Origin of the sequence: Lysinibacillus sp. NPDC097195, assembly GCF_044762075.1 — a bacterium.
Lineage (GTDB): Bacteria > Bacillota > Bacilli > Bacillales_A > Planococcaceae > Lysinibacillus.
This window is the reverse complement of sequence record NZ_JBIWDP010000001.1, coordinates 1,152,312-1,382,997: the sequence shown is the minus strand read 5'-3', so window position 1 is coordinate 1,382,997 and position 230,686 is coordinate 1,152,312. Positions and strand designations below refer to the sequence as shown.

Annotated in this window: 239 protein-coding genes, 3 pseudogenes, 2 riboswitches and 2 other annotated features (2 of these 246 only partly in view); of the genes and pseudogenes, 169 read left to right on the top strand and 73 right to left on the bottom strand. The window is 35.6% G+C overall.

Annotation, left to right across the window (positions count from 1 at the left end; genetic code table 11):
- A protein-coding gene (locus ACIQXI_RS07145; RefSeq protein ID WP_402922968.1) for a DUF4304 domain-containing protein crosses the window boundary here: on the top strand, positions 1-278 show its 3' portion. Its footprint begins 166 nt before the window's first position; the window shows 278 of its 444 coding nt (coding positions 167-444); its start codon lies off the left edge, out of view; it ends in the stop codon at positions 276-278.
- 299 nt (positions 279-577) lie between these two features.
- Here the strand turns inward: ACIQXI_RS07145 and ACIQXI_RS07140 are convergent, their stop codons facing one another.
- The 4 genes from ACIQXI_RS07140 to ACIQXI_RS07125 are packed head-to-tail and all read right to left on the bottom strand — an operon-like array spanning position 578 to position 1,985.
- Positions 578-1,120 carry a DUF7010 family protein gene (locus ACIQXI_RS07140; RefSeq protein ID WP_402922966.1) on the bottom strand — a complete coding sequence of 181 codons (543 nt, stop codon included), beginning with the start codon at positions 1,118-1,120 and terminating at the stop codon, positions 578-580.
- A gap of 12 nt (positions 1,121-1,132) precedes the next feature.
- Complete coding sequence (locus tag ACIQXI_RS07135) at positions 1,133-1,549, bottom strand: hypothetical protein (RefSeq protein ID WP_402922964.1); 417 nt, start codon at positions 1,547-1,549, stop codon at positions 1,133-1,135.
- Positions 1,546-1,716, bottom strand: coding sequence for a LytTR family transcriptional regulator DNA-binding domain-containing protein (locus ACIQXI_RS07130; protein WP_402922962.1), 171 nt, complete (start codon positions 1,714-1,716; stop codon positions 1,546-1,548). Before ACIQXI_RS07130 ends, ACIQXI_RS07135 begins: the two co-directional genes overlap by 4 nt.
- Before the next feature lie 14 nt (positions 1,717-1,730).
- On the bottom strand, positions 1,731-1,985 hold the full coding sequence (locus ACIQXI_RS07125; protein WP_402922960.1) for a hypothetical protein: 255 nt from the start codon (positions 1,983-1,985) through the stop codon (positions 1,731-1,733).
- A 463-nt stretch (positions 1,986-2,448) separates the two neighbouring features.
- Here ACIQXI_RS07125 and ACIQXI_RS07120 point away from each other — a divergent pair, with 463 nt between their 5' ends.
- The 3 genes from ACIQXI_RS07120 to ACIQXI_RS07110 all read left to right on the top strand — a co-directional run bounded on the left by ACIQXI_RS07120 (position 2,449) and on the right by ACIQXI_RS07110 (position 5,380).
- Complete coding sequence (locus ACIQXI_RS07120; protein ID WP_402922958.1) at positions 2,449-2,631, top strand: hypothetical protein; 183 nt, start codon at positions 2,449-2,451, stop codon at positions 2,629-2,631.
- A gap of 149 nt (positions 2,632-2,780) precedes the next feature.
- On the top strand, positions 2,781-4,130 hold the full coding sequence (locus ACIQXI_RS07115; protein WP_402922956.1) for a PepSY-associated TM helix domain-containing protein: 1,350 nt from the start codon (positions 2,781-2,783) through the stop codon (positions 4,128-4,130).
- 164 nt (positions 4,131-4,294) lie between these two features.
- Complete coding sequence (locus tag ACIQXI_RS07110) at positions 4,295-5,380, top strand: hypothetical protein (RefSeq protein ID WP_402922954.1); 1,086 nt, start codon at positions 4,295-4,297, stop codon at positions 5,378-5,380.
- 53 nt (positions 5,381-5,433) lie between these two features.
- Here ACIQXI_RS07110 and ACIQXI_RS07105 read toward each other — a convergent pair whose 3' ends face one another.
- Complete coding sequence (locus ACIQXI_RS07105) at positions 5,434-5,901, bottom strand: GNAT family N-acetyltransferase (RefSeq protein WP_402922952.1); 468 nt, start codon at positions 5,899-5,901, stop codon at positions 5,434-5,436.
- A 148-nt stretch (positions 5,902-6,049) separates the two neighbouring features.
- On the opposite strand from ACIQXI_RS07105, the gene ACIQXI_RS07100 reads away from it, so the two are divergent.
- Positions 6,050-7,015 (top strand): quinone oxidoreductase family protein, encoded by a 966-nt coding sequence (locus tag ACIQXI_RS07100; RefSeq protein ID WP_402922950.1) that lies wholly within the window; start codon positions 6,050-6,052, stop codon positions 7,013-7,015.
- A 136-nt stretch (positions 7,016-7,151) separates the two neighbouring features.
- Positions 7,152-7,769, top strand: a complete 618-nt coding sequence (locus ACIQXI_RS07095) for an NUDIX hydrolase (protein ID WP_402922948.1) — start codon at positions 7,152-7,154, stop codon at positions 7,767-7,769.
- A gap of 100 nt (positions 7,770-7,869) precedes the next feature.
- On the opposite strand, the gene ACIQXI_RS07090 is transcribed toward ACIQXI_RS07095, so the two are convergent.
- Positions 7,870-8,580, bottom strand: a complete 711-nt coding sequence (locus ACIQXI_RS07090) for a class I SAM-dependent methyltransferase (RefSeq protein WP_402922946.1) — start codon at positions 8,578-8,580, stop codon at positions 7,870-7,872.
- Between the two features lie 232 nt (positions 8,581-8,812).
- On the opposite strand from ACIQXI_RS07090, the gene ACIQXI_RS07085 reads away from it, so the two are divergent.
- Entirely contained in the window at positions 8,813-9,058 is a 246-nt protein-coding gene (locus ACIQXI_RS07085) for a hypothetical protein (RefSeq protein ID WP_402922944.1), read from the top strand.
- 294 nt (positions 9,059-9,352) lie between these two features.
- Entirely contained in the window at positions 9,353-9,946 is a 594-nt protein-coding gene (locus ACIQXI_RS07080) for a YdeI/OmpD-associated family protein (protein ID WP_402922942.1), read from the top strand.
- Positions 9,947-10,212: 266 nt separating this feature from the next.
- On the opposite strand, the gene ACIQXI_RS07075 is transcribed toward ACIQXI_RS07080, so the two are convergent.
- Positions 10,213-11,256 carry an NAD(P)/FAD-dependent oxidoreductase gene (locus ACIQXI_RS07075; RefSeq protein ID WP_402922940.1) on the bottom strand — a complete coding sequence of 348 codons (1,044 nt, stop codon included), beginning with the start codon at positions 11,254-11,256 and terminating at the stop codon, positions 10,213-10,215.
- 149 nt (positions 11,257-11,405) lie between these two features.
- Between ACIQXI_RS07075 and ACIQXI_RS07070 the strand changes: the two genes are divergently transcribed.
- The 9 genes from ACIQXI_RS07070 (at position 11,406) to ACIQXI_RS07030 (ending at position 20,920) form a co-directional block, all read left to right on the top strand.
- Positions 11,406-12,194, top strand: coding sequence for an ABC transporter ATP-binding protein (locus ACIQXI_RS07070; RefSeq protein ID WP_402922938.1), 789 nt, complete (start codon positions 11,406-11,408; stop codon positions 12,192-12,194).
- A 13-nt stretch (positions 12,195-12,207) separates the two neighbouring features.
- A complete protein-coding gene (locus ACIQXI_RS07065; protein WP_402922936.1) occupies positions 12,208-13,134 on the top strand; it encodes an iron-hydroxamate ABC transporter substrate-binding protein in 927 nt (308 codons plus the stop codon).
- 25 nt (positions 13,135-13,159) lie between these two features.
- Entirely contained in the window at positions 13,160-14,161 is a 1,002-nt protein-coding gene (locus ACIQXI_RS07060) for a FecCD family ABC transporter permease (RefSeq protein WP_402922934.1), read from the top strand.
- Positions 14,154-15,161 (top strand): FecCD family ABC transporter permease, encoded by a 1,008-nt coding sequence (locus ACIQXI_RS07055; protein WP_402922932.1) that lies wholly within the window; start codon positions 14,154-14,156, stop codon positions 15,159-15,161. Before ACIQXI_RS07060 ends, ACIQXI_RS07055 begins: the two co-directional genes overlap by 8 nt.
- Before the next feature lie 137 nt (positions 15,162-15,298).
- A complete protein-coding gene (locus ACIQXI_RS07050) occupies positions 15,299-15,718 on the top strand; it encodes a MarR family winged helix-turn-helix transcriptional regulator (protein WP_402922931.1) in 420 nt (139 codons plus the stop codon).
- A 12-nt stretch (positions 15,719-15,730) separates the two neighbouring features.
- Positions 15,731-16,927: an MFS transporter gene (locus ACIQXI_RS07045; RefSeq protein ID WP_402922929.1), complete on the top strand. Its 1,197-nt coding sequence runs from the start codon at positions 15,731-15,733 to the stop codon at positions 16,925-16,927.
- A 167-nt stretch (positions 16,928-17,094) separates the two neighbouring features.
- Positions 17,095-17,961, top strand: a complete 867-nt coding sequence (efeO, locus tag ACIQXI_RS07040) for an iron uptake system protein EfeO (RefSeq protein WP_402922927.1) — start codon at positions 17,095-17,097, stop codon at positions 17,959-17,961.
- Between the two features lie 6 nt (positions 17,962-17,967).
- Complete coding sequence (gene efeB, locus ACIQXI_RS07035) at positions 17,968-19,227, top strand: iron uptake transporter deferrochelatase/peroxidase subunit (RefSeq protein WP_402922925.1); 1,260 nt, start codon at positions 17,968-17,970, stop codon at positions 19,225-19,227.
- Positions 19,202-20,920, top strand: a complete 1,719-nt coding sequence (locus tag ACIQXI_RS07030) for an FTR1 family iron permease (protein ID WP_402922923.1) — start codon at positions 19,202-19,204, stop codon at positions 20,918-20,920. The genes efeB and ACIQXI_RS07030 overlap by 26 nt, the downstream gene beginning before the upstream one ends.
- Before the next feature lie 32 nt (positions 20,921-20,952).
- Here the strand turns inward: ACIQXI_RS07030 and ACIQXI_RS07025 are convergent, their stop codons facing one another.
- A complete protein-coding gene (locus tag ACIQXI_RS07025; protein ID WP_402922921.1) occupies positions 20,953-21,804 on the bottom strand; it encodes a pentapeptide repeat-containing protein in 852 nt (283 codons plus the stop codon).
- 266 nt (positions 21,805-22,070) lie between these two features.
- Between ACIQXI_RS07025 and ACIQXI_RS07020 the strand changes: the two genes are divergently transcribed.
- The 8 genes from ACIQXI_RS07020 (at position 22,071) to ACIQXI_RS06985 (ending at position 30,902) form a co-directional block, all read left to right on the top strand.
- Complete coding sequence (locus tag ACIQXI_RS07020) at positions 22,071-23,660, top strand: PucR family transcriptional regulator (RefSeq protein ID WP_402922920.1); 1,590 nt, start codon at positions 22,071-22,073, stop codon at positions 23,658-23,660.
- Positions 23,661-23,791: 131 nt separating this feature from the next.
- The gene (locus ACIQXI_RS07015; RefSeq protein ID WP_402922918.1) at positions 23,792-25,057 is read left to right on the top strand and encodes a cytosine permease; all 1,266 of its coding nucleotides are present in this window, start codon (positions 23,792-23,794) and stop codon (positions 25,055-25,057) included.
- Positions 25,057-26,160: an S-methyl thiohydantoin desulfurase family protein gene (locus tag ACIQXI_RS07010; protein ID WP_402922916.1), complete on the top strand. Its 1,104-nt coding sequence runs from the start codon at positions 25,057-25,059 to the stop codon at positions 26,158-26,160. The genes ACIQXI_RS07015 and ACIQXI_RS07010 overlap by 1 nt, the downstream gene beginning before the upstream one ends.
- Positions 26,153-27,703, top strand: a complete 1,551-nt coding sequence (locus ACIQXI_RS07005; RefSeq protein WP_402922914.1) for a hydantoinase/oxoprolinase N-terminal domain-containing protein — start codon at positions 26,153-26,155, stop codon at positions 27,701-27,703. Before ACIQXI_RS07010 ends, ACIQXI_RS07005 begins: the two co-directional genes overlap by 8 nt.
- A 264-nt stretch (positions 27,704-27,967) precedes the next feature.
- Entirely contained in the window at positions 27,968-28,828 is an 861-nt protein-coding gene (locus ACIQXI_RS07000) for a patatin-like phospholipase family protein (RefSeq protein WP_402922912.1), read from the top strand.
- Positions 28,829-28,909: 81 nt separating this feature from the next.
- The gene (locus ACIQXI_RS06995) at positions 28,910-29,770 is read left to right on the top strand and encodes a LysR family transcriptional regulator (RefSeq protein WP_402922910.1); all 861 of its coding nucleotides are present in this window, start codon (positions 28,910-28,912) and stop codon (positions 29,768-29,770) included.
- A gap of 15 nt (positions 29,771-29,785) precedes the next feature.
- Positions 29,786-30,520, top strand: a complete 735-nt coding sequence (locus ACIQXI_RS06990) for an urease accessory protein UreH domain-containing protein (RefSeq protein WP_402922908.1) — start codon at positions 29,786-29,788, stop codon at positions 30,518-30,520.
- 58 nt (positions 30,521-30,578) lie between these two features.
- Entirely contained in the window at positions 30,579-30,902 is a 324-nt protein-coding gene (locus tag ACIQXI_RS06985) for a YnfA family protein (protein WP_402922907.1), read from the top strand.
- A 202-nt stretch (positions 30,903-31,104) separates the two neighbouring features.
- Here ACIQXI_RS06985 and ACIQXI_RS06980 read toward each other — a convergent pair whose 3' ends face one another.
- The 3 genes from ACIQXI_RS06980 to ACIQXI_RS06970 form a co-directional block, all read right to left on the bottom strand.
- Positions 31,105-31,860, bottom strand: a complete 756-nt coding sequence (locus ACIQXI_RS06980; RefSeq protein ID WP_402922905.1) for a class I SAM-dependent methyltransferase — start codon at positions 31,858-31,860, stop codon at positions 31,105-31,107.
- Between the two features lie 160 nt (positions 31,861-32,020).
- Positions 32,021-33,403, bottom strand: a complete 1,383-nt coding sequence (gene nhaC, locus ACIQXI_RS06975) for a Na+/H+ antiporter NhaC (protein ID WP_402922903.1) — start codon at positions 33,401-33,403, stop codon at positions 32,021-32,023.
- A 137-nt stretch (positions 33,404-33,540) separates the two neighbouring features.
- Entirely contained in the window at positions 33,541-34,308 is a 768-nt protein-coding gene (locus tag ACIQXI_RS06970) for a sulfite exporter TauE/SafE family protein (RefSeq protein ID WP_402922902.1), read from the bottom strand.
- Positions 34,309-34,692: 384 nt separating this feature from the next.
- Here ACIQXI_RS06970 and ACIQXI_RS06965 point away from each other — a divergent pair, with 384 nt between their 5' ends.
- The 6 genes from ACIQXI_RS06965 to ACIQXI_RS06940 all read left to right on the top strand — a co-directional run bounded on the left by ACIQXI_RS06965 (position 34,693) and on the right by ACIQXI_RS06940 (position 40,159).
- On the top strand, positions 34,693-35,316 hold the full coding sequence (locus ACIQXI_RS06965) for a DUF47 domain-containing protein (RefSeq protein ID WP_402922900.1): 624 nt from the start codon (positions 34,693-34,695) through the stop codon (positions 35,314-35,316).
- A gap of 15 nt (positions 35,317-35,331) precedes the next feature.
- The gene (locus ACIQXI_RS06960; RefSeq protein ID WP_402922899.1) at positions 35,332-36,348 is read left to right on the top strand and encodes an inorganic phosphate transporter; all 1,017 of its coding nucleotides are present in this window, start codon (positions 35,332-35,334) and stop codon (positions 36,346-36,348) included.
- Positions 36,349-36,716: 368 nt separating this feature from the next.
- Complete coding sequence (locus tag ACIQXI_RS06955) at positions 36,717-37,415, top strand: response regulator transcription factor (protein ID WP_402922897.1); 699 nt, start codon at positions 36,717-36,719, stop codon at positions 37,413-37,415.
- Positions 37,412-38,860 (top strand): HAMP domain-containing sensor histidine kinase, encoded by a 1,449-nt coding sequence (locus ACIQXI_RS06950; protein ID WP_402922895.1) that lies wholly within the window; start codon positions 37,412-37,414, stop codon positions 38,858-38,860. The genes ACIQXI_RS06955 and ACIQXI_RS06950 overlap by 4 nt, the downstream gene beginning before the upstream one ends.
- On the top strand, positions 38,857-39,927 hold the full coding sequence (locus ACIQXI_RS06945; protein ID WP_402922894.1) for a LolA family protein: 1,071 nt from the start codon (positions 38,857-38,859) through the stop codon (positions 39,925-39,927). The genes ACIQXI_RS06950 and ACIQXI_RS06945 overlap by 4 nt, the downstream gene beginning before the upstream one ends.
- Positions 39,928-39,937: 10 nt before the next feature.
- Entirely contained in the window at positions 39,938-40,159 is a 222-nt protein-coding gene (locus ACIQXI_RS06940) for a hypothetical protein (RefSeq protein ID WP_402922892.1), read from the top strand.
- 326 nt (positions 40,160-40,485) lie between these two features.
- Here ACIQXI_RS06940 and ACIQXI_RS06935 read toward each other — a convergent pair whose 3' ends face one another.
- Genes ACIQXI_RS06935 through ACIQXI_RS06925 form a run of 3 tightly spaced genes read right to left on the bottom strand, consistent with a single transcriptional unit; the run spans position 40,486 to position 41,233 of the window.
- Positions 40,486-40,641 (bottom strand): hypothetical protein, encoded by a 156-nt coding sequence (locus ACIQXI_RS06935; RefSeq protein WP_402922891.1) that lies wholly within the window; start codon positions 40,639-40,641, stop codon positions 40,486-40,488.
- Between the two features lie 14 nt (positions 40,642-40,655).
- Entirely contained in the window at positions 40,656-40,865 is a 210-nt protein-coding gene (locus tag ACIQXI_RS06930) for a helix-turn-helix transcriptional regulator (RefSeq protein WP_402922889.1), read from the bottom strand.
- Between the two features lie 2 nt (positions 40,866-40,867).
- Positions 40,868-41,233, bottom strand: a complete 366-nt coding sequence (locus ACIQXI_RS06925; protein WP_402922888.1) for a DUF3796 domain-containing protein — start codon at positions 41,231-41,233, stop codon at positions 40,868-40,870.
- A 315-nt stretch (positions 41,234-41,548) separates the two neighbouring features.
- On the opposite strand from ACIQXI_RS06925, the gene ACIQXI_RS06920 reads away from it, so the two are divergent.
- The 7 genes from ACIQXI_RS06920 (at position 41,549) to ACIQXI_RS06890 (ending at position 48,612) form a co-directional block, all read left to right on the top strand.
- Positions 41,549-42,088, top strand: a complete 540-nt coding sequence (locus ACIQXI_RS06920; protein WP_402922886.1) for a sigma-70 family RNA polymerase sigma factor — start codon at positions 41,549-41,551, stop codon at positions 42,086-42,088.
- Entirely contained in the window at positions 42,081-43,277 is a 1,197-nt protein-coding gene (locus ACIQXI_RS06915) for a hypothetical protein (protein WP_402922884.1), read from the top strand. Before ACIQXI_RS06920 ends, ACIQXI_RS06915 begins: the two co-directional genes overlap by 8 nt.
- 250 nt (positions 43,278-43,527) lie before the next feature.
- Positions 43,528-44,973, top strand: a complete 1,446-nt coding sequence (locus tag ACIQXI_RS06910; protein ID WP_402922882.1) for a diguanylate cyclase — start codon at positions 43,528-43,530, stop codon at positions 44,971-44,973.
- Positions 44,974-45,168: 195 nt separating this feature from the next.
- The gene (locus ACIQXI_RS06905; RefSeq protein WP_402922880.1) at positions 45,169-45,684 is read left to right on the top strand and encodes a sigma-70 family RNA polymerase sigma factor; all 516 of its coding nucleotides are present in this window, start codon (positions 45,169-45,171) and stop codon (positions 45,682-45,684) included.
- A complete protein-coding gene (locus ACIQXI_RS06900) occupies positions 45,671-46,339 on the top strand; it encodes a TIGR04104 family putative zinc finger protein (RefSeq protein ID WP_402922878.1) in 669 nt (222 codons plus the stop codon). The genes ACIQXI_RS06905 and ACIQXI_RS06900 overlap by 14 nt, the downstream gene beginning before the upstream one ends.
- A gap of 126 nt (positions 46,340-46,465) precedes the next feature.
- Positions 46,466-47,017 (top strand): biotin transporter BioY, encoded by a 552-nt coding sequence (locus ACIQXI_RS06895; RefSeq protein ID WP_402922877.1) that lies wholly within the window; start codon positions 46,466-46,468, stop codon positions 47,015-47,017.
- An 11-nt stretch (positions 47,018-47,028) separates the two neighbouring features.
- Complete coding sequence (locus ACIQXI_RS06890; protein WP_402922876.1) at positions 47,029-48,612, top strand: amidohydrolase; 1,584 nt, start codon at positions 47,029-47,031, stop codon at positions 48,610-48,612.
- 33 nt (positions 48,613-48,645) lie between these two features.
- Here the strand turns inward: ACIQXI_RS06890 and ACIQXI_RS06885 are convergent, their stop codons facing one another.
- On the bottom strand, positions 48,646-48,855 hold the full coding sequence (locus tag ACIQXI_RS06885; protein WP_402922875.1) for a hypothetical protein: 210 nt from the start codon (positions 48,853-48,855) through the stop codon (positions 48,646-48,648).
- A 314-nt stretch (positions 48,856-49,169) separates the two neighbouring features.
- On the opposite strand from ACIQXI_RS06885, the gene ACIQXI_RS06880 reads away from it, so the two are divergent.
- The 6 genes from ACIQXI_RS06880 to ACIQXI_RS06855 all read left to right on the top strand — a co-directional run bounded on the left by ACIQXI_RS06880 (position 49,170) and on the right by ACIQXI_RS06855 (position 55,399).
- Positions 49,170-50,939 carry a glycerophosphoryl diester phosphodiesterase membrane domain-containing protein gene (locus tag ACIQXI_RS06880; RefSeq protein ID WP_402922874.1) on the top strand — a complete coding sequence of 590 codons (1,770 nt, stop codon included), beginning with the start codon at positions 49,170-49,172 and terminating at the stop codon, positions 50,937-50,939.
- 123 nt (positions 50,940-51,062) lie between these two features.
- Positions 51,063-52,004 (top strand): stalk domain-containing protein, encoded by a 942-nt coding sequence (locus ACIQXI_RS06875; RefSeq protein ID WP_402922873.1) that lies wholly within the window; start codon positions 51,063-51,065, stop codon positions 52,002-52,004.
- Between the two features lie 186 nt (positions 52,005-52,190).
- The gene (locus ACIQXI_RS06870; protein ID WP_402922872.1) at positions 52,191-52,796 is read left to right on the top strand and encodes a class I SAM-dependent methyltransferase; all 606 of its coding nucleotides are present in this window, start codon (positions 52,191-52,193) and stop codon (positions 52,794-52,796) included.
- Positions 52,774-53,457 (top strand): response regulator transcription factor, encoded by a 684-nt coding sequence (locus ACIQXI_RS06865; protein WP_402922871.1) that lies wholly within the window; start codon positions 52,774-52,776, stop codon positions 53,455-53,457. Before ACIQXI_RS06870 ends, ACIQXI_RS06865 begins: the two co-directional genes overlap by 23 nt.
- A complete protein-coding gene (locus ACIQXI_RS06860; protein ID WP_402922870.1) occupies positions 53,454-54,542 on the top strand; it encodes a sensor histidine kinase in 1,089 nt (362 codons plus the stop codon). Before ACIQXI_RS06865 ends, ACIQXI_RS06860 begins: the two co-directional genes overlap by 4 nt.
- Before the next feature lie 203 nt (positions 54,543-54,745).
- On the top strand, positions 54,746-55,399 hold the full coding sequence (locus ACIQXI_RS06855) for a TVP38/TMEM64 family protein (protein WP_402922868.1): 654 nt from the start codon (positions 54,746-54,748) through the stop codon (positions 55,397-55,399).
- Between the two features lie 128 nt (positions 55,400-55,527).
- On the opposite strand, the gene ACIQXI_RS06850 is transcribed toward ACIQXI_RS06855, so the two are convergent.
- Complete coding sequence (locus ACIQXI_RS06850) at positions 55,528-56,064, bottom strand: GNAT family N-acetyltransferase (protein ID WP_402922866.1); 537 nt, start codon at positions 56,062-56,064, stop codon at positions 55,528-55,530.
- Between the two features lie 277 nt (positions 56,065-56,341).
- Here ACIQXI_RS06850 and ACIQXI_RS06845 point away from each other — a divergent pair, with 277 nt between their 5' ends.
- From ACIQXI_RS06845 to ACIQXI_RS06835, 3 genes are all read left to right on the top strand, one after another.
- A complete protein-coding gene (locus tag ACIQXI_RS06845; RefSeq protein ID WP_402922864.1) occupies positions 56,342-56,920 on the top strand; it encodes a GNAT family N-acetyltransferase in 579 nt (192 codons plus the stop codon).
- A 61-nt stretch (positions 56,921-56,981) separates the two neighbouring features.
- Positions 56,982-57,548 carry a histidine phosphatase family protein gene (locus ACIQXI_RS06840; protein ID WP_402922862.1) on the top strand — a complete coding sequence of 189 codons (567 nt, stop codon included), beginning with the start codon at positions 56,982-56,984 and terminating at the stop codon, positions 57,546-57,548.
- Positions 57,549-57,576: 28 nt separating this feature from the next.
- Positions 57,577-57,945 carry a hypothetical protein gene (locus tag ACIQXI_RS06835; protein ID WP_402922860.1) on the top strand — a complete coding sequence of 123 codons (369 nt, stop codon included), beginning with the start codon at positions 57,577-57,579 and terminating at the stop codon, positions 57,943-57,945.
- Positions 57,946-58,080: 135 nt separating this feature from the next.
- Here the strand turns inward: ACIQXI_RS06835 and fumC are convergent, their stop codons facing one another.
- The 4 genes from fumC to ACIQXI_RS06815 form a co-directional block, all read right to left on the bottom strand.
- Entirely contained in the window at positions 58,081-59,469 is a 1,389-nt protein-coding gene (gene fumC, locus ACIQXI_RS06830; RefSeq protein WP_402922858.1) for a class II fumarate hydratase, read from the bottom strand.
- Between the two features lie 292 nt (positions 59,470-59,761).
- Complete coding sequence (locus ACIQXI_RS06825; RefSeq protein ID WP_402922856.1) at positions 59,762-59,980, bottom strand: hypothetical protein; 219 nt, start codon at positions 59,978-59,980, stop codon at positions 59,762-59,764.
- 109 nt (positions 59,981-60,089) lie between these two features.
- On the bottom strand, positions 60,090-61,709 hold the full coding sequence (locus ACIQXI_RS06820; protein WP_402922854.1) for an ABC1 kinase family protein: 1,620 nt from the start codon (positions 61,707-61,709) through the stop codon (positions 60,090-60,092).
- A 630-nt stretch (positions 61,710-62,339) separates the two neighbouring features.
- On the bottom strand, positions 62,340-63,776 hold the full coding sequence (locus ACIQXI_RS06815; RefSeq protein ID WP_402925692.1) for a SulP family inorganic anion transporter: 1,437 nt from the start codon (positions 63,774-63,776) through the stop codon (positions 62,340-62,342).
- Between the two features lie 90 nt (positions 63,777-63,866).
- On the opposite strand from ACIQXI_RS06815, the gene ACIQXI_RS06810 reads away from it, so the two are divergent.
- The 11 genes from ACIQXI_RS06810 to ACIQXI_RS06760 all read left to right on the top strand — a co-directional run bounded on the left by ACIQXI_RS06810 (position 63,867) and on the right by ACIQXI_RS06760 (position 74,042).
- The gene (locus ACIQXI_RS06810; RefSeq protein WP_402922853.1) at positions 63,867-64,418 is read left to right on the top strand and encodes a recombinase family protein; all 552 of its coding nucleotides are present in this window, start codon (positions 63,867-63,869) and stop codon (positions 64,416-64,418) included.
- Positions 64,419-64,520: 102 nt separating this feature from the next.
- The gene (locus ACIQXI_RS06805; RefSeq protein ID WP_402922851.1) at positions 64,521-65,207 is read left to right on the top strand and encodes a DUF421 domain-containing protein; all 687 of its coding nucleotides are present in this window, start codon (positions 64,521-64,523) and stop codon (positions 65,205-65,207) included.
- A 397-nt stretch (positions 65,208-65,604) separates the two neighbouring features.
- Positions 65,605-66,510: an arginase gene (gene rocF / locus ACIQXI_RS06800; protein ID WP_402922850.1), complete on the top strand. Its 906-nt coding sequence runs from the start codon at positions 65,605-65,607 to the stop codon at positions 66,508-66,510.
- 182 nt (positions 66,511-66,692) lie between these two features.
- Positions 66,693-68,120, top strand: a complete 1,428-nt coding sequence (locus ACIQXI_RS06795) for an amino acid permease (protein WP_402922848.1) — start codon at positions 66,693-66,695, stop codon at positions 68,118-68,120.
- A gap of 235 nt (positions 68,121-68,355) precedes the next feature.
- A complete protein-coding gene (locus ACIQXI_RS06790) occupies positions 68,356-69,144 on the top strand; it encodes a DUF817 domain-containing protein (protein ID WP_402925689.1) in 789 nt (262 codons plus the stop codon).
- A gap of 143 nt (positions 69,145-69,287) precedes the next feature.
- On the top strand, positions 69,288-69,842 hold the full coding sequence (locus tag ACIQXI_RS06785; protein WP_402925686.1) for a pyridoxamine 5'-phosphate oxidase family protein: 555 nt from the start codon (positions 69,288-69,290) through the stop codon (positions 69,840-69,842).
- Positions 69,843-69,944: 102 nt separating this feature from the next.
- Positions 69,945-70,340: a VOC family protein gene (locus ACIQXI_RS06780; RefSeq protein ID WP_402922846.1), complete on the top strand. Its 396-nt coding sequence runs from the start codon at positions 69,945-69,947 to the stop codon at positions 70,338-70,340.
- Positions 70,341-70,467: 127 nt separating this feature from the next.
- Positions 70,468-70,666, top strand: a binding site (T-box leader).
- A gap of 55 nt (positions 70,667-70,721) precedes the next feature.
- On the top strand, positions 70,722-71,633 hold the full coding sequence (locus ACIQXI_RS06775; protein ID WP_402922844.1) for a DMT family transporter: 912 nt from the start codon (positions 70,722-70,724) through the stop codon (positions 71,631-71,633).
- A 39-nt stretch (positions 71,634-71,672) separates the two neighbouring features.
- On the top strand, positions 71,673-72,401 hold the full coding sequence (locus ACIQXI_RS06770) for an AAA family ATPase (RefSeq protein WP_402922842.1): 729 nt from the start codon (positions 71,673-71,675) through the stop codon (positions 72,399-72,401).
- Positions 72,401-73,624, top strand: coding sequence for a GNAT family N-acetyltransferase (locus tag ACIQXI_RS06765; protein ID WP_402922840.1), 1,224 nt, complete (start codon positions 72,401-72,403; stop codon positions 73,622-73,624). Before ACIQXI_RS06770 ends, ACIQXI_RS06765 begins: the two co-directional genes overlap by 1 nt.
- A gap of 103 nt (positions 73,625-73,727) precedes the next feature.
- Positions 73,728-74,042: a TIGR04104 family putative zinc finger protein gene (locus ACIQXI_RS06760; protein WP_402922838.1), complete on the top strand. Its 315-nt coding sequence runs from the start codon at positions 73,728-73,730 to the stop codon at positions 74,040-74,042.
- Between the two features lie 41 nt (positions 74,043-74,083).
- On the opposite strand, the gene pdxR is transcribed toward ACIQXI_RS06760, so the two are convergent.
- On the bottom strand, positions 74,084-75,484 hold the full coding sequence (pdxR, locus tag ACIQXI_RS06755) for a MocR-like pyridoxine biosynthesis transcription factor PdxR (RefSeq protein WP_402922836.1): 1,401 nt from the start codon (positions 75,482-75,484) through the stop codon (positions 74,084-74,086).
- Positions 75,485-75,717: 233 nt separating this feature from the next.
- On the opposite strand from pdxR, the gene ACIQXI_RS06750 reads away from it, so the two are divergent.
- The 7 genes from ACIQXI_RS06750 to ACIQXI_RS06720 all read left to right on the top strand — a co-directional run bounded on the left by ACIQXI_RS06750 (position 75,718) and on the right by ACIQXI_RS06720 (position 80,694).
- Entirely contained in the window at positions 75,718-75,936 is a 219-nt protein-coding gene (locus ACIQXI_RS06750; RefSeq protein WP_402922834.1) for a hypothetical protein, read from the top strand.
- Positions 75,937-76,178: 242 nt separating this feature from the next.
- Positions 76,179-76,544: a hypothetical protein gene (locus tag ACIQXI_RS06745; protein WP_402922832.1), complete on the top strand. Its 366-nt coding sequence runs from the start codon at positions 76,179-76,181 to the stop codon at positions 76,542-76,544.
- Positions 76,545-76,559: 15 nt separating this feature from the next.
- The gene (locus ACIQXI_RS06740; RefSeq protein WP_402922830.1) at positions 76,560-77,552 is read left to right on the top strand and encodes a hypothetical protein; all 993 of its coding nucleotides are present in this window, start codon (positions 76,560-76,562) and stop codon (positions 77,550-77,552) included.
- A gap of 279 nt (positions 77,553-77,831) precedes the next feature.
- Positions 77,832-78,326: a hypothetical protein gene (locus tag ACIQXI_RS06735; RefSeq protein ID WP_402922828.1), complete on the top strand. Its 495-nt coding sequence runs from the start codon at positions 77,832-77,834 to the stop codon at positions 78,324-78,326.
- Positions 78,327-78,691: 365 nt separating this feature from the next.
- Entirely contained in the window at positions 78,692-79,300 is a 609-nt protein-coding gene (locus ACIQXI_RS06730; RefSeq protein ID WP_402922827.1) for a CPBP family intramembrane glutamic endopeptidase, read from the top strand.
- Positions 79,301-79,406: 106 nt separating this feature from the next.
- Positions 79,407-80,093 carry an MBL fold metallo-hydrolase gene (locus tag ACIQXI_RS06725; RefSeq protein ID WP_402922825.1) on the top strand — a complete coding sequence of 229 codons (687 nt, stop codon included), beginning with the start codon at positions 79,407-79,409 and terminating at the stop codon, positions 80,091-80,093.
- Positions 80,094-80,163: 70 nt separating this feature from the next.
- Positions 80,164-80,694, top strand: coding sequence for a GNAT family N-acetyltransferase (locus tag ACIQXI_RS06720; protein WP_402922823.1), 531 nt, complete (start codon positions 80,164-80,166; stop codon positions 80,692-80,694).
- 140 nt (positions 80,695-80,834) lie between these two features.
- On the opposite strand, the gene ACIQXI_RS06715 is transcribed toward ACIQXI_RS06720, so the two are convergent.
- From ACIQXI_RS06715 to ACIQXI_RS06705, 3 genes are all read right to left on the bottom strand, one after another.
- Positions 80,835-81,329 carry a hypothetical protein gene (locus ACIQXI_RS06715; RefSeq protein WP_402922821.1) on the bottom strand — a complete coding sequence of 165 codons (495 nt, stop codon included), beginning with the start codon at positions 81,327-81,329 and terminating at the stop codon, positions 80,835-80,837.
- Between the two features lie 165 nt (positions 81,330-81,494).
- The gene (locus tag ACIQXI_RS06710; RefSeq protein ID WP_402922819.1) at positions 81,495-81,947 is read right to left on the bottom strand and encodes a hypothetical protein; all 453 of its coding nucleotides are present in this window, start codon (positions 81,945-81,947) and stop codon (positions 81,495-81,497) included.
- A gap of 153 nt (positions 81,948-82,100) precedes the next feature.
- The gene (locus ACIQXI_RS06705; protein WP_402922817.1) at positions 82,101-82,553 is read right to left on the bottom strand and encodes a hypothetical protein; all 453 of its coding nucleotides are present in this window, start codon (positions 82,551-82,553) and stop codon (positions 82,101-82,103) included.
- Positions 82,554-83,675: 1,122 nt separating this feature from the next.
- Between ACIQXI_RS06705 and ACIQXI_RS06700 the strand changes: the two genes are divergently transcribed.
- The 4 genes from ACIQXI_RS06700 (at position 83,676) to ACIQXI_RS06685 (ending at position 85,808) form a co-directional block, all read left to right on the top strand.
- Positions 83,676-84,524: a helix-turn-helix domain-containing protein gene (locus tag ACIQXI_RS06700; RefSeq protein ID WP_402922815.1), complete on the top strand. Its 849-nt coding sequence runs from the start codon at positions 83,676-83,678 to the stop codon at positions 84,522-84,524.
- Between the two features lie 39 nt (positions 84,525-84,563).
- Complete coding sequence (locus ACIQXI_RS06695; protein WP_402922813.1) at positions 84,564-84,737, top strand: helix-hairpin-helix domain-containing protein; 174 nt, start codon at positions 84,564-84,566, stop codon at positions 84,735-84,737.
- 4 nt (positions 84,738-84,741) lie between these two features.
- A complete protein-coding gene (locus ACIQXI_RS06690) occupies positions 84,742-84,909 on the top strand; it encodes a hypothetical protein (RefSeq protein WP_402922811.1) in 168 nt (55 codons plus the stop codon).
- A gap of 263 nt (positions 84,910-85,172) precedes the next feature.
- Complete coding sequence (locus tag ACIQXI_RS06685) at positions 85,173-85,808, top strand: response regulator transcription factor (protein ID WP_402922809.1); 636 nt, start codon at positions 85,173-85,175, stop codon at positions 85,806-85,808.
- 44 nt (positions 85,809-85,852) lie between these two features.
- On the opposite strand, the gene ACIQXI_RS06680 is transcribed toward ACIQXI_RS06685, so the two are convergent.
- Positions 85,853-86,362 carry a DUF3841 domain-containing protein gene (locus ACIQXI_RS06680; RefSeq protein WP_402922807.1) on the bottom strand — a complete coding sequence of 170 codons (510 nt, stop codon included), beginning with the start codon at positions 86,360-86,362 and terminating at the stop codon, positions 85,853-85,855.
- A 540-nt stretch (positions 86,363-86,902) separates the two neighbouring features.
- Between ACIQXI_RS06680 and ACIQXI_RS06675 the strand changes: the two genes are divergently transcribed.
- The gene (locus tag ACIQXI_RS06675) at positions 86,903-87,760 is read left to right on the top strand and encodes a hypothetical protein (RefSeq protein ID WP_402922805.1); all 858 of its coding nucleotides are present in this window, start codon (positions 86,903-86,905) and stop codon (positions 87,758-87,760) included.
- A gap of 414 nt (positions 87,761-88,174) precedes the next feature.
- On the opposite strand, the gene ACIQXI_RS06670 is transcribed toward ACIQXI_RS06675, so the two are convergent.
- Positions 88,175-88,624: a hypothetical protein gene (locus ACIQXI_RS06670; RefSeq protein ID WP_402922803.1), complete on the bottom strand. Its 450-nt coding sequence runs from the start codon at positions 88,622-88,624 to the stop codon at positions 88,175-88,177.
- A 260-nt stretch (positions 88,625-88,884) separates the two neighbouring features.
- On the opposite strand from ACIQXI_RS06670, the gene ACIQXI_RS06665 reads away from it, so the two are divergent.
- The 6 genes from ACIQXI_RS06665 to ACIQXI_RS06640 all read left to right on the top strand — a co-directional run bounded on the left by ACIQXI_RS06665 (position 88,885) and on the right by ACIQXI_RS06640 (position 93,594).
- Positions 88,885-89,454, top strand: a complete 570-nt coding sequence (locus ACIQXI_RS06665; protein WP_402922801.1) for a hypothetical protein — start codon at positions 88,885-88,887, stop codon at positions 89,452-89,454.
- Between the two features lie 54 nt (positions 89,455-89,508).
- On the top strand, positions 89,509-89,910 hold the full coding sequence (locus ACIQXI_RS06660; RefSeq protein ID WP_402922799.1) for a hypothetical protein: 402 nt from the start codon (positions 89,509-89,511) through the stop codon (positions 89,908-89,910).
- Between the two features lie 129 nt (positions 89,911-90,039).
- The gene (locus ACIQXI_RS06655; RefSeq protein ID WP_402922797.1) at positions 90,040-90,813 is read left to right on the top strand and encodes a hypothetical protein; all 774 of its coding nucleotides are present in this window, start codon (positions 90,040-90,042) and stop codon (positions 90,811-90,813) included.
- Positions 90,803-91,585 carry a hypothetical protein gene (locus tag ACIQXI_RS06650; protein ID WP_402922795.1) on the top strand — a complete coding sequence of 261 codons (783 nt, stop codon included), beginning with the start codon at positions 90,803-90,805 and terminating at the stop codon, positions 91,583-91,585. Before ACIQXI_RS06655 ends, ACIQXI_RS06650 begins: the two co-directional genes overlap by 11 nt.
- Before the next feature lie 791 nt (positions 91,586-92,376).
- A complete protein-coding gene (locus tag ACIQXI_RS06645; RefSeq protein WP_402922793.1) occupies positions 92,377-93,042 on the top strand; it encodes an ABC transporter ATP-binding protein in 666 nt (221 codons plus the stop codon).
- Positions 93,043-93,402: 360 nt separating this feature from the next.
- A complete protein-coding gene (locus tag ACIQXI_RS06640) occupies positions 93,403-93,594 on the top strand; it encodes a hypothetical protein (RefSeq protein ID WP_402922791.1) in 192 nt (63 codons plus the stop codon).
- 72 nt (positions 93,595-93,666) lie between these two features.
- Here ACIQXI_RS06640 and ACIQXI_RS06635 read toward each other — a convergent pair whose 3' ends face one another.
- Complete coding sequence (locus tag ACIQXI_RS06635) at positions 93,667-93,861, bottom strand: hypothetical protein (protein ID WP_402922789.1); 195 nt, start codon at positions 93,859-93,861, stop codon at positions 93,667-93,669.
- Between the two features lie 261 nt (positions 93,862-94,122).
- Between ACIQXI_RS06635 and ACIQXI_RS06630 the strand changes: the two genes are divergently transcribed.
- The gene (locus tag ACIQXI_RS06630; RefSeq protein WP_402922787.1) at positions 94,123-94,371 is read left to right on the top strand and encodes a hypothetical protein; all 249 of its coding nucleotides are present in this window, start codon (positions 94,123-94,125) and stop codon (positions 94,369-94,371) included.
- A gap of 465 nt (positions 94,372-94,836) precedes the next feature.
- Here the strand turns inward: ACIQXI_RS06630 and ACIQXI_RS06625 are convergent, their stop codons facing one another.
- Together ACIQXI_RS06625 and ACIQXI_RS06620 are read right to left on the bottom strand one after the other, a co-directional pair.
- Positions 94,837-95,463 (bottom strand): hypothetical protein, encoded by a 627-nt coding sequence (locus ACIQXI_RS06625; RefSeq protein WP_402922785.1) that lies wholly within the window; start codon positions 95,461-95,463, stop codon positions 94,837-94,839.
- Positions 95,464-96,344: 881 nt separating this feature from the next.
- The gene (locus tag ACIQXI_RS06620) at positions 96,345-96,848 is read right to left on the bottom strand and encodes a DUF1648 domain-containing protein (RefSeq protein WP_402922783.1); all 504 of its coding nucleotides are present in this window, start codon (positions 96,846-96,848) and stop codon (positions 96,345-96,347) included.
- 92 nt (positions 96,849-96,940) lie between these two features.
- On the opposite strand from ACIQXI_RS06620, the pseudogene ACIQXI_RS06615 reads away from it, so the two are divergent.
- The 3 genes and pseudogenes from ACIQXI_RS06615 (at position 96,941) to ACIQXI_RS06605 (ending at position 100,003) form a co-directional block, all read left to right on the top strand.
- Positions 96,941-97,681: pseudogene (locus tag ACIQXI_RS06615) on the top strand (sulfite exporter TauE/SafE family protein).
- 11 nt (positions 97,682-97,692) lie between these two features.
- Complete coding sequence (locus ACIQXI_RS06610; RefSeq protein ID WP_402922781.1) at positions 97,693-98,634, top strand: PD-(D/E)XK nuclease family protein; 942 nt, start codon at positions 97,693-97,695, stop codon at positions 98,632-98,634.
- Between the two features lie 607 nt (positions 98,635-99,241).
- Entirely contained in the window at positions 99,242-100,003 is a 762-nt protein-coding gene (locus ACIQXI_RS06605) for a hypothetical protein (RefSeq protein ID WP_402922779.1), read from the top strand.
- Positions 100,004-100,461: 458 nt separating this feature from the next.
- Here the strand turns inward: ACIQXI_RS06605 and ACIQXI_RS06600 are convergent, their stop codons facing one another.
- Entirely contained in the window at positions 100,462-100,692 is a 231-nt protein-coding gene (locus tag ACIQXI_RS06600) for a hypothetical protein (RefSeq protein ID WP_402922777.1), read from the bottom strand.
- Between the two features lie 91 nt (positions 100,693-100,783).
- Between ACIQXI_RS06600 and ACIQXI_RS06595 the strand changes: the two genes are divergently transcribed.
- Positions 100,784-101,218, top strand: a complete 435-nt coding sequence (locus ACIQXI_RS06595) for a hypothetical protein (RefSeq protein WP_402922775.1) — start codon at positions 100,784-100,786, stop codon at positions 101,216-101,218.
- 888 nt (positions 101,219-102,106) lie between these two features.
- On the opposite strand, the gene ACIQXI_RS06590 is transcribed toward ACIQXI_RS06595, so the two are convergent.
- Entirely contained in the window at positions 102,107-102,535 is a 429-nt protein-coding gene (locus ACIQXI_RS06590) for a hypothetical protein (protein ID WP_402922773.1), read from the bottom strand.
- A gap of 93 nt (positions 102,536-102,628) precedes the next feature.
- On the opposite strand from ACIQXI_RS06590, the gene ACIQXI_RS06585 reads away from it, so the two are divergent.
- From ACIQXI_RS06585 to ACIQXI_RS06555, 7 genes are all read left to right on the top strand, one after another.
- Positions 102,629-104,317 carry an AAA family ATPase gene (locus tag ACIQXI_RS06585; RefSeq protein WP_402922771.1) on the top strand — a complete coding sequence of 563 codons (1,689 nt, stop codon included), beginning with the start codon at positions 102,629-102,631 and terminating at the stop codon, positions 104,315-104,317.
- A 326-nt stretch (positions 104,318-104,643) separates the two neighbouring features.
- Complete coding sequence (locus ACIQXI_RS06580; RefSeq protein ID WP_402922769.1) at positions 104,644-105,159, top strand: TetR/AcrR family transcriptional regulator; 516 nt, start codon at positions 104,644-104,646, stop codon at positions 105,157-105,159.
- Positions 105,160-105,242: 83 nt separating this feature from the next.
- A complete protein-coding gene (locus tag ACIQXI_RS06575) occupies positions 105,243-105,662 on the top strand; it encodes a DUF3995 domain-containing protein (RefSeq protein WP_402922768.1) in 420 nt (139 codons plus the stop codon).
- A 43-nt stretch (positions 105,663-105,705) separates the two neighbouring features.
- Positions 105,706-106,323 carry a histidine phosphatase family protein gene (locus ACIQXI_RS06570; RefSeq protein WP_402922766.1) on the top strand — a complete coding sequence of 206 codons (618 nt, stop codon included), beginning with the start codon at positions 105,706-105,708 and terminating at the stop codon, positions 106,321-106,323.
- A gap of 112 nt (positions 106,324-106,435) precedes the next feature.
- Positions 106,436-107,272, top strand: a complete 837-nt coding sequence (locus tag ACIQXI_RS06565; RefSeq protein WP_402922764.1) for a D-alanyl-D-alanine carboxypeptidase family protein — start codon at positions 106,436-106,438, stop codon at positions 107,270-107,272.
- Positions 107,273-107,280: 8 nt separating this feature from the next.
- Positions 107,281-107,832, top strand: coding sequence for a hypothetical protein (locus ACIQXI_RS06560; protein ID WP_402922762.1), 552 nt, complete (start codon positions 107,281-107,283; stop codon positions 107,830-107,832).
- A gap of 116 nt (positions 107,833-107,948) precedes the next feature.
- The gene (locus ACIQXI_RS06555) at positions 107,949-109,214 is read left to right on the top strand and encodes a polysaccharide deacetylase family protein (protein WP_402922760.1); all 1,266 of its coding nucleotides are present in this window, start codon (positions 107,949-107,951) and stop codon (positions 109,212-109,214) included.
- 64 nt (positions 109,215-109,278) lie between these two features.
- Here the strand turns inward: ACIQXI_RS06555 and gltS are convergent, their stop codons facing one another.
- Together gltS and hutG are read right to left on the bottom strand one after the other, a co-directional pair.
- Complete coding sequence (gene gltS / locus ACIQXI_RS06550) at positions 109,279-110,463, bottom strand: sodium/glutamate symporter (protein ID WP_402922758.1); 1,185 nt, start codon at positions 110,461-110,463, stop codon at positions 109,279-109,281.
- The gene (gene hutG, locus ACIQXI_RS06545; protein ID WP_402922756.1) at positions 110,460-111,425 is read right to left on the bottom strand and encodes a formimidoylglutamase; all 966 of its coding nucleotides are present in this window, start codon (positions 111,423-111,425) and stop codon (positions 110,460-110,462) included. Before hutG ends, gltS begins: the two co-directional genes overlap by 4 nt.
- Positions 111,426-111,553: 128 nt before the next feature.
- Here hutG and ACIQXI_RS06540 point away from each other — a divergent pair, with 128 nt between their 5' ends.
- The 4 genes from ACIQXI_RS06540 (at position 111,554) to ACIQXI_RS06525 (ending at position 115,730) form a co-directional block, all read left to right on the top strand.
- The gene (locus ACIQXI_RS06540) at positions 111,554-112,444 is read left to right on the top strand and encodes a LysR family transcriptional regulator (RefSeq protein ID WP_402922754.1); all 891 of its coding nucleotides are present in this window, start codon (positions 111,554-111,556) and stop codon (positions 112,442-112,444) included.
- A gap of 213 nt (positions 112,445-112,657) precedes the next feature.
- Positions 112,658-113,893, top strand: a complete 1,236-nt coding sequence (locus tag ACIQXI_RS06535) for an acyl-CoA dehydrogenase family protein (RefSeq protein WP_402922752.1) — start codon at positions 112,658-112,660, stop codon at positions 113,891-113,893.
- The gene (locus tag ACIQXI_RS06530) at positions 113,890-114,666 is read left to right on the top strand and encodes an SDR family oxidoreductase (protein WP_402922750.1); all 777 of its coding nucleotides are present in this window, start codon (positions 113,890-113,892) and stop codon (positions 114,664-114,666) included. The genes ACIQXI_RS06535 and ACIQXI_RS06530 overlap by 4 nt, the downstream gene beginning before the upstream one ends.
- An 11-nt stretch (positions 114,667-114,677) precedes the next feature.
- Positions 114,678-115,730 carry a phosphotransferase family protein gene (locus tag ACIQXI_RS06525; RefSeq protein ID WP_402922748.1) on the top strand — a complete coding sequence of 351 codons (1,053 nt, stop codon included), beginning with the start codon at positions 114,678-114,680 and terminating at the stop codon, positions 115,728-115,730.
- A gap of 323 nt (positions 115,731-116,053) precedes the next feature.
- Here ACIQXI_RS06525 and ACIQXI_RS06520 read toward each other — a convergent pair whose 3' ends face one another.
- Positions 116,054-116,989: a hypothetical protein gene (locus ACIQXI_RS06520; protein ID WP_402922746.1), complete on the bottom strand. Its 936-nt coding sequence runs from the start codon at positions 116,987-116,989 to the stop codon at positions 116,054-116,056.
- A gap of 90 nt (positions 116,990-117,079) precedes the next feature.
- Between ACIQXI_RS06520 and ACIQXI_RS06515 the strand changes: the two genes are divergently transcribed.
- The 4 genes from ACIQXI_RS06515 (at position 117,080) to ACIQXI_RS06500 (ending at position 119,181) form a co-directional block, all read left to right on the top strand.
- On the top strand, positions 117,080-117,322 hold the full coding sequence (locus ACIQXI_RS06515; RefSeq protein ID WP_402922744.1) for a hypothetical protein: 243 nt from the start codon (positions 117,080-117,082) through the stop codon (positions 117,320-117,322).
- 76 nt (positions 117,323-117,398) lie between these two features.
- Positions 117,399-117,773, top strand: coding sequence for a hypothetical protein (locus ACIQXI_RS06510; protein WP_402922742.1), 375 nt, complete (start codon positions 117,399-117,401; stop codon positions 117,771-117,773).
- A gap of 74 nt (positions 117,774-117,847) precedes the next feature.
- On the top strand, positions 117,848-118,246 hold the full coding sequence (locus ACIQXI_RS06505) for a hypothetical protein (RefSeq protein ID WP_402922740.1): 399 nt from the start codon (positions 117,848-117,850) through the stop codon (positions 118,244-118,246).
- Positions 118,247-118,740: 494 nt separating this feature from the next.
- Positions 118,741-119,181 carry a hypothetical protein gene (locus ACIQXI_RS06500; RefSeq protein ID WP_402922738.1) on the top strand — a complete coding sequence of 147 codons (441 nt, stop codon included), beginning with the start codon at positions 118,741-118,743 and terminating at the stop codon, positions 119,179-119,181.
- Between the two features lie 311 nt (positions 119,182-119,492).
- Here ACIQXI_RS06500 and ACIQXI_RS06495 read toward each other — a convergent pair whose 3' ends face one another.
- Positions 119,493-120,062 (bottom strand): GNAT family N-acetyltransferase, encoded by a 570-nt coding sequence (locus ACIQXI_RS06495; protein WP_402922737.1) that lies wholly within the window; start codon positions 120,060-120,062, stop codon positions 119,493-119,495.
- Between the two features lie 339 nt (positions 120,063-120,401).
- Between ACIQXI_RS06495 and ACIQXI_RS06490 the strand changes: the two genes are divergently transcribed.
- The 7 genes from ACIQXI_RS06490 to ACIQXI_RS06460 all read left to right on the top strand — a co-directional run bounded on the left by ACIQXI_RS06490 (position 120,402) and on the right by ACIQXI_RS06460 (position 127,405).
- Positions 120,402-120,956, top strand: coding sequence for a PadR family transcriptional regulator (locus tag ACIQXI_RS06490; RefSeq protein ID WP_402922735.1), 555 nt, complete (start codon positions 120,402-120,404; stop codon positions 120,954-120,956).
- A gap of 67 nt (positions 120,957-121,023) precedes the next feature.
- The gene (locus ACIQXI_RS06485) at positions 121,024-121,719 is read left to right on the top strand and encodes an ABC transporter ATP-binding protein (protein WP_402922734.1); all 696 of its coding nucleotides are present in this window, start codon (positions 121,024-121,026) and stop codon (positions 121,717-121,719) included.
- 14 nt (positions 121,720-121,733) lie between these two features.
- Positions 121,734-122,441 (top strand): ABC transporter permease, encoded by a 708-nt coding sequence (locus ACIQXI_RS06480; protein ID WP_402922732.1) that lies wholly within the window; start codon positions 121,734-121,736, stop codon positions 122,439-122,441.
- 368 nt (positions 122,442-122,809) lie between these two features.
- Positions 122,810-125,413: a cation-translocating P-type ATPase gene (locus ACIQXI_RS06475; RefSeq protein ID WP_402922731.1), complete on the top strand. Its 2,604-nt coding sequence runs from the start codon at positions 122,810-122,812 to the stop codon at positions 125,411-125,413.
- A 158-nt stretch (positions 125,414-125,571) separates the two neighbouring features.
- Positions 125,572-125,796 carry a transcriptional regulator gene (locus ACIQXI_RS06470; protein WP_402922729.1) on the top strand — a complete coding sequence of 75 codons (225 nt, stop codon included), beginning with the start codon at positions 125,572-125,574 and terminating at the stop codon, positions 125,794-125,796.
- On the top strand, positions 125,793-127,049 hold the full coding sequence (locus tag ACIQXI_RS06465) for a Y-family DNA polymerase (RefSeq protein WP_402922728.1): 1,257 nt from the start codon (positions 125,793-125,795) through the stop codon (positions 127,047-127,049). Before ACIQXI_RS06470 ends, ACIQXI_RS06465 begins: the two co-directional genes overlap by 4 nt.
- Positions 127,050-127,063: 14 nt before the next feature.
- The gene (locus tag ACIQXI_RS06460; RefSeq protein WP_402922726.1) at positions 127,064-127,405 is read left to right on the top strand and encodes a YolD-like family protein; all 342 of its coding nucleotides are present in this window, start codon (positions 127,064-127,066) and stop codon (positions 127,403-127,405) included.
- Positions 127,406-127,617: 212 nt separating this feature from the next.
- On the opposite strand, the gene ACIQXI_RS06455 is transcribed toward ACIQXI_RS06460, so the two are convergent.
- Positions 127,618-128,166 carry a hypothetical protein gene (locus ACIQXI_RS06455; protein WP_402922724.1) on the bottom strand — a complete coding sequence of 183 codons (549 nt, stop codon included), beginning with the start codon at positions 128,164-128,166 and terminating at the stop codon, positions 127,618-127,620.
- 267 nt (positions 128,167-128,433) lie between these two features.
- On the opposite strand from ACIQXI_RS06455, the gene ACIQXI_RS06450 reads away from it, so the two are divergent.
- The 11 genes from ACIQXI_RS06450 (at position 128,434) to ACIQXI_RS06400 (ending at position 136,776) form a co-directional block, all read left to right on the top strand.
- Positions 128,434-129,261 (top strand): polysaccharide deacetylase family protein, encoded by an 828-nt coding sequence (locus ACIQXI_RS06450; RefSeq protein WP_402922722.1) that lies wholly within the window; start codon positions 128,434-128,436, stop codon positions 129,259-129,261.
- 109 nt (positions 129,262-129,370) lie between these two features.
- Positions 129,371-129,925 (top strand): RNA polymerase sigma factor, encoded by a 555-nt coding sequence (locus tag ACIQXI_RS06445; protein ID WP_402922720.1) that lies wholly within the window; start codon positions 129,371-129,373, stop codon positions 129,923-129,925.
- 5 nt (positions 129,926-129,930) lie between these two features.
- Entirely contained in the window at positions 129,931-130,824 is an 894-nt protein-coding gene (locus tag ACIQXI_RS06440) for a DUF3298 and DUF4163 domain-containing protein (RefSeq protein ID WP_402922718.1), read from the top strand.
- A 231-nt stretch (positions 130,825-131,055) separates the two neighbouring features.
- Positions 131,056-131,241 carry a hypothetical protein gene (locus ACIQXI_RS06435; RefSeq protein ID WP_402922716.1) on the top strand — a complete coding sequence of 62 codons (186 nt, stop codon included), beginning with the start codon at positions 131,056-131,058 and terminating at the stop codon, positions 131,239-131,241.
- A 182-nt stretch (positions 131,242-131,423) separates the two neighbouring features.
- Positions 131,424-132,440: an HNH endonuclease signature motif containing protein gene (locus ACIQXI_RS06430; protein ID WP_402922714.1), complete on the top strand. Its 1,017-nt coding sequence runs from the start codon at positions 131,424-131,426 to the stop codon at positions 132,438-132,440.
- Between the two features lie 18 nt (positions 132,441-132,458).
- Positions 132,459-132,980 carry an SMI1/KNR4 family protein gene (locus ACIQXI_RS06425; protein ID WP_402922712.1) on the top strand — a complete coding sequence of 174 codons (522 nt, stop codon included), beginning with the start codon at positions 132,459-132,461 and terminating at the stop codon, positions 132,978-132,980.
- 295 nt (positions 132,981-133,275) lie between these two features.
- Positions 133,276-133,668: a hypothetical protein gene (locus tag ACIQXI_RS06420; RefSeq protein WP_402922710.1), complete on the top strand. Its 393-nt coding sequence runs from the start codon at positions 133,276-133,278 to the stop codon at positions 133,666-133,668.
- Positions 133,669-133,751: 83 nt separating this feature from the next.
- Positions 133,752-134,540, top strand: a complete 789-nt coding sequence (locus ACIQXI_RS06415; RefSeq protein ID WP_402922708.1) for a hypothetical protein — start codon at positions 133,752-133,754, stop codon at positions 134,538-134,540.
- Positions 134,518-135,315: a hypothetical protein gene (locus ACIQXI_RS06410; RefSeq protein WP_402922706.1), complete on the top strand. Its 798-nt coding sequence runs from the start codon at positions 134,518-134,520 to the stop codon at positions 135,313-135,315. Before ACIQXI_RS06415 ends, ACIQXI_RS06410 begins: the two co-directional genes overlap by 23 nt.
- On the top strand, positions 135,315-136,100 hold the full coding sequence (locus ACIQXI_RS06405) for a hypothetical protein (protein WP_402922704.1): 786 nt from the start codon (positions 135,315-135,317) through the stop codon (positions 136,098-136,100). Before ACIQXI_RS06410 ends, ACIQXI_RS06405 begins: the two co-directional genes overlap by 1 nt.
- 19 nt (positions 136,101-136,119) lie before the next feature.
- Complete coding sequence (locus tag ACIQXI_RS06400) at positions 136,120-136,776, top strand: ATP-binding cassette domain-containing protein (RefSeq protein WP_402922702.1); 657 nt, start codon at positions 136,120-136,122, stop codon at positions 136,774-136,776.
- 38 nt (positions 136,777-136,814) lie between these two features.
- On the opposite strand, the gene ACIQXI_RS06395 is transcribed toward ACIQXI_RS06400, so the two are convergent.
- Together ACIQXI_RS06395 and ACIQXI_RS06390 are read right to left on the bottom strand one after the other, a co-directional pair.
- Positions 136,815-137,348 carry a hypothetical protein gene (locus tag ACIQXI_RS06395; protein WP_402922700.1) on the bottom strand — a complete coding sequence of 178 codons (534 nt, stop codon included), beginning with the start codon at positions 137,346-137,348 and terminating at the stop codon, positions 136,815-136,817.
- Positions 137,349-137,582: 234 nt separating this feature from the next.
- Complete coding sequence (locus ACIQXI_RS06390; protein ID WP_402922698.1) at positions 137,583-138,536, bottom strand: TDT family transporter; 954 nt, start codon at positions 138,534-138,536, stop codon at positions 137,583-137,585.
- Positions 138,537-138,664: 128 nt separating this feature from the next.
- Here ACIQXI_RS06390 and ACIQXI_RS06385 point away from each other — a divergent pair, with 128 nt between their 5' ends.
- Both ACIQXI_RS06385 and ACIQXI_RS06380 read left to right on the top strand, forming a co-directional pair.
- The gene (locus tag ACIQXI_RS06385) at positions 138,665-139,471 is read left to right on the top strand and encodes a LysR family transcriptional regulator (protein ID WP_402922696.1); all 807 of its coding nucleotides are present in this window, start codon (positions 138,665-138,667) and stop codon (positions 139,469-139,471) included.
- Positions 139,472-139,586: 115 nt separating this feature from the next.
- Positions 139,587-140,327 (top strand): lysozyme, encoded by a 741-nt coding sequence (locus ACIQXI_RS06380; RefSeq protein WP_402922694.1) that lies wholly within the window; start codon positions 139,587-139,589, stop codon positions 140,325-140,327.
- A 48-nt stretch (positions 140,328-140,375) separates the two neighbouring features.
- On the opposite strand, the gene ACIQXI_RS06375 is transcribed toward ACIQXI_RS06380, so the two are convergent.
- Positions 140,376-140,657 carry a translation initiation factor 2 gene (locus tag ACIQXI_RS06375; protein ID WP_402922692.1) on the bottom strand — a complete coding sequence of 94 codons (282 nt, stop codon included), beginning with the start codon at positions 140,655-140,657 and terminating at the stop codon, positions 140,376-140,378.
- 195 nt (positions 140,658-140,852) lie between these two features.
- Between ACIQXI_RS06375 and ACIQXI_RS06370 the strand changes: the two genes are divergently transcribed.
- From ACIQXI_RS06370 to ACIQXI_RS06350, 5 genes are all read left to right on the top strand, one after another.
- Positions 140,853-141,332: a GNAT family N-acetyltransferase gene (locus ACIQXI_RS06370; RefSeq protein WP_402922690.1), complete on the top strand. Its 480-nt coding sequence runs from the start codon at positions 140,853-140,855 to the stop codon at positions 141,330-141,332.
- A 500-nt stretch (positions 141,333-141,832) separates the two neighbouring features.
- A complete protein-coding gene (locus tag ACIQXI_RS06365; RefSeq protein ID WP_402922688.1) occupies positions 141,833-142,279 on the top strand; it encodes a hypothetical protein in 447 nt (148 codons plus the stop codon).
- Positions 142,280-142,620: 341 nt separating this feature from the next.
- On the top strand, positions 142,621-143,061 hold the full coding sequence (locus tag ACIQXI_RS06360) for a GNAT family N-acetyltransferase (protein ID WP_402922686.1): 441 nt from the start codon (positions 142,621-142,623) through the stop codon (positions 143,059-143,061).
- 314 nt (positions 143,062-143,375) lie between these two features.
- Positions 143,376-143,801, top strand: a complete 426-nt coding sequence (locus tag ACIQXI_RS06355) for an acyl-CoA thioesterase (protein WP_402922684.1) — start codon at positions 143,376-143,378, stop codon at positions 143,799-143,801.
- A 191-nt stretch (positions 143,802-143,992) separates the two neighbouring features.
- On the top strand, positions 143,993-144,460 hold the full coding sequence (locus ACIQXI_RS06350; RefSeq protein ID WP_402922682.1) for a GNAT family N-acetyltransferase: 468 nt from the start codon (positions 143,993-143,995) through the stop codon (positions 144,458-144,460).
- Positions 144,461-144,531: 71 nt separating this feature from the next.
- Here the strand turns inward: ACIQXI_RS06350 and ACIQXI_RS06345 are convergent, their stop codons facing one another.
- Positions 144,532-146,148 (bottom strand): hypothetical protein, encoded by a 1,617-nt coding sequence (locus tag ACIQXI_RS06345; protein ID WP_402922680.1) that lies wholly within the window; start codon positions 146,146-146,148, stop codon positions 144,532-144,534.
- A 2-nt stretch (positions 146,149-146,150) separates the two neighbouring features.
- Complete coding sequence (locus ACIQXI_RS06340; protein WP_402922678.1) at positions 146,151-146,933, bottom strand: ABC transporter ATP-binding protein; 783 nt, start codon at positions 146,931-146,933, stop codon at positions 146,151-146,153.
- Between the two features lie 147 nt (positions 146,934-147,080).
- Between ACIQXI_RS06340 and ACIQXI_RS06335 the strand changes: the two genes are divergently transcribed.
- The 13 genes and pseudogenes from ACIQXI_RS06335 (at position 147,081) to ACIQXI_RS06275 (ending at position 157,091) form a co-directional block, all read left to right on the top strand.
- Positions 147,081-147,797, top strand: coding sequence for a nucleotidyltransferase domain-containing protein (locus tag ACIQXI_RS06335; RefSeq protein ID WP_402922676.1), 717 nt, complete (start codon positions 147,081-147,083; stop codon positions 147,795-147,797).
- Between the two features lie 81 nt (positions 147,798-147,878).
- A pseudogene (locus tag ACIQXI_RS06330) lies at positions 147,879-147,947 on the top strand (polymorphic toxin type 50 domain-containing protein); the annotation flags it as partial.
- Positions 147,948-147,967: 20 nt separating this feature from the next.
- Positions 147,968-148,207: a hypothetical protein gene (locus tag ACIQXI_RS06325; protein WP_402922674.1), complete on the top strand. Its 240-nt coding sequence runs from the start codon at positions 147,968-147,970 to the stop codon at positions 148,205-148,207.
- A gap of 240 nt (positions 148,208-148,447) precedes the next feature.
- Positions 148,448-149,767, top strand: a complete 1,320-nt coding sequence (locus tag ACIQXI_RS06320; protein ID WP_402922672.1) for an SPFH domain-containing protein — start codon at positions 148,448-148,450, stop codon at positions 149,765-149,767.
- A gap of 14 nt (positions 149,768-149,781) precedes the next feature.
- Positions 149,782-150,885 carry a TFIIB-type zinc ribbon-containing protein gene (locus ACIQXI_RS06315; protein WP_402925683.1) on the top strand — a complete coding sequence of 368 codons (1,104 nt, stop codon included), beginning with the start codon at positions 149,782-149,784 and terminating at the stop codon, positions 150,883-150,885.
- Positions 150,886-151,094: 209 nt separating this feature from the next.
- Positions 151,095-151,991 (top strand): DegV family protein, encoded by an 897-nt coding sequence (locus ACIQXI_RS06310; protein WP_402922670.1) that lies wholly within the window; start codon positions 151,095-151,097, stop codon positions 151,989-151,991.
- Positions 151,992-152,148: 157 nt separating this feature from the next.
- Entirely contained in the window at positions 152,149-153,354 is a 1,206-nt protein-coding gene (locus ACIQXI_RS06305) for an EAL-associated domain-containing protein (protein ID WP_402922668.1), read from the top strand.
- 285 nt (positions 153,355-153,639) lie between these two features.
- Positions 153,640-154,392 (top strand): SDR family NAD(P)-dependent oxidoreductase, encoded by a 753-nt coding sequence (locus ACIQXI_RS06300; protein WP_402922666.1) that lies wholly within the window; start codon positions 153,640-153,642, stop codon positions 154,390-154,392.
- A gap of 158 nt (positions 154,393-154,550) precedes the next feature.
- On the top strand, positions 154,551-154,745 hold the full coding sequence (locus tag ACIQXI_RS06295; protein WP_402922664.1) for a hypothetical protein: 195 nt from the start codon (positions 154,551-154,553) through the stop codon (positions 154,743-154,745).
- Between the two features lie 129 nt (positions 154,746-154,874).
- Positions 154,875-155,320, top strand: a pseudogene (locus ACIQXI_RS06290) (hypothetical protein).
- Positions 155,321-155,337: 17 nt separating this feature from the next.
- A complete protein-coding gene (locus ACIQXI_RS06285) occupies positions 155,338-155,778 on the top strand; it encodes an NUDIX hydrolase (protein ID WP_402922662.1) in 441 nt (146 codons plus the stop codon).
- A 14-nt stretch (positions 155,779-155,792) separates the two neighbouring features.
- Positions 155,793-156,218, top strand: a complete 426-nt coding sequence (locus ACIQXI_RS06280) for an NUDIX hydrolase (RefSeq protein ID WP_402922660.1) — start codon at positions 155,793-155,795, stop codon at positions 156,216-156,218.
- Between the two features lie 21 nt (positions 156,219-156,239).
- Positions 156,240-157,091, top strand: a complete 852-nt coding sequence (locus tag ACIQXI_RS06275) for a leucine-rich repeat domain-containing protein (protein ID WP_402922658.1) — start codon at positions 156,240-156,242, stop codon at positions 157,089-157,091.
- Positions 157,092-157,173: 82 nt separating this feature from the next.
- Here ACIQXI_RS06275 and ACIQXI_RS06270 read toward each other — a convergent pair whose 3' ends face one another.
- Positions 157,174-158,127, bottom strand: a complete 954-nt coding sequence (locus ACIQXI_RS06270) for a TRM11 family SAM-dependent methyltransferase (RefSeq protein WP_402922656.1) — start codon at positions 158,125-158,127, stop codon at positions 157,174-157,176.
- A 400-nt stretch (positions 158,128-158,527) separates the two neighbouring features.
- A complete protein-coding gene (csaA, locus tag ACIQXI_RS06265) occupies positions 158,528-158,860 on the bottom strand; it encodes a chaperone CsaA (RefSeq protein WP_402922654.1) in 333 nt (110 codons plus the stop codon).
- A gap of 227 nt (positions 158,861-159,087) precedes the next feature.
- Between csaA and ACIQXI_RS06260 the strand changes: the two genes are divergently transcribed.
- Positions 159,088-159,510 carry a MarR family winged helix-turn-helix transcriptional regulator gene (locus ACIQXI_RS06260; RefSeq protein WP_402922653.1) on the top strand — a complete coding sequence of 141 codons (423 nt, stop codon included), beginning with the start codon at positions 159,088-159,090 and terminating at the stop codon, positions 159,508-159,510.
- Between the two features lie 71 nt (positions 159,511-159,581).
- Complete coding sequence (locus ACIQXI_RS06255; protein WP_402922651.1) at positions 159,582-160,931, top strand: MATE family efflux transporter; 1,350 nt, start codon at positions 159,582-159,584, stop codon at positions 160,929-160,931.
- A gap of 363 nt (positions 160,932-161,294) precedes the next feature.
- Here the strand turns inward: ACIQXI_RS06255 and ku are convergent, their stop codons facing one another.
- Complete coding sequence (ku, locus tag ACIQXI_RS06250) at positions 161,295-162,113, bottom strand: non-homologous end joining protein Ku (RefSeq protein WP_402922649.1); 819 nt, start codon at positions 162,111-162,113, stop codon at positions 161,295-161,297.
- A 103-nt stretch (positions 162,114-162,216) separates the two neighbouring features.
- Between ku and ACIQXI_RS06245 the strand changes: the two genes are divergently transcribed.
- Positions 162,217-164,046 (top strand): DNA ligase D, encoded by a 1,830-nt coding sequence (locus ACIQXI_RS06245; RefSeq protein WP_402925680.1) that lies wholly within the window; start codon positions 162,217-162,219, stop codon positions 164,044-164,046.
- Positions 164,047-164,103: 57 nt separating this feature from the next.
- On the opposite strand, the gene ACIQXI_RS06240 is transcribed toward ACIQXI_RS06245, so the two are convergent.
- Positions 164,104-165,057 carry an MBL fold metallo-hydrolase gene (locus ACIQXI_RS06240; protein WP_402922647.1) on the bottom strand — a complete coding sequence of 318 codons (954 nt, stop codon included), beginning with the start codon at positions 165,055-165,057 and terminating at the stop codon, positions 164,104-164,106.
- Between the two features lie 493 nt (positions 165,058-165,550).
- Between ACIQXI_RS06240 and acnA the strand changes: the two genes are divergently transcribed.
- Positions 165,551-168,256: an aconitate hydratase AcnA gene (gene acnA, locus ACIQXI_RS06235; RefSeq protein ID WP_402922645.1), complete on the top strand. Its 2,706-nt coding sequence runs from the start codon at positions 165,551-165,553 to the stop codon at positions 168,254-168,256.
- A 112-nt stretch (positions 168,257-168,368) separates the two neighbouring features.
- Here the strand turns inward: acnA and ACIQXI_RS06230 are convergent, their stop codons facing one another.
- Positions 168,369-168,953, bottom strand: coding sequence for a DJ-1/PfpI family protein (locus ACIQXI_RS06230; RefSeq protein ID WP_402922643.1), 585 nt, complete (start codon positions 168,951-168,953; stop codon positions 168,369-168,371).
- 141 nt (positions 168,954-169,094) lie between these two features.
- Between ACIQXI_RS06230 and ACIQXI_RS06225 the strand changes: the two genes are divergently transcribed.
- From ACIQXI_RS06225 to ileS, 7 genes are all read left to right on the top strand, one after another.
- A complete protein-coding gene (locus tag ACIQXI_RS06225) occupies positions 169,095-169,532 on the top strand; it encodes an Lrp/AsnC family transcriptional regulator (RefSeq protein ID WP_402922641.1) in 438 nt (145 codons plus the stop codon).
- A gap of 71 nt (positions 169,533-169,603) precedes the next feature.
- Positions 169,604-170,119 carry a sigma-70 family RNA polymerase sigma factor gene (locus ACIQXI_RS06220; RefSeq protein ID WP_402922639.1) on the top strand — a complete coding sequence of 172 codons (516 nt, stop codon included), beginning with the start codon at positions 169,604-169,606 and terminating at the stop codon, positions 170,117-170,119.
- Positions 170,112-171,059, top strand: coding sequence for a DUF3221 domain-containing protein (locus tag ACIQXI_RS06215; protein WP_402922637.1), 948 nt, complete (start codon positions 170,112-170,114; stop codon positions 171,057-171,059). Before ACIQXI_RS06220 ends, ACIQXI_RS06215 begins: the two co-directional genes overlap by 8 nt.
- 225 nt (positions 171,060-171,284) lie before the next feature.
- Positions 171,285-171,566: a hypothetical protein gene (locus tag ACIQXI_RS06210; protein ID WP_402922635.1), complete on the top strand. Its 282-nt coding sequence runs from the start codon at positions 171,285-171,287 to the stop codon at positions 171,564-171,566.
- Positions 171,567-171,628: 62 nt separating this feature from the next.
- Positions 171,629-172,129 (top strand): GNAT family N-acetyltransferase, encoded by a 501-nt coding sequence (locus ACIQXI_RS06205; protein ID WP_402922633.1) that lies wholly within the window; start codon positions 171,629-171,631, stop codon positions 172,127-172,129.
- Positions 172,130-172,181: 52 nt separating this feature from the next.
- Positions 172,182-173,030 (top strand): DUF2785 domain-containing protein, encoded by an 849-nt coding sequence (locus ACIQXI_RS06200; protein ID WP_402922631.1) that lies wholly within the window; start codon positions 172,182-172,184, stop codon positions 173,028-173,030.
- 36 nt (positions 173,031-173,066) lie between these two features.
- Positions 173,067-173,304, top strand: a binding site (T-box leader).
- 55 nt (positions 173,305-173,359) lie between these two features.
- Positions 173,360-176,452, top strand: a complete 3,093-nt coding sequence (ileS, locus tag ACIQXI_RS06195) for an isoleucine--tRNA ligase (protein ID WP_402922629.1) — start codon at positions 173,360-173,362, stop codon at positions 176,450-176,452.
- A 75-nt stretch (positions 176,453-176,527) separates the two neighbouring features.
- Here ileS and ACIQXI_RS06190 read toward each other — a convergent pair whose 3' ends face one another.
- Positions 176,528-176,683 carry a hypothetical protein gene (locus tag ACIQXI_RS06190; RefSeq protein ID WP_402922627.1) on the bottom strand — a complete coding sequence of 52 codons (156 nt, stop codon included), beginning with the start codon at positions 176,681-176,683 and terminating at the stop codon, positions 176,528-176,530.
- 535 nt (positions 176,684-177,218) lie between these two features.
- On the opposite strand from ACIQXI_RS06190, the gene ACIQXI_RS06185 reads away from it, so the two are divergent.
- The 3 genes from ACIQXI_RS06185 (at position 177,219) to ACIQXI_RS06175 (ending at position 180,404) form a co-directional block, all read left to right on the top strand.
- Complete coding sequence (locus ACIQXI_RS06185; RefSeq protein ID WP_402922625.1) at positions 177,219-177,965, top strand: hypothetical protein; 747 nt, start codon at positions 177,219-177,221, stop codon at positions 177,963-177,965.
- Between the two features lie 631 nt (positions 177,966-178,596).
- On the top strand, positions 178,597-179,520 hold the full coding sequence (locus tag ACIQXI_RS06180; protein WP_402922623.1) for an L-threonylcarbamoyladenylate synthase: 924 nt from the start codon (positions 178,597-178,599) through the stop codon (positions 179,518-179,520).
- A 17-nt stretch (positions 179,521-179,537) separates the two neighbouring features.
- Positions 179,538-180,404 carry a helix-turn-helix domain-containing protein gene (locus ACIQXI_RS06175; protein ID WP_402922621.1) on the top strand — a complete coding sequence of 289 codons (867 nt, stop codon included), beginning with the start codon at positions 179,538-179,540 and terminating at the stop codon, positions 180,402-180,404.
- A 45-nt stretch (positions 180,405-180,449) separates the two neighbouring features.
- On the opposite strand, the gene ACIQXI_RS06170 is transcribed toward ACIQXI_RS06175, so the two are convergent.
- From ACIQXI_RS06170 to ACIQXI_RS06155, 4 genes are all read right to left on the bottom strand, one after another.
- Positions 180,450-181,667, bottom strand: coding sequence for an MFS transporter (locus ACIQXI_RS06170; protein WP_402922619.1), 1,218 nt, complete (start codon positions 181,665-181,667; stop codon positions 180,450-180,452).
- A gap of 349 nt (positions 181,668-182,016) precedes the next feature.
- Entirely contained in the window at positions 182,017-182,961 is a 945-nt protein-coding gene (locus tag ACIQXI_RS06165) for a hypothetical protein (protein ID WP_402922618.1), read from the bottom strand.
- Positions 182,962-182,963: 2 nt separating this feature from the next.
- Complete coding sequence (locus tag ACIQXI_RS06160) at positions 182,964-184,028, bottom strand: arginase family protein (RefSeq protein WP_402922616.1); 1,065 nt, start codon at positions 184,026-184,028, stop codon at positions 182,964-182,966.
- Between the two features lie 1,226 nt (positions 184,029-185,254).
- Positions 185,255-185,857: a LysE/ArgO family amino acid transporter gene (locus tag ACIQXI_RS06155; protein ID WP_402922614.1), complete on the bottom strand. Its 603-nt coding sequence runs from the start codon at positions 185,855-185,857 to the stop codon at positions 185,255-185,257.
- A 100-nt stretch (positions 185,858-185,957) separates the two neighbouring features.
- Here ACIQXI_RS06155 and ACIQXI_RS06150 point away from each other — a divergent pair, with 100 nt between their 5' ends.
- Positions 185,958-187,397, top strand: a complete 1,440-nt coding sequence (locus ACIQXI_RS06150) for an aminotransferase-like domain-containing protein (protein ID WP_402922612.1) — start codon at positions 185,958-185,960, stop codon at positions 187,395-187,397.
- A gap of 377 nt (positions 187,398-187,774) precedes the next feature.
- Here the strand turns inward: ACIQXI_RS06150 and ACIQXI_RS06145 are convergent, their stop codons facing one another.
- Positions 187,775-188,353: a hypothetical protein gene (locus ACIQXI_RS06145; protein ID WP_402922610.1), complete on the bottom strand. Its 579-nt coding sequence runs from the start codon at positions 188,351-188,353 to the stop codon at positions 187,775-187,777.
- Positions 188,354-188,631: 278 nt separating this feature from the next.
- Here ACIQXI_RS06145 and ACIQXI_RS06140 point away from each other — a divergent pair, with 278 nt between their 5' ends.
- The gene (locus tag ACIQXI_RS06140) at positions 188,632-188,898 is read left to right on the top strand and encodes a hypothetical protein (RefSeq protein WP_402922608.1); all 267 of its coding nucleotides are present in this window, start codon (positions 188,632-188,634) and stop codon (positions 188,896-188,898) included.
- Between the two features lie 25 nt (positions 188,899-188,923).
- On the opposite strand, the gene ACIQXI_RS06135 is transcribed toward ACIQXI_RS06140, so the two are convergent.
- Positions 188,924-190,075: an MFS transporter gene (locus ACIQXI_RS06135; RefSeq protein ID WP_402922607.1), complete on the bottom strand. Its 1,152-nt coding sequence runs from the start codon at positions 190,073-190,075 to the stop codon at positions 188,924-188,926.
- Positions 190,076-190,172: 97 nt separating this feature from the next.
- Here ACIQXI_RS06135 and yeiL point away from each other — a divergent pair, with 97 nt between their 5' ends.
- Complete coding sequence (gene yeiL / locus ACIQXI_RS06130) at positions 190,173-190,838, top strand: transcriptional regulator YeiL (protein WP_402922605.1); 666 nt, start codon at positions 190,173-190,175, stop codon at positions 190,836-190,838.
- Here yeiL and ACIQXI_RS06125 read toward each other — a convergent pair.
- Positions 190,814-191,107 carry a hypothetical protein gene (locus tag ACIQXI_RS06125; protein WP_402922603.1) on the bottom strand — a complete coding sequence of 98 codons (294 nt, stop codon included), beginning with the start codon at positions 191,105-191,107 and terminating at the stop codon, positions 190,814-190,816. The two genes, yeiL and ACIQXI_RS06125, sit on opposite strands and share 25 nt — an antisense overlap.
- A 282-nt stretch (positions 191,108-191,389) precedes the next feature.
- On the opposite strand from ACIQXI_RS06125, the gene ACIQXI_RS06120 reads away from it, so the two are divergent.
- The 3 genes from ACIQXI_RS06120 (at position 191,390) to panF (ending at position 194,315) form a co-directional block, all read left to right on the top strand.
- Positions 191,390-192,370: a diaminopimelate dehydrogenase gene (locus ACIQXI_RS06120; RefSeq protein ID WP_402922601.1), complete on the top strand. Its 981-nt coding sequence runs from the start codon at positions 191,390-191,392 to the stop codon at positions 192,368-192,370.
- Positions 192,371-192,606: 236 nt separating this feature from the next.
- A complete protein-coding gene (locus tag ACIQXI_RS06115; protein WP_402922599.1) occupies positions 192,607-192,870 on the top strand; it encodes a YhdT family protein in 264 nt (87 codons plus the stop codon).
- Positions 192,870-194,315 carry a sodium/pantothenate symporter gene (gene panF, locus ACIQXI_RS06110; protein ID WP_402922597.1) on the top strand — a complete coding sequence of 482 codons (1,446 nt, stop codon included), beginning with the start codon at positions 192,870-192,872 and terminating at the stop codon, positions 194,313-194,315. Before ACIQXI_RS06115 ends, panF begins: the two co-directional genes overlap by 1 nt.
- Before the next feature lie 90 nt (positions 194,316-194,405).
- Here panF and ACIQXI_RS06105 read toward each other — a convergent pair whose 3' ends face one another.
- Positions 194,406-194,777 (bottom strand): nucleotide excision repair endonuclease, encoded by a 372-nt coding sequence (locus ACIQXI_RS06105; protein ID WP_402922595.1) that lies wholly within the window; start codon positions 194,775-194,777, stop codon positions 194,406-194,408.
- Between the two features lie 250 nt (positions 194,778-195,027).
- A riboswitch (SAM riboswitch) is annotated at positions 195,028-195,136 on the top strand.
- A gap of 99 nt (positions 195,137-195,235) precedes the next feature.
- On the opposite strand from ACIQXI_RS06105, the gene metA reads away from it, so the two are divergent.
- On the top strand, positions 195,236-196,171 hold the full coding sequence (metA, locus tag ACIQXI_RS06100; RefSeq protein WP_402922593.1) for a homoserine O-acetyltransferase MetA: 936 nt from the start codon (positions 195,236-195,238) through the stop codon (positions 196,169-196,171).
- Positions 196,172-196,251: 80 nt separating this feature from the next.
- On the opposite strand, the gene ACIQXI_RS06095 is transcribed toward metA, so the two are convergent.
- From ACIQXI_RS06095 to plsY, 6 genes are all read right to left on the bottom strand, one after another.
- Entirely contained in the window at positions 196,252-197,844 is a 1,593-nt protein-coding gene (locus ACIQXI_RS06095) for a GerAB/ArcD/ProY family transporter (RefSeq protein WP_402922592.1), read from the bottom strand.
- Positions 197,845-197,867: 23 nt separating this feature from the next.
- Positions 197,868-198,101, bottom strand: a complete 234-nt coding sequence (locus ACIQXI_RS06090) for a hypothetical protein (protein WP_402922590.1) — start codon at positions 198,099-198,101, stop codon at positions 197,868-197,870.
- 6 nt (positions 198,102-198,107) lie between these two features.
- Positions 198,108-199,304, bottom strand: coding sequence for a Ger(x)C family spore germination protein (locus ACIQXI_RS06085; RefSeq protein ID WP_402922588.1), 1,197 nt, complete (start codon positions 199,302-199,304; stop codon positions 198,108-198,110).
- Between the two features lie 21 nt (positions 199,305-199,325).
- Complete coding sequence (locus ACIQXI_RS06080) at positions 199,326-200,876, bottom strand: spore germination protein (protein WP_402922587.1); 1,551 nt, start codon at positions 200,874-200,876, stop codon at positions 199,326-199,328.
- Positions 200,877-201,003: 127 nt separating this feature from the next.
- Positions 201,004-201,294, bottom strand: coding sequence for a HesB/YadR/YfhF family protein (locus ACIQXI_RS06075; protein WP_402922585.1), 291 nt, complete (start codon positions 201,292-201,294; stop codon positions 201,004-201,006).
- 18 nt (positions 201,295-201,312) lie between these two features.
- The gene (plsY, locus tag ACIQXI_RS06070) at positions 201,313-201,915 is read right to left on the bottom strand and encodes a glycerol-3-phosphate 1-O-acyltransferase PlsY (protein WP_402922583.1); all 603 of its coding nucleotides are present in this window, start codon (positions 201,913-201,915) and stop codon (positions 201,313-201,315) included.
- A gap of 608 nt (positions 201,916-202,523) precedes the next feature.
- Here plsY and parE point away from each other — a divergent pair.
- The 10 genes from parE (at position 202,524) to ACIQXI_RS06020 (ending at position 214,232) form a co-directional block, all read left to right on the top strand.
- Positions 202,524-204,500 carry a DNA topoisomerase IV subunit B gene (gene parE, locus ACIQXI_RS06065; RefSeq protein ID WP_402922581.1) on the top strand — a complete coding sequence of 659 codons (1,977 nt, stop codon included), beginning with the start codon at positions 202,524-202,526 and terminating at the stop codon, positions 204,498-204,500.
- Positions 204,497-206,926 (top strand): DNA topoisomerase IV subunit A, encoded by a 2,430-nt coding sequence (gene parC / locus ACIQXI_RS06060; protein WP_402922580.1) that lies wholly within the window; start codon positions 204,497-204,499, stop codon positions 206,924-206,926. Before parE ends, parC begins: the two co-directional genes overlap by 4 nt.
- A gap of 179 nt (positions 206,927-207,105) precedes the next feature.
- Positions 207,106-208,143, top strand: coding sequence for a serine hydrolase domain-containing protein (locus tag ACIQXI_RS06055; protein ID WP_402922578.1), 1,038 nt, complete (start codon positions 207,106-207,108; stop codon positions 208,141-208,143).
- Positions 208,144-208,744: 601 nt separating this feature from the next.
- A complete protein-coding gene (locus tag ACIQXI_RS06050; RefSeq protein WP_402922576.1) occupies positions 208,745-209,671 on the top strand; it encodes an alpha/beta hydrolase fold domain-containing protein in 927 nt (308 codons plus the stop codon).
- Between the two features lie 66 nt (positions 209,672-209,737).
- A complete protein-coding gene (locus tag ACIQXI_RS06045) occupies positions 209,738-210,298 on the top strand; it encodes a hypothetical protein (RefSeq protein ID WP_402922574.1) in 561 nt (186 codons plus the stop codon).
- Positions 210,299-210,401: 103 nt separating this feature from the next.
- Positions 210,402-210,513: riboswitch (TPP riboswitch) on the top strand.
- Positions 210,514-210,709: 196 nt separating this feature from the next.
- Positions 210,710-211,705, top strand: coding sequence for an ABC transporter substrate-binding protein (locus tag ACIQXI_RS06040; protein WP_402922573.1), 996 nt, complete (start codon positions 210,710-210,712; stop codon positions 211,703-211,705).
- On the top strand, positions 211,706-211,999 hold the full coding sequence (locus tag ACIQXI_RS06035; RefSeq protein ID WP_402922571.1) for a thiamine-binding protein: 294 nt from the start codon (positions 211,706-211,708) through the stop codon (positions 211,997-211,999).
- Positions 211,996-212,769: an ABC transporter permease gene (locus ACIQXI_RS06030; protein ID WP_402922569.1), complete on the top strand. Its 774-nt coding sequence runs from the start codon at positions 211,996-211,998 to the stop codon at positions 212,767-212,769. The genes ACIQXI_RS06035 and ACIQXI_RS06030 overlap by 4 nt, the downstream gene beginning before the upstream one ends.
- Complete coding sequence (locus tag ACIQXI_RS06025) at positions 212,744-213,493, top strand: ABC transporter ATP-binding protein (RefSeq protein WP_402922567.1); 750 nt, start codon at positions 212,744-212,746, stop codon at positions 213,491-213,493. The genes ACIQXI_RS06030 and ACIQXI_RS06025 overlap by 26 nt, the downstream gene beginning before the upstream one ends.
- Positions 213,483-214,232: a TatD family hydrolase gene (locus ACIQXI_RS06020; RefSeq protein WP_402922565.1), complete on the top strand. Its 750-nt coding sequence runs from the start codon at positions 213,483-213,485 to the stop codon at positions 214,230-214,232. Before ACIQXI_RS06025 ends, ACIQXI_RS06020 begins: the two co-directional genes overlap by 11 nt.
- 24 nt (positions 214,233-214,256) lie before the next feature.
- Here the strand turns inward: ACIQXI_RS06020 and ACIQXI_RS06015 are convergent, their stop codons facing one another.
- The 5 genes from ACIQXI_RS06015 to ACIQXI_RS05995 form a co-directional block, all read right to left on the bottom strand.
- On the bottom strand, positions 214,257-214,445 hold the full coding sequence (locus tag ACIQXI_RS06015; protein WP_402922563.1) for a hypothetical protein: 189 nt from the start codon (positions 214,443-214,445) through the stop codon (positions 214,257-214,259).
- Between the two features lie 98 nt (positions 214,446-214,543).
- Positions 214,544-216,088 carry a solute symporter family protein gene (locus tag ACIQXI_RS06010; protein ID WP_402922561.1) on the bottom strand — a complete coding sequence of 515 codons (1,545 nt, stop codon included), beginning with the start codon at positions 216,086-216,088 and terminating at the stop codon, positions 214,544-214,546.
- Positions 216,085-216,423 carry a DUF485 domain-containing protein gene (locus tag ACIQXI_RS06005; protein WP_402922559.1) on the bottom strand — a complete coding sequence of 113 codons (339 nt, stop codon included), beginning with the start codon at positions 216,421-216,423 and terminating at the stop codon, positions 216,085-216,087. The genes ACIQXI_RS06010 and ACIQXI_RS06005 overlap by 4 nt, the downstream gene beginning before the upstream one ends.
- Before the next feature lie 460 nt (positions 216,424-216,883).
- Positions 216,884-218,437 (bottom strand): solute symporter family protein, encoded by a 1,554-nt coding sequence (locus tag ACIQXI_RS06000; RefSeq protein WP_402922558.1) that lies wholly within the window; start codon positions 218,435-218,437, stop codon positions 216,884-216,886.
- Positions 218,438-218,773 (bottom strand): DUF485 domain-containing protein, encoded by a 336-nt coding sequence (locus ACIQXI_RS05995; protein WP_402922556.1) that lies wholly within the window; start codon positions 218,771-218,773, stop codon positions 218,438-218,440.
- 595 nt (positions 218,774-219,368) lie between these two features.
- Here ACIQXI_RS05995 and ACIQXI_RS05990 point away from each other — a divergent pair.
- Positions 219,369-219,941 carry an SCO family protein gene (locus ACIQXI_RS05990; protein ID WP_402925678.1) on the top strand — a complete coding sequence of 191 codons (573 nt, stop codon included), beginning with the start codon at positions 219,369-219,371 and terminating at the stop codon, positions 219,939-219,941.
- 453 nt (positions 219,942-220,394) lie between these two features.
- On the opposite strand, the gene ACIQXI_RS05985 is transcribed toward ACIQXI_RS05990, so the two are convergent.
- The 5 genes from ACIQXI_RS05985 to ACIQXI_RS05965 form a co-directional block, all read right to left on the bottom strand.
- Entirely contained in the window at positions 220,395-221,957 is a 1,563-nt protein-coding gene (locus tag ACIQXI_RS05985) for a glycoside hydrolase family 10-like protein (protein ID WP_402922553.1), read from the bottom strand.
- 355 nt (positions 221,958-222,312) lie between these two features.
- Positions 222,313-223,089 carry a GNAT family N-acetyltransferase gene (locus tag ACIQXI_RS05980; RefSeq protein WP_402922551.1) on the bottom strand — a complete coding sequence of 259 codons (777 nt, stop codon included), beginning with the start codon at positions 223,087-223,089 and terminating at the stop codon, positions 222,313-222,315.
- 98 nt (positions 223,090-223,187) lie between these two features.
- Positions 223,188-223,430, bottom strand: a complete 243-nt coding sequence (locus ACIQXI_RS05975; RefSeq protein WP_402922550.1) for a DUF4085 family protein — start codon at positions 223,428-223,430, stop codon at positions 223,188-223,190.
- Positions 223,431-223,804: 374 nt separating this feature from the next.
- On the bottom strand, positions 223,805-225,661 hold the full coding sequence (locus ACIQXI_RS05970; RefSeq protein WP_402922548.1) for an alpha/beta fold hydrolase: 1,857 nt from the start codon (positions 225,659-225,661) through the stop codon (positions 223,805-223,807).
- A 57-nt stretch (positions 225,662-225,718) separates the two neighbouring features.
- Positions 225,719-226,285 (bottom strand): TetR/AcrR family transcriptional regulator, encoded by a 567-nt coding sequence (locus ACIQXI_RS05965; protein WP_402922546.1) that lies wholly within the window; start codon positions 226,283-226,285, stop codon positions 225,719-225,721.
- A gap of 693 nt (positions 226,286-226,978) precedes the next feature.
- Between ACIQXI_RS05965 and ACIQXI_RS05960 the strand changes: the two genes are divergently transcribed.
- Entirely contained in the window at positions 226,979-227,185 is a 207-nt protein-coding gene (locus ACIQXI_RS05960) for a hypothetical protein (RefSeq protein ID WP_402922544.1), read from the top strand.
- Positions 227,186-227,292: 107 nt separating this feature from the next.
- Here ACIQXI_RS05960 and ACIQXI_RS05955 read toward each other — a convergent pair whose 3' ends face one another.
- Complete coding sequence (locus tag ACIQXI_RS05955; RefSeq protein ID WP_402922542.1) at positions 227,293-227,640, bottom strand: hypothetical protein; 348 nt, start codon at positions 227,638-227,640, stop codon at positions 227,293-227,295.
- Between the two features lie 343 nt (positions 227,641-227,983).
- Between ACIQXI_RS05955 and ACIQXI_RS05950 the strand changes: the two genes are divergently transcribed.
- Positions 227,984-228,259, top strand: coding sequence for a YqhV family protein (locus ACIQXI_RS05950; protein WP_402925675.1), 276 nt, complete (start codon positions 227,984-227,986; stop codon positions 228,257-228,259).
- 196 nt (positions 228,260-228,455) lie between these two features.
- Here ACIQXI_RS05950 and ACIQXI_RS05945 read toward each other — a convergent pair whose 3' ends face one another.
- Positions 228,456-230,255, bottom strand: a complete 1,800-nt coding sequence (locus ACIQXI_RS05945) for a S9 family peptidase (protein ID WP_402922540.1) — start codon at positions 230,253-230,255, stop codon at positions 228,456-228,458.
- Positions 230,256-230,423: 168 nt separating this feature from the next.
- On the opposite strand from ACIQXI_RS05945, the gene ACIQXI_RS05940 reads away from it, so the two are divergent.
- A protein-coding gene (locus ACIQXI_RS05940) for a class I SAM-dependent methyltransferase (RefSeq protein WP_402922538.1) crosses the window boundary here: on the top strand, positions 230,424-230,686 show its 5' portion. It continues 358 nt past the right edge of the window; only the first 263 of its 621 coding nucleotides appear in the window; it begins with the start codon at positions 230,424-230,426; its stop codon lies beyond the right edge, outside the window.

Below are 230,686 nucleotides of genomic sequence, written 5' to 3'. Positions count from 1 at the left end.
TGGTAGAATTATCTAATTGTGGAAAATATGGTGTAACAATGAGTTGGGGAGAAGAGGTTCCTCCAAACAAAGTAACGGCACATGATACAAATCTTAATGACCGTTTTAGATTAAAAGAAGAGATCGATCCTAGAGAGTGTTGGTTTTATTATGAGGAAGCAAAGACAGATGGAGATTTTGAAGAAGTTGCAAATGAAGTATTGAAGCGCATTCAACAAGTTTCGGATCGCAATTGGGTAAATCAACAATTAATTAATAAGGATTTAGAAAAATCCTAAAGAAAATTCATCTAAAAGGAAAACTTCAAATACTTCAAATTATCCTTTACTTTATTTGGTGCTTTCAAAAATGAGTTCGGTGGAGCACCGAACTCATTTTTTATTTGACTCTATGTCACGGTGTTGAATTCAAACGAAGTACCAAAAATTGCATTACAAGTACTGAAGTGCATAAAGGATGTAGCTGATCGCAATTGGATAAAAAAACTAGTTGCCATGAATGAATGAATGACGGTGGCTTTCATAATATTTCTGAAGAAAGGGATATAAAATAACAAGCTAGTCTAATGATTGCTAGACTAGCTTGTTATTTCCTTTTTCAGCATAAAAAATAAGAAGAGTACACCGATTTCTACGATGAGCGGGATAAAAACGATATTTACATGCAAGAACAGTAAGCCGATGAAAATAGCGAGACAAATAAAAATGGAACTATAGCGATAATTTTTTGATTGATAAAAGAAAGAATATGGTAATAAATGAGCACCATAAATAATTGCGTAAGCAGGTAAAACCCACATAGGAGCTTTTATTAATAATAGAATACAAATAATTAAATATAAGATTTGATTGTTTGTGGCAATTAATAGTCCATTTATCAAAGGATTTTCTTTATAAAATAAATCGACTTTTAAGATTTTGGCACAACCTATTGAAACAGGAAATAGCAATGCACCACAAGATAAAACGCCGATATTTTTAATCATTAAATCTAAAGGTAGCATTGTGATGGTTGTAATCACGCCCCATATAAAAATGGATGCCATAATAAAAGGAAGCCCCTTTTTTTGTTTGTGCGCAATATCATTTAATAGTACTTGTAAACTAGTGTCAAGGTTCATTTTTCCGTCTCCTTACTGTTCTAGCGAGCTATTTAAACTAGCCGCTATTTTTTTATTTTCATATTTTGAGAAAAAATAAAATCCGATAATATGACCGATTAACGTGATGACTAAAATGACCAACAAATAAGGTTTGATAAATTCAAATACTTTCAGTGATAAAAGATAGATACTGCTTACGCTGCAGCAAAAGTTCAATAAAGTACTAATCGTTATTTTAGAAGTTACTTTTAATGTAGAGTAGTTCCACAAGTATGGATAAGCGATACCAAACACAATCCCCATTAGTACGCTAATACCAATTAAATTCCAAATGTATAAGAAGTTGACCATTTCATGGTGGAGATTAAAAATAGTCATTAAAAAGACAATCAAAATTAACCCCCAAAATGTAGTCGATAAAAAGCTATTTTTTAAGTCTTTTATCATTTTAATTTCTCCTTAATGGATTTTGCATAATGTCTACTGACAATATACTTATGTTGTTGTTTCGTGATTACTTCCAACCTTGCATGACTTCCCGAAGCAAATGACTGGATTTGCTTCAAATTCAAAATGATCGAATTGTTGATTCTAACTAAATGAAATGATTCCAAGTACGCTAATTCCTTTAAGATTTATTCAGCAAAAGCTCTGTCCCGTCTAGTAAATAGACTTTCGTAAAATGACCTGATGCTTCTATCGCTTCGATCTGATTAAGCGCAATCATCACTTGGCGATTTGTTTTGAAATCAGTTGCGTTAAATGTAATAGGTTGTGCAACTTGCTGTTCCAATGTTGAAAGCCATTCTTTATTTAATGGGTTACTAATAATATCAATTTCTGAAGTTGAGTGATTATTTTTCCAAATATAGTTGAATTTCATTTGTTCTCCTTCCTGATTTTATCGTAGCAACATTTGTCAGAACGTACGATAATTTTTCGTTTTGTTGCAAAAAAAATAGCCTTTGTTGCAACCTGCTTCAATAAAAGTTAGATATTTCTTTAAAATGTATTTATTGTAAAAATATGTTACATTAAATAGTAGTAATCTATAGTTGTAGTGTCAATGTACATAAACGACAAATGGAATAATCATAAAAATGAAATAATAAAATAGAGGTATCAATCGGCATTTCGATTTGGATCGGTGCAAAGTCGACGCGGTCCCGCACCCGAAAAGGGAGCTCGTTTCACGATAATGGGATGGTAAACATCAGCAGGAGACCTTCCTTTACTAAAAACGGGTGGCTACTATGATCAATAGTAAGCTTTCGTCATTTGTCATAGTAGGCATCTTTCTAAAGAGAAAGATGTTTTTTTTATGCTAAACATAAAGGAGTGACCATTTGAATCCTCAAGTCATCGCGTACTATGAACATCTTTTTAAATATGAAATTATGCAAATGCCATTTGATGGGGCTAGAAAAACATTAAAGGAACTTGTCGAGCATTTTTTCGAGCAAGATAAAGCGCATCATGCAGACATATATACGGCTTATTGCAATGTCAGAAAAGAATTAATTGGTTAATATAATAAAAAGCTACTTCAACCATCTGATTTATGGATGTAGACGTAGCTTTTTTATTTTTATTAAAATTTTGCTAGGACTTCATTCTTATTTCACTTTTGTTTTATATAATAAATTAGCTTTTATATTAACAGATTGGGGAACAAGAAATGAAAAATGCTACCTATTCAAGTTTTTGGCGAATGCATTTTTATGCTGCATTATTTATTACGCCACTGCTCATTACACTGACATTAAGTGGTATAGGGTATTTGTTTTATACAAATGTTGAAAATCATTTATATGAAGATTATTTCTTTGGCGATAGTGGTAAAACCGAAAAATTAACAATTGATGAAGGTGTTCAACAAGCAGAAGCGGCGTTTGCAGGCTATTCGACGACGAAAATTATTGAATTAGAAGAACCTTACAATACACGATTAACGATGACGAATGCTGAAGGTGTTCAACGATATTTGTTTTTAGATGACAATAATCAAATCGTTGGTCATCAAGATCCAATCTACACATTTGCTAACGCGCTAAGAAGTTTGCATAGCTCCTTATTCCTAGGGGGGACGGTTGTGAACTATTTAGTAGAATTAGCAGCATGTTGGGCAATCTTTTTATTGCTATCCGGTCTTTATATGACATTTAAAGGAAAAGTATTGAAAAAAGCAAAGCAAGCGAATAAGCGACAAAAAAATAGAAGATGGCATGCCCTGATTGGTACAATCATTACCATTCCGATGATTGTCATTATTTTTACTGGCTTACCTTGGTCTGCATTTATGGGAAATATCATATTAAATGCATCTCAAGAACATCCATCATTTGGTACGCCGCTTTTACAACAACAACCGCCAACATCTGATGTAAGCGAAATTCCGTGGGCGACGCGTAAAGAAGAAGCGCCTTCTTCATCTAAACATGCGCATCACGGTATGGGCGTATCAACGATAAGTCGGAACCCAAATCAAGTCAATGTGGCAAGCCTTGAACAACAAATTGAGGCAAATGGTATTACAAAACCATATTCTATTATTTATCCGTCAAGTGATGATGGTGTATTTACGGTGGCAAAATCAAGTAACACAGGTGTAACAGGGTTAGATGTTAGTCCTTATGACGAAGCGACGATGTACTTTGATCAATATAGCGGTGAATTTATTTCTAAAGTAAGCTATGACGACTATGGTATTTTAGCGAAATGGTTTACATGGGGAATTCCACTGCATGAAGGTCATTTATTTGGCTGGCCTAACAAATTATTAAACTTACTAGTTTGTGTCGCATTTCTAGGCGTCATTTTTTGGGGATTCCGAACGTGGTTGTTGCGCAAGAAAAAAGGATTACTGTCCGCGCCACCTCAACTATCACCAAAAATTTCGATTCCTTTTATTGTCATTATGATACTACTAGGTGTTATCATGCCGTTATTTGGTCTGTCATTGATTGTAGTTGTATTAATTGAAATCGTGCTAAAAATAATGAAAAGAAATAAACATGAATTGAACTAAATAGCTTTTGAAGATAGTATGCTTGGAATTATTCTTGCATACTATTTTTTATTTCTAGATAAAGGCCATACTAGGGGACAAAGATAGGCAAGTATAACAATGATACGGCATGGGCAAGAATGGTTATGGAGGAACGACTAATACTTGAAGGGGGAGTTATCCAAATGATAAACAAATGGCGTATTATCACACCTATTTTGTTAATAGCTTTGTTAACACTATCGGGATGTAATTTTTTTAATAAACAGACGGAAACACAGCAAGGGCAAACGCAGCAAAATATGAAAAATGATAGTGAACAAGCAGTTCAAATTACCGAAATAAAACCTTTAAACATTATGACATTACAAGTAACGTTTAGTGAACCATTATCAGAAGAAGGCGTGAAAGTAGAAAATTTAGATACAATCAAAAGAAATTTTTCGTTTAATCATGATTTAGCGATCGTCAATGTACCGCGCTTAAAAATAGGGGCTAAAAGTACGTATATCGTACCGGTTACAATGCAGAAGGCTGGTACTACTTATACACTAAGATACAAAGATGGAGAAACGAAGGCTTTTGATGGCAGTGATGAAAAAATAAATATTAGTCAAGCAAAGCAGGTTGCCAATGATACATTTGAACTGGAGTCATTGAAGGAGCAAGGAGTAACTGATTATGCAAATATTATTGAAGCATATAAAGAGGCAAGGGGAGACTTGTCGTTCCAAGTTAATGATAACAATGAGGACGACAAAGGCAAGCATTATCAAGTTATCTCTTCGTTACGAGACCGTGTTGTGACATTGACGGCTGAGAATGGTGACAAGCTACAGGCAGATTACGTGCTTTTTACACAAGCGGCAGATGGCAGACAGGCACCAAAATTCCGTTTACCAGAAGGAAAAGCAATGAAGGCAGGAACGAAATATACGGTGACGGCTGACTGGGCAACAATTAAAAATCCAACATTTACGGCTACGGATATGGCGCCTTTAACGATTAAGTCGGTAGAACCGATTGATGCAACATCATTCCAAGTAACGCTCGATAAAGATCCAGGAATGGAGCTATTTGCAGGCCGTTCTGTGGCATTACAAGCTGAAGATGGTTCAACATTACAAGCGCAATATCGCTATTCTTCACGTAATGGTGCGGTCGGTATTTTTGATGTAATTGATGAGACATTGAAGTCCGGTGGCACATATAAAGTCCAACCAATCAACAATTGGGCAACTGCCAATAATGTCTCCTTGACAGCAAAGTAGAACATAAAGATGTCAGTAGTGATGGATTCGCTACTGACTTTTTGTTTTCGCATTTATTTTTCCACTTTTTTCACATAGTCAAATAAAAGTAATGTTTCAGAAATTCGATGTTCTCCCACCTTTTGATAGCCGAGCTTTTCATAAAAATGATGGTTTCGTGTATTTAGATGAGGCGTATCCAAATGCCATTCCAGTGCACAAGAAAACTGATTTTCAACCCAGTGCATAATGTGACTGCCGAATCCTTTATTTTGCTGGGCTTTTGCCAAGTAGATTCTATTTAAACGGTATACATGATTGTTTAACTCTCGAATATCAATACCACCTATGATTTCATCCTGAAGCCAAATTGTAAAATGGGTATAGTTTTGAATTTTCGTCCTAAGCCTTGAAATCGTTTCGTTTGCTGGATTTGTTTCGTGGTCGTGATAGCGTGTTAAATCTTCAAGAAATGCTTCTTTCTGAATCGCTAATAGAACGGTTGCTTCGTCTTCTGTTGTTCTCTGTATGGTTATTTCCATTTTTATTCCCCCCATTAATGCTATATTCGATGATTAACTTAGAAACCCTTTTTATTCCATATCAAATGCTATGCTAAGACAAATTAGTTGTCTTGCCCTTTTTCGTTAGCGTAAGATAGTGCTACATCACTTAGCAAGGGGTTAAATTATGAAAGCATTAGTCTTTGAAACATTCGGTGGTCCTGAAGTTTTACAATACAAAGAAATAGCAGATCCGATTATGACGGACGATGAGATATTAGTACGCATGAAAGCAGTAGGGTTAAATTTTGCGGATATTTATCGACGCAAGGGGAATTACCATTTAGTAGGTCAGCCTCCTTTTATTTTGGGCTATGAGGGCGCTGGGGTAGTTGAAAAAGTAGGTGCAAACATCCACAATATACAAGTAGGTGACCGCATTGCCTTTGCAGATGTTCCATTTGCCAATGCAGAATTGGTCGTAGTGCCACGCGATAAAGTGATTGTATTACCAGCTGAAATCTCTTTTGAGACGGCCGCTACCATTTTATTACAAGGCTTAACGGCTCAATATTTAGTAACAGATAGCTATGCCATTCAACCTGGGGATACAGTGTTGATTCATGCAGCAGCAGGTGGAGTTGGTCAAAACTTAATCCAAATGGCGAAGTTAAAGGGCGCTAACGTTATAGGGATTACTTCTACAAAAGAAAAAGCACAGGCAGCTTCTCATATCGGCGCAGATCAAGTTTTTTTATATGAAGAGCAATGGGTGCAAAAAGTGAAGGAAATCACAGATGGTCTAGGTGTGGACGTTGTGTATGAATCGGTGGGCGCTACACTACAAGATAGTTTTGAGGCAACAAAGATTGGCGGTACAGTGGTATTTTTCGGTATGTCGGGCGGAGATCCAGAGCCGATTAATCCGCGCATGTTAATGGATACTTCCAAAACATTAACTGGAGGAGACCTTTGGAATGTGTTAACGTCATTTGAGGAAAGAAAAATCCGTTCACAACAATTATTTGATTGGCTGACAGAAGGTATGATTACAATACAACAACCGACCATCTTTGCTTTAGAAGATGGAGCAAAAGCACATGCATTACTGGAAAGTCGTAAAAGTATCGGGAAAATTGTTTTACAACCATAAGCTATGCAGATGGGGGAATAAAGCCTCCTCTGCATTTTTTTATTGAAACTCAATAATTCAAAGTAGAATCTTTATCCAATGATCTTTTAATGTTACGATAAAAAAGAATATAAACTATTGAGGTGAACAAAATCTCATGTTTCTAGATAAATTGAAGCATCAGTTACAACAAAGCCAATCTTTATTTATAGGGGAGCAAACAGCTTTTCGTTCTGCGGTGTTAATACCACTTGTCGAAGTAGATGGAAAGTGGCACATACTTTTTGAAGTAAGATCAATGACGATGAGAAAACAACCGGGTGATATTAGTTTTCCAGGTGGGCGAATCGACGCCAGTGATGCCTCGCCATTAGCTGCGGCATTACGAGAAACGCATGAAGAATTAGGCATCGACCCGAATACAGTCCAAGTTGTTGGACAATTAAGTCCATATGTAGCGTCGTCTGCATTTGTTACGTACCCATTTGTGGCTGTCATTGATTATAAGCAAATTATTGCTGGCTACAACAAACAAGAAGTGGAAGAAGTATTTACAGTACCACTAGACTGGTTATTACAGTATGAGCCTTATATGCATTTAGTTTCGATTGAACCAGTGCCTTCTTTAGATTTTCCTTTTGATAAAATTGTTAACGGTGCACAGTATCAATGGAGAACTCGTTCAATGGAAGAATGGTTTTATGATTATGAGCAATATACTATTTGGGGTTTGACTGCTAGAATATTAAAACATTTTATAGAAAAAATAAGATAATCGCTCCTATTTATTCCTCAAAAACGCTTAGCCACTTAAACAGAAGCGTATGATTTCTGCTATGAATGTTTGACGCAGTGAACAATCATACGCTACTAAACTATTTTGTACAATCGTAAATTCGATAGTCCAATATCCCATCATATTTGTTATTCATGGCAATATGTTGATCCATGACTTGATATAGCGCTGGTTCGATATGTTGTGAGACGTTAAATTCAGGTGCTGAAGAAATGGACTTATTTTTGCGTATTCGAATCGTTTGGAATCCTGCATTTTTAAATAGAGCAACCCAATCTTTTTTCATGAATAAAGAATCAAAACCGTAAAATTGTTTAATGTCCTCCGTACTCTTTGTATCCAGCAGTTGTTTAATTGTAAACTCAATGGCAATAAGTTTACCCCCGTCTTGTAAAACCCGATAAATTTCATCAAGTGCTTGAGGTTTATTCTTGACAAAGGACAGCACAGATTCAGAAATAATCAAATCGAATTGCTTATTTGCTAATGGCATATGTTCAAGGGAGGCTTGTATGATTTGCATGGGGAGGCGATGTTTGGCCATTCTGTTTTTAGCTTTCGCAACCATGATGGCATTATTATCAATAGCCGTCACATGGGCTTGATATTTGGAAGCTAAATAGGCTGCTGTTTGGCCTGTACCACAGCCCACATCTAAAATTTTTAGTTTATTATCAATGTGCTCATGCTTTAATAGTTCTTTTGTTAAAGCTAAACCACCCGGATGTGCTCCACTAACACCGAATTCGGCCAAAAAATCGAGATATTTGGAATTTGGAATAACGAACACCTTCTTTTTATTGTTGTTAGTATAGTATGGAAATATTAAAGTATGGTTCCTGAATTTGGAATGAGTTGGATTATACGAAAAAACTGATGACAAAGAATTCATTATTAATTTTCAATATATTTTTAGGTATCGTTTATATTATTTATTTTGCTGTAATGTCTTCAAATGTCTAAACAATAAAAAAAACAAGACGTATACTATAGTAAACGATTTATGTATAGGAGGTGAATTGATGCCATATTATTCGCCGAATCCTAGAAGAAGGCCAGTACCAAGAAGGTATAGACAAAGTTTTGATCCGATGATGCAAAATATGCGTCCACAACCTAGCTCGTACAATAATCAACAGCCCCGAATTTCTCGCTTTGGAAATTTAGCAGATAATCTAAGTGCCATGAAGGGGCACGCTGACACTATCACAAGTGGAGTGAATATGTTGAGACAAATGGGATCTTTATTTAGTCTATTTAGAACCTAGTTGAAGATTAATAGTACTTATACAATAAGGCTACTTTTGGGCGATGGTTTCAATTAACGATAGAGAGTACTTAAAAAGTAAATAGTTGATAATGGCTTATTAATAGAGGATAAAATATATTTACCCTCTATTTTTTTGAGCGAAAATAGTATAAGGATTTTTTACATAGGGAAATTAAATTGGAATAAGAATGAGCAATGATAGTGATGATGAACTGTAGCTAGACAACAGCCCAATGAATGTCTTATTATTAATCAATTGGAATAGGAAATGATTAATAAGGGGTGTTTGGTTTTGACAATAAAGAAAACAAATCCTAAGGTAGATGACTTTATTCGTAAAGCAAAAACGTGGCAAGAAGAATATGTTGCGTTAAGAAATATCGTTTTGGACTGTGGACTGACAGAAGATTATAAGTGGATGCACCCTTGCTATACAGTGGACAATAAGAATGTCGTATTAATTCATGGATTTAAAAAATACTGTGCCCTGTTGTTCCATAAGGGTGCGTTGTTAAAGGATTCAAAAGGAATTCTTATTCAACAAACGGAAAATGTGCAAGCGGCACGCCAAATTCGCTTTACAAATGTCCAAGAAATTATGGCAATGGAAAGCGACTTAAAAGCCTATATTCAACAAGCAATTGAAATTGAAAAAGCAGGGCTGGTCGTGGCGTTAAAAACGCATGAAGATTACGAAATGCCCGAAGAACTGCAAGCGAAATTCGATGAACTTCCTGCCTTGAAAATAGCATTTGAAGCCTTAACACCTGGTCGCCAAAGAGCCTATATTTTTTATTTTTCTCAGGCGAAGCAAGCTAAAACGCGCGTCTCTAGAATTGAAAAATATACGCAACATATTCTCGATGGTAAAGGTTTAAATGATTAATATCGTGTAACTTTTCCACATTTAGATAAAGGCATGGATATAACTGTTAGCAAGAGTGGCCAATCGCCGATAGAAGTCCATGAATCGCCGATAAACCATAGGAAATCGCTGATAGAAGCTCGTGAATCGCCGATAAACCTAAAGAATTCGCCGATAGAAGTCCATAAATCGCCGATAGGTTAGAACAAATCCCTGTCAAAGCGGGACACCATCGTTCGCATAAAAAAGTGTTAGATTGCTGGAGTCAATCTAACACTTTTTCTATTTTATCTTAACAAGCTGTTTTCAATAATGGAGCGGTTTTTTTCTTTAAAGACTTCGTTATGGGAAGAAACAACGGCGTTCCGATGAGCGCTTGGTTCTAAATACGTTTTGATTGAGTTCACGGCATTGGCAGCATCTTGGAACGTGCCAAGTAAAAGATGGATTTTACCTTCAAACGATAATATATCGCCTGCTGCGAAAATGCCTGGTTGTGCAGTTTCACCAGTTGCTTTACCCTCAAAATAATAGTCATCCTTTTTACGAATGGATATGGCCTCATCAAATGTCAATGATGCTTCCCGATTGTAGCCATGACTAACAATTACTTCATCAATTTGCCGTGTATAGCTTTGTTGTGATTGCGAATTTTGACAAGTCACAAATTCAATAGCTGTTTTATCAATATTTGCTGAAAGTTTTGTAATTGTTGTGTTGCATTCGATTTGAACACCAGCATCGATGGCCTCTTTCACCGTTGCTTCATGAGCTGAAAGGTTATCTTTCCGGTATACAACCGTAACATTTTTAGCAATTGGGCTAAGCTCTACTGCCCAATCAATTGCAGCATTGCCACCACCTGATATAATGATTTCCTTATCAACAAACCGCTTATAGGACTGAACTGTATAGTGCAAATTTGACATTTCGTATTTTTCAGCACCTTCTAGCGTCAGTTTTTGAGGGTTAATAATGCCGCCACCGATAGCTAAAAGAATTGTTTTTGAATAATGTTTCTCACCATGTGCAGTATGTAAAACAAATAGTTCACCTAGTCGTTCGATAAAGTCGACCTTTGTGCCAGTTAACATGGTTGGATCGAATGTTTTCGCTTGGGCAATCAGTTGTTTAACAAATTGCTCACCTAAAATAGGGGGATGACCACCAATATCCCAAATTAGTTTTTCAGGATAAAGTAAGACCTTCCCACCTAATTGCTCCTGACTTTCTAATAATTTTGTTTTTAATCCTCGTAATCCACTATAAAACGCACTATATAAGCCCGCGGGCCCACCACCTATAATCGTCACATCGTATATATCTTGCACTTGTATCGCCACATCCTTAAAAAAATATTAAAAAAGTATTTGACAAATACTTATAGGAAAACTAGACTATCTGTAGTGATAATGATTATCAATATCGCTTTATTGCTATCATATCATGTGTATTCTTAAAAAGAAAGTGAGGGTATGTTTTGCGTTTACAAATTGAATCGATTCGTGTTGGCTATGACAATAAAACCATTGTGCATGATTTATCATTACAAATTCCAGATGGAAAAATTACAACCATTATTGGTTCCAATGGCTGTGGCAAGTCTACGCTATTAAAGGCTATTACAAGAATTTTGAAGCATGACAGTGGACAGGTTATTTTAGACGGTCAAAATATTGCCAAAATGCATACGAAAGAATTGGCGAAGGAGCTCGCTATTTTGCCGCAAAGTCCAGAAAGTGCACATGGTTTAACAGTAGAAGAACTTGTGTCTTACGGTCGATTCCCATATCAAAAGGGGTTCGGTAATTTATCGCAAAAAGATAAAGAAGTAATTGATTGGTCCCTCATGGTTACGAAAACAGATGCGTTTCGTCAGCATACCGTGGATGCCTTGTCTGGTGGACAGCGGCAACGTGTCTGGATTGCCATGGCATTAGCACAAGAAACCGATATTATTTTTTTAGATGAGCCTACGACGTATTTAGATATGGCCCATCAATTAGAGGTTTTAGAATTATTAAGTAAGCTCAATGAAGAGGAAGGTCGCACGATAGTTATGGTGCTTCATGATTTAAATCAAGCAGCCCGTTTTTCCGATTATATTGTGGCGCTGTCACAAGGTGAGCTTGTGAAATTCGGTACAGCTGAAGAAGTCATTGTACCTGAAGTATTACAAAAAGTGTTTCATATTGATGCAGTCATTGGAAAAGATCCACGAACGAACAAACCGATGTGCATTACATACAACTTATTACAAACAACTTAAAGGGGATATCCAAATGAAAAAGTGGCTTTTACCAATGTTTATGCTTGTCGTACTTGTTCTTGCAGCATGCGGCAATAAAGAAGATAGTGCAAAGAAAGAAGATGAGGGCACCAATGCATCTTCATCAGCAGAAACGATTACCTATCAATCTGAAACAGGTCCAATTGAAGTACCTGCTAATCCTCAACGCGTAGTCGTGTTATCGTCATTTGTTGGGGATTTAATGCAACTTGGTGTCAATGTTGTTGGTGTAGATTCATGGGCAGCAGATAATCCAAACTTTAAAGAGGCTATTAAAGATGCAGTGGTAGTTGAAAATACGGATATTGAAAAAATCATTGAGCTTGATCCAGATTTAATTATTGGTTTAAATGGTATTGAAAATGCCGATAAATTAGCGGAAATTGCACCGACAGTGTTATTTACTTATGGTAAAGTCGATTATTTACAACAATTTATTGAGATTGGTAAAGTTGTAAACAAAGAAGATGAAGCAACGAAATGGGTAGCCGATTTTAAACAACGCGCTGCTGAAGCAGGAAAAGAAATTAAAGCAAAAATTGGTGACGATGCAACAGTAACGGTTGCTGAAATGTTTAACAAACAGATGTATGTTTATGGCGATAATTGGGGTCGTGGAACTGAAATTTTATATCAAGAAATGGGTTTAAACATGCCTGAAAAAGTGAAAGAGGATGCATTGAAACCAGGTTATTTCGCTATTTCTAGTGAAGTTTTAAATGAATACGCAGGCGACTATGTAATCTTTAGTACTTTTAATGGCCAAGAGTCTTCTATTACAGATGCAGGCTGGTATAAAGATTTAGAGGCTGTGAAAAAAGGTCATTTATTCGAAATCAATGGTAATGCGTTTTACTTTAATGACCCTATCACATTAGAATATCAATTAAAATTCTTTAAAGAGAAGTTTTTACAATAATTTCGGTAGAGAGTAGCGAAGGCAAATGACAAAGTTTCGGCATTTCCCGTTTTGGCTTCAAGTGTTACTATCACTGCTCGTTTTAGCAGTCATAGTAGCACTCTCGCTTTGTATTGGCGCTGCGAATACAAGTTTACAAGATGTCTATCAAGCAATAATAGGCCAAGAAGGCGGTAAGCATTATGCAATTTTGCGCGAAATACGATTTCCTCGTATTATTGCAGCAATTTTTGTTGGCAGTGCACTGGCAGTAGCAGGGGCCATTATGCAAGGGGTTACAAGGAACCCTTTAGCAGACCCTGGGCTTCTTGGTTTAACAGCAGGTGCCAATGCCGCTCTAGCAATAATGTCGGCATTCCTCCCGAAATCTTCGTTTTATATGTTGATTTTTGCATGTTTTATCGGAGCGGGTATAGGGATGATTATTGTTTATAGTATCGGTGCATCCACAAAAGGTGGTTTTTCGCCATTAAAGCTTGTGTTAGCTGGTGCAGCTGTATCGGCTCTTTTACAAGCAGTGGCTGATGGTACGGGCATATTATTTAAAATTGCAAAAGATGTATCGATGTGGACAAGCGGTGGTTTAGTAGGTACAACATGGCAAGCATTAATGATTGTGCCTGTGATTGTTTTCGGTTTAGTCATTGCGTTTATATTCAGTCGTCAGCTGACAATTTTAAGTTTAAATGAAGAGGTAGCTGTCGGTTTAGGTCAGAACACAACGGTGATTAAAGTGATAATGATGTTCGTTGTTGTTATACTTGCGGGCTCTGCGGTTGCGCTCGTAGGTAATTTAGCATTTGTTGGCCTAATGGTACCGCATATTGTCCGTGCCTTAGTTGGGACAGATTATCGTTTTGTTTTACCGATGAGTGCACTGATCGGTGGCTTATTAATGGTCGCTGCCGATTTACTTGCTCGCATCGTCAATGCACCTTATGAAACGCCTGTAGTGGCCATTATTTCAATTATCGGCCTGCCGTTCTTCCTCTTACTTGTACGGAAGGGAGGTCGCCAATTTGCTTAAAGTTGCACAAAAAAAACAACGAACTTGGCTTACCGTATGGATCGTGCTTACATTGCTTATTTTTATTATGGGCATTTCGCTAGGCGCAGCTTCTGTGTCCATTGATCGTATACTACCTATCTTGTTTGGGGATGGTAGCTTTAAAGAGTCCTTTGTTTTGTTTTCTGTCCGTTTGCCAAGACTATTTGTGCTCGCAGCGGCGGGTATGGCTTTAGCATTAGCAGGGGCAGTCTTACAAGGGGTTACACGAAATGATTTAGCGGATCCTGGCATTATCGGCATCAATGCAGGTGCTGGTGTGGGGATTACGGTCTTTTATTTATGTGTAAACGGTGATTTACCACACTTTACCTATATATTACCAGTTGTAGGGTTTTTGAGTGCGGTATTAACGGCACTTTGTATTTACTTTTTTTCTTATAAGCGCAATCAAGGCGTGCAACCTGTGCAACTTATTTTAATTGGGGTAGGTGTAGCAGCGGCATTATCGGGCGTCATGATGTTGCTTATTTCCTCAGCGGAACGCTCAGATGTGCAGTTTATTGCACAATGGCTTGCTGGGAGTGTATGGGGAACAGATTGGCCTTTCCTATGGGCATTAGTGCCGTGGCTAGTAATTTGCATACCCTTTATTTTGTATAAAGCTAATGTCTTAAATGTACTAGCTATGACTGAGCAAACAGCCATTGGATTAGGTATGAATATCGCAAAAGAACGTTTGCAATTATTACTGGTGGCGGTTGCCCTTGCTGCTGCCGCTGTGTCTGTAACGGGTGGTATTGCCTTTATTGGCTTAATGGCACCGCATATTGCAAAGCAGCTTGTAGGTCCACGTTACCAATTCTTTTTACCAATCACATTATGTATCGGTGCAAGTTTATTAATGTTGGCGGATACCATTGGACGTGTGGTCATTTCTAGTGCCACTGTGCCCGCAGGTATTGTTGTAGCATGTATCGGTGCACCCTATTTTTTATATTTATTACGGAAAAACGACTGAATGGCTTGCGCTGTTCAGTTGTTTTTTTTGTTGAAACAAAATAGGCAAACCAAACTGTAACTAGCAAGCAGCTATCTAGACAAATGGTGTTATTTGATATATAGTTAGCTAGGGTAACTAATTTAGGGGTGATTAATTTGACGATTGAACAGCAATTTTTTAATGAATTTCGTTTAATGTACCGACCGTTTACGAATCAACTTAACAAGCAATTGGAACCATATCAACTATATAGTTCTCAGTGGGCTGTGTTACGTTTTTTAACTGATAAAGGGCCGCATTCACTCGTTGAAATTGCAAACTTTATGTCAATTGAAAAGCCTAGTGTCACCAGGCTTGTGCAAAAGCTAGTAGATCTTGGTTATGTCGAGACGGTAACTGGGAAAGATAAACGAGCAAAAGTTGTCCGATTAACGCCAAATGGCGAAAAAATTGTGGAAGAAATTCAAGAGCATATAAAACCATTATTAGAAAAAGCGTTAGCTGGTGTTTCAAAGCAAGATATTGAAATTGCTTCTCGGGTTTTAGCAAACATAAGTAAAAACATTCAGCAGTAGGAGAGGAAACAAGTGGAAGTATCTAGACAGAAATTATGGACCAAAGACTTTTTAATCGTATCACTAATCAATTTTACAATTACGTTAATTTTTTATTTATTAATGGTAACAATAGCTGGATATGCAGTAGAAAATTTTAACGCTTCAACAAGTACAGCAGGGCTCGTATCAAGTATTTTTATTATCGGTACGTTATTTGGCCGTCTTGGTACAGGGCGTATTATCGGTGATTGGGGCAGTAAAAAAACATTATTTTGTGGTTTATTACTATTTATGTTAGCGACGATGTCGTATTTTATTGCCTTAAATTTACCACTTTTAATACTTAATCGTTTAATCCAAGGTATTGGGCTTGGTATAGCAAGTACGGCAACGGGTACTATTATTGCTCAAATTTTACCACCAGCGCGTCGCGGTGAAGGGATTGGCTATTACAGCTTAAGTGCTATTTTAGCAACGGCAGTTGGGCCCTTTATCGGCATATTATTAACACAATTATTTGAAGACTATCGCATGATTTTTGCGGTCGATTCAGTATTAGCTATTATTTGCTTTATGATGTATTTTATTGTGAAAGTTCCAGATGCACCGAAAAATGCGAATAAAGGTGCTGACAAGGCTGGCTTAAAGCTAAGCAACTTTATCGAAATGCGTGCTTTACCGATTGCTTTTGTAGCACTGGTTATTGGCTTTGCATATTCAGGTGTCATGTCATTTATGACGTTCTATGCAAAAGAGCTTAATTTAGTAACGGCAGGTAGTTATTTCTTTATCGTCTATGCACTTGTTATTTTAGCTAGTCGTCCATTTACGGGGAAATTGCTTGATGCAAGAGGTGCTAATATTATTATTTATCCTTGTCTTGTATTATTTGCCATTGGCATGTATGCATTTAGTGCTGCCACAAGTACTGTTGTATTTTTAATAGCTGGGGCTTTAATTGGTATAGGTTACGGCAATTTCAACTCAGTCGCACAAGCAATAGCTATTAAAGTTACACCAAACGAACGATTAGGGCTAGCAACGTCAACGTATTTCATTTTATATGATTTAGGGCTAGGCATAGGACCTTATTTGTTAGGCTTTTTTGTACCGACGATGGGATATAGTGCTATCTTTTTAGCGATGGTTGCCGTTATTTTCCTATCAATCATACTTTATTATTTCTTATATGGAAAAAATGAAAAGATGAAACAAATCAATATTTAGTAGATTAGAATCATTATATTGTAGAAAAAACGTTTTTTTTGCTTGTTGTTTAGAAAATTCAACTGCAAAATGACGTTTTTTTCTTATTTTAAAAATACTTCTTGCAATCGAATGTGATAATGATTATCATTCACGTTAGAAACTAATTCGGGAAGTAGGTATTTAGCATGAAAAACAAATCATTATTGTCAGTATTAGTAGCAGGTGGCATTCTTATGGCAGGCTGCGGCAATGCAGATGAAGTGAAAAAAGAGGACAAACCAGCAACAGAGCAAACAGCTCAAACGCCAGCTGTAGATTTAACTAGTGAACTAGCAGCCTATCAACAATTTGCATTAGAACAAATGGATCAATTCTTGCTAAGTACAGAAAAATTTGTGAACCTGTTTAAAGCAGGTGATATAGAAGGTGCAAAGGCAGCCTATGCACCAGCACGTATGTATTTTGAGCGTTCTGAACCAATTGCCGAAAGCTTCGGTGACCTTGATCCACGAATTGACGGTCGTTTAGCCGATATCGAAGAAGAAGGGAAAGGCAAAGAGGAGTGGACTGGCTACCATAAGCTTGAACATGCACTCTGGGTAGAAAATACAACTGCTGGCTATGAGGCGGTGGCAGACCAGCTACTAGCAGACGCAAAAGAATTACATGCACTCGTGCAAACAGTTGAAGTAACGCCTGATTTAATGATTACAGGAGCGGTGGACTTATTAAATGAAGTTTCCACATCAAAAATAACGGGTGAAGAAGAAATCTACTCCCATACAGATCTTTACGATTTCAAAGCGAATATTGAAGGGGCAGAAAAAATCTTTGAAATACTTCGTACAAAATTAGAAGCGAAAGATCAAGAATTAGTTGCTACATTGGATGAAAAATTCAAAGCAGTAGATGATTTATTAGCACAGCATGCAACAGCTGATGGGGGCTATATATCTTACGAAGAATTAACAGAAGACAATACGAAGGCACTTGCAACTGCGGTGAACCAGTTAGGTGAACCATTAAGTCAAATGGGCATTATTTTGGAGTGATAATGAATGACAGCGTCAAATGAAGATAAATGGATTGATAAAAAAATATCGCGTCGTGAGATGCTAAAGCTAACAGGCATGGGTGTAGCTGGTATTGCTATTGGTGCTTCTGGCTTTGGAGGCGTTATGAAAGCGATGGGCTATGATGTGTTCGAGCCTGTCGCAGATAGCACAACTGCAAAGAACAAAGTGAATTTTTATGGCAAACATCAGTCTGGTATTTGTACACCTGTTCAAAAAAATATTTATTTTGCTTCTTTAACGGTTTTAGTGACATCGAAAGCAGAGCTACAAGCGCTATTTCAAGAATGGACTCCTCTTATGGTCCGCTTAATGAATGGTGAATTAATGGTAGATTTAACTACTAATACAAGAGTACCGACTGGCGATACAGGAGAAGCAGAAGGATTAAATGCTTCCAATTTATCGATTACTGTAGGTGTCGGTCCTTCTTTATTTGATAAGCTTGGTATGGCCCATTTAAAACCTGCTGAATTAGCCGAACTACCACATTTTCCAAAAGATCAGTTGCAAAAGGAATATACAGGTGGTGATCTTTGTATTCAAGCATGTGCTGATGATCCGCAAGTGGCGTTCCATGCTGTTCGTAATTTAGTGCGTGCGGCTTCTGGAAAAGTAGAAATTAAATGGTCACAAGCTGGCTTTAATTCATTCCCAGCACAAGGGGGAACACCGCGCAATTTATTTGCATTTAAAGATGGTACAGTCAATCCTACCATTACGGATGAACAAGATTTAAATAAAGTTGTATGGATAGATAAAGGCTGGCTAAAAGGTGGTTCCTACTTAGTTGCTCGCAAAGTGCAAATGCATCTTGAAACTTGGGATCGTACGTCTTTAAAAGACCAAGAAGCGACGTTTGGTCGTTATCGTGATAGTGGTGCCCCACTTGGTAAAACGAAGGAATTTGATGATTTTGATGTAGAAGCGAAAGATAGCAAAGGTGAGTATGTGATGCCTGATACATCACATGTCCATTTAGCACGTAAATCAGGTGCGCGGATTTTACGACGTTCCTACTCTTACGCATCTGGAGTGATGTCCAATACAGGGGCTCACGATGCAGGGCTTATTTTTATCTCTTTCCAAAAAGATCCAGCACAATTTATTACTGTTCAAAACAGTTTAGGTCGAATGGATAAGTTGAATGAATATATTACCCATCGAGGCAGTGCAGTGTTTGCTTGCTTCCCTGGCGTACAAAAGGGGAGTTATTTAGGTGAAGCACTTTTTAACGCGCTGTAGCATCATTGTCTGCTTGTTCGTGACCCTTGCTTTACCCGTGCAAGCAGCCGAATCATATAGTCACTTATATATTTCCATTAGTGATGCGCTGATGAATACAAAGCAAGACAAGGAAGCAGATGCAGAACGTGCCTTACAACAATTTGCTACTGACTGGTCCACTGTTTCATCAGAGCAAACCGAAGCCAAAAAAGAGGTCGATCAAATACTCGACCAAGCTGTAAATGCTTCGTCAAAAGAAGAGCGACTTACGGCATTGTCCGCCTTATCGAATGCTTTACGTGCATTGGAAAAGCTTGAAAACCCAGTAGATCAAAAGCAGCAACGTGCTGACTTTGGTTCAAAAATGAAGCCAATTATGGCAACGTTTGAACAAGCATTAGCGAGTGGAGATATTTCGACAATAGACGCTGCGTACAAAGATTTTAATATAAAATGGAATAAAAATGAAAGACCCGTTCGTGAACAAAGTATTGCAATGTATGGACAAATTGAAACACAAATGGCCTTTTTACGTATAACCATTTCTTCAGAAGAGCCCGATGTAGCTTTGATGCAATCCCAATATGCAGAATTAAAGAAAACAATTGATAATTTTGTTGCAGGTAAAGATACAGCACAAGTTGTAGAGGGAGAATATTCTTTAGCTTCTTTAATTGCTTATATTGATGAGGCCAATGAGTTAATTGAAAAAGGTGATTACAAAGCGGCATCCGATAAAGTCCGCGAATTCATTACGATTTGGCCGAGCGTAGAAATCGAAATTTCAACACGCAATGGTAGTCTATATACGAAAATTGAAAGTGATATGCCGATTTTAGTTAGTGACTTATTAAAATCTCAGGTCGATAGCAAAGCCATTAAAAGTAAGCTTGAGCACTTCCGAACTGAAATTGCATTAATTCAAGGCAATTCAGATTATACGATTTGGGACTCAGCATTAATTTTATTACGTGAAGGCTTAGAGGCATTACTTATTATTTTGGCATTAGTGTCCTTTTTAAATAAATCAGGCCAAAAATCGTTACGCAAATGGATTTATGTAGGGGCATTTGCAGGGATAGCTTTATCAGCGGTAGCTGCTGTTTTTATGTCTACAATTTTTAATTCAGCAACAGTGGATGCAAACCGTGAAATGATGGAAGGATATGTAGGGCTTGTTGCTGCGGCGATGATGATTGGCGTCGGCATTTGGCTTCATAGCAAATCGAGTGTCGCAAGTTGGAACCGTTATATTTCAAAACAAATGAGTAACGCCATTTCCAGTGGTTCGGTTTTTGCGATGGCGTCTGTCAGCTTCTTATCAGTGTTCCGTGAAGGGGCAGAAACACTTGTGTTCTATGCAGGAATTGCACCAAAAATGGCGACATCCCAATTTATCCTCGGTATTCTCCTAGCGCTTGTTATTTTAGCAGTAATAGCCATTGTATTGTTTAAAGCGAGTGGCAAAATTGCTATTCATAAGCTTTTTGCTGTGGCAACGGTGTTAATTTATGTATTGGCATTTAAAATTATTGGTGTCAGCTTGCATACATTACAGCTTCGAGATAGCGTGCCAACGACAATTGTTGATGGTTTGCCAGTTATTAGCTTTATCGGCTTCTATCCAACTATTGAAACCATTATTGGGCAAGCCATTTTACTTGTGCTAGTGATAGCGACGATTTTTTATAAAAAGAAACAAGCGAAATAACGAAAAGGGACAGAATGAAGAGTAGAATTCTTCTAATCTGTCTCTTTTTTATTGTGCCAATGTGGTGGCATGCTTAAATAAAATGGTAGTTTTGTTTGATCGTCGCCAATGGCTGAATTGATTTGCATTTGTGTTAAAAACATCGCAGTCGAAAGATTTGCCCCACATACATTGGCATCTCGTAAATCTGCCCCTATAAAATCTGCTGCTCTTAAATCCGCATTTTGTAGATTAGTTGCGATTAAATAAGCACCTCTTAAATCTGTTGCAGTTAAATCTTTGCCCTTTAAATTCTTGCCAGTCCAGTCTGCTCCTCGACAATTAGTGTTGCGTGTATTCTTATTACCCATATTAAACTGCTTACGAATTTGTTCACTTGTCTTTAATAGTAAGTCATTTATCGGTTGGCGAATGGAAGGAATATGTAAAGCTAACAATCCCTCCACATCTAGCTTAATGAAGTTTTGCATTTTCTCTAATTGTTCAAGTAATTGTTCGGAAAAAGGCTGTGATAGGTCATAGCTAATAGCTTCATTTATGAAGGCAATCATTTCAAATAATTGCTCCATTATTGGAAATACTTGAAACATATTAGCAGCTATTTCAGGTTTACTTCGCCAATCTTGTCCACTAAAGGTTATTTGCGATACCCATTGACCTGCCCCTAAGCAATCATAAACGGTACATCCCTTAAATCCTTTGTTTCTTAGAGTATGATGTATTTGACAGCCAAAGTTAGATTGTAAGTTTGCACACGGCACACCGGCAGGTTTATTCATTGCAAAATCACTTGATGCGACAATATTTAATGCGGTACAGCATAAGCCAAAACAGTTTTGGCAATCTGCTTGCATGTTTCTACGGCTATTTTTTACTTCTACCATTGTCATTCTCCCTATGTGCTTACTAAATTTTATTATAATATTACCATAAAATAACTGTTAATGAATGTTCTTTAAAAGTTGCCAATGTAGTTTTTAGGAACGCATATAATTGTGTCAAAATAGAGTATTATGTGAACATCATGAAAAATGTCTATTTTTGAAACATTATGTCGAATGTGATACCCTTTTCCTTAAGGTACCTTCAGTAAAGATGCCAATATAGTTTAATAGTGTACAAATTTTTAACGAAGTAGTGGTGAAGAAATATGGGGGTAACAGTAAATGATTTGCTGCAATTACCATCATTTAGAGGAGCGGAAGTATTAACAGGTTACAATAATCTTAATCGAACGGTTTCCTCTTTATCTGTTTTAGAAGTTTCAGATGGAGATTTTTGTTCGAAAATCGTCCAAACAGTGCAAGAAGAGTGGTATGCTGAAGAACTCGTCATTAGTTCTTTTTATTCGATTCGAAATGGTGTTGTAAAACAATGTGAAACCATTCAATATTTACATGACCTAGGTGAATTAGGTTTAATCTTATATTATGTTGGTATTGTTTTACCGGAAATTCCTAGAGAGGTTCTGCAACTAGCTGAAGAGTTAGATTTTCTTATTATTTGCATGCCTAAAAATGATTATTCTCTAAGATATAATGAGGTCATTTATGAAGTGATGGAAACCATCATACGTAACCAAACGGTTAATGACCACTTCGTAAAGGAAACATTAGAAAAAGTGTCGTTGCTGCCAGAGCATTTAAGAAGTGTAGAAATTACGCTGAAAATGTTAGCTGATCGGTTGAAAGCAAATATAGTCTTAACCAATACGAACTTTGAAATTGTGAACCAAGTGATGTGGCCTAGAAACTCTTCCTTAGATGTAGCGAAAATTATCATGGCATTCTCACGAAATTTGGTCCGACATAAAGGTGATTTAAAGCTCTTCCATAATGAAATCGCTGGTGTGATTGAATATAAAAGTGTGCAACAAAAAAATGGTGAGCTACTGTATTTATTTCTTATTAAAGAGAATACAAAATTGCCAGCAAGAACGATTGAAAAAATTAGCGAAGTAGTACAAATGGCCATCAATCTTTGGGGTGACAAACATGATGATGTTAGCGAGTATGCGTTAGTCAAAGCAATCATTAATGATGAAAGTGATAAAATGCGACGTTTGGCAAAGGTGCTTCATATCGATGTCTCAGCTGTACAAATGATGTGGTTAGTGACCATTAATGATTTAACAAAAGAAAAAAGTATTCGCGATGAATTGGATGAACAGCTTTCAAAATATTACAAAACAAGGGTAATTCAATGCATTGATCATAGCATCATTGTGCTGGTAGGTAATTGTTTATATAAATATAATGAATTTGAAATTGCAAGTGAATTTATACAAACGACAAATTACAACGGCTATATAGAGGAAATCATTTATTCGCCGAAAATGAAAAATACGAAAGCTGTAAGACAAATGTATCAGCTAGTCAATGTTGTTGGACAAAAGGTGCATGCTATATTTCCATTGCGCAAATTGTATACAGCAGCGGAAATAAGATCGATGAAAAGAGCGATAGATTTAAGTAAACAAGGGGAAGAAATGATTGAAGAATACTTATCAGTCATTGAACCTATATTAGACGATAAAGAATCATTAAGAACTTTAATGACATTTCTCTTAGATGCTAATGGAAATTTTGAAGACTGTAGCAAGATTTTGTTTATTCATAAAAATACAGTTAAATATCGCATTAAAAAAATAAGTGAATTGATTGGTAATGATGTCACAATTTACTCGGAGTTTTACGATGTCTATATGGCTTGTATGCTTTACCGCTTAATAAATGATTAAAAGAGTCTGAAATTTTGTTCAAATTGACAAAATTTCAGATTCTTTTTTTTATTTATGAAAAAGACGTACCTTCACCGTTTCTCTTATAATTAGATTCATTCAAGAAACAAGGTAATAGAAGGAGGCATTTTATGAGAAACGATAGCAACGAGCAGTCCTGGTATAGTTTAGGTATTATTTGGGCTGGCGCGATGATTTGTATACCGAGCTTACTAGTAGGGAACACACTCATTTCAAGTATGACTTTACCGATGGCACTTGCCGTAGCATTAGTTGGTTATACAATTGTAGTCATCATTATGGTTTTGCAAGGTATGCAAAGCAGTGATTTAGGAAAGCCAACCGTCCATATTGCGGGACAAGTATTTGGTAAAAAAGGGTCACGTACAATATTATCCATTATTTTAGCGATTGCCTGCTTAGGTTGGTTTGGTATTCAAGCCAATGTTTGTGGGGTAGCGGTAGTGAATTTATTAGCACATTTTCATATCAATATCCCTACACCATTCGCTTCTTTTCTAAGTGGATTGGTAATGGTCATTTCAGCAATTTATGGCATGAAAGTGCTACGTGTATTAAGTTATATTGCAGTGCCATTATTAGTTATCATTTGTGCAATTGGCTTAGTCCAAACATTAACGGGAGACCATCTGCAAATTATCTTAGACTACAAACCACAACAAACGATGAGTTTTATGGATGGCTTAGCCGTTACAATTGGTTCATTTGCTTTAGGAGCCGTAATAGCGGGTGACTATTCGCAATTTTCGAAAAAACGTGAGGATGTAGTGAAAGCGGCAACTTTTGGTATTATCCCAGCTGGTATTTTAATGATTGGCGTTGGCGCTGTATTAACAATTGCTTATCAAACAAGTGATATTACAGCGGTCTTTTTAAATATAGCCACACCATTTATTGGCGGCGTGGCGTTAATTTTAGCGACATGGAAAACCAATTTGGTCAATGCCATTTCCGGAGGGATTGCCTTAATTAATGTCTTTAACGTTTCAAAGGAAAAAGAAAAACTAGCAATTGGTATTGCTGGCACAGTTGGCACAATATTAGCTGTTGTAGGTATTCTTAATTACTTTACACCGATTATGTCGGTATTATCAGCGATGATTCCACCTGTAGCAGGTGTGATGATTGCATCCTATTGGGTGTTGAATAAAGGTAATAAAAATAGTTGGCATGAGGTAGAGGGCGTAAATCGCTTAGGTGTTTTTGCATGGCTGGCGGGTGCAGTTATTGCTTGTGCTCCAGTTGTTTGTTCCATTTTCCCAGCATTACCTCAAATACCGAATCAGCCATTAATAGGAATCGTTATTTCATTCGTTATTTATTATGTAGGACATCGTATCACAGTACAAAAATCAATACTATTGGAGGAAAACTGATGAGATATTTAGATAAAGAAGCCATTGAAAATATTGCAATTGGCGCAGCATTTTTAGGTACTGGTGGCGGAGGAGATCCATACATTGGTAAGCTTATGGCGTTATCTGCTATTGAAAAAAATGGGCCAGTACAATTGTATTCTGTAGAGGAAATTGCAGACGAGGACTTTTTTATACCTGCTGCAATGATGGGGGCGCCTTCTGTTTTAGTCGAGAAGTTTCCACGTGGCGATGAATTTGTGAAGGTTTTCCAAAAGCTTGCACAGTACTTAGGAAAAGACAAAATTGCCGGGACGTACCCAATGGAAGCCGGTGGGGTCAACTCTATGATTCCGATTGTCGTAGCTGCACAATTGGGATTACCACTAATTGATTGTGATGGTATGGGGCGTGCCTTTCCAGAATTACAAATGGTGACTTTCCATTTGGATGGAATTTCAGCAACGCCGATGGCCATTACCGATGAAAAAGGCAATATTGGTATTTTTGAAACAATCGATAATAAATGGACAGAACGTTTAGCGCGTACAGCGACAGTCGAAATGGGTGCAAGTGCTTTAGTGAGCTTATATCCTACAACTGGTGCACAAATGAAGAAAAGTGGTGTGCATCACATCATTACCCTTTCTGAAAAAATCGGTGAAATTATTGCGTCCAAAAATAAAGAAGTAAATGATAAGCTGCAAGAATTATTAAATCTTGTATCAGGCTTTGAATTATTCCAAGGGAAAATTGTCGATGTTATACGAGAAACTAAAGGTGGCTTTAACCTAGGCAAAATGAACCTTGAAGGCATTGATATGAATAAAGAACAACAAATGAAGGTGCATTTCCAAAACGAAAATCTCATTGCTGAAAAAAATGACCAAGTCATTGCCATGACGCCGGATTTAATTTGTTTAGTAGACTATGAAACATTACTACCAGTTACAACAGAAAGTTTGAAATACGGTAAACGTGTGCGCGTAATCGGCTTGCCTGCTAATGACAAATGGCGTACGGCAAAAGGGATTGAAACAGCAGGTCCAAAATATTTTGGCTATGATTATGACTATGAGCCAATTGAAGAGATCGTCAAAAAGGGGGTAACAAAACATGTATAAAATTGGAATTGATGTAGGGGGCACAAATACAGACGCCATTCTATTAGATAACAATAATCAGTTGATTCATAGTGTGAAATCACCAACAAGCTTAGATATTAAAACAGGGATTGAAACATCTTTACGCAATTTATTGCAAGATTTAGCAATTGATAAATCACAAATTAGTCATGCGATGTTAGGCACAACACAATGTACGAACGCTATTGTAGAGCGTAAAAAACTAGCGAAAGTCGGCGTTATTCGTCTTGGTTATCCTGCAACGGCATCGGTATTGCCTTATACGGCTTGGCCGCAAGATATGGTTGACAACCTATCAGGCAATTATGCGCTAGTGCATGGCGGTTATGAATATGATGGACAAGTTTTAAGTCAGCTTGACGAAGATGAAATTCGCTTGCTATTAGAGGGCTGGCGTCAACAAGTAGAATCGATCGCGGTAGTAGGTGTCTTTTCTTCTATTAAAAATGATCAAGAATTGAAAGTCCGTGATATCATCCAGCAAGTGTATGGAGAAGAGTTTCCTATTTCTTGTTCTTCATTGATTGGGTCAGTTGGCTTAATTGAACGTGAAAATGCAACCATTTTAAATGCGGCGCTTTGTAAGGTAATTGAAACAACGACACAAGGTTTTGTGCATGCATTGCAAGCAGAGGGAATTAGTAATGTAGAAGTGTATTTATGTCAAAACGATGGTACGTTGATGTCCATTGATTATGCAAAACAATTCCCAATTTTAACAATTGCGTGCGGACCGACAAACAGTATTCGTGGTGCTTCTTATTTATCACAAATTAAAAATACGATGGTATTGGATGTTGGCGGCACAACTTCTGATATTGGCGTCCTGCAAGATGGATTTCCAAGAGAATCGTCTGTCGCTGTAGAAGTCGGTGATATTCGTACAAACTTTAGAATGCCTGATATTATTTCAGTTGGTTTAGGTGGAGGTAGTATTGTTCGTGTCAACGATGGCAAGATTACCGTAGGACCAGATAGTGTTGGCTATAAAATTAGTCAAGAGGCACTTGTTTTTGGCGGTGACACACTAACAGCAACAGATATTGCAGTTCGTTTAGGCCTTGCAGATGTAGGAGACCGCCGTTTAGTAGCCCATCTTGATGAAGCATTTGCTAAAGAAGTGCAAAATGTCATGGCATCGTTACTGGAGCATGCCATTGATAAAATGAAAACTTCATCAGAAGATGTACAACTCGTGTTAGTCGGCGGGGGCGGTGTCATTGTGCCTGAAACATTGCGAGGAGTTGCTAACATTATTAAAAATGAACATGGTAGTGTTGCCAATGCGATTGGTGCCTCCATTGCTCAAATTAGTGGACAATATGAACAGATTTATATTTATGCAAAAGAACCGCGTGAAGAATCGTTAAAAGATGCGCAACATAAAGCAGTCAAGCAAGCGGTTTTAGCAGGCGCGCTTGAAGAGACAATTGAATTAGTGGAAGTGGAAGAAACACCACTTGCTTATCATCCAGAAAACGCCACAAGATTAAAAGTAAAAGTTGTTGGCAAAATGGCTTAACAAAGGAGTTACCTTTCAATAGGTCCTTCATAGACTATAGACAAACTCGATTAGTAGCGAGATTGTCTATAGTCTTTTTATGTAGTCGTTAAATGCAGTAAGCGCGGGGAAGGTAGCTTATATAGCAAGTGAAATCCCCGAAAAACTTAGCAGAACCTTTAGAATAATAATTGCAAGGGCGCGAAATAATCTTCGAAAATAAATAAGAAAGTCTACGCTAATTGCGGTAAACTAAAAGGAACGATAGAGGGAAAGAGTGATCGCATGTTACAAGTAAATGTGGAGGATTCAAGTTTAATATTAGAAGGCGGGACGTTTCGTACACTATTTACATCCGGTGTACTGGATGCTTTTTTAGAGCATGATATTATGATGCCTTATGTTGTCGCTATTTCAGCAGGTGCCATTAATGCCTGTTCCTATGTGTCACAGCAAAAGGAGCGTTCCTTACGAGTACTAATGGATTATCGCCATGATAAACGTTATATGGGATGGAAAAACTTTTTAAAGGAAAAGAGCTTATTTGGCTTAGATTTTGCCTATAATGTGATTCCCAATGAGCTAGATATTTTTGACTGGGATACATACAAGCAATATGAAGGGACATTACTTTTTGGCGTAACGAATGCAGCGACTGGGCAAGTAGAATATATGGATGCTCGGGAAATGGATCGCCACTGCATGATGTTGCGTGCAACATGTGCCATCCCTATCCTATTCCCTGAAATAAAACTGAATAATACGCCCTATTACGATGGTGGTTTAGCGGAGCCCATTCCAATACTTCATGGTGTCGAACAAGGCTTTCACAAGCATGTCCTTGTGCTGACAAGACCTAAAGGTTATCGTAAACAACTAGATCGGCAAAGTAAGTGGGCGATGAAACTGTTAGCAAAACGCTATCCAAATCTAGTAAAAAGTATGCAAAAGCGTGCAGAACATTATAATGCCTCACTAGAGTATTGCGAAAAGCTAGAGGCTCAAGGACAAGCATTTATTTTTCGCCCAACACAAGCACTGAATAGCTTTGAGAAAAATCCAGAGCAAATGCGTAAAAATTACGATATGGGCTATGAACAAGCAAAACACCAAATAGAAGCATTAAAGTATTTTCTAAACACATAGAGCATAATGGAGTAGGCGAGAGATCTATTATGATCCAATACATTTCGATAGCATAAATAAAAAATAAAAGAGGCGTAGTCTATGGAAACAGAATGGTTACGTACGTTTATCATTGCAGCAAAAACAGAGAATTTTCGTGAGACGGCAGAAAGGCGCTTTATTACACAATCGACGGTTTCTAAACACATCCAACATCTTGAGAAAGAATTACAAACTTCTCTTTTTGAACGGCATGCCAAACATGTAAAATTAAATCATCTAGGCGCGCACTTTTTACGGCAAGCTGAAATCGTAGTGGCGACCGTTGATAAAGCATTACAAAGTACACAATCTTTGAAAAGAGGCTTTACATCACAATTAACGATTGGGGTAGCGCCTCAAATTGCCAATTCAACACTACCGGCTATTATTGAAAATTTTCAACATCAAAAACCCGCCATTCAACTTTCAATTGAACTGCTAAAATCCAATGAAATCGGAGAAGCGGTTTATGCAGGAGCTGTTGATATTGGATTATCGAAACTTAAGTCAACACGTGATGTGCATACGAAAATACTAGCTAAAGAGCCACTTCAACTCATCGTACCAATGGGCAAAAAATGTATAGATCCAATGAAGCTTTTACAGCAAGAAACAATTTTAACCCATGAATATGCGCCATATTGGCAAGAAGTACAGCGTGTGCTGCAGCACTTACCAAGCTATAAGAGCATGCAGTTAAATCAAACAGAAGCGATAAAGAATTTTGTCAGGCATGGTTTGGGCATTGCCTTTTTACCGAAAAGTGTGATTGAATCTGCCTATCATGAGCAATCGCTTCATAGCTATTCGGTAAACGAGTTTTCACATATTGTGTCAAACACTTATTTTTTAAGTAAATATGTAACGGCAGATATCGAAGCATTTTTGGCGAATTGCGATGCCATATATAAAAACAGGTGATAAGCAGGTGAGCGTGTGTATCGATTCATATCAGATATTAGTCAAATCGTCAGTGGACCAATCACTTTATTTTTAAATTCCTACGAACATTCTCCACTTATTATCGCATTGCTACTAGGATTAGTTGGAGCGCTCGCCCCATGTCAATTAACTGGTAATTTGAGTGCCATTACGTTCTATGGTAATCGAACGATTCAAATGAAAGATAATATCGGCGAAGTATTATTTTTTATCATGGGTAAAGTCGTTGTCTTTAGTTGTATTGGTTTAGGTGCTTGGCTATTTGGACAATCATTTGAAACGACCATGACGAGTTACTTTCCTATTTTTCGAAAAGCAATTGGGCCCATGATGTTGTTGACGGGTCTTGTCCTATTGAACATTTTAAAATTAACATGGTTGCATCAACTTTCCACACATATTCCACCTGTATTAAAAGAAGGAAAACTTGGTTCATTTATAATGGGGTCTTGTTTTGCCATTGCCTTTTGCCCAACTATGTTTGTGTTATTTTTCGTTTGGCTTATGCCTACAGTCGTTACAACGCCATATGGGTTTATTTTGCCAGCAATTTTTGGCGTTGCAATGTCCTTGCCCTTAATGGTGATGCTGACACTTTTTTATTTGTTTGATGCAAAACGTATCATTATGAAATCAAGCATGAAAATGGCAAGAGTTATACAAATCATTGCGGGTGTAGTATTAATAATGATTGGCCTAACAGATACAATTACATATTGGGCATCATAACAGGGTGGCCTGTTTTTATTAAAAAAGTACTAAAAAAATATAGGGAGAATATGAAGTAATGGTTTACGCAACTATTTTATTTATCATAGCAGGTATTGGTGAAATTGGCGGAGGCTATCTAATCTGGCTTTGGCTAAGGGAAGGGAAACCCTTTTATTGGGGTATTTTAGGCGGTGTGGCATTAGCATTATATGGTGTCGTAGCAACGTTTCAATCATTCCCGACATTCGGTAGAGTCTATGCAGCGTACGGAGGGGTCTTTATTGTGCTGTCCGTATTATGGGGCTGGGGAGTAGATAAACAAAAGCCAGATATGTTAGATGTAATGGGTGCAGGCATTTGTATCATAGGGGTTATCGTCATGTTATGGCCCCGTACATAAGATTGAAACGCAAAAGTGTTAGATTGATTACGATCAATCTAACACTTTTTTGCTATGAACGTTTTGGTGGGCTACGGTGGAACTTGCTAAACGTTTTGTGGCGATTGCAGAACATTTTGTGGCGATTACACCTAATTTAATGGCGATACATGGACATTTCCTGGCGATTAATGACGGGAGTGTTATGTCCTAACTCGTTTAGCTATTTCGTCGCCACAAAACGTAAACGCCAATAATCAGCAATCCATTGTTTATTTTGATAATTGGTTGGTTTTAACAGTTCTTCACATTTCGCATATACTAGCTCCTTGTCATGGTCACTTAAATGCTGGAGGATGTTGTTGGAAAACATCACTAACCAATTACGTAAACCATCTTCACCTTGAAGAGGGGTCGGACGTTCATATAGCGTCAACATTTGCACGGTGAAGCCCGCTTTTTCGAGCATTGCTTGATATTCTTCAGCTGCAGGGAAAAACCAAGGGAAATCTTGCTCCTTATAGGGTAACTGAAGCTCTTCCATACTATTTCGAAGTGCTTCAACGATGGAAGCGATATTTCCTTGTCCACCCATTTCTGCGACAAAACGTCCATGTTGTTTGAGTGCACGATAAATATTGGCAATCACTTGCTCTTGTTGTTTCATCCAATGAAGAGCGGCATTGGAAAAGACCGCGTCAAATTGATTGGTGTAATCCATAGTAGCGGCATCTTGTGTATTGAACGCAAGCTGTGGATATTTTTGTTGTGCACTAAGAATCATTTCATGTGATGCATCAATTCCCGTTACTCTAGCGCCAGTACTAGCTATTTCATTTGCTAGATCGCCTGTGCCACAGCCTACATCTAAAATCTGCTCCTGTTGTAGCGGTGCAAGTAAGTCCACTAAGTTTGCTCCGAATTTTGATACAAAGTCGTGCTTTTGATCGTAAAGACTGGCATTCCATTGAGTTGTCATGAGTAATCCTCTCCTTTGTTTTTAGCATAACAAAGGACTTGATAGAACGAAAATGCAATAAAATGGTTGTTTTGATTCCAATTTGGAATGATAAAAATAAAAAAGAATCTACTAGCATCACAATATACGTAGTATGCTAGTAGATTCAATAAAGTACAGTTTATTTTTCAAGTTTTGTTAACGTCTTACCACTCCAACCAAAAGCAATCGTTAAGATGGGGCCAAGTAAACAGAAGAAGGTAAATGGTAAATAAGTAGTCGTAGGGATATCTAGGACACTAGCAATAAAAATACCACACACGCTCCAAGGAACGAGAGGATTAACAACAGTACCAGCATCCTCCATTACACGGGATAAATTTTTGGGTGCCAGTCCAACTTTTGCAAACTGTGCTTTAAATGCTTCTCCCGTAAGTAAAATAGATAAATATTGTTCGCCGATTAATGTGTTGACGCCAATACCTGTAAGCGCGGCACCTGTAATTACGGAACCTGCACTCGTAAATAAGCTTTCAATTTTTGCTAAAATACTTTGGATAATTCCGAGCGTAAATAGTAGTCCGCCCATTGTTAAAGCAAGTAATACAAGCGCTATCGTAAAGAGCATACTATTCAAGCCGCCGCGCGTAAGCAGTGCATCTACATCCTTATTACCTGTATTGGACACATAGCCATTAAAAAGCATGTCAAATACATGGGAAAGGGCAAGTGGTTCTTGGACGTAAGCAAGCCCAACCCCGACAATGGAAACAACTGCAAGAGTAATAAGTGCGGGTGCTTTATAAAGTGTCATAATAACAAGTACGACGATTGGTAGCAATGTATACCAATGAATAAGACCTGTAGAAAGTAATCCTGTTTTAAATTGTTCAACTGTTTCAAAAGATGTATTGGTGTCAGTTGGTGATAATACGGCGTACAAGACAAATGAGATTATAAAGGCAGGGATTGTTGTCCACCCCATATTCTTAATATGCTCAAAAAGATCTACACCTACTGTTCCAGATGCTAGATTCGTTGTATCGGATAGGGGTGACATTTTATCGCCAAAAAAGGCACCAGACACAATTGCACCTGCAGTGATGGCTAATGAAATATCCATTGCACCGGCGATTCCCGTAAAGGCAACGCCAACTGTAGCAACAGTTGTTAATGAACTACCAACAGAGATACCAACAATGCTACAAATAAGAAAAACGATGGCAAAGAAAAAGCTAGGTGAAACAGTTAAAAAGCCATAATAAATGAGTGTAGGAATCGTACCACCCATAATCCAACTAGAAATTAATATACCAATAAAGAAGAAAATAAAGACTGCGCCTAAACCGGCACTAGCTCCAGCAATCATCCCAGATTCTAGTTCGCGGAAGGGGACTTTTTTTAGTAAACCATATGCAATTAAAATTGAAATAACAAGGATAATTGGAATATGGGGTGTTGCCTGTAAATAGCCAATACTAACTGCCATTGTGGCAATAATTAAAAGTGTAATGAAACAAGCCTCAATAAATCGAGGGTTACTTTTTGCTTCAATGCGAAACATATGAATCCTCCTAACAAATACTTTTGCGCTTCGATGCGTTGAAGCATAAAAGTATTATAGCACGCTAACAACTAATGTCAATTGATTGAAAATTCTAACAAATAAAAAGACAACGAAAACAATCGCTGTCTTTTTATTTAATGTGAACCGAAATAATCCCATGCATTTTTCACTATCAATACACAAGTCATCACAATAAATATCATACGCATTAAATTTGTACCACGTGTTAAGGCAAATTTAGAACCTAAAATTGCCCCAAAAATCATTACGAAGCCCATCGGTAAACCGTACAGAAAATTAACTTGTCCTAATACTAAAAACATACTAAGAGCAGCTAAATTCGATGTGAAATTAAAGGCTTTGGCATTGCCTGCGGCTTGTAAAAAGTCATTGCCCATCATCAATAATATGAAAATGAAAAAAGAGCCTGTTCCTGGGCCAAAAAATCCATCGTAAAAGCCAATTGCAGCAAAAGCACAAAGGAAGCCAAGCTTTTTGCCAGCACTTAAAATGCGCTCTGTAGCATTTTGTCCCCAATCTTTTTTTAATAGGGTATAAGTTGCTACTAGTACGAGCATAACAAGCATAAGTGGTTTTAAAATAGATGGCGACACAAGATGTACGGTGTAAGCACCAATTAATGAGCCAATAAAAATAAAGGGTAAAATTTTCCCGATTTGTTTAAAGTCTACTTTACCTGCTCTTAAAAATGTGAGCATACTCGTTCCGTTACTAATCGTATTGGCAAGCTTGTTTGTGGCAATGGCTGTACTTGGTGGTAGGCCAACCGCCATTAAAGCAGGTAATGAAATCAACCCTCCGCCACCGACAATGGCATTCAAAAAGGATGCGATAAAGCCAAGTACTAATAATGTTGCTAGTGAAAGTAAATTTAAATCCATAAGGTGAACCACATCCTATTATATTATTGCTTTGATGTAAGCGTACTGTGAATGGCTAAAAATAACAATGGTGTTTCCTTATTTTTTTGTGAAAATGCCGTTTACAATTCCTTTACATTGTAAAAATAAAAGAAAAATATTTTTTCAAGTATTTTTATAAAAATAAAAGAAAAAATGTTACATTTCACAGCAAAAAACGTGTTTTTAATAGAAGATTTCCAACGTTTGTAACTTGTTAAAGGGTGTTAGGAAGAATTGTGACGAAATTTATATTACATTATTGTAAATTCAATTTATTTATCTTTAAAGTTATGTAGAATTATGTAAAGGTTTTGTTATGATAGTTGCAGCAATCGACAATATTTAATCAACAGGAGGAACACCATGTTCAACTCAAGTAAGCAAGATCCATTTTTTCAAGCATTATTAAAAATCTCTCAAAATGTGAAAGAAGGCATTTACTACGCACATAACGCGCGTATTCAAGATAATATTGATGCTTTGAAAGAAATTACCGATACAATGAAACAGTATGAAACTAGCGGTGATAAATTAATTCATGAGTTAATCGTTATGCTTAATAAGTCATTTATGACACCGATTGAACGTGAAGATATTTTAGCACTTGCTAATAAATTAGATGATGTTATCGATGGTATGGAAGGCTGTATTGCTCACTTTAATATGTATAACTTAACGGAAGTGACCGAGCCAATGCGCCAATTCCTTACTTACATTGCAAAAAGTACGGATGAAATGGTACAAGCGATGGAGCTATTAAATAGTAAAAAGCTTGTTGAAATGCGTAAACATGCCATTCAAATCAAAGACTATGAGCGTGAATGTGATGAAATTTTCCGTTCTTCCATGAAACAGTTATTTATTCAAGAAAAAGATCCAATGCGCATTATTGTCTTCAAAGATATTTACGAACAATTTGAAGATATTGCAGATTGCTGCCAAACCGTAGCTAATACAATTGAAACAATAATTATGCGAAATGCGTAAGATGGAGTGTACTAAATGGATACGATATTACTGATTACAATATTAGTCGTTATATTCGCACTAGTATTCGACTTTATTAACGGCTTCCATGATACAGCCAACGCTATTGCGACATCTGTATCAACGCGTGCATTAAAGCCTCGTACAGCCGTCTATATGGCTGCGGTTATGAACTTTATTGGTGCGATTACGTTTGTTGGCGTTGCGAAAGCATTAACGAAAGATATTGTTGACCCGTTTACGTTAAATACTTATGACGGAGATATTACAGGCTCAGTCGTTATTTTGGCTGCTTTACTGTCAGCTATTACTTGGAACTTATTAACGTGGTATTTTGGTATACCTTCTAGTTCCTCACATACATTAATTGGTTCAGTTGCTGGGGCAGCGATTGCAGCAGCAGGCTTTGGTATTCTCAATTACACAGGCTTCATTAAAATCATTCAAGCACTTATCTTCTCACCATTACTTGCATTTGCTGCTGGTTTTTTAATGATGTCACTCTTTAAAGTCATTTTTAAAGATATGAATTTATATCGTACAAATAAAGGGTTCCGAACGATGCAAATTGGTACAGCGGCCCTTCAATCATTTACACATGGTACGAATGACGCGCAAAAGGCAATGGGGATTATTACACTTGCCTTAATCGCCGGAGGATTGCACCAAGGCGATGATATACCATTTTGGGTACGTTTTGCAGCTGCCTGTGCGATGGGTCTAGGAACATCGGTAGGTGGTTACAAAATTATTAAAACTGTTGGCGGGAAAATAATGAAAATTCGCCCTGTTAATGGTGTGGCAGCAGACTTAGCATCTGCTTCAATTATTTTCGGTGCAACATTAATCCATTTACCTGTATCCACTACACACGTTATTTCATCTTCTATTATGGGTGTTGGGACAGCACATCGTGTAAAAGGTGTAAAATGGGGCATGGCACGTAAAATTGTGACGACTTGGGTTATTACAATGCCGATTTCAGCAGTAATGGCTGCTACAATTTACTATATCTTAAGCTTATTTTTCTAACATAGATTGAAGGAATGCACAACATGCGTGCATTACACATAGACAGAAGGTATCAAGTAGTTTTTGTACTTGATGCCTTTTGTCATTTTTTTACCCCAAATCCTTGAAGCTACGGACAGTACGGAATGGTTGTTGCTTTCTTATGTATCTATGAAAAAGCGTCTGCCATTGTGGAAATTAACGCCAACAGTATAATGGAGTTTGCCCTACAGACAAGAATGTACAACATATGTACATTCTTTTTTTTGTTTAGTTTTTAATTTGCCCTTGTTAATACAAGAAAGTCCATCTATGGTAATTATAAAGAAAGTATAAAGTTCAGAAGAAATCCATGAATTCATTGTAAGGTTAGTACAGGAGGAAAATAGATGAGTGAAAAGCTATTACTAATTGAAGATGATCCTGCAATAGGACGCATTGTTAAAGATACGCTAGTACAAGAAGGATATGAAGTCACTTGGGCTACAACCGGTTTAGAGGGACTAGCAGATTTTCAAGCACAACCATTTGATTTAGTATTAGTCGATTGGATGCTACCTGAAATGGATGGACTTAAGGTTTGCCAAAATATTCGTTGGGAAAGTGATGTACCCATTCTCATGATGAGCGCTCGTAAAGAAGAAGCTGATAAGGTTGAGGGTTTACAAGGTGCTGATGATTATTTAGCGAAGCCTTTTAGCTTAGCAGAATTAAAGGCACGAGTTGCTTCGCATCTACGTAGATGGCAACGCTATAAAAGAATAGAAATGACAGAACACGTTGCAACATTTGCATTTGGCTTAACAATTGATTGGCAAAAAGAAATAACGACCCTTCAAAATTATGAACTTACCTTAACACAAAAGGAATTTGCCCTTTTAAAACTACTGGCGAAAAACCCAGGTCAAACATTTACTAAGGAAGAGCTATATCAGCATATTTGGCAACAGGCAAGTGTAGATGAAACGCATACAGTCACCGTACATATTAAAGCACTGCGGGAAAAACTACAGGATCCTGTTAAAACACCACATTATATTCAAACCGTTTGGGGTAAGGGCTACCGCTTTATTGGAGAACCATTATGAAAATTAAAACTTGGTTACTCATTATGTTTTTCATCGTCATGATTGTACCAATAGGCGGTGCCTTTGGCTTATATATGTGGATTAATGCCTATTATCATGACAAAAGCTTTGCAGAATATATGGAAAAATGGATTGAACTAAATCACGTTAAAAGCATTCTTAACAATCCAGAATTATATGCAAATAATACTGATTTTCAGGAGGTAAAGGTACTTACCAGTGATCAACTTGCCATAACGTTGTACTCTAAATCAGGTTTTGTTTATTATTCGTCGAATCCTTTGAACGCGGGGTTTGTTTCAAGAGAAATCATTTGGAAAAACTTATATGAGTTACAGCAAAAATACAATGCCTTTACATACAAAGAACCCGTCTATCAAAAAGGTGAATTAGTTGGTATATATGAAATTCAATTAGTGAGGAAGGATTGGGTTAAAGGTGTAGAGAAGCGTTCTTGGCTTGTCATTGCAAGTATCATTACATTATTTCTAGCAATATATACGACAGTGATTCTGTTACTTAATCGTAAATTGAATCGACCTTTACATGAGTTCATGCAACAAATGCAAGCATTTGGCAAAGGACAACATGTTGAAACTGCTATTGCTACAAGAAAAGATGAAATTGGGGAACTTGCAAACACTTTCCTGAGTATGCAGAGTGAGATTGAAAAAGCGCGTTTACATTTAAAAGAAGAACAGCAACAAAAGGAACTTATGATTGCTAGTATTTCACATGATTTAAAAACACCATTAACGTCCATTCAAGCATATGCAGAAAGCTTACAAAATCCTTTACTCTCCACTCAGATACAGGAGGAGTATCGTAATGTGATTTTAACGAAGGCTGTGGACATGAAGGAAATGCTAGAAGATTTACTAATGTATACATTACTTCAATCTACAAACTATGAAGTATCTCTTGTTCAAGTAGAAGGCCAGGAATTTTTTGATATGGCCATTTCTGAATATGAGCCAATTTGTCAAAGTAAAGGATTTTCACTGCGTACGTTATGTGATGTAGAGGGGGCATATGCTGTACATCCTTCACAAATGCAACGGGTCATTGATAACTTAATGAGCAATGCCACACACTTTGGAACATTGGGTTCTACGATTGGGTTAGCAGCTATTAGTAATCGAAAACTCGACTGGGGCTTTGATTTTGTCAATGCCGCTCTTTGCGAAAAGGACGGAATGTATTTAATCGTTCAAAACAGTGGAGCGGGCGTCTGTGAACAAGAAATTAATCAATTGTTTGAACCACTGTATCAATCAGATTATGCAAGAACTAAGACAGGACAAAGAGGTACGGGGCTTGGTCTTAGCATAGCGAAACAAATTATAGAGAAACATGGTGGAACGATAAACATGGTATCACAACAAGGTGTTGGGACAGCCGTTCTTTGCTGGCTACCACCTTACAAAGGAGCAGATAAACAATGAACTGGCAACCTTCAGTACGTCTAGGAGGAATAATTGCACTACTGACTATTAGTTTAGTTGGTTGCAATCCAGAGGCATCCTATTCCCCACAGGAGATTATTGACCAAGCATTACAGGAAACAAAAGAGCTAGAGAGCTATTATGGTGAATATAAATGGGATATGGGCAAAACTGGGATCGCTACAGTAAAAGAGTGGATGAAGGACGGTAAGCGGCGAATCGAAATGTCTTTTAATGATGATGATATCATTGCAGTCAATGATGGAAAGCAAATTACTACCTATAGCAAAAAGGAAAATACGGGTTCCATTATGGCATTTGAAAATGGAGAATTAGAAGAGTTTATGGGTGCTTCAGCAAAAGATAGTGCCCAAGTTTTATTGAATTTTGTGAAAGACTCTCATGATATTGCAATCGCAGGTGAAGAAAAAATTGCAGGCAGAGATGCTTATCACATTACAGCGAAAGCGCAAAAAAAGAATACATTACTAGGCGACATTGAAGTGTGGATTGATAAAAAAACGTGGTTGACGTTAAAAACAATTACGACGAACGGAGGCAATGTGGCGCAACAAGAATATACGAAGCTTGAAATAAATAAGAAAATCGATGATGCGTTGTTTGCTTATGACATACCAAAAGGTGCAACTATTGAAGAAATGGATACAGTAGATCAGACTGAACCTACTACAATAGATGAGGTGAAAAAACAGCTTGGTGATTTTTTAATGGTTCCTGAAGATAATGGGTTGACGCTATCAACGATACTAGATATGAAAGTAGAAGAACGTCCAGAATTTTCTTTTGAATATGAAAAAGTGGAGCAACCTGCATTTTCAGTCTCAGTTTATAAAGTAGTGAGTAATTTTACTACATTCGGTGGTGATTTGGTGAATGAAGAAGGTATAGATGTACGAGGGAAAAAAGGGACATTTATGGATTTCGGAGATCGTTTTGTTATTAGTTGGTATGAAAATGGTTACCAATACAGCATTCTAACTGAAAATCCTGAATTTACGAAAGAAGAAATACTTGCATATGCAGAGGAAATGACGATTGTTCAGTGAGGTGAAATGTATGCAAAAGGCTAACTTTATAAAATGCTTTGCTTTGTTTTTATTTACTACTGGCTTTTTATATGGGATCGGTGAAACATATAACATTTCGTGGCTGGCGTTTCGTTTTTTAGGCCGGTACGATGCTGAGGGTTTTTATTTTAGCTTTAATTCACTTGTTCCTGTCTTTGGAGGCTTGCTCATAGTAGGTCTATACGAAACAATCGCTAAACGATTTATATAATTAGTAGAAAATCCACTATTGAAATAAGGTGGGTTTTCTTTTTTATTCATGGCTGTTTTCTAAAAGATTGTTGCTGTTAAAACATAAAAACAGAGTTAATCTACAAAATATGTTGAATCAACTCTGTTTTTATGTTTGATATTTCGAAAATCGAATATTTAACTACAGCACCTTGTTAGTTTAAGAAGAACGGCGATTTTAATCGCGCCCATTAATGGAATAACTAAAATTATTCCATATTCAAATTCCTTATGATGGGTTTACCGGTTTCATACCAAACCGCTAAATCTTTAATTGAGAACAGTTCATCTGGCATAGTTTTCCCCTTATTTCGTATTTGTTTTTCTTTTAGATGCGACGACAAATACTACACCAACTAACAAGCATAAAGCAGCCGTTAAAAAATTAGATTTAACTAAACATACGATTGCACCGATGATCCAAATCAAACCAATCAATAATCTGAATGTTGTCCTGTTCAATCTTTTCATCTCCATTATTTTCCAAAGTCAAAATGGAACAAGTCGTCAATTGAAGCGTCCAATTCTATTGCGATTCGAACGGCTAATTCCAAAGAGGGATTATATTTTGCGTTCTCCAAACGCATAATCGTTTCTCTACGAACACCCACACGCTGTGCAAGTTCTTCTTGGGTAAAATCTTTTAAAAGACGATATTTTTTTATCTGAGTTGTAAAAGCTGTCATAATTATTCACCCGTATCATATTTGTAAGTCAAATACGCCCACAAATTCGTTCCCAAAGCGAAGGTCAGAGCTAAAATGATCAATTCAGCTCGATATAAAAACGCATAATCGATAGAAAGAAAACTTAATACCAAGCTGCTTAGAAACCCAAAACAGAAAGCAATGCTAAAAGCCATTGTCCCCGCAATATTGCGATTTTCGATTAAACGTTCATCTTCCCCTGCGCCTAATTTATGCCACCAGTAATATTGAAACCCTCCAAAAAAGGCAAAAAATAAATACATAGCAGGGGACCCGTTAGTCCCTGAAAACCCAAAAAATCCTAACAGCCCGATGAGCCAACTCTTGTTAGTCAATGTTTGTTTCATTAGTTATACCCCTCCTAAGTGATATATTTATCTCTCTATGTGATAAATATATCACATTTACAAATAATTGTAAATGAAAAGACAGCCCCAGCGGACTGTCTTAAATAAAGGCTGTTTTCTAAAAGATTGTTGCTGTTAAAACATAGAGACAGAGTTAATCTACAAAATGTGTAGAATCAACTCTGTTTTTATGTTTTATATTTCGTAAATCGAATATTTAACTAAAGCATCCCGTTAGTTGAAGAACAACAATCTTTACGAAAACAGCCTTATTCATTTATATAAAAATTTTACAAAAAGTGAAACGGTCGACCGTTGGTAATCGTTAATATGGTAACAGAGGAGGTGGACGGCATTCTGGAAAAAATTATTGACGATTATGCAGAGCATTTGCTGCGCCTCGCTTATTTTTATGTGAAAAATCAGCATGTAGCAGAGGATATTGTGCAAGAAGTATTTATCAAATTTTCGGAGCAAGCGCAAGCCTATGAGGAACGTGGGCAGTTACGCGCTTACTTATCGACGCTGACGATTAATAAAAGCAAAGACTATTTAAAAAGCTGGCATTATAAAAAATGCATTTTACAAGAAAAACTATTTTTAACACAAGCTAAAAAACAACGAGATGCCTTAATCGAAGCGGAGGAAAGATCACAAATCGGAGCGGCAATATTAAAACTTCCACTCACATATAGAGAGCCGATATTACTTTATTACTATGAAGAATTGAAGATTGCTGATATAGCGCAAGTGCTTGAATTACCTGAAAATACCGTCAAAACAAGATTGAAAAGAGCCCGCGAAGCATTAAAGCCTCATTTACGTGAGGAATGGGAGGTGTTACTACATGAATGAGGTCAAAAAAGAGTTGATTAAAATGACAGGAGATATGTCAAAAAATAAAGAACGCGTCAATCAACGTGTTTTGCAGCGTCATAAAGTGAAACCTAAAAAATCCATAAGCTTAAAGATCTTAACGGCCATTGTTACGCTTTTTTTAGTAGGGTTTGTTATACAGTTTTTAGATAGTGATAAAAAACACCAATCGGCACAATTATTTAATCAGACAGGGCTTACTTATTATCTGGATATAGCGGAACGTTTCTCTCTTGATCAGGGAAGAGAATTAGAAGAGGCTTATCGACGTTATGAGAAGCGAGTGGCCTCCTATTATTTTGCGCTGTCTCTCGGTATTGAAAGTACACAAGAGGAACGTAAGGCTGAAGGGCTGCAGCGTCTCGAAGAGTTAAAAATGCTACAAGAATCTTTTCCAGAATATGCGGAAATTTTAAAAAAACAAGGTTTAAATAAATATTTTACAAAGAATATTGAGCCATTATTACCATTGATGGTCGCTGAGAAAAAATTAGAAGCTTTATACGTAAAAAAATACCCAACATTTCCGGCTGAAATTGTAAGTGATATAGCTACACTAGATGCAATCCGCTACTTTAATACTCATTTTGCAGATCAAGCGAAAGCTTTTCAAGAGGAAATAGGACTCGAAAATTATACAAATATACGTCAAGGTAATGTCCATATTGGAACCGTTGTAGCAATCCAAGATAATGCTTTCTTACTTGTTGAAGGGGCAGTACCAGAAGAGGTAGTTAATATGTCGCAAGCACAAATTATTGATAAATATCAAAATGCAACATGGTATCCGCTACTTGATGATATTTCTCTGCAAATAGGAAATTATGTAGCTGTTCAGTCAATAGGTGGTGTTACTACCGATGAGGAGGTGCCAGTTAACCGTTTCGGTTTCATAGAGACATTAGAAATTATAGAACCGACTGTCACAACAAACCTCACGCTTGACAATGTTGATGAAGTGCGAGCATTTCTAAATCCAATAAATTGGAGAATGAAAGAAAAAACCTTTGACACACCCCCAAATTATGCGTTCAAATTAGATGGAGTGCGGGTGGACATTTGGGAAGGATATGGTCATTCACTTTGGTTACAAGCACAGGAATATGGTGAAATTCAACTGAGCCAGGAAAGAGCAGCGCAATTGAAAGTACTCTTAAAAGTGGAATAATCTTAACAAGTCTCTTGGTAAAGAGGCTTGTTTTTTTCATTAAATTACGCAACACCCTCACATCCTTATCCATGCAAACTTTAGGACAGATTTTGAAAAATAACAGCCAAAATAACGTCAAGTAGTAAATGTTAATTGTGTTTTAGGTTAAATTACTCATTAATTGGAAAATAAATAAGGAGAAAGAATTGTAATATTTTATAAGCAAATGTAGTATTAAGGGAGTAGGGGATGAAAAGGAGGGTGCGGTGTGGATTTACAAGAATTTGAAGAACTATGGATTACACTAAATGAATTATATAGTGCAAATCGCTATTTAGAATATATCGAGTTAAGTAGTGTTGCTATTGAAAGTGCTACTGAACTTGCAATGCATGATAAGGCAATGCATTTATTGCGATACAGCTGTATTAGCTATTTTCAAGTAGGGGATCTACAAATTTCCATTAATTTACTAGAAAAATACCGCGAACTGACTTTTTTATATGGGAATGATATTGATGTTATTCAGTATTATTCACTTGCCTCCATTTATTGGGGAACTTTCGGGCATTTGAAAAAATCGGTAGAGCTTTTAATGAAAGGACTTGAAATTGCCGAACGTATACAACACATTGAAAGTTTAGGAAAAATCTATAATAATTTAAGTGGGATTGAGATTGAGCTTGGCCAGTTCGCAAAGGCAAAAAGCTTGGCATTGAAGAGCTTATATTATGCCAATGAATTTGAAACAAAACATGAGCACCCTTATCAAAGTATTATCCACCCGAAAACCAATTTAGCGATTGCGCATATTTGGTTGGGAGATTTTGAGCAATCGGATGTCATTATACAGGAGTTACTCCTGAAAATTAAAGAGCCACCTTATAATAAGGCGCAATTAGAAGTGTTCAATGCCCAAGCACTGTTATTTGAAAAACAAGGGCATCTTGGTCAAGCCATAGATATGTATCAAAAATCAAAACATTATGCGTTACAAAACAATGACCTTTCATTATTACAGACGATTTACAATTCATTAGTAAACCTTATCGAAGTGCAAGGGAATAAAATTATTTTGTGTGCCGTGCAAAAGGAATATATAAATATTTTATTAGAAATGCAACGAGAAAATTATACGCAAGAGTTATTCGAGATGGAGTATAACGATCAGAAAAAGCAGTTTGAGCGAACTTCCTATATCGATCCACTTACGAATATTTACAATCGCCGCTATTTTGATGAGAATGCAAAAGAAATGGTGAAGTGTGCAGCTCATCATCAGAAATTAGCTTTACTAATGATTGATTTAGATCATTTTAAATCAATCAATGATTCGAATGGTCATTTATTTGGGGATGATGCTTTAACGATAACAGCCACCACGTTAGAACAATTTTTTCAACCATACGAATCCATTGTTGCTCGTTTTGGTGGAGATGAATTTATTGTGCTTATCCAGTTAAAACAAGAAGAATCGATTACGATCATTGCTCAAAATTTATACGATACGTTGACAGCACTTTCGTTAACGGTAAATGATGCTATTGTGCAGTTAGAATTTAGTATAGGTGTCAGTACAAATGAGGATGGTCACATTACGAGAGTGGAGCAATTAATTCATCATGCTGATGAAGCACTTTATACATCCAAACGCAATGGACGTAACCAAATAACGTTCTATAACCAATATAGTAATGTGGGAAATAGTAAATAAAGGAATTAATATTCGCTTCAAACAATGATCCGTAACCTTTGTTTTTCCGGACAAAGGGAGCGGATTTTTTGTGAAAAAAAATAGCGATTTTAAAAGGAACATTTCACTAGGAAAACGGGTAACAAAAAAATTTTACGAAAGTGAATCGGAACTAGATTTTGGAACGTCTGTAGTTTAGAAAGAAGGTGAGGCACAATGGAGATTGAACAAATTATTGCAGAGCACGGGGATTATTTACTGAAAGTTGCTTTTTTATATGTGAAAAATGAAGCAACAGCTGAAGATATTGTCCAAGATGTGTTTATTGCCTTTTATCAAAAGCAGCAACAATTTCGCCAAGAATCTTCTTTACGTACATATTTGGTCAAAATGACGGTCAATCGCAGTCACGATTATTTACGTAGTTGGAAAAGTAAACGGCTGTCATTATTTGAGAAAATAACAGGACGCGTTTCGACCAAAACACCAGAAAAAGCAATGCTTGCTAAATCGACTAAACAGCTGCTAGTAGAAGCATTATTCACACTAACTGTGCCTTATAGAGAGGTCTTAATTCTCTATTATTTTGAGGACATGTCCACAGTCGACATTGCTAAGCTTATTGGCTGTCCTGAGGCAACTGTAAGAACGAGGTTACAGCGGGCGAGAAAACAACTAGCAACAATAATCGCTGACGATGATTGGGAGGTGCTACGCTTTGAATCAATTTAAAGAAAACGTTCTACATGAGTTACAACATGTAAATCTAACGGATGAAAAAAAGCAGCGCATTGCGCAAAAAATGAGAAATAGTAAACATAGAAGTACTAGCCAACGAACTTACCGAATCGTCCTTGCGACTTTTACGCTACTTGCAATTGGTTTTAGTGCTCTTATCGCACGCAATTCGCAACAGCGCACAGCGACGATGCAAGGAGCCGCATTACAGCAAGACACAGTACAATGGAGCTTTTGGTCGTACTTAGCGAATGATTGGGTGAAAGGGATGCTACTTCTCAGCTGTTTTGTCATGATTGCCATGATAATCAAGCGTATATTGCGTAAAAAAGGCTATGGCTTGCCTGTATGTATTGCTTGTGGAGAAATTTGGTCTGCTAAGCAAGCACGTAAACTGTATTGGAAAAATGGACAGCAAATTGCCTGCCCACATTGTAGTAAAAAGCTCTATCGCACGCAAAAGTCAGCACAATTAGCTGGCATGCTCAATATGCCTATACCATTTATGGTGATTGTGCTGCAAGCTTTTGATCAGTTTTTTATTGGCCTTATATTTTATATGTTAAGCAGCGTAATTTTTATCTATTTATTAATACCTAATATAGTAAAATTACAAGAAAATGATCCTAGCAAGGAACCTCTTTGGTAGCTTAGTTGGCGACGATAAAGACCACTTTTTATTCTAATTTGTCGAAATCGATTGACAACGGTTTTTATTTGCATTATCTTTTGGTTAACTTATTTTGAAAATAGGTTAACTAAAGGGGGATTTACATTGAAAAAAAGTAGTACGTACAATTACGTGTTAGCGGCGTTCGGAGCGGCCATTATCGCAGTTCTTGCACAGGTCACAATTCCGCTACCACTCATTCCAATTACTGGTCAAACTTTAGCTGTAGGCTTAGTTGTCACAATTTTAGGTACAAAACTTGGTACACTTTCTGTACTTGTCTATATTTTACTTGGAACAGCAGGTCTTCCCGTATTTAGTGGAATGTCAGGTGGCTATGGCATTATCATAGGACCAACAGGGGGCTATATTGTAGGTTTCCTTGCAGCGGCTGTATTAATGGGTTTATACTTAGATAAATTTGGTATTACCGTTGTACAAGCAGTTATCGCCAACTTAATTGGTATGGTCATAACATTGGCATTTGGTACAACTTGGTTAAAAATTGTTGGCGATTTAACATGGACTGCCGCATTTATGGGCGGTGCAGCGCCATTTATCATTGTTGGAATTTTAAAAGCAGTCCTTGCGGCATGGCTCGGTGTCATTGTACGTAGACGCTTAGAAAGTGCACATTTAATTGAAGCAGTAGCATAGGGGGAAAATGGATGGCAACACTTTGGACAGGTGGAACAATTTATACGATGGAACGAGAGGGTGAAACCGTTGAAGCTGTACTTGAAAAAGATGGACAAATAGTAGCTGTAGGCTCTGCCGATAGTTTAATAGCCCAAGCTACAACGGTTCGAGATTTACAAGGAAATGTGATGTACCCAGGATTTGTCGATAGTCATTTGCATATTATTGGCTATGGAGAAAAACTAATGCACATTGATGTGTCCAACGTTACTAGTAAGGAAGAGTTGTTACATATTATTCGTGAACGGATGGAAGGTGTCCCTTCAGGGCAATGGGTTGTAGCGATTGGCATGAATGAAACAGGCTATACAGAGCCAATTTTCCCAACTTTATCGGAGCTCGATGCACTTGGGGATGCCCATCTGATTATTAAACGAAGTTGCCATCATTTAATTTTAGCTAATTCAAAGGCACTTGCATTTGCAAATATTACTAATGATACACCTTCTCCAGAAGGGGGCATTATTGAAAAGAAGAATGGTCAAGTAACTGGTGTATTAAAAGATACAGCATTATATTTAATCGTTAACCATATGCCATATTATACCCCTGACTATATTGAAGAAGCTTTGCAAAAGTCTGTAGCATCGCTTCAATCTTATGGTTTAGTAGGAGGTCATTCAGAAGATTTAAGTTATTTTGGTCCACCAAGTCAACCAATTAATGCCTATCGAAAAATAGTGGATGCACAACACTCATTTAAAGTGCATTTATTGCAACACCACACAGTTTTTGAGGAAGTTGCATTGTTAAATGAACAATCAACACGCTATGTCCAATTTGGGGCAATGAAAATTTTTGTTGATGGTGCTTTCGGTGGTCGTACGGCGGCATTACGTGAGCCATATTGTGATGACCCAGAAAATAGTGGTATTCTCGTTCATTCAACAGCGCAATTAGAGCACTATGTGCAATTAGCAAGGCGCTATGGGCAAACAGTTGCAGTCCATGCAATAGGAGATTTAGCCATTGAAATAATCTTGGATATTTTTGCTGCAAATCCACCACAAGAAGGACAATTGGATCGTTTAATTCATTGTAGTCTGGTTGATGAAGCGATTTTAGAGAAGCTGGCAGCATTACCAATCGCTGTTGATATGCAACCACAGTTTGTACAAGGTGAGTATTTAGCTGAACGTGTTAAGTTAGGAGAGCAACGTTCACAGGGCTTACATCCGCTAAAATCATTATTAGATCATGGATTGATTGTAGCAGGTGGAAGTGATGCGCCTATAGAAGTACCGAATCCTTTATTCGGCATTTATGCCGCAGTGACGAGACGAAATTTTGGAGAAAGTCATAATGGTTTTGGCCCGCAGGAGAAAATTTCGCGTTTTGAGGCAGTACGCCTGTATACAGTTGGATCTGCTGAAATAATTGGCCAAGAGGACACTCGAGGCAAAATAAAAAAAGGATTTAGTGCTGATTTCACTGTATTCGAAGAGGATATTTTCGCTGTAGATATCGAAAAAATACCTCAAGTACAAGTTGCTTATACAGTTGTGGATGGTCGTATTGTTTATGAAAAATCAAAAAAACGTTGTGAGGCATAGCCTTACAACGTTTTTTTTTTGAATATCATTGCGCTATGGACGTTTAGATAGTTCATGCACTTGTTTCTCTAAATCATTCACTCGTATTACCAGTTGTGCTACTTGATGTTGTAGCGTGGATGATGGAGGTGGAAGTGGAGTAGTCTTTACTTTTTTAATCATCTTTATCAGTAAGTAAAACATTGCGATAAAAATAACAAGTATAAACAAAGTACTTATAAGATCACCGATATTGAATTGCAACGAAGTTCCCTCCTTATGTTGTTTACAGTACTATATTTACTGCTAGCGTACCTAAAAAGTTTCAAATTTATTTAGTGCAAAGCCCTCGGTCATTTATCTTCTTGCAATTGAAAGCATAAACTAATGGGATATTTCTTTCATTTGCTTGCTTTAGTAACGTTAAACGCAAGCATTCTCGAAAAAATTGAACGATAACTATGCCTAAGCAAACTTGATAATTTATTCAATTTTGATGATAAATTGGAATGCAAAAATTATCATAGATTATTAGAAGTAATAGTGTGAATCGGCTAGTACACGACAGGGGTGAGGGTATGAGAAAAGTACGTCAAATATTGCGACAAGCAATCCATAACATTGATACATATCGCAACGATTATGTACGTGTTTTCATAATGATTCGTCTACTTCAGTTTATATTCGTCATCCTAGTGTCAACACAACTTTGGAGCCTCATGCTCAATGTAACAGGTTACAACCGCCTTACAACACAAAATTTCCAAAGCTTTTTAATGCACCCCTTTGTCCTAGTGATGATGGTTCTGCTACTATTGGTCATATTGCTATTTATTTATTATGAGATGGGTTTCCTATTTATCATCGCATTTAATCAGCAAAGAGCTATTCGCTATCGATTTTTAACAATATGGCAACAACTTAATCGCAAACTTATTTACTCCTTTAGCCTGCAAGTTATGTATTTATTGCTATACATTACACTGTTGTTGCCATTAGCATCATTTGTGCTTCCTCTAACATTCACTCAAGGAATACCATTACTTCACATTTTTTCAAATGAAATAATGAGCACCGGATTTGGAAGGATACTATATGGTGCTGTAGCTAGTATTATAGTAGTTATAAGCTTCAGAAGTTTTTTAACATTACCTATTTTTACAATACAGTCGAATATTTCAATACGCCAATCTTTCCTACGGAGTTGGCGCTTTTCAAAACGAGGGTTAATTAGACTAACACTTTTACTGGCAATGGTTTTTACAGGTCATCTAGTGATTTTATTAACGATGACAGTGATCGGTATGCTACCTCTCTTTTTTTTAGAGCGATGGATGCCCAAGACTGCACTGGTAACGGCGGGGCTCACTTTAGCATTTTTAGAAATAGTTTTTGTAATGTTATTTAGTTTGTTGCAAGTGATGTTTGCGCAAGTTATGGTTGCCAGTATGTTTCATAGCCGCAATTATGGGGTATCAAAAAATACGCCGAAGAGCAAACGCATTAATGCTTTGCCAATGATACTTTGTGTGATTTTTGTCATATTAAGCATGATAAATATTTACGCGTTAGATAAAAGTGTTTATGCTCCGGAAACAAAAATTATTGCACATCGAGGCTATACAGCAGGCAATATAGAAAATACAATAAGTGGACTTGTTAGTGCAGCCAATGCAGGTGCCGACATCATTGAAATAGATATTCAGCAAACAGTAGATGGAGAATTTGTCGTTTATCATGATCGTACATTAAGGCGCTTAGCAGGAAAAAATGGGGTTATTGCCAATATGACGCTTAGTGATTTAAAAACCATTACGATCTATGATAATGGTATGAGTGATAAAATCGCTTCTTTAGATGACTTTATTGAAGTCGCGAAGGCACTTGATGTGACGCTACTTATTGAAGTAAAAGCTCACGGTAACGCAAGGGAGGACTTATTGCCTCGATTAGTAGAAAAATTACGATACTATAAAGTGTTAGATACGTATTATGTGCAGTCTGCCAATGCACAATTAATGACACAGTTAAAGAGCATAACACCTAATTTACGCGTCGGTATTGTCTATGCACTTGATATTGAATCCATTGATGCGTTAAATGTCGATTTTATTGCACTAGAAGAATCGTGGGTCAATGAGCGTTTAATTATGGAGCTGAAGAACCAACATATGGATTTATTTGTTTGGACTTTAAATAAAGATCGTTCATTGCAGGAGTTTATTGAAAAAAATGTGTCGGGCGTGATTACTGATCATCCAGATATTGCATTAGAAATAAGGGCAAAGCAAAGTGAACAACAATATTTTTTACAACGGGTAGTAACTCGACTATCAACGATTTTTTAGCTCGAAAACGCATAAAAATTCTATTTAACGAAAAAATAAAAAATAATATGGTAATTATGTAACCTTTTTCTTTTAAAATCGACTACTTCTATGAATTCGTGAAATGAAGGAGATGTATTTTTTATGAAAATGACGAAGGTCGTGCCATTTGCAATGACAGCATTATTACTAGGAAGTGTTGCTATTGCACCAACAGCATCAGCAAATGAAGGAGAAGCAGTTGTGACAAATGATACGAAACAAGAACAACAAAATTCGCAAGTGCAGCCGATTTTTGTAAAAGTAGCTGGTACAGTTGAAAATGTCGAAGAGCGTGACAATGCCACATATTATACAACGAAAGATGGAGAAAATACGAATGTTTTTGTTGTAAATAAGGACACGCTTATTTTTGATAATACAGGGAAAGAAGTAAAGCTACAAAAAGGTGATAAAGTAACTGCTTATACGTACGCGAATAAGCCAATGCTTATGATTTATCCACCACAATATAACGCGGATGTCATTATTGTTGAAACAGAGGAAATGGGCAGTGCTACAGTGGACTTTTTCGATAAAGATTTAGTCAATACGGATAACTCGTTAAAACTAAATGTTGGGAAAGAAACAATCATTGAAAGCCAATCAGGTAAAGCTGTGACAACAGAAAATTTAGCAGAGCAACATTTACTTGTGTTCTATACTATTACAACAAGAAGTATTCCGGCTCAAACACCACCTACAAAAGTAGTTGTGTTAGACGCTACAGCTGAAGAACATGTGGAAGAAGCACAAGCAGCTTCTTTTGATGCAGCTATTGAAGAAATTATTAAAAATGATTCTTATGATATCAATGGTACAACAATGGTACCACTACGACTTATCGCTGAAGAACTTGGCTTTAAAGTAGAATCAACAGGAACGGGTGCTATACTTTCAAAAGGTGTTGTTTCTTATACAATTACCCGTGGAGAAAAAGCGTATGGCTACAATAAAGCGCTACGTTACTTTGAAGTAGCACCTGCTTTATTAGAACCATCTAAAACATATGTACCTGTTGAATTTTTTGAAGAATTAATGCAATAACAAACATGAAACCCCTTCCAAGTACAAAGGAGGGGTTTTTTATTTTTTTTACTGAATATTTTGAATTGTTTCGGTGCCTGGCACTTGATTTATTTTCTTCAGGATTCTTAAGAATTTTCGGCATGTCCTCTTAAGGTTTGATTTATAAAGTAAGATGGTGAATTCAAACCAATGAGGTGAATAATAGTGAAAAAGTTTTCTTTCTTATGGCAATTTATTGTGAATCCTAAAACAATAGGGGCTATTCTTCCAAGCTCAAGTTCTTTGGGCGATAAAATGATGGAAAAAATTGATTTTACTGAAGCAAAATATATAGTTGAATATGGTCCAGGTACAGGAGTTTTTACAGATAAATTACTTGCCAAAAGAAATGCAGAGACAATTATTTTATTAGTAGAAAATAATATAAAATTTTGTACTTTGCTTAAACAGCGCTATAAAGGACATGATAATGTATACATTATATATGGTTCTGCTGAAAATATTGAAACTTATTTACAAGAATATCATATTCCTTATGCTGATTATGTTGTTTCAGGGCTGCCATTTTCGAGTTTACCCGAAAAGTTATCAAGGGCGATTTTAGCCAACACTACAAAAATTTTAAAAAACAATGGATTGTTCATTACATTTCAATATACAAAATTTAAAAAGACATTCATTAAGCAGTATTTTACACAATTAGAAATCGCCAGAGAATTTAGAAATTGGCCACCTGCATACATCTTTAGCTGTTCAGTAGCAAAAAAACATACGGAGGAAATTGTACATGTCAAAAATACTCATAGTTGATGATGATAAAGAGATAAGAAATCTTATTGCGGTATATTTAGAAAATGAAGGGATGGAAATAGCACAGGCAGAAGATGCATTAGAAGCATTAATTATGCTCGAAAAAAAAGAATTTGATCTTATAATTCTAGATATTATGATGCCAAAAATGGATGGAATCGACGCATGCTTGAAAATTCGACAAGAGCGCAGCATGCCGATTATTATGCTTTCAGCAAAATCAGAGGATATGGATAAAATTAAAGGTCTTGCTGCGGGTGCTGATGATTATTTATCTAAACCATTTAACCCATTGGAGTTAATCGCTAGGGTAAAATCACAATTAAGAAGGTATAAAAAGTATAATACAGACACAACATTCGAAAAAAATGTAATTGAAATAGGAGATTTAACCATTCATACAGATACCCGTCAAGTATGGATACACAAAAAAGAAATTAGGTTGACACCAAAAGAGTTCGATATTTTAGAACTTCTTGCTCGCAACAAAGGGATTGTCTTAAGCGTTGCCAAAATTTACGAGGCAGTTTGGAAAAATGACTTTTATAAATCAGATAATACGGTGATGGTACACATTACAAAAATTAGAGACAAGATTGAAGACGATCCAAAACATCCAATTTATATTAAGACGATTTGGGGTGTAGGATATAAAATATGACAACGATTAAGTTTCGTAATAAACTTTCTTTTCAGCTTCTCGTAATGATTGTGATCAGTTTATTCGGTACTATTTTAGTAATGAGCGTTTTATCTAGACCTATATTTGAATTAATAAGATTGACTATGAATAATGAGAATCTCCTTGTAGTCCAAGCAAGTGTGGCTTTTTTTGGGTGGTTTTTCATTGCAATCGTAACGTTTGTGCTAATTTTCATCATGCTAGTGAGGAAAAAAATTTTATATTTGAAGTTAATTTCCGATACCGTTCAACATATTGCCAGTGGACAATTAGGACAAACAATTGATATTAAAGGGAAAGATGAATTATCTCAGCTAGCGATGAACATCAATTATATGTCCCAAGAGTTAGAACATAAATTTATACAAGAAAGACAAATAGAAAAAGAAAAAAACGAGCTTATTACAAATATATCGCATGACTTACGGACTCCCTTGACGTCTATTATTGGCTATTTAAAATTAATAAAAGACGGTCAATATAGACATCAAGAACAACTCCATGAATATTTTGAAACAATTTATTCAAAATCTTCTAGACTAAAACATTTGATTGATGAACTGTTTGAATTTAGCCGTTTATCAAGCCCAGATGTAAAATTAAATTTAAGTCGTATTGACATGACTGGCTTACTGCAGCAAATCATAGGAGAGTATATACCAATATTCGAAGAGCAACAATTGACTGTTGAAAAATCGCTAACGGATGAAGATATTTATGTTGTAATCGATATTGAGAAAATGGTTCGTGTCTATGAAAACCTTTTTATAAATGCGATAAAATACAGTCAAAAGCCTTCTGAAATACTTATTTCCTTTGAGGCAGAAGAGCATACCACCATTTTAAAAGTATCAAATAGAATAGAAAATCCTCCAAAGGAAAGTATTAATAAAATGTTTGAGCGGTTTTTTAAGGGGGATAATGCGAGAAAAGATGCTCAGGGGACTGGGCTTGGACTTTCCATTGCTAAAAGAATTATGGAGCTGCATCATGGCGATATTTATGCAGAATACAAAAATGGTTGGATTACTTTTACGCTGTTATTACCGATTAAACCAAAATAAAGAATAATTTAGAGATGTCTATTAAACAAACGACATCTCTTTTTATGTTCAATTTAAATGATAAGCACTGTGGCACTTCTTTTATCATACATTGACATAGGCAGATATTAATCATCTTAAGAATCCTTAATGATTTCAAGGTATATTTCTTAATGTTTGTTTTTTATTATATGTAGACCGATAGTGTTAAGGAGCGTGAAGACATGCGAAAGAAATTAACCCTCATCATTATTTGGGTTTTCATCATTTGTTTAGTCAAGCATTTTGATATCCTTTCATTTAATGTGGGTACACTACAAGATATTGTTGCTAGCCATAAGGATTATGCCTATCTTTTGTTTATTGGGCTATGGTTAATTAGACTCGTTGTCCTTATTCCAGGTACGACGTTAATGATTTTAGGAGGGGTTTGCTTTTCTCCTTTGGCAGCCTTTTGTTTATCAAGCGTGGGCCTGCTAGTAAGTGAAACATTAGTTTATTTCGTTTCTAAAGGGTTTGTTGGAAGAAGAGTTCATCAATATTTAGAGAATAAATACCCTGATTTAAAAGATTTACTACTAGCTTATCATTATAAATTTCTGGCCATAGGCGTTATTTGTCCAATAGCACCAGCAGATGTCATTTGTTTCTTATCAGCATCTGTAGGAATAAAATATTCAACATACCTTTTAACCATTATGATTGCAAGTACACCATTAAGGATAGTATATAGTTTTATCGGAAATGGCCTACATGATTATACAATTGGGCTAGTGTTAGTAATGGTTTCTTTGTTTGTGCTAATTGTAGCAACGAACAAAATTTGGCATAATCTGAAGGAAAAACGAAAAATAGCATTCCAACAATCTTCTAGATAAAACTTAAAGGTGCCAATGATTTCAAAAAATTGTTAAAGTGATCTTGAAATCGATACAATAAGAAAAAGAGCTGACTAAGCAGCTCAAAAATTGTTACGCAAAGCATTTGTTACTAGCAAAGAAACGCCTCAGAATTGTAAATACCAAAACACAGCTTTTTCATTCGCATATTTGGAGTTAGCATACAGCATGTTGTCTACTGCACCAATAGAGAATCCATTTTTAGCATAAAAACGACAAGCCAGCAAGTTAACATCTTGTGTTTCAAGCGTCAAACCATTCATTTCTTTTTCTATAGCCCACTCTTTAGCTTTATTTAATAATGCAGTACCTATACCTTTTCCTCTATGACTTTTTGAGATAATAAGTCTATCAATTGAAGCATACTTAGTCACACTTTTTGATAAAGTGATTTGCCCTAAACATACATGATCCAAATAGTATAAAAAAGCGATACTATCTTCATTGCCAATATATTCATCAAGTCCATCTTCTTGTTGATAGGTTGTTTCATAAGTTTTTTCATATAGTTCTTCTTGAAAGGACCAGCAATCATGCTGATAGGTTGGTAGTAACTTTCCTATAACTTCAAATGTCTGATTGCTATCATTATAATCACTTATATTTTCATAGGTCATTTCAATAATTTTTGCATTGTCTCGCATACGTTCTCCTAATCCATAAGCAAACGTAGTTTATAGAGGTATAGTACGCTTGCTTAAATTTTGTTAACCTCGATTATAATTTTCTTCTGTTTAAGCATCGCACATTGTTCCTTTCAATTGTCAAATTAAAGCATCTTAATACTAACTAAAAATGTTTGGATTAACAACTTTTACGTTTTACAAGTTTGTAAATTGCAATGTAATTATTTTTTTAGCTTCAATTCGAATTACCTTTTTGTTACAATTTTAGGGTGGAATAACGAAAGGAAGAATTAGGATGCTTATAGACAAAAAAGAACTTAATATAAATGGGCTTCAATATACCATCAGATCTGCCATCAAAACAGATGCTAAAAACTTAGTTGCCCTAAGATACCAAATTGATGGAGAGACAGAAAATCTAGATAGAGTGCAAGGTGAGGCCTTTATCGATACTGCTGGATTTGAAAAAATAATTGAAGCTGATACTGAGAATCAGTCCAGCATATTTTTAGTCGCTGTTGCTCAAAATCAACTTGTAGGATTTGCACGATGTGAAGGATTTCAACTAAAAAGATTTTCTCATAAAACTGAATTTGGCGTTGCAATATTAAAAGCGTTTTGGGGATATGGCATAGGGAAACATTTCTTAATAGAGTCTATTTCTTGGGCAGAAGAAAATAACATTCAAAAAATAGTGTTAAACGTTTTGGAAACCAATAAGAAAGCAATTAAACTCTATCAAAAACATGGCTTTGAAATAGAAGGACTTTTAAAAAAAGACAAAATGCTTTCTGATGGTAAATATTACAATACTATTGTGATGGGTAGATTTACTAACAATCAAAATCAAGTGAACAACGGCAATGCATTATGATAGTAATTGATGGATACTGTCAGGAAATTAAAAATTAGTTATTTGAAGGGGAGAATTAGATTTGCATACGACGATGATTATGATTAGACATGCCGAATCACCATTTATCATTGGGGAAGAAAGGACAAGACCTCTATCATTAAAAGGTGAAAGGGATGTACATAGTGTTACAGCTTTAATCGGTCAGACTATAAATGTAATTGCTTCAAGCCCTTACAAAAGAGCCATTCAAACGGTAGAAGGGATTGCAAAAAAAAATAATTTAGAGGTACAGCTGATTGAAAATTTAAAGGAAAGAACATTAAAGGGGGAGTATCGGTTATCAGAAGAAGAAATTGACAATGCCATTAAAAAATCTTTTGAAGATGCTGACTTTTCTTTACAAGAAGGTGAATCCATAATAGATGTCCAAAATCGAGCCATCCCCGCTATTAAAAATCTTCTAAAGCAGTATGAAGGAAAGACAATAATTATTGGAACGCATGGAAATATTATGACAATCATTATGAACTATTTTAATGAAAAGTACGGCTATGACTTTTGGAAAAGTACTACAAAACCGGATATTTATAAACTAATTTTTTCACAAACGAAGCTAGTAGATGTTCAGAGAATATGGCAAGAATAAAGGGGAGAATAGTGAAAAAACTTTTTAAGTGTTACTTGCAGCATCTGTATTCTTTGTAGGAAATCCACCAACATCCAAAGCAAAAGTGATATATGACGGCGTAGAAATTGTCAAAGGGCAAACAGGAAAGTTAACGTTTTCTAAAGATGTAAAAGTGTATAAGAAAAATGCCAGTGGCCAGTTTGAATCGATGTTAGTTAAAAAGGGAAACTACTTCCGCGTTTATAATATCGAGAAATATAGTGGGCAGACATATTATTGGATGAGCTCAGGATATCGTGTACAAGCAAGTAATTTAACAGTATTTAAGGCAATTCCATTTGAACAACGTGTACAATTTTATAAAAATCCTGCTTATATGTGGATTAATAGAGATAAACCGTTTTACTCATTTTAAATCATTGAAAGATATTGTAAATCGCTGAATTAAATAACATGCCCGCAATAGGGTAGGTATAGCTTGTAACTGTTTTCAGCAATAACATCATCAAAAAGCACCAAGAGTTTAAAAGCTTCTTGGTGCCTTTTGTATTTATGCATTCGGATAAATCATCGTAGCCGGGTCAACATATTCATTAAATTGCTCTTCAGTTAATAAGCCTGAAGCAATGGCAGCTTCTTTTAACGTTGTACCTTCTTTGTGTGCTTTTTTCGCAATTTTTGCCGCATTTTCATAGCCTATATAAGGATTTAATGCGGTAACTAGCATTAAAGAGTTTTGCAAGTTATGATCTAGCACCTCTTTATTGGGCTCAATGCCAATCGCACAATGATCATTGAACGATTTCATCGTATCGGCCAGTAGGCGAGTAGATTGTAAGAAATTATAAATGATGACAGGTTTAAAGACGTTCAGTTCAAAATTCCCTTGCGAAGCGGCGAAGGCAATTGTTGCGTCATTACCCACAACTTGTGTCACGACCATTGTCATCGCTTCACTTTGCGTAGGGTTCACTTTACCAGGCATAATGGATGAGCCTGGTTCATTTTCTGGAATGGTAATTTCACCAATACCTGAACGAGGGCCACTTGCTAACCAGCGGACATCATTAGCAATTTTCATTAAATCGGTAGCGAGTGCTTTTAATGCGCCATGTGCGACAACTGCTTCATCATGACTTGTTAGTGCATGAAACTTATTAGCAGCAGATGTAAATTGTTTGCCTGTTAGTGCACTAATTTCAGCTGCTACTCGGTCACCAAATTCAGGATGTGCGTTAATACCAGTACCGACCGCAGTACCACCAATAGCTAGCTCTTTCATATAATCCACATTATGTTTAATCATTTGCTCAGATTTACCCAACATGGCAGACCAGCCACTTATTTCTTGGCCTAAAGTGAGCGGTGTTGCATCTTGTAAATGGGTACGACCAATTTTAATGATATCTTTAAAGTTTTCAGCTTTTTCATCGAATGTTGCTTTTAATAAGCGAAGGCGTGGAAGTAAATAATCTTCTACTTTTAGGACAGCTGCAATATGCAAAGCGGTAGGAAATGTATCGTTAGAGCTTTGTGATTTATTTACGTCATCATTTGGATGAATGCGGTCAGCGTCGCCAGCTTCTTGTAAAATTTGGTTTGCACGATGCGCGATTACTTCGTTTACATTCATATTTGATTGGGTACCACTACCTGTTTGCCACACAACGAGTGGGAATTGATCATCCCATTGACCGTTCAAAATTTCATCTGCTGCTTGCACAATCGCATTTGTCTTTATATCCGATAGCTTTCCTAATTTGTTATTCGCAATAGCAGCACTTTTCTTTAAAATCGCCATTGCCTGAATTAGCTCGATCGGCATGTGTTCCGTGCCAATTTGGAAATTCTCTTTACTACGTTGTGTTTGTGCGCCCCATATTTTATGGGCTGGTACTTTGATTTCACCCATTGTGTCTTTTTCGATACGATAATCCATTTAGAACAGCTCCTTCAATGTATGTAATGAAAAAACGGATACTCTTATTCTGATGTAAGAATATCCGTTTAATGCATGTTTATTTCAAAAAATAAGGGGGGATTCTGAAATAAACGAATAAGAAAGAATCTATATGATAATGATAATTGTTATCAATAGAAAAGTCAATCAATCTGCTCGATATAGATATTTTAAATGAGAATGATTCGCAAGTGTATTCGAGGAAGATTGATACACTAGTTTTATTTACCCTTATTGTTCGTATTTAAACCTCTTTAGAATAGGGAAGAAACTATCTTTTTTTCTTCCCCAGATCTTTCGTTAAAGCTTGTTTTTTTACAATTTTTTCGAATAGTACATTGATATGATAATGACGTTCATCCAATTGGATAATGTCGACCACTTTTGCCTTTCGTCCTTTTAGCTGGATGTTTTCATCAACACTAGGAATACGTATTAATAACTGATTTAAAATGGCGGTCTTATTTTCGAAAAAATGAACAACATGCATAGTCTCAAATCTCCTTATTCTGTATTTGAGTCAATTTATGAGGCATAGTAAGAATATAGAACAGTTCTGCACAGCTACAAAAAATAAGCCCCTAATTACATTAGGAGGCTTAAAGTATTTTCCGATCAAGCTTTTTCAACCATTTTTTTTGTTTCCAACTACTCACATAATAGAAAACTATGGCTAATGATAATAACCCAACTGAAACTTTTACTAATAGTAAATAGTGCAAATACTGACCAATGAAAATGCCACCAAATGCTAGCACACTTAATAAAAAAGTATGTTTTTTTTGATTTTCATAGATGGTAAAAATGAACTTCCTTTGTTGCAATGTTTCCTTCTGAATAACTAAGCGTTGGGGTGTCTCTAGAAATTCTTGGACAGTATGAAATATTTTAAAGATAGGCAATGCATGGAACCATTGTAAAACTGACTTCCAATTCGTTGCATTTCCTTCCTTGACCCAATCAGAGAAGACTGGTTTAATAATGTCTAATATTTCTTTATCGGGATTTATGGTTAGCAACATACCCTCAATGGTCACAAAAGAACGTCCTAAAAAAATAAAGCGTGTAGGTACTTGTATTGGTAATATTTTAATCATGTCATTCATTTCTTTTTTGAGCGCAAATAAATCCATTTCTTTAAGCTTATTTACATCTATCTGTAGTACTTCTTTAAGAAGATTTTCAATGATTTTTAAATCTGCTCCTGGTAGTAAAAAACCTAATTTTTTTAATATGTTTGCAGCCTGAGCATAATTATTTAGAAAAATAGCCTGCATTAAATTTTGAAAATTGGCCGCATCTTGTCTTGATATTTCGCCGACCATGCCAAAATCAAGAAGGACGATTGTGCCATCCGCCTTTACTAAAACGTTGCCAGCATGGGGGTCTGCATGAAATACACCAGCCTCTAACCATTGTGGCAAGAAAATGCGCAATAATCGTTGTGCTAAAGCTTCATTATCGATTTTGTGTGTTGAAATAAAATGGCTATCTGTTATGCGAGCACCATCTATCCATTCCATAACTAATACATGATTAGTGCTAATTTCGGGATATGCTGTCGGAATCATTAGTTGATGGACTGAAGCAAAACGTTCTTTGAAAAGTTGCATTGTCTCTATCTCTTTTTTGAAATCCAATTCCCGTCCTATCACATGTTTGAGTTCATTAAAAAGCATTTTAAAATTGATAAATCCTTTTGGAATGGGGGCGACATATTGCGCAAACCAAATAATAATTGCTAACGAACGAAAATCCGTTCGCATGATAGCTGGGATAGAGGGGCGTTGAACTTTAATGGCTACATCTGTGCCATCCTTTAATTTTCCGCGATACACCTCGCCGATAGATGCTGAAGCTACAGCTGTTGTTTCAATAGAAAGAAGGACTTGCTTAATAGGTTTTCCCCATTCTTTTTCCAATACATTTTGAATGTCTTCCCAAGGAGAGGGCGGAACTTGATCTACTAAATCTTGTATTTGGCTGATAAAACTTTTTGGTAGTAAATCTTCTCGAATACTTAAAAGTTGCCCGACTTTTATTAAGATACCTTCAAGTTCGAATAATGTTTGACGAAATTGACGACCAAGCTTTTCCCATAGCAGTGCCCATTGCGCATCCGATTTTTTACGTAAGCGAAACCAATAAACTTGAAGGAACATGGAAAATGCAAAGGAAAGTATTTTCCACATTCGAAACCAACTTTTCCTATTGTTCATAAAATATCCTCCAGTTTTATCAGAATAGTAGATAAAAAACAATAATTAAATCATACACCAGATTCTGTTAAAAATGGGGCGAATTTATTTAAATATCTTTGAAATGGAGGTGTAATCCCGCGAAAGCAAGTAGAATCCCGCGGAGAAGAGGAATAATTCCGCGAAAGCAAGGTGTAATCCCGCGAAAGAGAGGAATAATCCCGCGAAAGCAAGGTAAAATCCCGCGAAAAGAAGGAATAATTCCGCGAAAGCAAGGTGTAATCCCGTGAAAAGAAAGCATAATCCCGCGAAAGCAAGGTGTAATCCCACGCAAAGAAGGAGTAATTCCGCGAAAGCAAGATGTAATCCCGCGAAAGCAAGGTAAAATCCCGCGAAAGAGAGGTAAAATCCCGCGAAAGAGAGGAATAATTCCGCGAAAGCAAGGTGTAATCCCGCGAAAAGAAAGCATAATTCCGCGGAAGCAAGGTAAAATCCCGCGAAAGAGAGGAATAATTCCGCGAAAGCAAGGTAAAATCCCGCGAAAAGAAGGAATAATTCCGCGAAAGCAAAGTAAAATCCCGCGAAAGAGAGGAATAATTCCGCGAAATATCAAAGGAATCCCGCCAAAGTAAGCCGGAATTCCTTAGATTATTAGTGAGAAGAAGTTATACTTTCCAATCGCTCTATTAATTTTTCACTTGATGCGTCAAGACCTATAATATTAACAGTTAGCCCTTTTGCCTGTAGTAACTCTTTCACTTTATGCAATGCACCGACAGCAGAATCGTCCCAAATACGACTATGACTAAGATCTATCGTAACTTTAGCCTCTGTTAAATTAGTATGTTTAAAGTAATGAACAAAATGATGTGTAGAAGCAAAGAACAATGGACCTTCTACTTTATAGATATCACCATCCTTCATTACTTTTAATGTAGAAACTTTGATGACAAAGAACATCGCACTTAATATAACCCCAGCAATTACACCTTTTGATAAATCATGTGTGTACACGACAATGATTACCGTTATAAGCATGACAATAGCATCGCTAGGTGGGGCCTTCACCAAATACTTGAATGAGCTCCAATCAAATGTGCCGATACAGACCATAATCATAATGCCAACTAATACAGGCATTGGAATCTTTACTACTAAGTCTCCTAACACAAGAATTAAAAACATTAAAAATAACCCAGCTACAAGTGTCGATAATCTCCCACGTCCGCCTGATTTGACATTGATAACAGATTGTCCAATCATTGCACAACCAGCCATTCCGCCAAAAAATCCATTAATGACATTAGCAATACCTTGCCCGCGGGCCTCTTTATTTTTGTCACTTTCAGTTGCGGTCATATCGTCCAAAATTTGTGCGGTTAATAAAGATTCGATTAGTCCGACAATTGCGAGTGCTAACGAATAGGGTAAAATAATTCGTAATGTGTCAAACGTCAACGGTATATTTGGCATGGCGAATGTCGGTAAAGTTTTAGTAATGACACCTAAATCACCAATAGTTCTTAAGTCAACGTCACTATAAATCGCAATAGAAGTTAATACTACAATGGCGATAAGTGGGGCTGGAACTACTTGAATAAATCGTGGTAAAGTATACAAAAGTACGAGTGTCAATGCGACAAACAAATAGGTCGTCATAGACATGCCGATAATTTGAGGAACTTGTGCTAAAAAAATTAAAATTGCTAATGAGTTAACGAAACCAATCATGACAGCATTGGGTATAAATCTCATTAACTTCGCAATTTTTAACATGCCAAAAATTATTTGAAAAATACCTGTTAAAATGGTAGCAGCTAGTAAGTAATTAAGGCCATAGTCTTTGACTAAAGGTGCTATTACAAGTGCCATCGCACCTGTTGCTGCTGAAATCATGCCCGGTCTACCACCGACAAATGCAATCGTGACGGCGATGCAAAACGATGCATATAATCCGACCATTGGGTCAACACCGGCAATAATTGAAAAAGCAATGGCTTCAGGGATGAGCGCTAATGCTACGACAATGCCTGCTAAGAGATCGCCTCGGATATTTCCAAACCATTGTTGTTTTAAACTTTGCATGATGAACTCCTTTAATATGAAAATTCTTTGAGTATCATACCATTGATATTCCCAAAAAGGAACCCTTTTGAGACGAAATAAGGAGGTAAATATATGATTTATGGTTACATACGACCTTTATATGATGATGAAACGTGTGATCAACAGTTAAAAGTACTATCGGAAACGTGCCAAACTATTTATCGTGAATCACATGGGTCACCTAAAAAACGCACTCAATTAGAAGAGATGCTTATGACGATACAACAAGGAGATACAATACTTGTGGAACGAATGCTTGCATTAGCTGATACAACTCGACACCTGCAAGACATCCTGAAAATTTGTGAAAAGGACGGCGTGACGATTATTTTTAGAAATGAAAAGATGGATAGTAATCAAACTTTGTCATTATCATTACAACAAATGCTGAATCACTATATACAATTTCAAACCGATGTGGCAAAACAGTCAGCTTTTATCGGCATTTCAAATGCAAAAGAACAAGGGAAAACGCTTGGAAGACCAAGAAAACCAGATATCAATATTCAAAAAGCGTTAGCAATGTACCATTCAGGTAATTTCACATTACATGATATTAAAAATGAAACCGGTATTAGCAAATCTACACTATATCGGTACTTAGAGACGCAAGACACACTTTAATACGGAATTTATAACTAGACACTTTGAATTAGGAGAGTGTCTAGTTTTTATGTATGTATAACATGACATGACACATTCTATTGTTTAGATAGGAGTGGTCACATGAAAGATGTAAGCTACTTACAAATAGCAATGGAAACAGCCATCACTTTTTTTGTTTTGCTTGCAATGACACGCTTTTTAGGAAAAAAACAATTAAGTCAACTTACTTTTTTTAATTATGTAACGGGCATAACCATCGGCTCAATTGCAGCAAATATGATTGTTCTTAGTACCAAAGATTACATGAAAGATTTATTAAGCTTAGTCATTTGGTGTGTGTTGACAACACTCATTAGTTATATAAGTTTGAAATCTGGAACAATTCGAATGATTCTCGATGGCCAACCAACTATAGTCATTAAGCATGGGAGAATTGATAGAAAAGCTTTAAAACGAACAGGTGTTAATATTGATGATTTAACAATGATGATTCGACAATACCAAGTTTTTTCGATTGATGAAATCGATTTTGCAATACTAGAACCAAATGGTACGCTAAGTATACTGAAAAAACCGCAATTTCAAGGTACCCAAAAAATAGATATGAACATTACCCCTAAAGCTCCACCTTTTTTACCGACTGAAATTATTTCAGACGGCAAATTATTAAAAAGAAATTTATTAGAAGTGGGTAAAAATAGAGAATGGTTAAAAAAAGAGTTGAGCAAAGCAGCGGTGGAAAATATAGAAGAAGTGTTTTATGCAGAAATTCAAGCGGATGGTCAATTATTTGTCCAGAAATATTAAAGTTTCTTTTCTTACATTCTAAAAAATATAGTATTGATTGAAGTCCTTACGATCATCGTGTAAGGCTTTTTTTCTATGTGTTTAAAAGTTGGATGAATTATAATGTTTTAGTAATATATTTATTAATAACCTTAAATTACTATATCAATATTGAAAAATCGTAAAAAAAGAAAAAATTTTAATCTTTAGTTTTTGATATTTCTGACAAAAGAATGCGTTAAAGTGTAAAATAATGTATTGGTATGCATAAGAATTGAATTTATACATGTATCTAGGTTTGAGAAAGTCTATGTTTCTAATAATTAGAACTGTATAAAAATTAAGAATAATGTTGAGTTGAGTCAACGTTTCGTTTTCATTATACTGTGAAAGTAATAAAGGGAGAGGAGAAACTATCATGCGTAAAGAAGTGACAATTATTGGGGTACCGATGGATTTAGGTCAAACGAGAAGAGGGGTTGACATGGGGCCGAGTGCCATCCGATATGCGGGACTAACAGACCGACTTGAGGGTCTTGGTTATTCGATTGATGACTTAGGGGATTTAAAAATCGATTTCGTAAATAAAAATGAAAACATAGATACAGCAACTAATTTAAAAAATTTACAAACAGTTGCAGATGCGAATGACTTGCTTGGTCAACAAGTAGATCAGGTTATTTCCTGTAAACGCTTTCCTTTAGTTTTAGGAGGAGATCATAGCATTGCTATTGGCACATTAGCAGGTGTTTCCAAACATTATCAGAATTTAGGTGTTATTTGGTATGACGCCCACGGTGATTTAAACACAGCTGACACTTCTCCTTCTGGGAATATCCATGGCATGTCTTTAGCTGTTAGCTTAGGGCTTGGACATCCAGTACTAACGAATATTGGCGGTTATGCGCCAAAAGTAAAGCCACAAAATGTTGTCATTATTGGAGCTCGTGATTTAGATCCAGGAGAGAAAAAGCTTATTAAAGAATTGGGTATTAAAGTTTATACTATGCATGAAATTGATCGCTTAGGTATGACGACCGTGATGTCAGAAACGATTAACTACTTAAAGGAACGTACCGATGGGGTGCATTTATCGCTAGATTTAGATGGTTTAGATCCAAACGATGCACCAGGTGTAGGAACGCCAGTTGCAGGTGGTATTAGCTATCGTGAAAGTCATTTAGCGATGGAAATGCTTTCCGAAGCAAAAATCATTACTTCAGCAGAATTTGTAGAGACTAATCCAGTTTTAGATCAATCTAATAAAACGGCTATTGCTGCCGTAGCGTTAATTAGCTCTCTATTCGGTGATACATTAATTTAAACAGAGGGATTGGGGAAATCAATTACTGATTATATAAGCTTCCTAAATTAATTGAGAACATATTTATCAGATAATTGACTGTTCATGCAATAGATAAAATTAAATAAACATCTATTAATTTCGAATCGTCTTCTTATGCACTTAAAAAAGTAAGTGCTTACAAGAAAGTAAGGGGTTTTATTATGGTAACAGAACAACATGAATTAAAAAGAAGTATGAAAGCTAGACACTTGTTTATGATTTCACTAGGGGGATGTATTGGGACAGGTTTTTTTCTTGGATCAGGATTAACAATCAATCAAGCTGGGCCTATGGGTGCCATTCTTTCTTATCTAGTAGGCGGGCTAGTGATGTACCTAACGATGCTTTGTTTAGGTGAATTATCAGTAGCTATGCCAGTATCTGGCTCATTTCAAACCTATACAACGAAGTTTATTGGGCCGGCTACGGGCTTTGCTGTTGGTTGGCTCTATTGGCTTGGTTGGGCAGTAACAGTTGCACTTGAGTTTTTAGGTGCTGGACAACTTATGCAAAGATGGTTTCCTTCATCACCTGTATGGATGTGGTGTTTAATTTTTGGGGCATTGCTCTTTTTATTAAATGCTCTATCAGCCAAAGCATTTGGTGAAGCAGAATTTGTTTTTTCTAGCATTAAAGTAATTGCGATTATTATGTTCCTTGCTGTCGGAGGAGCGGCTATGTTTGGCTTAATTAAGATGCATGACGGAACTAGTGCACCATTCTTTAGTCATTTTTATGAACATGGGTTGTTTCCAAATGGTGTAACAGCACTACTAATCACGATGATTACCGTTAACTTTTCATTCCAAGGAACAGAGTTAATTGGTATTGCTGCTGGGGAAAGTGAAAATCCTGAAAAGACGATCCCTAAATCGATTAAACAGACAGTTTGGCGTACACTATTCTTCTTTGTACTATCTGTTATCATTCTTGCAGCGATGATTCCAATGGATAAAGCAGGTGTTGTTGAAAGTCCATTTGTTGTTGTATTAGATAGTATAGGTATCCCTTATGCCGCTGATATTATGAATTTTGTAATTTTAACGGCATTACTATCGGTAGCAAACTCTGGTCTATATGCAGCTACACGTATGTTATTCTCGCTATCTATTGAAAAAATGGCTAGTCCTGTATTAGGGAAAGTGAATAAAAGAGGGATTCCGATGAATGCCTTATTCATTACACTTGCTGTCGCTGGTTTATCACTATTATCAAGTGTATTTGCAGCAAAAACAGTATTTGTTTGGCTATTATCTTTAGCAGGTTTAGGTGCACAAATCGGTTGGATTGCGATTACAGCATCCCAAATTGCTTTTAGACGTTCGTATGTGCGTCAAGGCGGGAAAGTAGAAGATTTAAAATTCAAAGCACCACTGTATCCAATCATCCCAGTTATTGGTTTAGTAGCAAATTGTATTGTAATGGCAAGCTTAGCATTCGATCCGTCACAACGATTAGCTTTATATTTCGGAGGAGCTTTCTTTATCGGCTGTTATATCGTGTACTACGTAAAAGTTAAGAAAACGAAGGCCATAAAAGTAAGTAAACAAGAAGTGCAGTTAAAATTAGATCAGAAAATGTATCTTTAAATAACAAAAGAGTAGCTACATTATGTGGCTACTCTTTTTACATTTAGGTTAATGAAAAAATACTAAAGACGTAATCTATAAAGAATTGTTCCTCAAAAAAACAAAATAAATTTATCGAATTACAATAAAAAAATATTGAAAAGTGATAAAGAATCGTATATTCTTCATACAAATAGAGTATTGTACGAGACATGCTCATTTTCTCGTATTATGTATTACTACTTGAGGTGAAAGAATATTGAAAAATTTTTTTGGAAATGTAGGTCACTTTACGTACCACCAATCGTTATCCTGTATATTTCCTGTTGTCATATTTATTACGCTTGCGCTGTCAAAGACCATTCATTTACCAGGGATTTCAAGATATGATTTTATTCTAATTATTTGTCTTGTGACACAGTACTTGATGTATAAATTTGGTCTAGAATCCAAAGACGAAATCAAAGTAATCTGTCTGTTCCATATCATTGGACTTTTACTAGAATTATATAAAGTGAATGTCCATTCTTGGTCTTATCCTGAAGAGGCTTGGTCAAAAATAGGGGGGGTTCCCTTATATAGTGGCTTTATGTATGCTAGTGTGGCTAGTTACATTTGCCAAGCTTGGCGTAGGTTTCATTTAAAGATTATAAATTGGCCAAAAAGCTACATTGTCATTCCGTTAGGAGCCATCATTTACTTAAATTTCTTCACGCATCATTTTTTTTATGATTTGAGATGGCTACTAATGGCCCTCTTGGTTATTGTGTTTTATCGGACAGTTGTCCAATTTACAGTGCGGTCAAGCATCTACAAAATGCCTATCGTTGTGTCATTTCTATTAATTGGCTTTTTCATTTGGATTGCAGAAAATATTGCAACCTTTTTTGGTGCATGGTCCTATCCGAACCAAGAAGTAAATTGGACGATCGTGCATTTTGGAAAAATTAGTTCATGGTTTTTACTTGTGGTGATAAGTATCATGATTGTCGCTCAGCTTAAATTATTTTATCGAAATGATGAAGATGAAGCTCATACTAAATAGGAGGATAGCAAAATACAGTGCTAAAAAGGCATAGTTTCTCTGTTGTACCCATTCATTTTCATCAAACTGTCCCTTTTTAATAAGATCGTTCTATTATAGACTCCTTTTAATACCGCTAAAAGCAAAAGGGAGAAGTGAGCATGATGACAACTAACATTCGTGTGGAGAAAAGAACTTGTACAGATAAAGAGCAAATTAATAAATTTTTAAGTGAGGCACAAACAGCTTTTCTTGGCTTAGTAGATGACAATATCCCGTATGTCATTCCTTTAAATTATGTTTTTAAAGATGGATACTTTTATATACATGGAGCAAATACAGGCAGAAAAATAAACATAATTAATCATAATGCGAATGCGTGTTTTACTATATGTGAAAATTACGGAACCATTGCTGATCCGATTCCTGCTAATATTGATACTGCCTATATGAGTGTTATCGCAAACGGGCCTATCGAAATTGTCACAGATTTAGATGAAGCGACAGCAGCTATGCAAGAAATGCTGAATAAATATGTGCCAGATTATTATATTGCCCCTTTATCAAAAGCGCATGTAGATAAATATCAATCTTCTTTAGGAAGTAAAACGGCTGTACTAAAATTAACACCCATGACAATGACTGCAAAAGTACATCAAGGTGATGAGCAAATGAAATACTATTACGGGAGAAAGGTAACACAAGATTTAACCCGATAATATATGCGGTCTTAGAAATGACAGAAAATTTAATCACATTAGTTCCTATCAATATAAAAATGTTCTATAGTAAGTATATTCTATGACATTTTGGAGGTTACAATGGGAAGATTAGTGCATTTTGAAATTCATGTAAGTGATATGGAGCGGGCCAAAGATTTCTATGGAAACATCTTTGGTTGGTCCTTTCAAGACTGGAGTGACTATGCGGGAATGCCGTATTTTGGTGCAGTGACAGGTGATGAAGAGACACTCGGCATCAATGGTGCTTTAATGCAACGTCAAGGTCCTACTCCTGAACCAAACCAAGCTTTAAATGGCTTTGCTTGTACTATGGGTGTGGAAAATTACGATGCAACAGAAGCAAAAATTTTTAATAATGGCGGGCAAGTGGCTATAGCGAAATATGCCCTTCCGGGGATGGCATGGCAAGGGTATTATAAAGATACTGAAGGCAATGTATTCGGTATTCACCAGCCAGATAAAAATGCACATTAGCCATTTGCCACATATAGTATGAAGACAGTCTCCTATGCGATAGTTAGGGGACTTTTTTATCTAGTCGTACTTGGGGATTGATAGAGACCTTGACGAAAATTAAGAACTGACTTATGATAAATCTTAATAATTAACAATGATTGGAAGTATTAGCGGATACTATTTGCTAACAGAGAGATGATGGCTGGTGAAAATCATCGCAAATGATCGTGAACTCATCCAGGAGTTTTTATACTGAAATAGTAGGTATAAACGGCAGCTACCGTTATAGTAAAGTGAGCATTTATGCTAAACAGAGTGGTACCGCGGATAACTTCGTCTCTAATTCAATTAGAGATGGAGTTTTTTGTTTGGGCAATAACGTAAAAAGGAGGATAATATATGGACAGAACGACTAAACGTGTGACGACTATTGGATTACTAGCATTACTTTGTTCTGCACTGTTCACGGCCATGAATCAAGTGTTTTATGCCAAACAAGTACAAGATGTACCACCATTTCTCTTTACAGGCGTGAGCTTTTTTCTAACAGCAGTCTATTTCTCCATTTTTGCACGTAGACATAAACAACATAATAAATGGCAAGGAACAATTGGGTATGTAATCAAATTAAATGGCGCCTCTGTAATAGCCTTTATGTGTTTTTATTTTGCTTTAAAATATGTGGAGTCTGCCATTGTCAGTGCACTTGAGATGGGGATTGGACCACTGTTTGTCTTAATTCTTGCAGTTAAAGCAAAGGAATATATTCCAAAGACGCAATGGCTTATTGCGATTGCTACATTCATCGCATGTATCGTACTTATTGTAGCTGTAATTAGTGGAAAGTCAGCAGTGCAAATCACAATTACTTTCCCAGTCATTTTGGCGTTATTAGCTAGTATTAGCTGTGGGGTGGGCGCTGTATTATGTACAGTCTATTCAAAGAAATTAAGTGCAGAAGGGTGGACTACTTCCATGATTTTGGCGCATCGTTATTATGGCATAATTTTATTATCTTTTTTAGCCACTTACGATACCTTTTTTGACTATTTCTCAGGAAATATTGGATGGATACTAATAGTAACAGCAACAGGTGTCATGCTTCCGATGTATTTATTGCAAATAGGCATTCGGTATTGTTCGCCGCTCATGGTTATGATGAGTTTATGCTTTGTCCCAATATTCTCATTTTTCTTCCAAATGTTCGATTCTAGGTTAATGTGGTCACCAATGTCTCTGCTAGGTATTTCCCTATTATTGTTAGCAGGTTTAATTAGTTTATTTGTGGAAAAGAGGACCGTTTTAGAGTAGCTTGCTCGAGTTATACTAGTCATAAGGAGTGACATAAAGATGTATTTAAAAGCATGTAAGGTTTTACAAGACAATATAGAAGATCAACAACAATATCCATTTAATATACCCAGTTTGCAGCATTTACGAGAGTTAGCGTTTCCAACGAATGTCACATTTTTTGTGGGAGAGAATGGCTCGGGGAAATCGACGCTATTGGAAGCTATTGCGGATCGCTGTGATTTTAATACTGCAGGTGGTGGACGTCAAAACAGCTATGAAGTACATAAAGCACAATCTGCCCTAGGGGACTATATACGATTGTCGTGGTGGCCAAAAGTTTCGAACGGTTTTTTTCTACGATCAGAAACGTTTTACCAATTTGCCAGTCATATTGATTTACTTGAAAATCATCCGAACAAGTATGCAGCATTCGGTGGTAAATCGTTACATCACCAGTCACATGGGGAGTCCTTTTTAGCGCTATTTATGAATCGTTTTAGAGGCAAAGCCATTTATTTACTGGATGAGCCTGAAGCAGCTTTATCTCCTACAAGACAGCTTAGCCTCCTTAAGATAATAAAAGATTTAGAACATGAAGCGCAGTTTATTATCGCTACACATTCACCGATTTTACTCGGTTATCCAAATGCGACGATTTACAGTTTTGATGAAGGAGGAATTGAATCCATTCGATACGAAGACACTATACATTATATTGTCACAAAGCGATTTTTAAATGCTCCGGAAACCATTTTTGCAGAGCTATTTGATGAGGAGAGAGATTGATGAATCAACGCAAAGGTTTAGTAATGCGCGAAATACGGCTTGACGAGATGGCACAGTCAATTGATTTGTTAAATTATGTATTCCAAATGTCGATGTCCATTCATAAAGATCGTCGTTTCGTTAATGCGAAAAGTAAGCAGTTCGATGAAGGGCATGCATTTGGGTGGTTTGATGGCTCCCAACTTGTTTCCCAAATATTAAATTTACCCTTTCAAGTAAATGTCCATGGCAAGTTTTATGAAATGGGTGGTATTACTGCTGTAGGTACGTATCCAGAATATTCTAGACATGGCTTAATGGAAAGTCTCATTATGAAGTGCCTAGAACAAATGCGAGAAGAAGGACGATATATTTCGTATCTATTCCCTTACTCCATTCCGTATTATCGCAAAAAGGGCTGGGAAATAATGAGCGATATTGTAGAGTTTCAAGTAAAGGATACACAACTTCCCCATTATGGTGGGTTGAATGGTAAAATTCGCCGCGTCGATCCGAAAGATGAGGATGTTGTTGTCATTTATGCACGCTATGCGAAAAAAACCCATGGTGTTATGGTGCGTAATAGCATTGCATGGAATGAGAAATTTCAGGAAGATTTCTGGGAAGAAAAATTTATTGATAGTGACGTTAAATTGCAAGCTGCAGTTTATTATGATGAGGAAGATGAGCCACAGGGCTATATGTTTTATCGAATAATGGAAGAAAATTTTTATATAGATGAAATTGTGTACTTGCAGGAAGAAGCACGCAAAGGGTTATGGAATTTTGTCTCTGCACATAGCTCGATGGTCTACAATGTTTACGGCAAAACAACGGGAAATGAAGCGGTAGCGTTTTTATTGGAGGACAGTGAAATTATTCAAAAAGTCTCTCCTTATTTTATGGCGCGTATTGTGGATGTAAAGGAATTTTTAGTACGTTATCCGTTTGTAGGAAGTGACTTTCAACTGCGCTTCGCAGTAAGTGACCGTATTGTCGCTTGGAATAATGGTACATTTGTTGTAACCGTGAAAAATGGAAAAGTAGCCGTTGAAAAGGTTAGTGAACAACTATCCGAAAATGCTGTACAATTGACCGTACAAACATTAGCGACGATGCTACTAGGCTATAAACGGCCAAGCTATCTAGAGAAAATTGAACGTTTACATGGTGAAGCGATTGAAATGGCATTATTAGAAGCAGTACTGCCAGTAGGTATCCCGACGTTTATTGATTACTTTTAAGAGAATTTGTACAGGGGTGCCTGTGCAAATTCTTTTTATATTAAAAGTCGTGCTTGTTAGCTAAGTGATATGGCATAATTAGTGAAAGGAGGGGATATATTGAATGCCTAAATGTATTGCTTGTAAGGAGAAATGGACTTGGAAACAGTCAATGCGTTCACTTGTAATATTGTCACGATTTATTAGTTGTCCTTATTGTGCGAAAAAACAAATGTTCACATCAATGACTCGCATATCGATTTTATTATTAATGTTTGTACCCTATATCACAATGCCTTATGTCATCAATGATGAAGTAAAGAGCTCAGCTGTGGCGATAGGGATTGCCATTTATTTATTGGCATTACTATTGATGATGCCTTTTTTAATGGACCTTCGGGAAATCCCAAAGCATTTACAAAAATATGCACAAAAATAAGTACATAAAAAGAACAGCGGGACTATGATGTTCCGCTGTTTTTATGCGTTTTTTGAAGGGAAGCACCATGCTTTGGCTAAAAGTTGAACCCCTTGCTTAATGTCTTCTAGTTGTAGTCTGCTAAAGCCTAATTGCAACATAGGTTCAGTGACTGAGTTCTGAAGGAAAAATTGGCTTGTCGGATACACTTTTACACCGCAATCCGCTGCTCGTTTAATAAGCTGAGTATCGGTCTGATGCACATGCAACTTGATTAAGACATAAAGGCCTGAATGTTGTCCTATTATGGTGATTGCCTCACCGAAATGTTGTTTTAACTGCTCCACAAGATAATGCATTTTATGTTTATAAATAATACGCATTCTTTTAATATGTCGTGTCCATTCACCCTTTTCCATAAATGCAGCCATTGTTAACTGATGAAGAGAGGATGCATTTTGTTCAAACTCAGAAAATTGTTCCTTGTAACGATAGAGAAGCGACTTAGGAAGCACCATATAGCTTAAACGAACACCAGGTAAAAACGATTTGGAAAAAGTCCCAAGATAAATAACGCGTGATTGATCGATGGATGCAAGCGCAGGAAACGGTTGCTGTGCATAACGAAATTCACTGTCATAATCGTCCTCGATAATGTATCCATCCACTTTTTTAGCCCATTGGATAACCGTTTGGCGTTGCTGAATGGTCATTGTTACACCGTAAGGGAAATGGTGGGAAGGTGTAATATAAAGGAGTCGTGATTGCATGTCCGGTAATAAATGCAACTGCGCACCTTGCTCCAAAACAGGCAGTGCTTCCAACTCAAAACCATTTACTTTAAACGCTTGCCGTGCACCGATATAGCCAGGGTCCTCAACGAGTACACTTGTAAAATCGTGTTTTAACAGACAACCAAGATACAATAACATTTGCTGAGTACTACTACCAATAATAATATCATCTGCTCTGCACTTCACCCCACGTGCTTGTAATAAGTATTGAGCAAGCTGCTCTTTTAATAAAGGTTCCCCAAAAGGTTCACAATAAATAAAACTGTCTTCTAACTGGAGGACTCGATTGGCAAACTGTCGCCACGTTTTAAGTGGAAAATGTGCTTGATCAACAGCCCCAGCCCGAAAATCAATTATCAATGCCGGCTGCTCTTGCTTTGGGGATAGTGTAGGAACGGTTGCCTCTTCTTGCTGTAAAAAGACTTGTTCCAATTCATTGACGAAATAGCCCTTGCGTCCTTCGCCTCGTATGTATCCTTCTGCAACAAGTTGCTCATAAGCAGTCAAAGTAGTATTACGACTGACTTGTAATGTCTCTGCCAATCTACGGATAGAAGGAAGAGAGTCATTGGCCTTCAAGTTGCCTTGCTCAATTAACATTTTTAATTGCTGATAAATCTGTTTATATTTCGCCTCGTCATGGCTAATAGGGAAAATAAAATCATTCATAAGGAATCCTTTCGTGACATGTAGAAAAATACAAAAACATTCCTTTTTCTATGTCAGTACAATATATAATATCGTACAAGATTCTACGAAGAAAAGATATGACAAGAATTTGATAGGTTCCTTTAGAATTTTTACATTCTTGTAATATTCTTTTAGGAATATTTTGATAAATGAAACGAAAAATATTGTATATTAATTTCAATAAAACGAATAGAAGGATGGGATGATTAGAAATGAAGAAACTATATTCTCTGTTGTTTATTTTCGCTTTGTTTGTATGCATGCCATTGGTCGTTAAAGCAAATAATCTTTCTGAAGAAGCCGTTGAACTTCAGCGAAATGATAGAACCGACTTTTCTATTCCTGAAAAAAGCGATTTAATATCAGTCAATGGACCGGAGGAGAGCAAAGTTTACAAAATTGCTCTTGGCATGAACAACAGGAGAAATTAACACTAGTCACTAGAAAAACATTTGATGTAGAGATTTTTGATCCACATGGGGATAGAATCGTTCAAAAAACGGGATTTGGGGATGAGGGTAATAGACAAGTAGAATTTGAAACAAGGATTGTTGGTGATTATTATATTCAGATTAAACCCGCAAAAGATGGGAGAAATAATTATCCTTATAGTATACGAACAATTGTAGGGGAGCCGGTCTATCTTTATGCGAATCCTGTTTATCGAGTTGATTTGCGTACTTCTTCTATCACTTCAAGAAATACAACAAGTGCTATTCAATCTTTTGATTTAACGAATGTTAGCAGTATTCCAGATGATGCTATTTTGACAGGTTTTACAATAGGTGGTACGGAGACAAATCGCAATTTAGTTAGCCTATATTCTATTAAGAGAAGTTTACGTCCAAATTCAGCTTTTTCTTGGATTGATGCAACGTTTCCTTTATATAGTCCAAATCATTTAGATGCTGTGCCAAAACATGCTCAAATAAAAGTGAAACAACCATACTCTTTTAGATTTTCTGCCTCTTTCAACCGTCCAGGAACTTATACTTTAAAACCATTTGTTTTAATAAGCTATAAACGAGAATTGAAATAAAAGGAGGAATTAAAAATGTGGCATTCACTACATTCAATTACTCAACGACAAACTTTCGACTCTCCAGCTTATCAAAAAAAAGCGTTTTCTCGTAAAAATCAACAGGCTCCGACAAAACCAAATTTATTGCGGTCGCAGCGTGAAGTACAGCACGATAATCGTTTGACCTTCAAGAAAAATCAAGTAAGTAATCCTATTAATTATAAACGAGTATATTTAGAGCAAAAACGCCATTTATTAGGAAGTATACAAACTTATATTCTTCACTCACGGAATCCAGCTAATCTTTCCAATGTAATCAATAAGCATCAGTTATTAACGGGATTACAGAGTTTAGGTAGTGTGGCTTCTGCTTTGAAAAAAATGAAGTACTATAGTCTAAAAAAACACTCGTCAGTAAATTCAACTATTTTAGAATCACTATCAAGAGAGAGTAGATTTGACAATCAACAACACCAAGCGAAAATTCTTCAAGTCGATCAAAACTTTAATTTGACGATTGAAAATAATCAAATTTATGGTATTCCCACTGATTATGGGATTATTAATTATCATTTTATTGATGATGGGGTATCTAGATATGTAAAGTTATTACATTTTGATAATCAAATTTCCGATCATAAACGTGTTCATTTAGAGCGAAAGCGGCAATTGTTACAGGACATACAAACTTTTATTCATACAGGTAGTTCTTCTTGGTTACACACAGCAAGGGATAATAGTGAGATTTTACAGGGTTTTGAAAGCTTTGGTATTACGACTGAGGAACCTTTTACCATAAATAATGGGTCTAAACGGTATAGAATTAGTCCCTACGGTATTTTGCATGATGTTGATTTAGAAAGTAAAGCGACGCGTGAACAAGATTGGCGTAAATTTGGTCACGACGAACATACAGTATTTTTAATCCAAGGGAAAGAGTATAAAATGGATGAAAACGGGAGACTTCCTTTACCAGAAGATTATGTTCATAAATTCGAGCAAGTGAAAATTTTCAAAAGAAATTAAAATAGTGGTAATAAAATATTTTTGGAAATATATTACGCAAAACTTAATAATAACACTCCGAATACAGCCTTTATACGAATAAAAGGCTGTATTTTATATTGTCTTAAAATTTTATTACAGGTAGAATGTATTGTTACCATCAAATTTTACCAAGAAATTGGCTGGAAAAGTTGAGGAGCGAGTAAAAGTAACAGTTTGCTAACGTCAAATAACCCGATATTAAACAGTGCTTTAGGAAGGTACGGTTTAATTCAAAAGAATGGAAAGAGTGAATTGATAATGAAATATAGTAGAACATTAAATTTTTTTACAATTATTTTGGCCTTATTTTTTCTAGTTGGTTGCAGTGATAATAAGGAAAGTAAGCTAATTGATTATGGACTAATCGCAAGTGAAAAAACTTTACCGGAGTCAGTAGGGGATTTTAACTATATTATTAGAAAAAGTAATAATAAGAGTGAATTTGAAGAAACTTGGAATTTTTATAGATTTGACAAGGACCTACCAAATATTGACCTTGCATTAAAGGATATTATCTTTATTGGTCTTGAAGAGTCCAGTAATTGTCCATATGAGATAAATAATAAAAATATAGAGCTAGGCTTAAATAATAAAGTAATCAAATTGACTTTTCCGAAACAATATGGTGCTTGTTTTACAGATGCAACTCCTAGAACAATTGTTATTGAGATTGATAAAGTCGCATCTAAGAGTATTAAACATGTAGTGATTGTTAATGAAAATGGAGAAGAAACAAGCGTACCATATAAATAATTGTTATTTTACAATCTGGACCTTAATGAATAAAGATCAAATACATATACATAAATAAACTAAAACCGTTCCAAAGCCACGAATGTTGTACCATCAACGTTTTCGTGGCTTTTCCTTGTGATTATTATGGGTACATGTTTGTATACATTTTTTAAATAACTATCATGGCAATGCATTATTTGGAACACCGTTGTACTTGCCGTTAACCCTTCAATTTCGGATACCTAATCATCAGAAATAGAATTAATAAATAACGTATAAAATTTAATGATTTAATTTATATATTTAATGATAATCATTAAATTATTATTGAAATTATTTCCTGTATTCTATATGCTTATTGTAAATTGAATTGGAGGGATTCTATGATTATTGAAAGTTTTATTAATGCAGTGATACAAATCATATTATTTTCAATCATCCCATTTTGTTGGTGGTGGGTGTTCGCAAGAAAGAAATATTCATTTTTGGCATGGCTTGGTCTACAAAAACCAATCATTGAAAATAAAGCGTATTACAGTCTGTATTTTCTTATCGTGATAGCATTATTAGTAATCCCGATTCATATAATTGTTCACTATTTTGTAGATCAATCTTTATTGGCATCCGAACGTTTTGCAGGACTTGGATTTGCAGCAGTACTACCTGCGCTCTTCTATGCGGTTTTCCAAACAGGTTTATCAGAAGAGCTTTTCTTTAGAGGATTTTTAGCAAAGAGATTTATTGCTAGGTGGGAGTTTAAAAAGGGCAATCTACTGCAAAGTATACTTTTTGGTACCATCCATGGCTTGATGTTTTTATCCTCTGTTCAGCTAATAGGGGTGGTTTTCATCTTTATTGCAACAGCATTAGCTGGCTATTTAATGGGCTGGATGAATGAAAAAGTATCGAAAGGCTCCATTATTACGAGTTGGGCAATCCATAGTATTGCGAATTTCCTTGCTGCAGTTTTGATAATGTTTAATTTTGTATAGAATGACCAGTTATTTGAAAATTTAGTTATTGTAGAAAATTCCAAGTTACCTTGTATAATTAATTTCAAGAATTTTCACTTTTTAAAAAACGTTTGGAGGATGTAACATGAAAATTATAGAACTACCTATAGTATTTGAATTTAATGGACAAACAAATACTATTTTTCCTAGTTTAATTATAGCGAATGATGAACTCACGTTAGTAGATACAGGCTATCCTAATTTTTTACCATTGATTGAACATGAAATTATCAAAAAAGGCTATGAAATGAAATATTTAAAGAATATCATCATTACGCATTATGATGATGATCACATCGGTTCTTTATATGATTTCAAAGAAAAATATCCTTGGATTAATATCGTCGCCAGTGAAATTGATTCGAAATATATTAGTGGAGAATTAAAGTCGGAGAGATTGGTTCAGGCGGAGGCATTACTTGAACATATGCCACTTGAACAATTGGAATTTGGCAAATGGTTTATCAAGCAACTAAAGGATTTAAAGCATGTTGCAATCGATCAAAAGGTTCAAGATGGTGACACGATTTTACACAGCGAATGTCGAGTAGTTGCCACACCTGGACATACATCAGGGCATATTTCTTTATATTTTCCAAAGTTAAATAGTGTGATTACAGGTGATGCAGCTGCTAATGAAAATCAAGGATTAGTAATAGCGAATCCACACTTTTGTTTAAACATGGACAATGCAAAACACTCTTTGCGTAAGATTCAAAACCTGCAAGCTGACACGTACTATTGTTATCATGGTGGGAAAATTACTATTTAAAAAGGCATGATGGTGTGTGGGTGTTTCGCAATTCTTTAAAAATATACTTTTAAGAATTGGGGCAATAGGAATGAACACTAATAAAAACCTTTCTCAGCATATAAAGATAAGACCTTTAACGACAAGTGACTATCCAACTGTTTTAAAATGGAGCCAAGATGCAGCTTTTTGTTCAGCCAATGGATGGCAGTTAAATAGAAGCCCTGAAGAACTATATCGTTGGTGGCTTAAATGTGTTAGCAATGTAACGAAAAACTTTATACGAATGGGTATAGAATTTAACAAAAAATTAGTTGGCTACGCAGATTTAGCCTGTATTAATGATAAAAGTGCGGAGTTAGGTATTGCTATCGGAGATAGTCAATTGTGGAGGAAAGGAATTGGATTTTACTCTGCCATCTGTATGATAGAGTTTGCCTCACAACAATTAGGCGTTACAACGTTTAACGCAGAAACACACGAAGCGAATGTACGCTCAAGAAAAATGCTTGAAAAATTAGGCTTTGAAGAAATTAGTAGGTTAGGTAGTGAAGAATACTTAGGGAAGAACAGCCAACTAATACAATATAACCTTTCTACCGAAGAGCTGTGGAAGTGTTGAATTACTTAATATTCAGCTCACTTCATTATTTTAAGTTTTTTACAATATTGCAGCACTCTATTAAACATTATAATGACATGCTTTAATAGAGTGCTTGATTATCGTTTTCCATTTTTATAAATTAATTTAAAATAGATGCATTAAAACTTTTTCTTAAGCTTACGTTGTAGCACTTTAAGAGAAGTTTTATTTTTCTTTGTTAATTTTTTCAATGTTTCTTTAGCGTATTTATTAGTAGGGTCTAATGCTAAAATTTTATGGCAAGTTTCAAGGGCTTTTTCATTACTCACTAACTTATCGGGCACTTCATTTAGGAATAATAAGTGTTCTAATGTGTCGGGATCTTGTTCATTTGTCAAAGCTACTAGCCTTTCGGCGTGAAAGAGTGCGCAGTGATAGGCACCTTCTATATGCGTTAATGAACATGTAAATAAGGATAATGCAAGATTGTGTAATTCAATGGATTCTTCCTGCATTAATAAATAGTGTAAAAAAGTATAACTCATTATATTACCGTTATCGTAAGTAATCGATATTAGTTCGCTTTGAAATTGGTCGAATTCGCTTTTGAGGTATAACTCTTCAGCATCTTTAAAGTTGCCTGATAGAATAAGTTGTTCTAGATTTTTTAACATGGAATTATCACCTACGTATACTGATTTTTAGCTATTTAAACATTTTAAATGGCATTAATAGAGAATAAGGGGCACTTAACCATATTTAATACCACTAGGTTAAAACGAATCCTTATAATGTTTTAACCTAGGGCTTGTACGTTTTTTCCATAAGGATATAAAATTTTATTTTATCTTAGGTAGTAACTCTTCAAGGGAACTTTTTGCGGTTTTATTCGAAGGGTCTAGCGCCAATATTTTATGACAAATTTCAATCGCTTTTTCATCACTTACTAATTGATCGGGCACAGTATTAAGGAATAATAAATGTTCCAAGCTAAGTGTATCTTGTTCATTTGTTAACTCGACAGCCTTTTGTGCGTGATAGAGGGCACAATGATGGGGGTTGCCGATAGGTGTTAAAGGGATGACAAATAATGAAAAGGCAAGATTGTGTAACTTGGCTGACTCTTCTTTCATAAATAAATAAAGCAAAAAGGTGTAATTAATCATATTGCGGTTATCGTAAGCGATAGATAGTAGCTGATCATGAAATTGTTGGAAGTCCATCTTGTGATACAATGCTTCAGCATCTTTAAAGTTGGCTGATAAAATGAGCTGTTCTAAATTTTTTAACATGTTTCATTCTCCTTTTGTTATATTTTCGTAACGAAGAAAATTTTATTGTTTCTAGGAGCTTTTTAGTTTTTTAAAATTTACGCCTATTCATTAATAGGGTAGAGAGCTAGATAAGAAAGGCGCTTTACTTTTTTCACAAATGCATAAGACCGTTTACTTCATTCTACGTTGCAACTTTTTAAGTAAACTTTTGGCAATTTCATTCGAAGGCTCTAACGCTAAAATTTTATGGCATGTTTCAAGTGCCTTTTCATCACTAACTACTTGATCGGGCACCTCATATAGGAATAATATAAGCTCTAAATCCCCTACATCTTCTTCATTTGTCAATTCGATAGCTCTTTGTGCGTGATAGAGAGCACAATGATAGGCACCTTCGACAGGTGTTAAAGCATGTACACATAATGAAAAGGCAAGATTGTGTAACTCTGCGGTTTCTTTCTTCATTATAAGATAATGCAAAAAGGTATAGTAAATCATATTACGGTTGTCATAAGCACTGACGATTATTTCATCATCAAATTGCTGGAAATCCATTTCGTGATATAACGCTTCAGCTTCTTTAAAGTTGCCAGATAGAATAAGTTGCTCTAGATTTTTTAGCATAGATTCATCACCTACATATACTGATTTTTAGCTATTTAAATAGCATCAATAGATAAGAAGTGCACTTGAAACTAAATACCACTAGGTTAAAACGAAGAATTATAACGTTTTAACCTAGTGCTTGTAAATCCATCTATTCACATATGTAATCGTTATTTTATTTAGTTTTACGTTGTAATTCATTAAGGGAACTTTTGGCGGTTTTATTCGAAGGGTCCAGGTCTCAGCATGAAGGGGAAATGCCACTATCCAAAATGGCCACTTTAACCTTTTTGTTAGTTAGTTTTTAGCTATTTACAGAAGTCGGTTGAACCGCACAATACCCCCAAATTGCACTGTCTTTATCTCTACTTTTGAATGGCGTAGAACAACATAACAACAACTACAATGCGTTTTTTAATATCCTCATCACCCTTTTTCTAAAAAATGCTGAAGGACTCAAAGTATATACACTTGGAAAACAATAAGGGAATTAATAATCCAATTTTGATGCTTCTATAATAAACGAAAATTTAATGATTTTTTCAAAATATTCCTAAAAGAATATTAAAAAATCAGTTTTACGATTGCTATATTCTTTTGGGAATATTTCGTTAAAATAAGCTGGAATATTAGGATATTTGTAAATATAAGAAATAAAAAACGACAGTGTTCGTGCAGGGGTTAGGTAGGACTAGGGGTATGTTATTAGATTCTATAAACCTAAACTTTGTTATGGGGATATTGGGCTTGCTAACTGTTGTTACGGCTTTCGTTTCATTAAAGATGTTAAGTGGAATGTTTAAAGAAGAAAATACTAGTTACACGAATTGATTGGTTATTTGAAGCCAAGTACTTCTATAAATCGAAAAGCTTTGCAAACCTTCTTCTATAAAGTCGGTTTACAAAGCTTTTATTAATGGACAACAAAAAAACGTAAATTGTACAATAAAGGTAGAACTGGTCATCACTGATAACATTAGTAGTTGCTGAAGCTTTGCTCTAGTGTATAAAGTATATTGCGTTTTATTTACTACAGCAATCAATTTAATCACCCCCTAGCGCATTACATCATTGCCAACATTTCTATTGTTTTAGCTAAATATTCGTAAAAGAATATTTTGTAAAGGAGTGAATGGTAACGTGAAAGGTTATGGTGAGACGATAAAACAAATTCGGATTAGTAAAGGGTATACCCAAAAGGATGTAGCCGCTCACTTATTAACACAAGGTGCGTATTCTAAGTTTGAAAATAACAATACCGAGATAAACTTAGGAACGATGCACGGTATTTTACAGCGGTTAGGCATTCCATTTGATGAATTTTATTATATTCAAAATGGTTACCAATATAGTCAACGTGATGAAATTATCATTCAGTTTTATCGTGTCAATACGCATGATGAAGTACTACTTGAAGGGCTATGGAAAAAGTGCCAATACTATTTAAAAGAAAATAAAGATGATCTACAAATTAACCATATTGCAACTATTTTAGATGGATTAATCATTTTAGCTAAAACAAATGATTTAGAGCAGGCGAAAACGATTGTAGAACCAGTTTGGTATGACTTATCTAAACACAATCAACTTTTTGTCACTGAATTATATATGTTGACTACCATTCTCTTTTTATTTCCTTTGCCGACTGTTCTGCAAATGAAGCCATTTATTTTACGCCATATTACGATGTATGAGAACTTTCGAAATATTTCGCGCTTACACATTCATCTGTTGATGAATATTACGTTTTTATTAATGCGAAATAAAAACTATGCAAAAGCAAGGACAGAAATATTAAATACAATTATCTTATGCAAGAAAGAAAATGATTTCGTCCTTCTTGGGATATGTTATATACGAAAGGGTATTTGTTTAAATCATCTCGGTCTAGTAGGAGAAAAATGGATACATAAGGGGAGGAACTTGTTAAATGTCCTTGAGCAATCCACTTTACTAGAAACAATTGAACAAGATATGAAAAGATTCTAGCTTAGTAACGTAAACATTAACAAGAGAGGATGTGCAGATATGACAGAATGGCCGAAAGGTGTTGCCAAGCCAGCTATACGAGCATTAAATGCTGCTGGCTATACACAACTACAACAATTAAAAGACGTCGATTTAGCGACATTAAAAAAATTACATGGAATGGGGCCTAAGGCGCTTGCTGCAATTGAAGCGGCATTAAAAGAAAGTAGGTAACGATTTGAATAAACTAAGATTATTTTTATTAGCAATGCTCATCTATTATATCCTTGTTATTTTTATTGTCAGTAAGCTCTTTATTTTTCCAATTATCAAGGTTATGATGCTCGTTTTCTTTATAGGTGCAGGCTTTATTTTTTCAAGAAGGATGCGCAACAAGTTACAGTAGGTTAGAGGCTTTAGGTAAGTACATAGGTGTGCTCGATATTCACAATTTCAATTCAATCAATGGACTGGAAACGGAATATATCATGGCTAAAATTTTTAAACAAGGAAACAGTCGATTGACGAGGCAAAAGCCCTTTAATCGGCTGTTTTTTGAATGTTAAGTGTCTGCTTTAGATGGACGATGATTGGAGGTAAATGTCCTCGTAAAAGTGGTTAATACATAGTCGCAATTAAAATGAAACGAATTCGAAGGAAGTGATACGATTGATTTCAATTTTAGTTGTAGATGACTATCCCATTGTTCTAAAAGGTCTAAAAACGTTGTCTTTTGAGTTAGATGGTTTGCATGTAGAAACAGAGAAGAATCCTCAAAACGTTTTAAATAGAATGGAAAAAAAAGAATTCCATGTATATTTAATTGATGCTTGTATTGCCACAAAAAACAATCTAGAGCTTGTGACCCAAATTAAAGCAATGCAGGAGCAAGCGATCGTTATTTTATACGTTAAGGAGATGAATTGTTGCTATTATGCACTACTATTCGAAAAAAAGGTAGATGGTATTCTTATAAAAACTGCCCCCATTGAGCAAATCGTTTCGACAATTCGATTGAGTGTTCATGGAATAATGGTGATTCCAACTGATTTTTTAGATTATATACATGACAAAATAAATGATCGATTTACGCATTTAACATTAACGCAAAAAGAAAAACAGTTACTTGAGATGTTAATGAAGGGTTATTCCAATAAGAGAATCGCAGCAACATGCCATGTTTCAGTGCGAACAGTAGAACGTCGTTTATCTCAGCTTTTTTCACTGTTAGGTGTGTCTACACGACTAGAAGCAGTTGAAATCGCGAAAGAAAAACAATTACTTGATGAAACAAAAGAGAATTGAAAAAAAAGTGTCGAGTGAAATCGGCACTTTTTTATTTAGTATTTTTACCGAGCTGTAAATTCTTTCACTAAGGTAATTTCATGTAGCATTACCTTACCAGTCACACCTTGAACTGTACTCTCTCCCCAATCAGGGTGTTCTGCTAAATATTTTAAATTAAATATTGTTTTCCAACTTTCTTGTATGGATTGTTGTGATAAATTTAGTTCGAAATCTTCTTTTGCCTCAATATTGCAATAGTCACCAACTAGAACAAAATACCATGCTTGAAAATCTGAGAGGAGAACTCTTTCATCTTCAATGTCTACTTTTAATAGAACTCCGCGAGCGCCTTTTTCTAAATGACCTATTCTTCGAAGATCTGGCCTATCTTTCCATACCCATACTGGATACTCACCTTGATAATTTGGAAGTTCCTCAACCATTTGTTGCATCATCCAATGATATGGTTCGATAAACTCTGGCCATATATGCTCACGGACACCGATAAGATAGCCGATTTTTTTTACTTCCTGCCATTTTTCAATTGTTTGAATAGTCCAATATATACCCATAGCTCCTCCTTAGTCGTTAAATCAATCTAATATTAATTATAACTATATTTTTAGAGGCTTGGAACGAAAAGTGGCCATCTAACTTACTTCAAACGCTGGAGGTACTATACTTATAGTAATGTATGAAATATAGTAGCTGCATTCGAGGTTTTGATGTATATTGCTATGCTTTTGCCAAATCCGTTTTGTGATTATATTTTGATTAAAAAATTTGTTGCACAAATGGTTGCAACCGACAAAAATTTTGTCGGTTGAAATGTCGGTTATTGTAATGGTAAGTTAAAGTTAACTCGAGTGAAAGTTAGAAAGTTGCAACTTTTAGAGGGAATTTTTTAATTATTTTAGCATCAGGATGAAGTTTTTATAGAGGAAATACTTTGGTTGTAAGTAATGATAACAAATACCTGTAGGTGGAAACTTTAATTATATAAACAAAGTTGTTTGTAATGTGTTAAGTGGTATATAAATCACGAAACTGGGAATTAATTAATACTAGATTCATATATTGAGATTTTAACATAATTTTCAGGAGGGAATTTTATGAATAATAAACTTAGTATATATTTTATGGTTATACTTTTGTTAATCATTAACATTTTATATAGTGGAACTGCTAGAGCTGAAACTAAAATAATCCATAATACCTTAAATGATTCAATTGTGCAAGTAGGAAATTTGATTAGCCATTCAAAAATTGTAGAAGAAAATCTTATAAGTGTGGATGATAAATCTAAACAAAGACTAATTTTGGAACTGGACAAAGAATTGAAGAAAAAAAATAGGAAGTATAATGTTGAAATTTCAGAAAGGTATAATGTATCAGATTACACTATTTTAGGTAGAACCCTGCCAGATGGTGAAATTCAATATTCTTTAAGTGTAAACTCTATTTCCTTTAATGATAAAGGAATAGTTAATAACGTAGAATTATTGAATTTTATATTTACAGAAGAATATAAGCTAATAAATGTTTATGAATTGAAAGGCATTTTAGATGAAGATAATAATGTTCACTCTAAATTATGGGTTGACACTAAATTAATTGGTACTTTAAATACTAATATTGAGACTATTATAAAAAATGAAAATGCTGATGCAATTGGTGATGAAATAGCTGAAAAGCAAAAAATTGAAAAAAATAAGTCTCTTATTAAAAAAAATTTTAGTGTTTCAGGATTAGCTAATCGGTGGGAATGTACTCAATCCTGTGTTGCTTCAAAAGGAGTTAACTTATTGGTGTTTGGAGCTATGCTCGCTGTTTGTGGATTAGTATGTAATCCGGCAGCACTTGCAGCTTCTGCAGGATTAGCTGGTGGTGCTTGTTATGCTTGTGCAAATTCTGCAGGGATATTAGGGGTTAATACAGTAATAAATTGTTGGAATACATGCCCTTACTAGAATGAGGTATTAAGGTATTTGATTTTATAGGTAATTAATTATCAAATACCTTAATATGAATATCTTGAAATTAACAATATATCTATCTATTTTTAGATAATATTTCATAGATTGAGGTGGATAAATGAAATTTTTAATAGGTTTATATTTAATTATGGTACTTATCGTATTTGTTAATTTCATCAGTGAATTTATTTTAGATGGTCGATATTCTGCAATTGCTAGTTGGATCATTGGTATGATGTTCTTTTTTGGAACAATCTTTTTTGCAAATGCTCGATATTATTTAAGTAGGTATGAAAAGTAGAAATCTATCTGTTTGTTAAGAATTAGATGAACCATTTGCTTTTTTAAATAAAAAAATAAAAAATCCTCTTATTCATTAATGTCATAAATCAAGATATCAAATAACTTTTAGTTCGTATAGACCAGTATTGCCCATTGGCCTTTCTCTGGTATTTGAACGCTCGATGGGGCGTGGGCATCTGCTCCATTATTTGCTCCTCCAAGTCTAAATGTCCAACCAGTCGTTAATATGGGATGCATTGTCCTTGTTTCTTTTTCATAACCTACAACCGTTAACTCTGTAGGATTGTCAATCCCCCAAAGATGCCACATCCACTTTTGGCCATTTAGGCTTGGGGCATCTGCACCAATTACTCCTGACTTGTTTTCATTTCCGATAATATTGTTATGGAGTGGCACCGCTTTTTGCTCCCAATCAATCTTTTCAAAATCACTTGCTTTAACGAAATTAGGAATGTCTTTCGGTAGTGTTATCTTGTTAATTGTTTCGTCTGAAGTACAAGCGGTTAACGATAATAAACTAAAAATTATTAGCATAATCAGTAATTTCTTATTCATATTATTTTCCCCCTTAAAGAACTAGACGATAGATGTCATTAGTATTTTCTTATTTTTATGACAATTTTAAAATGAATAGCTATTACTAGATATATTGACGGTACCGACAAAAATATTGTCGGTTGAGATGTCGGTCATAGGCAAGATAAAATTAAGTTAACAGATTATCGAAAGGAGGATTCATATGCCCTAAAAATAAACGTATTATATTTGTTATTTGCCCACTTTTGTTAATAGTAGGAATTGGAAGTCAAATAGTATTGGGTAAAGAAAGCAATGCTGTAAGCAGTGGTGAGAGTAACCTTGAATTTGCTGTAGCGAAGGTGTTACGTGAAATGCCTGATATCGCACATAAACTGCAAGCAACAACGAAACAACGTGATGTAAACTTAGCTTCAGTAGAAAAATCGTTGGATAACAAAAAAGCAGAGTTTCGACTAAAAGTTCATAATGAAATGAGTCATTTGAAACATGACAATGCTTATTTGGAAAAAGTCGCTGTAGAGGAAACAGAAAGGTATATAGATGCGTTACGAATAGCGAAAGAGATTTATGGTGTAAGTATTTCCCAAGAGGAAGTGAATCAATATATTGCTACAAATGTTGCGGATATCGTGTTGCCCGAAAAAGAACGCTATGCTAAGGCACTGGGAATATCGCTTTATGAATTAGATTATAGCTTTGATCGAGATTTTTATGTAATGGACACGCTATGGGATAAATTAATGCCGGTTTTATTGGATCGGTACCCTCAAGAAGTGGGGGAAGATAATAATTTATATTTAGATAGAATAAAGAATCAATTTTATAGCCATTCGCTAACTAAATGACAACTATAATAGTACCAAAAAATATATTCGCTAAGCTAATAAGGAGGAGATTTCATGAATAAGATGAAAGCTTTAACAGTATTAGGACTATCCGTAATGATGTTTTTTGGCGCAACGGGAGTAAGTGCTTATAATGCTAAATTTAGTTTTGATATGAATACAGGTCTTTGGCATGCAAAGGTATATTCTGCCCCAGCATATAAATATACAAAAGATGAAGATCCATATCTAAAAGTGGACTATATCGAATCAAAGGTAAGGACGAAATTTTTGGTGGTAAATTCCAATGGCGATGCTAGAAGTTCAACTTTGACAACTCGCACTGCTACTTCTAGTTTATTGACGAATCAAGGTATGGCTCAAAATCATCAATATCGAATGAGCGCTCAAACCGATGATGGGAATTGGTATAACAGGTACAATGTTACAGGGGCTTGGAATCCTGATTCTTATTAAAATTTATACTGAAAAGGTTTCCCTCCATATTTTTATGGAGGAAAACTTTCTCAATTGAAAATTTTTTAAGAATAGACGGTGATAATCATGCTTAGGAGAGAATTAATACGTGCCATCTTCAATAAAAGAATGGCACTAGTAATTTTGGTATTGTTTATTTTGTGTTATTTTTCTGCCTATAGTTCTCTGTTAAGTACGCATTTTTTTATTGATAGAGAAGCAGATGACTTAACAGCTGAAAACTTAAAGTATCTTCTTGAAGTGGGTGGTAATACATATCATATTTGGCTGAATGGTTTCCATTTTACACAAATTATATTTGTTTTGGCCGCCATCTATCCTTATGCTGCATCGTTTGTAGCTGAGAAAAGAGGTCATTTTCATTATTTTTCTATCATCCGTATGGGGCATTTAAAATATCGTATTTTTAAATTATTTGCTAATGGTATTGCTGGTGGTTTGGCTCTATGTATACCGAATGCGCTGTTTTTCTTAGCGATGAGTGTCTTTTTTGAAAATAAAATGCTCTATCCATTTGAATTTCAGCCAGACGGATTATTAGGGGATTTATTTGCTACGACTCCTTTGCTATATATTTTGTTTGTTCTAGCTAGTCATTTTACTTTAGGTTTTTCTATAGCTATTTTTGCTATGGGCATAACAAGTTTCTTTTCAAAAATTGTCTATGTTTATACTATTTCTTTTGCTCTTTACTTAACGTTTGATATTTTTATTTCTAATTTAGATGGGCTGCGAAAATTTGCATTAACTAAAATTTATTATGTTATGTCGAGTATCGATTTACATGGAAGTGATGTTGTTCTTGTAAATTTACTATTAGTTGTACTTGGCTTAGTTGTAAGTTATCTGAATTATAAATGGGAGTTGAAAAATGGAAGCTAATTTTTTGAGAATTACTTGTCAAAGAATTTTAAAGAGTAAAAAGTTTCTATGGATTTGCGTTTATATACTAATATTTCCGTTCATTGTATTACTTATGAATGACTGGTCCGTTGATAGTAACATTTGGAATGGTGTATTTTTTATCTTTGGTAATCGGTATCTCTATTTCTTATTAATTGTGCCAGTGTTTCTAATTTTTCTGTTTGATTTAGCTAATGAAGGTAACCTACGTTATTGTGCTGGAAGGTTATTGACAAAAGTTTCGGTGGTAAAAGTTCACATTAAGGCGATGATTTTACATTGCTTATTTTTAACAATTTATGTTTTTGCTGTAGTTATTATAGAAGCGGTTTACATACTTGGGGGAACATTCAATTGGAGCGAAGAAACCAAATGGAGACATGATCCATATACGTTATTTTCTCTTGATTTATCTCCAATTATTGTTATTAGCCTTTTTGCGATAAAGTTTTTTATGACCCTAATTTTTTTAGGAAGTTTTTATTTGTATTGGCAAAGTAAAACAAAAAGACAGTACAGTAGTTTAGGTATGAGCATCATCTTCTTTCTATTACTTTTTAATGCTATTGTAAATTTCTACAATATTCCTTTTCTGAATATATTGGATTTTAGTTTTATAAGTATCTATTATTTGGATCCTTATGTAAATTCGATTGTACTCTATATAATCATGTCACATATTCCATTAACTATTTTAAGTGTAGGACTGTTAATTTTTTCTTTGCGTTTGTCTAAAGGGGTGAATTTTTAACGAATGCCTTTGCAAATCCTATCGATCATTCGTTACAATATTCGTTTTGTATCTAAAAGAATGTTCCTTTTTCTCGCCTGGCTAATAGCGACGGTGATATTTCATGCGATATATAATAAGGGCTATGCACATTATACAGCGATTGATGTTTATTTAATATGCATCGGGATGGTGACAATTGAGAAACTACATGTTATTCAAATCTTGATCATTTTACTTCCCTATTTTGGAATGGCAATGATGGTAGATGTCTATATTGCGCACATGATGGGGAAGCACGCTATTTTTAGTATGCTACGAATAGCAAAGCGACTACTTTTTATTACTTCGCATGTTTTATCCCTCTGTTTAATTATATTTGCTATGTTATTCATCTATCAAATGATGTTAATGATTAGTTCGTTTACGCTATATGATCGTACTTTTCCGTTTACTGAATCACTTTTCACAGGGATGGCAATACCTCTGGAGAATATTTTTCTAAGGCTAGTACTTCCTGCGTTTGTTGGCCAATTTATTGGTGCTTTTTGTGTTGCATGTGTTCAACTTGCGGTTTCCATTCAATTTAACCGACTAAGTAGTGGGTTTATTTTTGTTGTCATTCTTTATTTTTTACAATTAGTTTTCCCAATAATAATAGGGCATCACGTATTTGTTGCTAGCATTCTAATAGATCACGTAAAATATATATTCTTTTTGATAACGCAGTTGCTAGTAATAGGGGGCTGTGTGATATATCTCTATGTTTTGAGTAGAAAAAATATATTAATTTTTTCGGAAAGGGGTTAATGATGCAACCGTTTATTGTAGAAGCAAAAAATATTTCAAAAACGTTTAAAAAGCAGTTAGTTTTTCACTCCGTATCTTTTTCATTGGAAAAGGGGAAGGCTTATGGCTTTATCGGTCACAATGGATGTGGCAAATCGATTTTATTTAAAATTGTTAGCGGTCTTCTTTCGCCTGATAGTGGTGAAATAAAAGTATTTGGACAAACGCTCGGACAAGAAGTTGATTTTCCACCAAATACCGGGATTGTCATTGAAACCCCTTATTTTCTTGATGACTACACTGGTTTTCAAAATTTGCGCTACTTAGCAGCCATTCAAAATAAAATAGACGATACCATAATTAAGTCGACCCTTGAGAGAGTAGGTCTAGATCCTAATAATAGACAACCTGTAAAAAAGTATTCCTTAGGTATGAAACAAAAGTTAGGTATTGCACAAGCCATTATGGAGGACCCAGCTTTACTTATTCTTGACGAGCCATTTAATGGACTAGATAAAAAAAGCGTGCAAGTTATTCAAACTTTATTACTCGAACTGAAAAACAATGGTGTAACTATTCTTCTAACAAGTCATATGCAAAAAGATATTGAATTGCTTTGTGATGAGGTATTTGAATTTAATGATTATAAGTTAGATAAAATAAGTGTTACTGCTGAAATGCGGTGTTAATAAGATAAAAATATGCTCTCATTCGTTTTGTTACTTTGTGGACTTGTTATAGGCATTCATATACCGTTGTTATTTCCATACGCAGGTATATTAGGTAGTAAGACATTGATTACTACTTATTTTGAAAAGTAACAATAAATTAGTCCAGTAAAAAGGCACAATAGAGGTGGATTTAAGATTTGAGCAAACAAACCTGTTTGGTATGGTAGATGATAGTTAAAAGATTGTACTGGAGGATATCTATAAAGCATTGGAGGAAATAGCGATGACAGATGAATATATACGTAAAGCATTTAAGCATGGTAAGAAATCAGTCAAGATCCTGACAATATCATCGTTTACCAGTCACGAGTCAAGTATATGCTAGATGAAGCAGCTCAAATCGAAGATGCGAAATATTACGCACAACAAGAGGGAATAGAAAAAGGCATTAAACAAGGGATAGAAGGCATTGCAAAAAAGAAGATGTTAAAAGGAAATAGTGATAAAGAGATTATGGAATTAACTAACTTATCATTAGCAGAAGTTCAAGCGTTACGCCAAGACGTTTAATCAAGTGAAAAAGCATTCAAGGAATATGGACCATTCTTGAATGCTTTTTCTATTTGTTCTCTATTATGGACTCTATACACCCATTTTTCTTCGTGTATTGCTTGTTTTTTTCGTCTGCTGACTTGTCATTTTCTTTGTTGACGTATCGCCATTCAATTTACCTTTAGTTGTAGCATTTTTATTCTTTTTGTTTTCAAGTTGTTGCTTGACGGCTTCTTGCAAACTCATTTTCTTTTTTGGTGCTTCAGTCTGATTATTTTCTGTCATAGGAGATTCCCCTTTTGGAATAAGATTGTTAATAGTTAGTTTCAGTATAATCTATTTTCTATAATTTGTGAAACGTGGTACAGAAAATGGAATGATTATTCATAGATGTGGTTAAGATGTTATTCCGAGGGTATAAATAAATACTGATAAGGCTCGCTTAATTGTGAGTATTTACAAATAAATGTTTAAAAAATGCATATTTTCATTTTAATTTTCTCATTCTAATATATACAAGCACTTTGAAAGGAAGTGGGAAGTATTTTGTATAGCAGAAAACAATTAATCTGGGCATATTGTATCTCTAGTTTGACTTCGATTATTGGCACTTTAGCGATTTTTTTAATATTAGATTATTATCACTATACAGCAGATATCGGATTATTTTATAAACTGTTACTTTCATTTATTAGTGGTGGCCTTATTGCTTTCGCTTTAGGACTATTCTTAGTGAATCTATACTTTGAAAGTATATTCTCTCACAATAAAAAGAAAATGAATGATGTCATGTAAACGATAAAAGTCGATTGGTCCAAAATTATGGGATTCAATCGACTTTTGATGAGTGATGTTGAAATGGGTCAATTTCAAGATATAAAGCTAGTGGTTCGATTATGTTACTGTTTACATATATTATGTCAAAAAAATATCTAGTTCGACCTCTTCCTAAACAATGTAAGTTAATTCAATCTTTGCAGCTCTCAATAAAGTGCATGAGATTTGAATTTTTATAAGTAGAAAATATGAATTTTACTTACTTTTAGTCGGATAGTTTAGAATAAAAATTACGCTCCCTGCAAATACTGCAAAGATGATTGATCTTACTAGGCCTGATATACTGAATTCAGTATCCTTAACTATCATGATAAAAATACTTATAGAAAAAAATAAAGATGCGATTACTAATCTGTTTTTTAATATATTTTTAATTTTTTTCATAGTAAACACCTTCTCTAATTAGCCAAGTACACTGTCTAATTATTCACAGTTACTTTTTCCGGGGAATTTCTTATCCATTTCTTCTGCACATTTAGATTGAATAAATGCTATTGTTACAACAGCCCCTGCAATATTCGATCTAATCCCAAGCTTTAATATATGTGAAGCAGCTAATTTGAACTTTTTATCAAATATTAAATTCGCTAAGGTGCTAAGTGAAGAAACTAAGCCAAAATGTTCTTTTAATCCTTTGGAAAGACAGCTGTTATGTGCCGCTCTATATTCAGCGGTTGGTCTCATTAAATGCCACCCACAAGCAACAGCTCTAGTTTCAATCTTAGAATGGATAGAAACATCTACTTGTTTAATATCTACAAATAAATTTTCATCTTCGAATGCTTGAATAAGCTCTTCATAACCGTCATATTTTTTTAAATTTTTTACAAATATTTCTTTATCATATCCGAGAAAGTATCCGTCGTTGTCAGTAATAATTCCTTTTTCATAAATTAATTCTAGAGATTCTTCAATCAAAGCGAGAATCTCTTCGTCATCGGGGTAATCGTTCGCAACCGTATTTTCTGTAAATACACCAAGTATAGAAAACATTACAATAACAACGACCATAGTTCCTTTAAATAAAGTATATAGACTATTTTTTATCATAATATCACTCCTGTTGAATGTATTTAATAAAAACTATTTGCTGTTAAATGGGTACTTTAAAATAAAAAATATACCAGTAGCTATTGCAGCGAAAAGCGTATAAGCAAGTAAATCCTGTAGGTTGAAATTTCCTAAATCCTTCAATAACCATAACCTAACGAAAAAAGCGATAAAGAAAAAGCCAGATGCTATTATTACTTTGTCTTTTTTTGACGTATTTTTAATAGAAAAAACCTCCTAGTTGTTAGCGGAAGAGGCGGGGCACGTATTTAGTAAAATACTAATCAAATCCAAAAGGAAATCTTATATCTAAAAGTGTAACAATGCATGTTAAGAAAAGAGCCCATACCATAGATGTTAGTAATCTTCTTGTATAGGATGATTTTGGGGTCTCTTTGTAAGGAGAACCGGTTACGAACGAAGGAATAAAAATAATTAAAGTAAAATACAAAAAATATGCGAGTGATTGATAATACCACATGAATCGTCACCAACTTTCTTTGACGTACGAAATGGTAGATAGCTAAAATTGTACAACTTGTACGCGAACGTTATTGAATAAATTCTTATATGCCAAATACCTATTTTCATAGTAGAGGGGTCAATTCGTAATTGAGGATTTACCTGCACTTTAGTTGCGCATTTTTCGAAAAGTAGAAGTTGTCCCTTTACTGTTCCTAACTCAACTTAAGTCATCCTCCTTTGCTATTTTATAGATTAATTACAAAAATTTTATCATTGAGAATAATTATCAGTCAAAGGATTTATGGGGGATTTTATCGTTTTTTTGTTATGAGTTGATGATGGAAAAGGACGCTACAATCAGCAATTTGGCACTGTGTTATCATAAAAAAAGCTAGTTGCACGTAGGTGTTGTGCAACTAGCTTTTTAATTTATGTTGGAGATATAGTCCACGAATAATACCCCAACTAAAGATGATAAATAACAGAGCAAGAAAGGCATAAGCATGCCATTGTTGTAAAATACGACTATGTCCCATTGCCACTGTTAAATCATTGAAAAGTGAATATGTAAAATACAGCAATATACTGTTTTTCATTAGACAGAAGGTGATGATGCCATTTTGTCGCTCGCTATGAGATAAGGAAGGTTTGTTTTTGCGTATTACAGGGTAAGCCGCTTTTATTTCCAAGTAATGCAAAAGTAAAAATAGCAGTAATGCTACAAAGGGTAAATAAAAGATGGCGATTTTAGGGCCGAACTGTGCATGTTCTGTCGTAAAGCTTTGTAAAACTGGAATGGACGAGGGAAGCTTACGATATTGAATCAAAGTGGCGGTAATGCTAGCTGTAAAAATGGTCGCCACTAGAATAGTCAGTTGTTTGCACAGTTTTGGCGTCGGTGTTTTTTGTTGTGCATGCATAAGATCACCTCATTATGTACTCCTTTCAAAATAGGATTCTGTTATACTGTAACATAAGATTGTCATCAAGTGGTTGCAGAAAGAAGGATTAGATGGAATACATTTTATTTTTAGTGATCGGTATTGCAGGTAACCTGATCGGCACATTAGTTGGTGGTGGCGGATTAATTACATTACCAACGATGATGCTGATGGGCGTACCGGTTCACTCAGCAATTGGAGCGAATAAAGTTTCCAATATGGTCAGTGCTTTTTCTAGCTTTTATACATTTTTTTGAAGAAAAGAATTGTCATGGGTGGAAATGCGTTCTGTGTTGCTTGTCTCATTAATTGGTGGCACATTGGGTGGGCTCTTTGCTTCCTTTATGAGTGGTCAGACGTTAACGCTGATCGCAATAATATTACTAGGCTTTGCACTTATAATGTCTTTTATCGGTGGAGCAGACTTTGGTGAAGAGGAAAGCTTTAAAATGAATCGCAAAAATGGCCCCATTTTGCTTGGGGTAGGATTTTATGATGGATTATTTGGTCCAGGTAGTAGCACGTTGGCACTCTATACTTATGCCCATGAAAAACTATCTTATATAAAAGCTGTAGGTTTGTCTCGTGTCGGTGTATTTGCCATGTGCTCTGGGGCTGCCATTACTTATATTGCAACGGGTAAAATAGAATGGCCGTTAACAATTGTCTTAATGCTAGGTTCGATTATCGGTGCGCAAATTGGCATTATCCTTGCACGAAAGGTTAAGGCAAAGCAAGTAAAGATATTGTTGCGTGTTGTCACAATTGTCCTAATTCTACAACTTGTTTATGATTTCTTCCAACAGTTATAAGGAGGGTTCACATGTTTGAAATATCACCTTTTCCAAGCTTTTCGTGGTCACTTTCACGCCATAAAACATTAACAAGCTGTGCCAGAAAATATGGCTATGAATATTATTTTTCTCATAATGGATGGTTGAGCCATCAAGTGGAGCCCTTTCATCAACATGTCTATCGCTTAAAAAAGCTACAATCCATGCCTATTCTGTTTGGACAAATTGTCCACCGATTAATCGAGCAAACGATTATCGATTATTTGCAGACCAAGGCTGTACCGTCTGTCGCGGAGCTTGTAAACCAGGCTCGTGGTCAACTTAATGCTGCCTTTATTGATTCGACTCGGCATGTGGATTTGTGGAGGCATAAGCCGAATAAGTTTTACATGATGCAGGAAATTTATTATGATGGACAACTAAATACGGAGCTTATTGCAGATTATAAAAGTCGCTTGGAAGCAGTGTTTACGAACTTTCTACAAAGCGAGACATTTTTGCAAATCACCGCCCATTCAGGTTCCTTACGAATTGGTGAGCCCGAACAATTCCGCTCGATGAAAATTGAGGATACACAAGTGTTTGTTGTAATGGACTTTCATTATTATAATGATCTAGAAGATAAATGGATTATTATTGACTGGAAGACAGGGGGGCCATCTGATGATGACCGCCAGCAATTAGCGCTCTATGCTTATTACATTCAACAAAAATATCGTGTCGAGCTAGACAAAATCGAAGTTTACAATGAGTATTTACTGACGGGGCAACGACAACAATATACATTTACATCTTTCGACATGGACAATATTTTACATACATTTCGACACAGTGTTTTAGAAATGAAAAAGTATCAAGCCGATATCCTGTCAAACGAGCCTATGGACCTTGAGGATTTTGAGCAAACATCTGACGAATGGCGCTGTCTGAGATGTAATTTTAAAGAACTATGTCCCACCAAAATCAGTTGAAAAATTGAACAAGTTAAATCATTGAAATGGTCGCTTGCATCATTTTTATCTTTTTTTGTTAAATGACTATATGTGTTGATGGCCATTTCAACTGCATGTGCGCTAAATCTTAAAGCAACCTTTGGTAGTTGTTGTGCAACTAGTCTTTCGCAAGTAATAACACCTAAAACCTAGGAAATCAATTAATATTGATCCTAGGTTTTTTTGTAAAATTTTACTCTTGCCCTTGTAAAGGTAATTGGCGATAAATTTCAGGCATACTGCTTTACTCGACAAACAAAGCGCACTTTTACTATCAATAACGTTTGAGCAGTTGTTCCAGTCATTCCTAAAGAGCGTAAAGGTGTATGATAAACGCGGAGCAAAGAAGATTACATCATAAATATGTAGTGTATGCTATACAATCATTACAGCGTGACTACAAGGTGATTGAAAGCCTAAAATAGTCCATATATTTAGATAATTGGGTAGAATGGTAGATGAATGAGATAATGATATGGGAAAATACTCTACTTTTGTTGGGTTTTTAACATCTGTTGGTGGAATATAAGATTACTAGTATATAATAATTATATTCTTTTAAATGAAACTGTGTAGGAGGAGAATAATGAAAAAATTATTTATTGTGTTACTAGCAGCATTCGTATTTGCAGTAGTAAATCCAATAAAATCAGAAGCGAAAGTGATGTATGATGGAGCTGAAGTTGTCAAAGGGCAAACAGGAAAAATGACCTTTAAAAAAGACATCAAGGTGTACAAGAAAAATCCAGATGGTACGTTTGAATCTTTAGTGGTTAAGCGAAATAACTTCTTTAGAACGTATGATATTGAAAAGTATGATAAAAAAATATTCTATCAAATGGGGCAATACCGCGTACAAGCAACTGATTTGGTAATTTTCAAAGAAGTACCAATAAAAATTCGTTCATCTTTCTATAGCAATCCAGTGTATATTGTTATCAATCGTGATGGTGTATATAATATGGGGTATTATGGAAAATTCTTCAAAGATGGTGGTATTGGTGGTATTTCTTTCTTGGATACAGATAGTGGACAACTGCTGAAGTTTTCCGAGAGCTATGGCGGTGAAGGGTTATGGTATGATAAATATCCTGGTACAGATCTTAAAATCGCTGAGGAAATATCGAGAGCAAGCCATGTACGTTTGGAGTTAACAAAAGATGCTGGTGGGAAAAACACGCCTCTAAATGAAGCTAAACCTTTAACAATGCATGCAAAAGGAAGTATTTTTACATCGCTTGGTGTTGAAGTTAATGGTTATCTATATGTGGACAATGGCTTAGGAGGAAATGGCGAACAATATTTTTGGCTTCCAGTAAATTTATTAAAGCCAGTTGGAGATAAGTAATAGATTAAGAATTATATAAAGCCCTCTTATTTATTTGATAAAGGGGGCTATTTTTGACATGCGGATAGGATGTCTATCGATGTCTTGGGTTTAGCTAAAAAACTATTAAAAGACCATTCCGTAATGGGTGGTCTTTCGCTATAAAATAAGTGACCAACAAGTGACCAACAAGTGACCAACAAGTGACCAACAAGTGACCTAAAAGGATTTTTAGTAACAGTTAGTGATTAATAACGAAAATACTAAGACTGAAAAACGTTGGTAAATAAAGCTTTTGATTTACAATAAAACTTTATGAAAGCTATAATTAAATATCAAGCCGATATCCTGTCAAACGAGCCTATGGATTTTGAGGATTTTGAGCAAACATCTGCTGAATGGCGCTGTCTGAGATGGAATTTTAAAGAACTATGTGAAAAATGATAGCTATCAAAACATTGATAGCTATCATCGTAAAATTACTTGTTCAAAACAAAAAATCCGACAATCGCGATAAATGTGAATAATACATTTAAAAGCATATAGACGGGTCGATGTTCTTTATACGTAACAACCATTGCGATAACAGACGATATAACAGCTAAAGGAATTGTGACAAATTGGATGTCCCATAAATAAAAGCCGTCAATGTACACATAAGCTGTTAGCATAGCCGTAATAATGGTCCACTTTATTGTGTTTTTCGACATAATATTTCCTCCTTATGCTTAAAAATACAAAAAAATAATAGCATAGTGGAGCGATTTTCGTAAACTATAAGCCAAAAAGGAGCGTTTTAAAATGTTTAAAAAAATATTACTATTTTGTGCTGTCGTAACGATGTTAGCGGCGTGCAGCAATAATGAAGCAACGGAAAAAAATAAGGCAACAAATGATGCTACTTCACAATCGCAGGAGCAACAAGTAGATCAACAAAATGAAAGTGTCGAACAGCCGGCACAACTAGAACAAAATGCTGAAGCGGAAGACACAACTAGTGAAACAAACGATACGAATGAGTGGGCTTCATTACCTGAATATAACAAAATTATGGAACAAATCGATAATCAAACGATTCACTTTGAAAAGGTAACTGATTCCACTGATAAACGCATTTTATTAATTGTGGATGAAAATGGCACTAAGCTCTATAAATCTATTTTTATTAAAAATACAAATCGTTTAAAAATCATTAGTATTGAAGGTAATGGGCAGATTTTTAATGATACTTTGTAAATGCGATTTAACATGAGGATGCTTCGGCGATTCCTCATGTTTTTTCTATTCAACTTGATTTTGTGATGATTCCTGAGGTTTGTTGGTCATACCAAATTTAAAAGCAATACCTCAATGCTATCATCATTTTAATTGAGCAATTGCCAAATTAATAATATAAAAGAAAGAATAGCTCCGAAAATCACTGTAATCGTCATCGTACAATAGCTAATAATTAATGTTGCTATATTTTTTACATCTTTTAAACCAATAAGAGCGAGAAAAAAACATCCGATTGTTAAGAGCAATAGTATGTTTAAAGGATGAAAATGAAGATGAGTAAGAAAAAAATTGATAATTGATGCAGATGAACTGACTATAAAGAATAGTGTGATAGTGCCTAGTGTTAGAATGAATGACCAAATATTTAGATTTACCATACATTTCCTCCTTTTTATTGAAACGAATACTCGCAATATAAGTTCCATCGAACTGTCTTCAAAAAAGTAAAAAGTGGTGGTGAGCGAATGGGATAGCAGAATTTTTAACCATTGTTTTTATTGTTTTAAAGCTAACAGAAGTGATTACATGGTCCTGGTGGCTTGTGCTATTACCAGCAATCATTTCTTTTAGCATTTATATACTTATTATATTGGTAAAGGCTGTAATTGTATTGGTAACCCTTGTGATTATGAAGAAACGTCAGGAACGATAGAAATGGCTTGTTATACAATTTATGGAGTATGAAGGGGGTAGCAAGAGGCTATCATGTTGTGGGTGAAATTAAAGACTATCCCCCTGGCAGTAGCAATTTTTAGTGTCATCCAGTAGCTTCCATGACGAAAGGGCAAAGGGGAGACGCAACACTTGCTAAGCAATGTGTTGCGTCTTTTTTCGTTGGACTTTCTTTTAAAACAACGCTTCAATTGAAGCAGTATCTACTTTGTCCAACAGCTTATAGTCCTTCATATAATTTTCTTCATATAAATAAACAAAAAGATGTGTTGCATCATCAAGGCGTATGCCGATTTCACGATGATCATTGATTCGTAATGTTAACCAGTAAGCCTCTTTAGAATCAGACTTCGCAAAATACACTTTTCGAATGTCCTTGTTATGAAATAAATCCATAATGTCATTGATTTTAGCTGGATTTTTTATCGTGATGGTTTTTTCATCTGATGCACGAATAATTTCAATTTCATTTATCTGTTTGATTTCAAGTCGCTCAATTACTTCCTTATCGAAAGTAGAATCACGCGTCATTAAGGATGTCGAAATATACAAGATAATGAGAGGTATTAAAATAAACAAAATGATTTTATAGCTTCTTTTCATGGTAATCTCCTTAAATTCTAAAAATTCACACATATGTATGCTGTTCCACGCTATAATTGAGCATATACTGAATTGATAAAGGAAGGCAATAAAATGAACTATAATCATCAAGAAAAAGAGCTATTTTACCCAGATGGGACATTAATGTATCGTGGTGGGGTTAAGAAAAACGATTTTGGTCATGATATTTATGATGGCAAGGGCACAATTTTTGATCAGGAGGGTGAATTGTTATTCGAGGGTGAATTCGTCAATCACATGAAGCAAGGGAACGGCATTATGTATTTAAAAGGTCAAATGATCTATCAAGGCGAGTTTATTCAAAATAAGAAACAAGGCACGGGTATACTATATAAAGAGGGAAAGATCTATTACGAAGGTCATTTTCGTAATGACTTAATGGATGGCTATGGCACTTTATATTATGAAGAAGATGTGCTTCTGCCATTTAAAGATTTAAGGGAGCAATATCCACATTTAAATCGACCGCAATATGAAGGAGATTTTGTCCACGGGATGAAAAAAGGAAAAGGGACACAATATTATCCGAGTGGTTTTTTACAATACGAAGGTGATTTTATGTGGAACCATATGCAAGGGGCTGGGAAGTACTATTATGCCCCCGAAACGCCAACTGCCTTGGAGCTCGCTGAAGGTGTAACCGGCCTGCACTATGAAGGGTATTTTTTTGAAGATATGAAGCATGGGAAAGGGAAAGTATATTCAAGATACGGTGTGCTGGAAGCGGAAGGTCAATTTAAAGAGGATGTTATGACTGGTAAAGGAACACTTTATTATGCAAATGGGCAAGCCTCTTATATTGGTGACTTGGTAAATGGTGTAAAGCATGGGCGTGGCGATTATTATAATGAAGATGGCAAAATTATTTATAGTGGTGAATTTATCCACGGTGAACGGCTACGTATTACGCCTGAAGTAGAGCAGGAAATTAATAAGCTACAGGCGCAATTAGATGGGCTCGTGGGGCTTCCGAATGCCAAAAAGGAATTACATAATCTAATTAATTTTATTAAAATTCAAAGCTTACGTGTAGATCATGGTTTAACAAGTTTCCCTATTACGTATCATCTTGTATTTTCCGGTAACCCTGGAACAGGAAAAACAACTGTGGCCCGCATAATAGGTCAAATTTATAAACATCTTGGCGTGTTGTCTAGTGGACATTTTGTTGAAACAGATCGTGCTGGATTAGTAGCCGGATATGTTGGGCAAACAGCCTTAAAAGTACAAGAAGTTGTGAAGAAAGCAACGGGGGGCGTGTTATTTATCGATGAAGCATATTCATTAATTAATGATAAGCAAGACGCATTTGGCAAAGAAGCCATTGATAGTTTGTTAAAAGCAATGGAAGATTTACGAGATGATTTAGTCATTATTGTTGCGGGCTATACAGAGCGTATGGAGGAATTTTTACAAGCCAACCCAGGTTTCAAGTCGCGCTTTAATCATTTTGTCCAGTTTGATAATTTTAGTACCGATGAGCTTTATGAAATATTTGCAACGCTATGTAAAAATAACGACTATCGTTATGGCGACACATTTGCCCAACAGATGAAAACCCAATTAAATCAGATTCCTGTTGAATCCATTCCGAACTTCTCAAACGGTCGCTATATTCGAAATGTCTTTGAAAAGCTGGTGACTATTCAGTCAAATCGATTAATCCAGCAGCACAATATATCAAGAGATGAGCTAATGGAATTTACAGATAGCGATATTTTATTAGCGATTTCGGAAAACCTGTTTGATAGTACGTTTTAGCAATTAGCATGAAAACCATAATGCCTAACAATTCCATCTTCATATTTACCATGAACGATTAATATATTAAATGGATACTTTATTAATAGGGAGTGTATGATGAAAAAAATAGTGCCATGGTTGTTAGTGCTAGCATGTGTTTTACCAACATTTTTGCACATTAAGATTACGATTAATAATAATATTGATGTGCATAAAGGAAGTAAAACGCAAGATTAACTTTATGGCCTCTTAAAATCAGTAAGGGGCTTTTTTTATTGACAAAATTTAGAATCAAAATTAATTTAAAGTAAACATACGGTTGTGTATGTTTACTGGGGGTATACATGACACAATTAACGAGAGAAGACTGGATTAAGGCTGGTTTACAACAATTAGCGGACGCAGGCATACATAAGGTACGCATCGAAAAGCTTGCACGTTTGCTGAAAATCAGTAAGGGAAGTTTTTATCATTATTTTCGCGATCATCAAGAACTGTTAGATGCGATGATAGATTATTGGGAAATCCATGCAACAAAGCGAATCATTGAAAGTATGGAGCAAGCGGATTCAACATTAGAGCAGCTTTTATCGATAAGTTTTAGTAGCGATAAAAGCATGGAAATGGGCATTTATGCTTGGGCTAAATATGACAAAGGAGTAGCAACGAGATTAGTGGATATTGAAGAGAAAAGAATTTGTTGTCTTGCACGGTTGTACGAGAAGAAAGGCCACGACACCTTAGCAGCATTAGAGCGGGCAAAAGTCGCTTATTTATCTTATATAGGCTGGATGACAAGATATAAAGACAATCCTAATTTCACAATAGCAACAATGCTGGAACTATTAGTAAAGATTTAAAATGTAGTCCCCCATAACAGTGGGGGATCTATTAATAACTGAAACATACGATTAAGTATGTTTTTAAGAACAGGAGAGCATCAATGCGTATTGTTTTATTATTAGTTGTTAGTGCTTTGTTTCTTATTAGTATGTTACATGTTTATTGGGCTTGTGGAGGTCGTTGGGGTGCGAAAGTGGTAGTACCTATAAAGAAAGATGGGCAAGAACCTGTTTTTGTCCCTAGGAAATTAGCAACATTGTTGGTGGCATTTTTGCTTCTGGTAGCGGCATGTCTGCTGTTCGTACAAGGAATCTATTTGCAAGGAGTTCAAGAAGTCACCTTGTTGACATTTGGTTGCGCCGGGTGTGCTGTTATTTTCTTTATTCGGGCCATCGGGGATTTTAAATATGTTGGATTTTTTAAAAAAATAACACATTCACTATTTGCTAGAAATGATACGTGGTTTTATAGCCCACTCTGTTTGCTCATTGCCATAGTGTATTTATTTGTACTATTTTAAATTTACCTGTACAATCTGAATATTATTGGTATTTACAGGAGGTATGGTATTGAATCAAATCATTTATTTACTTCGACATGGAGAAACTATTTTAAATACGCAAGGACGTTATCAAGGACAGCTTGATTCGCCATTAACAGAAGTTGGAATGGAACAGGTGCAACAAAATGCCGATATGTTGAAAAATCTTATTGGCAATCCACAACAGTGGAAAGTAGTTTCGAGTCCTTTAGGGCGAGCTTTACAGAGTGCCGAAATTATTTGTCACACTATTGGCTATGACTTTAATAAAGTAGAAAAAGACGCTCGACTAGCTGAAGTAGCTGTTGGTGATTGGGCGGGTTTAACAACGAAAGAAATTGAACATGGCTGGCCAGCTCTGCTCGAAAACACCGATCATTATAATTGGTATTTTAATGCACCAAATGGAGAAAGTTACGACGAGGTGGTCGCAAGATTAACAAATTGGCTTGAGAGTATCCAAGATGAAGCAAACGTGATTGTTATATCCCATGGTTTAACGGGGCGTATTTTAAGAGGTATCTATGCTGGGCTAGCAAAGGAAAATGCCCTTAAGTTGGACGTATCACAAGATGTATTTTTTAAATTAACGCAAAAAGAGATCCAAAACATTTCGTTAGCATTCGATGATTTTTATTAATTATTTTATTACATATTGAGTAATAGCGTAATCCTTAAGAATTTCTTCATAAATTTCCTACAGGAATATTCAGAATTGCCTCCTATTATAATGTGTGGGAGGCGTTTTTTTTATGAAAAAATTTAGTTTATTTTGTTGTATTTGTGCTGTTGCAATATTTTTCTATATGAATAATACAAACGACCAAGTAGTGGATATTGAGCTACCATCGTTACATAGTAAAAATGCCTTATTATTAAATGAAAAAGGCGATGTGTTATATGAAAAAAATGCAGATGCCATTATTTATCCAGCATCGTTAACGAAAATTATGACAGCGATTGTAGCAATTGAGGCGAGTGAAGATTTACAAATGCAAACGATGGTTACGCCACAAACCATTGCCAAATATACGGCGCAAAATGCTTCGATGGCGGGCTTTCAAGCTGGCGATTTGGTGACGATTGAAGATTTATTATACGGTACATTACTAGCATCTGGTGCAGATGCAACGGCTACGTTAGCAATAGCCATTGCAGGTAGTGAGAAGGCATTTGTGGATCTAATGAATGATAAAGCATCGGAGCTTGGGTTATACGATACCCATTATGAAAATGTCAGTGGGCTTCATCATCCAGCACATGTATCGAGTGTTCGTGATATTAGTAAGCTTTTTCAGTATGCTATTGAAAATCCTACCTTTTATCAAATGTTGACTACAAAAAGTTATGCAACACATGTGCCTAATGAATTAACGATTTCAAGCACACTATTTACTAAAATGGATGGAGTGGAAAGTGCCATTCTTGGTGGTAAAACGGGCTATACTCCGGAAGCAGGCCTTTGTTTAGCATCATTGCTAGAAAAGAACGGAGAAGTATATATTTTTGTTACGACCAATGCAGAAGGGCATGTTTGGACACCACCGTTCCATGTGGAAGATGCCATGGCAGCATATCAGGCACTTTAGGAGGAAAAATGAAAAGAATCATCGTTTATTTACTTTTTAGCACAGTCCTTTTTACTGGATGCACTGCACAAGCACCGGAAGTAGAACAAGCCACTTGGGAGCCTTTCATTGCCACATATGTAGGGGATGCAACGAATGTTAGTAAAATAGCAAGTACAGTCTTTCTGTATGGCGATACAGTTGATCACTTCGATTTAAGGGGGGAGGTAATGCGTGTCATTTACAAAAACGATGATGAAGCATTAAGTGAATGGTTTTCGTCTGCCATCTCCAAAAATAAAGGGATTGTCTATAACACAATGATGGCTGCCATTTTAGTACCAAATGCGAAGGGTTATTGTTTTGAAGTGGATGGAGTTGGGTATGAAATTGCTAGAGATGTTCTGATAGAGGAAATGGCCAATTTATTTTCAGCATTACCTCAAGGAAACGACTTTTTTAATGTAGAAAAAGTAAAGTACTTTTTACAAAAGCATGAACGAACGATTCAGCAATATGCCGTTGATTCAGATTATCAACAAATATTGATGTCGAAATTTACTATTAGTAAATCTAGTTGATTATTACTATTTTCTGGGATGAGAGCTTCCACTATAATAAGAATCAAATCCTATGTTTTTCAGCTTATTTTACACGGGAAAGGACATCAGTGATTGCATAAAGGCGGTGTAGAATAATGAAAAAATTATTACCTTTAGCTTTAATTTGGGCATTTTTTTGTAGTATAGCGATGGCAGGGCATGTTTCTGCAAATGAAGTTAGAACGGGGACGATCCAACAGGTTACAATGGATGCAACGGTCTATGTAGAAGCTTCAACGGAAAGTAATGTCATCGGTCATGTGAAACAAGGCAATTTCGTGGTTGCTACACCTTTTAATGAAGAATGGGTATATATCCAGATGTCACAGCTAGAAGGGTATGTAGCAGCAACGACATTAGCCGAGTTGACGCCAGAAAAGGCGGTTGTTGCAAAAAAAGGTGGTACCAACTTATTTAAATACCCAAGTCCAAGTGCCCAAAAAGGTGGACAGCTATATGAAAGTAGTTTGTTAGTTGTCTATGGTACAGCCCCTGGCGGTTGGTCGTATGTTCAATATGGCCATGAATACGGCTATGTTGCGACAAGTGTACTTAAAAAGCCAACGGTGACAAAAAAGCAGGTAAACGCACCTAAAGGAGCCGTTATTCATTTGACAGCGAGTCCGAGTGGTGAGGTTCTAGGGAAACTAGCACACAAAACAATTGTCCAGCAATATACAATCGTGGCAGGTTGGGCATATGTTGAAGCCGGCGAACAAAAAGGGTACATAAAGGCTTCTGAGCTAACAGATTTAAAGATAATTGATAATAAGGTTTATAATAAAGGGGTTCCTGTAGCAAAAGGGGCAAAAAAACGTGTAGCTTTAACATTTGATGATGGGCCTGATGCGAAGGTAACGCCTCAAATATTAGCCATATTAAAAAAGTACAATGTCAAGGCTACATTTTTTATGGTTGGGAAAAACGCCTCGAACAATCCGAAAACTGTCGAGCAGGTGTATAAGGAAGGGCATGAAATTGGCAACCATACTTGGAATCATCCGAAGCTAACGAATTTAGCAAAAGCCAGTGTGAAAGAAGAGGTAGATCGCACAAGCAATGCCATTTACAAGGCTATCGGTCAATATCCAACTGTTTTTCGACCTCCATATGGTGCAACCAGTGACCAAGTTCGCTCTGTAATTACGATGCCTTCTATTTTATGGTCGATTGATACACTCGATTGGAAGCATCGTAATGCCGATAGAATACTTACTTATGTCAAAGCGTCCGTTAACGATGGTAGCATTATTTTAATGCATGATATTCATCAGACGACAGCTGATGGATTGGAAAATGTCATTCTGTATTTACAACAACAGGGCTATGAATGTGTGACTGTTAGCGACATACTACAATAAGGAATCTATGAAGTTATGACTATCATTAAAAAAAGCCGTGCAGTCTGTGCACGGCTTTTTAATGTTATTTAAATAGATTAATTGTTGTAATAATAATAGGGATACCAAAGACGTCGATTAAAAATGCGCCGACAATTGGTACAACGAGGAAAGCTTTTGTAGATGGACCAAAGCGTTGAACAACGGCAGACATATTCGCCATAGCATTCGGTGTTGCACCTAAGCCATGTCCTGCAAAACCTGCTACCATTACGGCCGCATCATAATTTTTGCCTAGTAATTTAAATAATACAAAAATACAGAATAGAACGATGAATAATACTTGTACAAATACAATGATAAATAGAGGTAATGCTAAGTCGGCAATTTCCCATAATTTAATGCTCATTAACGCCATTGATAGGAAAACCCCTAATGTAACGTCACCGATTAAAGAAATGCTTTTCATGTTAATGGCATTCGGTTTCACTTTATCTAAAATGTTACGAACGAATACCGCGACAAACATAGCCCCTACGTAGCCTGGTAAAACGAAACCTGTAGCTTCAGAGAATAAAGTTCCCACATATGTTCCGACAGCCATACAAAATGTAATAATCACCACTTGTGTAAAGAATGAATCCGATGTAATTTGTTCATTTTTATTTTCATAATCAACAGCTTTTGTTTCTTGTTCATCAGGTGTTAAATTGTATTTACCAACTAAATATTTTACAATTGGTCCACCGATTAGACCACCGGCTACTAAGCCACATGTTGCAGCGGCAGCCCCGATTGTCATTGCTGAAGAAATCCCTAAATCTTCTAAAGTTTGTCCGAAAGCAGCGGCAGCCCCGTGGCCACCTTCCATGGATACAGCTCCTGCCATCATACCGATTAGTGGATGAATGCCCATAAGAGAAGCAAGTGACACACCAATAACATTTTGCATTAACGCAAGGAAGCCACATGCCAACCAATATATCACGAGCAGTTTACCGCCAAGCTTTACAAGTTTAAAGCTAGCACCTAAACCAATGGTTGTGAAGAATGTAATCATAAATAAGCTTTGTAATGATGTATCAAGCGAAATTTCTAAAACGCCAGTCGTTTTTAAAATAGTAGCTAATGCTGCGAACAGTAAGCCCCCAACTACCGGTGCTGGAATACAGAAGCGCTTTAAAAAGTTTACTTTATTAATAAGAAAACTACCAAATGCAAATAGTGCGACTGCGAGAAATATTGTTGTTATTTGATTAATTTCGATCATGAACCGTTCCCCCTAATTAAGTGATTGAGTGCATCATAGACAAAGTAAGCACCCAATTTAACTGTTTGACCATTTTCATCTAGTAATGGATTTACTTCACAAATATCAAAAGAATGAGTATTCGGATGTGATGCTACTTTTTGAATTATGGAGCGTACAGTTTTTGTATCTAGTCCAAATGGTGATGGTGCACTTACGCCAGGTGCAAAGGCTGTATTTAAGACATCCATACATAACGTAAGTAAGATCGTATCATGATGATCCATAAACTGTTGTAGATCATTCATGATGTTTGTTTGATTGTCCGTTGTCATTTGGTCCTCTAACACATATTTCACTTGTAGCTCATGTGCTTTATCAAACAGCTCCTGCGTATTGCCGTAACGTTGAATGCCTAGTACAAAATAATCCGCATGTGGATCTTGTTCTAAAATTTGACGGAACATTGTACCGGATGAAGGCTGTTCATCGTATGGTCGTAAATCAAAATGTGCATCGATATTAATAATGCCGATGCTCGCATCTTTTGGCAGTGCGGCACGTATGCCTAAATAGTGTCCGTACAGTGTTTCATGTCCGCCACCGAGAATAATACACTTCATATTTTTTGTGCGTAATTTTTGGACAATTTCACCAAGCTCACGCTGCGCATCTTCTAACGCATGATTGAGGCAAATAACATTGCCGACATCAACAATTTCTTGTTGCGCATCAAATGTCCACGGTAAGCTCGCTAATGCTTCACGCAGCGCATTTGGTCCATTAGCTGCACCAACACGTCCTTGATTACGGCGTACACCTTCATCACATATAAAACCGACAATTCCAGCATTTTGCTGTTGTGAAGCGCTTACATCATTAATAGCTAATCGTTTTACTTTTTGGTGTAAACGGAAACTACTAGGATTAGTAGTTGAATCTATACGACCTTTCCATTGTTTTTGATCTGTCATTGTATACATCTCTTTATCAACTCCATTAACATTATTCATGTAGTGTTAATTTATTATATATTCACATAATTATATTTACTAATATATAATTATTATTAATCTATAGTTTTTAACTATAAATATGGAGGTATGCTGTTTTGGATTTAAAACAATTACAATATTTTATTGCCGTGATTGAGCACATGAATTACTCGAAAGCAGCCGAAAAACTGCATATTTCTCAACCTTCTTTAAGTAATGCGATAAAGAAATTAGAGCAAGAAGTTGGTTCTTCTTTACTTGATAGAAATACGAGAAATTTGCAGTTAACGGAAGCGGGAGAGCTGCTCTATGAACGCGCAAAAGTTATATTAAAAAATATGGAAGTGCTAAAAATTGAAATGGACGAAGTGATTGTTCACGGAACGAGCGACTTAACAATCGGGGTGATGGAATCTGTTAAGCATTGGTTACCGAAAGCAATTGGTAAATATAAAAAGGTTTATCCACAAATGAAGTTTCATTTAGTTGATATTTTAGGCAGTAAACGTGTTAAAAAATCACTCAAGGGCTATAAAACACATGTCCTCATTACTAATCAGTTGATGGATGATGATGAGCTTGAAGTCAAGTGCTTGTATGAGGAACGACTAGTAGCAGTATTGCCTTTAGAGCATCCGTTAGCGACCAAAGATGTATTGACGATTGCGGATTTAAGTAATGAGCCCTTTATCATTAGTACAGATGGGTTCCAAACCCGACAAGACATTTTGAAGGCATTTGAACAGGCTGGTGAAGAAATTAACGTACAATTTGAAATTGAACGTTTCGAAACGGCCGTTTCACTTGTGCGTGAAAACCTAGGCATTACCATTTTGCCTGAAAATTATTTACAGGGACCGACGGCCAAGACGATTGTGCAAAAAGAAATTGATTGCCCTAATTTACAAAGGAATGTTTATTTAGTGTATTTGAAAAGTCGTCATCTACCTTTTGCCATCAGTCAATTTATTGATGGGGTTGTTCATTACTTTGCCAGTGGAAAATAATATTCACACTATTTTAAAATAATTAAAAATAAGAGAGTGAAAGAAAAACAATTTGAGGATTTATGCTGTTTTGGGTGTATATTTTCTCCTTTGTTCAAATTTTTCTGAAATAGATGATTGATTTACATGGCATATAGCGGTAACATTTATTGTAAGAATAAGAATGAACAATCATTCATTTCAATCGGATTGTCAAACAAAGGGGGCTTTCATATGCATTTTTCTTATAGTGAAAAAGTAGTCGACCTGCAAGAAAAACTATCGAATTTTATGGAGCAGCATATTTATCCAAATGATGCGGTATATGCGGCACAGGTGGATGCAATGGAGGATCGTTGGGGAGCGATTCCTCCGATTATGGAAGAATTGAAGCGTAAAGCACAGGAAGCGGGGCTATGGAATTTATTTTTACCTGATAGCGAGTATGGCGCTGGTTTATCAAATTTAGAGTATGCTCCTTTATGTGAGATTATGGGGCGTTCATTAATAGCGCCAGAAGTGTTTAACTGTAATGCCCCTGATACGGGGAATATGGAGGTGCTTGTACGCTATGGCTCGGAGCAGCAAAAAAAGCAGTGGCTGGAGCCGCTATTACGCGGGGAAATTCGCTCTTGCTTTGCCATGACAGAGCCGGCAGTAGCTTCTAGTGATGCGACTAATATTGAAGCGAGTATTGAACGTGATGGTAATGAGTATATTTTAAATGGTCATAAGTGGTGGACAACAGGAGCTGGTGATCCACGTTGTAAAGTGGCGATTTTTATGGGAAAACATAAGGATTCCACAGCACCTATTCATGAACAACAATCCATGATATTAGTGCCAATGGATGCTCCAGGTGTTAAAATCGAGCGCATGTTAACGGCCTTTGGCTATGATCATGCACCAGAAGGACATGGTGAGGTGACGTTTACCAATGTGCGAGTACCTGTGGACAATATATTATGGGGAGAAGGCAAAGGTTTTGCGATTGCGCAAGGACGACTCGGTCCGGGACGTATTCATCATTGCATGCGCCTCATTGGAGCAGCCGAACGTGCTTTAGAGGAAATGTGCAAACGTTTACAGGAGCGTCATGCATTCCATCGACCTTTAGCAGATCAAGGCGTCATGCGTGAACGGATAGCTGAGTCGCGCATTGAAATTGAACAGGCAAGATTGCTAACGTTAAAAGCTGCGTACATGATGGACACAGTAGGCAATAAAGAGGCGAAGGCAGAAATTGCCATGATAAAGGTAGTAGCACCAAATATGGCATTGCGGGTTATTGACAGAGCTATTCAAGCATTTGGCGCAGCTGGAGTAGGTCCCGATACGACATTAGCTGCTCAATGGGCCAATTCACGTACATTGCGTTTAGCAGATGGACCAGACGAGGTTCATCGCAATACTGTAGCAAAATTAGAACTGAAAAAACATGCCCCAAAGCAAAAGGAGCTGGTAAAATGACTGTTCTTGACCTATTTAGCTTGCAAGGGAAAACGGCTATTGTTACCGGTGGTGGTCGTGGGCTCGGTGCACAAATAGCCCAAGGCTTTGCAGAGGCTGGTGCCAATGTTGTGTTATGTTCACGAAAAGTGGAGGCTTGTGAAGAAGTGGCCGCACAGCTTGCGAAATTAGGTGTACAAACACTGGCGCTTGGCTGTGATGTGACAAAACCCGAAGAAATAGAAAATGTGGTGTCACAGACATTAGCAATGTTTGGCAAGATTGATATTTTAGTCAATAACAGTGGAGCTTCTTGGGGGACGCCGGCTGTGGACATGCCATATGAAGCTTGGCAAAAGGTATTTGATGTCAATGTCAATGGCACATTTTTAATGTCGCAGGCTGTAGGCAAAGTTATGCTCGAACAAAATGCTGGGAAAATTATTAATATCGCATCTATTGCTGGACTTGGTGGAACACTACCTGATTTTATGGATACAGTCGGCTATAACGCAAGTAAAGGTGCAGTCATAACGTTAACGAAAGATTTAGCAGTGAAGTGGGGACCATCAGGTATTAACGTTAATGCGATTGCCCCCGGATTTTTCCCGACGAAAATGTCCAATGTCTTAATTGAACGAGGTCAAGATTATTTAATGGGCGCTACACCGTTAAAGCGTTTAGGTTCTGACAATGATTTAAAGGGCGTTGCACTATTTTTAGCAGCTGCAGCTTCGGATTATGTGACAGGTGATGTTATTGTCGTTGATGGTGGGATGAGTGCAATTATTTAAGGGGGGTTCCTATGGATACGATGCAAGTAAGAAGAAGTGAACGGATCGATGCAGAGTCATTACATGTTTTTTTAAAGCGACAATTCCCAGACATACCGGAAGGGAAACTAGAGATTACTCAATTTAGTGCTGGTCATTCAAATTTAACTTACTGTTTGAAAATTGCAGATTTTGAAGTCGTACTTCGTAGGCCACCTCTTGGGCCTGTTGCGAAAAAAGCGCATGATATGAAACGTGAATTTACTATTTTATCGGCGCTCCATCCGTTTTTAGCAGTCGTACCAAAACCATATGTGTATGTTGAAGATACGAGCATTATAGGCAGTGATTTTTTCTTAATGGAACGAAAAACGGGTATTGTCTTGGATACGCAATTCCCATCAGGGACAGTAGCAACAGAACAACTAGCACGTCAATTGTCTGAAAAAATGGTGGATTCATTAGTAGCGCTCCATGCTATACCTTATCAACAGACTCCGTTAAAAGAAATAGTCAAGCCTGAAGGGTTTATGGAACGCCAAGTGCATAGTTGGGTTGAACGTTACGACAGAGCGAAAACAGCAGAGCTTCCAGAGGTAACAGCGCTGACTGCTTGGCTAAAGGATAATTGTCCGACATATCAAGAGGCGACAATTATTCACTATGATTATAAATTTAATAATGCTATGTTTTCACAAGATTATGGACAAATGATTGGGCTTTTTGATTGGGAAATGACAACTGTGGGTGATCCATTAGCAGACCTCGGTGTTGCAATGAGCTATTGGATGCATGCAGATGATCCCAAAATGTTGTTGTATGCTCTAGGGGAGCCACCGATTACAACGTTACCGGGCTTTTATACGAGAGAGGAATTTATCGCTCGCTATGCGGCGAAAAGTGGACGCGATGTTTCTACAATCGACTATTATATTACGTTTGCTTATTTTAAATTAGCAGTCATTTGCCAGCAAATTTACTATCGCTACGTCAACGGGCAAACGAAGGACGATCGGTTTGCCCAAATGGATACGATGGTAGCTGCACTTATTCAGCAAGCTACTAAAAGTATAGAAGTAGGTTAATAGAGGTGCTTTGATTGTAGGTGTTCCTAAACTTGGGGAGCATCGACAATCTTTTTTTTGTTAGGGGCTATTTTACTTGATAGATAAAACTACAGATTATCCGACATTAATATTTATAGTTTTAAGTTATCCTCTCGCACCATGGACATAAGGTACTACAAAATATTCACGATAAAGTAATAAAAGAGGGGGAATGTGTGTTCTATTTCGGAGTTTATCATAAACTGTACAGGAAAATCAATGCTAAATTCTTGCTTCTACAGTAGTACAAAAAAAGAGCAGACATATCTGTCTACCCTTCTTTAAGTCTTTTGATTATTTTCTCATTTATTAAAGAATCTAGTGCACGCATACAAACCTGTAACACCTGTAATTTCTGCTGCTAAGCTACGTAAAGCTGATCCACCCACACGTAATTTTTCTTCCCAAGATGTAGCACCAGCAATTAATTTTGCACTTTCTTTAAAACCACCGAGAGCTTTAATATAATTTCTAACTTTAATAATTTTAGCTGCTACAAATAAATTTGAACCAACAAACCAAACTAAAGCTGCACTACATGCTCCTATTGCAACCCAATCTGGATCTGCCAATACAGGAAATGCAGTATTTTCATTAAAATTCACGGTTTGAATTAAAGTGTTATCAACCACTTCATAATAAGTAGGTACATCTACACCATTAGCATCAACTGCCCAAGCTTTCCCGAAAACACTTTGAATAATGTTATTTTCATCTACAATAAAGACTTCTTCTGTATCTAACCCATTTCCAGGGACGTCACCAAAGTAATCAGTAGATGAAATGAGCTTATGTCCTTCTGGTATATCCAACTCAAATTTATATTCCTTTGGAGCACTTGAATCTTTAATATTTACAATACTTCTAACGCCAAATTCCGTCGGTTGCAAAATCAAGTCTACTGGACCGTCATTCTTATACTCATAGCTACCTGATTCTGTAATTGTAGGTTTACTTAACTTCATATTATTCGGTATACCAATTTTTAAATCTTCTCCGGTCCCCTTACTTTTCAGAAGAATTCCATCATCAAATTCACTTGGTAGATTAATAATATTAAAATCATTTTCCACAACACCATTTTCGTTTGCTTTAATTAAATCATTAGTACCAGTAATTTCTTCTGTCTTAATAGCCGCTGAAGGAACTAGTGAATGTGCATATGTAGCACTACTTAAAGTTGCACTCAATAAAAGAAAAGCGGCAAATAAACTAGTTATTTTTAGTGTTAATTTCATATCATGCACCTCCTAAGTGTGTTATAATTTTTTTACTAGATTAAATTAACTGAAATATCAAATAATTCAAAGCTAGAAGGGGTGCATTGTATGTCTTACAAATATAATAAATATGTAAGTTTTATTATTGTAATAACTCTCCTTTTACTAATTTTATTCTTTACTAATAAAGTCAGCAAAGAGGTGTTTCTACTCATATATGTACCTTTAAGTATAGCAATGCTAATCTTTGGAATTTTGGTGCTTAAAAACACTTTGAAAGATAAAGAAGATATAGATTTACATGCAACAGAGATTAAAAGACGACTAAAAAATACCATGAAAAAGGAGTAGTTTTTTGTTTTTATTCAAAAAGTTTAACTTTCGAAAATATCGATAAGCTTTTTTGTAATTTATAGTAGGTGCTACTATGCAAGATAAAAAAATATTAGTTGAAGAGTTTATCAAACATGCCTTGATAGCAGAACAAACACAGATGACAGGCGATTACAAAAGAGGAAATAAATCAAATAAGGCGCTGTTAGCTATTTTGGATCAACTAAAACAATCATCGGAACTTGCAACAGCTGTGTTAGATGAGTTATTTCTACATGAAAATTCTTTTGTTTTATATGTTTGTAGTATTTATGCAATTGTAGTGGACTATCGTAGAGCTGATGCTTTAAACATACTTGAAAGGATTGCGGGAATGGAACAGAATAATATGACCGGTTTTCATGCGGGCATAGTTCTTGAACAATATGAATCAGGCGAACTTTTTGAACTGTATGGTGTAAGTAAATAAGCTACCATTAAGGAAATGGCTTAGCGATGATAGTCGTTGATTTTTTCTAAATTAACTTAAAAGTGGTGATTTAGATGGATAGTCAAATGTGTTTACTAATGGAGGTTCATGAACTAATTGAAGAATACTCTAAAATAGGTGATAGCCTACGTCATCCAGAAAACGCGATCGTAGGCATAGAGGATGAGCTAAAATTAACTGCTGAGGAACTCAACGCGTTAAATGCCAATAATTTTACGCATCAAGGTATTAGTGGCATTGAAAAGATTGTTCGCGATCGGATGCTTTCAATCTTTTTTCACTTTTTCTGTATTATAGATGGTGTTGGTGATCCTAAATTTAGAAATGATAATACGGTGTGGTTAGGGCTAAAACTAGAACGGAGAGGTCTAGATGAGGAACGAGAGGATGAGGAATTTCTACACGATATGCTATATGAAGCATATTGGAAATGGCGAGAATCGAAATCTTAAGATTGTAGATTTGATTTGTGGAAAGATTTTTAAATTTTCATTTAGCTAATCAATAAAAGTACTTTAAACAAAGCAACATTTGTTTAGAGTACTTTTATTGCATTAAAATGGTTACAGACTTAGGATGTTTGCTTGGGATACAAATGATGATAGATTAACATTGCTATTTATTGCTAAGACTATAGAATAATAGCATCCCTAAACAGAAAATGACGAATAATGTTAAAAAAATAAAGGGAATAGTTTTGTTTTTCACAAAATTCACCTCTCTTTTTGCTATTATCTGTTGCTGAAGGAACTAATAAATGTCATATGTAGAACTACTTAATTTATATACTAGAATCAAATAATTGAAATATCAAATTTTCAAGAACTATTACACTTGCCAATAATAAATTATTTATAGTAGTTAGAATTATTTAAAAATATTGAATATTATGTGTTTGTTTTTTATAATTAAAGTAATTTTCAATTATAAGGAGATGATGAAGAAAATGAAGAGACTAAGTATTTTGTTGTGCGCGTTTACTTTAGTTTTGGGTATTTTTGCATTTTCGGCAATCTCTTTAGCTGCCGAGGAAACAAACTCTAATGATGATAGGGAGTTTACACCAATAGCAGAGCCTGTAACAGAACCTGAACCAGTAACAGAACTACCACTTGGCTTCGACATCAATAAAGAATATGAAGATGGAGAAATAATATCAGAGACAATCACTAAATCTGATATTAATCCACGAGGTTTTTATCTTTATGCAGATGTATCACATCAAGTGTACTATACATTTAATAGTTCTATACCAACATTGTATCCTTATGAAAAATGGATTGACGGTTATTTATATAGAGGAAATCTAAGATTACAAGGAGCTATGCCAGCGGGAAAAGGTTATTTAGCTACCTATAGTGGAAAGATTTCTACATTTATTAATTAAAAGAAGGTTTTGCTATAACAAGAAAAGCCACGTTCAATTACATGAACGTGGCTTATATTATTCAAGACTACTTTAATTGAATTTATATAGAATAGTACTAATTTATGTACCATTTTTCTTCTCTATACAAAGCGTTAAGATGTGCCAGACCTACGCACACTGAAGCCCAGGCACTCAATTAGAGCTTGGCATATTTGGTTATTTATCATAGATATACGCCTGTATAAAGTTGATAGAGTGCTGTAATAGCATGGTCAGCTCAGGTAACCATGCTATTACAGCACAGAATAGGATTTAGTCAGCCTGGCAATTTAGTTGTTGTAATCCTCTTGCAACATGCTATAGATTTCTAAATCTATAATCCCTTTACCTGACCAGAAAGAAGCTTGTCTCAATAATCCATCTTTTATAAAACCACTTTTTAATAGCACTTTTTTTGATGCATCGTTCATCGGCATTACTTCTGCTTGAATTCTATTTATGTCTGCTTCTTCAAATAAAAATTTGCTAATCGTTTGTACAGCTTCTGTTGCAATGCCCTTATGCCAATAGTCCTCTGCTAAATAATACCCGATTGTTACCATGTTCACCTTGTGATTAAAATCCATCGCTTCGATTATGCCTACTAAAGTGTTCGGCTGCTCTTTAAGAAATATCCCCCATTTTACTCGACTTCTTTTCGTGAAGTCACGTTCAAAATGACCGATCATTTTTTGGACAGTTTGAATATTGTGCTTCGGGATAATGCCACAATACTCAAATACCTTGTCATTATCGTAAATGGCAAATAGCTCTTCTAAGTGGCTTTCTTCAATTTTTTTAAATTGTAAGTTGGTAGAGCTCAATAGTGGGAAGCTTTCAAAGATTTTCTCTACAAACATGGTAATCTCTCCTTATATGCGGAATTGGTTAATGATTTAGGAAAGTTTTCTAGTTTATATATTATATTGTAAAAAGAAGGGGGAGTATATTCTTTTTAATAAAAAAATAAAAAAGCTGTAACGTAAAATACGCTACAGCTAGAGAATTGGTTGTGCCCTTTGATGGTGCTACTCAAAGTAGTATACCACAAAACTAAAAATTAGAGTTGTATTTATGTATTATAAATCTTTTGAAAACAATGGAGACGCTTTATCACAGTAGGTAGACACCTATTGACAAACAATGAATTTCCAGTTATATTCATTTTACTCAACGTTGAATATAAAAAGGTGATTATTGTGACGAAATTATTAGTGCTTGCAATGCTGGGCTTAAAGCCAATGACTGGCTACGATATTAAAGTCATGCTTGAATTGAACGATGCCGAAAGATGGGGCGGTGTTCTTATTGGTTCTATCTACAATGCTTTGAAGAAGCTTGAAAAAGATGGATATATCGAGGTTGCTAGTATTGAATCGACAGGACTTAGACAAAAAGCAATTTATCAAATTACTGAAAAGGGCAAAGTATATGAACAACAATTAATTATTGAAGCGTTAGAACAATCTTCTGTTGTTTATCCCACAACTTTGTACGCTGGCGTGTCCTTTGCATTTAAGCTTCCTAACGAAAAAGCTATTTATGCATTAGAAAAGCAAATGAAAATTTTAGACGATGAAGAAAAAGCTATTACAGTCGGTTATCAGGCGAAAATGCATGCGATGCAAGACGAAATTCCAGATCTAACGCAATTAGCATTTGCCAATATGTTGGAAATTGTGAAAGTGCAACAAAAATTTGTCCAGCAAGCTATAAAAATAATGCAAAAAGATCAAAATAACTCTCTCGAATAATTGAGGGAGTTAAAAAATCCTCATATAGTCAAAGTTGAGTATACAATGTTGAGTAGGAGGACAGCTAGTGAAAAAACTAATTAGTGCTTGTAATTTAACAAAATACTATAAGGATTGTTGTGTGGTTAATGCTATAAATTTCGAGATTGAAGAGGGGGAAACAATTGCACTCATCGGATCGAATGGAGCTGGTAAAACGACAACAATCGGTATGCTTCTCGGTATTATTGCTCAGGATGATGGGACGATTAATTACTGGACGCCAAATTATAAAAAAGAAATTGGCACGCAGCTACAATCTACTCCTTTTTTTGAAGGCTTTTCGGTAGAGGATAATGTAAAACTATTTGCTGCATTTTATAATGTTGTTCTTTCCAATAAAATGATGGAAGAGAAACTTGCTTCTTTTGATTTATTACATGTAAAAAAGATGCCTGCCATTAAATTATCTTTAGGGCAACAAAAGCGTTTAGCGATTGTTGTGACAACATTGCATAATCCAAAACTAGTGATTTTAGATGAACCGTCTGCTGGATTAGATCTCAGAGGTCAAAAGGAAATTCAAAACATGATGAAAGGTTTAAAGGAAAAAGGTGTTGCGGTGCTTTTTGCATCTCACGATATGGCGGAAGTGAGCAATGTTGCTGACAGAATCATCATGATGAATAAAGGTAAAGTGGTTGCGTGTGGTGCTCATCATGATTTACTAGCTCAATATCAGGCTCAAAATGTAGAAGATTTATTTTTAAAATTAACGAAGTGAAGGAGAAGGATAAAATGAAGACTATTTTCGTTTTAAATTTAAAATCTGCTATAAAAGATATGTATCTACTTTTTTGGTCAATTTTCATGCCGTTTACTGCGATTGTGGCCGTAAAAATATTTGCGCCAAGTTATGCTGAAAACTATGTGAATGGAATTATTGCAACTAGTGTTTTCTTTTATTCATTTATGACTACTGCTTTTGTCTCTTTATCACAACGCAAGAGGGGCGTTTACAATTTACTTCACGCAACACCTTTGTCTTTGTGGAAGTATTTTATTAGCGTTTCTTGTGCATGGTCTTTCATCGCCATAGTTCTTTCATATATCGTGCTTTTCTTTTACAAAGTCATTCATCCACTACATCTCTCGTTTAACACTATCCTTTTAATGACCCCCATTATTTTACTAGCATCTTTAAGTTTTGTATTTCTTAGCTTTTTTGTTGCAAGTTTAGTAAAAAATGAAGGGCATTTAAGTATGTCTGCCAATGCGCTAATGATACCGATGCTACTATGTAGTAATGCATTTTTCTCAATGGATAAAGCTCCTAAAATGGTCCATTATATCAGTATTATCAATCCATTTGAATGGTTTTTACATGGAATTAAAGGGGCATTACTAGTTAATTTGACTAGTTGGTGCCAATCACTATTTATCTTAATTGGATGCTTTGTCATAGCGCTCTGCCTATCATTGAAATCATTTAAATATAGTACTTGATAATGAGTAAGTCACTCCCTTTGATGCTAAATGGAAGGGGGTGTCTTTTTTTGTGGAACGAGTAATTTAAATCACTAATAGTACAAAAATTTTAATCTCTCTATTAATTATTATCATACTGGATTGGGACAAGGAATAGATTGTTATAGTTCAAATATTTGAAAGATGGAGCAGATATGGAAAAACGTATTTTAGGATGTGATTTTCTCTCAATTCAAATTAGCTAGTAATGGATTATTCAATAGATGTTTCCTTCTATTGAAATAGACATCCCTCGAGTTGAGTTTTGCGAGACGCTATTTAGTTCGATAGCAGCAATTGTTTTCGTTGTAAGTATAATCATTAAATTACACTGGAAGGAGAACCAAATGACACAATATCATCAGCAGTCGTCCGCTGAAGTCATGAATAAATTGAGCGTGACGAATCAAGGATTGAGCGATTCTGACGTTCAAAAGAGGCAAGAAGTTTACGGTTTTAACGTATTAGAGGAAGGAAAAAAAATAAGTACACTAGCTGTTTTTTTCGGACAGTTTAAAGATTTATTAGTCATTATTTTAATGGTAGCTGCTGCTATTTCATTTCTATTAGGTGAAGTAGAAAGTACGATTGTCATTTTAATTGTTATTATTTTAAACGCAATTCTCGGTACTGTACAACATGTAAAAGCAGAGAAGTCACTAGGTAATTTAAAAGCTTTATCCTCACCTATTGCGAAAGTTATGCGTAATAATCAGATTGTTGAGATTTTATCTAAAGATATTGTAGTAGGAGATCTTTTGTATTTAGAGGCCGGGGACTATATTAATGCAGATGGAAGATTAGTAGAAAGTCATAATCTTCATATTAATGAGAGCTCGCTTACTGGTGAATCATTAGCTGTGGCAAAAAGTGCTGACATCATCAAGGAAGATGTCACAATTGCAGATAAGAAAAATATGGTGTTTACTGGAAGTTTCGTTACAAATGGTCGAGGTATTGTCATTGTCACAGCTATCGGTATGGAAACCGAAATTGGGAAAATTGCTAATTTACTAGATACAGCGAAAGAAAAAAAGACACCGCTACAAGTAAGTCTCGATCAGTTTGGCGAAAAATTAGCCCTAGGGATCACGATGATTTGTGTCGTTATTTTTGCAATTGATCTTGTTCGTGGCCGTGAGTTAGTAGAATCGTTTATGTTTGCTGTTTCGTTGGCAGTTGCTGCGATACCAGAAGCATTAAGCTCGATTGTGACCATAGTATTGGCATTTGGGACGCAAAAAATGGCGAAGGAAAATGCTATTATACGTAAGCTCTTTGCTGTCGAAAGTTTGGGAAGTGTCTCTGTTATTTGTTCAGATAAAACAGGAACTTTAACGGAAAATAAAATGGTTGTGCAACATGTCTACGTTGATCAAAAGGCCATTCCACACGATCAACTACATATGAATAACACAATCGAAAAAGATCTTATTATGAAGGCACTATTATGTAATGATGCGTTGGAAAGAGATGATAAGGAAATCGGAGACCCTACAGAAATTGCCCTTGTGAAATTAGGAAAACAGTACGATTTTGACGAGTTACTTGTTAGAGATCATTGTCCAAGGGTGGCGGAGCTTCCGTTTGATTCAGATAGAAAACTTATGAGCACGGTGAATCGTATTAATCAACAAAACGTTATGATTACTAAAGGTGCATTAGATGTTATGCTTGCCAAAATCACGAAAATCAGTACTTCTCAAGGTGTAGTAAATATTACACCCCAAGATAAGAAAAAAATTGAAGAAGTGAACCGTGACTTTTCAATGAATGGTTTAAGAGTATTAGCCATTGCATACAAAGAGGTAAGAGATCGTCGTTCAATTACTGTGGCGGATGAAAGAGATTTAATCTTTGTTGGTTTAATTGCTATGATGGACCCGCCTCGTAAGGAATCGAAGGCAGCGGTTGAAAGCTGTATTAAGGCAGGCATTAAACCTGTAATGATTACTGGTGACCATAAAATAACAGCTACTGCCATTGCCAAACAAATCGGCATTTTACAAGATCCGTCAGAAGCAATCGAAGGTGCTGAGATTGAAGGATTAACAGATCGAGAACTGCAAGACAAAGTGCAAGACTTCTCGGTTTATGCTCGGGTAACGCCAGAACAAAAAATTCGTATCGTAAAAGCTTGGCAGGAAAAAGGGAATGTCGTGGCTATGACTGGTGATGGTGTCAATGATGGACCTGCCCTAAAGCAAGCGGATATCGGTGTGGCGATGGGAATAACAGGTACTGAAGTGGCGAAAGATGCATCTTCTATGATTTTAACAGATGATAATTTTTCAACGATTGTTAAAGCAATATCTAATGGACGAAGCATTTATACGAATATAAAAAATGCCATTTTATTTTTACTGTCAGGCAATGCAGGGGCTATTTTCGTCGTTTTATACGCAACTGTATTAGGTTTACCAGTTCCTTTTGCTCCGGTTCATTTATTATTTATTAACTTGTTAACAGATAGTTTGCCAGCCATTGCCATCGGGCTAGAACCAAATAATAAAAATACCATGAAGGACAAGCCGAGAAATATTCGCACGCCATTACTAAATAGAATATTTACGACCCAAGTGATACTCGAAGGTTTATTAATTGCAATTGCTACCGCTGTTGCTTTCGAAATAGGCTTGTCAACTGGAGATACGTTAACAGCAAGTACAATGGCCTTCACAACTTTATGTTTATCACGACTAATACATGGCTTTAACTCAAGGTCCAAACAGTCGATTTTTACCATTGGTGTATTCTCGAATAAATATACTTGGTTAGCGTTTTTAATCGGCTTCGTCGCGCTACATGCTGTTTTATTTTTACCAGCATTCACAGATATATTTGAAGTAGCTACATTAAGTGTCGCACAATTAGGTTTTATTTATAGCTTATCGTTCCTACCGTTTTTAGTGAATCAATGGTACAAACTATTATTTGTAAGAAGCAAATAATACAACTGTATAAAGTGCCAGGCAACCAAAATTGTGTGAGAATTGTGTGGGTGCCTGGCACTTTTGATATTTCTTGAAATTCCCAGTTGTAAAAAAGAACGTATGTGCGTAAAATAAAGATACAAACAAATGTTCTCTTTTGTGAGGGGAGAAGGATGATGATGAAGGAACAGTTAATAAAAGCCATGCAGCGCAATCAGTCAGTTCATATGATCTATGTATCCAAATGCGGTGAGATTACGAAAAGGCGAGTGAAAATCAGTAACGTTGTAAGTGATTCATTTTCGGCATATTGCTTTACACGACGAGCAAAGCGTACTTTTATTATCAGCAATGTTCTGGCAATTATTCCGGTGAATATAAAAGAGCGTGATGTCGTATGAATTATGAAAACTTGCCTCAAAAAAATATTTTTTGTATCGATATGAAGTGCTTTTACGCGAGTTGTATGGCTGCTTTGCATCGATTAGATGTTATGACAACACCAATAGCTGTTGTTGCGAATTTTGAACAACCGGGCAGCGTAGTGCTTGCTGCCTCTCCCTTAATGAAGGAGAAATATAAAATTAAAACCGGTAGTCGCCGTTATGAAATTCCAAAAGATCCAGCGATTAAATTATTTGAACCTAAAATGTCCTATTTCATAGAGATGAGTATGGCCATTACTCGCCTTATTGCACAATTTGTACCGCCAGAAGCGATACATGTTTATAGTGTCGATGAAAGCTTTGTTGATTTAACAGGGACAGAACGTTTATGGGGTTCACCTGAGGAAGCTGCTTTAGCAATACAAGAAGCGATTTATTTGCAATTTAAAATACCGAGTGCACTTGGTATGGGGCCGAATATGCTAATGGCAAAGTTAGCACTCGATTTAGATGCCAAGAAAACGGGGTTTGCTAAATGGACATATGAGGATATTCCTGAAAAGCTATGGCCCATTCGACCGCTTTCGAGCATGTGGGGAATAGGATCGCGAATGGAAGCAAATCTCAATGATATGGGGATTTTTTCAGTTGGCGATTTAGCCAATGCCGATTTAAAAACGCTCGAAGCTAAATTTGGTATTATGGGTAACCAATTGTATCATCACGCATGGGGTATTGACTTATCTACACTCGGGGAGCCCATTGTCAAAGGTCAAATTAGTTTCGGTAAAGGCCAAATGTTGATGCGTGATTACCATACACGGAAGGATATTGCGGCTGTGCTTCTTGAAATGTGCGAGGACGTTATGCGCCGTACGAGAGAAGCGGGCTATGTTGGAAGAACCATTACGCTCGGTTTATCTTATAGTGATCGAGCGATGACCAAAGGCTTTTATCGTTCGAAAACAATTGAAACCCCGACAAATGAAACAATGGTCATGTATGAAACGTGCATGGAGCTGTTAAATCAGCATTTTGAAGGGGAGCCAGCAAGGCAGTTATCTGTTCGTCTAACGAATCTAGAGCCTGAGCGAAGCATCCAGTTAGATTTATTTGATACGCGTAAAGAGAAGCGACAAATACTAGGCCATACAATGGATTCAATTAGAGCAAAATATGGTGCAACCTCATTGCTGAGGGCAATATCGTATACCGATGCTGGTACAGCAATTAAACGTAAGCGCTTAGTAGGTGGACATTTGGCTTAGAGGAAGGTGTTTGGATGATTCGAGATAGAGGAACGATAAAATGGACAGCGATGATGCTGCCAGAACATGTTCAAAAAATAAAAGAATGGAAACAAGAGGTGTTTGCAGAGGCACCGCGTGAGCTGGCAGAATGGGAATTAGAGGAACTGCAACAAACGATAGAGCAAGCAATTAATCAACAGTTAGACGTTACACTAACCATATGGGAAGGAGCTAAATATTTACAGTGGACAGGAACAATTCAATCCTTAAACTATAATGTCCATGAATTAGTGCTTGAAACGATAACGAAGACGAAGCATATACCTTTACAAAATATTCATGGCGCTCGTTTAGAGGATAGCAAGTATGATTAATAAGGTTAGATTTAATTAACGTCCTTTTTGGCACCATTAATGAGCGGGTATCTTTTACATAATTACCTGTGAATCTAGGGTGCTAATGCCAGATTGAGCTCCTTTCATACGATGTTGGTGATTAAACCAACCGTGTGATTGGAGCTTTTTTATTATTTAAAATAGGGACATGAATAGAAAACATCCGTAGCGACGGCTATGTAGCCATGCGATTAGGGAGCAAAGACCTCGGGAATATCGTCTCGCCATGCACCAATACAGCCTATTAAACAGGCCGTGTAGCTTCTCATCAAATTATCGATGTCATTATCAGCATATTCAATTGAAATATTGATGCCCGGCTTGCGCCATGCCAAAATTCGGCCGGAAAAGCCAGGCCAACAGCATTCTTCATCCATTGCAGGTTGACCATATACCTTTATTGACTCATCTGGGCTTGAGCACATTGTGATTCCCTGGGGAAGCTTGCCAGGAAACGGAGCTTTAATTCGATCATCCGACCGAGGGGCAAGAAAATGTATGGCGCCAATAATCCACTCATCTTGACTTGAATAGTTGAGTCCAGTCAAATCATTGATTTTTGGTGCACGATAAACGTCGATGCGTATCGATGCTTTCACAGACCAAATAATATCATCGTTAAAATAGCTGTTAGGGTGAGGCATTCGCTTGACGCCAAAAGATTGTAGCAAAGCTTGAACATTTTTAGGTCTATATGGATGGCCAAGCATTTCAATAAGCAATTCAGATGGTTCTTTCATATGTTTATCCAATCCTTTCGCGTCTTCTTAAGTAAACTTTTTCTAAACCGCCCTTCGTTTTCGGTGCGCGCTGGAAAATCATTAGCTCTGTATTAATTTTTATGTTCAATATTATTTCCAAATTCCCTTCTGCTAGAAGACTACCAATATTCACAGGCAGTGCTACAAAAAAATATTTTTTTTTTAAGATTCATTGAAACTTTTTCAACTCTCTTATTCTCTTCTATTTTATAAGAATAAAATATTAGTAAAGAAAGGTGCATTGTAATGAAAGCAAGGAAAAGAGTTAGATGGAAAAGAATTGTAGCGTTTATTTTATTCTTTACTATCACGCTAGGTACGAGTTATTACTTAGTAGGTGGGAAAATAGAGGAGCATGGACAAGCTGAACATATTGCGAGTAATGAGGCGAAGTTTGATGATAGTGAGGATGTAATAGAAGAAGTAATCGAAGAGGAAGAGGAAATAGAAAATGAACCTGTCGCGTTGAACCCAGATGGGAAATATATTGCACTGACTTTTGATGATGGCCCAAGCTCAAAAGTGACACCGCGGATTTTACAAACTTTAGAGCAACATGATGCAAAAGCAACTTTCTTTATGCTAGGGAATCGAGTTGAACTGTATCCAACTATTGCAGCGCAGGTCGCTGCTGAGGGGCATGAAATAGCGAATCATACGTTTAGCCATCCAAATTTAAAGAAATTGACGCATCAACAAATGGCTGAAGAAATAGATAAAACAAATAAAATTATTGAAATAGCAACAGGTGTCACACCAACTTTATTTCGCCCACCATATGGGATATACAGTCAAGATGTTCTAAACTATACGGCATCGAATAATTATTCTACCATTCTATGGTCAATAGACTCACTAGATTGGAAAAGTCGTAATCCAGCCGCTATCAAAAAGGAAATCCTCAGTAATGTGGCAAATAAATCAGTTGTCTTAATGCATGATCTTCATACAGCAACAGCTGAAGCTTTACCAGAATTATTAATAACATTAAAACAACAAGGCTATGAATTTGTAACAGTATCAGAACTGTTAACGCTACAAAATGAAAAAGTGGATCCCTATTTTGGCAATTGAAAGTGCTGAAAAATGAATGTTGTACAGCGAACAAAGACATAATAAGGGTGTTCCATTTCGAACATTCGTATATTGCATTCCCTATTATTATCAAAAGGGGGGTGAACCTTTGAATTCTCAAGTAATTGAAGAAAAATTTAACGAGATTTATGACAAAACGTATCAGCAATGTTTAATTTATGTCATTAGTAAATGCAATCATACGAGTGTTATTCCTGATATTATACAAGAAACGTATTTAGCACTTTATCGAATACTAAAGGATAAAGGACTTGAGTACATTAAAAATCCAGAGGCCTATGTTATACGAATTGCTAAATCAAAAATCTACCAACATTATACGTTAAAAGAAAAAGTGAAGAGTATAATACCGTTGTTTGATATAAACAAAGAAGATAAGGAATATAACAACGCAGATATAAATATGGTGCAATGTGAAAATGAATTGGAAATTGCGATAGAAAATAAGGAAGTATTAGCGGATATTTGGCGCTTTTTGCAGACTAAACCACAAAAAGTGCAAAAGGTATTTTACTTATTTTATTATGCTGAATTATCAATTCCAGAAATTGCGCAACACTTGCGTTTAAATCAATCTACAATAAAAAATCATATTTACCGCACCACTCATGAAATACGAAAAAAATTTGGGAAGGACGGTTGAAGCATATGAACAAGCAAGAACGCAAAGGATTAAAGCGCGTTATTGAAGAAAACTTAGCGAATAAAGAAATGATAAGAAAAAAAGTACTGACAATGGCTGCAAATGATAAGGAGCCGAAGAAGAAAGGTTTTTTAGCATTTATGAAAATGAAGTATATTGTTATTCCGTTAACAGCTTGTCTACTATTTATGTTTTTTGTAAACCTTAGTTCAACATTTGCAGTAGCAGTATCAAAAGTACCCGTATTAGGTGCAGTAGTGAAGGTCATTACAATTGATGAGTATATGGAAAAAACAGATTCAATTGATGCGCTTATTAAGATTCCGCACTTCACTGATATTGGTAATCTATCATTAGAAAATCGAATTAATTCAATGATTAAAGAAAAAATCGAAAGCCTTGCTGAGAAAGCGAAACAAGATTCAGCAGAATTTAAGAAAAACTACCTTGGAGAGGGCGAGGCTGCAAGTGATAGTAAGGAATATACGCCTAGCACATACACATTTGATTATGAAGTAAAAAGTTCAAATGCACAGATTTTATCATTTATCATAAACGAAACAGAAACAACAAATGGGTTAACATTTGACACAAAATATTTTTATAATATTGATTTGACAACAGGTAAAGAACTAACGCTTGTGGATTTACTAGGTGAAGATTACGAGAAAATCATAGATCCAGAGATAGAACGTCAAGTAAAAGAACGTGCAAAAGCTGATGAAAACTTGTGGTGGTACTATCAGGAATATTATGCGTCAAAGGGAACTGGTGGAATAGACGAGTTTACATCTAAAAATTTCTATATTAATGCAAAAGGAAACCCTGTTATCTTTTTCTATGAATATTATATTGCTCCACCATATGCAGGCCCGCAGGAATTTGAGATAAAGCGTTGAACTATATTGACACAATACCCCAAGCCCAGTTACTTATTTAAAAAAGTAACTGGGCTTGGGGTATTATTGGAGAATGAATATAATGACTTTACATCATTTAGCATGAAAAAACCGGATAAATGTAATAATTTTAACAAAATGAACTTTACTAAATAAACTGAATAATAGTAAAATTATAATAATTGGATGACCAAAATTAGTGACACACATTACAATTCGGAGGAAAGTAAAATGAAGAGATTTAAACTTTTTGCTAGTATTGCAGCTGTTAGTTTGTTAACTATAGGATTTGGTTCATTTGCAAATGCGACCCCAACATTTCACGAATACTCAGGAAAAGTGCCGAGATTCCATGATTTAGAGACTAATGATGCAATTAAAGAAACTACGGGTAGTGCTTACAATTTGGTTTCGTAAGTTGAAAAAAGTAACATGAAAGTTCGAATAAATTTTGGTCATTCAATAACTAATTAGAGATAGTGAAGGTTGAGGTGATGATTAATATCAGACACGAGTTAAAATTCCTCCTATTAAACACACTAAAATAATGACTATAAATTGGGAAAATACTAAAACTTAAAAAGGAGAGAAAAATCGAAATGAAAAAATTAGTAATATCACTATTAATATTAGTGTTTATAGTTTCAATTCCTCCAACTTTTTTAGTAAGTTCATCGGTGTTAGAGTTAGAACACGTAAGTCATGAAGAAGATTATTTAGAAGCTGCTATTCAATTACAAAAATTATATGAGTTGGGATATATCGATGAATATATTACTGAAGAAGACCTTAGAGCAGAATTTCAAGATGACTTTAATCTAATAAACGAAGAGTATATATTAGGTGAAGGAACATATCTAGTTGCGATAGATACTGAAACTGATGAAATAATTGATATAAACGAGTTAATTGACAACAAGTCTCAAATAAATACTTTCTCAAGAAATGCTTATTCAGATAACATTAGTAAATATAATTCGTTATTAGTATATTCAGTGGCCTTCAAAACATGGATTACTGATGCTGGTACAACAACATCAAAAATTAACCATTCAGCAGAGGTTACCGGAGTATATGGGATAGGTAAAAGACCAAATAACTATACAATTATTGCAAGTATTCAAAGAGCTACAAGTGAAAATGGTTCATATATAAATGCAGACAATACTACAAAAACAGTAGCCTTGAAACAAGTAGTTACAATTTCTGCATATATTAATTCTACTTATTATTGGAAATCGGATTCAATAGCGTATGCTAATTATCCAAATGCAACTTATCGTGCGAGTGCTAAAAATGAAGGACCTTGGTTGTTGAATAAAAAAGGAATGAAATATCCAGAATATACAGATCCTAAGTCTAAAAAAGTAATGACTAAACCTGCTACTACAACTTGGTCAGCGAATTCTAGTTCTTCTTGTGCTTTGACTTCCTCTGATAGAGTAGCATATAGAACTTGGTATGATAAAACATATGGATCTTTAAATTGGAATGATTATGAAATCCATCATATTAGACCGTGTAAATGGGGAGGAAATAAGGATTATAGCAATTTAATTCCTTTGCCATATTCATTTCATAGAGCGACTGTATCACCTTGGTGGGTAAACTATTAGAAAGTAGGTAAAATTAGTATGGCAATTGAATTAATCTTAACATCCTTAAAGAGCAGATTAGATAATGAGAACAGCATGACCATACAAATGGAACATGGAGAAATTTTAAATGTAACCTGTGAGTGGAATCGTCCTATAGCAGAAGATGAATTACAGGAATTCTCTGTAAAAACGCAACATGTGTTACCGAAAGAATTGTGCCAATTTTTAAAACAGAGCAATGGTGCGAAATTGTTTAATGTTGAAGGTCTTGGTTATGATTTCTTTGAAATATTTAATTTAAGAGAGATGCAAAATTATATAAATGAATACGAGACAAATCTATATTATCAAAGTGCCTATGATAAAAATTGGTTTATGATGGGTAATTATAGAGGTTATGGGGACTATATGTTCATTGATTCACGAAAGGTTGCTAATGGGGAAAATGATTATCTTATCTATGTTCAAGATGGGGATATTCAAAGATTACCTATGAACTTTGAAACATGGCTTGACAGGTTTATTGTCACACAGGGAGCTAGATATTGGCTATGGTAAGTCTCGATTTAAGCTAGTTTATATTGCTTCTTCTAAGGCGTTCTATGAATTTGGGGGTCAATCGCTAAACTATACACAATACTCCAAGCCCAGTTATTTATTTAAAAAAGTAACTGGGCTTGGGGTATTATTGGAGAATGAATATAATGATTTTACATCATTTACCGTAGAAAAACAGGATAAATGTAATGATTTTAACAAAATGCACTTTACTAAACAAACTGAATAATAGTAAAATTATAATAATTGAATGACCAAAAATAGCGAAACAACTTACATTTCGGAGGAAAGCAAAATGAAGAGATTTAAACTTTTTGCTAGTATTGTAGCTATTAGTTTGTTCACTATAGGGTTTGGTTCATTTGCAAATGCGACCCCAACATTTCACGAATACTCAGGAAAAGTGCCGAGATTCCATGATTTAGAGACTAATGATGCAATTAAAGAAACTACGGGCAGTGCTTACAATTTAGTAACGTATATTCAGAGGGGCAAATTGGTATCATGGGTTGAAAAGGGGGCTAGGAATGTTACGACAAAGGGGACTTACTCAGAACGTACGACTATTCCAATGGATTACTTAGGAAATGCCAGTTCATTAATAGGGGAAAACGTTCACTTAAATATATCAACTTCTCCAGGTACGTTTGAAACAGTTGATACTGCAGGAACGTGGACACCTAATTAATCTAATAAAATAAAAGATACTTAATTTTTGGTCATTCAATCAATTGATTGGAAATGGTTAAAGTTGAGGTGATTGAGTTGCTGATGTATATCAAGCAAGAGTTTAAAAGAGCATTGTTATCCAAAATGGGACTGATCACAATGGTATCCTCTATTTTACTAGTGTTTATTGGTATGCTGGAAGCATTATTATGGATTAATAGCGGGGTGATTTCAATTGTGTACACCTTTTTACAAGGCTATAATGCTGGAACTGCCTCCTTTATTATTATTGCGTTTCCGATTATTGCATGTATGCCATTTGCGAATTCTTATCGAACAGATATTCAAACAGGATTCCACCATTATATACAATACCGTATGAAAAAAAGCCGCTATATGACCATTCGTTTAGCTGTCAATGCACTTGCCGGAGGGATAGCTGTTGCAATTGGTCCTATGATTGCTTTTACTTTTTTAATGGTTTTAAAGCTTCTATTAAATGTACCAATGTTAAGACCCGAGCAACGATTGGAACCTGTGCTTTTTTTTCAAAGTATCGGCGTAAATTCTCCAATCCTTATGATGATGATGATAATTGGCATTATGTTTTGTTGTGGGATGATTTTTGCAACGCTCGGTTTAGGAATATCTGCGGTCATTCAAAATAAATATATTGCGTTATTTATACCATTTATTTATTTAATTGTTTCAGTGACAGTATTGGCGAAAATTCACTCTGCATTCAATGCGATGGCATTATTTGATGTGGATATCATTGATATTTCTAGGATTTGCCAAACTTTTCTATATGGTGTAGTGCTTATTATAGTAGGGATGACACTATTTTTTATAGGAGGGGCAGCAAAGGTTGAAGAACGCTTTAAAGAGTAAAACACAATTAAAGCTATATGTATCTAAAAAAAGTATTATTTTCGTTTATATTGTGTTGATGTTATATTTCTATAATCTATTGTTATCAACAAAAGTAGTCGAAGGCAATATATTTGATTTATTACTTCATCTAACAGAGTTTCATCCTCTTTTTTATGTTATCATGCCTGCATTTACAATTATGCTCATTTCATACTTTTCACTAGGGAATGTGCAAAACTATTTGTTATTTCGATTTTCCACAAAACGGCAATGGTATCATGCAAACCTTTTACGAGTAGCAAAGTTAGCTACATACTTCTGTCTAATGCTTATCGTCATTATGGTACTGGAAGCTATATTTGTCTTAGAGTTTAACAATCAATGGAGTAAGTATAGTGTTCATTACTACAAACATCATACAGAGCTATTAAAAAATAGCACACCTATTTTTTTAACTGCCATGTCAGTCATACTTTTATGGTTATTTTTAATATTTGTCGGACTGCTTTTTTACATTAGCTATGTATTTACAGGGCGGATCTTATTAGCTTGTTTAATTGTTTTGGTTATCAACATGTTGAATATAGGTGTGTTTTTGTCAAAAATAACGTCGATATCTTCCTATTTATTTTATGACCATATTAATATTTTTCAATATACTAGCTTTAAATCTGCACTAAGCGAAGTTCCCTTTACAATTCTGCTGTATTGGGTTGTGTTAATATTGCTACTTTATTTAATAGGATATTACATGATCGATAAAAAGGATATGTACATTGGAGAGAGAAAATAATGTTGAAAAAATTGGTTACTTATTATACATGTTCTTTCTTTAAAATAAAGTACTTACTATGTATCGTTGCCATTTTTGTACTGAATAGCATGCTTGTTTATACTTCATACGCTGATCTCATGCCGAATGGCTTGGTCAATCAAATTATCTTTATATTTTATATGCCAGTAAATATCCAATTCGACGTATTACGTTGGTTATTAATTTTTATTCCTATTCTCTTATTACTGAGTTCATGTATAGTCAGGGAGTTACGTAACCATCCAACGTATCTAATTCAAAGAATGAAAAGTTATCGTCATTGCTTCCATAGTATATTTATGGCGATAGGCATCAGTTTAGTCGGTTATATTGGAATTGGCTATATGGTAACAGCAATATTCGTTTCCTTCTTCACTAGTAAAATAGAGGGTCACAATAACATAGCATTATCGTGGTTTCTAAATACGGATGGATGGCAAGTACTGTTGAGCCATTTTACATTATTTATTTTAACAACATTGTTATTACTTATTGTCCACAATATTTTTCTATTTATTATTAATAATGCAGTCTTCGCTATGTTCATCGTTATTATCAGTATGATTTCTTCGGTAGCTATCGGTTATTTATTTCCATCTTCCCTCAAGTTTTTGCCGCTCACTTATTTCTTGCTGGGCTTAAGAGAAATGCAGGCTATATCTTTTGTTTCGGCCAATAGTATAATCCTACTTTGTATCGCTTTGTCCTATATGTTGCTGTATATACTTTTTATTAACTTACGGGAAAAAATAGTTGGGGTTTAGGTAAAAGGGGGTTGAAAAAATGACAATACTCGAAATTCACAATTTATATAAAAAGATTAAAGGACGAGAGCTGCTAAAAAATATAACGTTAGTCATTGATAAACCTGGAACTTATGGAATCGTCGGTCGAAATGGATCAGGCAAAAGTTTATTGTTTAAGACGATTGCGGGACTTTTTGTTCCAACGAGTGGCACTGTCAAAGTGTTTGATGAGATTATTGGTCATGGTCATTTTCCGAAATCTTTTGGTGCACTGTTAGATACACCAGGTTTTCTGCCCCATTATTCAGGTTTTCGAAATTTAAAAATACTTGCCTCGATTCAAAATAAGATCAGTGATAAGGATATCGAAAATGTTCTGACATTTGTTGGACTCGATTTTAATGATAAAGGACCAGTACGTAAATATTCATTGGGCATGCGGCAGCGATTAGGCATTGCACAAGCGATTATGGAAAAGCCGAAACTACTATTATTGGATGAACCAATGAATGGGTTAGATGAATTTGGTGTAGCAGAAATGCGCGAGATGATTAGTAACTTTAGCAAGCAGGACATAACGATTCTTTTAGCAAGCCATAATGCCGAAGATATTTCCTTACTTTGTAATGAGGTGTATAAAATGGATGCAGGGGATTTAGCACCTCATTCTATCACTACTGATAGAATGTTATAGCTAGCACAGCACCCTTAAGGAAAGGGTGCTGTCGAATACTAATCGATTAATTTAACAAATTCCTGTATATTATTCTCAATGTAGTGATTTATTTTTTTCATTGTTAGTGATGTTATTTGTTCAAACTGCGTATGAAGAGAAATAATAGTAGCTTGAAGCGCACTGTTATTGGTTAAATCTTCTCTTGTAATAGTAAAGTTTGCTAAAGCATTCGGATAATGATGATGTTGAAATAACTGCTCAATGTTTTCAAAAACAGCTCGTAATGGCTCATTCTCAAAATAAGTCGCACTGGCTTTCAGCGCGAGCCAACTTTTAGGCTGCGCGTAGTAATAAGCACTCCACCAGTAAAATTCAAGAAGTGATTTACTGGCATGATTAAAATACGTATAAAACACAAATAACGCTTGTTGACCGTGAGAAAGTTGTTCGTAAAAATGTTCTTTGAAGGGAGCTATATCAGTTGCATTAGACATGCCCTTTTTATAAAAATCAATAAGAGGCTTAAAACATTGTTGTCCCAAGTCTGCAGCTGTTAAGTCAATAGCTTGTTTGTTTATTTCAATTAGCAAAATAATATCACACTCCTCTCAACATTATACTTTATTTAAAGATCGAATATGTAGTTTTTGTAAAAATTAACAATTATTCAAGTGATCTTGTTAGCGAAGGAAAGACTCCTGCTCAAAACAAGCACAAATCATATGTTGCGTAAATTCCGTGTGTCAGCGCAGTAGGCATTGCAAAAAAGTGTTAAATTGATGGCAGTCAATCTAACACTTTTTCTCTTTGTTCTTGAGATGAAATTACAACGAATTAACTCTTGCATTAAAATATTGTTGTGAAAGAAACATTACATATTTATAGAGCACATAGAACACAATAATGAATGCGATAATAGATTCTAAAATCGCAAGCCAATGAAACAATGCTGATGAAATTCCTAGTTGGTGATAAAAGTTGGTCGTTGCAGTGATTGCAGTTGCTGAGATTACTAATGGGAACGTGAACCCAGCATAGCTTGGATAAAAATCAACCGCTAGTAATTTTGGTAGTTGCGATAAAATTATAAAATAAAGCCCTTGAGATAAGGCAAATAGTAAAGTGACGATTAGGATGTTTTTATCGTCAAAAGCATTTAAATAGCCTGTTAAACAAAGTGATCCCGGCGCTGCAATTATCGTAATGAGCGGCATTGTAGCGTCCTCCATATTTTTTACACGGAAGACACGATATAAAATAATTGGCAATAATATTAAATATAAAGCCAAAGTAAGCCAGAAAATCCAACGCCCAAATTCAGGATAAAAATTAATCGATGTAATGGTAATTACACCAATGCCAACGAATGTAATGAACCAACTAGGATAAATATCTTGAATGCGTACCGATTTTACAACTAAAAAGTTATAAGTGAAATAAAACATTAAAATAAAATGTAAACAAACAATACCTAGCCATAGCCATGACAACAGTGGTTTAATAGACTCGAAGTGCAGGAAGTACGTACAAATAACCATACAGGACATTGTAAATGTTGGAGCAACTGATGCCACAATCGGATTTTGTAAATTAGCAAGTGTATGTTTAAATGTAAACATGATTTTAAACAATACGAATGACATTAATATCATCCCAATAAGACCAATAATGCTCCCGAATATAGGCATACTCTCAGTTTTTAAAAGATTGCCTAATGAAACTAGAGCTAAAATTAAGCCGCAAATTGGTAGAGGGATGTTTTTAAGAAAGTTTTTCATTGGTTTCCTCCATTTAATTATTTCGTTTTGACCTTGTATAAACATTGTAAATCGGATTATACTATTTGTGAAATTGATAATTTGGATATCAATTATTAAGAAATTGAATAATTAAAGGAGTGCCGATGATGTTTCAAAGTTTAAAAACATTTGTGAAAGTATATGAACTGAAAAACTTTACGAAGGCAGCAGAAGCCTTATATTTGTCACAGCCAACAATATCTACTCAAATACTTAATTTAGAGAAAAAATTAGATGTGACACTTTTTACTAGAAAAGGGCGACATGAGATAGTGCCGACGAGTAACGCAGATTTTCTTTATAAACGTGCACTTGGCATTTTAGATAATTGGGAAGACACGATGGAAACATTGAATAGTAAAGGGATAGTCAGAACAAAATGCCGAATAGCTTGTTCGAATACGTGTGGAATTTACTATCTACCAACAATTATGAAGTCTATTCTAGAAAATTTTCCTGATCTAGATTTTTCCTTACAATTGATGAATTCGGAGGAAGTAGTGACACAACTAAAACAAAACGAAGCGGATTTAGGGTTTATTGAAAAAATTGTCGATACAGGAAGCTTAAAACGCAGTTTATTAAATGTTGATCAGCTTGTTTTAGCAGGAGATGCTGCATCCGGTTACTGGTTAAATCGAGAAGAAGACTCGGGCACACAATTTTACTCAGATATGTATGTAAAAGAAAACAATATTCAACCGGTACATATTTATTTAAATAATAATGAAATGATAGCAGCCTTATTAAAAGCAGGCATTGGGCAAACGGTTATTTCGCAAAATGCTGTGCCAGAGGGCGTTAGTTGGCAAGCACTTTCAGCAAAATATACGCGAAACTTTTATTTTTTGGCAAGAGAGAATCAATTAAAAACAAGAATTAACGACTTAGAACGTTTTATTACTGGTGCCTGACACCCAAACAATTCAGAATTGTTTGGGTGTCAGGCACCTTCCTTGTTCACTATATTGGGAATTGAATATGCTAGTGAAGGAGCAGAAATTTAAATAGAGAAAGGGGGAACACAAGATGGAAATTTCCAATAATGCACTAAATCTCATAGCAAAATGGGAAGGGTTCCGTGCTAATGCTTATATTGGAAGTGATAATGTTTGGACAATTGGCTATGGTACAACAAAATGGGCAAACGGAAAATTAGTAGAAAAGGGACAAACAATTACAAAAGAAGATGCGTGGGAACTATTGCGCAAGCAAGCTCAGGAGCACGCCAGTACAATTGAATATTATGTCAATGTCCCACTTAACCAAAATCAGTATGATGCACTTGCAAGCTTCCAATATAATTTGGGGCGATATATTTTAAGAAATAGTACACTATTAACCTATTTGAATAATAGACAATGGGAACAAGTAAGTAAGGAGATGTTATTATACAGCTATGCAGGTGGGAAAAAGCTTCAAGGGCTTGTTAATCGTCGTCTAGAGGAAATTGCCCTTTTTTTAAAACCAATTGCGATAGTAGATGTAAGTAAGAAAATTGAATATATGGAGATTGACAAAGAGCCGAAAGTATTCCGTATCCAAAGTGGGAAATATAGTAGTCAAAAGGCTATGATCGATGCAATGAGTATAGCCATACAACAAGGCTATTTAGCATATGTAGAACCAATAAAAGGGAACTCCGATGAAAATGGTTGGCGTTTTATCAGTGGCTGGTATAAGAAGTTAGATGAGGCGAAAAAAGCTGCAGAGCGTGCAATTATGGATGGCAAGTTAAGTTACGCGACGATTCGTGGTACAGTGCAATAGGGTGCCTGGCACTCAAACAATTCAGAATTGTTTGAGTGTCAGGCACCTTCATCTCTTTGCGTATTTTAGTTTATTGAGTTCTTTTGTTAAATATTGAACTTGCTTTTCTAATGCTTCTAATTTCTTTGTGTTACTATCGTTATTATCATTGTTATTATCGTTACTGGAATTGGATTGCTGCGTTTCTTCTAATGCCAAAATTGCTGCAAGAGTAGTTAGTCCATCACCTAATGTAGTAATTAATCCACCAATTATAGCTAGCTTAGCAGCTTCGCTTTCAACGCCCGCAAAAAGATCATTCATATTTGTTTTGTCTTTGCTTTTACTCAATTTTTTTACCTCCCTAAGCCAATCATTATTACATCTTATTCCCAAGTTATTTTTAAAATACAGGTTACACAAGATTGGGGAGTGCAAGTTTACAATAAGATTGCTGATGATACGAAAAGTTAGCTATTCCATTAATGAATGACGAAATTTAAATAAAATGGTAAAGTGTAGGGAATGTGATTGGAGGAACATCATATGGAAAAATTGAAAAGAGTGGAATTAAAGCATTTTTCAAATCAATATATGAAAGAATTGAGCTCCTTTGTACTTACTGATGAACAGCAACAATTTTCTGCACTTCCCAGCAAATTTGAGGAAATAAATGAAGGTCAGTATCGCATAGTGATTTTAAGTGAAAATGTACCTGTTGGTTTCTTTATCCTAAATTCAAATGAAAAAGTAAAGAAGTACACAAATAATGCCAATGCATTGCTACTCACTGCACTCTCCATTAACCATGCAGAGCAGGGAAAAGGCTATGCGAGACTAGGGATGACATTACTCGTGGAGTTTGTGAAAGCGGAATTCCCTCATTGTGATGAAATTGTTTTAGTGGTAGACAAAGAGAATATCCCAGCACAAAAACTATATTTAAAGGTAGGATTTGAGGACACAAAGGAGAGGCTAATGGGACGTATTGGTGAGGAAATTATTATGAAACAAGAAGTAATTTAAAAGTAGTAGATTGTTATGATAGCTCTGACAATAAACGAGCAATTATATGAAAATAATGAATTGTCGGATAATACACCCGGAGAGAAGTAAACTTGTCGTTTCTTGCGCTTCCCCGGGAAATTATCTTTTATTTCCTACCTCAGCGCACCATTTCCCAATAGACTTATTTTACGGGAATTATGTTTGCCCCGGTGTTTAATATCTAGTGCCTAAATTTAAATATCAATTTGGTAAAGGTCCATCATGTAACATGTTGGTGATTGGTACGAAATCGGCAGCTTATTTAGAATGATAAAACGAGCTAATCTGGAAATACTGAATAGGGAATTACCATAACCATAGAGGCTATTATATAGTGAACGCGCAACATACAGACTGATTTATACATAATAGTATTGGTAGCGCAAGCGCATTGGAAAATCTTTTAGTCTCCACAATTAGTATACCTAAAGAAGGAGTGCCTTAAAATAATTCGAGTAGAGACATTTATACAAAATCCAATGTTCATAGAAAACAATCATAGTACTGAAAGATATATAAAGGCAGAAAAACTTTCAACAATACATAAAGTAGGATTATTATATGGTTTTATAGAAATATACGAAAACAATTCTAAAGTATATGTTAGTACGCTAGAAGTACTCCCAGATTATTGGTTTATATTTTTGCAAATAATAGAAGAGTTCTTTCAAGAGGGCGTGGGGAGTTGGGAATTCCCTACACTTATAAAATTTGAAGCTATGGATTCAACTACTATTCGTATCCAACAAAATGAGGAGCTCTATTATTTTCATAACAGAACACTTATTAAAGCGCTTTTAGATGCTTGTATAGTATTTGTGTGCGCATCAGAAAATTTTATGAATTATCCATATCCATTTGAAAAGGTAAAAGAAAAATATTTAAAGATCATTCAAGAATTACATTTAAAAAATAGTACAATTTAATAATTGAGTGACAATGACCAACGTAGGTAGGAGAATGGTTAAGCATCACAAAGTATTGTTACGAGTGGGTAGTAATAACTGCAAATGCGAATTTCTAAAATAAAGCATCGTAAAATCGATTTACGGTGCATTTTTGATTGATATAAATTTCGTATTTTGTTGAACTATTTATGAATTTTATAAAAAACAATAGTGATTGTGGCTATGTGAGATTATTGTGATAATTACTAGGTAATTCTCTTGGTTCACCTTTTTACACTTTTAAGCGTTCAATAAATCATCTAATGCATTTTTGGAATAATATGTTAAAATGAAAAAATTTAAAGGGTGGTTCAAAAATAATGGATATTAGAAAACCTAACGATATTGAACTAAAAAAAGTATTATCGATTTCACCAAAAGCTGTTTTTGATGGTACTTTAGGTGAAGTAGAACCTACTGAAGAAAAGATCGATCAACTTGTGAAACCTCTATTGGAAAAGGGATGCTATTATTTAATAGCAACAGAAAACGATAAAATAATGGGCTGGATTCTTATAGGGGGTAGTAAAGACCAATTTACTGATAAGCAGTTTGGTTTTATTTATGAACTATTTGTTGTAGCAGAATATAGAGGAAACGGGATTTCTAAACATTTAATGTTAGCAAGTATTGACCATTTAAAACAAGAAGGATATACAGAAATCCGACTAAGTGCATTTGAAGGGAATCAAGCAATTAAACTTTATGAAAAATTTGGATTTAAAATTAGGACAGTGACTATGAATTTACAGTTATCCTAAATACTTGCAACAACCATTGAAATCACAAGTAAAAGAATTAATTATAGGGAAATTGATAAGTCACTCATCCTAATATTACATCCTAGCACCTGCCCAATGTTATATAAAATTATATTTTAAGTACCCCAGAAAGTACCCCAATTAAAAGGGTTAATATGTGTTTATATGGGTTCGAGTTTTTCGTTCGTAAAATCAATTTCTGAATTCAATATCAAAACTTTTCAACCTTCAATTTTCAACCTATCGAAATCTCCAGAGCCTAAACCCCGCCAAATCAGCATTTTTACGCTATAATGTAGGACGAGGTGAAGAAAATGTTTGTAAGTGAAAAACAGATTGAGATACGATATGCAGAGACGGACCAAATGGGCGTTGTCTACCATGCAAACTACATCATTTGGATGGAGATTGGGCGTACGCAGCTAGTGAGCGATGCAGGGTTCGAGTATGCAGCGTTAGAAAAAGAAGGGTATGTATCGCCTGTTATGGATTTATCTATTTCTTATAAGGCCGCTATGCACTATGGGCAAGTGGCAACTGTACGTACTTGGGTTAAAAAGCATGATCGTCTACGGACAACATATGGTTATGAAATTTTACATGAAGATGGCACGATTGCTGCTACAGCACAATCTGTACATATTCTAGCGCACAAAGAGACGTTACGTCCTGTTTCTTTAAGTAAAATTGATCCGGCTTGGGATGCGAAATATAAAGAAATTGCTCTTGAAACAAAATAATATAAGGCTATTATAGAAAGCGCGTTTCTGGGATGCTTGATGCAACGACCCTATAAACTAAGACAGTACCAAATCTGGTGCTGTCTTTTTGCTATGTCCTTCTTAATAAAATTGGATAATGTACTAAAATATTGAATTTAGTTGCTAATATTGGTAAGATAAGAACAAATGTTCTTGGTGAGGGGGATAACATGGAACTATACATTTTCAAAGACCGTTTTAAAGACCTAATTGAACAATATCAATTAACGGAGGAACAACTTGAATTTACAGGCACGCCGCAGCAATGTCTTGAACTTTCTAAAGAGGATAGTAATCGTCACTCAATTTTAGCAATCGATGAAGAGAAGCTTGTTGTTTTCTTTGTTTTACATCAACATGCAGGGATTAAACCTTATTCTGATAATGAACATGCGATGTTAATAAGAGCTTTTTCTACTGATTATCGATATCAAGGCAAGGGATATGCGAAAAAAGCTTTAATGTTATTACCTGATTTTATAAAAAGTAATTATAGTGGCGTAAATGAAATTGTCTTGGCTGTTAATGTAAAAAATCAGGCCGCACAAGGACTATACAAGAAGTGTGGCTATTGTGACAACGGTAGAAGAGTAATGGGGATAAAGGGGGAATTAATCGTTATGAGTTATGATTTGTAAAAATCCACCTTGTCTTTTGTGACTGCAGTGTCACGAAAAGCTAAGCGGATTTTTACGAATGATAACCTTTATTACTTAGCGCGTTTAAATATTAGGCTCCAAGCAATAAAATTAATAATGATCAGAATGATTAAGTAAATAACGGTACCATAAGCAAAGCGAGTTGCAAAGAAATAATGTAGACCCGCCATTATTCCTAATGGAATTAATAATAATAAGGTCTTCCAAGTATGGCCTTCACCTACTTCGTCAAAGGGCTTCGAGAAAGGCATCTTGTTGCCGAAACCAATATAACAAATGACCGTAAACAAGCAGCTTGCGATTAGAACGGTCAATAAATCTGGGATGATTCTTTGACCGTAAATAACGCTAAAGATAATGCTAAGGACGATATAGAGTGGAATGTATAACTTGAGTAAAAAGGCTTTTAAGCTGCCTTTTTGTAAGTATGTAAAGTCCTTAAGCGGAAAAATTTTATAAATCCAAGCAGCTTTATATTTGGCAGAATGACCTAACATAACGACGGCTGAAGGGATGATTAGCATACTAAAATATATATTTAAATAGCTGAGACTTGTAGAGTAATCAACATTTTCGTCTCGAATAGAATTAAAGATAAAAATAAATGGAATGATGAAGGAAAAGCCTAATGTCGGGTAGACTTTCAATTTAAACTCGCGTTCTTGCTTCATCATAAGGGAGGCAAATCGGTAAAAAGTGCGCTCCTCACTTGTTCGGCAAAGAAGGGTTAATAAATAATCCTTTAAGCGACTCCTCTTTTCCCGTTTAGATTTGCTTGTGTTTAATAATTTTTGTAAATTACGTTCAAAGGTTGGAATCAATTTTATATACAGCCCTATTGCAATAAGTGGAACGATAACAGAGAAAATAGTGCATATTATCGTGAATAACGAGGTGTTGCTATTAAGGATTAGCTCATACGGAGCAGCAAACCACATTGGTAAAATGAAAATACTCCACCATTTAAACGAGACGACAATTTCTAAATTGACAAACTCAAAGGAGCGAATCAACACTTGATATCCAACCATCAATACTAGTGATAGACCAATTTGCACATAATTGATGATGTCCTTTAGCTTTTCTCCATCAAAAAATCTCAAAATCCCAATATATAAAATGGATGTTAGAACGACAATAAAAATATTGATGAAGATCAATTCAAGTACAGTTAATAGAAAGAACACGATTCCTTGTGTAAACAAGCTGACTAAAAGCGGTATTGCCGTCAAAGCAACTGTTAAATACGTTAAGTAAATAAGGATATGCAAAATCTTAGCAGCATTTATCGTTTTAGCAGTTATAGGTTTTGTTGAAAGGATGCTACGATCACGTACATCCAAAAGAACAGAAGAAAAGTCAGAGATGAGCGTCGTCATAATAATAAAGATAATCATGCCATAAGCAATGCTCATCTGAAATAAATAATTTTGGCCAAAACCCATAAAGAAAATGAGTACAAGCCCATAGAGGGCATAAATCCATAAAGATTTGAAATAGCTATTTTTCTGATCTTTTTTGTTTTGGTTAAAGATGGTCGGTACTTTTCGTTCATCCATCGTTAATTTAATTTGAAGGATTTGTCTCATTATCGGGTAATCAATCCCTAATTTTCGGAAAATAAAGGTCAATTGATCGAGCAGTTGTAGGATTTTGAAATCTTTCATCTTTACACCTCCTGGACAACAGTTACGAATTGTTCGCCAATTTCCTTATGATTATGGAAGCCTGTTAGTTGATTAAAAATCCCCTCTAAAGTGCCAACCGTATTCGCTGCTTGTAATTCGGCAAATGTTCCATCAGCCGCAATTTTCCCATCGTTCAATAAAATGATTCGACTGCTGATTTTTTCGACAACATCCATGATATGGGAGGAATAAAATATCGTTTTTCCTTGTGCTGCTAATTGTGTCAAAATTTCTTTAAAGATCATTACACTATTGGCATCTAAGCCATTGATAGGTTCGTCTAAAAACAGCAAATCAGGGTTATGTAATAGGCTGGCGATAATTAAAAGCTTTTGCCGCATGCCTTTTGAATAAGAGGATATTCTTGCGTGATACGCTTCTCCTACCCCAAACAATTCCATTAAAGTTTTAGATTTATCTGCCGCAACATCTAAATGTAAACCATATAGCTGGCCGATAAATGTCAAATACTCATAACCAGTTAAATTATCGTAAACATCAGCTATTTCCGGTACATAACCAATTTTTCTTTTATAATCAATGCTATTTTGCTGAATATCCTCTCCAAATAGCTTAATTTCTCCACCGTATTCGGCTTCGAGACCTAAAATAATTTTGACTGTCGTACTTTTACCGGCACCATTTGGTCCGATGTATCCAATTATTTCTCCTCTTGAAACATGTAAATCAATTCCTCTTAATATTTCCTTGCTACCATAACTTTTTGTTAAATTGGAAATCGTTAAAATTTCTTGTTGCTCCATGTGAAGTGGCTCCTTTCCATTTAAAATTAATCAAAGCTAGCTAAATCGTTTCTTTACTTATTATACATGATTTAAATGTTTTGTTATTAATTACAAAACTTGATTAGTCAATAAAATGTAATATTATAGTGACTAAGGGGTGGTACGATGAAACAGATAAGAGAAGTGAATGCTACGGAGGCGGCCCAACTGTTTATTGCAAAATATTTTCCACATTGTGAGGGAGCGTTACTAGCTGGTAGTGTCGTTCGAGGAGAAGCTACAGCAACGTCTGATTTAGATATTGTCGTTTTCGAAAAGAATCAGATGACATCATATCGGGAATCTTTGCACGAATTTGGTTGGCCAATAGAGGTATTTGTACATAATTTGACATCGTATAAACAGTATTTTGAGCAAGATTGTCAAAGAGCAAGGCCTTCCATGCCAAGAATGGTTTCGGAAGGAATTGTTTTAAAAGAAAGCGTTATAATTGATGCCATTAAAGAAGAAGCGACACAACTTTTAGAAAAGGGTCCAGAGGAATGGTCCGAACAAACAATTAAAATAAAACGATATTTTATCTCGGATGTATTGGATGATTTAATTGGTTGTTCAAAGAGAGCGGAAGAAATATTTATTGCCAATGCCCTTGCTGAATTAGTAAGTGAATTTGTGTTAAGAACAAACTGTCAATGGATTGGTCATTCCAAATGGCTTGTTCGTTCTTTAATGCAGTATGACGAAACATTCGCACATCAATTTACTAAGGCTTTTGATATTTTTTATAAAACAGGGGATAAAGAACACATTGTAAAATTAGCGAACAAAGTCCTTGAGCCATACGGTGGGAAATATTTTGAAGGTTTTTCTTTAGGAAAATAAAAAAGCATCTATTTCTAGGCATTTCAAGATGAAAACAGATGTAAGCGTAGGTCTTAGTGATAAGGTTTAACAGTTGTATCTGTAACTACACAAAATGGGATAATACATTATAGTAAAACAGGTGATCATATTGTTCCATACGCACCTTAACAGTAAGGGAGCTAGATAGAATGATTATTGACAATGTCGTTTTAAAATTACTTGAAAATAGTACCTCAAAGCCTAAAATAGAAATAACTTGGGATAATAATCAGAGCAGTTTATGTGAAATTGATACATATTATGACACGGACAACGGATTAGAACTGGATGATGAAGGCTACGAAGAATATCATGAGGCAATGGTAAAAGAAGTGATTAATTATATTGAAATAGGCTGGGTGATAAAAACCCAATACTCGTATAATTAGCGGATACCGGAAAAGTTATATTTAATAATAAGTATGATTAATTTACAGAAATGACCAAATTCTCAATTAATAGAATTTGGTCACTTTTTATTGCGATAAATTAGGATGAATATTTAAATAAAGAAAGCTCCAAAGCGAAATTTTTGTAACAAAATGTCTATTCCTGCGTAATACAATAGTGAATACATGTTTTTTAGTGCTAAAATAATATGTAAGTATATATTGAAGGTGGGAAATAAAATGGGTTTATTAAAGGCAGGTTTAGGTGCATTAGCAGGTGTATTGGAAGATCAATGGCGTGAGTATTTCTACTGCGAGTCCTTATCAGCGGATGTTCTTGTTGCTAAAGGTGTTAAACGCACTTCGAAACGTGGCTCCAATAAAGGACATGACAATATTATTAGTAATGGCTCCATCATTGCTATCAATGAGGGTCAATGTATGATGATTGTCGAGCAAGGTAAAGTAGTGGAGTTTTCTTCAGAGTCTGGAGAATATGTCTATGACACATCTACTGAGCCAACGGTAATGTATGGGGATGATCTGTCATCAAACATTACGGAAACATTTAAGCTAATCGGCAAGCGTTTTACGTTTGGAGGAGAGCCTGGTAAAGATCAGCGTGTGTATTTTTTCAATAAAAAAGAAATAGTCGGTAATAAGTATGGTACACCTGCACCGATTCCTTTCCGTGTCATTGACCGCAATATTGGCTTAGATATTGATATTGCCATTCGTTGTCATGGCGAATATTCTTATAAAATTGTAGACCCATTATTATTTTATACGAATGTCTGTGGCAATGTAGAGAGCGTATACACGCGTGATGCCATCGATAGTCAATTAAAAACAGAGCTAATGACAGCGTTACAACCAGCTTTTGCTCATATTTCGGCAAGTGGTGTGCGTTATAGTGAAATACCTGCCCATACTGTAGCATTAGCAGATGCCCTAAACAAAGTGCTTTCTGAAAAATGGTTGGCAACTCGCGGTTTAGCAGTGGTATCCTTTGGGATTAGTTCATTAAAAGCATCTGAAGAAGATGAAGCGATGATTAAACAGTTACAGCGCAATGCAGTTATGCGTGACCCTGGGATGGCGGCTGCACATTTAACTGGGGCTCAGGCTGAAGCGATGATTGCAGCTTCGCACAATGAAGGCGGCGCAATGGCGGGCTTCATGGGGATGAATATGGCAACACAAGCAGGTGGTGTCAATGCAAGCCAGCTATACCAAATGAGCGAGCAAAATAAACAGGCTCAAGCAACTACTCCATCCCAATCTAACTTATCGAATACTTGGACATGTTCTTGTGGACAAGAGAATACGAGTAAATTTTGTTCGAACTGTGGTACAGCGAAGCCCGCCGAAGAAGGCTGGACATGTGCATGTGGCGCCATCAATAAAGGAAAATTCTGTAGTGAATGTGGGGCTAAAAAGCCAACTGGTGCATTGCAATATGCTTGTGATAAATGTGGTTGGCAACCTGAGCACCCTGCAAATCCACCAAAATTCTGCCCAGAGTGTGGCGATATTTTCGATGACAAGGATCTAAAGTAAGGAGATGACTGATGATGACGACGCAAGAAGCAGATAACGTCAAAGAGGCAAAATTAGATTTTGATGCTGAATGTCCATCATGCAGTGCATCCATTGAATTTAATCCTGCAACAGGCAAACTAACTTGTCCGTACTGTGGCTTTGAAACAGAGATCGCTACACCGGAAATGGAGCACGAACAAGTAGCGCAGGAAATGGAATTTGCTAATGCAGAGGAACGTGGAAACTTTAACTGGGGTGTAGAGAAAAAAACGGTTATTTGTAAAGCTTGTGCGGCTGAAACGATTTACGATGCATTACAAGTGGCAGATAGCTGCCCATATTGCGGATCCAATCAAGTAATGGAAGCGAGTGCAGACAATACTCTTGCTCCAAATGGTGTATGTGCATTTGAAATAACAGACAAACAAGCCGGAGAAAATTTTCAAAAATGGATTAAAGGTAGATGGTTTACACCGAAAGCAGCCAAAATTAGTGCGAAGCCAGATTCTTTTAAAGGGGTGTATCTACCTTATTGGACGTTTGATACAAAAACAAGCTCTCGCTACTCGGCAAGCTATGGGAAGCATCGAACAGTGACCGATAAGGATGGTAATCAAAAGACTGTCACAGATTGGTATTCTACAAGTGGTTTTTACCAGGAGTTTATTGATGATCATTTAATTAGTGCAACTGCACGCTATGATCGTCAAATGATGCGCAAAATTGAGCCTTTTAATTTGCTCAATAATAAATCCTATAAGCCAGAATATGTAGCAGGCTTTCTATCGGAACGCTATAGTATAGGTTTACAGGATGGATGGAGCCAAGCAAAGCGAGAAATTCACGATCATCTAGAAGCAGAAATTACTTCAAAAATTCATAGGGAAACATTTGCCGATGTTGTATCCAATGTTCGTTTCTCTACAACACATGATGACATTACATACAAGTATTTAATGTTACCAATTTGGCTTTCTTCGTTCAGATATAAAGAAAAAATTTATCGCTTTATGGTCAATGGTCAAACCGGTCGTGTCGGAGGAAATGCACCAATTTCACCTTTACGTGTAACGATTGCGGTACTATTGTCACTAATGGTATTAGCAATTGTCTGGTATTTCTTTATGAATGAATAACGTCTTGCAGTATCCACAAAGTGTGCTTGTCCCATACACTTTGAGGATACTGTTTTTTTATTGTGAAAATTGTCGGAATAATGTCGAACGTTGTAAATAATTTATCTGATTATGATAAATGTCACTATTCATCACGGTTCTGTCTATGTATAGTTGCATAAGCTATAAAGAACATAATATTTTACAATAGATGAGGAGCACAGCAATTCATGAACAAGAAAATAGCATGGGTTACAGATACAGCAGCATTGTTAGATGAAAAATTCATACAGGACAATCAAATTTACGTCTTACCACTTAATATTGTATTTGAAGAAGAGGTATTACGAGAAACTGTTGATATGACACATGATGAATTTTATGACAAACTTCGTACGACGAAAACACATCCAAAAACTTCCCAACCAGTCATTGGTGAAGTGGTCACGTTATATAAATCATTAAAGCAACAAGGCTATGCCTGTGCTATTGCTATCCATACTTCACAACATTTGTCGGGCACTTATTTAAGCGCTTTCACAGCGGCTGAACAAGCTCAATTTGAGGTATATCCGATCGACTCAAAGATCGGGTCTTACCCAATGATGAAAATGATTGAACTTGGTCAGCAATTAGAACGAGAAGGTGTCGAACCTGCTCAAATCGTTGAAAAAATTAATGAATTAGCCGATCATAGTGAGTTATCCTTTATCCCGGCAAGCTTATCACAATTGCATAAAAGTGGTCGCGTTTCAGGTACACAAGCGTTTTTGAGCAACCTATTAAATATAAAAGTCGTTATTTCTTTTGATAATGGGAAAGTTGTGATGAAGGAAAAAGTCCGTGCTATAGCAAAAGCGAAAGCATATGTAGAAAACCTTTTAAACAACGATTTGGAGTCGCACATTATTCCAGAGGTCGCGGTTATTCACTGTAATAACGAAGTAGGTGCGATAAATTGGAAAACAACATTAGAAAGAACTTATCCACTTATGACGTTTCAAGTGTTGCCATTAAGTGCTTGCGTTGGTGTTCATGCAGGAGAAGGCACGCTTGGATTGAGCTGGGTCCGTCAACCTGAGCCAATCGCCCAAAAACAGCAGGAAAAAGAATTAGTGACCATTTAAATGGAGTGTCCATTTGCGCAAAAATTAAGGCAAGTGAAGTTGCGAAATTCCAATAAACAAACTATTATACAGTCAGAGAGTTTTTTCGTGAAATGAACTGTCATTGTAATGTTATTTTTGAATAATGGTAGGTTATTCAAGTATGGAGGTTTCGACAATGGACGCAATTGAAGTGTTAACAAATTTAGATCAAATACATGGGTATTTTCAACCGATATTTAGCGCTGATGCGCATACGGTGATTGCCTACGAAATTTCCGGACAGTTACAAATTGAAGGCCAACAAATTAACTTAAAAGATTTTGTAAATAATGAAGATATTCCAGAAGAATATCGTATTGATATGGAACATAAAATTTTACATGCCGCTTTATCCGAAATAGATGCTATAGCACCTGACATTGATATTTATATTCCAAGCAATCCCAATTTGTTAATGCAGGATTTCGGTGAAAGTCACTTTAATATTATTCAACAATATATTGGTGAAGATGATTTACAACGCATCGTATTAGTCGTTTCAGAGCATCGCTTTTTAGGTGATATTAATAAACTCCACCACGCACTACGATATTTTACAACGTTTGGTGTCAAAATTGCTGTACAGGAAGTAGGTGCTGAAAGTCATTTAGAGCATATTGCCTTATTATCACCCCAAATTTTAAAGGTCAATATCCGTGATTTAAATTATGATTCATGGTCTGCTCAGTCTGACATGATTTCAGCTATTGGCAGTTTGGCTTATAAAATTGGCGCTAACCTATTATTCGAGGGAATTGGTACTGTCTATCAGTTGCAGTTTGCATGGAAAAATGGAGGAAGGTTTTATCAAGGGCCTTATTTGGCAAATGCTGCAAAAACATTTGTGGAGAAAGATATATTAAAGGAACGTTTTAAAGAAGAGTGCCAACAATTTATTACTTCCGAGAAGAAAATGCTTGAGGCACAATATTTTGAGTTAAAAAAATTAAGAGAAGAGTTAGAAGCAATTGTTCATCGTATTAAGCCCTCTAGCGAAAATATTTCACAATTAGAGCACTTAGCAGAGTTATTAGATCATTACTCGTTTCGATTATACATTTGCAATGAGGATGGCTTCCAGTTAACCCCCAATGTGATGCGTTTAGAAGGCAAATGGGAATTACAGCCAAGTGCTATTAATAAAAATTGGAGCTGGCGACCATATTTCTTACAAACGATCATTAAAATGCGCAATGATCAAAATGGGGAAATCTCAGAACTGTATCGAGATATCGAGACAGGAGAAATTACGCGAACGTTCTCAATTGCTATCAATGAACACGAATATTTATTCGTCGACCTTTCTTATGATTTTCTCTATGAGCATAAAATATTTCGATAGAGTGAAGTGCTTATATAAAGAGTTGAGGGGTGCGAATTTAGTTTGTACCCTAGATTGTGGTCTGACTAAATATTTTATTCTGCTAGTTGCTACGCCTTTTAATGAGGTCCATTTTCAAAATATATAACCAGGTGCTCATTTGAGTACCTGGTTATATATTTTAAGTACATACCGGTAATGATTGAAGCTTCTCATAGAATGACTACGTAATCCCCATTGTTTTCTTGTGGTAAAATTTATCACATACAAAATGAATAACAGTAACCTAAAACTAGGAGGGGGAAAATGCAAAATTTACTGGGAAAAGTGATTTTAATTACAGGTGCAAGCTCAGGAATTGGAAGAGCTACCGCTGAATTACTCGCGTCAAAAGGTGCAAAAATCATTGTGAACTACCATTCGAATGAAAAAAGTGCTGTAGAAACAGTACAGTGTATTCAAAAACATGGTGGAGAGGCGATAAGTATTCAAGCTGATGTTACAAACAAAGAGCAAGTAAATGCCATGGTAAATCAGGGGCTGAAATTATTTGGCAAAATCGATGTATTAATTAATAATGCTGGTGGTGGTATCAGACAAAGTTCGTTTATGGAAGCAAGTGAAGAATTGTGGGAAGAAACATACCGACTAAATATTATTAGTGTTCTTTTGTGTACACAAGCCGTATTAAAATATATGATTCCACGAAAAGATGGCAAGATCATTAATATATCTTCAACAGCGGCACGTATCGGTGGGGCTGGAGAAAGCATTCATTACGCTTCTTCCAAGGGAGCTTTAAATACAATGACGATCGGCATGGCCAAAGAACTAATCGAGTATGGCATCATTGTAAACGGAGTAGCTCCTGGGATGGTTGAAACACCTTTCCATGAAAAGTTTGCACCTAATGATGATCGTCTTACTCGAATGTCAGCTGCTATACCTATCAAACGGGTAGCAAAACCAGTTGAAATAGCAGAAATTATAGCTTTTCTTTCGTCTGATGCTTCGAATTATATTTTAGGTGAAATCATTAATGTTAGTGGGGGGAGATAGTTTTATATAATACAATCAACAGCTTTATTTTTTTCAGGATCACAATTGCAGGAATTACTTATGGTATTGACACTAAGAGAAAAGTTCTATGGCACAAGTTAACTACACACTATCTAAAATGCATTATTTGCAAGTAAAGGATGTGGAAGTTTTTTCTTATGAAAAAAAGAAGAGATTTCGGTGTATTTATAACAGCGCATGGTTCATTTATAATTACCGCATATTTTGTTGTGTTTTTTACCATTTCAAAAATATTTTCTTTTTCTGCTTTAAATAATTGGATTGTCATTTTTATTGGTTTTATTATGACCTTAATCATGATGAAAATTAGAAAAGAGAAGCACAATCATTAGAGATATAAAATAGTAGAGCACATATTAGTGAGGACTAATTTGTGCTCTTTTTATTTTCGGTTCTATAAACAATATTTACCTATTATAAGGTATGATGATTTTAGTGAAAACCTACAAGGGGTGAATCGCATGGAATACCGTGGTGCAGCAGCTTATGATGATGCAACTTTTTTTAAGGAATATTTAACGAGAAGAAATCGTGTGGAAAGTCCTAACAATAGCATTGAAAAACCGCTAATATTAGAACTGATGAGTGAGGTAAAAGGGAAAAGGGTGTTAGATTTGGGATGTGGTGATGCTCTGTATGTAAAAGTACATTAACATCAACTGCTAGGACAAATTGGATTGTCGATGATTATTTTAAAGGCGGTAAAAGGGTAGAACCTTGGATTAATAAGAATGTAGTGAAGTACCACAGAACAGTTGAAGAGTATTTTCAACTGTTAAAGCTTGCAGGATTTACAATTACGGATATGCGAGAAGGAATGCCTAAGATTGAAAATTTCAGTAGTGAAAGTGAGTTTCAACGTAGAATGAGGATTCCACTTTTTTTAATGTTTTCATGTGAAAAATAATTAAGGAGATGACTATAATGGATGTTAAAACGTTCGGTAAAAAGGAAGAAGGTATAGATTACATATACAGAGCTGCTGTCTATTGTTTAATGTTCAATCAGCAAAATAAAATAGCGCTTATTCAAACAAGTGATGGCAAGTATTTTCTTCCTGGAGGGGGTCTGGAAAATAATGAAACCCATGAGCAATGCTTGAAAAGAGAAGCACTTGAAGAAATGGGAATGGCTATAACAGTCGGCCATTTTGAAGGTCGTGCAAGGAGATATTTTTATTCCACAAATGAATTTAAATATTATCTTGGCGATGGCTTTTTTTACTTATGCGACAAAGGGAAACAAGTTGCTGCTCCTCTAGAAGAAGGTCACTTTCTTAGATGGGTTGAGCCTACTCAAGCTCAAGAAAAATTATTTCATATACATCAAAGCTGGGCGATTAAAGAAGCTTTAAAAATCAAATAAGGGTGAGCTTAAAATTGTCGATAATAAAAGCTTATGGCTATATAACGCGTGAGCATGACGGTATAATACAGGTGTTAGTTTTTCGTCATTCCATTTTGGAAGCGGGCATACAGATTCCTAAAGGTACTGTAAAACCGCAAGAATGCACTAGTCATACTGTTATAAGGGAAATACAAGAAGAAACAGGATTGAAAGATTTCAAAGTCGAAAAGTTACTTGCAGAAGACTTTTGGGAAAATGATGATGGTATTATACATAATCGATTTTTTTACAAAATACAAGTTTGCGAAACACGAGATGAATGGGATTACGCTCCAATAGGTGGAGGGGATGAGGATGGGCTTTTGTTTCATTATTTTTGGATTTCTTCACAAGCTGAAGTAGAACTAAGTCGAGGGCATGGCGATTATTTACATTTAATTTTTAAAGAATATATATGAAACAAACAAGGAGAACAACGAATGAAATTAAACTTCCCCCGTATGAAATTAAACGCGTTACCAAAAATAGAAGGACCGTTAGAAGCAATCACACATTTAAGCGTATTCGATAATGCATTCACGACAATACCTACTGCAATTTACAACATGGAAAACTTAAAAACGTTAAATATATCGGTTAATAAAATTAGTCAAATGCCTGCTAGGATAGGGGAGTTAACAGAACTTGTTATGCTGGACGCAGGACATAATAATATCGAAGTCATACCACCTGAAATTGGCAATCTTCATAATATGGAGGATTATTTATATCTTCACAATAATAAGCTTCAATCCATCCCATCTGAAATCGCCCAACTCGTAAAAGTTAAATATTTAAATCTTAGCGATAATCAATTAAAAGAACTGCCAGAAGAACTTGGGCAATTAGGCAAACTAGTAGAATTACGTGTAATTAATAATCAATTGACCGCTTTGCCGACAACGATTGGTAGTTTACGCAACTTAAAAGAATTGCATTTAAAAAACAATCAACTTGCCGTACTTCCCGCAACTATAGGGGAGTTAGCATTACTCCGGGTGTTAGACTTGGAAGAAAATCAATTACAAGCAATCCCTACATCGATACAGAAATGTCTAAGACTAAGACGGTTAAATGTAAGGCATAATCAATTGACAACTTTACCAGAAGAGATTGGACAATTAAAAAATTTAATAGAGATTGATTTACGCAGTAATCTTCTTACGGAACTACCGAAATCTCTAATGGAAATAGAAGGTTTAGAACGTCTAGATCTTCGATGGAATCATGACTTGCAAATACCAACGTGGCTAGGGGAGTTAGAGGAAAGAGGTTGTATTGTTTATTTGTAAAGTATAGCTTTGCATATTCGAGCTGATGCATGTAATTCTTGAACGAAAAAAATCAGCTCGAATACTTTATCCAAAAAATAAGTTATTTACATAATAAAATTTGGCGTAAAAACCTTTGCTTTTTAGCCATGCAGCGGTCTAAAATAACCAATCCTGCATCAGCTATCAAGTCATCTATTGTTTCAATTGACACAATAACAACTTTATCCGCAATGCGGCGCGCATGTTTGATAATATCAAATTGATCTTCGCGTGTTGCATGTGTAAATAAGTTATAAGGTAAATCAATTATGGCTACATCATAGTGTTGGGTTACTTCTGAAATAGGGCCTAAAGTAATTTTGCCCTGTAATCCAAAATAAGCAATGTTTTCTCGAGAACCTTGGCATACAAAGTGATTCATATCTCGTCCCTCAATTTTAATGCCCATCGAAAGAGCCTCGATTATGACCGTCCCGATTCCACAACATGGATCAATTGCATGAATATTTTGGGGACGTGGAACAGCGATGTTTGCAACTGCACGTGCAACTCTTGTACTAAGCGCAGTTGAATAGCTATGTGGTTTGTGTAAATGTTTACGCCAAATGGATTCACTTTTGCTATGTATGCCAAAATACCAAGTGTCATCTAATAAGATCAAACCAAAAATCACTTCAGGATGATCTAAATCGGGTTCGCCCTCAATAAGTAAGCCTAATTCACGTTCAATCAATCGGCGCTCCGACTGTGGGATTTTCTTCGTATTACCAATCTCAAACGTATTTAAACAAACTACTTTAAAAGTTTTCGCATCCACTTTGAAATGCTCGATTATTTTCTTGAGGTTGTCGATACTATTTTCTTCAACTAGCACTTCTAGACGATCTTCTATAAAAGGGCTGCGACTAGGGTCGACTTCTACATTGCTTATTATAAAGTTTGATTTGGAATCGTGATTGAAAAATGCACGCATCTCCATTCTGCATAAATCGTATTCGTCTACATGATGTACATAGGTGTAAATATATTTCTTGTTCTGTTGTTCGTTACGCAATTGCTTTTCATCCTTTTCTATTCGTAATCGCTCACGATCTTTAAATTAATGATTTATTGTAAAGTTAATATCGAAAAATAGACAACCAAATATGAGGAAGGCTATATGCACTAATTTTTAAGTCTATCACACATTCATCAATAATTGAATTGTGTGGAATTTGTACTAAATAAAATGCACAATTTTTTTCCAATATTTATTTTTTCATAACGAAAAGAGCCACTTCGTGATTGAAGTGACTCTAAAACAGGAGAGTTTTTGTAAGGCTGTATGAGAAGCTTTACACTACTATTAATATGCTGAGGACGCTCTCAAAGATTAGCCATTTGTCTGTACAGTAGATTAAAAGTTAAAATTTTTATTAAAATGGCATAGGTAAAGTTTAATTGAAATGATAACTTTAACTAATTTTAGTGCCATTTGCAACTGGTTGATCGGGTGTTAATAAAATAACATCGCCTTCTATCGGAACACCGCCAATCACCAGAACCTCTGATTTAAAACCTGCTACTCGACGGGGTGGGAAATTAACAATTGCTACTACTTGTTTGCCTATGATGTCTTGTGGCATATAGCGCTTTGTAATTTGAGCGGAAGATTGCTTAATTCCTAACGGATCACCAAAATCAATCTGCATTTTAATTGCAGGAACTCGTGCCTTCGGTAGTTCTTCGGCCTGAATAACAGTACCGATTCGAATATCAAGTGCTGTAAAGTCTTCAATAGTCGCCATAATGCACACCTCTTCTCTCTTTTTGTAAATTTTAGCATATAGTAATTAGTTATCCAATCATAGAAGTGCCAGGCACTCGAACTATTACGAAAATTCGCAATTGTTTTAGTGCCAGGCACCTTATTTCGTTAGGTTTCTAACTAAAATTATTGACTTCCGAAAGTCGGTGTTTTATTATTAGTTAGAAATCTAACTAATAGCAAAATCTAATTGAAAAAGGTGATACGATGAAAGAGGTCAATTATCAGTTTCAAATTCGTATGATTGGTCATCAAATGAAACAGCGGGGTGATAAAAAGCTTGAGTCGTATGATATTACGATTGAACAAGGCCACGCGCTAGACTACTTAGTTGCTCATATGGAAGAGGGCATTACGCAAAAACATATGGAGAAGGTCTTTCAACGAAGAGGGTCATCTATCTCAAGTATCGTCACGAATCTTGAGAAAAAAGGTTTGGTTGAACGGAAAGTAGATTTAACCGATGAACGTCGTAAAATAATTCGGCCGCTTCCTAAGGGCGTGGCCATCGTCAAAGACTTTCAATTGTTTTTTGAGGAGCTAGATGACGAAATGACACAGGGCTTCTCAAAAGAAGAAAAAGAACAACTGGTAGAATTGTTAAATCGTATTATAAAAAATTTAGGATAAGAAGGCTGATGAAGTCAGTTCTTCTGCTTATTTAGTTAGATATCTAACGAATTACCGAAGGAGAATTTTCTATGGAAAACACTTATTATTTTGAGAAAGCACCTATCGCAAAGGCGGTTGCTCACTTCTCATTACCGATGATGCTTGGCATGTCAGTCAGTGTCATTTATACAATATTAAATGCCTATTTTATTGGCTTATTACATGATTCTGTAATGATGACAGCCATCACACTAACTATACCCGTCCTTGCTGTATTAATGGCGCTTGGAAACCTCATCGGTGTAGGGGGCGGTACTTTTATTTCCCGTCTACTTGGAGAAAAAAAGAATATACAAATAAAAGAAGTTTCATCATTTTCGTTTTATGCCTCTATTGCATTGGGCATTATTGCAATGCTAGTCGGACTTATCGCAACGGATAGTATTACTTCTGGGCTCGGCGCTAGTGCAGCAGCTTTTGATTATACAAAGCAATATATTTTAGTGATGTTAATTGGTGCACCTATTATTATTTTAAACTTCTCATTAGAGCAACTAGTGCGTGCAGAAGGGTCTGCCATAGTTTCAATGGTGGGCATGTTTATCAGTGTAGGTATTAATTTAATATTAGATCCTATTTTTATTTTCGCTTGCCACTGGGGTGTTCCAGGCGTAGCCATTGCGACACTTATTGGAAATATCGGAGCTGTAAGTTATTATAGCTGGCATATTATCCGGAAGAGTGAGTATTTAACATTTTCAATAAAATATTTTAAAATCGAAAAATCAGTCGTTTACGAAGTATTAAAAATCGGCATTCCGATTGCGCTAATGAGTGCTCTAATGGGTATAACAGCGTTAGTCTTTAATAATTTTGCAGCGAGTTATGGTGATGCGGCGGTCGCTTCATATGGTATTTCACAACGTATTCTACAATTTCCTGAACTAATTATCATGGGGCTTTGTGAAGGGGTAGTACCTTTAATTGCTTATAACTTTACTGCAAATAAACAACGCATGAAATCAACAATAACATTTACAAGTATTACGGTAGCGATTATCGCAGCTATCTTTGCGATTCTTGTATTTTTACTAGGGAGTCATTTTGTCGGTATCTTTACAACGGATCCGCAGTTAATTGAATTAGGGAGTTATGTAATAAAAGTAATTTTCCTATCACTTTTCGTCACTGGTTTTACCTTCCTTATCATCGGAATTTTCCAAGCGACTGGTCAAGGAAAAGCAGCAATGATTATGTCCCTGACACAAGGTCTCATCATGATACCAATATTATTTTTTATGAGTAGTATCGCTGGATTCCATGGTATCATTTGGTCAATCTTTATAGGTGATTTCCTAACATTCTTAATAGGCATAAGCGTTCTATATATTCTGCGTAATAAATTAACCGTAAATATCGAAGAACTGCAACTGGATTAATGAAAGAAAACGAAAGAGGGTTTGGCTCAAGTAAAAGCATTGAACAATTAATAAAGTTCCATTCCTTTCATTCAATGAACGCTTAAATAGGAATGCATCCTAACGTTAACGTCTCTCTCTAAATGTGGATAAGCGACGAGCATACTGTGCTATCGTACAACCCAACCAAATGAGGCAAATTTAAGCTCATGTATGTTATCAAGAGAAGCTCCAAAATCTGCGCAAACCCACTTGGTCGTTGCATATCGTATTTACAAGCTTGGAGAAGTATCTAGTAGCAGGATAACGATTCATTGCCATAATACAATTTAAAGACATCGAGAGTAGTCTTCTCGATGTCTTTTGTATGAGCAAAAGTATTCATTAGGCATTTTTCTTCGTTTTCGTTGCTCTTTTTCGTGGGGCAGGTTTTTTTGTTTTATCCAAAGAAGCTTGGAGCGCTGACATTAAATCGGTAACGTTATCAGGAAGAGGACGTTTATCGCTTGCAGAAACTGTATTGGTTACTTTCTTTTCCTCTATTAGTTCCATTAGTGCATTACGGTATTCATCAGTATATTTCTCTGGCTCAAACACAGTTGTTAGCTGGTCTACTAGCATTAAGGCAGCGTCCAATTCTTTTTGGACAATCGTTGGCTCGCTTGGAATATTCGGAACATCTTGCACGCTGCGTACTTCATCGGGAAAGTGAATGGTTTCCATTACGAGCGCATTTTGATAGACGCGTACGATGGCAAGCTGTTCTTTGGAACGAATAATAATTTTAGCCACACCAATTTTTCCGGATTCCTCTAATGTTTGTCGTAATAACGCATATGCTTTACTGCCGGTAGTATCAGGCGATAAAAAATAAGTGCGTTCAAAATAAATAGGATCAATTTCGCCTAATTTTACAAAATCTATTATTTCAACCGCCTTATCTTCATTTTCTTTCCGTAAGTTTTCTAACTCTTCTGCGTCCAGCACAACAAACTTATTTTTTGCATACTCATATGCTTTCACAATGTTTTCATCTGTTACTTCCTTATTGCAGCCTTCACATACTTTTTTATAGCTAATAGGTGTGTGGCATTCTTTATGAAGTTGTCGTAATTTAATATCTTTATTTTCAGTCGCAGCATGTAGTTTAACAGGTATGTTGACAAGACCAAATGATATACTGCCTTTCCAAACTGTATGCATATTGTCACCTCGTTTTTCTTACTATGTTATATTTTGATGGTTTTTATGTATGCTAAATAGAAATCGTGAAAACAGTATATAAAACAGAAAGTAGGTGAGCGTTATCAAACCGATGTTATTAACTGAAGCAATAGAACCACCAATAGGAGAAGAATGGCTGTACGAAACAAAGTACGATGGATTCCGCTGTATATTACAATGGGCTGAAGCGGAACCGTTTTTAATAAGTAGAAATGGCAATGTTCTTAATCACTTATTTCCGGAAATAATGGCGTATTGTCAAAAGCTTTATGAGGAAATAAAAGCATATTTACCTTTAACGCTTGATGGGGAACTCGTTTATTTAACGAATGATTATAAAAGTGAATTTTCAAAAGTTCAACAAAGAGGCAGAATGCAAAATAATGAAGCGATTGCTGCACATGCAGAAGCGTTTCCTTGCCATTATATTGTCTTTGATTTATTGCTTATAAAAGGGGAAAGCCAAACGAATCGCTATTTAAAGACCCGTAAACAGCAGCTAGCTACTCTTTTTACGACATTGAAGTTGCCTACTTCTATTCATTATGAAGAAAATCGACGCTTGCAAGCCATTGATGTTTTTGAAGATAGTCAAACATTATGGCATTTGATTACAAGTAATCAAGGTGAAGGGATTATCGCCAAGAAGAAGAATAGTAAGTGGCAAGAGAATGTAAGGGCTACCCATTGGATAAAAATAAAAAACTGGCGCATTGTCACGGTAATTGTCACTAAATATGATAAGGGCAATGGCTTTTTTCATGGCTGTGTTCTTCAACAAGGCGAGTTAACAGAAGTAGCGGTTTTTAAACATGGCATGAAAACGGAAGAAATGAACACGCTTATTGCGTTTTTTCAAGCAAATGGTCACAAACAAAATGAGACATGGCAATTAGAACCTTCCATTTGTGTGGATATTGCCTGTATCGATTTTGATGGCAAAAAATTGAGAGAACCACGATTTCATGCATTCAGGTTAGAGAAGGAGCCACAGGAATGCGATTGGCAACAAATGCAACGACAGCTGATGCCGATACCTGAACGTGTACAAGTAACCCATCCGAGCAAGCCAATTTGGCCAGACATTGATATAACTAAAGATGTTTATTTGCACTATTTACAAGTGATTGCGCCCTTTATATTGCCTTTTTTATACAATCGACCGATTACACTTATCCGTTTTCCCCATGGTGTACCTGGAGAGAGTTTCTATCAAAAAAGTAGTCCAGAGCATGTCCCAGATTTTGTTACAACGATAAGGATTGGCGATCAGCTGAGTATACTATGCAATAATATCGAAACTTTATTGTGGCTAGGTAATCAGCTTGCCTTAGAATTCCACATTCCTTTTCAAACAATCGATACGGAAAAGCCGACAGAGATTGTCTTTGACTTAGACCCGCCGTCCGTCGAGGCATTTTCACTTGCGGTCAGTGCGGCACTTCATTTAAAAGAAATCTTTGACTACTTTAAGCTACAATCCTTCGTAAAAACGTCAGGTGGTAAAGGCCTACAAGTTTATATTCCATTGCCATTTAATACGTTTTCCTATGAGCAAGTGCGGGAATTTACATCGTTTGTTTGTCATTTTTTATGTGAACAAAAGCCAGCATTATATACAATTGAGCGCTTAAAAAAAAATCGTCAGAACAGACTGTATTTAGACTATGTTCAGCATGCGGAAGGCAAAACAATCATTGCACCTTTTTCTACACGAGGGAATCCATTGGGGTTAGTTGCAACACCATTACATTGGGATGAAGTAAATGACCAACTTCGACCGGAGCTATTTTCAATACATGCTGTTCTAGAGCGAATGAAAGTTATGGGAAATCCATTTAGAAATTTCCGAGCAATTGGGGAGAAACAGAACTTCCTTGCTGTGCTCGAGCATCTCAATCATGAAGGATGAAAAAGAATCTGCCAGTTTTCTCAAATAAAAGAGAAGCAAGCAGATTCTTTTTAGGCATTAAACTTTGATTTTCTTTTGTAAATAATCGAGGATGCCCATTGCTGATACGACTGTATCAAAAGGTATTGTTTGATAGACTGGATGGTTTTCTGCAATACCATTGTTTTCAAGATATTGATGTAAGAGCGCTTGTAATCCCGCATCCAAAAGTTTAACCTGTTCTGACAAAATATCGGATGCAGCTAGTGCCTTTTCACCCTCAGCTAAAAACAATGGCGTCCAGTAACGAATTTGACGGTAAGCTTCAGCAGGATTTGAATAGGCACCATAGTGACCAAAATACAATTGTTGAACATTTAATGCTTCATATAGCTGTATGGACAGTTCCATTGTTGCTGGGTCGTACTGATTGGGAGAAGTGGAAGGAATGATTAAATCAATTGCTTCATCCGCCATTTCTGGATAACAGACGCCCGTAGTATCGCCTACAAATAAGCCGTTCGTAGCAGAGTAATGCATCGATATATGATGCTTTGCGTGACCTTCCGTATGATAAAATGTTAATTGATGATTTCCTAATGACAAAATATCCTCGTGTCCAGCTTCCATAATACGTTCTGGTGCAACCGGTAAAATCGGATCAAAAAGGCGTTCAAAATCTTTTCCGTAGACAGACTTTGCGCTAGCAATAAGCCGACTTGGATCTACCATATGTGTCACACCACGGGGGTGTACGACTAGCTTCGCATTTGGGCAACTTTGCAAGAACAGGCCTACACCACCAGCATGATCTAAATGAATATGGGTCACGATGACATAATCAATATCCTCTAAAGAAATTTGCAATTCATTTAAAGCTTCTATTATATAAGGAACAGAAGGACTAGCGGAAGTTTCGATTAACGTTATCTTTTCATCAATTAGTAAATAAGCGCTTGTTCGTTCCTTACGATTTAAATCATGCGTATCAATACAAAAAAAGTTTGGTGCTATTTTCTGTGTTCGCTCCATATAAATAATCCCCCTAAGAAAGCTAGATTTTCTCTAAAATACATTATTTATCTATAAAAAACACTAGTTCTATTCTATCATAAAGGGAATGCAAAGTGAATGTCTATTCATCTTCGTGGAAAAGGGGCTATAATTAGTTGTTCCACAAATTTAGCGCTCTTTATAATCCCTTCTTTATGGAAGGATTTTACTAATAAAGGATTTCTTCCTTGTATTTTTATAGTAAACAACTAATTTTACTATTGTTCAAAACTATCTTTGAATATTTTTTAAAGAAATGTTCACAATAAATTAGGCTGAAATATGTCATTTTCGTCACAAATTCGCTCATTCATGTAAAATAAACAAAAAACATTACCTGTCATAAGAAATACTTATCGAAAAAGATAATATTAATGTAATTTACTTATGAATATAAATACGTTATCATGGGTGGTGGAGAAAAGATGCTTTACATAGGCCTTTTCAAAAAGATATTTAGGGGGATCCGCAAATGGCACAAGGTAATTTACACAACAGCCGCGCATCATTCGAAGTTAATGGTAAAACTTACAATTACTATGACTTAGCTGCGATTGAAAAAGCTGGCGTTGCAAAAGTTTCAAACCTTCCTTACTCAATCAAAGTATTATTAGAATCAGTTTTACGTCAATATGATGCATATGTTATCAAAGAAGAACACGTAAACGAATTAGCAAAATGGGGTAACGGTGCTAATCCAGAAGCTGAAGTACCATTCAAACCTTCTCGTGTAGTATTACAAGACTTTACTGGTGTACCAGTAGTAGTTGACCTTGCATCTCTTCGTTCTGCAATGAAAGAAATGGGCGGCGACCCAAGCAAAATCAACCCTGCTATTCCAGTTGACCTTGTAATTGACCACTCAGTACAAGTTGACAAATATGGTAATGCTAGTGCATTACAAGCAAACATGGACCTTGAATTTGAACGTAACGCTGAGCGTTATAACTTCTTAAAATGGGCTCAAACTGCTTACAATAACTTCCGTGCTGTACCACCAGCAACAGGTATCGTTCACCAAGTAAACTTAGAGTACTTAGCTCCAGTTGTACACGTAAACGAAAATGCTGACGGCACATTTGAAACATTCCCAGACTCAGTAGTAGGTACTGACTCACATACAACAATGATTAACGGTATCGGCGTTCTTGGATGGGGCGTTGGTGGTATCGAGGCTGAAGCAGGTATGCTTGGTCAACCTTCATACTTCCCAATCCCAGAAGTTATCGGGGTTAAATTAGTTGGCGATCTTCCAAACGGAACGACTGCTACTGACTTAGCTTTAAAAGTAACACAAGTTTTACGTCAACGTGGCGTAGTTGGTAAATTCGTTGAGTTCTTCGGACCTGGCGTATCTAAATTACCACTAGCTGACCGTGCAACAATTTCTAACATGGCTCCTGAATATGGTGCTACATGTGGTTACTTCGCAATTGACGAAGAATCATTAAACTACATGCGTTTAACTGGTCGTGACGAAGAGCACATCGCGGTTGTAGAAGCTTACTTAAAAGCTAACCACATGTTCTTTGATCCTACATTAGAACCAGTTTACACTGACGTATTAGAAGTAAACTTAGCTGATATCGAACCAAACCTTTCTGGTCCTAAACGTCCACAAGACTTAATTCCACTATCTCAAATGCGTTCTCGTTACAAAGAAGCAGTAGTGGCTCCACAAGGTACTCAAGGTTTCGGTTTAACTGAAGCTGAATTCGAAAAAACTTCTGTAGCTAAATTTGCTGAAGGTGATGTAGAAATCCCAACAGGTGCTGTAGCAATCGCTGCGATCACTTCTTGTACAAATACATCTAACCCATACGTATTAATCGCTGCTGGTTTAGTTGCGAAAAAAGCTGTAGAAAAAGGCTTAACTGTTCCTAAATGGGTAAAAACTTCTTTAGCACCAGGTTCTAAAGTTGTAACTGGTTACCTTGAAGATTCAGGTTTACAAACATACCTTGACCAAATCGGTTTCAACACTGTAGGTTACGGCTGTACAACATGTATCGGTAACTCAGGTCCATTACTTCCTGAAATCGAAGACGCTATCAAAGACAACGACTTATTCGTAACGTCTGTACTTTCTGGTAACCGTAACTTCGAAGGCCGTGTACACCCACTTGTAAAAGCTAACTACTTAGCTTCACCACCACTTGTTGTTGCTTATGCACTTGCTGGTACTGTGGATATCGACCTACAAAAAGATTCATTCGGTAAAGACAAAGATGGCAACGAAGTATTCTTCGCTGATATCTGGCCTTCAACTGAAGAAGTTAATGCAGTATTAGGTACTGTCGTTAACCGTGAATTATTCCAAAAAGAATACGAAACTGTATTCACAGCGAACGAAAAATGGAATGCAATTGAAACATCAACTGAGTCTCTATACACATTTGATGACAAATCAACTTACATCCAAAACCCACCATTCTTCCAAGGTCTTGCAAAAGAGCCAGAAGCAATTAAAGGCTTAAATGGCTTACGCATTATGGCGAAGTTCGGTGACTCAATTACAACTGACCATATTTCTCCAGCTGGTGCCATCGGTAAAGATACACCTGCAGGTAAATATTTAATCGAAAACGGTGTTGCAATCCGTGACTTCAACTCATACGGTTCTCGTCGTGGTAACCACGAAGTTATGATGCGTGGTACATTTGCTAACATCCGTATCCGTAACCAAGTAGCTCCTGGTACAGAAGGTGGATTCACTACTTACTGGCCAACAGGCGAAGTAGAGTACATCTATGACGCATGTATGAAATACCAAGAGCAAGGTACTGGCTTAGTAGTACTTGCTGGTAACGACTACGGTATGGGTTCTTCTCGTGACTGGGCTGCGAAAGGTACATTCCTACTTGGCGTGAAAACTGTTATCGCACAATCTTACGAGCGTATCCACCGTTCTAACTTAGTAATGATGGGTGTTCTTCCTTTACAATACTTAAACGGTGAATCTGCTGATTCTCTAGGTTTAACTGGTAAAGAAGAAATCTCTGTAAATATTACTGACAATGTAAAACCACGTGATATCTTAACAGTTACTGCTAAATCTGAAGACGGCACAGTTAAAACTTTCCAAGCTTTAGCTCGTTTCGACTCAGAAGTAGAAGTAGACTACTACCGTCACGGTGGTATCCTACAAATGGTTCTTCGCGCGAAAGCTGCTGAATAATTATTTAATAAAAACCGATCTCTTAGGAGGTCGGTTTTTTGTTATTCGAAAATCTTAGTACTAAAAGGGTTTCAGAACGATAGAACAAGTTCAAAAACCCTTTTCCATTGTATTATTTAAATCCCATTAAATCCTTCACTTTCTGTGTATTTTCAGTCGTTGTTAGCATTTCAAGCAAGCTAAATGCGACATCGAAAGCAGTACCAGGATTTGAGGAAGTAATAATATGGTCTGTTTGTACGATGCGTTCATTAATGATAGATGCACCAAAAGATTGAAGCTGAGCTAATCGTTTACTTGTTGGATGACTGTAAGTTGTCGCCTTCTTATTTTGTAATATGCCACAATTCCCTAAAGCTAGAGATGCTACACATATCGTAGCAATTGGCTTTTTATTTTCATTAAAGTGTCGAATAACTTGCTGAAATTCCTCACTAAAAGCATCCTTATAAAAACCCGCTTCTTCAAAACCTCCAGGAATCGCTAATGCATCAAAATCCTCTAGAGCAATCTCATTCAACAATTTTTCGGGTGAGACCTGAAAATTCCATGTACATTGCAACTGTTTATGTAAACCGACAGTAATAACCTCCGTTGTGCCATCACCCTCCCATTTATTCCAACCTAGCACATCAGTAAAGACACTTGCTTCCACCGCTTCAAAGCCATTTGCTAAAAGTAGTAAGATTTTTTTCATATGGTTGATACCTCCTTTATTGCTTTAATTGTAATAAAAGGAGTAACTGAATAACAGAAGTTATATAATGTAATCAAGTCTATTTTCCTTATAAGGAAAGGAATTAATTAAAAAACAATTAATAAAAAAAGGTGGATTCTAATGGACAATATCGATACAGAAATTTTACGCCAATTACAATTAAACGCGAAAATCTCAATGAAGGAGCTAGCAAGCATCGTTCATTTATCCTCACCAGCTGTGATAGAACGAGTGAAAAAGCTAGAAGAGCAAGGGATTATTGAAGGCTATACATCAAAAGTAAACTTAAAGAACATAGATCGTTCAATCCAAGCCATCGTATTGTTTAAGTCCATTGATTGTAAAAGTCTCTCGAATTTTTGTAATGCCCATCCGGATGTGTTGGAATGCTATCGGGTAGCTGGTGAAATTAGCTATATTGTCAAACTTGCCACATACTCAGTAGAAACTTTAGAACAGTTTATAGATGACGCGATGCCTTACGGTACACCCTCTACAAATATTGTGCTGTCTTCCAATGAAAAATCAATGATACTTCCTTATTTCAATGAAAAATAATAATAATTTCCAAAAAAACAAACTTTTGTATCTTGAGCACCGTTTATAGTGTAGAGAAGGGAGGCGAGACGTTGTTAGTAAAAGAACTGGAAGAAATAATGGAGCTACATACGGAACGACTTATTCGTCTTGCTTATTATTATGTGAAAGATTTACAAGAAGCAGAGGATATTGTACAAGATGTCTTTATTAAGTTTTACGCCAATGAGCAAAAATATGAAGAACGTGGAGAGTTAAAAGCCTATTTATCGAGGCTTGTCATGAACAAAAGTAAAGACTATTTACGCAGTTGGAGCTATCGAAAAGTACAAGTGCAACAAAAAATTTTCGCTAAGCAAATAATTGAGAGAAGGGATATGCTCATACAGCAAGATGAGCAAACGTTAATTGAACATGCTATATTGGCACTACCATTAAAGCAACGGGAAGTACTGAGTTATTTTTACTTTGAAGATATGCCTATTGCAGAAATTGCCAAGCTTTTAAGTATTCCTGATAGTACAGTGAAAACAAGGCTGCGCAGAGGACGTGAATTATTAAAGCCAAAGCTACAGCATATAGAATGGGAGGTGCTGCTACATGAGTAAATACGAAGTAGAAGCTTTAAAAGACTTAAAAGCTAGTAAAAATCGGGTCATGACTAATGTAGTAAGGCAAATAGAGCAACGCACAAAACCAAAACAATCTAAACGCTGGCAGTATAGTATGTTGACCGTCATACTCACTGTATGTATCGGTATATTTATTTACGCTCAAATCAACAATGGGGGTGAGTTATCAGCAAATGCTGTACCGATATTAGATGAAAAAATATATGATATGGTTATTCAAGAAGCAATTGAGAAAAATGAAAGTCAAGATCTTATTAATTCGAATTTTCAAACACTAATCGAAATGGATGCTTATTATGCCTTTGCAATAAGTAAGGGTATAAAATTTAGCGAAGCGGCAATTGCAGAGCGACAGCGTTTTGAAAGAGAGCAATTGGAACGCTCATATAAAGAAAGTACAATATTTAAAGATGGATTTTCAAAACTTAATCTAACACTAGACGAATATTACGATAAATATATGAAGGTATTTTCTGTTAAATTGCTTGCTCAATCGGAACTAATGAAGGAGTATTATCAAAAATACGAAAGCAGTTTTCAAATACATGCACATTCGGCTGTAAAAAAAGAAGCGATGGATTATTTTATTGCCGAATATGGTTTACAAATGGCTTATTTAGAAAACAAATACAATGTGTCAAAATTTAATATGGCTACATACTACAAATATGGAACGGTCGTTGCCATTGAGGAAGATCGATTTTTAGTTGTTACTGGAGCATTACAAGAGGAGATTGGACGTTTATCGAATGAAGAAATGATTAATAAGCATACAAACGGCATATGGTTTCCACTTCACGAAGTACAACAGAAAATTACAATCGGTCAAAACGTAAATATCACCTATAGTTTGCAAGAAGCATTAAATCAGTACGATTTTGTTGCGAATTTGGATGAAATCGAAATTTCAGAGTAGCACCCCTAAAAAACAGCTTACAAGAATAAGCTGTTTTTTATTTTGGATTAAGGTACAATTATTGTAAGTAACTGTATAAAAATGACAAGAGGAGTATTCTCATTGATTGATTATTTCGAACGTACATTACGTTTAACAGATTTGGAAGTATAGACAATACGTATTCAACGCGTCTATTATAGTTTAGTTATCATTGATGAAAGAAGACAGGCGACTGTAGAAGAGTTGGATATCGCTGATTTTTACATTGATGAAGATGAACAACGAACGAATTATGTATCAGTAAGTATTTTTTCTGAGAACGGTGTCCAAGTAAAACATATTGAACCATTAGCGGATTTTGCAAAGCAATTAACAGAGCATTTAGCACTGGCGCACTGTCATGTAATAACGAAATTTTTTACAGAGCGGCCAGAAATCGCTATTGATCGTTTGCTAATTGATAAGTATGACCATAAATTAGCGGACATTCCATTGGAAAAATTATGGCATTTAAATCAAGATTGATTATGATATTTCATTCTATGTGTGAGGTATTTTAGCTTGAATGACTAAGAAGAGGTGGAAAAATGATTGAATTTCGTAAGATAACTGGGGAAAACATTGAGGAAGTCATAGCACTTGAAGTTGCAGAAAATCAGCAAGACTATCTGGAAACAACAAACCTGAGAAGCTTTGCTGATGCTCATATGTTAAATGCTGATGGGATACCAGCAAACCCTATCGCCATTTATGCCGATGGGATTGCGGTAGGATTTTTAATGTATATTTATGATACGTTAGATCATGAATCATTTGAAAAAGAAGTTTTTTACGGAAAGAAGAGCTATTTTGTTTGGCATATAATGATTGAAAAGCGTTATCAGGGCAAAGGATATGGCAAACTTGCCTTTGAAAAAATGTTAATGGATATTGAAAAGATGCCTTATGGGGAAGCAGAGTATGTATCACTCTTTTACCATACAAGTAATAATAAAGCGAAAACATTATACGCATCATGTGGTTTTGTAGATACAGGCATTATACAGGATCATTCAATGTTGGCGATTAAACAACTTGATAGGAAATGAATAAGATTTCTAGAAAAGAAATATAAGCAATACCAAAAGGGGAGAACTGCATATGATATTACACGGACAATTATTAACTGAAACGGATTTAAAAGTTGAACTGCAAGCATTCCTAAATGACCCTAACACATGGCAACATGCAGATCACAATAAGGTCATACAGTCCATGTTAACGCATATAGGTTCAGTAGATAGTGAACTGCGAGACGGATTAATCTATAGTTCCTTTTATACAATGATTTTACAAGAAAATTTGTTGGGTGCGACTATGTTAAGTGAGATGTTGGACAATGCCTTAACGCAACTATTGTGTAAAGGCATTGGAGAAAATCAAAATGATTCAGTTTTTACAAGAACCTTTACATCACTACTAATCGCCCTTATATTAACGCGCGATAATGAAGATGATTTTCTTGAAGCGTACAAGATTGAGGAACTTTCTAATAAGGTAATTGCCTATTTGCTAGCTGAAAAAGATGTAAGAGGCTATGTGCCAGATAAAGGATGGGCACATAGTGTGGCCCATGTATCAGATTTAGTGGATGAATTAGTGAAAAGCTCTAAATTTAATAAAGCATCCTTTATCGATTTATTGCGTCCTTTATGGAACATGCTGTTACAAACAGAATATGCCTTTATTCATGATGAAGATGAACGGCTGTTAGTACCTCTATTCACCATGCTAGAACTAGGTTTGCAGCAAAAAGAAGTTCTCACATTACTAAATGAAACGATGGCAACGATAGCTGCACAAAAGACACAGCTTGATGTCCAGCACTATCGAATATTACGCTTTAACTGGAAATCATTTTTAAAAAGTTTTTATATACAAACTGCTGATAAAGCTCAATATACGGTGCTACATCAAAGCATTAAGGAATGTCTGAATATTGACAAGTGAATGGCAATTTGTTACGATAGGGCACAATAAAAGCATACAAATTCGTTGATGAGAAAGAGTAGTGTTACATTGTGTTCTACAGAGAGCCGACATGTTGGTGGAAGTCGGTGTACAAATGTTTCATGAAGATCCTCTCTGAGAAGATTAGCTGAACATAGTAGGCTAATTCGGGTGTCTACCGTTAAAAAGAACACGTATGATTGTACGTTGCTAAGTGCTATTGAGCGGTTTTCAATAGAATTAGGGTGGTATCGCGGTTAACCCCGTCCCTTACTTGGGACGGGGTTTTTTGTATGCCTTTTATACACTACTGTATAGGAGGAGTTTACATGCAAGTCGAGAAAAACAAAGAGACAACTGTAGAAAGGGAACAAAGAGTACGTAAAATATGGGAGGAAGAAAGGACTTTTCAAGCATCTGTCCAAAATCGTGCCACTCGTAAGCCCTTTGTATTTTACGAAGGCCCACCAACAGCCAATGGTTTACCACACGTCGGTCATGCTTTTGGTAGAACGATCAAAGATGTGGTGGCACGTTATAAAACAATGCAAGGTTTCTGCGTTGAACGAAAAGCCGGATGGGATACACATGGGTTACCAGTAGAGTTAGGTGTGGAGAAAAAATTAGGGATATCCGGTAAACAAGAAATTGAAAACTATGGTGTCGAACAATTTATTAAGGAATGTAAAGGTAGTGTTTTTACGTACGAAAAGAAATGGCGCACGTTTACGGAACAATTGGGCTATTGGATTGACTTGGATAATCCATATTTAACGTTAAGTAACGAGTATATCGAATCTGTTTGGCATATTTTAAGTCATGTGCATCAGGAAAAGCTGTTATATAAAGGACATCGTGTATCCCCTTATTGCCCAAGTTGCCAAACATCATTAAGTTCGCATGAAGTAGCACAAGGCTATAAGGATGTAAAAGATTTGTCGGTAACGGCGATGTTTAAACGGAAGGATAAAGACGAATATTTTCTTGGTTGGACGACAACTCCCTGGACATTACCTGCTAATGTAGCATTAGCCATGAATCCACATATCACATATGTAAGGGTAAAACATGACAATACCATTTATATCCTTGCTAAAACACTTGTTGAAAAAGTATTTTCTGAACCAGTTGACATGTTAAGTGAGCATAAAGGTCAAGAGTTTGCCGGTGTAGCATACCAACCGCCATTTTCATATGCAACGGTTGAAAAAGGGCATGTTGTCGTATTAGCCGATTACGTAACCGATCAAAGTGGAACGGGTATTGTGCATACCGCTCCAGCTTATGGAGAAGATGACTATAGAACAGTGCAACAACACCAGCTGTCCTTTGTCAATGTGGTGGATTTACAAGGTTGCTATACAGAAGAAGTGCCAGAGCTTGCAGGTAAGTTTGTCAAAGACTGTGATGTCGACATCATTAAAATGCTTGCGGAAAAAGGGCTGCTATTTGCGAAAGAAAAATATGAACATAGCTATCCATATTGTTGGCGCTGTGATTCACCGTTACTTTACTATGCAACAGATAGCTGGTTTATCAAAATGTCGGCATTGAAGGAGCAAATGCTACTGAATAATGAACAAGTCACATGGTATCCTGACCATATTAAAGACGGACGTTTTGGCAATTTCTTAGAAAATATCGTAGATTGGAACATAAGTCGAAATCGTTACTGGGGTACACCGTTAAACGTATGGATTTGTGAGACATGTGGTCATGAAGAAGCACCAGATAGTATGGCAGCACTAAGCAAGTTAGCAAAAGAAATAGTGCCTGATAACATGGAACTGCATAAACCGTATATCGATGAGGTTGTTTGTGTTTGCCCATCATGTCATGGAGATATGCGCCGTACACCTGAAGTGATTGATGTATGGTTTGATAGTGGCTCAATGCCATTTGCTCAGCATCATTATCCATTTGGTAATGTCGATGCATTTTCCAAACAGTTTCCTGCAGATGTTGTCATAGAAGGCATCGACCAGACACGCGGCTTTTTCTATAGTTTATTAGCGGTATCTACATTATTTACAGGGAAAGCGCCATACAAAAATGTACTGTCGCTAGGTCATGTATTAGATGAGCACGGGCAAAAGATGTCGAAAAGTAAAGGCAATGCATCAGAGCCAGTTGAGTTAATCCAACAGTATGGAGCGGATGCTTTAAGATGGGCATTTTTAGTCGATAGCTCACCTTGGAATTCGAAGCGATTTTCTAAGAAAATAGTGGTGGAGGCCAAGTCAAAACTCGTGGATACATTGGATAATACATTGAAATTTTATCAATTGTATGCGGCTATAGACGGTTTCAGCTACGATGCCGAAAATACTGGAAAACGAACGAAGCTAGATCATTGGATAAAATCTCGTTTACACCATACGATTCAACTTGTGACAAACTATATGGATGATTTTCAAATAACACAAGCAACGAGAGAAATTGCTAAACTTGTTGAAGAGCTAAGTAATTGGTATATTCGTCGTTCGCGCACTCGTTTTTGGGCAAACGGTTTATCAGACGATAAACGAGGAGCTTTCAGTACGTTGTGCGAAGTTTTAACGACTGTTAGTCAATTATTGGCTCCGTTTACGCCGTTTCTTGCGGAGGATGTATATCGAAAATTATGTAGCGAAAGTGTCCATTTACAAGACTATCCGAAGTACGATGCAACACTACGAGACCAACAACTTGAACAACAAATGGCAAATGTTCTTACCGTAGTTGAACTCGGTCGAAGTATTCGCAATAGTAAAGGACTTAAAGTGAAGCAACCATTAAAGGAAATGGTGATGTCAGTAGTTGGAGAAGTGGAAGATTATGCGCGGTATAATGATATTATTCGAGATGAATTAAATGTGAAGGAATGTAAGTGGACACAGGACTTTACTACTTATGAAACCATTCACTACAAACTAAACTTCAAAACAGCTGGTGCAGCATTTGGATCACAAGTGCATAAAGTAAAAGATTATGTAATGCGATTAAGTGAAGCGGAAAAAATGACACTTCAGTTAAATGGCTCAATTGAATTAGACATCGATAATCAAAAACTTACTCTGTTGAAAACACATGTGATAAAAGAGTCCATCGTGAAAGATCATTATGTGTTAGCAGAAGAGAATGGATGTCGTGTCTTACTCGATACACAGTTAACAGAAGACTTACTTCAGGAAGGTCAAATAAGAGAGTTAATACGTACGATACAGGAAACCCGCAAAAAATGGCAGTTACCTGTGGAACAATATATTTCAATATCAATCTCTGCAGATGCTGAAACGAAGAAAATCATCCAACACTATACTACTTTATTAAAAGCGAATGTATTGTTAAATGACATTTTGTTCGGGGAAGTGCAATCAGGAGAAAATATCATTCAGACGAAGTTGTTTGATAAAGAAATCAAGATTGCTGTTAATTTCTAATATATAGTTTAGGAAAAGTCGATTAAAAGATGCGCTAAAATCTTTTAATCGACTTTCTTTTCTTATTATTTATATTTAAGTAAGCTTATTGTTTTCTTTAATGCCCAAAGCAACAGAAAGCGCCCCTATTAGAAAGAAGATTAAACCTTGAGAAAAACCTAAGACTATAAATATTCCAGCGATAAATAGATAGCTTGCTACAATAGGATTTTTATAATTGATCGTCTTCAAGATATCACCTCCTGCAAACAATAAATTACTTTTTAATAGTATACAGTATTAATTTTTAAATTATTTTGTAAATTACCGCTTACTGATGTTCACAAAATATTCAAAAAATAGACACTTTTAATCTTGAAAAATGCATTTTATACTGACAGTAAAAATAATATTCATTTTCAAAGAGGGTGAGTAGAATGTCTTTGAAATAATTTCCGACGAAATTTGTGTTGTTATTAGTAAAAATAGGGAATTAAAATCAACTTTGTTTAAAATTATGTCTGGATAAATAACAGCAACTAAAGGGCTATTATATAGCTATTCAGAAAAAAGGTTTCCTAATATATATGCTTTTATTAGTAGAACATACTAATAATAAAATACTTTTCTCTGAATTTTCTTTAGGAATGAAACAAAGATTGGGCCTAACATTAGCATTAATCTTAACTCAGATTTATTAATTTTAGATGAAGCTGTAATGGACTTAATCCTGAAGGTAAAAGGGATATAGGTGAGACTTCTAAAAAATTGAGAAGGAGAGATTAAAATGAAAAAATGCCATAAAGCTATTAAAGTAATGGTGGTGTTAATACTTTTTGTATTTGCATTTTCTAGTTCAGTCTTGGAGACAAATGCTCAAACTAATGACTTTGCTAATTTAAGTCAAACTTCACAAATGATAACGATTGTAAAAAATCCTATTAAAATTCAGGAAATTAAAGATATAACACTTGATGCTATAGCTAATAAAAGCGTCCTCAGTAATGTTCCAAATAATTACTTAAATTATGATGAAATTAAAATTGGTGAAGTTTTTGTTGATAATGATACATATACAATTTCATCAATTCCCATTACTTCCAGTAACTATAATCCTATAAGCAATTTAACTCTAATTATTCAAGATGGAGAAATTTTAACTTATAGTGAGACGTTAATAACAAAGAGTCGGACGAATACAGTTGCTATTTCTGTATTTACTGATGGAATGAAAATATATGAAAAAATAACGGATATAGAATATTTAAGCAACAGTGAAGTACAGAAAGTAATAGATAAAGCTCAAAATCTTCCTTTAGGTAATAATATTATACAAACACGAGGCATAGCAGAAGTGGCACTTTGCCTTTCTAGTGTACTTTTAATTGATTTAGTTGTTGCTAGAATCGTAGCAACAACTTGCATTGGCGCTTGTGCAGGTGGTGTAGTACCACTTTGTGTACCTTGTATTGCCGGAGTTTTTGCGATAGGTGGGGCTAATATTGGCGCAGTAATTGCTTGTTTTAAAAAATAACTGATAGATTCACGATTTAGAAAATGAGCTTTTTTCAAAACAACAAGAAGCGTAAAATAATATGCTTCTTGTTGTTTCATCTTTGTCAAAGAGAAATACTAAAATAATTATAAAAATAGAAAAGGAACCAATAGTACTAAAATCGAACCAATACTAAAAACTAATACCACTTTTATTATGTCTTTTTTCAAGATAACACCACCTTACCCTAAATGTAGTTAACTAAAAAAGAAAATAAAGGTTATAAAAATAATATCATCTTTTTTTGAAAATTCTAATTAAAGGATATATTTTGAGACGCAAAATCAGAACTTAATCTAGCAATTAACTCAATGGTTCGTGAGTTTTCTAAAGCAACGATGAAGGGGGCTTATGGCGAATAAAAAGCGACCAATAATTCACATAAAAATGCATTAATGATACATCCTTTATTATTAGAATTTAAGACTGATAGGGTAAAGGCAGCAGAAGAGATTGGAATAATTAAAGATAAGCATAATAAAATAGCAGGTGCTTTAATTGATAATAAATCCGGACATTTTAAACCTCATAAAAGTTCTTTAAATCTTGTTCGAGATTACCTTACAAAACTAAATGTAAATCAAGATTATATATACGGGGTGAATATAGGATGAACGAGGAAGCCCTTATTGAAAAATCAGTATCTGCGTTGAAAAAAGGAGATTTATTAATTTATCCTACAGAAACAGTTTACGGAATTGGAGTGGATTCTCAAAATATTGAAGGAATAAAAAAACTTTATAAAATCAAAAATAGAGCTATACATAAGCCGCTTGTTTTAAATGTCTCTAGTATTGATATGGTAAGTAAATTAGCTTATATTTCAGAAGATACGAGGCTTCTAATGGAATATTTTTGCCCAGGTCCTATAACATTTATTTTTAAATCGATCAGTGAGGAAAAGAACATAGGGTTTAGAATGCCTGATAACAGTTTGACTTTGAAAGTTATCGAGAATTCTGGCGCTCCTATATCAGGTACTTCTGCAAATATTTCAGGTCTATTAGCTTCCACCAATATCGAGAAAACTAAAAATTATTTTCCTCAAACAGACATATTCTTTTTAGATGGAGGAAAACCAAGAATCGGTATCGAATCAACGATTTTAGATATGTCAGCTTGTGAAAACTATAAAATTATCAGGCATGGAATCATAGCTAAAGAAAAAATTGAATCTATCATAAAGAAAACTATAAGTGATGAACAATCAGAAATATATTATTCAGTGGAAGGGAATATTAAATTTTTACTGACTACTACAAGCCAATTAGAAGAAAACAAATACCACTATACAAAGGAAGATCACATTTGGTTAGTTAGAGAATCAACAGCTAAGAAATTAAAATTATTGAAACTTAAAAATGTGATTATCTTAAGTGATGATTCCCAAGAAGCCTTAAAAAATTTATATGATATCATTCATTCTATACAAAGTAATAGAGTTAAGATAATAGTCGCAGAAAAAAGAGAACCAATAAGCTATGCTGATAAATTATTTAATGAAAAAATCAGCATGTTAGCTCATAGAACATAACGGTAAAGGTGATTTTTATGGATAACTTAGGTCATACTTTTCGCAAGTTACGGTTATACAAAGGTTATAGTCTTAATAATACAGCAAAAGATATAATGTCCGTTTCTCATTTATCTAAATTTGAAAGAGATGAAACTGGCATAACTGTTTCTAAGTTATTATTGTTGCTTAATCGAATTAATGTAACTTTTGAAGAATTTATTTATATCCATAATGAATTTAAAGTAGGGCATTTTGAAGAATTAATTATAAACATGAAGGAATCTTATTTACGTGGAGATTTAAAGTTTTTAAATAAGTTAAGAAATGATGAGATTTTTAAATTTGAAGAAACTAATGTATTGTCATATAAATTAAACAGTATCATGATCGAAGCAATTATTTCGGACCTTACTGACAACAAAGTTAAACAAGAAAATTTAGAAATACTCGTTGATTATTTATGGCAAGTAGAAGTCTGGGGAGAATATGAAATAATTCTTTATGGAAATACATTACATTTGTTGGCTATAGATACTGTAATTATGTTATCCTCAGAAGTCATTAAAAAGAGTATGTATTTCAAAAACATGTTAAGTTACAAGCGAAATTTATTTGATGTGTATTTCAATACTATTAGAACATGTCTTGAGCATAATAAGTTGAAAGAGACGGAAGCCTATTTATATGAATTAAAAAATCAAAATATACCTGAAACATTTATCTTAGAAAAAACAACTCTAAATTTTTACTTCGGTTTATTCAAAATGCATACAAAATATAAACAAGGTCTTGAACTTGCTCAAGAATCAATAGATATTTTACATAAGGTTGAATGCTTGAATCATGCTTTAAATTATGAAGAATACTTACAATCATTTGTAATAAAGCTTAAAAACCAATAAAAATATAATAGCCAGCTATCAATAAAAAATAGATAGCTGGCTTTTTTAAGAATGACTTTCTTCTAAAATTTCCTTTTTATTTCGTAAAGATGGTAAGTAAAAAATCGTTACTAAAGCAATGAGTATTAAATAGGCTGCAATAATAAAACCTGTATTAATTATGCCGATACGATCAATAAAGTATCCGAAAAGTAGATATCCTGGTAAGCTTACTCCAGTGTAAACGAAATGGTATAAGCTGTATACTCGTGAAAGATAGTTCTCTTCTACATTGCTTTGTAAATACGTATTTAAAAAAATTAAAAATAACCCTTGTGCAAATCCACCGATAAGTAATCCTATTAACAATACCTCAAGTGGTAATTCCAACGAGAATAAAGCGATAATAATACCAAAGCCTAGACTTGAAGCATAAAGCCCTATTTTAGGATCAATTCGTTTGTATAAGTAAGGCGATATGAATGATCCTAAACCAATTCCAATCAAACTATATGTGGTAATTATATATAAATCTTCATGTGGTCGTTCCAATATTTCCACTAAATACGATATTAAATAAAGATCTACTGATGAACCAACTAACCAGGCAGCACCAAATATATGAAACAGCTTACTATATAATTTATTTAATTTAATATAAGCTAATCCCGCTTTTACGTCTTGTATGATCGTTGTCGGTTCGTTGTTTGATAAATTTTTGTGATATGGCTTTACTGCTAAAATCATAATCATCGAAATAATATAAAATGAGCCTATGATAAGTAGCAAACTAGAATAACTCAATCCACTTTTAATCAGCCAGGCCCCTACGCTATAAGAACCTATTTTTGCAAGGAGCATTGTGATTTGGATATAGCTATTTGCATTTGCTAAATATTCCTGCTTAACAATTTTGGGCAATAGAGACGAATTGGCCGGGATGTAAAATACATTACACAGGACAATGGAAAAGATAAATATATAAATGATAGTAGGTGTTAAATGAATCGTGTTAATTATTGCAAGACATCCAACTAAAACAAATCGTATTATGTCAGTAAAACTCATGACCTTCTGAAGATATTTTCTTTCAATAATCGCTCCTGCGGGCAAAGAAAATATAATTGCTGGAAGAGTAGAAAATATAAAGAAAATTGAAAGTCCGATAGCGCGAATACCAAAATTGCCTAACATAGATAATAAAATTATAAATAACATAGCATCCGCAAATACACTAAAAAAACGAGAGAAAAACAGTAAAACAAAATTATGATTTTTAAACATAATAGCCCCCTAGGTGAATGATAACTGGCTTGTCATCTTTACTTTGCATACTACTCACCATTTAGCTAAACTAAGAATTCTTAACGCTTGAAGTGGGCGCTTCTTGGGGATGGAGCATACTACCAGAATGTCTTTACTTGTACGGATTTCTCAAATTTCTAGCTAATCGTATACTTTTATTCTTAGACCTTTAGTCTGAATATTGATACTTGCATTTATATCTCAGTCATGATGAGTATGACAAATAGGACAAGTCCATTATAGAATTTGAGCGGTTTCTTGCTGTCTTAGTATCCACGTGTTGAACAGATTTGAATAGGTGAATTAAGTTAAAATAATCTGATGTTTATTAATCTAATTTGTATACATTTCCTGTAGTTAAATCTAATCCTAATCCATTATTACTTCGCCAATCAATCAATGGACTATTTGTTATTGAATTTTTTATTTCCATCCAACTATTCACATAAAGATGATGCCTATACCAAAATCTCCACAATTCCGGATGATTGATTAGTGTGTTTCTAAAAATGGTGTAAACTTCATTTACTGATTGCTCAAAGTTTTCTTTCCTAAAGTATTTTAGATTCTCAGCTTTCAAACGAGGTTCTCCCTCCGAATTTAAATCTGCCATTACAAGACACAGTGGCTTTTTAGTTAATTGTAGCAAACGGAAAATACCGCTTCTTAACCTTATTAATGATGTAATGTGTTGAACTTCAATTGGTTTAGAATCTTCACCAGATCCTGTATTTCCATCTAAATATAATAGAAATGAGCCCCCTTGTTTCAGTAAGCGAATCAACTTTAACCCACTTACATTTTCCTCAGCTATTATGTAACTTATATTATTCTCTTGCTTAATTTCATTCCACTTTGTTAATTCTAATTCACTGTTATAAGATTCTCTGTCCACAACAATATCTAATGAAAATTTGTTACCTTTATTCAAAGATTTTGTTAACTCAAAAGGCACGTGACGGTAATAGCCAAAATGAAAAGTAGCAAAAACCCCACCTTTTTCGAAACAAGAGATAATATTCTCCATACCTATTTTTTCCTGGAACCCCGAAAAAGCAAATGGTTCCTGTCTTAAGTAGTTTTGTACTTCATTATTAAAGCGATACTTTTCCCATACTTGTATTATTTTTAATTTATCATATTGTAATAAAGGTTGAAGTTCTTTTGATAAATTCACTAATGCTATAAAATTATCATAATCTGATCCATATATCGATTCCTCACTTATTTTCAGCATACAATCGAGTTGAATCTGATTTTTACTTTTTATCATGACTACTTTCCATCTCCTTTATTAGTTAACCCTTCCAGTAGATATAATAAAATATGAAGAACCGAATCATATTGTTCAGGTTCACCTCCTGATTGTCCTTCGACTATATCTACTGCTTTTATGAATGGTATAATTTTGAAAATTCCCTGTATCATATGAATAACTTCTTGTAATTTTGGTCCTTCAATTTTTGGGAAATCTACTAAAGGGAAATCTCTAGGTTCTAATACATCAACATCGAATGAAACATACCCAATTATTTCACCTCCAGTATGTAACAATTCAGATACAATTGAATGAAGTTTATTTAAATCAGAAAAATTGAGTTGAAAAAGTTTAGGGTGATTATAATATTGCCCTAGTGATCTCAGACCTCTAACCCCTATTTGAATGATTCCGGTAACCAATTCCTCTTTTAATAAAAAACGAACAAAATTGCTATGACAAATCTCCTTATCCATTTTTAAAATATCCGATCCGCAGTCATGATGAGCATCAAATTGAATGACTAATATTCTTTTCGATAATATCTTTGTTAGATTTCTTACAAGTGTATATGTGATTGAATGATCTCCACCTACTACACAAAATTTTGTTTTTTGAGATTCTATGTAGTTTAACACTTGGAATATTTGGTGATTAGCTTCTTCTAAACTATCATTGTCTATCGATAAATCACCGTGATCGACCAAGAAACAATTTTTCATCAAATATTTGTCTCTTAAATAATCATAAATACCCGAAGTATCTTCATTATATTCATCTAAATATATTGGAAGTCGTAGGCTCGATTCTCTTAAAGCAGCAGCAAAATTTTTCACTTTTGAATCACTTTTATTTGATCCTTTATTAAAAGGGAATCCAAATAAATGAACATTACCAAATTTTTTTAATGGGTAGGAAAAGAAGGCTTTATCCACGGAGGTAAAGAAATTCCTTTCTTCTTTATCTGTATTTTCGGCATGATAAGTATCCTCAAATTCCCAAAATGAGGTATTGGTCTCGTTTGTCAAAAGAATTTTGGAATTACCATATCTTACTTTATATTTTTTTTCGGTTGTTTCCATATTAAATACTCCTATACTTACTTATTTTTCTTAAAAGTTTATATAGTAATAGCGCAGGTAATATCATAATAATTAATGAATTACTGAATGAACTATTGAATAATACAAATAAATATTTCCATGTGAAGTATATTGATATCAGGATAGAGAAAATAAATAGCAAATAAAAAATAGTAATAGAACCTTTTATATTTTTAAATAGTGGCAAAAGATAATATCCGTCTAACGGTTTTAAAGGCAAAATATTAATTGAAATTGCCGGTATATGAATAACAGCAACTATTTTTATGAATAAGCTATAGTTTTGTAACAAAATCAGTATAGAAAGCATTAGTTGCAATATGACCCCAGAGAGCGTTATGATGCAATTTTCTAAATTGCTTATTTTTCTTCCAAAACTGAAAGTGGTATTAGGATTAACATTTTTAATATTTAGTACAATTTTTGTTTGAGTTGCTCCAAGAAGTTTTGCAGCAATAAAATGTCCAAATTCATGCACATATAGACTTAAATAAGTATATAAATTAAAAACTATAATGAATAAAAATAGATACAATAATATCATTTTCCCAACCTTCAAAGAAAATCATTTGAAAAATTTTTTTCCTAATAAAAACTCAAATATAAAGTAGAACACAAAGAGCGAATAAAATTCGTTCTTTGTGTCTTAAAACTAGCAACGAATAACTGTAATCTTGTCACCATTACGAACTTCTTCAAACTTTACTAATTCTTCTGAAGAAATAGGTTGTAAGTTGCTCATTTCTATATCCTCCTTCCTTATAATAATTAAAGTTTATAATAATAAATCAGAGTATTGAAAAAATTATAATATTTTAAAACTTGATATTTCATGAAAAGAGTGGATACCATCTTCTTAATAAGGAAAATACGAAGCTCTTTTATTACTGTTGAAGAAGTAAAGTATTAGAAATATATTTTCATTTTGGTTTTTCATTTTTTCATATATTAGAAATCGTTAGTAAGAATAGCTATCACTAGATTGGCAACTCATTTGAACATTATAGAACGATTATTATAAATTGAAGATTTTTGAAACATTAAGACCACTCAATAGCGAGTGGTCTTAATGAAAATTAAAGGAGAATATAAGGCGGCTTGGTGCAGAAGTTAAGATTATTGAAATGTACATAAAGCATAAATCGTTCATCTATCAATGCAATCACATCAATTATTAAAATATATCTCTAAACTATGTAATGCAATTAAAGTAAACCACTCAGTAAATAAATAGCAGTTGCCCAAATAAAGATTGCTGAGCATTTATTGAAAATATTCATCAACTTGCCAGAGCTATCGAGCTTTTTAAAAGAAGCACCAGCTAGTGTAAGACCGAAAAACCATAGCCACGAAATAAGCACACATGCAGCAGTAAAGAGTATTTGATCTGTGCCATTATATTTTAATGCGCTTGTACCAATTACGCCAATTGTATCTAAAATAGCATGTGGATTTAATAACGAAACAGATAGTGCAAATACAATTTGTTTTTTGACAGGCATTGCTTCGCTCTTCTCACTAGTTGTCGCTGTCGAGCGCCAAATACTATAGCCGATATACAATAGAAACACGATCCCCACGCACATTAAAGCAATACGTAGCCATTCAAATTGTAAGACAACAACGGATAAACCAAAAACAGCAAGCAAAATCAATAATGTATCGCACAGTGCTGCTGTAATGGCAGCCGGTAGGGCTAATAAGAATCGTTGTTGCGTTGCACCTTGGGAGAAAACGAAAACGTTTTGAACACCTAACGGCAATATGAGTCCAAATGCTAATAGCATACCATGTAAAAATGCCTCCAATGACATTCCCTCCTTTCCATACTTATTCTACCTATGTTATAACTATAAGAAAACGACCAATTGGATGGTATTTTACCCACCCAATTTATGAGGTGAAAACATGGGCTGGCAACCGACGCGACAAGGGGATAGGACTTTACAACAACAAATTGTAACATGGATAACAGAGCGCATTGAGCGAGGGGATTGGGTTGCAGGAACGAAGCTTCCTACGCAAAGACAACTTGCCTTGCAATTCGGGGTTAACCGCAGCACTGTTCAGCAGGCATTAGAAGAATTAAAAGCAATCGGTATACTTGAATCTACAATTGGTTCAGGTATTTATGTAGCGAACTCTTCTTGGCAGGCATTAATTAAACAAAGACAACCGAATTGGCAAACATACATTGATACAAGTCTGCACAAGCCAAATTACCATACAATTCAATTGATTAACGAATATGAGCAACGAGATGATTTTATTCGCTTGGGAACAGGAGAGTTAGCGCCAAACTTATTACCAACTACTGAAATGGAAGCATCATTGAAAGAGCTATCCCTAGAGCCAAGAGCTTTAGGTTATTCATCTCCGCAAGGAAGCAAGCAACTACGGGAAGCCATTTGCCGATATGTTCAAAAAAGAGGTATACAGGCACTACCTGAAAATGTCTGCATTGTTTCGGGTGCACTACAAGCATTACAGCTTATTGCGGTTGGTTTGCTAGAGCAAGGTTCCATCGTATTTCAAGAAAAAACGTCCTATTTAAATTCAGTTCATCCATTCCAATCTGTCGGTATGCAAATGATAGCAATCAATCGAGATCAACAACTCGCCCAATCTTTAGCGCATAAGAAAAGAAAAAGACAGGCTGTTTTTTATGCAGTTCCTACATTAAATAATCCAACCGGTCGTGTGTGGACAACGGAAGAAAAAAGGCAAGTATATGAGGCATGTAAACAATCGCGTATCCCTATTATAGAAGATGATGTTTACCATGAATTACTTTTTAATGAGGACTCTCCATCCATAAAGTCCATGGATGATAGCGGACAAGTTTTATATATTGGCAGTGTTTCGAAAACACTGAGCCCTGGACTACGTATTGGTTGGTTAATCGGGCCAACAACAGTAATTGAACGCCTCGCGGATATTAAAATGCAAACAGACTATGGGTCAAGTGCCATTTCACAAGAAATTGTGTTGCACTGGCTGCAAACAGGAAAGTACGAACGCCATATAGAAGGTTTAAGACATGAGCTTCAGCAACGGGCAACCTTTGTTGAAAAGTTATTAAATGACAACTTAAGGGACATTGCAAGTTGGGAACAACCAAAGGGCGGATTTTATATATGGCTAAAATTTCACGCACCAATCGTGGATAAAGCATTTTTTATAAAATTATTGCAGTTCAATGTTCTGATCAATCCGGGCTATATTTATGATGCGCAAGATACGCAGCATATTCGACTTTCATATGCTTATGCAACTCGAGAACAGTTGCAATATGGGGTAGAGATGTTGTGTCAAGTGGCAAAGTTGAGTGAGAAAAAAGCCGACTGAAAATCGGTGAATATTCACCTCAAGAAGAAACAAAAAGCGTTTTGCATCGTAAAAATAGATGCAAAACGCTTTCAAATATTTTCATCCACTTTGGATCTAATTTTGTTAGTCAATTAAATTATCAGTTAACCATAAATACGCTAAATAAGATAGAATACCGGTTAACATAAAATATAATGTCGCTGGAATAGCTCTTTTTTGAGGAGTATCGTATTTACGACTCAACAAATATTCAAAAGAAAATAGGTTTAACACCATTAGAAAATAAAGTATGACAGTAGGGTAAAAAGCTCGTGTGATATGATACAAGGTTAAACATGTAAAGATAAAAATAGTTGAGAAATTAACGGAAATTTGGTGTTTTTTATAGAAAGAATTTAGTTTGGGCATGCCAGTGAACCTAAATAGTAAGCCGCAGCAATACCAGTCCCAACTGTCCATCCTACTGGTCCTGAAATACCTAATAATACACCTGCTCCTGAAGTAGCTGCGACATGAGCAAGACCTAAGCCACCTAACCATTTACTACATGATCTTTTAACGATACGTGGTGCGGTCTCGGTTCCATATTGAATAAGGTTTCTAGATTTAACTAGTAAATCTGTCATTTCACCATTTCCGTCTTCTTCTGCTAATTTAATATTTATGTCGGCTATTGCAGAACTTATTTCATTAGAAGTAATGATAGAATGAATGTTTTGTAATTTTATCTCCATCTCTGCGATATTAGAAAGTGTAAAAACACCAACACCATTTTTTCTCTCAAAGGATATATGATCTGCTATTATTTGAACTTCTTCAAGCTGTTTTTCAGAAAATATAGTATTGTCAGTAGCATCTTCAATCGTTTTATTTTCCATCGCTTTAGCTTCACTAGGGTTATATGGCATAATAACTAAATTAGAAAGTAAAGACATTGAAACAATCGTTACAAGAGACTTTTTTTTCGCAAACATACTATCCGTCTTCTCCCTTCATTAAGATATTTTTTCCTGTAAAATAGTTGTGTGGGCATATGACTAGTTGGGGCGATAAAGTAAACGACAAAAAAATTGAAAACTAGTAAGAGGTTAAAAGGTTAGATTACATATTTATTCCTCCCTTTAAATTGATTAATATATAAATAATTTTAAGAAAAATTAGAGTAATTTCAACTTCTTTTTTTGAATATTTTGTGTACATTATATTTTAAAAAATAATATACACTTTTCTAAACATTGAAAGGGAGGATACTATGGGAGACAAAATTGTAGGTTGCCTGTTTTTAATTATTGCAGCTATTTTAGTTTCAACTCAGTATATTGTTACGGCTATCAGTGTCTCAAATTTAACGTATGTAGGTCAGGAAGCTTTCTATAACTCTTTTTTTGATTGTGGCTATGTATTATTTCTTTTCTGTATCGTTTTCTTTATCTTAGGTATTCTTTTATTGGTTAGAGGGTTACTTTGCATAAAATCAATGAAAAATAGTGTACATAGTTTAACAAAACCCCAATGGTAATCAAACCATTGGGGTTTTACTAATATTAATACTGAAATCTATTTCGAGTAGCTAGCAATATACCGATAGCCGGCACGGTACAAATCAGCATGGCTGCAAAGGCTAGACCAGGGGAAATTTCATACAAATAACCGCCTAAAAATGTAAGAATAGCGGTACTTAAACCCATTGCCAGTGCTGAATATATGCCTTGTGCATTGGGTATTTGCTCTTTAGGTAAGTTTTTCGTTAAATAGCCGATAAAGGCATAGTGTGCAAGGGCAAATGATAGGGCATGTAATACTTGGGATACAATAAAAACCCAAACGTTTGGAAACAGGAAAATTAACAGCCATCGTAATGACGAGCCACTAGCTGCTAACAATAAGAGTGAAGAAGAGCGCCATTTCGTAAACAGTGTATCAGCCTTCATGAAATATAATATTTCACAAATGACCGCAATGTTAATAATCATGCCCATATAAAATGGATCGACTTGTAAATCCTCTAAATAAATATAGCCATAGCTATAATAGGAAGCATGTGCACCTTGTAATAAAATAACGATAAATAGCACAATCGGAAAACCTTTAATTGCCCATAATGATTTCATCGAAAGCGACTTCGCTCGTTGTTCTTTCGTTGGCACAATCAGTAACTCTTTTGGGGTAGCCATTTGTTGCATTAATAACATACCAATAATGCCTACAATCATACTCCAAAAAATAATATCCTTCCCAAACACCCCTGTTAACATACTAATAATGAGTACCGCGATTACAAAGCCAAATGATCCGTATGAGCGACTTTTACCGTAATGGACGTTGCCATGTTGGACAAGCGTTGCGGCACTACTTTCCACTGCAGGCAATAAGGCTGGATAAAAAACACTGAATAAAATCGTCACAATAAGAAGCGCAGAAAAACTAGAACTCGGCATGTAAAGTAAAGCTGTCAGCAATGCGCCAAGTGCTAAAATGGTCGTAAGGCGTTTATTGTGTACGTATTTTGCTAGGAGCGGAAAGAGAAATAGATTGGACGTTGCACGAGCTAAAAGTCCACAGCCCATTACGACACTCGCTTGAGACACAGTTATATGCTTTGCATCGACTAACCAACCTGTCCAATATGGTAAGAAAATACCCCATGTAAAGAAAAATGCAAAGAAATTTTGAGAAAGCCATCGTTGATTATTCATAAAAATTGGTACCTCCATTTAACTATGTTGAATAATAGCATGTTCCTCGCTACAATAATGTGAGATATCTCATATTTTGAAGAGGAGTTCAATAAAAATGCAAAAACTTACAGGTGAAGAACGATCTTACTATATAGAAAACTTTCAAATTGATGATTTCTTTTCTTTTGACATTCATCCATTTATTGAAATATGTAAATTTGACAAGGGAGAATGGATTTTTAAGGAAGGCTCTTTTCCAGATCGGATGTACTATATGATGGAGGGCAGAGCAAAACTGTATATGACGCATAAAAATGGTAAGGTTTCCTTAATTGAATATATACAGGCACCATGCTTTATGGGGGAAATTGAATTACTCAATGAGGCGAGATATACAAAGGGGATTCAAACCGTAACAGAAACCATTTGTTTATCAATTGCCACGCAAGGATGTAAAGAAATGTTGTTAGCCGATGCAGCATTTTTACGTCGACTATGTGTATTTTTAGGGGAGAAAGCTTCCAAGATGACATCAAAATACACGCAAAATCAGGCTTATCCACTTGAAAATCGATTGGCGGCTTTTATTCAGCTATCCTCTGACAAAGGTGTTTATAAAGAAAAACATACGGAAATTTGTGAGTACTTAGGTGTATCGTATCGTCATTTGTTATATGTGCTTGCTCAATTTTGTGAGGATAATATTTTAGAAAAACGAAAAAATGGCTATCATATTGTCGATGAAAAACGGCTTTCTCAATTAGCGCAAGAAATTCTATAAATCGTACTTTCATTGTACTCACTTTTTTTAATCAACCAGCGAGCGATTTGCTTCTCACTATGGTAATAGGTAAGTGCTTCGTTCATATCACGGTCATTTATTGGGTTTGATAAAGGCATATTGGTAGGTCCAGGTATTTTTTCCCTTGCTCGTTCATTACCAAGGTGCTTGTTCGCCTCAGTTAGAATTCGCTTATTAATAAAAATTCCGTTATCTTTGGGATTTACCAAAACGACTGTTTTACATAGTGAATAACAATGATTTTTCACTCGACATGCCCCCTTTATTGTTATAGATATTGTACAAGACCTATAGACAAAAAAGTCTTCATTTTCCGCGCTTTTACGAAAACTTAATAGTTCTAAGCCATTTTTAGAAAATTGTAACCGTATTCATGCCATTATAGTATTGAAATCATAGCAAACTTGTATAATTTCTTGGCAAAAATACGTACTCAAACTATTGTGAATTTTTCTAACTCAAAGTATTATTGTAATTAGATTTAACGTGAAAGTATTCACATTGTTACGTTAATATGAGGAGGAATTTTAATGAGTGCAATTCGAGTAGGTATTGTCGGTTATGGAAATTTAGGGCGCGGTGTTGAATTTGCTATTTCGCAAAATCCAGACATGGAATTAGTAGCAGTTTTCACACGTCGTGATCCTTCAACAGTGAGCGTTGCAAGTAACGCAAGCGTATATTTAGTAGATGATGCTGAAAAATTCCAAGACGACATTGATGTAATGATTTTATGTGGAGGTTCTGCAACGGATTTACCAGAACAAGGACCACATTTTGCGCAATGGTTTAATACAATTGACAGTTTTGATACGCATGCGAAAATTCCAGAATTTTTCGAAGCGGTTGACGCTGCAGCACAAAAATCTGGTAAAGTATCTGTGATTTCAGTAGGTTGGGATCCAGGTTTATTTTCATTAAATCGTGTTTTAGGTGAAGCTGTATTACCAGTAGGTACAACATACACATTTTGGGGTGACGGCTTAAGTCAAGGTCACTCAGATGCAGTTCGTCGTATTGATGGCGTTAAAAATGCAGTACAATATACATTACCAATTAAAGATGCTGTGGAGCGTGTTCGCAATGGTGAAAATCCAGAGCTTACGACACGTGAAAAACATGCACGTGAATGTTGGGTAGTACTTGAAGCTGGTGCAGATGCAGCGAAAGTAGAGCAAGAAATTGTGACAATGCCAAATTACTTTGATGAGTATAACACAACAGTAAACTTTATCTCTGAAGAAGAATTTAATGCTAATCATACAGGTATGCCACACGGTGGTTTTGTTATTCGCAGTGGAGAAAGTGGTGCTGACGATAAACAAATTCTAGAATTCTCTTTAAAACTTGAAAGTAATCCAAACTTTACGTCAAGTGTACTGGTAGCTTATGCTCGTGCAGCACATCGTTTAAGTCAAGCGGGCGATAAAGGAGCAAAAACAGTATTGGATATTCCATTCGGTCTGTTATCTCCAAAATCTGCTGCGCAATTACGTAAAGATTTATTATAATTAAAAAGCAAAACCCGGTTATCTAAGATGATAATCGGGTTTTTATTTATAGAAGGGGTTGAGAAAGCGCCACACACGAGGGTGGCATCGACACAAAAAATAGTGAAGTCGCCACGAGAGATAGTAAAATCGCCAGTAAAATCATCAAATGTGCTACAAAAGCTACCAATTTTTTCACGACACTTCCCATAATCCCCACATAACAGTAAAATAGAGTAGGTTAGGGGGATTCTATTTTGAAAGATCAACGCTTTAAAATTGCGCATCGAGAGGCGCTCATTGGCATTGGACTTGTTATAGTTAACTTTGCTATTTGGTACGGCTTTGCATATGGCTTAGGCTCGGGGGATCCATCAAAATATACGTATATTTTAGGCTTCCCAGCTTGGTTTTTCTATAGTTGTATCGGTGGAACTGGATTTATGATTGTATTAATCTGGCTCGTCCTGAAGTTCTTTTTCAAAGAGGTACCATTTGAGGAAGAGGAGGTGGATGAATAATGCATTGGCAAGTCATTTTTCCGCTCCTATTATTTCTAATTATTATTTTTGGTATTGGTATTTGGGCCAATAAGCATGTCCGTTCATCAAATTCATTTTTACAGGAATATTTTCTTGGTGGTCGTGAAATGGGCGGCTTTATTCTAGCGATGACGATGATTGCTACATACGGGAGTGCAAGTAGCTTTATTGGAGGTCCAGGTGTCGCTTATAACAAAGGGCTTGGCTGGGTGCTATTAGCAATGGCGCAACTACCGGCAGGTTACTTTGTGTTAATGATTTTAGGCAAGAAATTTGCCATTATTGCTCGCCGTTATCAAGCAATTACATTAATTGATTTTTTACGTGAGCGCTATAAAAGTCATGTTATTGTAATTTTAGCTGCCATTAGTATTATTGTCTTTTTATTTTCTGCAATGATGGCACAGTGGGTCGGGGGAGCACGCTTAATTGAATCGTTAACAGGTTTAAATTATACAGTGGCACTCTTTATATTTGCTGCTTCGGTATTAATTTATGTCATTATCGGTGGCTTCCGAGCGGTGGCATTAACCGACACAGTACAAGGTTCCATAATGGTTATTGGAACGGTTATATTACTCATTGGGACAATCGTTGCAGGTGGGGGAATTGATCAAATTATGACATCCCTTGTTGCAGAAAATCCAAAATTAGTGACGCCATTTGGTGCAGAGGGTGAATTAACACCTTTATATGTCTCTACATTTTGGATTTTAATTGGGGTTGGTGTCGTTGGGCTTCCACAAATAGCCGTTCGTGCGATGAGCTATAAAGATTCTAAAAGTATGCATTTAGCCATAATAATTGGCACCATTGCTATAGGGACGATTATGTTCGGCATGCATTTGATTGGTGTGCTAGCCCGTCCAGTAATTCCTGGTATCGAAATTGGCGATAAAGTGATGCCGCTCTTAACACTAAAAGTTTTACCGCCATTTTTAGCAGGCATTGTACTAGCAGCACCAATGGCAGCGACAATGTCAACGGTAAATGCATTACTTATGTTAGTTAGTTCAACAGTCGTGAAGGATATTTATTTAAATTACGTGAAACCAACGGCTAATGACGGAGAAATTAAACGTGCTAGCTTTATTGTCACGACAGTAATTGGCTTGGCTGTTGTTGTTTTTGCGTTAAATCCACCAGATTTATTAGTTTGGCTTAATTTATTTGCCTTTGGTGGTCTAGAAGCGGTCTTTATTTGGTCAGTCGTCCTAGGTTTGTATTGGAAAAAGGCTAATAAATACGGTGCAATTGCGTCTATGATAACAGGCATGACATTCTACATTATCATTGATCGCTTTTATCCAACAATCTTTGGCATGCATACGGTGACAATACCGATCATAGCATCCTTAGTAATCTTTGTTATCGTCAGTTTATTAACGGCCAATAAATTTAAGGATGAAGATTTATTTATCTAAATGCTAAGCACCTTGAGTGATACAACACTCGGGGTGTTTTTCTTTAAATAAAAAAAACCGCTAGCAAGTTATATGCTAACGGCGTTCATTTTAATAAAATACTTTATCAAGATTATATTTTGCACGGAATGTGTTAATCGCATATGTTTCGTAAATTTCACGTTCCATTGGATCATCAATTTCGTACACTTCAATTTTGAAAATTTCATCACGGTATTTTTTCATCGGTGATACATTATCTTCAAAATGCTTTTTAATACGTTGACGGATTTTACGAGCTTTCCCTACAAATAAAAGTTCATTTTTTTCGTTGTAGAATAAGAAAATACCGCCTTTTTCACGCGTGATTTTATGGAAATCAATAAAACCATGGAAAGGTGGAATTTCTACATCCCCTGGTTTTAATACTTGCTCGCGTTGGCGAATTACTAAGTCTGGTTTTGGGAGTTCAATTTTAATCAAAATACTCACGTTCCTCTCTGTTACTAAAGGTATATGTTAACATAATACCTTCATGATTACCATTAAGATTTAATTGTTTCATTATTTTGCTTCTATGCTTTTTATTATAAGGCATAAAATAAACGATATGAAGTAATAAAGTTATACTAGTGTTCAACAAGTAATAGGCTTTCATTCATTTAATCACAAAATATTCTATGTATTATTGAAATTCTTAATTGTTCATGATACAATTCTGTTTAATTGAATAATCTTATCAAGAGAAGCTGAGGGATTTGGCCCTATGACGCTTCAGCAACCTCTAACATTGTTAGAAAGGTGCTAATTCCACCAAAGGATTTTCCTTTGAGAGATAAGAGTGAACGTGATAATAATCCTTCTCATTCTTGCTCTTATGGAATGAGGGGGATTTTTTAATTTTACATAGAGAGATAAATTAAAGAAAAGGGGAATACAACATGCCAATTAATATTCCGAAAAACTTACCAGCTGGAGAACATTTACGCGAGGAAAAAATATTCGTAATGGAGGAAGACCGTGCAAAAACACAACAAATTCGTCCATTAAACATTTTAATTTTTAATTTAATGCCTGAAAAAGAAAAAACAGAGTTACAACTGCTACGATTGCTGGGGAATACCCCGTTACAAGTAAATATTACTTTTTTAAATACAGCGACACATGAATCAAAAAATGTGAGTAAATCACATTTACAGCTATTTTATTCGACATTTAAAGAAATTCGCCATCGTCGCTTTGATGGGATGATTATTACAGGTGCACCTGTAGAAAAAATGGCATTTGAAGAAGTGAATTATTGGGAAGAAATTTCGGAAATAATGGATTGGTCTGCGAAAAATGTTACATCTGTCTTGCATATTTGTTGGGGTGCGCAAGCTGCATTATATCATCATTATGGTATTGGCAAATTTGAATTACCAGAAAAATGTTCTGGTGTATATTCACATGTAATTACAGATTTAACGGTTGATCTTGTTCGCGGCTTTAGTGATTTATTTACAGCACCACATTCGCGCTATACATCGGTTTCAATCGACGAAGTACGCAATCACCCTGCATTGCGATTATTATCCTACTCAGAAGATGCTGGCGTATTTATTGTTCAGTCAAAGGATAATAAGAACATTATGATTACGGGTCACCTAGAATATGATGCAACAACTTTAGCTGATGAATATGGTCGTGATGTAGCAAAAGGGATTGATATTGCGGTGCCAGTTAACTATTTCCCGAATGATGACCCTACAAAAGAGCCGATTAATACCTGGCGCGCACATACCCATTTATTATTTTCGAATTGGCTTAACTACTATGTGTACCAAGAAACGCCATATGAATGGGATTTTGTAGACGAAATCGAATATCATATTTAAGATGGCACGATTTTTAATATAGTAAAAAAGACTCCAGTTTCTCAAGCGTTATTTGAGAAACCGGAGTCTTTATTTTTAACTTATTGCAAGTCTGTTGTCTTAGGATTGTTTGTTTTTTCAGGTGTAGTTTGTTCTTTAGGTTCCTCGGGTTTAGCCTGTTTTTTAGGTTCCTCGGGTTTAGCCTGTTCTTTAGGTTCCTCGGGTGTAGCCTGTTCTTTAGGTTCCTCAGGTGTAGGTTGTTCTTTAGGTACCTCAGGTGTAGTTTGTTCTTTAGGTACCTCAGGTGTAGTTTGTTCTTTAGGTTCCTCAGGTGTAGGTTGTTCTTTAGGTACCTCAGGTGTAGCCTGTTCTTTAGGTACCTCAGGTGTAGTTTGTTCTTTAGGTACCTCAGGTGTAGTTTGTTCTTTAGGTTCCTCGGGTGTAGCCTGTTCTTTAGGTTCCTCAGGTTTAGTTTGTTCTTTAGGTTCCTCGGGTGTAGCTTGTTCTTTAGGTTCCTCGGGGATAGCCTGTTCTTTAGGTTCTTGCGGTTTTATCTGCACTTTCGCTTCTTGTGAATTACTTGATGTATTTTGCTGATTTTGAGCATTTTTTATGTTGCGTATTTTAGCGACAATTAGAAGTAATATAGCTAGTAAAACAGTGAAGACAGCAGAATACAATGGCCAAATTTTTTGATTATAATTATTAGAGTGAACGATATTTGGATGGGCGATTTGTGCTAGTGCAATCATACACATGCCTAATGGTAATATAAATGGGCGAGAGTCTTTAATTTTGAGTACGTGTCCTAACCCAATGACAGTGGCATAAAAATAGATAAATGTTCGGATATAAATAGATATAATCCACATGATAGCCATAATAATTTCGATACGCTCAAAAAAATTACCGATAGAAATTCTTTGTGCTAGTGCATAGCTAGGAAATGTTTCAATGGAAGTATTCGTTGGCCCAATCACAAGTGTTGATAAGGCGATAATAATGATTAATACGCCCCCTCCAATTATGGTACCAATATAAAAGCCTTTTTGTGCTGATTTGATAACATTGACACTTGAAGGAAAAAACATGAGTAAGACGACAAGTGGAAATGAAAAAATACTCATAAAAGTTAATGTGCTAATTAATAATGGTTTTGTCTTTGTTTCAAAAATAGGTTGAATGTTTTCTATATTAATTTGTGGTGAAATACAAATCATAAATACAATGAAAATGAACATAAATATCGGAAATAGTAGTTCCGCAGAGCGTGCAAATACTTCAATGCCTAAATACGAGGCAAAGACAATAATAATCGTAAATAAAACAGCAAAGGATAAAGTTGGTGTCTCCGGCATAATTTCTGTTTGCATAAAACTACCGATAAAGTATAATAATTCACTCGCTGAAAAAAAGGTTAAAGATAGAAAACCTAGTGAGGTAAGTGTACCAAAGTATTTACCAAAAATTTTATTGTTAGCTTCGATAAATGATTTATCGGGCGTTTGATTTCCTAAAGTTATAAAGAGCTTAACTAATAATAAGCTTAAAAGTACACCAAGTGTTGCACCAATCCACGCATCTTGATGAAGTGCCTTTGTAATACTCGCAGGTACAATTAAAATGGCCGTTCCAATTGAATACAGAAGGGTAATGATTGTAAATTGTCTAGAGCTAATTATCTGTTTTTCCATCGTACACTACCCTTTCTGTTCAATTATTGTAAAAGTGAAAGTAAAAAGTTTCTAATAGGTGTAAAAATAAATGTAATGAAATCTAATGGGCTAGGGATATTCTTCTTTAAGCCAATCGCAATATTTAATACCGCTCCTATTGTCAGTATTAATGAAAAAACGACTATCGTTTTTTTTTCGCCCTTTTTCTTCAAAGGGGGAATGACTATATAAGCAATGATGAAAGTAACAATGATGATAGTAAGGGAAATAAACATCGAGAATTACTCCTTTGATTTATACAATAATGAATTTTGTATCGTTCCTAATCCTTGAGTCGTTACATGCACTTCGATGTTGACGGTTACATCTGGATAGATTGTTGACCATTCTTTTTTCATTTTTTTCCATTTTTGCGGATCTGCACGATGGAGTGCTTCACCAAATCCTAAAATATCGAGCTGATAATCTTGTTGAATAATTTTTAATGTTTTTTCCGTTTGTTCTTTAATTTTTTCTTCCGTCTTTTTATTAATTTTTTGAATGGCGTTGTCAGCTGTTAAATTCATGTCACAATTCACTTCGCCGATATTTTGTGTAATATCTATTGTTATCTTAATTTTAGGTTGACTATTTTTAAAAGTCCCTTTTATTTTAGAGGACGATTTTGTAATTTCTGTTGATAGATCGCCTCCTTTAGGGCAAGCGAGTACTTCTACCGTACTTTCAATTTTATTATTCAAATAATTATAGTAAATACTATCTTCTTCAGATAAAATGCCTACCAATTTATCATCTTTAAAGACAGCAATTCCAGCGTATTTTAAAATAACGGGTGTTGTAATTCTTTCGACATTGGTTTGATCTATTCCTAATTTCTTATCTCCCTGTATTTCTATTGCAGATAATACCGCACTTTTTTCCTGTCCACTTAGAGTATTCAGCAACTCATCGGTACTGACAGATAATGTGGAACCAAATGATTTTTCGGATACCTTGATTGAATTTAATAATTTATTAGCCGGCATTTTTTCTATCGGGGTTAAGACGTTTAGGACTTCTTTTGCTGTAGCCTCATGAGAAACAATGACATCAAAATCATTTCTAAATTCATGATCTCTAGCTATAAAGTCAAGTGGTTCGTTTAATCCTTCTTTGGCTAACTCTTCACCAATTACAACGATTTGTAGATGTGAAAAATAAGGCTTCCTCGGTGTTAATGTTGTCATTCTTCTAATAGCTTCAAAAACACTGCTACCTTTCGCATGATAAGTGACAACAGGGGCTCGCCCACTAGATGGTTGCTTCGAGGAAATTTCGCTCGGATCAACAACTTGGATTGATATTTCATAGGAATCGTCTACTTTATCTATGCCGAGTGCTACGACGATTCCTAATTCATTTAGCTCACGTTTACTCCAGCAACCACTTAATAATAAAGTGAGGGCTAAGAATAACAACATTGTCTTTGGTTTTGACATGAACTATTCCTCATTTGCTCATTATTGGTTATTTCTTTTTGTATGAACCTGATATTGTTGGGCTCTCACATTATTTTTTTGACTAATTAGACGCGGTCTTGTAAATAAATATCTACGTGGGAACAAAACCATTGCATCTTTTTGATCTTTTAAAATAATTGGCCCAAATGGACTCATATATGGAACGCCGAAAGAACGTAAACTACATAAGTGTAGAAGGATAATCATAATGCCAAACATCACGCCAAATAAACCAAATACTGCTGCGAAAATCATTAAAGGGAAGCGCAGTACACGAATCGTATTCGACAAGCCATAGGAAGGGAATAAAAAGCTACAAATGGCTGTTAGTGCCACAATAATAACCATAACGGCTGAAACAACACCCGCTTCCACAGCCGCTTGGCCAATGACTAATGTACCGACAATCGATACGGCAGGCCCAATCGTTCTTGGCATTCGTAAACCTGCTTCTCGCAATATTTCAAACGCAATCTCCATTAATAACGCTTCCACAACGGCAGGGAAGGGTACTCCTTCTCGCTGGGAAGCAATACTAATAAGCATGGCTGTTGGCAGCATTTCCTGATGGAAAGTCGTAATAGCAACATAAAGAGAAGGCATTAATAAGGCAAGCGTGATACCAAAATAACGTAAAAGGCGGATTAGTGAACTGATAATCCAATTTTGATAATAATCTTCTGCTGCTTGTAAAAAGGATGAAAAAATCACTGGAACGGTTAAAACTAGCGGAGTGCCATCCACCAATATTGCAATTTTGCCTTCTAATAACTCTGCTGCAATCACATCAGGGCGCTCCGTATTATAGATCATGGGAAACAAGGAAAATTTAGAGTCTTGAATATAATCTTCTAAATAGCCAGTTTCTAATATGCCATCAATTTTAATTTGATCTAAACGGTCAAGAACCTCTTGGACAATTTTGTCATTCGCAATGCCGTTTATATACATAACCGCTACATCAGTTTGGGTTACATCGCCAATAACCCGAGATTTAATCCACAGGTCAGGACTTTTAATTTTTCGACGAATCAATGCCGTATTCGTACGTAATGTTTCCGTAAAGGATTCCCTTGGTCCTCTTATTACTGATTCTGTTTGAGGCTCTGTAACGGCTCTATCTTTAGCGCTTTTTGTGCTTGTAGCAATTGCTTTGGATTGTCCATCTAGTAAAATAACGGTATCACCATTAAGCACAACGTTGTATAGAACCGTGAAATCTAAAACATCTTGAACATCGCCTACCGCTAAGCATTGCTTTTTTATATAGACATTGAGGTCATCAATTTTATGATCCGGTTCATTGTCAATGTCGAGCATTAAATTCTCTAAAATATCGGTAATAACCGTTTTATCTGATATACCATCAATGTTAATTAAAGCAATCGATTCATTATTGAGTTTGTCGAGGGTAATCTCCCGCAGTATCACATCATTACTATGACCAAGCGTTTCTTTAATTGTAAAAATATTTTCAGCAAGAGATGTGTGCAGTAAATTTGTCGTTGGCTGCTGCTGTTGGGAGGTATTATTGTCTGTTGAATTGGGCATTGTTTCTCCTCCTCGATGTCTAGATTAACTAGTATGAGGATAGTCAATTTTAAGGAGAGCTAAACCAACTAATTACAACAAAAGAAAAACAGTGTTTCCTTTCAATTTACTGAAAGGAAACACTGCATTATTTAACATAGTCATATTTTAATTCGTAAAGTTGTGCATCAACGTCAACGTGTAAGTTATAATCGTTAAAAAACCATAAATCTTTATCTTCGATATAATATGTCACACCATCTGCTTCAGTATGAACGCCTATTTCGAGTGGTTCTTCACGTGTCATGCCCAGAGAAAAACCTTCATGAAAAGGACTCGAACCACCATATCGAGCATAAAAGCGAATTGTATCGCCTGTTTCGACTTCCATTTCATTTTTAAACCATTGAAGCGCTTCGTCTGTAAGTGAGATATTCATACGCCAACTCCTTCTATGTTATAGCCATTTCACTTTTGGTTCAGTGCCGTTTTTAATGCGTGTAATATTTGCTCGGTGACGATAAACAATAAAGATAAATAAAAATGCTACTAATATAGCTAAAGCGAAATCGCCTGTCACAAAAAAGTAGATTATCGAATAAATTAATGCAACTAGCGCAGCAATCATCGAAGTCAGGCTAACAATTTTCGTAAGCTTCAACGTTACGATAAAGGCGATGAATAGTAAGATGAATAGTGGCCAAGAATAGCCTAATAAGACACCAGCTGATGTGGCAACAGCTTTGCCACCACGAAAACTTGCAAAGATTGGGAACATGTGGCCAATGACCGCAACAAGTCCTAAAATAAGTCCATGGATTGAGGCATCAGAAAAGACAGGTAATGTTACTAAAAGCACAGCAGCTGTTCCTTTTAAAATGTCCATTATTGTCACAACTAATCCTGCTTTTTTTCCTAAAGTCCGGAAAGTATTGGTAGCTCCTAAATTGCCGCTTCCATGCTCACGAATATCTGTTTTGTAAAATATTTTGCCGATCCATAACCCAGAAGGTATAGAGCCGATAAGATAGGCACATAAAATAATAAGTCCGTTTAACATCGGTGGACTCCTTTCATCCAAATAATATCACTTGGTACTAATAGTTTGTATCAAGTATTTTACACTTTTTCTCTTTAATCTACAATGGTATGAAGGAGATTTCATCATAGGCCTTGAATTCAATACAAAAGGAAAATTTTACTTTATGATTTCAAAAGTCACAGGCTAACAATAGCTTATGTTAGGTTATTCAGTACTAGTATAGCATCAATACCTAAGCGCTTTCTTAAAATATAGGTAAAATGGCAATTTTGTCAATCACACGTTCCTTTGGTAGAATAGAAGTCTATCTTTAATTTCTATGTGAAACGATAAAAAATCATCATTCAACAGAAAACGCCTACCAATCACATGTGGTATGCTGATTATTAGTGTTTTGTCGGCGACTTTGCTGGCTGAATGAAGATAGCGCTTCCGACGGTTTTCATCCATTATTCGGATAGTCAACAGACTGTATTACACGACTATGGACAACAATCATTGAGAAAAGCCGTCGAGACATAATGAAAAAATATATAAATCTGTCACTAGCTATTGACAGGAAATGCTATTATTATTAGGATGAGAACGTAATCAGAACATGCGTTTGTTTTTTGGAGGGGAATCTTTTGGCGAATAAACAGTCACCTAGCGTTTATAATGATGACGCAATTCAAGTATTAGAAGGATTAGAAGCGGTGCGAAAGCGACCCGGCATGTATATCGGTTCCACAGATGGCAGAGGACTTCATCACCTTGTATATGAAATCGTAGATAATGCGGTGGATGAAGCACTTGCTGGCTTTGGTTCTCATATCATCGTCACGATTCATAAAGATCAAAGCTTAAGCGTTCGAGACTTTGGACGTGGAATGCCAACTGGTATGCATAAAATGGGCAAACCAACCCCTGAAATTATTTTCACAGTATTACATGCAGGTGGTAAATTTGGACAAGGTGGCTATAAAACAAGTGGTGGCTTACACGGTGTTGGTTCTTCAGTCGTTAATGCTTTATCAACATTTTTAGAAGTTACGATTCATCGGGACGGAAAAAAATATAAGCAGCGATTTGAAAACGGCGGGCACCCTGTAACAACACTTGAAGAAATCGGTCAAACAAAACAAACAGGAACACTTGTCCACTTCCTACCAGATGACACGATTTTCTCCGTTACAAAATTTAATTATGATACGCTAGCAGAACGCTTACGGGAGTCTGCATTTTTATTAAAAGGCTTAAAAATTGAGTTAATTGATCAACGCGAGGAAGGCAAAGGTGATGTTTTCTTTTATGAAAACGGCATTGAAGCTTTCGTTGCGTATTTGAATGAGGAAAAAGATGTCCTTCATCCAGTGAAATATGTAGAGGGTGAGCAAGACGATATCGAGGTTGAATTTGCCTTTCAATTCAATGACGGCTATTCAGAAACGATTTTATCGTTCGTTAACAATGTTCGTACGCGTGATGGTGGTACGCATGAAACTGGTGCAAAAGCTGCCTTAACACGCGTGTTTAATGAATATGCACGTAAAATTGGATTACTGAAAGATAAAGATAAAAACCTGGAAGGGACAGATATTCGTGAAGGTTTAGCAGCGATTGTCTCTGTGCGTATTCCTGAACATTTACTCCAGTTTGAAGGTCAAACGAAAGGAAAGTTAGGTACGAGTGAAGCGCGTTCAGCAGTGGATAGCGTAGTATCCGAGCAAATTTTATATGTATTAGAAGAGAACGCTGAGTTATCCGCTTCACTTGTACGTAAAGCTATTCGTGCACAACAAGTTCGTGAAGCGGCACGAAAAGCGCGTGAGGATGCTCGAAACGGCAAGAAAAATAAAAAAGGTAGTACGATTCTTTCAGGAAAACTAACACCTGCGCAATCTCGTAATGCTGCGAAAAACGAGCTATATTTAGTCGAAGGTGATTCTGCCGGCGGTTCAGCCAAACAAGGGCGAGATCGAACATTCCAGGCGATTTTACCGTTGCGCGGTAAAGTTATTAATACTGAAAAAGCAAAGCTCCAAGATATTATGAAAAACGAAGAAATTTCTACGATTATACATGCGATTGGTGCTGGTGTTGGAGCGGATTTCTCAGTAGAAGATTCTGCATACGATAAAGTCGTTATTATGACCGATGCGGATACGGACGGTGCACATATTCAAGTGCTGCTATTAACGTTCTTCTATCGTTATATGCGCCCGTTAATTGAGGCTGGCAAAGTATTTATTGCCTTGCCACCACTTTATAAAGTATCTAGGGGTACTGGTAAAAAAGAAGTTATTGAGTATGCTTGGACCGAAAATGACTTGCAAAAAGCCATTAAAAAGGTCGGCAAAGGCTATATGCTACAACGCTATAAAGGTCTTGGTGAGATGAATGCTGACCAATTGTGGGATACAACGATGAATCCTGACACACGTACGCTGATTCGTGTAACCATTGAAGATGGTGCACGCGCTGAGCGTCGTGTGACGACGTTAATGGGCGATAAAGTAGAGCCACGCCGTAAATGGATCGAAGCAAATGTAAACTTCGGTATGGAGGATGATTCCAATATTTTAGAAAATGAATTCATCCAACAAGAGGAGGACCAAGCATGAGTAGTACGGAAAAGTTTCAAGATTTACCTTTAGAAGAAGTAATGGGTGACCGTTTTGGTCGCTATAGTAAATATATTATTCAAGACCGCGCGTTGCCTGATGCACGCGATGGTCTTAAACCTGTACAGCGTCGTATTTTATTTGCGATGTATACGGAAGGGAATACGAACGACAAACCGTTCCGTAAGTCTGCTAAAACAGTCGGGAATGTTATTGGTAACTATCATCCGCATGGTGATAGCTCGGTATATGAAGCAATGGTGCGTATGAGTCAAGATTGGAAAGCGCGCCATATGCTGATTGAAATGCATGGTAATAATGGCTCAGTTGATGGTGACCCACCAGCTGCGATGCGTTATACAGAAGCGAGATTGTCAGCTATTGCTGCAGAAATGTTACGTGATATCGGCAAAAAAACGGTGGAGTTTGTGCCAAACTTTGACGATCAGGATATGGAGCCGACAGTTTTACCGGCTCGCTTCCCGAATTTGCTTGTTAATGGCTCGACTGGGATATCTGCTGGTTATGCGACTGATATTCCGCCACATGCGCTTGATGAGGTATTAGATGCTGTCTTAATGCGTCTAGAGAAACCGAATGCTACAGTAGATGACCTTATGACAGTAATTAAAGGCCCTGACTTTCCAACAGGTGGTATTATCCAAGGGGTAGATGGCATTAAAAAGGCTTATGAAACAGGGCGTGGCAAAATTATCGTCCGTGCACAGGCAGCCATTGAACCATTAAAAGGTGGCAAAGAGCAAATCGTTATTACGGAATTACCGTATGATGTAAACAAAGCGAATCTTGTCAAGAAAATTGACGAGCAACGTGTCGATAAACGCCTTGAAGGTATTGCTGAAATTCGCGATGAATCAGATCGTACTGGTTTACGTGTCGTTATTGAGCTGAAAAAGGATATACCAGGTCAAGGAATTTTACACTATTTATTCAAAACTACGGATTTACAAGTAGCCTATAACTTTAATATGATTGCTATTCATAATCGTCGTCCTACAATGATGACATTGCCACTGCTCCTTGATGCTTACATAGCCCATCAAAAGGAAGTGGTGACAAATCGCTCGATATATGATTTACAACGAGCAAAGGATCGTTCACATATTGTCGATGGTTTGATAAAAGCACTTTCGATTTTAGATGAAGTGATTGCAACCATTCGTTCATCCAATGATAAGCGTGATGCAAAAACGAATTTACAGGTCAAATATGACTTTACAGAAGTGCAATCTGAGGCGATTGTCAGCTTACAATTATACCGTTTAACAAATACGGATATTACAGAGCTTCGTCATGAACAAGATGAATTAAATGCATTGATTGCAAAGTTAGAAGGTATTTTGCATAGTGAGGCGAAATTAGTTCGTGTAATTAAACAAGAATTACTAGACATTAAAAAGCGTTTCTCTGAACCACGTCGTTCAAAAATCGAACAAGAAATTGAAGAAATTAAAATTACGTTAGATGTGCTCGTTCCAAGTGAAGAAGTTGTTGTGACAGTTACAAAGGACGGTTATATTAAACGAACTTCTACCCGTTCTCATGCAGCATCCAATGGCCAAGATATTGCCATGAAAGATTCGGATTATTTATTGTATGAGGCAAATTTAAATACCCAGCACCATTTATTGTTGTTCACAAATCGCGGAAATTATATTTATCAGCCTGTCCATGAATTGCCGGATATTCGCTGGAAAGATCTTGGTCAGCATATTTCCAGTATTGTGCCGACAGGTGAGGACGAAACGATACTTGCAGTCTATGGTTTTGACTCGTTTGAGCAGCCAAATACGTATATTTTAACGGCTACAAAAGAAGGACAAATAAAACGCTCGCCACTGGCTGATTATGCTGTGACACGTTATTCAAAACCGATTAAGACGATGAATGTCAAATCTGGTGATGAAATGATCATGGCGGACATTGTATCAGACGAAGCGGAATTATTATTAATTACTGATACTGCCTATGCTATCCGTTTCCCGATAGAAGAGTTACCAGTCACTGGTGTGAAAACAGGTGGTGTCAAAGGTATTACACTGAAAGATGGGGAAGCGCTCGTTGGTGTAACGATTTTAAACCCGGCCAATACGGAGTATGTTGTAATTGTTACACAGCGTGGAGCTGTGAAGAAGATGAATGTTGCTGAAGTCGATATGGCTAGCCGCGCGAAACGTGGTTTAAAAGTGTTAACAGAATTAAAAGCCAATCCACATCGTATTGTGGCGGTTGTACAAGCTAGTGATGATGAACAAGTAGTAGTCGAAACTGAAAAAGGCGTCCAAGAAATAATCGATGTCAAAGGATTGACTCGTGCTGATCGCCATTCAAATGGTTCCTTTAAAGTAGATATTGCGACTGATGGTGCGATTTCGCATGTAGTCAAAATGAAAAAAGAAGAATAACAACCTATTTTGCCCATGTTCTGACAACGAACATGGGCTTTTTTCATAAATGAAAGCTTTGTTCAGAAAAAGTGGCATATTAACTCCTGCCTTGATTTTAAATTCATTTTACAAATATATACTACAGAACATACATTCGTGGTATGATTTATTGGATTATACGAGCAAGGGGGAGCATTATGAAGTTAAAAAACATCGACATTGAAGAACGAATGAAACACTATAATGTCCAAGGTTTAAGTATCACATGGCTTGAGGACGGTAAAATTTGTGGAGCAGAAAATTTCGGTATATTAGAAGTGGGTTGCAATAGAAAAACAAATGAAGATTCTATTTTTAGTGCGTGTTCAATTAGTAAGTTCTTAACAGGAATCCTTGTTATCAAGCTAGTAGAGGATGGACTTCTTGACTTAGATAACAATGTGAATGATAGCCTTATATCGTGGAAAGTACCAGAAAATGATTGGACAAAAAATAAAAAAGTGACTTTGAGGAACTTACTAAGTCATCAATCTGGCATTCAAGACCCTGAAGGAAGTTTTCCAGAACTAAATTCTGACATTGGGATTCCTACGATGGTTGAATTATTAGAGGGGCAAACGCCTTATTGTACAACTCCCATTGACGTCAAGTGTGAACCGGAAAGTGAATTCCATTACTCAGATGCAGGTTTTTGTATCATTCAGCAACTGATAGAAGACGTTACTGAAAAACCGTTTCAGCAAGTTATGAATGAGCAAATATTTAATCCATTAGGTTTATCAAATAGCCATATCAATATGACGATGTTGGAAGTAGACGCACCAAATTGTTCTTGTGGTCACAACAAAAAAGGTGAATTGATAGATGGAAAGTATCCTATATATCCTTATCCAGCCGCTTCTGGATTATGGACAACTTCTTTGAATTTAGCTGCATTAGTTATTGAGTTAATGAATGCTATTCAAGGAGAAAGTAAGTTAGGCATTTCTGAAAGTTTAGCTAAAGAAATGATAACCCCGCAAAGAGGTAAGAGTTGGACTGGATTAGGTGTGTTTCTTGAAGGCGCTGAAAATGAATTAGAAATTACATCACTTGGGTGGGGAGTAGGTTCTCAATGTATGATGGTGGCTTTTCCTTATTTAGAGAAAGGTGTAGTAATAATGACGAATACAGAATTAGGTGTCCATCAACTCGAGGGTATTATAGGAGAAATTTATAACTCTTTTTTGTCTTAAAAGAGTTAAGGGGGAACTATGCAGCTATCCTAAGCAAGCCCAGCTCAAATTATCTTTGTATCAATTTGCGATTAGTGAAAATTATCGGGGGCAAGGGTTATTATAAAAGATGCTAGACACGATAAATGAATTACCTATCATTTCATAAAATGATTTTTATGAAAAATCAGGATGGTATTTACAAGAACAAAATGTGCACTTACATGTGTGGATTTATAATGTCTGAACAAATCTAATAAGTAGTATACACATGGGCTTGGAGATACAATTCCGGGCTCATTTTTTATTCATTTTGCCACTAAAAATGTGGAATTTCGTAGTCTTAACTTCTCACCTTCATTAAACGAGAATGGTAATTATTAAAACTGAAATTGGCTAATTATGTTAAAATCAAGTAAGGGTTAAAAAAGATTTTACTTAAACAGTAAGAAGGTAGGACTTTGTCTTTTTTAGGATTATTTGTTCTAACAGTTTTATTAGTGGAATACCAATCATATTGAAAGATAGTGCTCAATTTTTAGAAGTGCCATTTCGGCAAATTTACATCATTCAGTGTTATGAAGCAGCATGAACAAGAAATAGTTTAAAGGGAGAGAAACAAATGAGTGTAGAAATTTATCATGAAGAACAATCCGAAGAAAGTATTCAATTTGCAAAATGGATAGCTGCTCAGGGGAATAAGAAAAGTTTTTCTACTATTGAAAACACTAAAAGCTTCCTTAAGCAAAGAGGAACTGAAAATACGATACCTTATGCTATTGGCAAAGATGTTAAATTTGCAAGTGATATTCAGGAGATGTCGTTCGAGGGCATCCAGGTCTTCACATTAAATAATCAAATGTCCTCAAATCAAAAAGTGATTCTCTATTTACATGGTGGTGCTTGGACAAGTCAACCTTTGGATTTGCACTGGATGTTTATGGATAACATGGCACAATCCTTAGATGCCAAAATTATTGCGCCTATTTATCCAAAAGTACCTCATTTTAACTATAAGGATACTTATCCGAAAATCCTCCACCTATATAAAGAAATAGTTAGAACGGTTGAAAGCGCAAATCAAGTGACCCTTATGGGCGATTCTTCTGGCGGAAATATTGCGCTTGCACTAGCCCAACTTTTAAAGTTGGAAGACCTGCCTCAACCGAAAGATATTATTTTATTATCTGCCTGTGTTGATATGACTTTGAGCAACCCGCTTTTACCTGAATATGATGAAAAGGATCCGCTTTTAGCTCGTGAAGGAATGGAAGTCATTACAAAGCTATGGGCAGCTGATAAAAGTTTATCGGACCCATTAATTAGTCCAATTTACGGTGACTTTCAAGGAGTTGCGAAGATTACTCATTTTATTGGTACACATGAAGCGCTATATCCGGATGCCATGACCTTTGATGAAAAACTTACTAAACAAGGAATTGCTATAAACACTTATGTTTACCCAAACATGCTTCATGTGTTTGTTGTGATGCCAATTCCTGAAGCTTTAGATGCTCACCAAAAAATTATTCATATTATTAATGACTAAGGAAGGGTCGACAATAAAGGGGTATAGTATAAAATATTAGAATTAGATGACCATGGGGAAATTGAGATGATATATGTGAAAAAGGCAATGATATTTCTAGTTTTCATTTTTATGATAGTATCTTTTCCTTCGATAACAAGTGCTTGTTCGTGTGCCGATTTACCAAGTGTTGAACAAGAATTCGAACGTTCAATAGCCGTATTTAGTGGGAAGGTTATTGAAATAAAAGAGAAAAGAAGTTTAAAAGGCTATACATTACATTCTGTTCTCTTTGAAGTAACGAACACATGGAAGGGTGTTAAACAATCGCAACTAATTCTTAGTACTGGTCAAGGTGATGGGGATTGTGGCTATCCTTTTATAAAAGGACAAGAATATTTGGTTTATGCTGATGACTCAAGTGTATATGGGGGAAAATCGCTTGTAACAGTCACTTGTGATCGTACGAATATATTGAGTACTTCACAGGAAGATTTAGAGATACTTGGAGCAGGACAGCCTCCTATAGAAGAAGTTAATTTGAGTAGTCAATATAATAGAAATCAACTATATGTTTGGGCAACTTCGGCAATAGTTATTGCCATGATTGTATATTTCATAGTCCATAAAAGAAAAAAGTTGAAATAGATTGATTATAGGTGATCACTGATACCTTTATTATTACTTAAAAATTACTAGCTTGTCTTTTTACGATAGATATGGGTATAATAATCTTCGAAAAGTTCATAAGTAAAGAATGTAGGGGGGCTGGAAGTTGCCAGCTGAGAGTGCATCCGTTTAGATGCTGACCCTTTGAACCTGATTTGGCTCGTACCAGCGTAGGGAACATCTATTCAAAAATAATTGTACACATTTTTTTGATACCGTTTGCAAACGTCTGGGATAATTCCTAGGCGTTTTTTTGTTTAGACAGGAATTTACCCACAACACACCTATAATCCGCAACAAGCGTGTGCAACAATGCTGAGAATACGTTTTCTACTGGTGATGACATTCAATCATGAACACTTTCAAATTATTAAACTTGGAGGAGACAGCATGAAAAAATGGTTATTCGTTGTCATTGCTGCACTGTTAACATTAGTTGGTTGTAGCGAAAAAGCAGACAAAGAGGAAACAAATTCATTAAAAAAGGTATCGGTCGTCCTGGACTGGACACCTAATACCAATCATACAGGACTGTACGTTGCGAAAAAGTTGGGCTATTTTAAAGAGCAAGGCTTAGACGTAGACATTATTTTACCTGGAGAAGCGGGTGCTGATCAGCTTGTAGCATCCGGTAAAGCACAATTTGGCGTAAGCTACCAGGAAGGTATTACGCAAGCACGTGTACAAGACGTGCCGCTTGTGTCGATTGCAGCCATTATTCAACATAATACGTCTGGCTTTGCATCTGTTGCATCAAAGGGCATTACGTCACCTAAAGACTATGAAGGAAAAACTTACGGAGGCTGGGGTGCGCCATTAGAACAAGCTGTTTTACAATCACTTATGCAAACAGCAAATGCGGATATCAATCAATTAGATATCGTCAATGCAGGCGATTTAGACTTTTTTACCATGATGCAGAAGGATATTGATTTTGCGTGGATTTTTTATGCTTGGACAGGGATTGAGGCAGAACTTCGTGGGGAAACAATAAATATGCAGTATTTGACTGACTATAGTAAGCAACTTGATTATTATACACCGGTACTAGCTACGAATGAAAAAATGATAAAAGAAAATCCGGACGTCGTAAAGGCATTTGTTGCGGCATCGGCTAAAGGTTATGAATATGCAATTGAGCACCCAAGTGAAGCGGCTGATCTATTACTTGAAGCGGTTCCTGATTTAGATAAAGCACTTGTGCATAAAAGTCAGGAATGGTTAGCAAATAAATATCAAGATGATGCAACGCAATGGGGCGAACAAAAGTTATCCGTTTGGGAAAACTATGCAGACTGGATGACAAAAAACAATGTTTTAGAAGGCGAGTTCCATGCTGAGCAAGCCTTTACCAATGATTTTTTACCAACGAAAGGAGCAAAATAAATGGCGAATTCATTAATTAGTGTACAAATTATACCGAAAACAGAAAAATATGAGGATGTCATTCCATATGTTGATGCTGCGATTGCGGTAATCGATGCATCAGGTGTGCACTATGAGGTTCACCCACTTGAAACGACGATGGAAGGTGAATTATCTACTTTGCTGCAAATTATAGAAGACATGAATAAAAAAATGATTGAACTAGGTGCCATCAATGTTATTACACAAGTAAAAATTTTATATCAGCCAGCAGGTATTTCGATGGGAACATTAACGGAGAAATACCGCGGATGAGGCAAATTCTCATGAAAGGAAGGTCGATTATTTTTATCGCCTTCCTGTTAGTCATCTGGGAGGTTATCATACGTTTAGCTAATATTCCGCAATGGTTGTTGCCAGCACCAAGTGCCATTGCGGTTGAGGGTATTCACTCTTTGCAAACCTTTATGCCTCATGTGCTCGCTACTATACAGCTTGCCTTACTAGGTCTAGTAATCGGCATTGTATGTGGTTTAAGTGTTGCGGTGCTATTACATCGTTCCGCTACAATGCGGGCATTTGTCTATCCTATTTTAATTGTATCGCAAAATGTGCCTGTGCTTGTACTTGCGCCATTATTAATTATTTGGTTTGGTTTTGGGCTGTTACCCAAGCTAATTATTATTTGCCTCGTGTGCTTTTTCCCTATCGTGATTGCAGCCATGGATGGCTTTCGGCAAACATCACCTGAGCTAAAGCATTATTTTGCAATGATTGGGGCGACAAAGCGACAAACCTTTTGGAAGTTAGAATGGCCGTTTGCGTATCCATCTATATTTTCAGGCATTAAAATTGCGGCGACGTATAGTGTCATGGGGGCCGTGATTGCAGAATGGCTTGGTGCGAAAAAGGGCATCGGTGTTTACATGACCCTTGCACAATCATCGTTTCGCACAGACCGGGTATTTGTAGCAATTTTTGCGATTGTGTTATTGAGTTTGTTGTTATTTAGCAGTATTCGTTTGTTAGAGAAGCTTTTAGTAAAGGGGAGAGGATCACATGCTGAACATTCACGACATATCTAAATCGTTTGGTTCGCTTGAAGTTGTTCGGAATTTATCCTTTACGGTTAAGGAAGGAGAATTTGTGGCAATCATTGGCCCCTCAGGGAGTGGGAAAAGCACGCTCTTTCAATTAATTGGTGGTATTACCTATGTGGATCACGGGGCAATTTTGTTAAATGGAGAAGACATTCAACAAAAATCAGGCACTATTGGCTATATGCCGCAGCAACCTTGCTTATTACCGTGGCGCACCATATTAGAAAATGTCATGCTTGTGGAAGAACTGCATCATCGACCGAATATAGAGCTTGCACAAACTTGGCTAGAAAAGGTGGGACTTGCTTCATTTGCTCAAGCCTATCCGCATGCTTTATCAGGGGGCATGCAACAACGTGTATCTTTTCTGCGTGCCATCGTAAGCGAGAAACCGATTTTGTGCTTAGATGAACCGTTTTCAGCACTCGATGAGTTTACAAGATTAGAAATGCAAGCTTGGCTGTTATCTATATGGGAAGAATATAAAAAATCAATTCTGTTTGTGACCCATAGTATTGAAGAAGCGCTATTTTTAGCAGACCGCATCATTGTCTTAACGAAACGTCCAGCTACGCTGAAAGAGGAAATTATTGTGCCATTTGCGCGACCTCGCTCAGAGGAAATTCGACATAGTGTACAATTTACACAATTAAAAAAACAATTGTTTCATTATCTTAAAGAAGAAAAGGACGATAGTTATGTTGATTGATGCTCATATTCATTTAGATCAGTATAAGGAAGAGGATGTACCAAAGCTACTTGAAGAAGCGCAATTTGTGATTGCGGTGAGTACAGATTTGCAATCGTGTGAGAAAACGTTGACGTTATCCAATTTATTTACGAAGGTCAAGGCGGCGTATGGTTTTCATCCTGAGCAGTCGTTACCTAGTGACCATGATAAACAAGCACTTTTCAATTGGATACGGCTTCATGCAGAGGATATGGTTGCGATTGGCGAGGTTGGCTTACCTTATTATCGAAAACAGGCTCAAGTACTTGATGAGCGTCCTTATATTGAACTGTTAGATCAATTTATTCAGTTAGCAAAAGAGCTTCACAAACCGATTGTTTTACATGCTGTTTATGAGGATGCGCTCATCGCTTGTGATTTGCTTGAGCGACATGCTGTAACGAAAGCACATTTTCATTGGTTTAAAGGAAGTGAAGAGGCAATTGAGCGCATGATACATAATGGCTATTTTATTTCCATTACTCCGGATTGTGTATATGAAGCGGAGATTCAAACGTTAATAAAAAGTTATCCATTGGAACTAATGATGGTAGAGACGGATGGACCTTGGCCATTTGAAGGACCTTTTGAAAATGCTCGTACCTCTCCGTGTATGATGGCTAAAACAATCGATGTCATTGCGTCGCTTAAAGGGATTACAGTGCAAGAAGCGGGGCAGAAAGTGACTGAAAACACGAAATTATTTTATGAAATATAAGGATAGGACCAAAAACAGCCACATTTAGAGCGAGTCATCATCTCCTTGTGGCTGTTTCCTATGTTTTGTTCGAATATGTTCTAGTGTTGCCCGTTTTGTTTTTGTCACGCGCTCATGCGTACTAAAAGGGGAAGTTTGACGTTTTTTCTCAACATCCTTGCCTTGCGTACGTTTTAAATGCATACGTTTCTTTTTTGCTTTAGAAAATGCCATCATAATCACTCCATTTCATATTACCAATATATTACCGAAAAAGGTGAGGAAAGTAAAACCTCGTAAGCTATAAGCCTACGAGGTTTTACGTTATCATATTAGTGAGATACATCCTGTACAGAAATACCTGTATTTGCTTTAACATCAACTTCACGATATTTTGCTTCATCAGATTCTTTAGATAGTAAAGTTCCAATGAATCCACCTAGGAAGCCTAGTGGAACAGAGATTATTGCTGGATTCGTTAACATAATTAATGGATTACCAACGAAGATTGCTTTTCCTTCAACTGGATTCCAAACATTTGGAGATACAGCAACAAGTATTAAAGCAGAAATTAAACCTGTTAACATCGCAGTTACTGCACCTGCAGTATTAAAGCGTTTCCAATAAATCGTGTAAATAATTACTGGTAAGTTAGACGATCCTGCAATACAGAATGCTAGTGATACTAAGAACGCTACGTTTAACGTTTGTGCACCAAGAGCAAGAAGAATTGATACGACAGCGATTGTGATTGAACCAATACGAGCCGCAAGAACTTGTTCTTTTTCTGTCACTTTACCTTTTTTAATGATTTGACCATAAATATCATGTGATAGGGCAGATGCACCAGAAAGAACAAGGCCTGCTACTACCGCTAAGATAGTTGCGAATGCTACCGCACAAACGAATGAGAATAGAATGTCTCCACCAAGTGCTTCTGCAAGTAGTGGAGCAGCCATGTTACCAGCCGCGTTTGCTGCAATAATGTTTTCTTTCCCAACGAATGCAGCTGCACCGAAACCTAGGAAAATTGTTAATACATAGAAAATACCTACAATCCAAGTTGCCCAGATTACTGAAGAACGAGCTGTTTTTGCGTCTTTTACTGTGAAGAAACGCATTAAGATATGTGGAAGACCCGCAGTACCTAATACAAGTGCAATTAACACTGAAATTGTATCAAGACCATCAGTATACTTCAGTCCTGGATTTAAGTATGCCGCACCGCTATCAGTAGCAGTAGACATATCTTTGAACATTGTAGCAATACTGAAGCCGAACTCTTTTAATACTAAGAACGAAATAATAACCGTACCTAACATTAATAGACAGGCCTTAATAATTTGAACCCAAGAAGTTGCAGTCATACCGCCAAATAAAACGTAAGTCGTCATCATAACACCTACAATTAAAACCGCAACCCAATAGTCGATACCTAGAAGTAATTGAATAAGTGCGCCTGCACCAACAAGTTGTGCAATCATGTAGAATAAAACAATTGTAATAGTACTTAAAGCTGCTGTACCACGAACTTTAGAATTATTAAAACGTGCTGTAATCATGTCAGCCAATGTGAATTTACCAAGGTTACGTAATGGCTCAGCTACAATATAAAGAACCACTAAGTATGCTACTAAATAACCGATAGAGAAGAAGAATCCATCAAATCCGAATAATGCTACAGCACCAGCGATCCCTAAGAAAGAAGCTGCTGATAAGTAGTCACCAGCAATAGCTAGTCCATTTTGCCAGCCAGTTAAGCCGCCGCCTGCAGTATAAAAGTCTGTCGCAGATGATGTACGTTTAGATGCCCACCATGTAATAACTAATGTAAGACCAACGATTGCTACGAAGAAGAATATTGCTATTGGGCTCATAGGCGGCCACCTCCGTTTTCATATTCAGCGATAATTGCTTTTGCTTCTTTGTCAAAGCTATTTGCTTTCGCAACATATAGGTGACATAAGCACCAAGTCATAATGAATAATCCTGCTGCATAAATCCATACCCAAGTAACTTCCCCAAAAGCTTTTTGGTGTAGGATTGTTGTGTAAGATGTAAGAATCGGAAGAAGCATATAAGCCGCTAAGAAAAATGCAGTGATTGACCAAAGAAAGGCATTCTTTCTCTTAACGAGTGCTTTAAACGATTCTTGTTTGGCAATTGCATCATAATCAATTACAATGCTTTTGCTTGCTTGATTGTTCGCCATAAACATTCCCCATTTTGTGTTTATTTTTACTGCTTAAATACTGAATTTTGCTACTTTAGTGAATTCACATCTTAATTTTATGAGACAGTTCACAAAATTGCAATACATTTCAGAAAAATTATGGAAAAAAAATTTCCGCAAAAATAGTCTTTAAACAGAAAATACATGACAAAGCCTAGAAATTAAAGGGTTTTGGAATATTCAGATAAATCAATGAAGCAAGGATATTACTAGCTTCTTGACAAAAATGAGGTTGTAATAACCGAGAAAAAATACGTTTTTTCCAGAAAAAATAAACACTATTAATCTAGTGGAAAATGGATATTTTCTTAAATTTGGAAAAGGAATAGTATTGTTCGATAAGTAAAATGTTTGCATTTTAAACGTAAAAAACAGAAAAAACCCGACCGAAGTCGAGTCTTTTTATTAATAGTTGATAAAAAATTACGATATAAATCTATTAATGAGAAATATCCGATACAGATACACCGGTATTAGCTTTTACACGTATCTCTTTGTAAATACGATCTGCTTCAGCTTGAGAAACTTTGCTAGCGGAAAGAACTGAACCTAAATAACCGGCAATAAAGCCTAGCGGGATTGTAATGATAGCTGGAACTGCCAGAGGCACCAATGGCTCGCCAACAAATATGGCAGCACCTTCAATCGGACTCCATACGTTCGGGCCCATTGCGCCTAAAATTAAGCATGATACTAAACCAGTTACCATTGCAGTAACAGCACCAGTTGAATTAAACTTTTTCCAATAGATAGTGTATAAAATAACTGGTAAGTTTGCAGAAGCGCCGATACAGAATGCAAACGATACTAAAAATGAAACATTTAAGCTTTGTGCAAACAACGCAAGAATAATAGAAATAATGGCAATCGAAATAGAACCTGTACGAGCCGCAACAACTTGTTGTTTCTCAGTTAATTTACCGTTTTTAATAATTTCACCATAAATATCATGAGAAATAGCAGAAGCACCTGTTAAAACTAAGCCTGAAACAACCGCTAAAATCGTTGCGAAAGCAACTGCACAGATGAATGACATTAATACATCGCCACCTAGGAATTCAGCTAAAAGTGGGGCAGCTGTATTTCCAGCTTTGCTTTCAGCGATGATTTTATCTAGACCTACAAAGTGCATCGCACCGAAACCTAAGAAAATTGTTAAGGAAAAGAAAATAGCTGTAATCCAAGTTGTCCAAGAAATAGAAGCACGAGCTGTTTTGGCATCTTTAACTGTAAAGAAGCGCATTAAAATATGTGGTAAACCTGATGTACCTAATACAAGCGCCATCATCATTGACACAGAGTCAATTGAGCTTGAGTACTTCATACCAGGCACTAAAAATTTGTCGCCATGGTCGGCGGAAATTGTATCAAACATTTTCACTAACGAAAAGTCAAATTTCATCAGGACAAGTGTTGCTAATAGGCCTGTCCCGAATAATAACAGTCCAGCTTTAATAATTTGAACCCAAGAAGTTGCTGTCATACCACCAAATAATACATATGTAGTCATCATAACCCCTACAATTAACACCGCAATCCAGTACTCAATACCAAATAATAATTTAATAAGTGCGCCGGCACCAACTAATTGAGCGATCATATAGAGAATAACGATAATAATTGTGCCAGTAGCAGCTACACCACGAATTCGCTTTTCATTAAAACGAGCAGTTAACATATCAGCTAACGTATAGCGACCTAGATTACGCATTGGTTCAGCTATTACATAGAGTAAAACTAAGTTCGCAACAACATAACCAACTGAGAAGAAGAAACCATCAAAACCTGTTAAAGCAATAGCACCAGAAACCCCTAGAAATGCTGCAGCTGATAAGTAATCCCCAGCAATCGCAAAGCCGTTTTGCCAACCTTTTAAACCACCGCCCGCAGTGTAGAAATCACTTGCCGAAGAAGTGCGTTTCGCTGCAATATATGTCACGACTAATGTTAATCCTACGATTCCTAAGAAGAATCCTATTGAGACCAAATTCATTTATTTTCCACCTTTCGCTTGATACTCAGCAAGAACTGCAGCAGCTGCTTTATCGAATGAAGCCGCTTTTTTTACATATACTGTACAAAGCACAATGGTCATGATAAATAATGCTGCAGAATAAATCCAAACGCCTGTTATGCTACCAATGATTTTTTGTTGTAGTACAGGCTGGAAAGCAAGGATGGGTAGCAAGATATAAAGAATTAAAAACCCTGCTGTAATCGAGAAAAGAAAGGTATTTTTCTTTTTCACGAAAATGTTGAACGATTCCATAGCTTCAATTGCATTATAGTCAACTGATTGGACGTTTTTGTTGTCCGTAACATTCGCCATTATTATTCCCCCTAAAGTTATTAAATTCTGTTTTAAGCGATATATTTCTTTTTGCTGGTCGCTATATTCACTTATTTTATGAGGAAGAAACCTATAATGCAATACTAAATTTTTAGTTTTTTAAATTTTTAGTTAAATTTAGATTATTGAAATAACATAGAAATAATAAGGTTTTATTAGAAAATCTTTGTTTGAAAAAGATCAGTTTTAGCTTTCAAAATAGTATTTTATTAATAATATATCGCTAATAAAATCGAATGTGGGAGAAAAATTAAGCGCGAAAGAGAAAATTGTTGCTTTCATTATTTTTCTATAGATTATTTTAAAAAAGGAAAATACCAAAATTGATTGTTATATAACAACTTAAAATATACTAGGAAATATGAAATTTTAGTAAGAAAATGCTAAAAAATTTTTTTGTTTTTTTGCATAGAATAGGTCGTTAATTACTAAAAACATACAAATAAAGAGCAAATGACTAAAAGAGGAATTGATTCAAGCTCATTATCTTGTATTTGTATTCTATAATTTATACAATTAAAAATGATGAAATAATTGGAGGGAAGTGTGCAATTTGGTTGGAAAGAAAAAATTAATGCTAGTTGGGTTACTAGTATTAAGCAGTATTTTGGCGGCATGTGGCAGTTATAAATTTGAACCTAAAATGAGTATTGATGTGGAAGATTTCTCATTTACAAATCAAAACAATGAGCAAGTAAGCTTAGATAGTTTAAAAGGCAAGCCTTGGTTAGCTATGTTTATTTTTACAAATTGTAATTCGATTTGTCCGCCGATGACATTTAATATGGCTGATGTACAAAAATCATTAAAAGATGAAGGTGTAAATGATTATCAAATCGTAGCATTCAGTGTAGATCCTGAAGTGGATGCACCCGATGTTTTAAAAAATTATTTAAAAACATATTCAGTTGTTGATGATAGTAAATGGCAGTTACTAACAGGCTATAAGCAGCAATATATTGAGCAATTTGCCAGAAAATCATTTAATTCGATAGTGAAAAATGATCCGAATTCCGATCAAGTTGTACATATGGGAAGCTTTTATTTAGTAAATGCTGATGGTGTTGTCGTAAAAGATTATGACGGCGCTTCAAATGTACCAGTAGAAACAATCGTAGCAGATATTAAAGCTTTAACGAAAAAATAAATAGCTTTAAATAAACTCAGATGAATGAACGACCATCTGAGTTTATTTCTTCGTTTCATCTCACTATCATAAGTATACTTTTCAATGAAACGTAACTTCCTATAATTTATATTATGTAAACTAAAATTATTTGGCTAGGAGGAAGGCTTACATACGATAACTACCATTAACGATACAACATAAATTTTCTCATGCTTGACGGTTCGTAACCTGCCCTTACTGATGTGAAAATCATATATATCTTCACGCAGTATAATGTTGCTTTGCGTTTAACTAACTAATGGAAACACCCTCGTAAGCTATAGTTACGAGGGTGTTTCCATTAAATTTTTCAGTTTGATATGTTCAGCTCTTTACTAAACGTCCCAGGAATACTTTTAAGTTTTTCCTGAGACTTTAGTGTTATTGGGTTTGATGGATTTTTGTGTTTAGAATCAGCTGTTGACTCTATTGCTACTGGTAAGGAATTCCGTCTTTTAGAACAAAAGCAGTTTTACTTTCCACACCTGTAGCAGATAAAGACTTTATACCATATGTGTATACTTTACTCTTATTTGCCTTAGTATCTACATAAATCGTATTACCTTGTGTGTTATAAACTACGTCCACTATATTTTTAACGTCTTCATATGATCCTTCTTTTGTTCCATCAAATCGATATATTACATATTTCCTTGGTTGAGTATTATTTTCATCTGTAATAGTAAGCTTCATGCCGGAAGACTCTTTACTCAATTTAACATCAGTTGGACGTAAAGGTATTGCAGAGTCTTTCCAATCAATTGAAGGTGTTAAAGCTTTATAATTGTATAGTTGCTGATTTAGATAAGAAGCATGTCCAAGAGCGTTATTGTTAATACTTCTTAGTGAAAAATGCATTTGTCCTTGAGCATTATTATTTGCTCTGTTGGCGTTTACTTGGCTTATAAGTTCCGTCTTATTATTCCACGCAGTATCAGAATCATTTCCAACTTTATGATTGGCCATGCCAATATATAGATTAACAGGATGGACTTTTGCGTACGTTTGAACTTCTTTTCCCCACCAATCTAATAAAACCGAGTAATTTGCTGCTTTATGATTTCTAGACCAATAGATTTGAGGCGCAATATAATCGATACTACCATCTTTAATCCACTGTCTTGTATCAGCATAAAGATCATCGTAGTTACTCATTCCATTCGTGTTACTACCAGTAGAATCTTGCTTTTTGTTTCGCCAAATTCCAAACGGAGATATTCCGTATTGAACATGTGGTTTAATTGCCTTAATGCTTGCATAAACCTTTTTAACTAATTCATTAACATTATTTCTGCGCCAGTCTTCAATATTTTTGAATGAGCCACCATACTTTTTAAAAGTTTGTTGATCTTGAAAAGTCTCTCCTTTTATTTTATAAGGATAGAAGTAATCATCCATATGTACTGCGTCGATATCATAGTTGCTTACTAATTCTTCTATGGTTGATAATAAGTAATTTTGAACTTCCGGCAAACCAGGATCTAAATAGTATTGTTTACCGTATTTCACTACCCAATTAGAATTTTTACGGGCTACATTATCGGCAGCAAGATTAGACAAAGATTGCGATGGCATCGTGACCCTATATGGGTTTACCCAAGCATGAAGTTCTAATCCTCGCTTATGTGCTTCGTCCAGCATTATTTGCAATGGATCAAAACCCGGATTGGTCCCTTGTGTCTTGCCTGTTATATACGATGACCATGGAGCAAGCTTAGATGGGTACAGTGCATCATTTAATGGCTTAACTTGAAAAATAACTGTATTAAAGTTATTAGCTTTTAATTTGTCTAAGGTACTTTGAACCCATTGAGTATATTGGGTTTTATTCATACCTGCCTTCATATCAATATTAGAAACTGTTGCAATCCAGGCTGCACGCATTTCATTTTGAGGTAGTGAATTAGCTGTAGCCTTTTGATTTGTAAAACCAGGAATAAGTAGAAGTAAAACAAAAAAAGTTACTATGCACTTTCCAAAAAAATTTTTAAACATAAATATTGAAATCTCTCCTTTTAATTGTCAGCTATTCAAACCTAGCTGTTACTATAACCTAAGTAAGTACCGTTTCAGCCTATTCTATAAAAGTAGGAACTGATTATCCTTCTAAATTTTGTTGGCAGGACCCCCCAATTGATAATTTTAATTGTTTGCGAAGCTCGGTGGAAAATTTTATTCTGTTTCTTCGCTCACTATATAATACCATAAATACCCAATCATTCTCCCTTCACTGGTAATTTCTATTTCCAATCATTTGGTCAATTGTTAAGTTTGTGTGATAAAGTGGACCATAAAAAAAATTGATTATTTCGGAAAGCGCATATTCAACTAACGCACCCTTTAACGGATTCTACTTGGTAGAGGGTGACTGGCAGCCATAAGAGTATGCAAGACATAGAAAACCACTCTTTTCTAAGATAGGCCTACTCATTGAACTGGCGTCAACAGTAAGGAAAGGATGCCCATTTTCATATGCCTTTTTTGCGCGAGTAGCTAAAAGTGCTGTATAATAACCTTTTCCTCGGAACAACGGTAGTGTTGAACCTCCCCATAAGCTGGCGAAGGAGGAGTGTTCTTCTAAATACATCCAAGCTGCACTTACAAGCTGACCATCTTCATAAATTCCATAAAGGTATAGGGATTCAGGATTATTCTGTTTATCTCTCCAAAGTCTTTCTCCAAGCTCAGCATGCGGTACATTCCAGATGGCATCTTCTAGAACAATAATGTCTTGAATGCCCTGTTCATCTGTTATTTCCTTTAAATTGACGTGTTGGTCATGATTAAGCAAGGGATGCTGTTCATCTAACTTCATGACCATTAGTGCTTCACGGTCATCTACTGTGAATCCTTCTTGTACAAGAATATCTTTCAAATTAGCAGGCTTGTCGTAGTTATACACCTTCCACTCAAAATCTTGCTCAAGGTTACTAAAATAGTTTAACTCGTTCTTAATAATTTCTCTTACATCACTTTCGTTTATATTAGATGAGACAATAAACCCTTTTTCACCAAACTGTGAAATGTGACGCACGACATGTTCTGTTTCCTCTCTTATGTAACCTTTTACTTGAGCCTCTTGTCGAAGTTCTTTGTGGAATAGTGAGATTAATGCATTTTTATCCATGGGCGCCCCCTATATTTTAAAAATTCTTTATTTAGTGAAATTAATTCCATTAATTTACAGATAAAATAGTACCAATTATTTTAAAAGAAGACATTCGACTATAAGTCTTTACGTGTAAAGTAAACCCGTTCAGCGGAAATAATAAAATCCTTTAACTCGTTCTTTCCATTTTCTAATAATGCATGAAATTCGTATTGATTATTAACTTTATACACTTCCTCATACAACCACCATGTATTTTCTAATAAACCATCTTGTTTTATTAGATGAAAATTTTCAAAGGTTACTTCATCTACATCTGTAAAACCACCTGAATTATCTAAGGTTAATTTCGTATACACTAAGAAATTTAGCGAAATTGTTCAACTGCTTTTCTTGTATATTTAGTTATTTATAACATAAATAACTAAATAATTTAAATACAAGTTATTCAACAAAACTGCCGTTAGTTGAATAACATTATGCCAACGAATCCGTTTAAAAAATCATCTGGTAAATGGTGCTCTTTATCTTTTCTTAATACTTCAACTGAGGTAATTAACTAATTTTTAAAATAATGTTAGATCTATGGGACGTATCGAGATTCAGAAACGCGTACCTTTGCCCATATAAAAGTCTTTATTCTTTGTCAAGATAAGAGGAATTACCTGCCATGCGTAAAGAGCAATACTTTGTTCAATTCGCATTTACTACCTTAGGATACGGATATACACTCTCATCTGCTAGTACTACTATTTTTTATTACCAAATTAGCCGTTTCACTCGGATGGTTAAGAGGAAAATGATGTCCATATGGAACAAAATCAACCTTACCAAGATGCGAAGGAGCAGAATAGCCTCTGTCATAATCCCCCCAAATAATGTGAAGATTAAACTTTGTTACTTCATTGAAATCACCTTGAACGTTTTTCAATAGTAAACTGTTAAGCTGAACCGTAGTATTTAAAATTCTAGGAGAAGTAAAACTGCTACTTATTTTTTCAATGTAATGGTCAGGGATGCTCTCCGTATTTTCAAATAAACCATTACTTAATAAATAGCGCTCTATCGATTTAGTAGTTGCCAATTTCAATGTCCATTTGTTCATAAATTGAGGAACATTTATCGATTTCGCCTTTTTTTTAGCAATAGGTGGTTGAAGTAAAGTAATTGTATACTTCTTATCTATGTACTTTTGTACTAATGCTTCCAAAAGAATATACGCACCAAATGAATGGCCAATTAGATGGGCACCATTAGTAGCTTTCTCCAATAACTGTTTCAATACATTCAAATAGATATTTAAAAGATTTTTCTCTCGTTTAAAAGGAGAACGTCCCAAACCCGGAAGGTCCATGATCCATACAGGTCGACCCGTTTTTTCATGAAGCTCTTTCCCTAAAGGAAATAAATCCTCTCCATCACTCAATAAACCATGTAATAAAATAAACGGTTTACCCTCTCCTTGTGATTGGTAAATGGTAGTATTGTTACATAATGTTCGGTTAAACAAATGACTGTGCTGGCCATTTTGATACATCATGCGATAATCCAGATCAGCTATTACGGCTGGGGAAAATTTCATTACATTTGTCTCCTTAAACCAATCTTCTCCCATAATCTTTTTCACTGAACCATTTGAAAATGTCCGATTTGTAATAAAGTTTAGCCCATCAGCAGGAATTTGGGTTATTTTGCTTACGCCACTATTCATAAGTGCTTTTATAAATGGCAATGGGGCAGAGATTTTAGGTGCATTCATATTCATACTTTCTGACATAACATCTAATAACTGTGAAATATTTTGATCGTGTTGTTTATCTTCAACAAGTGTATATGTTTGATTAGCTGGTTGCTCCAATCTGAAAACCTGCACAATAAACTTTGCTAGTTCATCGTTTGCAATAAGTGGTAATCTATATTTCTTACCTCCAGGAATCACTGGCATGAGCCCTTTTCGCATACTCGTCACAAGCAAGCCTAAGCCTCCTGTTTGCTCCGTACACCCTGTTTTACTACTACCAACTACAGTTGGTGGATTAATTACTGAAAGCGGATAACCTATCGTTGATGCCTGCTGACGGATATAAAGATCTGCTAAAAACTTTGTTTTCTCATATGGATTTTTTATTTTCAAAAAATTGTTTCCTTCTTTAAACACATCTATCGCAATTTTGCTATTTTTATCATCAAAGGGACTCATATAGCCTACAACATGAATAAATTGTTGCAATCCCTTCAATTGATGGATGTTTTTAGCGAATTCACTAATATGTTTGGCACCATTCAAAAATACGGAAGTAGCCTCTTTGCTTGTCGCTTGAATATCCATGGGGCCTCCTGCGTGAATAATCACATCCGTTTTCAATACCCACTCCCTATCTTCAGCACTTAGACCTAAGTCTATTTTCGTCAAATCACCTTCAATAAAGTGCATAACTGCCTCATTTAAGATGCCTCTTTCTTGATAAATGCGTGTTGCTTTGCTTTTGGATCTCACTAATAGAAGAATTGTAACCTGCTCTTTTGCTAATTCCTTCACTAATTCCTTTCCAATAAAACCTGTTCCGCCAGTTAAAAATACTGTTCTCATATAATTCCTCCTTATAGTACTGTTTAGTACTAATTTGGTGTAAAAAAAATGCTTCTTTTATCGAAGCAAGTTAAACAAATGATCTGCTGTTTTCATGATTACAGTTGCATCCTTCAGTGTTTCTGAAATAAATAGCGCTCCTTCAAGATTTGTAATAAAAAGAGATGCAACCTCGTCAATATTAATTGTCTTTTTAAATTCACCATTCTCTACCCCTTGTTTAAGTAATAGAGAAACTTTTGTTTGTAATCCTACAAAAAAAAGACCTATTTTTTCTTTTACTTTTGAGGCATTTGCGGGACTTTGAATATAAAGCGTAATAAATGGACAGCCCCCCTTATATTCTCTCGTCTGTACTCCTTGTGATAATTGCTTTAAAAAAAGTTGGATACGATCTTCAACTAATAATTGGTTTTGAGATAGTAAGTCATCAATTGCAGCTTGATACATTGCAATCCAATAATCGACGACGCCATCCAACAATTCTTCCTTATTAGAAAAGTGATAATACACATTAGACTTTGAAACTTTGCTTACACGAACTAATTCATCCATGCTCGTATAAGCAAACCCTTTTTCTAAAAATAATGTTGCAGCTACTTCAATCACACGTTTTTGATTCATTAATTTTCCTTTTGTCATAATTAGTACTGTATAGTACTAAAGAAGATGTTGCAAGTGTTTTTGTTAGTTTAATAAAAAATTGATTAAAAAAGTTATACTTTAATTGATTTTACTTCACATAAAGATTTATTGTATAGAATTACAAAAAATAACCCACTCGATTGAGTAGGTACAACTAATGTTTCTAGAATCTTTAAAGCATTTAATACCCTATTCTTCGTATGTTTTAAATATTTCATTAGCAATGTTTAATACCAAGTGAACTTGGCTTCACTTCTGTCTTCTAAAAGATTCTGTAAGATCATAATCAACTCTTTTTTTAAAAATGCTTATTATCAATATTAAGGAACCATCCGATAATTAGAAAGTTGTGACCAAGGTATTTATATTATGTAACTAAAATTATTTGGCGCTACCCATAATACATTATCTTTGCAATTATATGGTCGGCTACATGCAGCATTTTTGGACATCTTTTCTCTTCGTTTCAATCTTAATATCCGATAACAAAGAAATGCGACTTTTACAAATAACTATTTGTAGCCATGTTCTGTTTTAACTAAATAATATAGAATACATCTTTTTGCTTTATCCCCAGAAATTCTAATCGTTTGCACATTACTGGGCTGATTATATAAGGACATAGGCAACGTAATTCAGGGAATACTAAAATAAAGAAAGGAGGATTTCGTTATGTTGCAAAATTTTGAGGTAATTAAACCATTATTAGAAGGTCATCCTCATGAGCGTTTGCAATTTATAATAAATATTGATGGAAATGATTATCGAGGACTCTATTACAATGAAGAAGTTCAATGGTTTCACCCACAACCCCATAGTAATCTAAAAAAAGAAGACATGAATGCTATTGAAGATTACATTCATAATTTGTTAAGTTAGTGTTTTTTAAAAATATCCAAAAAACAAGCATCCAATTTCTAGGTCTGCTTGTTTTTATTTTTATATAATGTAGACACTGATCCTTGTTACGCCTACTCTTTTGACACTTACTGTTTAGGCATTGCTATTCGTTTACAAGCTAGTTTTGCTACGGAAGTCCCAACACCAGCCTCAAGAGCTGCATCTACGGAATCTCCCCATGCACCACTGCTAGCCTTTATTTCGTTCCCAGCTGTCAAAACTCCCTCTGCTACTATATCAACACAATCATAATAGTCTGGGTTAGGATTACTATCAAGATACTGTGCAGCTAGGTCGTCTGCTTTCTTTTGTATAGAAAGGCGCGCTTGTTCAGCTAAAGAACTAAAAACACTTTCAGCTTGCCCACCAAAATGGACAATTTCGTCGTTAATGTCTCGGCCAGTACGAGGTATTTCTCCCATATCAGATGACATATTCCATCCTCCCACTCTGTAATTTGAATTTTTAAGTTCACAAATATTTTATCCAATCGAGTTTGTTCTTATCCTTAACCATTTATTTCCAGTGGCGCCTTATCTTGATAATAAAAATAATGCTTTTATACGCATCGAGATTCATTTACACGTACCGTAACCCAACTCAATTGCTCTCACAGCGCAACAAGAATAACTATTAATGTAATGTTGCATTAGAAAATCAGTTAGATCTAATTCAACGGCATCAATTCTCCTGACTATTTCAAGGCATATTTGATATGAAGCTTACATATATTGTTTTGAATATAATGGGATTATAATATTAGTGAAAATAGATAGGATGATGACAATAATTGATAAATCTCTTCTTGCCATGGTTATATTACGTGTATTGTCTGGCAGTATTGAAGTCAGTGCTGGATTGTTAATGCTAAAGCTAAATAGTTTAGAAAAAGCTTTCTATATTAATACCATGCTTGCATTAGTTGGTCCAACAGTATTAATTGTTACGACTGCGGTAGCATTATTTGGACTAGCTGATAAAATTCCTGTGACAAGAATCATTTGCTTATTTACAGGAGTGACACTTATTCTTATTAGCTCACATATTAAGTAAAAATAAAGATGAATTGAAGTATACCCATTATTTTTAGACCAATTTCTTAAAATCAAATGACTGCTCTATTACATCGTACATATCAGTATACCAATGGCTGTAAAATACAAAAATGAGGCGAGGTTCTACAATAATAGAACCTCGTCTCATTTACATTGAAGAGAATAATGCTCTTTGTTATTTTTTAATCATATCATTAAACTTTTACTTTAGATTCAACGAATTGATTTAAAAATGACAGGATTTTTTGATAAACAGCAATTTCATTTTCTTTTTTAGAGAAACCATGTCCTTCGTCTTCAAGAAGCATGTACTCGACTTCCCGACCTTTATCTTTTAAAGCTTGTACGATTTGATCAGATTCCTCTTTTACAACCCGAGGGTCATTTGCTCCTTGAATAACTAGCATTGGTTTTACCATGTTTTCTAGATACGTAATTGGTGAGTATTCAATTAGTTTTTGCTTGTCTCTTACAGGGTTTCCTACCCACCTGTCCATAATTGGCTTCCAGTCCTCAGGAACCGAGTTGATAAATGAGAACAAATCAGATGGACCGAATATATCCACTACGGCTTTAAAATAATCAGCATGTCGACCATGAAGCAATAAGGCCATATATCCACCATAACTTCCACCCATTAATAGAATGTTGCCTTTTTCCGCGTAGTTATTATCAATAAGCCAGTCGAGACCAGCTACATTATCTAGGCGCGGACCATGTCCCCAATCTCCTTCAACCATCTTTGTGAAAGCCAGTCCATAGCCGGTTGAACCACGGAAATTAGGCGCAAAGATGCTATAGCCATTATTTAAAAAGAATTGGAAGGAAGCTCTAAAAAATTTCCGCTCTGCAGCTTGCGGACCACCATGCGGCCAAAAAATAATTTCTCCATTATCATTTTCCTTTTTCGCTTTGAAAAATAATGACTCTATTTCAAGTCCATCATAGGAAGAATAAGTAATCACCTCTGGTTCCACTAATTCGCTTTGATCTACACCTGGAACGGTGTATTCCGTTAAAGATATCCATTCATTTCCCTGCAATTGATAAATATTATGCGGCTTCGTAGCACTTCTTCCTAATAAATATAAATTACCAGATTTTGCAACAATAAGCTTTTCAATGATACTGCATGGGGATTCTAGTTCTTCCCAGTTATTCGATGGTAGATCATACTTGTATAAATGGTCTTCTACCCCTTTTTCACTGATGATATACAGGCATTGCTTTTCTTTGCTATATTTTACTGCTGTAAAGCTCTCATTCTCCAAATCTTTTAATTTTACAAACTCATTTGTCTTTAAATTATAGGAAGCCAAATACGTAAAATCAGCATCGTAATTCGTTAATAAATAGATGAGTTCATCGGATATAAACACTGCATCACTAACCGTATGCTGCTGATCGGTTGGCGGTGTCAGGAGAATATGGTCCTCACCACGTTTAGCATATAGTAGTGTATACGTATTTGAGAAATGTTTATAGTAGAGCGCAACCTCTTCACTTGGGCTAAAATCGAGTAAAAAAGTAGGTGCATCTTTCCCCTCTAGAACGGTTTCTTCCTCACCTGTCACCAGATCATAAACATATGCATTTAAGTACGTTGGATTGCCTTTCGAAGACGTATAATAAAGCTTGTTCCCATCTTCAGATAAGATGGGCATAGAATTGCGAGTGCCTTCTTCATAAATAATTTCTTTCATTGTTCCACCTTGAAGTGGTATTCCATAAAATTGCGTATTTTCATTTCCATTTTGGTCAAAACCGGCAATGATGAACCTTCCTTGTTTATCATATAGCAGGCCTTGACAGCTCTGGTCAATAAAAGTAAGTGGCGTCGGGAACGTATTTGGCAAATTCATGGCCCATAAATTATACTTTCCACTTAAATTTGTACTGAAAACTAGCTGTTTTTCATCAGGACTAACCGCAAAATTACCAATCGAAAATGTTCGCAAAAACTGTTCTACATTTGGTTTAGAAAAAGAAATCATCATTAACACTCCTTACTTTTTATAATTGAGCAAAAAGTCTAACTATTTATAAAATACCATTTTTGAACTATGATGTATAATAAATGAACATTAAAATTGCGAAAATCAATTAGGGCACTGTTTTACTTAAATAAATTTAAGTAGTAGATAGAAAGGTGGAGTGGCGCATTGAATAATAAATGGAATAAGATTATATATAAAATTGGCTCTTCGTTCTATGATAATTTATTTAATACAGGTATTTTTTTAAAGGCTAGAAAAAGAATATTTCAAGAAGTTCCTTTTCACAGTCAACAAAAAATCTTATATGTAGGTATTGGAACCGGAGCAGATTTAGAATTAATCAACTATAAGGATTATGATATTACTGCAATTGATTATTCTCCGGAAATGTTACATAAAGCTAAAAGGAAATTCGAACACTCTACAAT

What these genes read in the sequence shown, in the direction of transcription:
- nhaC (WP_402922903.1), bottom strand. Translation starts at nt 33,403, where the DNA reads ATGTTTCGCATTGAAGCAAAAAGTAACCCTCGATTTATTGAGGCTTGT.
- ACIQXI_RS06955 (WP_402922897.1), top strand. Translation starts at nt 36,717, where the DNA reads ATGAGTGAAAAGCTATTACTAATTGAAGATGATCCTGCAATAGGACGC.
- ACIQXI_RS06785 (WP_402925686.1), top strand. Translation starts at nt 69,288, where the DNA reads ATGACAACTAACATTCGTGTGGAGAAAAGAACTTGTACAGATAAAGAG.
- ACIQXI_RS06855 (WP_402922868.1), top strand. Translation starts at nt 54,746, where the DNA reads ATGCGAAAGAAATTAACCCTCATCATTATTTGGGTTTTCATCATTTGT.
- efeB (WP_402922925.1), top strand. Translation starts at nt 17,968, where the DNA reads ATGACAGCGTCAAATGAAGATAAATGGATTGATAAAAAAATATCGCGT.
- ACIQXI_RS05990 (WP_402925678.1), top strand. Translation starts at nt 219,369, where the DNA reads ATGCTAGTTGGGTTACTAGTATTAAGCAGTATTTTGGCGGCATGTGGC.
- ACIQXI_RS06880 (WP_402922874.1), top strand. Translation starts at nt 49,170, where the DNA reads ATGAGAAAAGTACGTCAAATATTGCGACAAGCAATCCATAACATTGAT.
- ACIQXI_RS06390 (WP_402922698.1), bottom strand. Translation starts at nt 138,536, where the DNA reads ATGAAAAACTTTCTTAAAAACATCCCTCTACCAATTTGCGGCTTAATT.
- ACIQXI_RS06680 (WP_402922807.1), bottom strand. Translation starts at nt 86,362, where the DNA reads ATGGGTATATATTGGACTATTCAAACAATTGAAAAATGGCAGGAAGTA.
- ACIQXI_RS06610 (WP_402922781.1), top strand. Translation starts at nt 97,693, where the DNA reads ATGTTTGAAATATCACCTTTTCCAAGCTTTTCGTGGTCACTTTCACGC.
- ACIQXI_RS06385 (WP_402922696.1), top strand. Translation starts at nt 138,665, where the DNA reads ATGTTTCAAAGTTTAAAAACATTTGTGAAAGTATATGAACTGAAAAAC.
- ACIQXI_RS06770 (WP_402922842.1), top strand. Translation starts at nt 71,673, where the DNA reads ATGTATTTAAAAGCATGTAAGGTTTTACAAGACAATATAGAAGATCAA.
- ACIQXI_RS06515 (WP_402922744.1), top strand. Translation starts at nt 117,080, where the DNA reads ATGTCTTACAAATATAATAAATATGTAAGTTTTATTATTGTAATAACT.
- ACIQXI_RS06405 (WP_402922704.1), top strand. Translation starts at nt 135,315, where the DNA reads ATGTTGAAAAAATTGGTTACTTATTATACATGTTCTTTCTTTAAAATA.
- ACIQXI_RS06720 (WP_402922823.1), top strand. Translation starts at nt 80,164, where the DNA reads ATGAACACTAATAAAAACCTTTCTCAGCATATAAAGATAAGACCTTTA.
- ACIQXI_RS07020 (WP_402922920.1), top strand. Translation starts at nt 22,071, where the DNA reads ATGGGGGTAACAGTAAATGATTTGCTGCAATTACCATCATTTAGAGGA.
- ACIQXI_RS07105 (WP_402922952.1), bottom strand. Translation starts at nt 5,901, where the DNA reads ATGGAAATAACCATACAGAGAACAACAGAAGACGAAGCAACCGTTCTA.
- ACIQXI_RS06905 (WP_402922880.1), top strand. Translation starts at nt 45,169, where the DNA reads ATGGAGATTGAACAAATTATTGCAGAGCACGGGGATTATTTACTGAAA.
- ACIQXI_RS06165 (WP_402922618.1), bottom strand. Translation starts at nt 182,961, where the DNA reads ATGATAAAAAGTAAAAATCAGATTCAACTCGATTGTATGCTGAAAATA.
- ACIQXI_RS06025 (WP_402922567.1), top strand. Translation starts at nt 212,744, where the DNA reads ATGCTGAACATTCACGACATATCTAAATCGTTTGGTTCGCTTGAAGTT.
- ACIQXI_RS06705 (WP_402922817.1), bottom strand. Translation starts at nt 82,553, where the DNA reads ATGCTAAAAAATCTAGAGCAACTTATTCTATCTGGCAACTTTAAAGAA.
- ACIQXI_RS06310 (WP_402922670.1), top strand. Translation starts at nt 151,095, where the DNA reads ATGAACAAGAAAATAGCATGGGTTACAGATACAGCAGCATTGTTAGAT.
- ACIQXI_RS06080 (WP_402922587.1), bottom strand. Translation starts at nt 200,876, where the DNA reads ATGCCCAATTCAACAGACAATAATACCTCCCAACAGCAGCAGCCAACG.
- ACIQXI_RS06285 (WP_402922662.1), top strand. Translation starts at nt 155,338, where the DNA reads ATGGATGTTAAAACGTTCGGTAAAAAGGAAGAAGGTATAGATTACATA.
- ACIQXI_RS06645 (WP_402922793.1), top strand. Translation starts at nt 92,377, where the DNA reads ATGCAACCGTTTATTGTAGAAGCAAAAAATATTTCAAAAACGTTTAAA.
- ACIQXI_RS06535 (WP_402922752.1), top strand. Translation starts at nt 112,658, where the DNA reads ATGCATTTTTCTTATAGTGAAAAAGTAGTCGACCTGCAAGAAAAACTA.
- ACIQXI_RS06255 (WP_402922651.1), top strand. Translation starts at nt 159,582, where the DNA reads ATGGAAAACACTTATTATTTTGAGAAAGCACCTATCGCAAAGGCGGTT.
- ACIQXI_RS07060 (WP_402922934.1), top strand. Translation starts at nt 13,160, where the DNA reads ATGACAAAGTTTCGGCATTTCCCGTTTTGGCTTCAAGTGTTACTATCA.
- ACIQXI_RS06710 (WP_402922819.1), bottom strand. Translation starts at nt 81,947, where the DNA reads ATGTTAAAAAATTTAGAACAGCTCATTTTATCAGCCAACTTTAAAGAT.
- ACIQXI_RS06760 (WP_402922838.1), top strand. Translation starts at nt 73,728, where the DNA reads ATGCCTAAATGTATTGCTTGTAAGGAGAAATGGACTTGGAAACAGTCA.
- ACIQXI_RS06930 (WP_402922889.1), bottom strand. Translation starts at nt 40,865, where the DNA reads ATGACAGCTTTTACAACTCAGATAAAAAAATATCGTCTTTTAAAAGAT.
- ACIQXI_RS07000 (WP_402922912.1), top strand. Translation starts at nt 27,968, where the DNA reads ATGTTACAAGTAAATGTGGAGGATTCAAGTTTAATATTAGAAGGCGGG.
- ACIQXI_RS07005 (WP_402922914.1), top strand. Translation starts at nt 26,153, where the DNA reads ATGTATAAAATTGGAATTGATGTAGGGGGCACAAATACAGACGCCATT.
- ACIQXI_RS06730 (WP_402922827.1), top strand. Translation starts at nt 78,692, where the DNA reads ATGATTATTGAAAGTTTTATTAATGCAGTGATACAAATCATATTATTT.
- ACIQXI_RS06145 (WP_402922610.1), bottom strand. Translation starts at nt 188,353, where the DNA reads ATGTTTGCGAAAAAAAAGTCTCTTGTAACGATTGTTTCAATGTCTTTA.
- ACIQXI_RS06140 (WP_402922608.1), top strand. Translation starts at nt 188,632, where the DNA reads ATGGGAGACAAAATTGTAGGTTGCCTGTTTTTAATTATTGCAGCTATT.
- ACIQXI_RS06260 (WP_402922653.1), top strand. Translation starts at nt 159,088, where the DNA reads ATGAAAGAGGTCAATTATCAGTTTCAAATTCGTATGATTGGTCATCAA.
- ACIQXI_RS06820 (WP_402922854.1), bottom strand. Translation starts at nt 61,709, where the DNA reads ATGAACAATAGGAAAAGTTGGTTTCGAATGTGGAAAATACTTTCCTTT.
- ACIQXI_RS06945 (WP_402922894.1), top strand. Translation starts at nt 38,857, where the DNA reads ATGAACTGGCAACCTTCAGTACGTCTAGGAGGAATAATTGCACTACTG.
- ACIQXI_RS06040 (WP_402922573.1), top strand. Translation starts at nt 210,710, where the DNA reads ATGAAAAAATGGTTATTCGTTGTCATTGCTGCACTGTTAACATTAGTT.
- ACIQXI_RS07125 (WP_402922960.1), bottom strand. Translation starts at nt 1,985, where the DNA reads ATGAAATTCAACTATATTTGGAAAAATAATCACTCAACTTCAGAAATT.
- ACIQXI_RS06350 (WP_402922682.1), top strand. Translation starts at nt 143,993, where the DNA reads ATGGAACTATACATTTTCAAAGACCGTTTTAAAGACCTAATTGAACAA.
- ACIQXI_RS06640 (WP_402922791.1), top strand. Translation starts at nt 93,403, where the DNA reads ATGCTAGATGAAGCAGCTCAAATCGAAGATGCGAAATATTACGCACAA.
- ACIQXI_RS07115 (WP_402922956.1), top strand. Translation starts at nt 2,781, where the DNA reads ATGAAAAATGCTACCTATTCAAGTTTTTGGCGAATGCATTTTTATGCT.
- plsY (WP_402922583.1), bottom strand. Translation starts at nt 201,915, where the DNA reads ATGTTAAACGGACTTATTATTTTATGTGCCTATCTTATCGGCTCTATA.
- ACIQXI_RS06400 (WP_402922702.1), top strand. Translation starts at nt 136,120, where the DNA reads ATGACAATACTCGAAATTCACAATTTATATAAAAAGATTAAAGGACGA.
- ACIQXI_RS06450 (WP_402922722.1), top strand. Translation starts at nt 128,434, where the DNA reads ATGAAAGCAAGGAAAAGAGTTAGATGGAAAAGAATTGTAGCGTTTATT.
- ACIQXI_RS06440 (WP_402922718.1), top strand. Translation starts at nt 129,931, where the DNA reads ATGAACAAGCAAGAACGCAAAGGATTAAAGCGCGTTATTGAAGAAAAC.
- ACIQXI_RS06460 (WP_402922726.1), top strand. Translation starts at nt 127,064, where the DNA reads ATGATTCGAGATAGAGGAACGATAAAATGGACAGCGATGATGCTGCCA.
- ACIQXI_RS06010 (WP_402922561.1), bottom strand. Translation starts at nt 216,088, where the DNA reads ATGAGCCCAATAGCAATATTCTTCTTCGTAGCAATCGTTGGTCTTACA.
- ACIQXI_RS06950 (WP_402922895.1), top strand. Translation starts at nt 37,412, where the DNA reads ATGAAAATTAAAACTTGGTTACTCATTATGTTTTTCATCGTCATGATT.
- ACIQXI_RS06655 (WP_402922797.1), top strand. Translation starts at nt 90,040, where the DNA reads ATGGCACTAGTAATTTTGGTATTGTTTATTTTGTGTTATTTTTCTGCC.
- ACIQXI_RS06135 (WP_402922607.1), bottom strand. Translation starts at nt 190,075, where the DNA reads ATGAATAATCAACGATGGCTTTCTCAAAATTTCTTTGCATTTTTCTTT.
- acnA (WP_402922645.1), top strand. Translation starts at nt 165,551, where the DNA reads ATGGCACAAGGTAATTTACACAACAGCCGCGCATCATTCGAAGTTAAT.
- ACIQXI_RS06605 (WP_402922779.1), top strand. Translation starts at nt 99,242, where the DNA reads ATGAAAAAATTATTTATTGTGTTACTAGCAGCATTCGTATTTGCAGTA.
- ileS (WP_402922629.1), top strand. Translation starts at nt 173,360, where the DNA reads ATGCAAGTCGAGAAAAACAAAGAGACAACTGTAGAAAGGGAACAAAGA.
- ACIQXI_RS06225 (WP_402922641.1), top strand. Translation starts at nt 169,095, where the DNA reads ATGGACAATATCGATACAGAAATTTTACGCCAATTACAATTAAACGCG.
- ACIQXI_RS05965 (WP_402922546.1), bottom strand. Translation starts at nt 226,285, where the DNA reads ATGAATCAAAAACGTGTGATTGAAGTAGCTGCAACATTATTTTTAGAA.
- ACIQXI_RS06095 (WP_402922592.1), bottom strand. Translation starts at nt 197,844, where the DNA reads ATGGAAAAACAGATAATTAGCTCTAGACAATTTACAATCATTACCCTT.
- pdxR (WP_402922836.1), bottom strand. Translation starts at nt 75,484, where the DNA reads ATGAATGATTTTATTTTCCCTATTAGCCATGACGAGGCGAAATATAAA.
- yeiL (WP_402922605.1), top strand. Translation starts at nt 190,173, where the DNA reads ATGCAAAAACTTACAGGTGAAGAACGATCTTACTATATAGAAAACTTT.
- ACIQXI_RS06230 (WP_402922643.1), bottom strand. Translation starts at nt 168,953, where the DNA reads ATGAAAAAAATCTTACTACTTTTAGCAAATGGCTTTGAAGCGGTGGAA.
- ACIQXI_RS07100 (WP_402922950.1), top strand. Translation starts at nt 6,050, where the DNA reads ATGAAAGCATTAGTCTTTGAAACATTCGGTGGTCCTGAAGTTTTACAA.
- ACIQXI_RS06620 (WP_402922783.1), bottom strand. Translation starts at nt 96,848, where the DNA reads ATGCATGCACAACAAAAAACACCGACGCCAAAACTGTGCAAACAACTG.
- ACIQXI_RS06890 (WP_402922876.1), top strand. Translation starts at nt 47,029, where the DNA reads ATGGCAACACTTTGGACAGGTGGAACAATTTATACGATGGAACGAGAG.
- ACIQXI_RS06795 (WP_402922848.1), top strand. Translation starts at nt 66,693, where the DNA reads ATGGTAACAGAACAACATGAATTAAAAAGAAGTATGAAAGCTAGACAC.
- ACIQXI_RS06090 (WP_402922590.1), bottom strand. Translation starts at nt 198,101, where the DNA reads ATGTTTATTTCCCTTACTATCATCATTGTTACTTTCATCATTGCTTAT.
- ACIQXI_RS06565 (WP_402922764.1), top strand. Translation starts at nt 106,436, where the DNA reads ATGAAAAAATTTAGTTTATTTTGTTGTATTTGTGCTGTTGCAATATTT.
- parC (WP_402922580.1), top strand. Translation starts at nt 204,497, where the DNA reads ATGAGTAGTACGGAAAAGTTTCAAGATTTACCTTTAGAAGAAGTAATG.
- ACIQXI_RS06520 (WP_402922746.1), bottom strand. Translation starts at nt 116,989, where the DNA reads ATGAAATTAACACTAAAAATAACTAGTTTATTTGCCGCTTTTCTTTTA.
- ACIQXI_RS05985 (WP_402922553.1), bottom strand. Translation starts at nt 221,957, where the DNA reads ATGTTTAAAAATTTTTTTGGAAAGTGCATAGTAACTTTTTTTGTTTTA.
- ACIQXI_RS06635 (WP_402922789.1), bottom strand. Translation starts at nt 93,861, where the DNA reads ATGACAGAAAATAATCAGACTGAAGCACCAAAAAAGAAAATGAGTTTG.
- ACIQXI_RS05995 (WP_402922556.1), bottom strand. Translation starts at nt 218,773, where the DNA reads ATGGCGAATGTTACGGACAACAAAAACGTCCAATCAGTTGACTATAAT.
- csaA (WP_402922654.1), bottom strand. Translation starts at nt 158,860, where the DNA reads ATGGCGACTATTGAAGACTTTACAGCACTTGATATTCGAATCGGTACT.
- ACIQXI_RS06555 (WP_402922760.1), top strand. Translation starts at nt 107,949, where the DNA reads ATGAAAAAATTATTACCTTTAGCTTTAATTTGGGCATTTTTTTGTAGT.
- ACIQXI_RS06530 (WP_402922750.1), top strand. Translation starts at nt 113,890, where the DNA reads ATGACTGTTCTTGACCTATTTAGCTTGCAAGGGAAAACGGCTATTGTT.
- ACIQXI_RS07065 (WP_402922936.1), top strand. Translation starts at nt 12,208, where the DNA reads ATGAAAAAGTGGCTTTTACCAATGTTTATGCTTGTCGTACTTGTTCTT.
- ACIQXI_RS06970 (WP_402922902.1), bottom strand. Translation starts at nt 34,308, where the DNA reads ATGGATTTAAATTTACTTTCACTAGCAACATTATTAGTACTTGGCTTT.
- ACIQXI_RS06050 (WP_402922576.1), top strand. Translation starts at nt 208,745, where the DNA reads ATGAGTGTAGAAATTTATCATGAAGAACAATCCGAAGAAAGTATTCAA.
- ACIQXI_RS06480 (WP_402922732.1), top strand. Translation starts at nt 121,734, where the DNA reads ATGAAGACTATTTTCGTTTTAAATTTAAAATCTGCTATAAAAGATATG.
- ACIQXI_RS06865 (WP_402922871.1), top strand. Translation starts at nt 52,774, where the DNA reads ATGTCAAAAATACTCATAGTTGATGATGATAAAGAGATAAGAAATCTT.
- ACIQXI_RS05980 (WP_402922551.1), bottom strand. Translation starts at nt 223,089, where the DNA reads ATGGATAAAAATGCATTAATCTCACTATTCCACAAAGAACTTCGACAA.
- ACIQXI_RS06985 (WP_402922907.1), top strand. Translation starts at nt 30,579, where the DNA reads ATGGTTTACGCAACTATTTTATTTATCATAGCAGGTATTGGTGAAATT.
- ACIQXI_RS06465 (WP_402922728.1), top strand. Translation starts at nt 125,793, where the DNA reads ATGAATTATGAAAACTTGCCTCAAAAAAATATTTTTTGTATCGATATG.
- ACIQXI_RS06740 (WP_402922830.1), top strand. Translation starts at nt 76,560, where the DNA reads ATGTGGCATTCACTACATTCAATTACTCAACGACAAACTTTCGACTCT.
- ACIQXI_RS06425 (WP_402922712.1), top strand. Translation starts at nt 132,459, where the DNA reads ATGGCAATTGAATTAATCTTAACATCCTTAAAGAGCAGATTAGATAAT.
- ACIQXI_RS05970 (WP_402922548.1), bottom strand. Translation starts at nt 225,661, where the DNA reads ATGAGAACAGTATTTTTAACTGGCGGAACAGGTTTTATTGGAAAGGAA.
- ACIQXI_RS06525 (WP_402922748.1), top strand. Translation starts at nt 114,678, where the DNA reads ATGGATACGATGCAAGTAAGAAGAAGTGAACGGATCGATGCAGAGTCA.
- ACIQXI_RS06295 (WP_402922664.1), top strand. Translation starts at nt 154,551, where the DNA reads ATGAAAAAAAGAAGAGATTTCGGTGTATTTATAACAGCGCATGGTTCA.
- ACIQXI_RS06055 (WP_402922578.1), top strand. Translation starts at nt 207,106, where the DNA reads ATGAAGTTAAAAAACATCGACATTGAAGAACGAATGAAACACTATAAT.
- ACIQXI_RS05955 (WP_402922542.1), bottom strand. Translation starts at nt 227,640, where the DNA reads ATGTCATCTGATATGGGAGAAATACCTCGTACTGGCCGAGACATTAAC.
- ACIQXI_RS06345 (WP_402922680.1), bottom strand. Translation starts at nt 146,148, where the DNA reads ATGAAAGATTTCAAAATCCTACAACTGCTCGATCAATTGACCTTTATT.
- gltS (WP_402922758.1), bottom strand. Translation starts at nt 110,463, where the DNA reads ATGATCGAAATTAATCAAATAACAACAATATTTCTCGCAGTCGCACTA.
- ACIQXI_RS06625 (WP_402922785.1), bottom strand. Translation starts at nt 95,463, where the DNA reads ATGATAAAAAATAGTCTATATACTTTATTTAAAGGAACTATGGTCGTT.
- ACIQXI_RS06695 (WP_402922813.1), top strand. Translation starts at nt 84,564, where the DNA reads ATGACAGAATGGCCGAAAGGTGTTGCCAAGCCAGCTATACGAGCATTA.
- ACIQXI_RS06725 (WP_402922825.1), top strand. Translation starts at nt 79,407, where the DNA reads ATGAAAATTATAGAACTACCTATAGTATTTGAATTTAATGGACAAACA.
- ACIQXI_RS06380 (WP_402922694.1), top strand. Translation starts at nt 139,587, where the DNA reads ATGGAAATTTCCAATAATGCACTAAATCTCATAGCAAAATGGGAAGGG.
- ACIQXI_RS06660 (WP_402922799.1), top strand. Translation starts at nt 89,509, where the DNA reads ATGAATAAGATGAAAGCTTTAACAGTATTAGGACTATCCGTAATGATG.
- ACIQXI_RS06675 (WP_402922805.1), top strand. Translation starts at nt 86,903, where the DNA reads ATGAATAATAAACTTAGTATATATTTTATGGTTATACTTTTGTTAATC.
- ACIQXI_RS06715 (WP_402922821.1), bottom strand. Translation starts at nt 81,329, where the DNA reads ATGTTAAAAAATCTAGAACAACTTATTCTATCAGGCAACTTTAAAGAT.
- metA (WP_402922593.1), top strand. Translation starts at nt 195,236, where the DNA reads ATGCCAATTAATATTCCGAAAAACTTACCAGCTGGAGAACATTTACGC.
- ACIQXI_RS06360 (WP_402922686.1), top strand. Translation starts at nt 142,621, where the DNA reads ATGGATATTAGAAAACCTAACGATATTGAACTAAAAAAAGTATTATCG.
- ACIQXI_RS07095 (WP_402922948.1), top strand. Translation starts at nt 7,152, where the DNA reads ATGTTTCTAGATAAATTGAAGCATCAGTTACAACAAAGCCAATCTTTA.
- panF (WP_402922597.1), top strand. Translation starts at nt 192,870, where the DNA reads ATGCATTGGCAAGTCATTTTTCCGCTCCTATTATTTCTAATTATTATT.
- ACIQXI_RS06160 (WP_402922616.1), bottom strand. Translation starts at nt 184,028, where the DNA reads ATGGAAACAACCGAAAAAAAATATAAAGTAAGATATGGTAATTCCAAA.
- ACIQXI_RS06020 (WP_402922565.1), top strand. Translation starts at nt 213,483, where the DNA reads ATGTTGATTGATGCTCATATTCATTTAGATCAGTATAAGGAAGAGGAT.
- ACIQXI_RS06045 (WP_402922574.1), top strand. Translation starts at nt 209,738, where the DNA reads ATGATATATGTGAAAAAGGCAATGATATTTCTAGTTTTCATTTTTATG.
- ACIQXI_RS06825 (WP_402922856.1), bottom strand. Translation starts at nt 59,980, where the DNA reads ATGCATGTTGTTCATTTTTTCGAAAATAAGACCGCCATTTTAAATCAG.
- ACIQXI_RS06430 (WP_402922714.1), top strand. Translation starts at nt 131,424, where the DNA reads ATGAAAAAATTAGTAATATCACTATTAATATTAGTGTTTATAGTTTCA.
- ACIQXI_RS05945 (WP_402922540.1), bottom strand. Translation starts at nt 230,255, where the DNA reads ATGATTTCTTTTTCTAAACCAAATGTAGAACAGTTTTTGCGAACATTT.
- ACIQXI_RS06915 (WP_402922884.1), top strand. Translation starts at nt 42,081, where the DNA reads ATGAATGAGGTCAAAAAAGAGTTGATTAAAATGACAGGAGATATGTCA.
- ACIQXI_RS06875 (WP_402922873.1), top strand. Translation starts at nt 51,063, where the DNA reads ATGAAAATGACGAAGGTCGTGCCATTTGCAATGACAGCATTATTACTA.
- ACIQXI_RS05950 (WP_402925675.1), top strand. Translation starts at nt 227,984, where the DNA reads ATGATGACAATAATTGATAAATCTCTTCTTGCCATGGTTATATTACGT.
- ACIQXI_RS06780 (WP_402922846.1), top strand. Translation starts at nt 69,945, where the DNA reads ATGGGAAGATTAGTGCATTTTGAAATTCATGTAAGTGATATGGAGCGG.
- hutG (WP_402922756.1), bottom strand. Translation starts at nt 111,425, where the DNA reads ATGTATACAATGACAGATCAAAAACAATGGAAAGGTCGTATAGATTCA.
- ACIQXI_RS06305 (WP_402922668.1), top strand. Translation starts at nt 152,149, where the DNA reads ATGGACGCAATTGAAGTGTTAACAAATTTAGATCAAATACATGGGTAT.
- ACIQXI_RS06600 (WP_402922777.1), bottom strand. Translation starts at nt 100,692, where the DNA reads ATGTCGAAAAACACAATAAAGTGGACCATTATTACGGCTATGCTAACA.
- ku (WP_402922649.1), bottom strand. Translation starts at nt 162,113, where the DNA reads ATGCATACAGTTTGGAAAGGCAGTATATCATTTGGTCTTGTCAACATA.
- ACIQXI_RS06940 (WP_402922892.1), top strand. Translation starts at nt 39,938, where the DNA reads ATGCAAAAGGCTAACTTTATAAAATGCTTTGCTTTGTTTTTATTTACT.
- ACIQXI_RS06960 (WP_402922899.1), top strand. Translation starts at nt 35,332, where the DNA reads ATGGATACGATATTACTGATTACAATATTAGTCGTTATATTCGCACTA.
- ACIQXI_RS06510 (WP_402922742.1), top strand. Translation starts at nt 117,399, where the DNA reads ATGCAAGATAAAAAAATATTAGTTGAAGAGTTTATCAAACATGCCTTG.
- ACIQXI_RS06335 (WP_402922676.1), top strand. Translation starts at nt 147,081, where the DNA reads ATGAAACAGATAAGAGAAGTGAATGCTACGGAGGCGGCCCAACTGTTT.
- ACIQXI_RS06750 (WP_402922834.1), top strand. Translation starts at nt 75,718, where the DNA reads ATGAAGAAACTATATTCTCTGTTGTTTATTTTCGCTTTGTTTGTATGC.
- ACIQXI_RS06370 (WP_402922690.1), top strand. Translation starts at nt 140,853, where the DNA reads ATGGAAAAATTGAAAAGAGTGGAATTAAAGCATTTTTCAAATCAATAT.
- ACIQXI_RS06200 (WP_402922631.1), top strand. Translation starts at nt 172,182, where the DNA reads ATGATATTACACGGACAATTATTAACTGAAACGGATTTAAAAGTTGAA.
- ACIQXI_RS07015 (WP_402922918.1), top strand. Translation starts at nt 23,792, where the DNA reads ATGAGAAACGATAGCAACGAGCAGTCCTGGTATAGTTTAGGTATTATT.
- ACIQXI_RS06570 (WP_402922766.1), top strand. Translation starts at nt 105,706, where the DNA reads ATGGTATTGAATCAAATCATTTATTTACTTCGACATGGAGAAACTATT.
- ACIQXI_RS06340 (WP_402922678.1), bottom strand. Translation starts at nt 146,933, where the DNA reads ATGGAGCAACAAGAAATTTTAACGATTTCCAATTTAACAAAAAGTTAT.
- ACIQXI_RS07025 (WP_402922921.1), bottom strand. Translation starts at nt 21,804, where the DNA reads ATGGTAGAAGTAAAAAATAGCCGTAGAAACATGCAAGCAGATTGCCAA.
- ACIQXI_RS06120 (WP_402922601.1), top strand. Translation starts at nt 191,390, where the DNA reads ATGAGTGCAATTCGAGTAGGTATTGTCGGTTATGGAAATTTAGGGCGC.
- ACIQXI_RS06075 (WP_402922585.1), bottom strand. Translation starts at nt 201,294, where the DNA reads ATGAATATCTCACTTACAGACGAAGCGCTTCAATGGTTTAAAAATGAA.
- ACIQXI_RS06860 (WP_402922870.1), top strand. Translation starts at nt 53,454, where the DNA reads ATGACAACGATTAAGTTTCGTAATAAACTTTCTTTTCAGCTTCTCGTA.
- ACIQXI_RS06320 (WP_402922672.1), top strand. Translation starts at nt 148,448, where the DNA reads ATGGGTTTATTAAAGGCAGGTTTAGGTGCATTAGCAGGTGTATTGGAA.
- ACIQXI_RS06215 (WP_402922637.1), top strand. Translation starts at nt 170,112, where the DNA reads ATGAGTAAATACGAAGTAGAAGCTTTAAAAGACTTAAAAGCTAGTAAA.
- ACIQXI_RS06365 (WP_402922688.1), top strand. Translation starts at nt 141,833, where the DNA reads ATGTTCATAGAAAACAATCATAGTACTGAAAGATATATAAAGGCAGAA.
- ACIQXI_RS06030 (WP_402922569.1), top strand. Translation starts at nt 211,996, where the DNA reads ATGAGGCAAATTCTCATGAAAGGAAGGTCGATTATTTTTATCGCCTTC.
- ACIQXI_RS06925 (WP_402922888.1), bottom strand. Translation starts at nt 41,233, where the DNA reads ATGAAACAAACATTGACTAACAAGAGTTGGCTCATCGGGCTGTTAGGA.
- ACIQXI_RS06585 (WP_402922771.1), top strand. Translation starts at nt 102,629, where the DNA reads ATGAACTATAATCATCAAGAAAAAGAGCTATTTTACCCAGATGGGACA.
- ACIQXI_RS06315 (WP_402925683.1), top strand. Translation starts at nt 149,782, where the DNA reads ATGACGACGCAAGAAGCAGATAACGTCAAAGAGGCAAAATTAGATTTT.
- ACIQXI_RS06560 (WP_402922762.1), top strand. Translation starts at nt 107,281, where the DNA reads ATGAAAAGAATCATCGTTTATTTACTTTTTAGCACAGTCCTTTTTACT.
- ACIQXI_RS06015 (WP_402922563.1), bottom strand. Translation starts at nt 214,445, where the DNA reads ATGGCATTTTCTAAAGCAAAAAAGAAACGTATGCATTTAAAACGTACG.
- ACIQXI_RS07140 (WP_402922966.1), bottom strand. Translation starts at nt 1,120, where the DNA reads ATGAACCTTGACACTAGTTTACAAGTACTATTAAATGATATTGCGCAC.
- ACIQXI_RS07135 (WP_402922964.1), bottom strand. Translation starts at nt 1,549, where the DNA reads ATGATAAAAGACTTAAAAAATAGCTTTTTATCGACTACATTTTGGGGG.
- ACIQXI_RS06500 (WP_402922738.1), top strand. Translation starts at nt 118,741, where the DNA reads ATGAAGAGACTAAGTATTTTGTTGTGCGCGTTTACTTTAGTTTTGGGT.
- ACIQXI_RS06995 (WP_402922910.1), top strand. Translation starts at nt 28,910, where the DNA reads ATGGAAACAGAATGGTTACGTACGTTTATCATTGCAGCAAAAACAGAG.
- ACIQXI_RS06650 (WP_402922795.1), top strand. Translation starts at nt 90,803, where the DNA reads ATGGAAGCTAATTTTTTGAGAATTACTTGTCAAAGAATTTTAAAGAGT.
- ACIQXI_RS06590 (WP_402922773.1), bottom strand. Translation starts at nt 102,535, where the DNA reads ATGAAAAGAAGCTATAAAATCATTTTGTTTATTTTAATACCTCTCATT.
- ACIQXI_RS07010 (WP_402922916.1), top strand. Translation starts at nt 25,057, where the DNA reads ATGAGATATTTAGATAAAGAAGCCATTGAAAATATTGCAATTGGCGCA.
- ACIQXI_RS06505 (WP_402922740.1), top strand. Translation starts at nt 117,848, where the DNA reads ATGGATAGTCAAATGTGTTTACTAATGGAGGTTCATGAACTAATTGAA.
- ACIQXI_RS06435 (WP_402922716.1), top strand. Translation starts at nt 131,056, where the DNA reads ATGAAGAGATTTAAACTTTTTGCTAGTATTGCAGCTGTTAGTTTGTTA.
- ACIQXI_RS06035 (WP_402922571.1), top strand. Translation starts at nt 211,706, where the DNA reads ATGGCGAATTCATTAATTAGTGTACAAATTATACCGAAAACAGAAAAA.
- ACIQXI_RS06000 (WP_402922558.1), bottom strand. Translation starts at nt 218,437, where the DNA reads ATGAATTTGGTCTCAATAGGATTCTTCTTAGGAATCGTAGGATTAACA.
- ACIQXI_RS06495 (WP_402922737.1), bottom strand. Translation starts at nt 120,062, where the DNA reads ATGTTTGTAGAGAAAATCTTTGAAAGCTTCCCACTATTGAGCTCTACC.
- ACIQXI_RS06735 (WP_402922828.1), top strand. Translation starts at nt 77,832, where the DNA reads ATGAAATATAGTAGAACATTAAATTTTTTTACAATTATTTTGGCCTTA.
- efeO (WP_402922927.1), top strand. Translation starts at nt 17,095, where the DNA reads ATGAAAAACAAATCATTATTGTCAGTATTAGTAGCAGGTGGCATTCTT.
- ACIQXI_RS06170 (WP_402922619.1), bottom strand. Translation starts at nt 181,667, where the DNA reads ATGTTTAAAAATCATAATTTTGTTTTACTGTTTTTCTCTCGTTTTTTT.
- ACIQXI_RS06275 (WP_402922658.1), top strand. Translation starts at nt 156,240, where the DNA reads ATGAAATTAAACTTCCCCCGTATGAAATTAAACGCGTTACCAAAAATA.
- ACIQXI_RS06805 (WP_402922851.1), top strand. Translation starts at nt 64,521, where the DNA reads ATGAAAGATGTAAGCTACTTACAAATAGCAATGGAAACAGCCATCACT.
- ACIQXI_RS06850 (WP_402922866.1), bottom strand. Translation starts at nt 56,064, where the DNA reads ATGCGAGACAATGCAAAAATTATTGAAATGACCTATGAAAATATAAGT.
- ACIQXI_RS07085 (WP_402922944.1), top strand. Translation starts at nt 8,813, where the DNA reads ATGCCATATTATTCGCCGAATCCTAGAAGAAGGCCAGTACCAAGAAGG.
- ACIQXI_RS06185 (WP_402922625.1), top strand. Translation starts at nt 177,219, where the DNA reads ATGAAAAAATGCCATAAAGCTATTAAAGTAATGGTGGTGTTAATACTT.
- ACIQXI_RS06455 (WP_402922724.1), bottom strand. Translation starts at nt 128,166, where the DNA reads ATGAAAGAACCATCTGAATTGCTTATTGAAATGCTTGGCCATCCATAT.
- ACIQXI_RS06765 (WP_402922840.1), top strand. Translation starts at nt 72,401, where the DNA reads ATGAATCAACGCAAAGGTTTAGTAATGCGCGAAATACGGCTTGACGAG.
- ACIQXI_RS06085 (WP_402922588.1), bottom strand. Translation starts at nt 199,304, where the DNA reads ATGTCAAAACCAAAGACAATGTTGTTATTCTTAGCCCTCACTTTATTA.
- ACIQXI_RS06420 (WP_402922710.1), top strand. Translation starts at nt 133,276, where the DNA reads ATGAAGAGATTTAAACTTTTTGCTAGTATTGTAGCTATTAGTTTGTTC.
- ACIQXI_RS06575 (WP_402922768.1), top strand. Translation starts at nt 105,243, where the DNA reads ATGCGTATTGTTTTATTATTAGTTGTTAGTGCTTTGTTTCTTATTAGT.
- ACIQXI_RS06845 (WP_402922864.1), top strand. Translation starts at nt 56,342, where the DNA reads ATGCTTATAGACAAAAAAGAACTTAATATAAATGGGCTTCAATATACC.
- ACIQXI_RS06670 (WP_402922803.1), bottom strand. Translation starts at nt 88,624, where the DNA reads ATGAATAAGAAATTACTGATTATGCTAATAATTTTTAGTTTATTATCG.
- ACIQXI_RS06205 (WP_402922633.1), top strand. Translation starts at nt 171,629, where the DNA reads ATGATTGAATTTCGTAAGATAACTGGGGAAAACATTGAGGAAGTCATA.
- ACIQXI_RS06180 (WP_402922623.1), top strand. Translation starts at nt 178,597, where the DNA reads ATGAACGAGGAAGCCCTTATTGAAAAATCAGTATCTGCGTTGAAAAAA.
- ACIQXI_RS06300 (WP_402922666.1), top strand. Translation starts at nt 153,640, where the DNA reads ATGCAAAATTTACTGGGAAAAGTGATTTTAATTACAGGTGCAAGCTCA.
- ACIQXI_RS07110 (WP_402922954.1), top strand. Translation starts at nt 4,295, where the DNA reads ATGATAAACAAATGGCGTATTATCACACCTATTTTGTTAATAGCTTTG.
- ACIQXI_RS06150 (WP_402922612.1), top strand. Translation starts at nt 185,958, where the DNA reads ATGGGCTGGCAACCGACGCGACAAGGGGATAGGACTTTACAACAACAA.
- ACIQXI_RS06775 (WP_402922844.1), top strand. Translation starts at nt 70,722, where the DNA reads ATGGACAGAACGACTAAACGTGTGACGACTATTGGATTACTAGCATTA.
- fumC (WP_402922858.1), bottom strand. Translation starts at nt 59,469, where the DNA reads ATGGATTATCGTATCGAAAAAGACACAATGGGTGAAATCAAAGTACCA.
- ACIQXI_RS06175 (WP_402922621.1), top strand. Translation starts at nt 179,538, where the DNA reads ATGGATAACTTAGGTCATACTTTTCGCAAGTTACGGTTATACAAAGGT.
- ACIQXI_RS06355 (WP_402922684.1), top strand. Translation starts at nt 143,376, where the DNA reads ATGTTTGTAAGTGAAAAACAGATTGAGATACGATATGCAGAGACGGAC.
- ACIQXI_RS06240 (WP_402922647.1), bottom strand. Translation starts at nt 165,057, where the DNA reads ATGGAGCGAACACAGAAAATAGCACCAAACTTTTTTTGTATTGATACG.
- ACIQXI_RS06595 (WP_402922775.1), top strand. Translation starts at nt 100,784, where the DNA reads ATGTTTAAAAAAATATTACTATTTTGTGCTGTCGTAACGATGTTAGCG.
- ACIQXI_RS06415 (WP_402922708.1), top strand. Translation starts at nt 133,752, where the DNA reads ATGTATATCAAGCAAGAGTTTAAAAGAGCATTGTTATCCAAAATGGGA.
- ACIQXI_RS06005 (WP_402922559.1), bottom strand. Translation starts at nt 216,423, where the DNA reads ATGGCGAACAATCAAGCAAGCAAAAGCATTGTAATTGATTATGATGCA.
- ACIQXI_RS05960 (WP_402922544.1), top strand. Translation starts at nt 226,979, where the DNA reads ATGTTGCAAAATTTTGAGGTAATTAAACCATTATTAGAAGGTCATCCT.
- ACIQXI_RS06810 (WP_402922853.1), top strand. Translation starts at nt 63,867, where the DNA reads ATGATTTATGGTTACATACGACCTTTATATGATGATGAAACGTGTGAT.
- ACIQXI_RS06325 (WP_402922674.1), top strand. Translation starts at nt 147,968, where the DNA reads ATGATTATTGACAATGTCGTTTTAAAATTACTTGAAAATAGTACCTCA.
- ACIQXI_RS06475 (WP_402922731.1), top strand. Translation starts at nt 122,810, where the DNA reads ATGACACAATATCATCAGCAGTCGTCCGCTGAAGTCATGAATAAATTG.
- rocF (WP_402922850.1), top strand. Translation starts at nt 65,605, where the DNA reads ATGCGTAAAGAAGTGACAATTATTGGGGTACCGATGGATTTAGGTCAA.
- ACIQXI_RS06470 (WP_402922729.1), top strand. Translation starts at nt 125,572, where the DNA reads ATGATGAAGGAACAGTTAATAAAAGCCATGCAGCGCAATCAGTCAGTT.
- ACIQXI_RS06580 (WP_402922769.1), top strand. Translation starts at nt 104,644, where the DNA reads ATGACACAATTAACGAGAGAAGACTGGATTAAGGCTGGTTTACAACAA.
- ACIQXI_RS06980 (WP_402922905.1), bottom strand. Translation starts at nt 31,860, where the DNA reads ATGACAACTCAATGGAATGCCAGTCTTTACGATCAAAAGCACGACTTT.
- ACIQXI_RS06965 (WP_402922900.1), top strand. Translation starts at nt 34,693, where the DNA reads ATGTTCAACTCAAGTAAGCAAGATCCATTTTTTCAAGCATTATTAAAA.